Source organism: Paenibacillus zeisoli, from assembly GCF_003994465.1.
Taxonomy (GTDB): Bacteria; Bacillota; Bacilli; order Paenibacillales; family Paenibacillaceae; genus Fontibacillus; species Fontibacillus zeisoli.
Genome location: NZ_RZNX01000001.1, coordinates 807,399 through 1,038,084 on the forward strand (window position 1 = coordinate 807,399; position 230,686 = coordinate 1,038,084).

Genomic DNA, 230,686 nt, shown 5'->3' on the forward strand with positions numbered 1-230,686 from the left:
TCAGCCCCCTCCGCTCTACCTCCAAAATTCAGCAGATGCTCTACGTATTTGCCAAGTACATCACATTCCAGATTAACCGTATCCCCTGTTCTCTTATGAGAAAGAGCTGTCTCCGCCAAGGTGTGGGGGATAATGGAGATACTGAACTTCTCACCCGAAGATCTAACCACCGTTAAACTGATTCCATCCACCGTAATGGAACCTTGGGGAATGATGTATTTGAATAAAGAGCGATGGGATGGCGTGATATCATACACCACCGCATTTTGATCTCTTGTCACTCCGGTTATTGTCCCTGTTCCGTCAACATGCCCCTGGACGATATGTCCGCCGAATCTACCGCCAGCTGCCATGGCCCGCTCCAGATTCACTTTGGCGCCAACCTTCAAATCATTCAGATTCGTATGCCGATAGGTCTCGGGCATCACGTCAACTGCAAAAGAATTCCCTTGGTTAGATACAGCTGTAAGACACACGCCATTGACCGCAATGCTGTCGCCAAGCTTGAGATCCTCCATAATGACTGAAGCCTGGATATCCAGCACCATCGCTTCGCCCTTACGCTGAACCGACTTAAGAGTTCCGACTTCCTCAACAAGTCCTGTGAACATGTCTGCACCTCCTAAGACACCCGTATGAAATGTTCTGCACAGTCATTTCACACTTTGCCTACTTCGATTTCATAAGATCAACTGATTTAGCCTATTTTACTCTTTCCATACAGGTGTACCCTTAATCAGTACGTTGTCGTCGATAACTTCTACAGACATATTCTCAAGGGTGACCGCATCTTTCATTTCATCATATCCCTCAAAGACGAAATTCCCGGTTGATTCCAGTCCGCCGATCAATTTGGGAGCGAAGAACAAGGCCACTTCATCCACCAGCTGCTGCTGAATGAAGCTGCCGTTAATTCTCCCTCCTCCTTCAACCAGAATAGAAGAAATGCCCTCTTTGCCAAGGAGGCTTAAAGCCAGGCTTAGATCCACTTTGGGACCTTCACCACAGGAAAGGACCTGAATTCCCTTAGCCTCCAGTTCCTTGACCCTGCCCCTATCCGATCCGGCTGTCGTAAGAATGATGGTCTTCGCCTGGTTATCCCTAATGACTTTGGAATGATCGGGTATTCTCAGAGATGAATCAACAATGATCCGAACGGGTGACAAGCCTGGAACAGGGAGCCGGGTAGTTAGTTCCGGATCATCGGAGAGCACAGTCCCGATTCCAACCAGAATTCCTTGATGTTGATGTCGCATGACATGGACCATGGCCCGTGACTGCTCATTGCTAATCCACTTGCTGTCACCCGCCCTGGAAGCAATTTTGCCATCTAGTGTACTGGCACTCTTGATCGTAATATAAGGCATCCCAGTCGTAATAAATTTGATGAATTTCTTATTCAAATTAATCGCCCTGTCTCTTAGCACACCTACCTGAACGTCGATGCCCTGATCCTTAAGCATGGCAATTCCCCGCCCGGCTACCTTGGGATTGGGATCTTCGCATGCCACGACAACCCGGGCTACCTTCTCAGTAATCAGCCGTTCACTGCAAGGAGGAGTAAGGCCATAATGACTGCATGGCTCCAAGGTCACATACACGGTACTCCCTTCGGCAAGTTCACCCGCCATATTTAAGGCATGAACTTCAGCATGAGGGGTTCCCTGCTTAAGATGTATGCCGATTCCCACGATGGCTCCATTCTTCACAACAACAGCACCTACAACCGGATTTGTTCCCGTCTGACCAAGCGCCTTTTCAGCCATATCCAGCGCCATGGACATGTAATACTCATCATTCACGAATTCCACCTGAGACATCAACTCCATTCTTACATACATAAGGGGATCCGAGTGTCTAATCACCAGCCAAAAAGTATAAAAAACCCCATACGGATAAACTCCGATGGGGTTACGAGAGATTTATGTAGCGAAAATAAAGTCATACCCATTCATTCAAGCTGTCCAAAAAAAACTATTCATGTCGGAAGCTGATCGCAAGAAAGCGAACCACCATCGATAAATAGGATGCTCAAATAAACGTATACTCTTTAATCAGCATAACACGGAGAAGCCTGGTCATGCTGTTCGCGTCTTCCTTCTCCCATCCAGACTATACTGTCGGTCCCGGAATCACACCAGGTCAGCCAGCGAAGCAATTCTATGCTGCGCCGGGTCACGGACTGAGGTACAAGAGTGCACCATCACCGCCGGTAGGGAATTTCACCCTGCCCCGAAGGATTAACACTATTAAACTTGATTGTCATGTTAACATAAGCTCAGCCAAAAAAGCAACATTTTCATCTCCTGCCTTCAGATGCTTGGAACCCCTTAAGGGTACCGCCCGTCTAAACGGGGAAGTCTATAAGCGTTCACTTGAACCAACTTTACCAAGTTCACTATAAGGAGGCTTTATTCATGACAAGACCCAAACCCGATGACCGTTCAGACAATGTGGAGAATCTGCAGCAGCATATTCAGAACTCGATTGAGAACTTCCGTGAAGCTCAGGATTATTTGAGTGAGCATGCCGATGAAATTACTGCGGAAGAGAAGAGCGATATTGAGGCCAAGAATCACAGACGCCTAGAGAGCATCGCAGGCTTCAGACGGGAAGTTAAAGACGAAGCTAAACACTCTGGACGCTGATCTCTGTCCCTGACAGCACAACAAACAGGAGTCCATTCGGACTCCTGTTCTGCGTGTATCAGAAGCTTGATTTAAGCTTCGTACACTTCTACTTTTTCCATTTTGTCGCGGCCTTTGAACTCATCTACCAGCTCAAGACCTTGAACAACTTTACCAAATACAGTATGCACGCCATCCAAGTGAGGCTGTGGTGCATAAGTGATGTAGAACTGGCTTCCGCCTGTATTCTTACCGGCATGAGCCATAGCAAGTACACCACGCTCGTGCTTGTTCGGGTTGATCTCACAGTCGATGGTATAGCCAGGACCGCCTGTACCATTTCCGTTAGGGCAGCCACCTTGAGCTACAAAACCAGGGATGACACGGTGGAACGTAAGTCCGTTATAGAACCCGGAGTTAGCCAGCTTCTCAAAGTTAGCCACGGTGTTTGGAGCGTCATTCTCGAACAGATCGATCAAAATCTCTCCGCCATTTTCCATTTTGATTTTTGCTTGTTTTGCCATATGTAAAACATCTCCTTTCAGAATGGGGTACAACTCAACGTACACTAGTGTACTATGAAACCTGTCCCAGTGCAAAGTTAAAGGCGGAAGCGCTAAGCTCCCGCCTATTTGGCTTAATTAAATGAGGGCTGCTTCTGAATACGCTCAGGAATAACATCGTTCGCAACGATATCATTAAGCGATTCACGCTTCACCACGAGGTCACTGGATCCGTCTTTGACGAAGACAACAGCTGGTCTGCGAATCCGGTTATAATTACTTGCCATGGCGTAGTTATAAGCACCCGTGCAGGAGACAGCCAGAAGATCGCCGCTGTTCACTTTAGGAAGATCCAAGTCCCAGATCAGCATATCCCCGCTCTCGCAGCATTTACCAGCAACGGATACGGTCTCTTCCACTTGATCTTTGCCGCGATTCGCAAGCATAGCTTCATATTTCGATTCGTACAGCGCTGGGCGGGGATTATCGGTCATGCCCCCATCCACAGCCACATATTTGCGTACGCCGGGAATATCCTTGCTCGTTCCAACCGTGTACAGAGTTGTTCCTGCATCCCCAACAATACTGCGACCTGGTTCAACCCAGATCTCAGGAAGCTTGTCATAAGTCCCTGCAAAATGCTGCTTGACGCCATCAGTAATGGCTTTAACATACTCAGAAATCTTAAGCGGTGTGTCGCCTTCCATATAACGGATACCGAAGCCGCCGCCCAGGTTAACAACCTGGAAGATCACATTCAGCTGCTCTTTCACGGATTTGGCAAATGCAGCAACACGCTCAACCGCCATCTGGAAGCCTTCCACTTCAAAAATCTGGGAGCCGATGTGAGAATGAACACCCAACAGATTGAGGTTAGACTGTTCACTGGACAGCTTCACGGCTTCAAATGCCGAACCGTTCCCGATGTCGAATCCAAATTTGGAATCTGTCTGACCCGTGGAGATATATTCATGTGTATGAGCTTCCACGCCTGGAGTAACACGAAGCAGTACATTCACCTTAGCTCCGTTCTCCTTAGCGATTGCGTTAAGCAGATGGATCTCCGTGAAGTTATCTACAACGAAACAGCCAATCCCGGCAGTAATCGCCATTTGGATCTCGTCAGGTGTCTTGTTATTGCCATGGAAGTGAATTCGTCCAACCGGGAATCCAGCCTGAAGTGCTGTATAGAGTTCTCCTTCAGACACAACGTCCAGTGATAGGCCTTCCTCTTCCGCCAGGCGGCACATAGCCAAAGTGCAGAACGCTTTGCTGGCATAAGCTACCTGGAACGAAAGTCCGGATTGCTTAAAGGCTTCCACATATTCGCGGCTGCGCTGACGAACGAGAGCCTCGTCAACAATGTATAGGGGTGTGCCATATTTTTCTTTGAGTTCAACTGTATCACAGCCACCAATTTCGAGGTGACCTTTCGTATTAATTGTGCTTGTACCGTGTAGAAACATTCCGCAATCCTCCGATTAATTTGATTTTTCTCAGTATAACAAACAAGTAGAAACCGAATAATGGATTTTTGCGTATTTGATTTGTGTTTTTTATCTATCCGGCTTGCACTCAGCCTTTGTCAGGCACTCTTGTATTGTCCCTCGTTTTGTTGAAAGAAGGACGTTTCTTGGAATAACTTACAGGTACGCGGAACAAAAAGGCAAACATTGCTTTTGCATTAAAAGGTATAAACGGCCACAGATAAGACGAGTTGTAGGAGCGGCGTATAGTTAGCAGAACAATGAATAAGGTCACTCCGCCAACAAATCCTGGAATGCCAAACAAAGCAACTGCAATCAGCAGGATCAACCGTACCAGTCTGTTCGCAAGACCAAGCTCATAGCTCGGGGTAGCGAACATCCCGATGGCGGCAACAGCCATGTACAGAACTACTTCATTTACAAACAGTCCAGTCTTCACGGCAATATCACCGATAAGTATCGCAGCAATCAAGCCCATCGCAGAGGCCAGCGGGGTCGGGGTATGCACAGCGGCCATCCTCATCAAGTCCACGCCAAACTCAACCAGCAGGAACTGCACGATCAACGGCAGCTTTGCATTCGTCTGAGGACCGATGAAAGAGAGTGCGGCGGGTTTAATTTCCGGATGAACCACCACAAGCAGCCATAGAGGGAGCAGGAACAAAGACGCGAAGATCCCCGCAAAGCGTACCCATCTCAAGTAGGTTCCCATTGTTGCCGTCTGACGGTTCTCCTCAGCATGCTGACATAGATCAAAGAACGTGGTCGGAAGGATAATCGCGCTCGGAGAAGTATCTACAATCACGACAACCCGGCCTTCCATAATGTGCGCGGCCACCACATCGGGACGCTCGGAATATCGAACTAACGGATATGGATTCCAACCACTATTCACCGCAGCCTCCTCCAGCTGCTTATCAGCCAACGGCAGACCATCAATATCCACCGCTTTAATCTTCTCACGGATGGCATCAACCTGAGCTTTATCGACGATATCATCAATATAAGCTATGCTGATATCGGTCCTTGTTCTCCTACCTACCTGAATATATTCAAATTTCAATCCTGGATCCCTGAGTCTTCGTCTTACCAGCGCTACATTGGTGAGCAATGTCTCTGTGAATCCATCCCGCGCTCCGCGAACCACGCGTTCTAGTGAAGGTTCTTCCGGATTCCGCGCCGGATAAGACCTTGTATCCATGACAATCGCGGCTTCTTCCCCATCAATGAAGAGCGCGCTCATCCCCGTCATGACTTTATTAATAACCTCACTCATTTTCTTCGCCTTGGTGACTTGAATATGAGGGATATAGAATTCGAAGAAATCTTCCAGGGCATCGCTTGACAAGGATTCAGGAGTCAGATAGGTCAATCGTTTGATAATTTCCTGCATAATATTGTCTTTGGCAAATCCCGTAATAAAGAACAATCCTGTCTTCCGACCCCCATAGGTCATCTCGCGAAAATTCACATCAAAGCTTTCATCCAACCCAATCACTTTAACCAGTGTTTTTCGTGTGGTAGTTAGATCTTTGCTGATCCGATCCGACTTTTGCCAATAGACGACAGACTCCTCCACATTCCGGGACTGCTCAGCTTCAACTTTATTCGGACCTTTGGCATCCTTCGCTTCCGATTCTCCTTTCCCCGTCTCCTCTCCCGGATCAAATTCCGGAGGAGGATCCTGTATTTCCTCTTGCTGATGGTCCATCTCTTGTTCTGTCATCGCTTATTCCATCCTTCCTGCCGTTCTATCGATTATAGATAAACCATTCGAACAACGAGCCTGCCACCTTCCCAAATACCATGGCCAACAGCAGACCGAATAGATACCGTCGCATATGTAGTCTTTTCGCTAGAATCGGCAGAACATTCAGCACCTCTGTCAATGCTGCTGCCAGCATCCCGATGAAGATTCCGTTTAGAAGACCGATCCAACCATTAATAATTTCCGAGTGCAGATAAAGCTTGAAATTCCAAAAGTCGGCCACCGTTCCAACTACCGATCCACTTACCATAGCCCCTTCATACCAGTGGACTTTATCATACGAGCGGCTTAGCTGAGCCAGACGCGGAATGATATCGAGAACTACGAACAGGGCAATGACTCCGCCGCCGACTGCGATTCCTCCAGCCAAGCCCAGAAATATGGAGAGAACTAAGGACAGCGCTGGCGTCATCCCTTTTTCCTCCCGGCATCCTGATGTATTTTCTTATATTCTTCCGTTATGACATAGTGATTAAGGTTCTCCTGGTAAAGGAACATTTCAACTTCGAGAGGAGTAGGTTCCTCGTTCCATTTCTTTTTAAAAATATGGTTGAAGAAAATGATCATCCCCAAACCTATTCCCAAGGAGTAAGCCGCCTGAAAAACGTAGGGATGCTCGTCCCGTGTACCCGTCACCATTTCCACTATTCGTACCTGTACTTCCTGCATACTGACATCTGCATGGAAGTTCATGATGGTTAATGCTGAACCAAAGAAGAGAAGCAGCCATACCAAAATAAATAGCACGATTGAAGGCTTCTTCTCTTGGCCAACAATTTCAACAAGCGTATGCGGTTCACCAACGTGTTCTATGATGCAACCGGGCATGACGGTCTGAATTTTACCGATTATTTTCAGCATATCAATGACAATACGGTTTCCATCCTGCCTCTCTGGTCTTTCCAAGACCATCTTCTTCAATACTTCTTCAGAAGTACCGGGAGCCAAAATCTGTGCGATATCGCCCAGACGAATCACGCTGCCTTCATGGAGTCTGACATTTTTGCGAAGTCTCAGATAGATGGTGGGAGCGGGATCCTTGCTCATCCAGTTCACCCCTTAACTGCCGAATTGCGCATAGTATGCCTAGAACAAGGACTTTTTAATCTGAATGAAGTGAGTGGATACAACTGAATAATCATTGCTGGCATACAAAAAAGCCGCCCCAAACGCCGACGGGCGTTCAAGGCAGCTCTTATTATTGGGCGATTTGATCCCGGATATTCTGCAGAATCTTCTTCTCCAGCCTGGAGACTTGCACCTGGGAAATTCCCAGCCTGCTCGCAACCTCAGATTGAGTCTGATCCCGGTAATATCTCAAATAGACAATAAGCCTTTCCCTTTCACTTAATCCGTCAATAGCTTCGTGAAGGGCCAGCTTATCGAACCACCTGTCCTGGGACTCATCCGCAATTTGGTCCATGAGCGTGATAGGGTCTCCATCATTCTCAAATACCGTCTCGTGAATGGAGGTTGGAGGCTTGTTCGCTTCCTGGGCGAATACTACTTCCTCGGGCGTAACCTCCAAGGCTTCAGCCACCTCCTTAATGGTGGGAAGACGGTTTAAGACCTTGGCTAGCTCGTCCTTCTTCTTACGAACTTTATTTGCCATTTCTTTCAGTGACCGGCTGACTTTGAGGGTCCCGTCATCACGCAGGAAACGCTGAATTTCACCGATAATCATCGGAACGGCATAAGTGGAGAATTTGACGTCATAACTCAGATCAAATTTATCGACTGACTTCAACAGGCCGATACAGCCAATTTGAAACAAATCTTCGGGTTCATACCCCCGATTCATAAACCGCTGTACGACGGACCAGACAAGACGAATATTACAATTCACTAATGTGTCTCTGGCAACTGAATCGCCCGTTTGGCTCAGGGCGATCAAACGTTTCACTTCCGCGTCATCTAAGTAGGTCTGTGAGGTTTGCTTCGCATCGGCATTCATATACCCAACCCCTAATTGTATAAAGCTTTCTTAGATTCAATCCTCTTCTTCATGCGTATGGAGGTTCCTCCGCCGACTTCACTGACAAGTTCGAATTCATCCATGAAATTCTCCATGATCGTGAATCCCATACCGGAACGTTCTAGCTCAGGCTTAGAGGTATATAAAGGCTGTTTGGCTAATTCCATATCTTCAATTCCGCGGCCTTTATCCTCAATGACCAATGAGACAACATCCCCTTCCAGTTCCACTCGGATATAGACAATTCCGTTCGGATCACTGTCATAGCCGTGAATAATACAGTTCGTTACGGCTTCGGACACAACCGTCTTCAGGTCTGTGATCTCATCCATGGTTGGATCCAACTGTGAGACGAAGGCAGCCACAGTTACACGGGCAAAGGATTCATTCTCCGACTTGGCCGCGAATTGCAGACTCATAAAGTTCTCGCTCATAGGGCTACCTCCAGTTCAGAGAGAGCGGCGCCCTCATTATCAACAACAGGCATAATTTTGAACAAGCCTGACATCTCAAACAATCGGAACACAGAAGGCGTTACGTCGCAGATCACCATTCTTCCACCCTTTTGCTTGATCAGCTTATACCTTCCCAGGATGACCCCGAGGCCTGAACTGTCCATGAACTGCAGCCCCTTTAAGCTGAACACCAGATCTCTGCAGCGTCCGCGAGCAATCTCCTCATCAAGCTGCATTCTTACAGAATCAGCCGTATGGTGATCCAGTTCCCCGCTGAGTCTGACGATAAGGGTCTCGCGGTGCTTTTCCATTTCCATTTGAAGATTCACGTCTGTTCACTCTCCTCTCTGACAATGAACACTCATTTCTACAATTCGGAGAACGATTCCTGCACCCCGACAAAACTAGAAGAAAACTCCTATCAATCTACAAAAAACAGTTTGGAAGTTGTCCGCTTGAAGAGCGTCCACCAGCCAGCCTTCTTGATATCAGCCGAGGCTTTAAGCTCGAACTCTTTCAGAACCTTGTCCCCTTGATAGATGACCAGCTTGCCAAGGACCTGATCTTTAGCTATAGGAGCCGAGATCTGAGCTGGAATCTGCAATTTATGGGTAATCTTCTCTCCTGCTTCGCTCTTCCTCACAAGAACTCGGTAAGGCTGGGATGCGGCCAGCTGCAGCTCCTTGGTATCACCCTTCTGAATCTTAACAGTGCCCATGATATCGCCCTTCTTGAATAAAGGCTTAACCGTATACTGAGAGAAGGCATAGTCGAACATACTGCCCACTTCACTATTGCGTGTCTTCGTATTCGGTTCTCCCAGAACCACAGCAATAAGTCTCAGTCCATCCCGGCGCGCGGTTGCGGAGAGACAGAATTTGGCTTCGGAAGTGTAGCCTGTCTTCAAGCCGTCTGCTCCGCTGTAGAAGCGAACCAGCTTATTCGTATTTACGAGCCAGAATGGCTTCGCAGAGTCTTTCCTCAAGTAATCCTGGTAAGCTCCGGTATACTTGGTGATCTGTTCATACTTGAGCAGCTCTTTGCTCATGATCGCGATATCGTGAGCGGATGAGTAGTGGTTGTCAGTAGGCAGACCGTTGCAGTTCATGAAATGGGTATCGGTAAGTCCCAGCTCTTTGGCACGCTTATTCATCAGCTTGACGAATTCAACCTCAGTACCCGCGAGCTTCTCGGCCATAGCCACCGAAGCGTCATTGCCTGAAGCCATCGCAATCCCTTTGAGCATGTCATCCACCGTCATCTGTTCACCAGGCTCCAGGAAAATCTGGGACCCACCCATTGACGCTGCATATTCACTTGTTGGTACTTTGTCTGTAAGCTTTAACGTACCCTTACTGATGGCTTCCATGGTAAGAAGCATAGTCATAATTTTGGTGATGCTGGCAGGAGGTAATTTTTCGTGACTTTTCTTCTCAAAAAGGACGGTTCCTGTGTCTGCATCAATTAATATGGCAGAGCCAGCACTCGGTGCGAGATCGGATACGTCATTTGCAATACTAGTCTCCTTCGCGAGTCCAAAGGTTGGCAAGGCCGTAGTAGCCAGCATCAGCGCTGCTGTGCAGGTCAAGAGCCATTTTTTCATAAGAATATCCCCTCTCAGAACTTTAACTGATAGTCTAGTATCGTCTGAAAGTGTCCAGAATATTCCTGATCACCACAAAAAAACACAGACTCATGTCCGGAACGCCGGTTGGGTCTGTGTTCTTTTTGATCAACTTGATTATATGGATAGCTGCTTTATAGCTTAGGAATAATTGAGGTTACGAGGCCAAGGAATTTCTCCTTCACGCGTTCCGTGGTCTCCATCACCTCATCGTGAGAGAGGGGCTGATCCAGAATTCCTGATGCCATATTGCTAATGCAGGAAATGCCCAGAACCTCAAGCCCGGCATGACGTGCCACAATCACCTCAGAGACCGTTGACATGCCGACAGCATCTGCTCCAAGCGTACGCAGCATCCGGATTTCGGCCGGTGTCTCGTAGGCAGGACCGATCAGTCCCGCATATACACCCTCTTGAAGCGGAATATCATGCTCTTTGGCAATCTCCTTGGCTAGTGTGCGCAGACGTCGGCTGTAAGCCTCTGACATGTCCGGGAATCGGGGTCCCAACTCATTATCATTAGGTCCAGTTAGTGGACTTTGCCCAGTCATATTAAGATGATCCGAGATCAGCATCAAATCGCCGGGATGGAACGACGTATTCACCCCGCCGGCGGCATTGGTAACCAACAGCTTACCTGCTCCAAGTGCTTTCATAACTCGTACCGGGAATGCGGTTACCTCAGGTCCGTAGCCTTCATACATATGGAAACGGCCCTTCATCAGCACGACTTGTCGTCCGCCGACCGTACCCAGAACGAGCTCCCCGGCATGTCCTTCAACCGTAGATTTAGGGAAATGAGGGATGTCGGCGTAATCCAGTACGACCGCATTCTCAATATGGTCAGCAAGAATCCCTAAACCCGATCCCAGGATAAGCCCCACCTCAGGCTTACTCCCTGCTTTCTCCAATATATAACTTGCAGCTTCTTGAATAATTCCCTGGTTCAACGTAGTCATAAGTCTATCTCTCCATTTCACAAATCGTATTATCGTTCTTATTCCTGTGGATCATTCTGCTGAATTCTGGCCCTGGGATGATAGCTTTGATAGACAGACTTCAGGTTATCCTTAGACTTGCGGATATATACTTGCGTCGAGGACATATCTGCATGTCCAAGCATTTCCTGGACCGATCTAAGGTCAGCACCATGATCCAGCAGATGTGCAGCAAACGAATGTCTAATCGTATGGGGAGTAATATCTGCCTCGATCCCAGCCTCATTCCCATACTTCTTGATCGTCTTCCAGAATCCCTGCCTGGAGAATCGTCCACCCAGCCGATTCGGGAACAGCGCTTCCTCTTCCTTCTCGATCAGGATCGGCCTAGCTTCAGCCAGATACTTCGTTATCCAGGAAGCGGTCAATTCGCCAAAGGGAATAATTCTCTCCTTGCCCGTATCTCCCCCGCAGCGGACGAATCGGAGCGAAGTATCTATATCTTGTACATTTAGAAGAATCAGCTCACTTACTCGTATCCCCGTCCCATACAGGAGCTCCAGCATAGCCTTATCCCTGAGGCCCACAGGTGTTGCCGTATCTGGCATGTCCAGCAGCCGGCCTACTTCGGCCTCAGTCAGAATATGTGGTGCCTTCTTCTCATGTCTCGGCATTTCGATCTGAAGAAATGGATCATGGGCCAGAATACGTTCACGGGTCAAGTAACGAAAGAAAGACCTGATCGAAACAGATGCCCTTGTTATCGAGGCTGCCGCCCTTCCCGCTTCCTTCAAGCCTGAGAAGTAGAGCGATATATGCACCTTGGACACCTGGCCGGCCTCTTCAATTCCACGCTCCAGCATCGCTTCCGTGAATTGCTCCAGATCCTTCTGATAGGAGGACAATGTTGCAGACTTCAGGCCCTTATGATCCCGTAAATATTCAATGAAAGAAGCAATATGCGGCTTCACCCTTCTTCCTCCTAACTCCTACTCCCCATACCAATAAAAGGTCTTTAATCTCTCAAGAAGGGACCCGCCCTCTGTGGCGCTTCCGTCTCCGTGATGAAAAGCCTTCACGGCTGCACCCTGAGGTGTTCCATATTTATCAGCAGGAAATATCCATGTATCGAACCAACCTATCATTTTGTAGAAGAACAGTGATAAAGCCAGGAATACAATGGCAAGCTTAATGAACATCATCCATTTGCGGAGCGAAATGACCATGCCTCTCCCTCTTTCTATACCCGATTTCATCTTCACATAAAAGATGGTATAGAATATGTATACAGACATATCGTGATCATTATGATTGTCCCTAAGCTAACTCTCCTGACTGTGTACTATTGATATAAGCCAAAAAAAAGCCCCCGGCGGCCGATGCGGCCGAAGAGAGCTTAGGTAACACCAAGATTGTAATCAAATCTTATGATCGGCGTCCCCGTTCTTATCTTTGTCTTTGTCCTTGCAGCGGTAACAAATCCCCTGAAAATCAAGCCGATGATCAAGAACTGTAAAGTTGAATTCCTTCTCTAATCGCTCCTCCAAAGGGCCGAGCCAATCTTCTCTGATCTCATCCATTGCACCGCACTGAACACAGATCAAATGATGATGATGATGCTTGGTCGTATCCGTACGAAGGTCATAACGTGCAACACCATCACCGAAGTTAATCTTCTCCACAACATGAAGTTCACTCAGCAGTTCAAGTGTCCGATATACTGTCGCAAGACCTATCTCCGGAGCTTTATCTTTAACGAGCATGAACACATCTTCCGCGCTCAAATGATCGTCTTCATTCTCAAGCAAAACCCTTACCGTGGCTTCCCGTTGGGGCGTTAGCTTATAACCATGGGATTGCAGCTGCTGCTTAATTTTATCGATCCGTTCTTCCATGTTAACCTCCCCCTTGGAAAAAAGCCGAACCACTTCTGGAATAAATCACTTCTTTCATTATAGGGGTTCAAGATCAACAAAGTCAAACATTTTACTAGAGCGACGCGGCGGCTGAAGCCTGTTCAAGCACGGGTGCGACCCATCCCATCAATACCGGAGTAACCCAGGTTTCGAAGGAAGATATCCCAATAATTAACAGGGAAAGCCCAAGGACCAGCCCCGTATAATTCAGAAACGGCTTTGAAAGGGAACTGTGACCTTTTAGAAGAACACGGCTTCGAATTATGTTAAGTGAAAAGGTTACAGCTGCCACACTGCATACCAGCAGCACCGGGATTAGAACCAGGTTATGTGGTGCGACCGATACGAGAGCGAACAGCATCCCTTTCCAGGTGAATTGCCCGACCAGGCATCCTACGGAGAACCCAATCAACACACCCTTCAGGAAGTCTAGAATCAATATTCCAGGCAGCCCGATTACGGACAAGCCAAGTATCCAGATTAAGCCAAGCCATTTCAGATTAAGTATCGCAATGCTCCAGAATGAGGAAAGTCCTGAACTACCGGAGCTGTCCTGATTAAAAGTCGTGAAGAAATCACCCAAATACCGGGATAAATCCTGCTGCTGCTCCAGCGTAAGGGCGTTAACCATAAGCGCACCGAAAACTACCCCCATCAGAAACAGAACGGTTACAAAAACATAGAGCGGTGTCTGATCTTTGAGTGTGTGTCTGAAGGTTCTTAACATGTGGACGATCTCCCTCCTTGTCCATAGAAGTTCTCTCTCATTCTATGAGCAAGGATTTGAACCTATGCGGGATACTTATCCTTTGTAAACCTTTCCGTAAGTGCCGCCCCCTCCAGCAATGAGCTGCAAGGTCCCGCTGCGCGCTTCACCAATGGCAGTGGATAGCTCCGTTCCTGCCACCTTGGCCAATTCTTCAATGGGTACCCGGTGGAGAATATTCATTTCCGTTCCAAATGCTTCAAGGAGGTGGGCAAGCTTGGCCTTCCCTAGACCGGGAATGAATTCCAGAGGTACCTGGTAATGATAAGGCGGCCTGTGGGCAGGCACATATGGCGCTTCCCGATCAGCGATCGAATGGATCCGATCCAGGACGCCACGGGTCAGCTTGGTGCTTCCGCAGTAAGAACACCGCTGTACGGTAATATCCTGTTCATCGATGATACTCTGACATCCGCGGCAGTAGGACCGGTGATATTTGCCTAGCCTTGGATTAAGTCCATAGTTGGCGGTCACTCTTCGTCCATCCGCTCTGGCAAGTGCTTTCTCGAACTCGCGATAGTTCGGCTTCTCAAGTGCCATTTCATTATATTCACGACCTATCTTACCGAGCGAATGGGCATCGGAATTGGTCAGTATGGTGAAATCATCAAGCTCGCTAAGATATCCTGCCATCTCTGAATCTGCACTTAGACCCAGCTCGACAGCGCTGACTCCAGACAGATCAAGAACATCTGACATCCGAGGGGCAGCACTGCCATAAATACTTTTATGCGGAGTGAAGATATGGGCAGGAATTAGGATTCCCCCTCGGGCTGTAACTTCATCCTGAAGTGTAAGCGCCGGAGCATGGAGTCTCTGCGAGCTGAGGCTGACATTCTTCATTCTCTTGGACATCCAGCCCGTGAACTCCTCCATCATATATAAATGGGGGAAGAACACTAGCAGATGGGCCGGACCCATCCCAGGCTCACGGATTTCAATCTCGCTACCCAGCAGGATCGTCGTTCTGCCGTAAGAAATCCCTCCCTCTTCAAGCTCCTTCATATCCCCTTTATCCAGACTAGTCTTGATATCCGTCTGAACTCCAGGTGAATGACAATCAATAATTCCTATGAGATCAATCCCCTTGCGATCACTGGCTTCACTGGCGATTTGAGCAAAAGTCAGATTTCGGCTTCCGCTGATCTTTACCGGCTCCCCTCTCTCCGTTCTTCCGATATGGATATGCAGATCCGCGTAATATCGCTGAAGAGATGTCTCACTCATGACCGTATTTTCCCGTATGACTTGCCAGCTCCCAGATGTACACGGCCAGCATGGTCTTGGCATCTGATATCCATCCCTCGGCTATATACCGCTTCACTTCCTGGAGCGTGGCCTCGTGCACCTCCAGAAATTCGTCCTCGTCCGGTGCCGATTCGCCCTGCTTCAGGTCCTCTGCCAGATACAAATGAATAATCTCATCTGCAAAACCTGGCGAGGTATAGAAGGAGTGCAAGAGCGAGATCTTGCCTGCTGAGTAACCAGTCTCTTCCTGCAGCTCACGCTTTGCGGCCTCCAGCGGGTCTTCGCCCTTCTCCAGCTTGCCGGCTGGAATCTCTAGTTCGCACCGGCCCAGCGGTGTGCGGAACTGATCCACCAGCAGTAGACGCCCATCCCGGACTGCAAGTACAGCAATCGCGCCAGGATGCTTGATCACTTCCCGCTCGCCCTTGCTTCCGTCTGGCAGCTCAACGGTGTCAATTTGAAGTGAGATAATTTTGCCTGAGAAGATGGGTTTAGTAGAGATGATCTTCTCGTTCAATGCAGAATTCGGGGATTTATTCATGAAATTTGCCTCCTTTTGATTTTAAAGAACATAACTTGTCCCTTGTGAACATATGGTGTTATTATACCAAATCGTTTGCGAAAAGGAGCATGGGTCCATGAAAAGCTACTTTGCGGATACAAGCTTTCATATTTCAGGTAAAGCATGGCAGGTACGGGTACTTTTGTCGATGTGGAAGAAGAATATCGGCCCCGGCACCCCAGTGAAGGACCTTATCGCTATAAATGTACGAAAAAAGTAAATTATTTTACGAATTTGACAAAATCCGAATACATTTAATACCTATTTGTGTTATTAAGAAGAAAGGAGGGTTGCCCAGTGGAAAAAAAACGTCAATTCGAATCGGATAGATCCGAATCCAAATCGTTATCCCTTCTTTATCAGCAGAGCTTAAAACACAGAGACCGGGGGGACATATCCCAAGCATTGTCATGCCTGGAAGAAGGACTGTTAACTGCCTTTGGTCGAGACTACAGCAAAGCTTCCGAACGGGGAATCCTGGCAGAATCCTGGATTGAATATGGAAAGCTGCTTCGCCAGAACAATCAGCATGCGAAAGCTATTTATGCTTTTGAGCAGGCTATAGCTTTTGCAGGACATGAACTGGATGCCTTGACAGAATGGGGTGACCTCCTTCATGAACAGGGATACAGTGATGAGATCATTGCCGAAAGAATGAATCGAAAACTGGAGCATTCCCAGAACCGCAGCGAAATTCTGGTTGAAATCCTGTGCCGGTTAGGAGCTTTTCAAACCGCATTTACATACCTGAAGGCTGATCCAACACTCAACAATGAACGAATGCTGCAGCTTCATACCGAATGCTTGATTCGATCAGGCCTTTTAGACCAAGCCATTAACTATGCTTCAAATGCAATTGATGCGGGTCAGCTCAGACCTGCCTTTACCGATCCGCTGGCGATGGATACTCTTCTGTGCCGCTGGATTCTGGGTGAAGAAGATTATTCTGCTGCTCAGAACAGACAGCTCTTGTCCGAGTCACTCAAGCGTGCAGTTAATCTTGGCTTGCACGAGCTGGCCAACAACATAGCCGGCGAGGATATCTATCTTCAGAATGAACTTACTCTTCGTCTGTACTATGAGGGTTACACGGAATTGGCCAAAGCAAGATTACGCAGACACTCACCGGTCATCTCGCTGAATTACAGTGAGCCCCTTCACAAGGACCTTGCGTACATTCAAGCTGAGATTGAATACGATGAGGGGGCCTACGATACTGCTGCACAGATATTTGAGTCTTTGATCGACAAGGACCCTCTTACCGCCACCTACCGGTTTGCTGCAGCCTCGTGCTATCTTAAGAAATCGTATCAGGAAATGGAGGAACGCCTTAGCCTGAACTCGCGCGACCTCCTTGGCATCCAAAAGGCACAACATTATATGGAGACGATTATCCAGTCCTTGTATATTGTTGAACGCTCTCGCTGGCATACCGTCTGGACACCCGCCCAGCTTCGTAACAAATGCCTTCCCCCCTCGGTCAGACTGTCTTGATCTCATACTGCAGAAGGGTACATACAATAAGAGACAAGCCTAGTTCTAGATTGAACATGACTTGTCTCTTTTATTTCGGTTTCAGGAAGAAGCCTGGGTAGGGGCCGCTTTAACAATTTCAAGCACCAGCTCAGCCGCCTTAACGATATCATCTGCCTTGATTCGTTCAGAAGTCGTATGAATGTTCTCGTAACCCACAGCGAGATTCACGGTTGGAATACCGAGGCCGTTAAAAATATTCGCATCACTTCCACCACCGGAATGAAAGGTGCGTCCAGAAAGGCCTATTTGACCTGCTGCTTGCTTGGCTAGCTGTACCACAGCCGCTTCTTCCGTATGATTAAATGCAGGGTAAATGATATTACTGTTCATTTCCCCTCTTGCTCCATAATCGTGGCAAGCCGAATCCAGAGCTTGCTTCATCTCCGCGATTTGCTTCTCTACTTTCTCGTGGACAATACTGCGAGCTTCCGCGTACAGCTTCACGTAATCCGTTACTACGTTAGTTGCCCCGCCGCCTTCGAATTTACCGATATTTGCCGTAGTCTCGTGATCAATTCTGCCCAGCTTCATTCGGGCAATGGCCTTTCCAGCCACCTGGATCGCACTGATGCCATCTTCCGGATTGACACCGGCATGTGCGGATTTCCCGAAGATTTCCATCTCGATTCTGGCCTGTGTTGGAGCTGCAACACATATGGAGCCAACTTCGCCGTTAGAATCCAGGGCAAAACCGTAGGTGGCATTCAAATGCTTGGCATCCAGTGCACGAGCGCCCCTTAACCCAGATTCCTCTCCTGCTGTGATGACAAACTGAATATCTCCGTATGGAATCTGATTCTCCTGAAGCACCTGGATCAATTCTAACAAGGCCGCAACCCCTGCCTTATCATCAGAACCGAGAATGGTGGTCCCATCACTGCGAATCCAACCATCCTCATCAATTCTCGGCTTTATACCAATACCTGGCTTAACCGTGTCCATATGACAGGTGAATAGAATCGGCTCGGCATTCACCTTACCATTTCCTTTTAGGGTAGCGATCAGGTTCCCGGCACCGTGCCCCGTAACAGCTGCAGAATCATCCTCGAGAACCTCGAGTCCGAGTTCCTTGAACTTCTTCGTCAGCACATCTGCGATCCTTCTCTCCTGCATGGTCTCGCTATCAATCTGCACTAACTCAAGAAACAGGTTAATCACCCGGTCTTTCTTGACCATCGACTTTCTTCTCCTTCCGATTTACGCTAAAATGATGAGGTATGGACCAGCCATTACATCTACTTTAAAGGAGTCTTGGATATGCCAAAAAAATGGATGAAAATCTTCATATACCTCATGCTTTTTGCCATGATTGGATCCACCTTACTCATGGTGTTCGAACCTTTTTTTAATAATTAACCTATTCTGACCACATGGCATCGTATCCAAAAATCTCTGTGAAATAAGGAACGATGTCTTTGGCGGTCTGTTCAACTGTAAATTCCTTACCTGTAATATCCTCAAGTGAGGTCACTCCGTATTCTTGAATCCCGCAGGGAACAATCCCCTGAAAGCCGTCATTCTGAATACCGGATTTGATATTGAACGCAAAACCATGACTCGTCACAAAGCCTCTTTTGCCCCTGCATTTATTGAACTTGACCCCGATGGCACAGATTTTCACATTTCCTACCCATACCCCGGTGTATTCCGGTTTCCGGCTGCCTTCAATCCCGAAGCTTGCAAGATAATTGATAATAACCTGCTCCAACTTGCGTAAATAATCGTGCAGATCAAGGCCCTTTGATCCGTCCAGGATAAGAAGCGGATAACCCACCAGCTGTCCGGGACCATGGTATGTAATATCTCCGCCCCGGTCGATCTCGAAAATGGAAATTCCCTTTTCCTTCAACTGTTCCGGACTAAGCAGCAAATGTTCAGGATGACGCTGGGAACCAATCGTATAGGTCGGCGGATGCTGGAGAAGCAGCAGGGTCTCCTGCTGCTCCTCACGGTCGACACGCTTCACGATTTGTTTCTGGAGTTCCCACGCCTCTCCGTAATCAATAAACGGGATATAGCGCACTTCCAGCGTTCTGTTCATGATGAGTCGCCTCTTTTCTATTCATTGTACCAGCTTCGCTGATTAATAGACCTGAGTATCCAGTGAATAAGCCTCAATGTTATCCTTCACACGCTGCATGAAGCGCCCGCAGATGACCCCATCCAATATACGGTGGTCCAGTGATAGACAGAAGTTAGCCATGGAGCGAACTCCGATCATATCATTAATGACCACGGGTCTCTTCACAATGGATTCAAAGGTAAGAATTGCGGCTTGCGGGTAGTTGATAATAGGCTGGGACAGGATGGAACCAAATGAACCAGTATTATTAACGGTAAATGTTCCTCCCTGCATATCGTCGAGCTTAAGCTTGCCTTCACGTGTCTTGCGAGCTAACTCTTCAACCTCCCGCGCAAGTCCGGCAATATTCTTCTGATCCGCTTTCTTAATAACCGGAGTCAGCACAGAGTCATCTGTCCCTACAGCAAGAGAAATGTTAATATCACGCTTCACGATGATTTTATCAACAGCCCAGACCGAGTTCATTATCGGATAATCTTTAATTGCATTTACAACGGCTTTGATCATAAAAGCCAGGTAAGTCAGATTAACGCCTTCCTTGGTCTTGAAATCATTCTTAAGCTTGTTGCGCAGCTGCACCAGATTCGTCACGTCCACCTCGATCATCATCCAGCCATGCGGAATTTCCGACACGCTTTGACGCATCTTCGTAGCGATCGTATTGCGAATCGGAGTGATGTCGATGTAGTGCTCCGCTTGTCCGCCTTCCACTTCAATCGTAGGAAGCTTAGGTGTATCGCTTAGATGGATGCCCGAATGACGTACAGGCTCATTCACCTGAGGCTGCTGAACTACCGGAATAGCTGCCACATGGCTTGGCGCAGCCTGGGTTTGCGACTGCGTATGTACCACCGGCTCAGTCTGTACCTGCCGCTGTGAAGACGAGACTTGCTGCGCCGAAGCAGCAGGCTGTGAACCCGCCACGCCGCTTTCGATATAGGCGAGCACATCTTTGCGAGTAATCCTTCCGCCCATCCCAGTTCCTTGGATGGAGCTAAGGTTCAAGCCATGCTCAGCCGCCAGAGTCTGCACCGCAGGTGAATAGCGGCTTCGCTGGGAGACATCGGCCGTAGCAGCGCCCGAAGCTGAGCTGCCTGAAGCTTCAGGCTGAGCTGCTGGTTCAGCATGGGCCTGCTCCGCCCCTTCAACTCCGATCCGGCAGATTACAGCGCCTACCTCGATTGTCTCACCTTCCTGGGCCAGAATCTCACCCATAACTCCGTCAAGGGTAGATGGAAGCTCAGCGTTGACCTTATCTGTAATTACTTCACAGATCGGTTCGTACTGCTCAACCGGGTCCCCCGGCTTCTTCAACCATTTGCCAATGGTTGCTGACACCAGTGATTCTGCCAGCTGTGGCATAACGACATTCGTCCACGTTTTGTTCGATGACATATTCTCACTCCTATGATTAGAGAGCTTAAGGTAACCTAAGCTCTGCAGTCAGTCTCTTAATATAAGGCCAGCTCCAGCATTGCCTCTTTGACTTTATCCTTGCTCAGCATGAAGAATTTCTCCATCGGAGGGCTGATCGGCATCGCAGGCACATCCGGACCGCACAAGCGCTTGATCGGGGCATCAAGCTCGAACAGACACTCTTCGGAGATGATCGCCGATACTTCTGCGCCTACGCCGCCTGTCTTGTTATCTTCATGAATAATCAACACTTTACCCGTCTTGCGGGCAGCGTCGATAATAGCTTCCCTATCAAGCGGCTGCAAGGTGCGCAGATCCAGAATGTGGGCACTAATTCCCTGCTCTGTAGCGAGCTCCTCAGCAGCCTGCATCGCAAAATGCAGAGGAAGGCTGTAGCCAATCACTGTTATATCCGAGCCTTCACGAATGACATTCGCTTTCCCGATAGGCACAATATAATCGTCCAGCGGTACATCTTCCTTGATCAGCTTATAACATTTCTTGTTCTCGAAGAAGAGAACAGGATCTGGGTCTCTAACTGCAGCTTTGAGTAGTCCCTTCGCATCGTAGGCCGAGTAAGGGGCAATAATCTTAATCCCCGGCGTACCAAAAAAGATCGATTCGGGGCACTGGGAATGGTACAGCCCCCCAAAGATTCCCCCGCCGATCGGAGCGCGAACAACCAAAGGGCAGCTCCAGTCATTATTGGAGCGATACCGAATTTTGGCAGCTTCACTAATGATCTGATTCGTGGCAGGAAGCATGAAGTCGGAATATTGCATTTCCGCAATGGGCTTCATGCCGTACATCGCTGCACCAATTGCTACACCTGCAATAGCAGATTCCGCAAGCGGAGTATCGAGCACACGCTGTTCACCAAATTGCTCCTGAAGCCCTTTGGTCGTAGTAAATACCCCGCCCTTCAGCCCAACGTCCTCACCTAACACAAACACATTCTCATCCAGTTCCATCTCCTCTTTCATGGCGAGGCGAATGGCATCGATATATTCCATAACCGGCATTAGCGAACATCTCCTTCATTATCGGCATACACGTGAAGCAGCGTATCCTCCGGTAGTGGGAACGGAGCCTTGTCAGCCGAATCGATAGCTTCTTTGAGCTGCTGGGCAATTTCTGTGGATAGAGCAGCATCCTGCTCCTCACTCCAAATCCCGCAATCGATCAGATATTGCTTCATCTTCGGAAGTCCGTCCTTCTTCCAATTCTCATCGACTTCTTCTTTCGTACGATAGGCAAGATCGTTATCTGAAGTAGAGTGCGGAGAGAGACGGTACATCATAGCTTCAATCAGAGTCGGCCCTTCTCCGCGCACGGCACGTTCGCGTGCTTCCTTCACGACGCGATATACCTCAAGCGCATCGTTTCCATCGACCCGTACACCGGGAAAACCGTACCCCAGCGCCCGGTCACTGACTTTACCCGCCAGCTGCTTCTGAATCGGAACCGAAATCGCATATTGATTGTTCTCACACATAATAATGACAGGCAGCTTCTGAACGCCAGCAAAGTTACAGCCCTCATGGAAGTCTCCCTGGTTGCTGGATCCTTCCCCAAATGTGACAAAAGAAACGATATCTTTCTTTTGCATTTTGGCTGCCAGGGCAATCCCTACTGCGTGAGGCACCTGAGTGGTCACAGGACTTGATCCGGTCACGATACGAAGACGCTTGCTGCCGAAGTGTCCCGGCATTTGGCGGCCTCCGCTGTTAGGATCCTCGGCTTTGGCGAATACAGAGAGCATAAGCTCTCTGAGACTCATCCCAGCGGCGAGCACAAAGCCATAATCACGGTAATACGGAAGGAAATAATCACGTTCCCGGTCAAGGGCAAAAGCAGCACCCACTTGCGCAGCCTCCTGTCCGATTCCGGATACGTGGAAATTGATTTTGCCTGCCCGCTGAAGCAGCAAGCTGCGTTCATCGTATTTACGCGCAAGCAGCATATATCTGTACATATCGATCACTTCGGCATTAGATAGGCCGAGCTGCTCGTGTCTTGTTTCTGTCTTTACATGAGATTTAGCATTCACAGGGAGTTACCTCCTTCATATTGAGACGAGGGTAGCAGTCTCATCTTATAACCTGGTACTAAGACTAGGAATAACTCTATTATAAGCTGTTTTCTTGCAAAAAGAAAACATTTCACTTAAGACTAGATACCAATAGCTCGTCCGTCCACAGCCAGCGCGGCTTCGCCCAATATCTCAGCTAACGTTGGATGGGCGTGAACCACTTGACCAATCTCCCAAGGCGTGGCATCAAGCACCTGTGCAAGTGCTGCCTCCCCGATCAAGTCCGTAACATGCGCACCAATCATATGTACTCCGAGAATATCATTTGTCGCAGCATCGGCAATAATCTTAACGAATCCGTCCTTGTCCCCATAGACGAGGGCTTTACCAATAGCCTGGAAAGGAAATTTACCCGTCTTAATCGTATATCCTTTCGAGACGGCTTCTTTTTCCGTAAGTCCAACAGAAGCAACCTCAGGACGTGTGTATACACATCTCGGGATATGCAGCGTGTTATACCCATGCGTAGGTTCACCGGCTAAATGGTGGGCAGCTGCGATGCCTTCATGGCTCGCCGCATGTGCCAGTTGTAATCCTCCAATACAGTCACCGATCGCATAAATATGGGGCTCCGTGGTCTGCATATGTTCATTCACACGAATGAACCCATTCTTAAGGCCAACATCCGTATTCTCAAGACCGATATTCTCCACATTGGCCTGCCGTCCTATCGAGAGAAGCAGCTGATCTGCGTGAAGCTCTATGGTCTGCTCTCCTTGCTGGGCAGAGATCGTAACTCCATTCCCTTTTTGTACAGACTCAGGGATGATCTTGGTTCCCGTTATAACGTTAACGCCCCGCTTTACCAGAAGCTTCTGCAGTTCTTTGGCAATATCCGCATCCTCAGAAGGGAGCAGCTGATCTGCTGCTTCAATAACGGTAACCTTCACTCCGAAATCGTTAAGCAGCGAAGCCCATTCCACCCCGATAACTCCGCCCCCAACAATTATCATGGAGCCAGGAAGTTCCTCTAAAGTAAGTGCCTCATCACTGCTGAGAATATAGCGGTCGTCCGGTTCTAGGCCTGGCAGCATGCGTGGTCTTGAGCCCGTTGCTATGATCAGATGGCTGGGAACAATCGTCTCCATCTCCCCATCCGCAAGCTCAACAGCAACCGCCCCGCTCTTGGGAGAGAAGATCGAAGGTCCGATGACCCGGCCAGTTCCTTCAATCACTTTTATATTATTCTTGCGCATTAAATATTTAACTCCGCCGTGCAGCTGATCTACAATCGCCTGTTTGCGCTGCTGAACTTTGGGAAATACAAGCGTAACCCCGCTGGTCTCGATCCCATAGCTTTCACTGTCCTTCATCTGTGCATACAGTTCCGCACTGCGCAGCAGGCTTTTGCTTGGAATGCATCCACGGTGAAGACAGGTTCCTCCCAGCTTGTCCTGTTCAATAATTACAACTTCCTTGCCAAGCTGAGCCGCCCGGATCGCCGCTACATATCCACCGGTTCCGCCTCCCAGTATAGCTACATCGCACGTAATCGTCATATGAGACCTCCACTAACATAATCTTTGGTTCTTCAGTTCTTCGGTTAATATTGTACCTCGTTTTGGCCGGATATGGAATGAAACCTACAATTGAAGAGCTTTCAAATAGACAGGACAGGATGAACACGGTATGATAAAAGTAATTGAAGTTCGCTGTTCAATTCGCTATTTCATCTAATCTGAATGTACAGGAAGGTAACCAAGACATGAGTATGAGAACACTTACCGCCCGGTTCATCGCGGTCCTGATTCTAGTTATTCCAGGGATCATAGCCATGATCGGTTTTCTATTTATGAAAGACGCCTTATTCAAATATTTATACATGCATGGTGATGATTCGCTAACACATATTTCTTTTGACTGGCTGAGCTTTACAGAAGGACTTGTCATGTTCCTGGCCGGGATCTCCTTCCTGGGGGGCTGGATCTTCTTCCGTGACCGCAAACGAGGTTATATCGGTCCTCGCTTCCAGGAGACAAAGAACAAGAACCAGTCTACCGAGCATATCGTCTAGAGTCTTCAAAATTAACTGATCATACAGCAAAAGCCCCCGGTTATTGAACTCCGGAGGCTTTTTTCATATTTGTCTTATGCCTGATTGGTCAGTTTGAGATAATGGTCAGCACCTTTTTGAAAACAGTAATCTGTCTTCCTTTCTTCAGCCGCCCAGCCCTTGGACTCAGCCAACTCGATCAATTTATTCAGAGCTTCATACCTTCTGCTGCTAAGATCAACCAAGGGGAATATTCGGATCTCCTCCCGGGTGATTCTCATCAATTCAAGCAGAGATTCCTTATGAAATTGCTCGCTAAGGCGATCCGCATACATAAACAGAAAATGTGCCGACAAGGTTAGGTCAACCGATTGATCCCCAAAAGGAAGCTTCGGAAATTCAACATAACTATACTTCTCCGGGAACTGCCTTCTGTGATTGGAGCTGTGTGCCAAAGCTTCTTCTCTATACTTCTGATGGCCCTCTACGGTCCCATAATAATCCCAAATGTACTCTTCTCGTGCCTCTTCCAGACGCGCCTTCGCATGTTGAAGATCCTGAATTCCCTTTAATTCGAGTTCATCAGGCCCAAATTGATAGGCAATATCCGCAGCCATAATATCATATCCACGTGTGCTGCCTTCAGCAGTAAATGAACACGCTCCTGCAGGGCAGTCGAGAATTACGCGTCCCTCGAGCTCCGATTCCTGAAGATCAAACATGTTCAAGTACTCTGAATACGTTCGTCCTATAAACACGATACGGTCCAAGTCTAAATTCATCTTTTTGCTGTCTCTGCTCATCTCATCTCTACTCATCTCAGCTCACCTCATAAAAAAGATTTATTCATACAGTGCATCCCTTAGCTTGCTCGACATTTTGGATGGACTAGTTGAAGCTTTGAGTAATGCTGTGCGCAGCCGGGCATTCTCGGCTTTCAATTGATCAATCTGAGCTTGGAGCTCAGCTATTTCATCGCTAACTCTTCTATCAAGCTCCGACAGATAAAGGTCGGCGTTCTCCATATATTTGCCCTCCTGATTCAGAAGATTTCACACTATATTAAGTATTAGATTTCTTTACTAGTCTGTCAAGAAGATTTACAATTTCACCCATTCCATAGAAAAAAGCAGCCGTCATCACAGCGAGTACCCACCATTCCATGGCGATCGTGAGATCAAAGCCATCCGCAGAATTATCCCGGCCTGTAACCACACCGATCAGAATTCCTCCTGCCAAAAATAATACTCCGATGACTTTTAGTAGAATACCTACTAAGTTAGGCAGTCCCGACCTTCGACGGGGCGATTCCAGAACCACATTCATATGTCCGTCGGCCTCAAGCTGCTTAGCCTCCTGCTCTGCCGCAGCGAAGGTGGCATGCGTTCTCATTTGATCCGTGTTATCGTCTTTGTCCTTATACGTAATCTGGTAAGCCATTGTAATACTCCCTTCTTACTTTCAGCTAACATGAACTTTCTATGTGATCTCTTGGATGTGATGAATAATACTGATCTATATTATCAGATGTCGTTAGGTTAAACCACTTCAATATTGACGCTTTTCAAGCCGAAAAGTTACTGTCTGTAACCTATTCCTGGTAAAAGGCTGCAGACCTTTTTGAAATCAAGCTGCCATAATTCGCAGATAATTCGGTATGAATTTGCTCAGTCATATATTATAATATGTTTTACAAGCATTAACGAAATCGGTTTCGATTGCTTGTTTATAAGGATATTGCTAATTTATATGGTAAGTGGAAGGGAGAGCTTTGTATGGCAAAAATACCTTTTCCTCAGGACTTCATCTGGGGATCTGCAACCTCATCCTATCAAATTGAGGGGGCTACCCAAGTGGATGGACGTGGAGAATCCATCTGGGATGTCTTCTCACGAACACCTGGCAAAGTGCTTAACGGAGACACAGGTGAAGGGGCTTGCGACAGTTATCACCGCTACCAGGAAGATGTCGCCCTGCTTAAAGAACTGGGAGCCAAAGCTTATCGTTTCTCTGTGGCTTGGCCTCGTATTTTCCCTCAGGGAGATGGTGAAGTTAACCAAGCAGGACTGGACTATTATCACCGTTTGGTGGATGAATTGCTCGCTAATGGAATTGAGCCCATGTGTACTTTGTACCACTGGGATCTTCCCCAGGCTCTTCAGGAACGCGGAGGATGGGATTCCCGTGATACGATAGATGCATTCGTTCGCTATGCTGAGACCATGTTCAAGTCATTTGACGGCAAAATTAACAAATGGATTACATTTAATGAGCCTTGGTGCGTATCCTTCCTGTCCAACGAGCTTGGCGATCATGCTCCAGGCAACAAGGACTTCCAGCTTGCCCTGAATGTTGCCCATCATATTCTGGTTGCACACGGCAAGACAGTTAAAGCGTTCAGACATTTAGGAATCCAGGGAGAAATCGGCTTTGCTCCTAATACCGAATGGTTTGAGCCTTTTAGTCAGCAGGAGCAGGATGTTGAGGCCGCACAGCGCCGACTTGAGTACTTCAATAACTGGTTCTTCGATCCGGTATTCAAAGGGATCTACCCTGAAAGGGTTCTGAGCTGGTACAAATCCAAAGGCTTCGAGCCTCCAGTTCAGCCTGGGGATATGGACACTATTCACCAACCAATTGACTTCCTTGGAATTAATTACTACACAGGTGGGGTTGGAAAGAATAATCCAGACGCGGGAATGCTGGAATTCGAGCCGGTAGCCGGCGGCTTTGACACAACGGATTTTGATTGGAACATATATCCTCAAGGCTTCCTGAGTGTACTGGAGTGGGTGAACCAAGAGTATGGTTCCATCCCCATTTATATTACAGAGAATGGGGCCTATTACGAGTCAGAAGCCAGTGAAGACGGCAAACAGCACGATCCGAAGCGCATCGCCTATTTGCAAAAGCATCTCTTCCAGCTCTCAAGAGCCATTGAATCAGGAATTAATGTCAAGGGATATATGCTGTGGTCGCTTATGGATAACTTCGAATGGGCTTTCGGTTACAGCAAACCATTTGGTATCGTACACGTAAATTTCGAGACCTACAAACGGACGCCAAAAGACAGCTATTATTGGTATCAACAAGTGATCGCTTCACACGGTTTCGAGGTCTAAGCCTGATAATACTTAATGAAAAGTACGAAAAAAGAGCTTCTGTCATCAGAGGCTCCTTTTTTGCATGTTCAATTAACCTTTCTCTTCATGGGGTTCTCATCGACTGAGTCCAACCCATTAAGTCCTTGACTAAGCCTCAATCGGCTGGAGCTGAAGCCGGTAGCACTTCACCAGAATGTCTCCATTTTGCATTTCCTTATCTCTTGCACGTTCAAAGCCAAGATGCTCATATAATCTTATGGCTGATGCCATCAAATCAGACGTATGAAGATGAATGGTGTCTGCCCCCCACAGCTTGGCTCTCCGAACGGTTTCGCTAATCAATTGAGTTGCTATCCCTTTCCCTCTTGCTTTGGGGGAAGTTGCAAGCAGGCGAATAATGGGGGATTCAATTTGCAGATCAGCGCGGCCGTAAGCTTCTTCTGAGGATAAGAATACAAGCAGACTTCCTACAATTTCTCCATTTAGCTCGGCTACAATACGCGCGGCTGGTCCTTCTTTATATACAGATTCACGAATCGACTGGATATACGGTCTCCAGCGCTCTTCGGGCATACTATGCTCGTACTGACCGTAGGCTTCTACCATAAGTTTCTCGATCGATACCCGATCCTCCACCTCAGCATCTCGGATAACTAACTTATCCTGTTTGTTACTCATATTTTTCTCCTCCATTAGCCAGCTTAAAGATACCGATATCGTTGTTAACCAACTATACCTACTGATATAGATGGAATAGTCATATCCTAACTTTAACATGATTTACCTTGAACAGGTTATAAACTTTTATGAAATCATTATAGGAACTTTCTATAAAAAAAATCACTCCCGGTGACAGTCATGGTGCTGCTGTCTCCGGAAATGATTTTTAAAATGGACAGACGCTATAAGCATCCGCGTATTTCTTTGCTCAAGGATCCTAACCCTTTCAACTCACCTTATGCTCAATCCGAAGCTTGTCGGCTACCATGGCGATAAATTCCGAGTTCGTTGGCTTTGATTTGCTGATGTTGATCGTATAGCCGAACAGGTGACTGATGCTGTCGATGTTCCCACGGGTCCACGCTACCTCAATGGCATGGCGAATGGCTCTTTCCACCCGGGACGGAGTTGTCTTGAACTTCTCAGCAATAGCTGGATAGAGCGTCTTCGTAATGGCGCCCAGAATTTCAATGTTGTTGTACACCATGGTAATGGCTTCGCGCAAATATTGATATCCTTTAATATGCGCAGGTACGCCGATTTCATGTATGATCGATGTAATATTCGCATCGAGATTCTTACCTTTGGCCATAGGGACCACGTTGGATTTGAACAAGGAGGACGATGAAGATGAGATCTGGCCAGCTAGACTTTGGGATGGAACCCCGACTAATTGGCGGATCCGCTGAGCAAGAACTTCCATATCGAAAGGCTTAAGAATGTAGTAAGAAGCGCCAAGCTGAACCGCTCTTTGGGTAATGTTCTCTTGACCAAAAGCTGTAAGCATAATCACTTTAGGCTGTGGAGACAGGTTCATATCACGAAGGCGCTCAAGGACGCCAAGACCGTCAAGGTGAGGCATAATAATGTCAAGAATCAGAACATCCGGAATCTTAGAACCGTTCTCGATCATCTGAAGTGCTTCTTCTCCGTTGTAAGCGATTCCTGAAACGGTCATATCATCCTGTCCAGAAATATACTCAGCTAGTAAATTCGTAAATTCCCGATTATCGTCAGCCAACAATACCTCAATGTTTTGCAATTTCCATGTCCTCCTTAAAATATTCTGTATTTGTGTCGCTTATCTTTTTATGTCCTAATATATGGATTCGACACAAAGATCTGAATCCCTTCGTCGAAAATTATTTTTCTTTATTTTTTTTAATCCCTATATTATAATAATTTATTTATTACAATACATGACGTATTAATTTATTTTTCGACAAAAAAAATCTTAAGGCATCTAACTCGCCTTAAGATTTCTCGCTTGCCCTGACTTGATCATCACACCTGCATCCTGCAGCATCCATTCGATAAAGCAACCATAACCGGATTTGGGATCATTCACGAAGACATGAGTAACAGCACCTATCAACTTGCCGTTCTGAATAATCGGACTGCCACTCATTCCCTGTACAATCCCCCCAGTTTTATTGACCAATCTCGGATCTGTAATCCGTATGACCATTCCCTTGGTCTGTGGTGCATTTTGAGCAGAGACATGCACAATTTCAATGCTGTATCTTTCCACTTTCTGGCCGCTTACCACAGTCAGAATTTCAGCAGGACCTTCTTTGATATTCTCCGCAAAACCGACAGGAATAGGTTCACCATAGAGACTGTGCTCGGGATTCATCGACATTTTGCCAAATATCCCAAAATCGGTGTTCTGCTCAATATTTCCAAGCACACGGCCTTCTTTGATGAAATGTGCTCTTTTCTCCCCAGGTTCGCCGTTCTCACTCTTGGAAATGGAAGTTACACTGGATTCAACAATTTGACCGCTGCCCACAACTATCGGGGTCTGTGTATTCATGTCCGTAATAACATGACCTAAAGCTCCATAGACACCCTGTTCGGGGGCATAAAAAGTGAGTGTTCCCACGCCTGCAGCCGAATCACGAATATAGAGTCCAAGACGCCAAGTCTTATCTTGCTCATCAAAAACAGGTGACAACGTAGTTCTGTTAACACGATCACCGCGTTTGTAAGTTACTTCGAGCGGTTTGTTCTGCTTGCCTGCCTGTTCAACAATTGAAGCAACATCCTTAACGTCCTTCAATTCGATCCCATTCATATGGGTAATTCGGTCCCCGAGCTGAAGCCCAGCTTTTTCTCCTGGAGATTGTTTTGAGTTACCGGACGTGCTTACCAAATGATGCCCAACAACCAGTATTCCTGATGATTTCAGTTTCACGCCAATGGTCTGTCCGCCCGGGATAACCTTGAGATCGGGGATGACATTCACTTTTACCGTACGTAGAGGAATTTGACCGAATAATTTCATGCGTAGGTGTGCTTCTCCTGCGGATTGTGAGCTAAGCAGCAAAGGCTTGCCTTTACCGAAAGGAACATTTGCTTTAGATGACTGCGCACTTCCACCAAGCTGTACAACATCCGGTCGATCTACACTTACCTGTGCCAGAACCGGAAGGGCTGATTCAATGCGGGCAAGCTCGCCCTCAAATAATCTAAGTTCGTTCGGCATGAGGGGATTGCTGACCTCTCCTGCTGCTGCCGTACCTAAGAAACAAAAGAAAAAGGCAAATAAAAGGTCGAGCAGTCTCTTCCTGAGGTTCGGGTTCAATGGCTGTCACGCTCCCTTAGCTTCTATCGCTTGACGAAAAGGTGGTCGCCAATTGCGTACCTATAAGATACCCCCGAGCAGGCCATTTATTACTGTCAATCATTACTCCGGCAAGTAACCTAAGCCTTCTGGTCACTGGCCATTCCGAGCATTTCCTGCGCGTGGTGAAGAGTCTTCTCCGTAATCTCAACTCCGCCGAGCATACGGGCAAGCTCTTTCACACGACCTTCCTCCGTTAATTCCTCGACTTGGGTCATAGTGCGCCCATCTTGAACCGTCTTCTCAATAAGATATTGATTATCGGCCATACAAGCCACCTGCGGAAGATGGGTGATGGAGAATACCTGGCACGTCGCCGAAAGCTTGTACAGCTTCTCTGCAATGGACTGAGCAGCCCGGCCGCTGACTCCAGTGTCGACCTCGTCAAAAATAAGCACAGGCACTTCATCATGCCTTGCAAAGATGCTCTTCAGCGCAAGCATCATACGTGACAGCTCTCCGCCTGAAGCAATTTTACCGAGGGGTCTGAGGGGCTCACCCGGATTCGGTGAAATCAGGAACTCCGCTGTATCAAGCCCCTGCCGGCTTAAGCGAATGCGCTGACCTTTCCACTCCACTCCGGAAGGATCCTCAAGTCGGCCAAATTTGACTTTGAGTGAGGTTCGGCCCATTTGAAGATCCTTAAGTTCTGCCTCAATCTGAACAGCCAGATCGTCGGCACACCGCCGGCGCGCTTGGCTCAAAGCTTCGCCTTCTTCAAGCAGCTTCGTCAAAAGCTGCTCCCGTGTATCCCTCAACTTTTCGATAATTTCATCCTTATTCTCGAGCAAGTCGGTCTCCTGCTTGATCTGATCATAATAAGCAAGAATACGATCAATACTGTCGCCATATTTGCGCTTCAAGGTCGAAATGAAGTCCAGCCGCTCCTGTACCTCATCTAATCTTCCCGGATTAACTTCAATTGCATCTCGATAACTACGAAGAGCGAACGAGGCATCCTCCAGCTGATAATAAGCAGACTGCAGCTGTTCCAGAATCGGCGCAATTCCTTTCGTGTCATACCCTGCAATATCTTCAAATCGGGAAATTGCTTTCGCTACAGCCTCAAGTCCTTGTGAGCCGTATAGAAGCTCATATGCATCAGAAATGGAATCCATCATTTTCTCACTATGGGATAGCTTGACCTTTTCTTCCCCAAGTAATTCATCTTCGCCAATTTTTAGTTTGGCTGCTGCAATTTCATCAATCTGGTAACGATACATATCCAGCATCTGGAACGTCTGCTGGCTGGATTTCTGTAGCTCGTTCCATTCTTTCTCCACTTTCACAAAAGAGGAATAGGTTGCCTGATAACTTGCTTTGAGCGGAGCAAGAGTGTCCGATCCGAATGCATCCAGCAAATGAAGATGACGCTCCGGACGGAGCAGCGTCTGGTGTTCATGCTGTCCGTGAATGTTGATTAGTTGATCTCCAATTTCCCTAAGCATGCTCAAATTTACCATTTGGCCATTAATTCTGGAGATACTCTTTCCTGCAGCACTGATCTCCCTGCGAATAATCAGTTCTTCGGACGAATCTGCGTGAATACCCAGGCCTTCAAGGCTCTTCCATACCGGATGGGCGGACTGAAGATCAAAGGAAGCTTCAATCTCTGCCTTGTCGCATCCATACCGAATCAGATCAGCGGATCCTCGCCCGCCCGCAATAAAGCCAAGAGCATCAATAATTATGGATTTGCCTGCACCGGTCTCCCCGGTAAGAACATGAAAGCCTTGATGAAAGGTAACATCAACGGATTCAACTACGGCCAGATTTCTTATTGACAAGTGAACTAACACGAGCGCACCTCCGTCCGCCTTTTACGGAATAAAACTCATAATTTGATTAATAATGGACTTGCTATATTCTTCCGTGCGGCAAATAATCAGTATGGTATCATCTCCGCAAATCGTCCCAAGTATCTCCGGCCACTCCATATTATCTATAAGTACCGCTACGGAATTAGCCGTCCCTGGCAGACACTTCATAACAACCAGGTTCCCCGTATAGTCAATGTGAACAAAACTGTCGACTAGATAACGCTTCAGCTTTTGTATCGGATTAGCCCTTTGGTCGATGGGCAAGGAATATTTGTACCTTCCATCATCCATGGGAACTTTAATGAGCAGAAGTTCCTTGATATCCCGGGATACTGTAGCTTGGGTCACTTGATAACCGGCTTTGCGCAGGGCTTCTACCAGCTCATCCTGGGTTTCAATTTCCTGACCGGTAATAATTTCACGAATTTTGATATGTCTTTGACCCTTCATAAATTCCTCCGTAAATGCCTAAGTCGGCTTATTCATCATCAGAATCCAGTAAGATGACTTTAATTTCACTATGCTCGGCATCGATATATAATAAACCTGAACAATCTGGATATAACAAGAGAAAAGGTAAAAGCTCTTTGCGAATGCCGCTGCCAGTCCATTCAATAGGCTGTCTTGCACGAGCGGTTCGTACAAGGTAAAGTTCGTCATCCCGAGTGGCCACATAATCAATAAATAGCCGGCTGTTCAGCTTCGTATGATTGACCATGAAAGTAAGGGGAACTCGCAGCTTGCCGCTGATCACCTCGTAGCCATGCTCCCTTAACAAATCCACTTCAGGATGATCAGCAATATCTTCATTTAGCTCAAATTGAAGCCCTCGTCTTAATACTGCCGGCTTGCGCAGCCAAGACTGCACACTCCTATAGATCAGGAACAACAGAAAGGCTGCGATAATAACCATTAAAAATCCATCTGCTTGCATACTCATTCCATCACCTCAAAAGGTAATTCGACGAGATCAGGATTTGCTCCTTTATCTGTTACATAAATATACGGTATATCGCTAAATAAGAAACATTTGTTCTCATTATACAAGATTTCTTAAAAAAGTTTCAATCCCAAATAAAAAGCCGCTGTTAGCAGCGGCTTTATTGTTTCTGGGTGGTAAATGTACTGGAGGCTTCTTCAACTACTTTGTGTGCGAGTTCCAATATATTTACTTTAAGGTCTCCCTCTACCGGTTCTCCCTCGGGCTCAAGGCGAAGATGAACCAAGAACTCTATATTTCCCTCCCCGCCAGTAATGGGGGAGAACGTAAGGCCTCTAATCAGAAAGCCCTCCTCAGCCGCAAAAGTGAGCACCTGCTCGAGCACTTCCCGATGCACCTTGGCATCCCGAACCACTCCGGTTTTGGGCACCTTGTCTCTTCCAGCCTCGAACTGAGGCTTAATCAGAGCAGCAATATCTGCTGGCCGCTTAAGAAGTGCCTTAAGAGGAGGCAGTATTAATTTGAGGGAAATAAAGGATACATCGATGCTTGCAAAATCTGGAGCTGGACCATCCAGATCTTCAGGTGTCATATATCTGAAATTCATCCGTTCCTTGACATTGACGCGTTCATCATTACGAAGCGACCAATCCAGTTGGTTATAGCCTACATCAATTGCGTAGACATAGGCTGCCCCGTTCTGAAGTGCGCAGTCGGTAAATCCACCCGTAGATGCGCCGATATCAAGCATAACTCGTTCATTCATATCCAGTCCGAATTTATCTATTGCCTTAGCCAGCTTCAGTCCTCCACGGCTAACATAGGGGTGAATGGCCCCCTTCACAGTAAGCTGGGTCTCACGTGGGATCTTGGTTCCGGCCTTCTCAATCCGTTCCGTATCCCCATATACCAGACCGGCCATTATGGCCGCCTTTGCCTTCTCTCTGCTTTCAAAAAAACCTTGCTCCACAAGCAGGACATCAATCCGTTCTTTAGAACCCGCCATGTTCATCTCCTGTATTCTTGACTTAATCAAAGAAGCTGCCTAGGAAGGCAGCGTCTTTTTACCAAAAGCGAAATGATGATCATTCCGCAGCTTCTGAACTTGCTGGGTCAAGGCTTCGACTGTAAGACCAACCTCTTGACATTGCTCCTTGATGCTTCCGTGCTCAATGAACTTGTCCGGAACGCCCATCAACCGGATGTCCAGGCCAGAAATACCCTGCTGGGCATAGAATTCCAGGATCGCACTTCCTAGTCCACCCGCAATCGACGATTCTTCAATGACAATCATTTTACCATGAGTCTTTGCAAGCTCCAGCAGCATACTTTCGTCCAGCGGCTTAATAAATCTTGCATTAATAACTGCTGCTTGAATCCCTTCACGTTTCAGCTGATCCGCCGCTTCCTCCGCTACCTGGACCATCGTCCCGACCGCAAGAATGGCAACGCCATCCCCTTCCCGCACTTTCTCCCAAGTTCCAATTGGGATAGGAACCAACTCCGCATCCATAGGGACTCCGAGCACATTGGTTCTGGGATAACGATAGGCGATAGGTCCATCATTATATTCAAGAGCCGTCTTCATCATGTGCCGAAGCTCATTCTCATCCTTAGGCATCATCATGACGATATTCGGAATATGGCGCATAAAGGAAATATCATACACACCTTGATGCGTTTCCCCGTCTGCACCTACGAATCCTGCTCGATCAATGGCAAACATGACGTTAGCATTATGTCTGCAAATATCATGCACGATTTGGTCATAAGCTCTCTGCATGAAAGTGGAATATACCGCATATACGGGCTTCATCCCTTCCATAGCCAGAGCTGCACACATAGTTGCTGCATGCTGCTCGGCGATACCCACATCAATCATCCGTCCAGGGAACTTGTCTGCGAACTTCAGAAGACCTGATCCACCCGGCATAGCAGGAGTAACCGCAACAATACGTGGATCCTGCTCGGCAAGCTCAATCAAAGTCTGACCGAACACTTCCGTGTACATCGGATTTCCCACGGCCTTCAGCACTTGACCGGACTCAATCTTGTATGGTGAGATGCCATGCCATTTGTGTGAATCCGCTTCGGCCGGTGAATACCCCTTGCCTTTCGTAGTAAGTACATGAACAAGTACAGGGCCCGTAACGTTATCTGCTTGTTTAAAAGCTTCGATCAACTTAGGCAGATCATGTCCATCTACAGGACCCAGGTAGGTAAAACCAAGCTCTTCAAACAGCACACCATTCATAATCATGTACTTGAGGCTATCCTTTAGGTTAGCTGCTGTCTTGGCAAGCTTGTCACCAATGGCCGGAATCTTCTTAAGCAGAAGCTCCACTTCGTCTTTAGCACGCAGATAGGTGCGATCCGAGCGGATTTTACTCAAATAATTATGCATGGCGCCAACATTCGGAGCAATCGACATTTCGTTGTCGTTCAGAACAACCATAAGATTCTTCTTCTCATGGCCAATATGGTTCATAGCTTCAAATGCCATGCCGCCTGTGAGGGCCCCATCGCCGATAATTGCAACAACCTTGTTCGTCCCGCCCTTTAGGTCTCGCGCAAGCGCCATTCCCATTGCGGCCGATAGAGAGGTACTGCTGTGACCCGCTTCCCAGACGTCATGCTCACTCTCGTTACGCTTCACAAAACCGCTTAAACCTTTGTACTTGCGGAGCGTATCGAATTGATCCATCCGACCTGTCAAAATTTTGTGGACATAAGCCTGATGACCGACGTCAAAAATAAATTTGTCGTCAGGACTGTTGTAACAGTAGTGGAGTGCAAGCGTAAGCTCCACGACGCCCAAGTTAGGAGCAAGATGTCCGCCCGTTGCAGACAGCTTCTGGATCAAGAACTGGCGTATTTCCATGGCAATGCTGTCCAGCTCATCTACAGAATATTTTTTCAAATCATTGGGTTCATGAATTTGTGAAAGCAGCACATGATTTCCCCGCTTTCTTAATTTGGATTTGTCGTGGTGTAGTGCAGATTTCCCTCTGCTAATCGTGATCATTATACCACAAAAGTAAGCGCTGCAATAATTCTCGCATGCTAGCCTACTCCTTATGTCCCATATCTGATCTTTAATGATCGCGATTGAGCAGAAAATCGGCAATCTGGAGCAGTCGATCCGGGTTTGGAATCGTTCCGCCCCCAATGGCTTCCTTGGCAAGCTTGGTAAGCCGATCAACTTCAGCCCTCGACTCCTCGAGCCCAATAAAGTAAGGGTACGTCACTTTGTTCATCGCTACATCGCTTTGTGTCTTCTTACCCAACTTTTCCTCATTTCCAATCAGATCCAGAATATCATCCTGGATTTGGAAGGCAAGGCCAATGCTACGCCCGAAAGTCTCAAGTGCTCTAAGCTGCTCCAAAGAAGCGGAGGCTACTCGGCCTCCTGCCTTCAAGGAGAAGACGATAAGATCACCTGTCTTATGGGTATGGATATATTTCAGCTGATCAAGACTTGTTATTCCCTGCTCACCTTCCATATCCGCAGCCTGTCCGCCAACCATTCCTTTAGGCCCGGCGAACACAGACATTTCTTCCACGATGGCTAGTGTGTTCTCTGCAGGAACATGATATCTCCGGCTTGCCTGGGCAATGCTGTAGAAGGCATGAGTCAGAAGTCCATCGCCCGCAAGGATCGCCGAAGCCTCACCGAACACCTTATGATTCGTAGGCTTTCCCCTACGGAAATCATCGTTGTCCATAGCCGGAAGATCGTCGTGGATCAACGAATACGTATGTACCATTTCTACGGCGCAGGCGACGGGCAGTGCCGCTTCACGGCTTCCACCCAGCGACTCCGCCGCAGCAATGACGAGCAGTGGACGAATACGTTTGCCTCCTGCCATAAGAGAATACCGCATGGCCTCAAGAAGAGAGGAGGGGACGGCCCACTCCCCCGGAATAAACTCCTGAAGTCCATCTGTGACCAGCTTATTGATCTCTTCCATATAGGATTCAAAAGATGGCAGATTACTCACCGGATTCACCGCTTTCCACTGGAGCTGCAAAAGGCTTCTTCGTAATCTCCCCATCTGATTCAACAATCATCTCAATCTTCCGCTCCACCTCTGCCAGCTTCTGACCGCAGAGCTGGGAAAGCAGCATACCTCGCTGAAACAGATCGATTGCCGTCTCTAGCGGTACATCACCATGCTCAAGCTGGGAGACAATCTCATCCAATTGACTCATGGCTTCTTCAAAATTAATGTCCTTCTCCTGTTCCATGCCCGTCTCCTTCCCGCTGCATCCCCCATACCTGACAGTCCAGTTCACCATCGGTGACTTTGATCTTCAGCATATCTCCAGGTTGGACCTCATCCAGCGATTTAATTAATCGTGAACCTTGTTCATCATAGACCAAGCTATAACCCCTGCCCATCACCTTAAGGGGGCTCAGCGCATCAAGCTGGCGTACCCCGGCTGTCAGCTGGGCAGACCTGTCTTTAAGCACCGCCAGCATTCCCTGGCGGAGCTGCCTTGCGGCGTCCGCTTGACGCCGCTTCGCGTACTGCAGCTGCTCCTGCGGATGGAACCGCAGGAGCCTCGCATGCAGTCGGCCGCGCCGCTCGCTCGTTAAGAGCGCGCGCGAATGCATGCGGGTAGCGAGACGATGCTTCAGCATGTCGAGCCGCTCGGCGTGCTGGAGCAGGCTGCGCCGCGGATGCACCAGCACCGGCGAGCGCTGCAGGCGCGCGAGCCGCTCGCGGGCGCGAGCCAGTCGGTGCTTCAGCCCCTGCTGAAGCTCCCGCTCGCGCTGGCCGAGCAGCGCCCGCAGCTCGGCGGCATGCGGCACAGCCAGCTCGGCCGCTGCCGTAGGCGTGGCTGCGCGCAGATCTGCCACGAAATCGGCTATCGTAAAGTCAGTCTCATGGCCTACGGCCGAGATGACGGGAATCGCCGATTCGTAAATAGCGCGGGCGACACTCTCCTCGTTGAAAGCCCAGAGCTCCTCGAGTGAGCCCCCGCCCCGGCCGACAATAATCACGTCGGCCTCCCCCATCCTGTTCAGCGTCCGAAGCGCCTTCACAATCGATGGCGCTGCCTGCTTGCCCTGCACAAGTACCGGATGCAGAATAATCGGCACCTGTGGATAACGCCGCTGCAGGGTGATGATAATATCACGCACTGCCGCGCCCGTAGGGGACGTAATTACACCAATTGTCTTCGGATAGCGGGGTAGTGCTCTTTTGCGGGACTGCTCGAACAGCCCTTCGTCTTCCAGCTTCTTCTTCAGCTGCTCGTAAGCCAGGTACAGACTCCCGATGCCGTCGGGCTGCATATGGGTCGCATAGAATTGATACTGCCCGTCTCTCTCGTAGACGGAGACATTCCCTCTAGCAATTACTCTTGAGCCCTCTTTCGGAATAAAGGGCAGCCGCTGGTTATGGGAAGCGAACATAATGCTCTTAATCCGGCTGTCCGCATCCTTTAAGGTAAAGTACATATGTCCGCTCGAATGATGCGTGAAGTTGGAGATCTCTCCCCGGATCCATACTTCGGACAGCAGGGTATCCGACTCCAGCTTCATTCGGATATATCGATTCAATTCCTTAACTGAGAAGATTCTTTGGTTCACGGGGATACCCCCTTTAAGTTAGAAAAGATGGATTATTCCAGACCGCTAAGGCGCTTGGCTGCAATCATCGTATTATTCATCAGCATCGTAATAGTCATAGGGCCTACTCCGCCTGGTACAGGTGTAATCGGACCGGATACTTCTTTTACACTTTCGAAATCCACGTCACCGGCAAGCTTGCCGTTCTCCAGTCGGTTCACACCTACGTCGATGACTACCGCACCCGGTTTTACATAGGAAGCATCAATAAAATTCGCTTTACCGACGGCAACAACCAGAATATCCGCCTGAAGTGTAAGCTCCTTCATGTTGGCTGTCCGGGAATGACACATCGTCACGGTAGCATTCTCACGCTGCAGCAGAAGGGACACAGGTTTGCCTACAATGTTACTGCGTCCGACGACTACAGCATGCTTGCCGGCGATTTCAAGACCTGTGCGTTTAATGAGTTCAATTACACCTGCAGGTGTGCAAGGAAGCAGACTGTCATCCCCAATAACCAAATTACCCACATTGACCGGATGGAACCCATCCACATCTTTTTCCACGGCAATGGCGTTGATAACAGACTTCTCGTCAATATGCTTAGGCAGTGGAAGCTGCACGAGAATACCATGGATATTGTCCTGTTGATTCAGCTTATCTACCAGAGCCAATAGCTCTTCCTGACTTGTTGACTCTTCCAATTTGTGAACCTCAGAATAGTAACCAAGGTCATGACATGCCTTGTCTTTATTGCGTACATAGACTTGAGATGCAGGGTCTTCCCCAACGATCACTACCGCAAGACCTGGCTTAAATCCCTTATCTGCCAGTCTCTCCATCTCCTCACGAAGTCCTTGACGAATCTCCTCAGCTACCTGTTTACCGCTAATTATTGCTGCCGTCATATTCTCTCTCCCTCTCCTTAGATAATTCAGTTCTACTGCTTACTCTTCAGCTCGGCAATATCCTGGATCATTTTCCCCAGTACCCCATTCACGAACTTGCCGGATTCGATTGTTCCGAAATGTTTAGCCAGTTCAATAGCTTCATTCACAACAACTTTGGCAGGCGCGTCGTCACGGTAGATCATCTCATAAGCCGCAAGACGCAGAACTTGACGGTCCACCCTGGATAACCGGCTGATCTGCCAACCTTTCAGATAATCTCCGAGAAGTACATCAATTTCGCTTTTCTTCTCCCATACGCCATTGACAAGTTCAAGAACGAACTCAGGTGTCCCCATGTCGCTTAGTTCGACTTCACTTTCATTCTCTCCACCAGCTTCAGACAAAAGCATCGTTACGGCCTCAGTTGCTTCTACTTCATTCATTTCCATTTGGTACAAGCTTTGTACCGCAATTTCTCTAGCTAATCGTCTTTTCATTAATTTCCTCCTCGAGGTTCACCTCTGGACATCCTGCTTAAATTCTTGGATGTGATTATTATTAGTTCTTGATCTAGTTTGCATGACTATTGACAGAAAAAAACCCGTGAAATGCTCTCCGCAACAAAAAAATGAGCAGAATTATACGGAAATAATCTTGGCACTCCGTATAGCAGCAGTTTTTTTCGGAGAAAGCATATCACAGGAATCATTTAAAAGGACGCCAGCGCGCACCAAGCCAATCACGTATCTCCGCCCATGGGATGAACGAACCTTGGCCAAGATCTTTATACTTACCGATTGTATAACCGACATACAAGAGCAGCGCGCAGAAAAGCATGTTCCAAAACCCGAAAAACAGATAGATTGGACATAGTAACAGGGCGGTCGCTAGACCGAGCAAGCGTCCTCCGTGACTCTCCCATATTTGTTTCCAGAGCACCCTGAAATCCACCCCTATTCAACCCGGCTTTTGATCGTAGGAGACTGAACAAGATTAGCAATATACACGGAGACGTAAGATACCGGGATACCCGTAATCTCCTCAACGTGATCATGGACCTGCCTCTGCACTTCTTCGGTCAGCGTAGGAATGGAACTCTCCCCGTCCACGAGCGCGCGAATGATAATGCTTAGTCCCGACTCGGTAATCTTGATTCTAGTCTTCACATCCTTGATGCCTCTAACCCGCGATGCAGCTTTGAGGGACAGATTCTCAATCGTCTCTACTGAGATTTGGATATCCCCGAATTCCGTCCGCTGGTCAATAGAAGGCAATGAAGCTCTATCCCGCCGGATTGAAATATAGAAGAATCGGATGCTGAGCAGGAACAATACAGCTGCTACTGCAATTGATACATTCAGCAGAGTCTTCTCCTGACTGCTGTCAATACTGAAGGGAACTGCTTCTGTAAAGAGAAGAATCGCAATAACGGATAGAATACCAATGCTGAAACTATAGATAAACAGCAGAAGTCTGTCCAAGATTTTTGCCACTGAAACTGCACCCACCTTAAGATTATAGTAAACCCCTGACGCTGATCGTCAGGGGTTAGTCGCTGCATTCATTATTTCACCCTGTGGCTCAGTTCCGACTCCTCGATCTTCTCAGCCGTCTTGAAGATAACGTCATGAATATGTACGTTGACCTCGACAACGGTTAGCCCAGTCATGGTCTCAATAGAGCGTTTGACGTTACGCTGAATTTCGGTTGCCACTTCTGGAAGACGGTTCCCGTATTCCACGATCACAGAAACGTCGACTGCGGCTTCAAGTTGACCGACTTCGACCTTTACTCCCTTGGACAAATTCTTGCGTCCCAGGAGCTCTGCGATGCCTCCGGCAAAGCCGCCGCTCATGCCTGCAACACCTTTAACTTCAACGGCAGCAAGGCCAGCTATTACTTCAATGACTTCAGGTGCAATCTGGATTTCACCAATTTCGGTTTTCTCATATTCAGTAGGAAATGTACTCATCGTCGTCCTCATCCACCTCTCAATAAGTTTGCGGATGTCTCACTAGTAGGCAAGCGCACTTATTATAAATACTATATCATTTTGGGTTCATTATGACAAACCGAGTCCAAGTTATTAAATCTCATTTTCTTCCAGAAATTTAATATCAAAATCCCCACGTACGAAGGTTGGATGCTCCAGCAGCTTCTGATGGAATGGAATCGTCGTATGGATTCCTTCTACAGCAAACTCGGACAACGCCCGCTTCATTTTGGCAATAGCTTCCTCACGAGTAGGAGCCCATACAATTAATTTGGCGATCATGGAATCATAGAATGGCGTTATCACATACCCAGGATATGCACCGCTGTCTACGCGTACACCTGGTCCTCCCGGAGCCAGATAGAAACCAATCTTGCCTGCAGCAGGCATGAAATTACGCGCTGGATCCTCGGCATTAATACGGCATTCAATAGACCATCCGTTAATAACTACATCTTCCTGAGAGAAGGATAAAGGATTCCCTTCAGCAACAGAGATCATTTCCTTGATCAGGTCTATTCCTGTAACCATCTCGGTCACGGGATGCTCAACCTGAATTCGGGTGTTCATCTCCATAAAGTAGAATTGTCCATCAGGACTCAGCAGAAATTCAAGCGTTCCGGCACCTGAATAGTCAACGGCTTGTGCAGCCCTTACTGCTGCCTCTCCCATCTCCTTGCGCTTCTCAGGACTTAGTATAGGACATGGGGCTTCTTCCACCAGCTTCTGTCTGCGGCGCTGAACGGAACAATCCCGTTCTCCCAAATAGGCTACATTTCCATGTTTATCGGCAATGATCTGAATCTCTACGTGCTTCATGCCTGTAAGGTATTTCTCCAGGTATACTCCTGCATTACCAAAAGCCTTCTGGGCTTCCTGCTGAGCAGTAGTAATCTGCTGGATCAGAGAATCCTCATCTTCAGCAATCCGGATTCCTTTACCGCCGCCGCCGGCTGTTGCCTTGATAATAACAGGGTAGCCGATATCACGTGCCACCATAACAGCCTGATCCATATCCTCGATCAATCCGTCCGAACCTGGAATAACCGGTACATTCGCCTCGATCATCGTCTGCTTGGCGACAGCCTTATCCCCCATTCGGGTGATCGCATCCGGAGATGGGCCTATAAATGTAATATTGCAAGATCCACAAATCTCTGCGAAATCCGCATTCTCGGCCAGAAATCCATATCCCGGGTGGATCGCATCACACTCAGTGAGTGTAGCAACACTCATCAGATTCGTAAAATTCAAATAACTGTCTTTGGACAGGGTTGGGCCGATACAATAGGCTTCATCCGCCAATCGGACATGGAGGGAATCCTTGTCCGCTTCTGAATATACGGCTACGGACTGAATACCCAGTTCCCGGCAAGCCCGAATAATACGAACCGCGATTTCACCGCGGTTGGCAATTAGTATTTTATGAAATTTCAAGTCTGCATCCTCCTTGGCACCCTAAAGATAGCGTGATAAAACCGCCTTCTTACGTTCATTACTCCGGCTTCACCAGAAAGAGGGGCTGTCCATATTCCACAAGCTGGCCATTCTCGGCCAAGATTTCAACAATATCCCCTTTAACTTCAGCCTCAAGCTCATTCATCAGCTTCATCGCTTCGATAATGCAGACCGTGGTCTTGTCGCTGACCTTGTCGCCGAGATTGACATAAGGAGCCTTATCTGGCGAAGAGGAACGATAGAATGTACCTACCATAGGGGAGACGATCGTATGTAAATTCGCTTTGGCCTCCTGCAATTGCTGGGCAGATCCACCGGACACTGCAGCCGTGGCTTGCTCTGCTGGCGGCTGAATCTGAACTGCTGCCGGCGCCGCTGTTACATGAACGGGAGCTGCTGCAGATTGTACTTGTACAACTTCAGTCTTGCCCGGCTTGCGAATCGCAAGTCTAGTTCCCTCATTTTCAATTTCAAGTTCGTGAATCGAAGTCTGATCCACCAATTTAATAAGCTCTTTGATTTCGTTTAATTTGAACATTGTCAATTTCACTCCTTCAGCTTTGTAACGCACAAGCCTGGGCCTTCTTAGAACATAGCATTATGTATTATATCACAAGTCCAAGAAATAGAAAGAGCCCAAGATTCTTGGGCCGATTTCCTTACTAAGTGCTTCATATTTGCCTATAGTTCGCGTTATTTCAACCCTATTCACTCCAAATTACTGAGTTACGTATTGCACTTTAACTTTATCCTGGGTTACACCAAGCTCTTTGATCATCAAATCTACGATATTCACCGCTTGCTTCGCTTCGAGCTTGTCACTTAGCACAACTACAGTGTATTGATCGTCTTTCTCTGTCACGACCGCATTCGCATACTGCTGCTGCAGCTTCCCTTCAATATCTGAAATTTTGGATTCTTTATCCTCCAAGGCTGTCAATTCCTTTTGAGCCTTTGCACTTTCTTCTGCTGATTTCGTTTGGTCCGCGATTGTCTGTGTGAGCTTGTCATAAAGCTTATTATTCTCTACTTCTCTTTGGTACTGATAATTGGTAATTGCATCATTACCCGCTGTACCCTGTGCCTCAATCTTCTTCAGCACTTCGGCATCCTTCTGCTGATCATCCGTGGTGACTGCTGATTTATTATCCTTCGTTGTCTTGTCTGCTGCGCTTTTATCATCCCCAGCCGCGCTGTCTTTCTTGGCAGTATCCTTCTTGGTATTATCCGACGCACTTGGATCTGCAGCAGGTGTTTTGTCACTGCTGTCTGTCACATCCGCCACAATGACATCATCTTTTGCCTGAGTCAGAGCTGTGTCTTTGGCATCCGTCTTATCCTGAACAGATACCTGCTGACCCTCGGCTACTTTTGGAGCTTTTACCGCGGAGTCTTCTGTAAAAAGATAATAGGCAGAGAGGATGACCATTAAGCTGAGCATGGACACAAGCCAAATTGTTTGTCTGTTCGTTTTCATTAGAAATACCTCCTAATATGAATTCAAATTCCTTACTGAGTGCCCTTCCTTGGAACTACAGAAATTTGGTACGACGCAACATTCAGACCTTTCTCAACAGCGTCAACAATCAGCTGCTTGACCACTTTGTTCTCGGCCCCTCGCGCTACAACAAGGACCCCCCGGATCTTTGGCTTGATCTTCTTCGTAATCAGCGGCTTAGAATCGCCCGATACCTCATAGGTCACAATCTGTCCATCCCGGGTATACTGGGTTACATGTCTCTTCCCGCCTCCGGCGTCAGTCTCATCGGTCTGTTCCTGGGAATCCTTCATATTCCGCTGAACCACAACCTCTTCTGTTGAATCGATCGTAACCATGACATCCACCGTACCAACGCCAACGATTTTCTCCAGTATTTCTTTGGTTCTGTTCTCCAGGTTGCCCTCTATATTGTCAAAAGCACTCTCCCCATCTTCCTGCGGGGAGGCTGCGGAAGTGGTCTGAGTCTGATTCTGAGCTGGTGGTTCTCGTCCTGCTCCCCCGGTATCAATCTTCTTCACATTTACGAAAGAACTGAACAGCATAAAGGCAACACCAATGAGTCCCAATATGATCAGCAGCCTTAAAGCATTTATCTTTTTGCCGCCCTCCGGCCCTGCTCCAAGCCATTGTTCAAGCTTCTTCCACCATTTTGCCAACCTCTCCACCTCCTTAGTTCTCGGCTTGTTCCCCAGGCTCATGAATCTTGACCACGGTTCTGGAAATCCCCCAATTCTTTGTCAGTTGATTAACAATTTCCTGGTTTCTTGATGATGGCTTACCAACAAGCCCCTGTCCCTCGGTTCCTGTGGGTCCCTCTGTTCCAGACTTCGCTTCCTGAGTGGCATTTTCTTTAACGCTAACGTTCACTTTCTCAATCTGTTTGATCACTGGAACCGAAATTGCTGATTTTGGCTTCTCTTCATTAGGGCGGGATGCTTCGGATTCAGGCTGCTGATTCTCTGCAAGAAACACCTCAACCTGATTAATTACTGGCTTCTCGGCAGATTGCTGCTGCTCATCTTCCTGTTGGCTTGCTTGTCTATTTACGGCAAGTGTGACTTCCACCCGATCGACCTGGATTTCCGTCTGGCTCTCAATCTGCTGCTCCATCTCCTTTGCCACCTCCTGTCCCGCCCATTTGAGGGACTGCGCTTCTTGTTTCTTGCGGAGTGCCAACCCTTGCTGAACAATCTGATGAGTACTGCTGCCATCCACCTCAGGATCAAGCTCTTTGGCAGCTTGATTCAGAGCCGTCTGCAGCTTCTGCGCCGGGTCACCGCCGATCAGCTTGACCACTGGAGACATAAGCGTTAGCAGAATGAGCAGACTGACAACAAGCCTGACATATCGCTCGAACGAGCGGTTCGGCAGAAGCAGGTCAATAAAACCTGCCAATAGAACAACGAATATAATTTCCTTCAGCCAACTGCCAATCCAGGTCATGGAATCTCTCCTTTCCTAGTCCATTGTCATCGCATCATCACCGTGATATTGCCGGCTGTGAGCATGATGGTAATGGCCAGAAAGAACATCAAGCCAACGGCGGCCATGGCCGCAAATACATAGATCATGCTCTTGCCTATCGTCTCCAGACAGGTTACGACAGGTGTATCCCCAAGCGGCTGCATAACTGCGGCAGATAAGTTATAGATCAGCGCAAGGGTAAGGATTTTGATCGCAGGAAAAGCACATAGGAAGAGGATTATAATGACACCTACGAGGCCGACCGCATTCTTCACCAGCAGAGAGGCCGAGATGACGGTATCCGTCGCATCTGCAAATACTTTACCGACCACTGGGACGAAGTTTCCTGTTACGTACTTGGCAGCCCTGAGAGTAACCCCGTCGGCAACAGAACCTGTGATTCCTTTTACCGAGATGACTCCGAGAAAGACCGTAAGTAGAACGCCGAGCAAGCTCATGCTGATGGTCCGCAGCAGATTCGCCAGCTGTGTCAGCTTGTACTTGTCCGACAAAGAGCTGACAATGTGCAGCACTGCCGAGAAGAACAGCAGCGGAAACACCACTGTACGTACGAGTGTTCCAACTGTATGCACCATGAATACAACAAGCGGGTGTGTAACCGTTACGGTTACGATGTTCCCCATCGAAGCCAGCATGGTGAATAGCAGAGGGACCATGGCCATCATGAAATCGATCATGTCTTTGATGGCATCCGAAGCGTAGCCAATGGCCACGTTAAAACTGTTAATCGCCAAGATTAGAATGACCATATAACAGATCGAGTAGGCTACTTTGCTGACATTTCCCCGTTCAAATGCGGTCTGCAGCGTTTCAAGGATCAAGCTGAATACGGTTAGAATTACAATCGTGACCAAGATATGACCGTTGTACAGCACCTCATGCCACATGTATTTAAGCAGAGCGGACATTCCGGCCTTTAAGTTGAACTCTTGCCCTCCAGGCAGCAGCATATCCATGAAGGAAGGAACCTTATCGTCCGGAAAAAAACCCCCGTAGTCCTTCATCAGATGCTTCCAATAAGTCTCGACCTGATCCGTTGGCAGATCAGACGCCTGCTGCTTCATCCAGCCTTCGTCCTGTGACTGTGCGAACAGCTTCGCCGGCCAGAAGATCATAAAGCCGAGTATGAAGAGGATCAGCGTTCTCTTTTGCCAATTCAGGTCGTAGAGCTTCATTGCACCTTGTCCCCATTTCTGCTATACCGGCAGCAGCTTCATAATAGTCTCGATAATGATGCCGATGATCGGAATCGCGAGCACCATAATTAGCACTTTGCCGGCGAGTTCAATTTTTGAGGCGATACTTTCTTGCCCTGCATCACGTACAATTTGGGCACCGAATTCAGCGATATAAGCAATCCCGATAATTTTCAGGATAGTCTTAAGATAGATCATCTGGACGCCAGAGGCTTTGGCCAGTTCTTCAAGCACATCAATAATGGAACTGATTTTGCTAATTAGAAGTAGAAAAATAGTAATCCCGGTAAAAGCGGCAATCAGAAAAGCAAAGATCGGCTTCTGTTCTTTAATGACCAGGATCAGTACCGCTGCAAGCAGCCCGAGTCCGACGATCTGGATAATCTCCATGCCGGGCCTCCTACTGGAAAAGGAAAATCGTTTTAATTTCTTGGAATAGGCTGTCCAGCATCCGAATGACCATAAACAGAACGACTACAAATCCAATCAAGGTCACCCAATGCGCCATGTCCTCTTTGCCCATTTGCTTCAGCACCGTGTGAATCATCGCAATAATAATACCGATGCCCGCGATCTGGAAAATGGCATTAACTTCTAAATTCATGAGAAGGCACCTCGCTATCTATTTAGAGCGGATGGAGCAATGCCCTGGAGGATTCTAGTAGATCAGGATGACGATCAGAGCCGCTGTCAACAGCCCCAGGCTTCTGAACATTTTCTCGTACTTCGCCTGGTCCTCTCTAGCGGCCGATTCTTCAGCTTCCAGTTGGCGGACCGCAGTTTCGATATGCTTCAGCTGATCTCTCCGATCGCTTGTCCCGAGCGAAAAAGCTAGTTGGTACAGCACATCCCGCTCAGCAGGTTTCATCGCTGTATGTCCCCATTCCTCATGGATGGCTTTGTGCAGACTTTCCTGCGCGGTCATCCCTGCCTGTCCATCCATCCCTTCAGCCGCTTTCATCAGAATCGAACGAATGGGAGCATGATTCTGCTTGCCGATCCGCCTAAGCGCCTCTGGTAAAGGGGTGAATCCATAGGTGATCTCCGTCTCGAGCCTTTTTAGAGCCTGGATTAGCCGTCGAATTTGGTCTGGACGATTGGCAAATTGCCTGGCTTTCAGCCATCCCGCCATGGTGCCTGCAGCAATGACAAGCACGGCCCCAAGCATTTTAATCATGATGGTCACTACCTCTCCGGCGTAGTTCCTCTACCTGCATGGATCTCATCTTACTGTCCAGGAGCTTGAATGAGAGACCCTTGTCCGTTCTGGATAGAATTACATACATCTGGAAAAATGGAGGGTTGGCCAGCTTTGCAAAAGCAGGTCGGTGAAGCAGTTCACCTGCATCGGTTCCATGCGCGGTGGCGATGACTCTTACCCCTGCATGAAGGGCTTCGGCCAGTGCTTCCCCATCTTCCTCGCGGCCTACTTCATCCACGATGATCACTTCAGGTGACATGGACCTGATCATCATCATGATCCCCTCTGCTTTGGGACAGGCATCCATAATGTCGGTACGAGGCCCTACATCAAAGCTGGGTACTCCTCGCTGGCTTCCTGCGATCTCTGATCGCTCGTCGATAATCCCTACTTTCATCCCTGGCCATTTGGCTTCGGGATGTCCCCAGCTTCCCTTACTGATCTGTCTGGCCAAATCGCGAAGCAAGGTTGTCTTACCATGTTGGGGAGGTGACAGGATTAATGTATGCTTCACACTACGGTGGCTGAAATCCAGCAGCCGTGGCAGTACAGCGTCTGCGATTCCCTTTACTTCTCGGGCGATTCGCATATTGAACCCGCTGATGTCGCGAATATGCTCAACTTTCCCTCCACTCAGAACCGTTCTGCCTGCTAGCCCAATCCTGTGCCCGCCCGGGATCGTGATGAACCCCCTTCGGAGCTCTTCCTCCATCGTATACAGAGAGTGATTCGTAATCTGATCAAGCAATCGATGGGTATCTTCTCGCCCCGGCTTAAAGGCCTTTTCCGGATCTCGGCTCAGGTCTCCCTCCACGGTCACGAAATAATGCCGCCCACCTGCGTTTACTTCAAGCGCTCGGCCCTCTCTGATCCGAATTTCTTCCAGTTGATACAGAAGGTCAGAAGGGAGCCTGCGAAGCATGCCTGAGATGTGTTCCGGTAATACAGATAACCAAGTTGGGTTCATGCCTACCCCCATACGTTCAATGATTCAGAACTTTTAGTAACTTTACTTAAGACAAGTGTATGCCTGTACTTTTCCAGGTATGCCGGGAAATCTATCATTTTTTCAAAATACCAATTAAGAGACAAACTACTCCGCAGGCCACCCAGCCGATTTTCCCCCAGGAAAGCTTGTCAGCCATACCCATCAGTCCAAGTGAAGTGGTCACGATAAGTACCGTCGGCCCTACAAAAGCCAAGGCCGTGTTCACCGCGAGCGCTTTGTCGATACGCCCTAATTTAATCATCAGAATAGCTGCGATAATCTCCAGAGTTCCAGAAATGATCCGCAGTGTCGCCATACTGGCTACGAATTTATCAAGCATAGTTCCCTCCTTGCTCTTGTCCTCTATCTATCTTTATGCGCTTCATTGTTTTTTTAGAAAAAAAAAGAAGATTCACTGTTGGACAGTGAATCTTCTTGGAGGTAACTATACTGAAATGGATATTAAATTTATATCTTTAATAAGCAAGTGATTATCTGCGATCTTTCGGTCCACCGACAAATACCTGCTCTTCGGTATCCAGCTGGTAAGCGGTATGAAGCGCCTTAATAACCTCTCCTAGCTTATCTCCATCAATAACACAGGAGACTTTGATCTCGGATGTGCTTACCATCTTGATGTTAACTCCTTCTTTGGAGATGACATCGAACATCTGAGCCGCTACACCTGGATGACTAACCATACCAGCGCCGACGATTGAAATCTTCACCAGGTTATCTTCAGAGTTCACTTCGCTGAAAGGAAGATCACTGCGCAGGCCTTCAATTACGTTCAGCGCCTTTTCCCGGTCTGAAAGGGCCACCGTAAATGAGAAATCGGCTTTGCCGTCCAGCACACCGCTCTGTACAATAATATCAACGTCAATTTTAGCTTCTGCAAGTGAACCAAATACTTTGGCCAGCACCCCTGGTACGTGAGATACACCTAGAATACTGATACGCGCCACATTTTTATCATAAGCAATGCCACTGACTACAACACCTTGCTCCATGCTGACTTCCTCCTTCACTACTGTGCCTTCATTATGGGTAAAGCTTGAACGTACAACAAGACGAACTTTGTGATGCTTCGCGTACTCTACCGCGCGGGGATGCAGCACGGCTGCTCCCAGATTGGCGAGCTCCAGCATCTCGTCATAAGAAATCTCACTCAGCTTGCGCGCACATTTCACGATCCGCGGATCTGTAGAATAGATTCCATCAACGTCGGTATAGATCTCACATACATCGGCATTGATCGCCGCAGCGAGCGCAACCGCTGTGGTATCCGAACCTCCACGGCCAAACGTCGTAATCTCGCCATCTTCCGTCATTCCCTGGAAGCCGGCTACGACCACGATTGCTCCATCTTCAAGCGATTGCTTCACTTTCTCCGGACGAATGTCCGTAATGCGTGCTTTTCCGAATACCGGTTCAGTCCGGAAGCCCGCCTGCCAACCTGTATAGGAAACAGCCTTTCGTCCAATGGCATGAAGCGCGATGGACAGCATGGCAATCGATATTTGTTCACCATTGGTCATCAGCATATCCATTTCTCTAGCCGGCGGCTCTGCATTCAGTAGCTTGGCCTGGTCAATCAGGTCATCCGTAGTATCTCCCATAGCCGAAACGACGACAACGCACTGATGTCCTTCGTCTTGTTTCTCAGCGATACGCTTTGCTACGCGTTTCATTCGCTCTGTATCGCCTACAGAGCTCCCTCCGAATTTCATTACGTATAAAGCCAAGTTGGTTCACTCCTCATTGATCAAAATACTCCAAGTATGGCGTTTGGCATAATCAATCCATATCCAGTAACGCTTTAAACCAGTATAATACGAAAGTCAGTTAGGAAGTCAATCTTTTTGCGCACCTGCACAAAAATTCCCCCATCCGAAGGATGGAGGAATCATGTCAGCCACATAGAAGACTATGCGCGGGAAATGTATTTACCTTCACGAGTATCGATAAGCAGTACATCGCCTTCGTTAATGAAAAGAGGAACCTGAACACTAAGCCCTGTTTCAACTTTAGCGCTCTTCGTAGCGCCTTGTGCCGTGTTGCCTTTAACGCCTGGCTCTGTTTCAACCACTTTGAGCTCAACGCTTGTCGGCAGGTTAATTCCCAGGATCTCACCCTGGTAGCTCACGATCTTCACGTTCATGTTCTCTTTGAGGAAGTTAAGCTCCCATTCCAGCTGGTCCGCATCCAAAGCGAATTGATCGTAAGTCTCGTTATCCATAAATGTATGCTCTTGACCGCTTGCATACAGATACTGAACTTCACGGTTCTCGATCATAGCTCGTCCAATCGTCTCACCAGCACGGAAAGTCTTCTCAACGGTGTTCCCGTTACGAAGGTTCTTCAGCTTGGAGCGTACGAACGCTGCACCTTTACCCGGCTTAACGTGTTGGAACTCCAATACGGTAAAGATATCGCCATCTACTTCTACAGTAAGGCCTGTTTTAAAATCGTTGACTGAAATCACAGAAAATCCTCCTCAAGTTATACAAGTACTCCAATAATTATGCTTGATGCCATTCTAAATAACAATAAAGTCTTTCGTCGATTCCGTCAAACGCCGAATTCCGTTCTCCGTAATCACCACATCGTCTTCAATTCTCACGCCGCCGAATCCAGGCAGATAAATCCCCGGTTCAACCGTTACGACCATACCAGGCTGAAGAATCGTATCGCTAAGCTTGGACAGGCGAGGCGACTCATGAACCTCCATACCAAGACCATGACCCGTACTATGTCCAAACTGTTCTCCATACCCATACTTGGTAATGACATCCCGCGCAAGGGCATCAGCAGCTGCTCCCGTCATACCTGGACGCAAATGCTCGAGCGTATGAAGCTGAGCTTCCAGCACAATATCATAGATCTCGCGATGTCTTGCAGTAGGCGTGCCCATCACTACGGTGCGCGTAATATCGGAACAGTACCCGTCAAGCAGTGCGCCGAAATCCATCTTGACGAACTCGTTGTTCCCAATTACACGATCACTTGCTACGCCATGAGGCAGCGCTGACCGCTCTCCCGATGCAATAATAGTGTCAAAAGAAGATGAGGTCGCTCCATTCTTACGCATAAAGAACTCCATTTCGAGAGCCATCTCAAGCTCGGTCACACCTGGCTTAAGAATCTCCAGCATGTAATGGAATGTACGATCCGCCAGATCAGCGGCCTGCTTCATGATCGCAAGCTCTTCTACATCCTTGTAGACCCTTAATAATTCAACGATACCTGTTACTGGCACAAGCTGAACGGGAGCTAATTCCTGCTCGTATTTGCGATAAGCAGAATACACCACATCGTCCTGCTCAAAGCCCACCTCGCTAATTCGTTCAGCCGCAAGGAGTTCTTTAAGGGTCTCGGGTACAGATACTCCGTGCTCAACTACCTCAAAGCCCGCAGCCTGCTGTGGAGCTTGAGTCATATAACGAAAGTCTGTAATCAGGTATGCCTTCTGATGTGTGATCAGCACATATCCTGAGGAACCCGTAAAGCCAGACAAATAACGGCGGTTAACGGCACTGGTTATAAATACCGCCTCCAAATTTCTCTGACGCAGCGATTCCCTGAGTTTCATTACCCGTTTGTTAGCCATATTATTTGTCTCCTTAATTCCTGCCCTCAAGGTATCGATACATGGCAGTTAGTCCCAAATAGTAGCTTGCATCGCCAAAACCGGCGATCTGTCCAACGGCTACTGGGGCAACTACAGATTTGTGTCTAAACTCCTCACGAGCATGGATGTTCGACATATGTACTTCTACCACCGGAATTTTCACTGTAGTTAAGGCATCCCGAATCGCATAGCTATAATGGGTCAGTGCACCCGGGTTGATTACAATCCCGTCCACCTCGCCCATTGCCGCCTGAATGCGGTCAATAATATGCCCTTCGTGATTAGATTGGAAGAACGAAATTTGAATACCCATATCCTCAGCCTGCTTCCTTAAATTCTCCTCAATGGAAGCCAAGCTTAAGGAGCCGTATATTCCAGGTTCACGAACCCCGAGCAAATTCAAATTCGGGCCGTTAATAACCAGAATGCGGATCATCGTCCCCCACCCTCTCCTCGTAAAATAACCAAAGCTTATTTTACCATAGGATGGTTATTCTTGAGAAGCACTTTTGAGCTGTCTCATCAGCTTCTTAGGCTCCCTGTCCCGTTCATCCGTGTACTCAAATGCAGCTGTATATCCGATAAATAACCCCCATAGAAGGAACAGGCAGAACTCGCTGATATGGGTTGTGAAATGAAGTTGTCTGAAGGGCTTTACCATATGCAGCATGGGTCCGACAGCAAAGTAAATCACAGCCCACCAAATCACTCCATAGATCATCCCAAGCCAGGGCCCCCGTACCTTTCTTAAGATAAAGGTATACAGGAAAGCCGCAATGATGGAGAAAAATATAAAGAACAACCAACCCACATAATATCCGGGTTGTGTCTTAAGGAATGAAGTCTTGAAGAAAGGCTCCGCAAGGAAACCAGGAATAATCGAGGTGAATCTGAAAAAATAGAATACCCCATGAACGCCTCCCCATATTAATCCTGCAAAAAAACCAAGCTCTAGAGCAAACCGCCAAGGATTTGTAGGATTACCAGTATTCTCACTTCTTCTTTGCTGCTGCGCCATACCTGCGTCATTCCTTCCTGTAATATGCCTGATATTCGCTTTCATTCCATGTAGTATGCGCAATTAGACAAAGGCTAATCAGTTCGAATAACTAGAATTTAGTTCTGAAGTTAGATACAATAGACTTAACAATGACATACAGATTTGTGACCTTTGGACAAATCTAATACTAAGCTTAGGAAGGTGAATTTGTTGCCTGAACAATCAAGTCCGGCCATCTATGGCGGCCAAGCCGTTATCGAGGGCGTTATGTTCGGTGGTAAGCACGTGAATGTCACAGCTGTCCGCCGGAAGAATCAAGAGATCACTTTCCTCGAAGTCCCCAAGAGAGACAAGAAATGGGTAACTCAGCTTCGTAAAGTTCCACTTTTACGAGGCATTGTGAGTATTGTTGATGCCAGTGCCAAAGGATCGAAGCATCTGAATTATTCCGCTGAGGCTTTGGCTGATGATGAGCTAAGTCCGGAGGAACGAGCCCAGCAGAAGGCGAAGCAGGAATCCGGCTTCTCACTAACCATGATCCTTGGCGTTGCGATTATGGGTATCATTTCTTTTGTATTCGGTAAAGTTGTGCTTACTGTGGTGCCGGCAGTTATCGAGCAGTTCCTGTTCCAGCATGTTTTCAGCAGTACGTTTGTACATTCGCTGCTCGAAGGCGTAATCAAGATTGTTTTTCTACTCGCTTATTTATGGGGAATTTCCTTAACGCCAATGATTAAGCGGTTGTTCCAATATCATGGCGCCGAGCATAAAGTAATCAGTGCTTATGAGGCCGGTGAAGAACTGACGGTCAAGAATGTACAGAAATACAGCAGACTCCATTACCGCTGTGGTAGCAGCTTCATGGTGCTGACTGTAATCGTAGGTGTTGTCATTTATTCTTTCTTTCATTGGGATAACTTATGGGAACGTGTATATATTCGCCTGCTGCTGCTTCCTCTTGTCATTGGAGTATCATTCGAACTGCTGCGTATTACGAATTCCATGCGCGACATTCCTGTACTCCGCTATCTTGGCTATCCTGGACTGTGGCTGCAGCTGCTCACTACCAAAGAACCTAATGATGATCAGGTTGAAGTATCTATCGCCTCCTTTAACCGGATGCGCGAGCTTGATGCTGAACTGGAACGGAATGCTTCGGCTGAGCTTTCAACGCTCGGTACCCATCTGGACCCCGTGAAAGGATGATTAATCGATGAGAAAACAGGCTGTCATATTTTGGGTCCTTATCGGACTTGCAGCAATCGGAATTGCCAACAGCATGCTTACTGGCGGAATTCTGAATTGGCTGATCCCCGTCGTTCTGGTTGCCGCCGTGTTTCTTCTCTATAAATTCCCGCCGGCCAAGTACCGTTCGAAGTCACCGAAAGTGAAGCCATCAGCCAAAACTATGGCAAAAATAGCAAAAACGACGCCCCAGCGCCGTTCTGATGCCGCTCCCAAACGCAAGCATTATCCTTTTCAAGTTATCGAAGGTAATAAAGGCAAAAATGAGGATGGGCAGCAGCCTAAATATCACTAACAATCAATTAAGTTGAACATAAACTCTTAGATTAGAAAGCCTGCTGAAAATACTTGATGAATTCCTCTTCGTAATACTGGGTACTCCAGTCACCGAAGAACTTGCTTCCCGCCCGGAAGCCGGATTCATGAAGCAGCAGGCTTTCTTCATGTGTAATATGAAACTGGGTTACCCCTATGCCAAGAATAGGTACCTTGACCGTCCGATACCGATTCTCCTGTTCAATATACCGCTCATCATGAGCCGACAACATGGTATCGAATAACGCCTGAAGCATGCTGAAAGGCCCTCCGATCCGGTGCGGCTGGTTCGAGTTCTTCCCTACCATTTGAAAGCCTACCGTTGGAATAATTTCTCCATCCGCCTTAACCCCATCCTGATCGAACAGCCAAAGCGGCAGATTGCTGAGGAGACCCCCATCCACGATATGAATGAATTGATCCTTAAACGCCTTTCCCCGGGACAGCTTGGGCGGCAGCCGAAGCAGAACAGGATCGAAGAAATAGGGAATACTGCAGCTCATTCTTACGGCATGGGCGACGTCAAATTGGTTCGCGTCGATCCCCAGCTTTTGCAAATCATCAGGAAGAATCAGAATTTTACCGCTTGTGATATCGGAGGCTATGATCGTCAGCTTGCCTTTCTCCAGATCTTTAAATGTTCTGACCTTCTTGACGAGAAGCGCCTTTCTGAGCCAGTCCTCCAGAGCTTCTCCCGCATACAACCCTTTCTTCAACATAATGCGCGCTGCCGGACCGATAAGCGGAGTATTGAATATGGCTGATCTCTTTAGGAACTTGGCAAAGTTCGTCGCAAGAATAAGCTCCCTCATCTCTTCCGCATTGTAACCGGCTGCCATTAGTGCCGCAACAATAGACCCGGAAGAGGTTCCAGCCAATCTTACAAATTTGAAATCGTGCATTTCAGCCGCACGTACCGCGCCTACCAGAGAAATGCCTCTGACCCCTCCGCCTTGGAATACACCATTTATCCGCATACAGCCAAACAGCCCCCATCCTGCACAAGAGTGGCCACACCCCAAAGTAAAGGGGCGGTCTACTGCTTATGTATGTGGATGGGGGCTGCTTTTATGACATCAGCTCAGATCAATTTCCGTTAATTAGCAAGAAAATAAGATTTCAATAATGGCAGCAAGCCTAGCGGATTCTTGATCAAATCTTTGGCACTATAAAAGATACTTCCCTGTACTTCACTCGACTGCTTGTTGTAATTCAGTTGGTTAATGATCTCCTGGGCAGTCTGCCAGCCTACTTCTGGACTTCCGAGCTTATATGGAGCATGGCCAATATACAATTTGACGCCTGTTCCACGAACCTCCTGAGACCACCAATCCACCAATTTGTCATAACGGGCATTTGTGAACGACATACTCCAATAGATTTGGGGAGCCACATAATCGATACACCCATTCTGAATCCAGGTCCGAACATCGGCATACATGCTGTCATAAGCGGTTATTCCCGCCTTGGTATCTGAGCCTGTGATGTCAGTTGCCTTGTTACGCCACACGCCAAACGGGCTTATTCCAAAGCTCACGCCCGGTTTGACTCTATGGATGCTCTGGCCCAGATCTCTTACAAAGGTATTGATATTGCTGCGCCGCCAATCCCCTTTATTCTTGATCTGATCCGGATTATAAGTTACATAGGTACTATCATCATTGAATTTGTCGCTGATACTTTCTCCTGATGGATAGAAGTAGTCATCCATATGAACGCCGTCAACATTATAATTCTGTACAACTTCCATTACGGAATCGATAATCTGCTGGCGGGCTTCCGGAATACCGGGATTAATATACAGCTTCCCGCCCTGCTTCACAATCCAGTCTGGATGCTGCACCGCCGTGCTGCCGGCAGGCAGCTTACTGACATCAGTCAGAATGCTGGCCCGGAAAGGGTTAAACCAGGCGTGGAACTGCATCCCCCGCTTGTGCGTCTCTTCTACCAGATAAGCCAATGGATCATAACCAGGGTCCTTGCCTGGAGTCCCGGTTAAATATTGAGACCAAGGCACAAACTTTGAAGGGTAGATCGCATCCGCAGCAGGACGCACCTGTACGAATACAGCGTTGATCCCTGTATCCTGCAGCTTATCTAATAGCGAGCTATACTCAGCTTTCTGCTGATCTACATTGCCGTAAGATTTCGAGCTTGGCCAATCCAGGTTATATACCGTGGAGATCCATGCTCCGCGAACCTGGACCGAGTTACTACTTCCAGGAGTTGTTCCCGGGGTTGTCCCTGGGACAGTCGGAGTGCCTCCTGCGTTCTTGGTAACAAGGACGACCTGCTGCTTCGCCTGATTCCAATTCACCAGCAGACCTAAATGCTCACCAACAAACCGCAGCGGAACCATGGTGCGGCCGCTTACGACCTGCACAGAGGCGTCTAGAGATACCGCTGTGCCGTTCACTTTCGCTGTTTTCCTGCCTGCTTGTAGCACCAAGATTTCCGATCCTTGGGAAATGGTTGCCGTGCTGGTCCCCTTGTCCCAATTGACACTCGCACCAAACCCCTCGCTAATTACCCGAAGAGGGACCATAGTGAAATTGGATTTCAAATATGGGGGCACGTCGCTATGAAGAGGTTGTCCATCCAGCAGCATGGTGATCTGCGTAGCTTTGGCCTGGGCAGACGGAGACAAGGACGACAGACTCAGCACCAACATGAGCAACAGCATCAACAAACTTCGAAACTTCATATACTATTATTCCTCCCAAAATCATAAATTTGCAGGCGAAATAACGCCAATGCAAGAGTAAAGCTTGAGCGATCCCCCCCTGAAAAAGAATAGGCACCTGTCTATAAGGACAGATGCCTCATTCACGAATCGCTAATCACTTCACCATGCAAAGCGTGAAGCTGCTGTATTCTTTGTTTATCTTGACGTAAAAATTCGACTAATGTTTCAATCCGGGTAATAGAATCCCAGCTTAAATGATGTTCAATTCCCTCAACATCTCTGTAAATGTTCTCCTGCTGTACTCCGATCATTTCGAGAAATTCCTCCAGCAGTTCATGCCGGTCGACCAGACGCTTGCCCACTTTCTTGCCTTTGCTTGTAAGGACAAGTCCTCTGTACTTCTCATAGATCAAATAATCGTCCTTATCCAACTTCTGGATCATCTTCGTTACGGATGAAGGGTGAACCTCCAAGCCTTCGGCTATATCCGAGACGCGCGCATATCCTTTCTCGTCAATAAGCTTGTAAATGCGCTCCAAATAATCCTCCATGCTGGGCGTTGGCATGTCATTCCCTCTTTTCTATTTATCAACAATGGCCTGTGTGCCGAGAAACCTGCTCTTGTAATGATACATGTTCCAGAGAGGACTTGGCAAGTCCTGGCGGCGTAGGCATGTGTACTGCACTCATGTACTTATTATTGCCATGATTCTTCAAAGAGCGTTCCACACACAATAGTAAATATCATAACTGGTCTGGAGGTTAATACGATGGCTACCCTAACAACTGCTGAACCCCCTGCAAAGCCCAGAACTCATACCAAACCTTTTGTCCCTGACTTTGTTTATTTTGAACCAGGAGCCCTGGAATATCCCAAAGGCATTCAGATTATGGATTGGGTCAAATCCCAGAATATCCCTTTCAAAATGACGACTTCGCATAACCGCATAACCGGACTGCCCGGAGATACGGAACTGCAGCAGTACAAGAACGCCAAGCGTACCTTGGTTGTAGGCGTGCGCAAGACATTAACATTCGATCAATCCAAGCCGTCCGCTGAATATGCCATCCCGATCTCGACTGGCTGCATGGGCCACTGCCACTACTGCTATCTGCAGACCACCTTGGGGGCTAAGCCATATATCAGGGTCTATGTGAACACCGGGGACATCATATCCGCCGCCAAGAAATACATCGACGAACGCATTCCAGAAATTACACGATTTGAAGCAGCATGCACCTCCGATCCTGTAGGCCTAGAGCATATCACCGGCTCTTTAACGGAACTCATCAACTTCATGGCTGGAGAAGAGTACGGCCGTCTGAGGTTTGTAACGAAGTTTCACCATGTTGATCCACTCCTGGACCTCAAGCATGGCGGTCATACCCGCATAAGGTTCAGTATCAATTCCGATTACGTGATTCGTCAATTCGAGCCAGCCACGTCCAGCTTTGAAGAACGCATCGAAGCGGCAGGCAAAATAGCCAAGGCCGGCTACCCGCTAGGCTTCATCATTGCACCGATCATTTGGTATGACGGATGGGAACAGGGTTACGCCGACCTGCTTCAGCGGCTGGCACAGGCCATGCCGGACGAACCAGTAAAAGATTTGACTTTCGAGATGATCCAGCATCGTTTCACCAAGACGGCAAAAGCTACAATTGAGAAAAGATATCCAAAAACAAAGCTCGAAATGGATATGGAGAAGCGCAAGAAAAAATGGGGCCGCTACGGGCAATATAAATATGTATACCCTGATGAACAGCAAAACGCCCTGCGCGAATTCATCACAGAGCGAATTTTTGAGCATTTTCCTTATGCCAAGATTGATTACTTCACCTAGAATTTCAACCATTCCGGGGTGATGCTCTGCAGCCAAATGGTGATGTAGGTCATCCGGTTGGTGAAGAGCAGAAGCCCCATAAGCACCATCAAGCCGCCACCAATCTTCATCATTAGACTGGAGTACCTTAGTATCCACTTCGTTGAGCCGATGAAGAACGCCAGTACGAAGAAGGGTAATGCAAAACCTATCGAGTATGCTGTAATAAGACCCAGCCATGTGCCGGGAGCGCTTGCTGACAAGGCAATAATTGACATAAGAATCGGCCCAACACATGGGGACCATCCGGCTGAGAAGCCAATACCCAGAATGAAGGACCCTATGTATCCGGCAGGCTTCCATTTGAAATCCAGCTTGCGTTCTTTCATCAAGAATTGCGGCTGGAATAGCCCTAATAAGAATAAACCCATAATAATAATCAAGATAGCAGATAGCTGCCGAATCAAGTCTCTGTATTCATTAAAGATCTGCCCGAACATTCCTGCCCCAAATCCAAGTGTGTAGAATACCGCAGAGAACCCCAAAATAAAAGCGAGCGTATGGGTCATCGTCCTGAACCGGACGTTTGGCCTGTCCTGCTCATTACGCAGGGTCTGCACGGACATCCCGGTGATATAGGATAAATATGAAGGATATAGAGGCAGGCAGCAGGGCGAAATGAATGAGGCTATCCCGGCCGCAAAGGCCACCCAAATATTGAGATCCGTCATCAGTTCCTCCTATCAAGTCCAATTAAGCAGTAAACCCTCTTTTGGCAAGCAGAGTCAGAATTAGCATGGCTATAAGGAGCAGCACGATCGTAGCACCAGGAGCCAAATTCCAGATTCCCGCGACCATTAGCCCAACAACCACAGCAATTTCAGCAATGACGACCGAGAAGATTACCGAACTCTTGAAGCTTCTGGCAATAAACAGGCTGCACGCAGCCGGTATGGTGATCAGTGCTGATACCAGCAAAGCTCCAACAATTTTGATTGCCGTACTGATTACGAGTGCTGTCATCACAGTAATCAGCAGATTAAGCCATTTTACAGGCAGGCCGCTGACCGCAGCTGCATCTTCTTCAAAGGTAAGAAGGAAGAATTCCTTGAAGAACACCGAGATTCCGATCACGACAATGACTGTAACAGCTCCTACTACATACAGATCCGTTGTATCCAGTGTATAAATACTGCCGAATAAATAACTCACAACATCGGTATTATATCCCATTCCCAGGGTGAAGAACAGCGAAGCCAATGCCACCCCGCCAGACATAATGATGGCAATGGACAGCTCCGCATATCCGCGATAGGCCTTACGCAGCTTCTCGATGGCAAATGAAGCCACGATGGCGAAGACAAGTCCAACGGCAATAGGGTACACATTAATGAGAAAACCGAGTGCCACACCCGCAATAGTAACGTGTGCGAGAGTATCTCCAATCATCGACAGACGACGCAGTACGAGGAATATCCCAATAAGCGGCGCCGTAATCCCGATGAGCAGTCCTCCCGCGAGCGCTCTCTGGAAAAAATCTACCGTTAAAATTTCCAATGTTCATATCTCCTTCAAAAGCTAGTTAAGCGAATGCTGCAAATCCGGTATCTCACAGTCCGTATCATGAGAATGTCTAACATGGAACTTGATCCCGCCGCTTCGGTCACGCGGTTCCTTCCCAAGATATCCTTCGATCATCTCGATATCATGGGATACCATCAAGAAGGTCATATGATGATGCGCATGCATATGAAAGATGAGTTCGAAGAAATCAGCTTGGGTCTGTACATCAATCCCTACCGTGGGTTCATCAAGGATCAGGAGATCCGGATGATTAATTAAGGCTCTGGCCAGGAATACACGCTGCTGCTGCCCGCCTGAGAGCTGTCCAATTCTTTTATTCGCAATATCCGTTATTCGCATGACTTCCATGGCATCCGCACATTTCTGATGATCCGCTCGTCCCATTCGGCGGAAGATCTTCCGGTTGCTGTATAAGCCAGAAAGCACAACTTCCCGCACAGTGGCGGGAAACAGCGGATTAAATGCATTTTTCTGTGGAACATACCCAATTCTTTCCCAGTCCTTGAATTTCTGAATGGGTTCGCCAAAGAGCTTAATGCTGCCTTGTGAAGGATTCAGGAGTCCGACAATCATTTTGAGCAGCGTCGTCTTCCCCGTACCGTTAGACCCCAGCACGCCAACAAAGTCCCTTTCCTTGGCCGTAAAGCTTAGGTCTGTAATGACCTTCTGATCCCGGTAAGAGAATGATACCTGGTCAATTTCAATGATATTCTGATGACAATAAGGTGCGGGTGTGCTGCTGTCTGAAGTCATAACCGGCCGCCTTCCGTTTCCGTATAATATCTTTCTTTATTGTAAAGCTAGAATCAAATTTTGCAAATTTTTCTCCATTAAAGTAAAATAATTATCCTTATTCTGTTCTTCCTGCTTGGTGAGCCCTTCAACCGGGTTAAGCACCAAAGTCTGAACTCCTGTCTCCCCTGCCAGGGTGCGAGCCAGCTTATCGGATACGAGTTCTTCAAAGAATATATATTTGATATTGTCCTGTTTCACCACTTTGGACAGTTCAATAATATCCTGAGCCCTAGGTTCAGCATCCGGTGACAGCCCCATAATAGCATGCTGGGTTAATCCATAGTCCCGGCACAGATAGCCAAACGCCTGGTGAGAAACGACAATTTCTTTCTTGTTCGTCTTGGCTAGCACACTTGTAAACTTCGCATCCAGCTTATTCAGCTGTTCCGCAAGCTTATCATAGCGCGATTTATAACCGGCTTTGTGAGCCGGGTCAACCAGCACGTAGCTGTCCTTGATATTCTTCGCAATCTGCATCGCTGATTTGGGACTGACCCAGGTATGGGGATCCATCTCATGTGCTTCCGGTTCATTGGCATTTGAAGCACCTGCACTGTGATCATGACCATCCGCGCCTTCCCCTGCTTCAATCAGTGGGATGCCTTTGCTCACTTCAACGGTCTTAACCTTAGAGTCTTGACTGAGCCCTTTCAGGAAGCTGGGTACCCAGCCTTCCAGCCCTGCTCCATTGTAGAAGAACAGCTGAGCTTTGGAAGCTGTAATAATATCATTGCTTCGCGGAGTCCATTCATGCGGCTCCACCCCAGTAGGCAATAGATTAATCACGTTAGCGTCCTCTCCGCCAATAGCAGAAGCAAATTCATAAATCGGATAAAAGCTTGTAACTACGTTCACTTTACCCTCTACAAGCTGATTCGTTCCCCCACGGCCGCATCCAGCCAAAACAATAATAAATAATAGCCCAATTAAGGCCCGCCCCATATTAAATTTCATTCGGTTCGCCTTCCCTATTCGTAATAATTACTAACTAGATTATAGAGTCACTCTAAAATGAATGTCAACCCCGATTTCCATTGTGCCCAGCTAAATCAAAAAAAGACCTTCTTCAAAATTGAAGAAGGTCCTACTTCCACCAGCTTTTATTTCACAACAGCGCCATTAGGCATGTTATCCGGAACTGTAGCAAGCGTTAGCTGATCACCCTGCGATGCAGCCAATATCATTCCCTGTGACAGCTCACCGCGCAGCTTCACCGGCTTCAGGTTAGTCACCACAATTACCTTACGTCCAACCAAATCCTCAGGTTTATAGAATTTGGCGATACCGGACACGACCTGTCTTTGTTCAAAACCAAGATCAAGCTTAAGTTTAAGCAGCTTGTCGGCCTTGGCAATAGCTTCCGCTGAGATTACCTGACCAACACGAAGCTCTACCTTAGCGAACTCATCAATGCTGATCTCTTCCTTGAGTTCTGGTGCAGGGGCTGCTTCCAGAGCGTCCGCAGCACCACTTGCTGGGGCTTGCGCTTGTTCCGCTGCCGCAAAGGCCGCTGTGCTTCCGGCCATGGCTTGAACGATATAAGCTACTTCCTCCGCACTGTCCAGACGTGGGAAGATCGGTTCTCCTTGACCTAGCTTTGTACCAGCAGGAATTAATCCGTAGGATTTAGCACTATCCCAGGCGGTAAGCTCGCCTTGGGCAATTCCAAGCTGGGCCCAGATCTTCGCAGGTGCCTGGGTCAAGAATGGCTGCAGCAGAATCGAGGCAATGCGCAAAGATTCGACCAGATGCACCATAACCGAAGCCAGCTCGCCGCGCTTCGATTCATCTTTTGCCAAAGTCCATGGCTGAGTCTCATCAATATATTTGTTCGTCCGGCTGACGAACTGACCAATCGCGGTAAGGGCGATGGAGAACTCGAGCTTCTCCATAACTTCTTCTACCTTCTCTACCGCAGCCTTTGCAGCGTCAGTCAATTCCTGATCAAAAGCTGTCACATTCGGAACATAGGCTGGCAGCACGCCATCGAAATATTTGTTCACCATCGCTACAGTACGATTCAGCAGATTACCCAGATCGTTAGCGAGATCTGAGTTGATCCGCTCAACAAAGCTTTCCGGCGTGAACTGACCGTCTGAACCGAAAGGCACCTCACGTAGCAGGTAATATCTCGTTGCGTCTAGACCATAGCGGTCAATCAGAGTATTGGGGTCTACTACGTTCCCCTTCGACTTGGACATCTTGCCATCTTTCATCAGCAGCCATCCGTGACCGAACACTTTCTTTGGCAGTGGAATATCGAGAGCCATAAGCATAATTGGCCAGTAGATGGAATGGAACCGGACAATCTCTTTGCCTACCAGATGCACATCTGCGGGCCAGTAGCGATTATAGAGTTCGGGATTGTCGGTGCCGTAGCCCAGAGCAGTAATATAGTTAGAAAGCGCATCGATCCACACGTAGACGACGTGCTTGGGATCACCCTTGACTTTAACTCCCCATTCAAAGGTTGTGCGGGATACAGCCAGGTCCTCAAGACCCGGCTTGATGAAGTTGTTAATCATCTCATTTTTGCGGGACTCCGGCTGAATGAACTCAGGGTTCTCCTCGTAGTATTGAAGCAACCGGTCCGCATAGCTGCTCATTCTGAAGAAGTAACACTCTTCCTTAACCAGCTCTACCGGGTGTCCGCTATCCGGGCTTTTGGCGCCTTGAATGTTCCCTTTCTCATCACGAACCACATCGACCAGCTGGGTTTCGGTGTAGTATGTCTCATCCGGAATACTGTACCAGCCTTCGTACTCTCCTTTGTAGATATCCCCCTTCTGAAGCAGGCGGTCAAAAATATCCTGAACGATCTGCTTATGCTTCTCGTCTGTAGTACGAATGAAATCATCGTTGGAGATATCGAGCTTCTTCCACAGCTCCTTAATTCCTGCAACAATCCCATCAACAAATTGCTGGGGAGTCATCCCTTTCTCTTGTGCTTTCTGTTCGATCTTCTGACCGTGCTCATCCGTACCTGTAAGGAAGCGCACATCATATCCACGCAGCCGCTTATAACGGGACATAGCATCCCCAGCCACCGTAGTGTAGGCATGGCCAATATGCAGCTTGTCGCTTGGATAATAGATCGGGGTAGTCAGGTAAAAAGTTTTCTTGTCAGACATCAGTGAACCTCCTCCTGGAATTTAAAAAATCTTAGCCAAAAAAAAACAAAAAACTCCCGTCCCCTAATGGGACGAGAGAGATCTCACGTGTTACCACCCAATTTCCCCGGATCAAACCTTACCCCCGGGCTCATTAACCGTCTATATAGACGCTCCGTTAACGCTGGATCAGCGCTTCTCCCTCACTGCAGGCAACCCGCTAGCTCGAAAAAAGTTCCTCCCGGACCATCTTCCAAAGTCCCTCCAGACCGGTTCCCAGCTTCATCCGGCTCTCTGTACTGGCTGGCTGCTTCGTACTTATCCATTCTCAGGAAATTGATATATTAAAAATATATGAAATGTAGTAAGTGATGTCAAGTCAGGTCTTACCCTGGATGAGTATCTTCGTAGCGAGGAGGAACGGGGTCAAGTCCCCCGGGATGAAACGGATGGCATTTGGCAATCCGCCTTGCGGCAAGCCAAGAACCTTTCAAGGCACCGTGAACCTCTATCGCTTCAAGCGCATAAGCCGAACAGCTAGGATAGAAGCGGCAGGTCGGCGGCTTAAGCGGGGAAATAAACTTCCGGTAGACATGGATCGGTCCCTGAACAACTTTACGCATGATGGCCATTCAGATTATCCGTGCTGCTGGGCATCAGTAGATTCCTGCTTGGATGCCTGGCAGTCTTTACAATAACCGAACACTTCAAATTTATGCTTTACGACCTGGAATTGTTCCGGTGTATCTGCGAGAGACATCGGACAGAAATGGATTGGATAGGTCTTCTCACACTGCAGGCATATCATATGATGATGGTGCTGAGCCTCACTGCAGCCACCCCTAAATTTAAGCCCGTCTTCAAAGACGATTTGTTCGATCACGCCTAACTCTTCCATAACACGCAAATTGCGGTATACCGTGTCAAAACTTAGCCCGCTGTATTTCTTGCACATATAGTCATAGACATCCTTGGGTGTCAGATATCCTTCAGTTTCGGCAAATAACTTGGCCAGAGTCTTCCTCTGATCCGTGATCCGAAGCCCTTGGCTCGACATAACTCCAATAATCTGGTCTGTCGACAGCATACATTCTCCTCCTGCCCTGACAAATCTGTCTACCTCTCATAATGCCGCAAAAAGATACTTGAGTCAATCTGGACCCACTTGCATGCGAAAAGCCCTTTCTTCAACATTAATAGCTGAAGTCAGAGCTTAGGAATGAACTGACGAATATGAAATTGAAAATGAAATTAATATACCATCTCAATAATTATCTGGAACCTGACGCAGCTTATTGCTTGAGTAACGTCTTAGATGATCATCTTCTTCACTTATTAGGATGCGGGTGATTCCTGCAAGCGATATTCCGATGGAGTCATCCCGATATATTTCTGGAATACTTTCGTGAAATAACGCCTTTCTTGGTACCCAACACCCATGCCGATCTGGGCGATGCTCTTGTCGCTGCTGCGCAAGAGGCATTTCGCCATTTCCATCCGCTGTTTCGTCAAATATTCTACAAAAGTCTCCCCAAAATGATTTTTAAATAAGAGACAGAAATAACTACAGCTGATGCCAAGGTATTCTGCGATCTCCTCAATTCCGAAGTCTTGATCAAGCTTGTGCTGAATATAGTCCTGCGCTGACAGCATGAGCTGCTCAGAAGTCTTCTTGGAGGAAACAGAATCTAACGAACGTTCAATCAGAGAGACCAGCAGGGACAACAGTTCCTTAAGACTCAGAGCCAGCTGCATCTGCTGCCAGACGAGCTCCTCTTCATCACTTGGCAGCATATGCAGCTCCCTCATCTCACGAACCAAATGAATAAGAAGATAATGGAGCAGCTTCTCGGCTCTGCTTATCGAAGTTTCCTTCAGGTGGCCCACATAATTTTTGAGTTCCAGTATCACCTGCTGCAGTGCCTTGCCATCCCCATTTCTTAGTCCTGTTCCCATCTGCTCAATCCACTCCCACTGGGAGGAATGATCCCTAGAACGAGGTGCTTCTTCTAGATCAAAGGAACTCACAGCACTCACGAACCAATCTTGAGAAGAATTCAAGATTAACGCCTGCTGCATCCTTTTATACACTGCAGACAGTTCATTTAGAGCTACTGGCTCTTGATAGGTGCACAACCGTAGAAACATGGAATCCTTCTGATCAATTAGGGCTTGAAGGGACAGAAATCTTGAGTATAAGTGCTCCCTTGTAATAGGCTCTCCGCCCGCTGTAGCTGAGAAGATAACACACCACTCACCCTCACGAACCTGAATTACGGTCTGCTCCTTTAAGAGATTCCCTAACATTTCCTTGAGCTTCTCTTTGATATGAAGGTTCCAGGCCTTCCGTTCATGAATCGTCCAGGTCATCGACTTATAAGCATAATCATACAGGTCAACTAACAAGACTGCAAAATCCTTGCGTTCAACCAAATTCTCTTCATCCAGAATCATCTTGGTCTTATCCGCTTCCTGCCCAAGCAGAGTATGAAGCAGATAGTTCTCAGTTGCCCAGTGGATCACTTCATTCATCTGCTGTTCTTTGAGCAGCTTCTTTCGCTTAGCTCGAATGTCATCGCTGATAGTCCGTACAGTATTTTCTAATTCGGCATAGTCAATAGGCTTGCAAATGTAATCCCTTACATGATACTGGATGGCTGCACGCGCATATTCAAATTCCTGATACCCGGTAAGCAGAAGGACCTCACATTTGTGATCCTGGCTGCGCAGCTCTTTGATCAAGCTGATCCCATCCATAACCGGCATTCGGATATCACTCAAAATCAAATCAGGGTGTTGTTCATTCACCATTCGAAGAGCTTCTAATCCATTTTTGGCCAAGCCAACAATTTCAAAGTCCATTTCCGCCCAAGGAATAACTTTAGTTAGATTATTCAAGATAGGAGTTTCATCATCGACCAGCAAGACTTTAAAGTTCAAAATTTATCACCCCATTCATTTTTAGGAATCACACACTGAATGATGGTGCCATGCCCCGGTGCAGAGCATATAAACAAGCCATAACGAGTCCCATACTGGAACCTAATCCGGTCCATCACACTGCGTAAGCCCAGACCTCTTCTCTCTTGATTCATTACCAGATCGCCCTCAGGTTCGGCTTTAATTTCATGATCGTTTTCACTTTCACTAAAATATTTAAGATTGGATAGTTGCCGTGAACTCATCCCTATTCCATTATCTTCTATGCGAAGCAGAATTCGATTCTCGTGGGTCCAACCGGTAATCTTCAGATGACCTTTATATTCAATCCCTTCAAAACCATGCTGAATACAGTTCTCCACCAGAGGCTGGATCGTAAGCTTAAGAACAAGACAATTCATCAACTCTTCCGGTATCTCCAGACTGTAGTCGAACACTTCTTCAAAGCGGAATTTCTGAATTTCCAAATAATTAATGACATGTTCCAGTTCTTGTCTAAGCGGGATTTCTTCCTTACCTTGGAAGCTGATCCTAAGTATACTGGCCAGTCTGAGCACCATTCCACTCACTTTCTTACCTTGATTCTGAATTGCTAGAGCGTTGATGGACTCCAGAGTATTGAACAGGAAGTGAGGTTTGATCTGCGCTTGAAGCACTCTAAGCTCCGCGTTGGTCTTCTTCTCCTGCTCGTTCCTGACCTGGTCGAACAGCTGGGAGATTTTATCCATTTGGTTGTTAAAGCCCTTCTGGAGCAGTAGAAGCTCATCGTCCCCCTTCTCATCCACCCTTGCACCTAGATCACCGGCTTCCGCTTTACGCATGAACCTTACAATGACCCCAATTGTGCCTGTAATACGATTCATGAAGAAGACGTTGAACATCACAGCCGTAACCACAAAGATTGCCAATATCCCGACGAACCACTTCGCAAAGGTCATCACTTCACTCGACAGATAGCTCCATGAGGTTACAGACACAATGCTCCATGGATGCTCTTTCAGATGATATATCGATATTACGCTTTCCTGACCACCAAACTTACCTTTGAAACTCTGATATTTACCCCCATAGGAAAGAGTCTCATTGACATATTTATTGATCGAGGTTCCGTCAAAAGCATCTTTATTGTCATACAGAACCAGACCCTTATTGTTAACCAGAAAAAAACGAGTGTCTCGCTGATTACCGCCAACTTGCAGGTTTTTAAAAATATCATCGATCTCCCAGTTCTTGATTTGAACCGCAAGTATGCCCATTTTTTGAAGGTTGCTCAGCTTCTTAATCACCCTTATTTGCGTAAAACCCGGCTCTGAGCCTGTTAATTCAGGATATTCGTGAGGCGCAATCCATAGCGCACGCCCGTTTAACTTCATCACTTCTTTGTATACCGGATGGTTCTTTAATTGCAGATAGGTTAGGGGTGTGAAGCCTTCCTTGTCAAAGACGGGAAAAGGCTTGATGGATTCATAATTCTTATAACTATACAAGTTGTTGAGCGTATTTAAATTGTAGAGAAAGGCATAATCGATGGCCGGATGATTATACAGCAGCGTTCGAAAGCTCGTCTGGTTGGCATTCAGTTCAATCTGTCCTTCGTTCGTGAGGTTCTGAGTTTTGGGATCACTGGAAGAAAGGGCATTCTGGAATAATTCCCGGTCACTTCCGCTGCGGGTTACATTGTCAATTTCCTTAAACACACTATTGATGCTAAACCCAATAGACTTTAAGGCATACTCAGCCTGCTCACTATATTTACTCTCTATTGACCGAAAAGTAACCAGAAATGCGATGAACCCGAGCACAAAAATAGGGATTATTATAAGAAGAATAAATGCGGTAAGAAGTTTGATACGCAAATTCATAGGGATAACTCCTCACTCATCTAGCTTTTATCCCTTAACGCCACCCGCAGTTACTCCTTCGATAATCTTCTCCTGCAGGAATGCATAAATAACAATTACTGGAACAACGCTGTATACAATACCGGCAGACATTTGCGCATAATTCATTTGATACTGGTTACGGAACTGGACCATACCAACGGGCAGGGTGCGAAGAGTATCTTTGGAAAGGAAATAGTTAGCAAGCAGGAATTCATTCCAGTTGCTAAGGAAATTCACGATGAAGACTGTAACTATCGCGGGAACAGTTAAAGGTAGCACTATCTTAGCAAAGATACCTGATGCGCTCAATCCATCCATCACGGCTGCCTCTTCAATTTCACCAGGGAGAGAACGCATAAATTCAGCCAGTATGATCACGGTAAATGGAATGGCATTTCCGATATATGGAATGATCAGTGCTAAATGCGTATTCAGAATTCCAAGCTTGTTCACCAGAGTATAAATCGGGAGCATCATAGCATTATTCGGGATTAACATTCCAATTAGGACCGCGCCAAACAAGACGGACGCTATTCTTCCGAACCGCATTCGAGTCACGGCGAAGGAGAACATAGATGCCAGTAATATCGTTAACAATGCTGAAATCAGCGAGATATACAAGCTGTTAATGAAGTAGGTGCTGATTTTTGCATTTACCCATGCCTCATAGTAGTTATTGAAGACAAACTCTTTGGGCAGACCAAAAGGATGAAGCGCTATCGCATTATTATCTTTCTTAACTGAGGAGAATAGGACGAACAAGAACGGGAACAGAATAACCAGCAGGTAGCCTAACAAAAATAAATGAGGAATTCCCCTCTTCAGGTTACGTACCATCAATACTCAATCCTTTCATTACGCCGTGCAACCAGCAGTTGATAGATTAAGGTAACAATAAGCGTAAAGATAAAGATCAACACGGCAATTGAGTTACCATAACCGTATTTGAAGCTCGTAATCGCGTATCTGATCATATACGTAGCCATAACTTCGGTGGAGCCCGCTGGGCCGCCATTCGTCATGACAATAACGATATCCGCTGCTTTCATTGCACCTGCAATGGAGAGCATAACCACCACGGAGATGATCGGTGTGATAAGCGGCAGAACGATACGGGTTGCACGCTGATACGCTGTAGCCCCATCAATCGCAGCAGCTTCTTCGAGTTCCTTCGGGATCGAAAGGATCGCAGCCAGCACCATAATAATGTAGTATCCAGTCCACTGCCAGGCGTTCGTGATAAGGATAGACAGCATCGCATAGGTATTATCAGACAGCCAATAAATCTTGCCTATTCCAAAGAAACTCAATATTTTGTTAAGGAGGCCGATGTCGGGTTCATAGATGAATCCCCACAGAATACCAATAACTGCCGTAGACATAATGGAGGGGAGGAATATCGCTGTCTTGTACAGACCCTTCAGCTTCTTAACATGTGCTATGAGGAGGGAGAAGATTACAATAACAGGGACTTGAAGGAACACAGAGAACAAAATGAAATAAGCATTATTTTTCACGGCCACCCAGAAGCGATCTTGACCCAGTGCTTTGGTAAAGTTATCGATACCGATATACTTGATTTTGTCCAGTTTCGCAACACCATTCCAACTGGTGAAGCTGAAATAGAGAGAGGAGAAAATCGGATAAATGAAAAACATTAGGAACAGCATGACTGCGGGCAATACGAACAATATGAATACAGTAGGATTCTTCATTGCTTTGTTCATACCAAACCTCCGGTTTGTTAGACAACAGGTCTTCCTTCATCCATTGCCCATCTCGAGTGTAGAAAGAAATGCATCCTTACTTCGTAGTAAGGATACATTCCTTAAGTATGTCCATAAGGCTATTCTTTGTTAGCCAGGACCTCATCAGTTACTTTTTGAAGATCCCCAGCCATTTTCTCAGGTGTGGTTTGGCCCCCAATCAGCTTTTGAATTTGTACAGCACTGAACTCTGTATTGATATCCGGATCCACTTGGGAATCCCAAGCCGGGAAAGAACCCTGCGTGCTGTTTAGTACTTTAATGATGTCCTTCATCAACTCATCATTGACGGTAGAATTAAGTTTGTCTTCAGGAATGGTCATCGAAGGCAGCACGCCATCTTCAGTGAGTCCCCGCAGCTGCATATCTTCGTTGAATAACTCCTTGATGAACTTCTTAACCGCGTCCAATTTACGTGGGTCATCCGCTACGGCTGCCGAGAATCCATAACCGTTATTGGAGTCACGCATAAGAGCTGTTTGCTCTCCGGTGCCGCCGTCTACAGGAGGCATGTTGAAGAACCCTACTTTACCAATCATGGCTTCGCCTGATTGTCCTTTTTTGAATACCGAAGATTTCCATGTGCCATCAAACCAGAGCGGGGCTTCGCCGGAAGTGAATTGGCCCGTGATGTCTCCATACGCGAACCCGAGCTCACCTTTTTTGAAATAACCTTTTTTCTCCCACTCCACATGCTTCGCAAATGCCTTCACCATATTAGGATCAGTCCATTTGGCTTCACCAGCAGCGATTCTTTTGACAATATCCGGCCCTGCGTAACGAGCCCATAATTGGTTGGTTAACATTAGAGGAACCCAACCCTCCTTAGATGCTGCGGCAATAGGTGTTTTGCCATCGGCTTTGATTTTGACTAGGAGTTCTTCAAGCTCGGGGAAGGTGTTTGGCACTTTCAGACCCTTTTGAGCAAAGTAATCTTTGTTATAGAAGAAGCCTTCAGCGGAAGCCCCAATAGGCAGACCATACACTTTACCTTCATAAGTATAAGGATCAAGCACATTAGGAAATTTATCACTGAGGCCAAGCTCTGCAAGAATTGGGGTCAAATCCAGCATTCTGCCTTCCTTTGCATACAATTGAGCATCCGGACTTCCGAATACGTCGAAGATATCTGGCGGGTTCCCTGCCGCCATCTCCCCGCGCAGCTTCTCTTTCCGGTTAACTTCGGAATCAACAGCGTCCAGCTTGATGGTGAGGCCTGGAGTCTCATCCTGAACTTTCTTCACCACATCCTGTAGAATGGCCAGACGATTCTTCTTGTCGGCTCCGACCTGGGTGTGACGTAATGTCACCTCAAAGGGTGAATTATCTGCCTTCTCTTCTTGCTTGGCTGGCTCACCGGTTTTAGCAGGTTTCTCAGTATTAGAACCGCCACTACAAGCCGAAAGCATAGTGGTTGTCACCAGGAGAAGTGACAGCAACAATACCAGACTTTTTTTCATATATATTGACCCTCCCGTAGAATGGTTTGCCTTACACTTTTCATTATAGGAAACGCTTTCAGAATTGGTAAGGAGGACATATTTCTTATAGAGGGATAAAATCTTCTAATTGCCATGTACGAAGGACTGAATCATAACAAAAAACGTGAGGCTCAGTATCCGAGGATACTGATTCTCACGCTATTTATGATGCGGTGAACTCTATACCTGCAGGGCACTTTGACTACGTCCATCCTCTACTAACTGATAGGCTCGTTGAACCTCTTCATCCGTAGGAGAAGGTACATTCTCGAGAGGATACTTCCAGTTTAACGCTTCCCATTTGTAGATACCCATTTGGTGATAGGGTAGGATTTCAAATTTCTCGACACCCTTTAACTTCCCGATAAATTGCCCCAGACGCAGCAAGTCTTCCTCATCATCGTTGATGCCTGGAACAAGTACGTGTCTGATCCACATTGACTTGTTATGCTCTGACAACCATTCTGCCATATGAAGCATCCGCTCGTTAGGCTTACCTGTAAGTTCAATATGCTTCTCGTTGTCAATATGTTTCAGATCGAGAAGGACAAGATCCGTTACATCGAGTAAATCTTTAATTTTGTCGCCTTCATTATAACCGTTGGTATCTAAAGTAGTATGAAGCTCCCAGCGCTGCTTGACCTCGCGGAACAGCTCTGCAACAAAATGAGCCTGCAGCGTTGCCTCTCCTCCAGACACGGTTAATCCGCCGCCGGAAGAACGATAGTAGTTAATGTAAGGCTCAATCTCGGCAAGTACCTCTTCCATATGCATATCCTTGCCGCCCGTCAGATTCCAAGTATCCGGGTTATGGCAGTATTTGCATTTCAGCAGGCAGCCCTGCATAAAGAGGACGAACCGTATTCCCGGGCCATCAACGGTTCCGAAAGTTTCTAGTGAGTGAATATGACCTGTGAGCATGTTTGTCTCATCCCTTTCTGCAGGAGCTGCAGCTGATTATGGTCTTACAATTTGTATCAGATTACGTGACTAACTTTCTTACATTGATCCGTGGAAAGTACGGTTAATGACATCGAGCTGTTGTTCACGAGTCAGCTTAATGAAGTTAACTGCATATCCTGATACCCGAATCGTCAATTGTGGGTAGTTCTCTGGGTGGTCCATAGCATCTATGAGCTGTTCACGGTCAAATACGTTGACATTCAAGTGATGTGCATTGCTGCCGAAATAGCCATCCATCATGGATACGAGATTGGATTTGCGGATCTCTGGTTCCTTGCCCAGTGCTTTAGGCACAATGGAGAAGGTATTTGAGATACCGTCCAGGCTGTGTTCATATGGCAGCTTGGCTACGGAACTAAGAGAAGCAAGAGCCCCTTTCTTGTCACGTCCGTGCATTGGGTTAGCCCCTGGAGCAAACGGCTCACCGGCTTTACGTCCATCTGGCGTTGTACCTGTCTTCTTACCATACACAACATTTGATGTGATAGTAAGAACAGATTGTGTTGGCATTGCATTACGATAAGCTTTGTGTTTGCGGATCATGCTCATGAACTGTTCAACCAGTTCAACGGCAATTTGGTCAACGCGATCGTCATTGTTACCGTAGCAAGGGAACTCGCCTTCAATCTCAAAATCAACAGCAATTCCATTCTCGTTGCGAATAGGTTTAACTTTAGCATATTTGATAGCACTCAGAGAGTCAGCCGCAACGGAAAGTCCTGCGATACCGCAAGCCATAGTACGAAGGATATCACGGTCATGAAGCGCCATTTCAATCCGTTCATAACTATATTTATCATGCATATAGTGAATAACGTTCAGCGTATTCATATAAAGCTTAGCCAACCATTCCATCATCGGTTTGAAGCGTTTCATAACTTCTGCATAATCCAGTACTTCTCCGCTAATGGCAGGATACTCTGGTCCAACTTGTGCTCCGGACTTTTCATCCTTACCGCCGTTAATTGCATACAGCAACGCTTTGGCCAGATTCGCACGGGCACCGAAGAATTGCATTTGCTTACCGATCTCCATTGCGGACACGCAGCAGGCAATTCCATAATCGTCACCATAAATCGGACGCATCAAGTCGTCATTCTCATATTGAATGGAGCTGGTTTCGATGGATACTTTAGCACAATATTTCTTGAATCCTTCAGGCAGCTTCTCAGACCACAGCACAGTCAGGTTAGGTTCTGGAGCTGCTCCAAGATTATAGAGTGTATGAAGGAAGCGGAAGCTGTTCTTGGTTACTCTAGTCTGTCCATTAACGGCCATACCGCCGATAGATTCAGTTACCCAAGTAGGGTCACCACTGAACAGATCATTATAGTCAGGTGTACGCAGGAATTTCACGATACGAAGCTTCATGACGAAATGGTCAACCAATTCTTGGGCTTGCTCTTCAGTTAATGAACCTTCAGCCAGATCCCGTTCAATGTAGATATCAAGGAAAGAGGATACACGGCCGAGTGACATTGCAGCACCATTTTGTTCCTTAATTGCTGCCAGGTAACCGAAGTAGACCCATTGGAACGCTTCTTTTGCATTGTTAGCTGGCTTGGAGATGTCAAATCCGTGCATTTCAGCCAACACTTTGAGTTCACCAAGGGCACGAATTTGTTCAGACAGTTCTTCGCGAAGACGAATAACATCCTCATCGATCACATCAAGCTCAAGCTGTTTGAGTTCTTGCTTCTTCTGATTAACCAAGAAGTCTACGCCGTACAGTGCAACTCTGCGGTAGTCGCCGATAATACGGCCGCGGCCATAAGCATCAGGAAGACCGGTAATGATGCCCGCTTTACGAGCTGCTCTCATTTCAGAAGTATAGGCATCAAATACACCCTGGTTATGTGTTTTGCGAATGCCATTAAAAATATTGATTACTTCTTCAGGCATTTTGAAGCCGTAAGCCTCACAAGCATCAATCATCATTCTAATCCCGCCGAAAGGCTGAATAGAACGTTTGAACGGAGCATCCGTCTGTACACCGACGATTTGTTCTTTCTCTTTATCCAGATAACCTGGTTTATGGGAAACAATGGTTGATGGGGTGTTAACGTCAACATCAAGTACGCCGCCATTATCCCGTTCTTTCTTAGTCAATTCGGAGACAATGTCCCACAGTTCCTTGGTGTTCTGTGTGGCACCCTGCAAGAAATCTTCACGGCCGAGATATGGATTTATGTTATCATCAATGAAATTACGCACATTGACTTCTTTTTGCCATTTCCCTTTCTTGAAGCTTCTCCATCCGGATTGTACGGTTTGTACTTCTCTCTCGATAACCGACATGATATTTCCCTCCATCACATAAATTTTGATGCAAGCAGGAACATGTGAGATCACTTAGTTAATACATCTTAGCCATTTGTGATTGTTTTCACAACGTATACAACCAGGTGCTACTCGTGACATCATCTATGTCCCATACTCTGTATCTTTGGGACTCTTTATACTTTTATCATAGAGGTTTTCCCGTAAAAAGGATGTGACAAATATCACTCTTTCGGTGATATTTGTCACGTTGTTTTTAGCTTGCTATTCAGCTAGTCTTATCTTACTCAAATCTACCATAGAACGCGTCTCTATATACTTCTGCGAGTTCTTTCACGAGCGGCAGTTTAGGGTTAGCAGTTGTACATTGGTCTTCGAATGCGCGATCCGCCAGGTAGTCTACTCTGCTCTCGAAGTCTTTTGGATCAAAGCCAAGCTCTTGGAACGATTCTGGAATTCCCAACTTCTTATTCATGTCGCGGATTGCGTTGATAAGGCTCTTCACGCCTTCCTCAGTTGTACGAGCTGGCAGTCCTAGAATGCGGGCGATTTCTGCATAACGTTGGTCAGCAACAAAGTTCGTATATTTAGGGAAAGCGGCGAACTTCGTTGGTTTCTTCGCGTTATAGCGAATAACGTGCGGCATCAAGATTGCATTGGTACGACCATGCGCAGTGTGGTATTGACCTCCCCATTTGTGTGCCAAGCTGTGGTTAATTCCCAAGAAGGCATTGGCGAACGCCATACCGGCAAGAGTCGATGCGTTATGCATTTTCTCACGAGCCAATTTATCTCCAGTCAGAGCCGATTTCTCAAGCCATTCGAATACGAGCTGGATAGCTTTGATGGCAAGACCATCTGTATAGTCACTAGCCATAACAGATACATAAGCTTCAATCGCGTGGGTAAGTACGTCCATACCTGTATCGGCTACTGCTACTTTAGGCAGACTGTATACGAATTCTGGATCAATAATCGCAACATCTGGTGTCAACTCGTAGTCAGCCAACGGATACTTCGTATTACCGTTCTCTTTATCTGTAATAACAGCGAACGAAGTTACTTCAGATCCTGTACCCGAAGTTGTTGGAATCGCTACGAACTGAGCTTTTTGGCCAAGACGCGGATATTTGTAGATCCGTTTACGGATATCCATGAATTTTTGTTTCAGGTTGTTAAAGTCTGTGTCTGGATATTCGTAGAACAACCACATTCCTTTAGCAGCATCCATTGGTGATCCACCACCCAGTGCGATGATGCAGTCTGGTTGGAATTGATTCATCAGTTCAGTACCACGTTGTACAGTAGTAGTCGATGGATCTGGCTCAACTTGTGAGAATACTTCAATAGCTACAGGGGTTTCGCGCTGACGCAGGTAATGTTCTACTCTATCAACATAGCCAAGCTTCACCATCATTGGGTCTGTAACAATCAATACACGTGTAATATCCGGCATTTTGGCGAGGTACTGAGTAGCCCCTTTTTCAAAATAGACTTTGGAAGGTACTTTGAACCATTGCATATTCACGGTACGACGATTCACCCTTTTCACGTTAATTAGGTTCACTGCTGTTACGTTCGAAGAAGTTGAATTCCGTCCATACGAACCGCAGCCAAGTGTAAGCGATGGAAGGTTGGTATTGTAGATATCCCCGATACCACCTTGCGAAGATGGTTGATTCACCAAAATCCGGCAGGTTGGCATACGATCAGAGAACTTCTGAATAACTTCTTCATTGTTCGAGTGAATTACCGAAGAGTGACCCATACCGCCAAATGCAACAACTTCTGCTGCACGATCGATACCTTGCTGTGCACTATTTACTTTGTAACAAGCGAGTACCGGGCTAAGCTTCTCAGCGGAAAGTGGGAATTTGGTGCCTACCCCTTCAATTTCAGCAACCAGAATTTTGGTGCCTTCTGGAACTTGAATGCCGCACATTTCAGCGATCTTCACTGCAGGTTGACCTACGATTGTTGGATTTACCGCACACTTGTCAGCGATAATGGCACCAGCTGTCAATTTGGCGGCTTCTTCTTTGTTCACGAAGTAGCATCCATTAGCAATCATTTTTTTCTTAACTTGATCGAAGATTGGTTCTTCAATAATTACAGCTTGCTCAGAAGCACAGATCATACCGTTGTCAAATGTCTTGGACAAGATCAGATCGTTCACGGCTTGGTCAATATCTGCACTCTTCTCAATGAAGCAAGGTACGTTACCAGGACCTACACCAAGTGCCGGCTTACCACAGCTGTATGCTGCGCGAACCATTGCAGAACCACCAGTAGCCAGAATCAATGCAACATCAGGGTGATTCATCAGTGCGTTGGTCTTATCCATGGAAGGTGCTTCAATCCACTGAATGCAGTCTGCAGGAGCACCGTTCTCTACTGCTGCCTTGAGCAGGATCTGAGCTGTTTCTGTACAGCAGCCTTGTGCTGAAGGGTGGAACCCGAAGATGATAGGGTTACGAGTCTTGATAGCGATCAAAGCTTTGAAGATCGTTGTTGAAGTTGGGTTCGTTACAGGTGTAATCCCCATGATGATACCAACTGGTTCTGCAATCTTCTGGAAGTTGTCAAATGGATTGTCTTCAATAACACCTACAGTTTTGTTATTCTTGATACTATGGTAGATATATTCAGTTGCGAACATATTCTTAATAATCTTGTCTTCGTATACTCCGCGTCCTGTTTCTTCGATGGCCAGCTTAGCAAGGTACATGTGCTTATCCATACCCGCTAGAGCCATTGCTTGAACAATCTTATCGATTTGTTCCTGATCCATCTTCATGAATGCATCTGTTGCTTTCTTTGCTTTGTTGATTAGTGTCTGGATGTGTTCTTCAGCGGTTGGCTTTACGGGTTCATTTACTTCGGTTTTAACAGCCATTACTCTCATCCTCCTATTATTTAGGTAAGCGAGGTTTAAGAAATAAACAATCGTGAATATTTTCACAAGTGCGTTAATCTCAAAAGCCTTACGCTTGACTTCCTTCTCTCTACGCATTCATCTTAGCATGGTGAGAAATCGCATACTGTGATATTTGTCACTAAAATTAACCAAAGTGAAATAAATCACAATGTTCGTTTATTCGCCACTTTTAAGCCTTGTTCATGCCCCTCAACCGCATCATTTAGCTATATAATTGAGGCATAGAAATGGATCGGACCTTTAGTCCCCTCCATATAGAATATGAATAAATTGGACGACTAAGGAGTGACGATGATGAATGAGTATATGACTACAACGTTGACCCGAGGAAATACCGGCAGCTTCACCGAGCAGAATTTCAACCGTCTTCTAGTAATGATGAAGGACAAATTATATCCATCCGGATCTCATTTGTTCTGGGAGGGAGATGTGGCCGATAAGCTGTTCTTTATTAAGAGGGGACGCATCAAATTAACAAAGTCTACAGATGAAGGCAAAGAACTGATTCTATATATGTATCAAAGCGGCGACCTGGTTGGTCAAGCCGATCCCTTCTTTGGTTCCAAATACAGCTTTACAGCTGAAGTTATTGAAGACAGCGAAATTGGAATCATTGAACAGCGTGATCTTGAGATTATCATTTGTCAGCATGCTGATTTTGCCATTGACTTCATGAAATGGATGGGAATTCACCATCGTCTTACACAGACCAAGTTCCGTGATCTGATGATGTACGGCAAACCTGGTGCCCTCTGTTCTACGTTGATCCGTCTCAGCAACTCTTATGGTGAGAAGCAGGGCACTGCCATTCGTATCAACAAAAAGATTACCCATACCGATCTATCCAATATGATTGGGGCTACTAGAGAAAGCGTCAACCGAATGCTCAGTGATCTGCGCAGAAAGGATGCTATTGAATATGAGAACGGATTGATCATTATAAAGGATCTGGTCATGCTGCAGGATATTTGCCACTGCGAGTTGTGTCCACATCAAATTTGCCGTATTTGAATATGTTACTTGGTGAGCAGACAGAGCCTGAATCCGGCCCTGCCTGCTTTTTTTGTGTTACAAACCAGTTTAATTCTTAAATTAAACTTACATTACCTTCAATGGGACAGGATTTAGCCGCCATGAATAGAATTATTGACTTAAGAACAGAAGTCAGATTTTAGCATCCCCCCACTGGAGGTCATATCTTGAATCCCACCATACTAATTGTTGATGATCAACCTGATATAGTAGAGCTGCTTAAGCTCTTTCTTGAAAGGGATAATTACCTTGTTATAGAAGCCTATGATGGGCTACAGGCTTGGGAAATTATACAATCCGAACAAATCGACCTGGCTGTAATTGATATCATGATGCCTGGCCAAGATGGTTATCAGCTTGTGAAGCAGATTCGTTCAGTATATAAGATGCCGATTATTTTTCTCTCTGCCAAGAACCAGGATAATGATAAAATTCTAGGGCTTGGTCTTGGAGCAGATGATTTCATAGTAAAGCCTTTTAATCCCCTGGAAGTTGTAGCTCGTATTCAGGCCCAGGTTCGAAGAGCGTATGCCTTCAATGAAGCACTGCCTGTCTCTTCGGCTTCATCTGCTGATATTGCTATTGGCTCTCTAAATCTGCATCTAGAGTCTTGTGTGTTGAAGCTGGAAGGCAATGAAGTAGAGCTAACCTCGACGGAGTACAAGCTTCTTAGGACCTTTATGGAATCACCCGGGAGAGTATTTACGAAGAAGCAGCTCTTCGAGAAGGTCTGGAGCGACCCTTATTGGAAGGATGACAACACGGTGATGGTTCACATTTCAAGGCTTAGGGACAAAATTGAATCCGATCCCAGGCAGCCCGTCTATATCAAGACCATACGAGGGCTTGGTTATAAATTTGCCAAGAAGGAAGATTTCATTTGAAAACCAAGGGCCGCTTATTTCACTCGCTTATCAAGTCATACTTGTTCTTTGCTCTGACGCTGGGGTTTATTTATTTGTTGGTTCATTTATTCTCCGGAGGGTTCTCCGGCGGGTATTCGGACGATCCTGTAGACGCCTCGCGGATTGCCAAATCTGACTATACCTCCATTAATACCAAGCGGATTGAAGAATCTGGGGGATATGTTGAAATACTCGATAACCAGCGAAAAGTCATCTATGTAAAAGGACACAAACAGGACCGAAGAACCCAGTATTCTTCTGAAGAACTGTTATCCATGCTTTATTCCGGTCAGAAAGGGGCCTATCTGTACTCCATCGCTCCTTTCGAGTCCAAACAAGGAATAAGACTGTTATGTCTTGTAGCTATTCCAAAGGAACAAGGTCAATCAGAGCTTAAGCTCCTTGAGTCTCCCACGAGTATTAACATAACTTTGACAAGCGGATTTTACGGTATTCTTCTCCTGTCGGTATTAAGCGTATATTTTTATAGCAGGTGGACTGCCAAACGCCTTACCGTCCCCCTGGAACAGATCACAGCAGCTATCAAGCATATGCGAGAAGGTAATTACGATCAGCGCCTCGCATTTAGATCCAATGAGGAGCTAACCACCATCCAGGAGTGCTTTAATGATATGGCAGAGCATCTGCAAGAAACGGAACAGGCAAATGAATTATTAAAAGAGAGTAAACAGCGAATGCTTCTCGATATCTCCCATGACTTAAAAACGCCCATTACAACGATACAAGGATACGCCAGCGCGCTGCTGCTCGGCCTAGCTGATAACGAGGAGAAAAGATTTAAGTATTTGAACCTAATCTATACAAAGGCTAATTTAATGACAGCACTAATCGAGGATTTATTCGAATTATCCAAACTGGATACCGCTGACTATCCACTCGCAGGGGAATTCTTAGAGACCGATCTAGGCGAACTGGTGCGTGAGATTGCCGCGGAGAACTACGATCTTTTTGAGCAAAAGCATTTTAACCTGACACTATCCATCCCTCCTGATGAGGTTATGGTCCGTCTCCACCCTACTATGATGAGCAGAGCGATATCCAATCTGCTTACGAATGCTCTGAAGTATAATCCGGAAGGAACCTCGGTAGATATTGAGCTTTTCCAGATTCAGAATGATATTGTTCTCACAATTAGTGACAATGGTATTGGTATTCCCGAATCTATTCGAGATACCCTCTTTGATCCTTTTGTCCGGGGTAACGCTGCAAGAACAAGTGATGGAGGGACAGGACTTGGGCTGTCCATTGCTAAGAAAGCAGTAGAAATGCATGGTGGGGAACTGAGTCTGCTGAATACCGCCGGCAGAACCTCTTTTCAGATCAAACTGTTTAAACACAAAGCTGACTTGCTTATTAAAGCTTAAGCGCAGCTAATTCACACAAATAAAGGATCCTTTCTAAAAGAAAGGATCCTTTATTTATTTATATGGCTGCTGGCTCGAGTGCAACAGCACCTACAAAGACAATACCCGCCTTGACAATTACAGGAAAGGTTCTTACCTTACCCTCATCGGGGGCCTGTACGAGCCCAGTTCTAAGGTCAATCTTCCAGTCATACAGCGGATCATAGAGATATGCTCCAGAGATAATGCCTTCAGCCAGCGGCCCTCCCTTGGGATGAGGGTTCTTGTTCTCTACCGCATAGATCTCTCCGGTTGAACTCAGAAATATCGCCACTTCCAGTTCGCCTACGTGTGCAACCCGGCCAATTTGAGCGGGAAAATCATTCACGGTTCCCACAGGATAATAAGCAAGTCTTTCTTCCATATCTATTCTCTCCTTTCCTTATAAAAGGCTTATTTTTGTAATAAAGCTGGGTCCAGCTCATTATATAAAGCAGTTTGTGTTCTCTCATCATTTAATACTTTCTTCCAAGGGTCCTCTACCTGCTCAAGCGCAAATTCAATGCGTTCCATTAGAGCCTTGCGATTGGCTTCATCTTCTACGATTGCGGCCCGGATCGGTTCAAGTCCTACCCGTTCAACCCACTCCGATGTTCTCTCCAGGTATTTGCCTGTCTCCCGGTAATACTGCATAACCGCTCCACAGATCTCAATTAACTCCTGATCTGTCTTCACTTTGCACAGCGAATCTGCAAGACGCGCCTTAATACCACCGTTACCACCTATAAATATTTCCCAGCCTCCGTCGTTACCAACAATACCAATATCCTTCGTGCAAGATTCGGCACAGTTTCTAGGGCAGCCGTTGACCGCCATCTTGAACTTAGCCGGGAAATCCAATCTCTCGAACTTGCGTTCAAGGAGGGCTCCCATTCCCATCGAATCCTGCGTGCCAAAGCGGCAGAACTGCGAACCGACACAGGTCTTCACAGTACGAAGCGATTTGGCATAAGCATAGCCTGAAGGCATATCCAGTTCTTCCCATACCTTTGGAAGATCTTCTTTCTTCACTCCAATAAGGTCTAGACGCTGACCGCCAGTGACTTTAACGGCTTTAACATCATATTTAAGCGAAACGTCAGCAATTTTCTTAAGGTCTTCTGGGGTAGTAACCCCACCGTACATTCTAGGCACTACGGTATAGGTGCCATCCTTCTGGATGTTCGCATTCATCCGTTCGTTCACAAAACGTGATTCCTTCTCATCCACATGAGTATCTGGATAGATCATGCCTAGATAATAATTCAGAGCTGGACGGCACTTCGAGCAGCCTTCTGGCTGGCTCCAGTCGAGCACGTGCATAATTTCCTTCGTCGTCGACAGACCTTTGGTCTTGATCTCGGCTACAATTTCATCACGGCTTAAAGTTGTGCAAGCACATATACCCTGCTTGGCTGTTTCCTTGAATCCATCTCCAAGCACATACTGCAGAATCTGCTCAACAACAGGCTTACAACCGCCGCATGAACGAGTGGCTCCAGTACAAGCTTTGATCTCATCCACAGTAGTTAGACCCTGTTCTGTAATAACATCTACAATCGCCTTCTTCGTTACCCCGTTACATCCGCATACGATTTCGTCATCCGCCATAGTATCTACAGACGAAGATTTCTTCGCAGCTCCACCGCCGCAGCAGCCAGTCCCCATCAGCTGAGCATACAGTTCATCTGTCATTTCTGTTCTTTGCTTGATCAGTTTCTGCAAATTCGCGGATTCAGTGATATCTCCGAACAGTACGGCTCCAACCATGACATTATCTTTAAGCAAAATTTTCTTATAGGTCCGCTTCCATTCATCCTTCTGAGCAATGACAACATGCTCTGGTCCATCAATGAATTCTCCTGTTGAGAATACATCCACGCCTGAAATCTTCAGCTTTGTCGATACGACAGATCCTTCGTATCCTACTGTATGCACATTACAAATATGCTTCGCAAGGATCATGCCTTGTTCAAACAGCGGAGCTACAAGGCCGTAGCATACGCCTCTATGTTCATTACATTCCCCAACTGAATATACATTTGCCATCGAAGTCTGCATGTAATCATTGACAACAATCCCGCGGTTCGTATCAATTCCGCTAGCAGCTGCAACGGTAATGTTGGGCTTGATTCCGACTGCCATGACTACAAAATCAGCCTCAAGTACCGATCCGTCCTTGAATTTCAATCCCTGCACTCGCTCTTCGCCAAGCAGTTCCGTGGTTTGTACTCCCATTGCGAATTTAATCCCTTGACGTTCAAGTTCTGCTTTAAGCATTGCAGAAGCAGTACTATCCAGTTGACGCTCCATCAGATCATCCATCAGATGAACAACTGTCACATCCATTCCAAGATGGACAAGCCCTTTGGCAGCTTCAAGTCCCAGCAGGCCTCCCCCGATAACGGCTGCCTTCTTGTAGTTCTTAGCGGCTTCCAACATCTGATTGCAATCCTCGATATCACGGAAACCGATGACGCCTTCCTTATCACTGCCTGGAATTGGCAGAATGAATGGCTTGGAGCCAGTCGCTATAATAACGTAATCATAAGGAACCCGAAGACCATTCTCAGCAACAACTTCTCTTGTGGCTTCATTAATTTGTGTAACTGTTGTTCCGGTATGAAGGGTAATCCCATGATCAGCATACCAGTTCAAATCGTTAAGAATAATATCATCGATCGTCTTGCTGCCTTCCAGTACATAAGAGAGCATAATCCGGTTGTAGTTAGGGTGCGGCTCACTGCCAAACACCGTAATTTCAAAATTTGTGGTTAACTTCAGAATTTGCTCTACTGTACTGATGCCAGCCATCCCGTTACCTATAACAACAAGTTTTTTCTTATTCGTATTCATATTTAAATGCCTCCTCAAGCTTTTCAGGCATGATTAATTTTGATATCGCCCTTTGATAAATCAAGTATATCTACAACCGAATACTAAAGGTGTGATAAACCTCACACCAATAGTGATAAATTTCACATTCTACTGTAGTCTAAAGTTTGATTTTCTTTACTCAATATCGGGGAAACAAAATATTATTCTCCACATGGACATGCTGGAAGGTCATGGCTTCCAATTCTTCGAGTCTGGAATAAGTCATTCTGTAAGTCGTACATGCGTGAGCCGGAGGTGTAAAGTCCTGTGTTAGCTCTCGAATCTCTTTCAAAATATCTCCTGCCGTATCGTGTTCAGCCTCAAGTTCGGTAATAGAGGCGCGAAGCTTGGTCAGCGTCTCTGGTTCTTGTTCCGACTCCCAGTTGATCATTTTCGGAAAGACATTCGCTTCTTCCTTCTCTGTATGCTCAAGAAGATCTGTCTTTAAAATTCCAAACAACCGGTTAATTTCAGCCAAATGATCCCCTTCTTGTCCATGAACGCGGTACACTTTCTTCACGTTCTGCTCAATAAGCGGGAGCTCCTCACGTAAGTAGGCATGATGCTTATTGACAATATAAGCGATCAAGTCGCTAGAACTCCATGCCGCATGATTACTATCTTCTCCTGTAACCGGATGCTCGCTAAGCAGCTTATGAAGATCCTTCAACACCTCATCCGTGCTCAAGCCTTTCTCCGCTAAAGCTTGACTTAACGGACGATTCCCTCCGCAGCAGAAGTCAATACGATGGCTACGGAAATAATCACTTGATTTAGGAAAACGTACCACAATGTCTCTAACCATGTCTTGTTCTTTAAAAGTAAGATTAGCCACACCCATCTCCATCCACTCCTATTTGTATTTACTTGAATATGTAAATCCATCGTACCGTAATTCTTAGGAGTGCATGTGTGATTTGAGTAACATAGAATTTGTAAAAAAAGTCATGTTTCCTTTATACCTTAAACATAAAAAAGGCTTTCTGCAGAAAAGACTGCAAAAAGCCTTGGAAATCTAAGTTATATAATCATTTCAAAACATCATGGTCCACATAACGCTCGCCATTCAATTCGCTTAAGATTTCAACAGCAACTTTAGCCCCGTCACCAGCCGTAATAATAGTATGAACACTTACCCCTGCCGCTGTTCCGGCAGCCCATATTCTTGGCTTACTTGTACGGCCTGCTCCATCGGTTGCAATAACGGTCTTGATTCTAGGCTCTGTACCATCCTTAAGGTCAAGTCCAATATGCTTAGCGAGATCTGTAAGCGCTCCCGTAGCAAAAACTACGTGTGCCGCTTCATAACTTCTTCCTGATTCTGTCTTGATCGTAACCGATTTACCGCCATTGGTATCCAAAGCTGAAACTTTCTCCTCAATAAATTTAGCTCCAAATTTAGCGGCCTGCTCACGGCCAATCTTAAGAAGATCAGGACCTGAGATGTCTTTGACGCCGTAGTGGTTCTCAATCCAGGCCCGCTTGGTCATACTGGTGTTACTGTCAATTACCAAGGTCTCTTTGCCTGCTTTGGCCAGGAACAAGGCTGCACTGGCTCCAGCTGGTCCGGCTCCAATAATGATGATCTCTGCCACTAAAGCACCTACTTTCTATTGTAATCAAGCCAGCATATTAAATACTGGCTATTTATTCTACCCAGGCTTCTGCCCAGGATTGAATCTGCTCCATAACCGGCTGAAGTGCTCTTCCTTTGTCTGTTAATTCGTACTCAATCCGAACGGGAGTTTCCGGATACACATGTCGGACCAGGATCCCTTCACACTCCAGATCCTTCATACGTTCAGACAACATTTTGTCACTCATAGACGGGATAAGCCCAGAAATGTCCTTGAACCGTTTAGGACCGCTCATCAAGGTTTGAATGATCAGACCGTTCCATCTCTTCCCCAAGAAAGAGAAGGCAGATTCAAATCGCGGACACAAATTCCCTTGACCTTCCATATCAATCACCTCTTCGTCTTTCGGTCAGGGTATAACCGAAAAACTTACGTTTAGTTAGTATATATATTTTACAACATTTTGCTTATAAAGAAAACCAGGATAATACCTGATTATACAATATATACGTGAAAGGGTATACAAAATGAACGTTTAACAACAAATAAGCCAAGACTTTTTCCGGCACCTTCCGAAATTTAGTCTGGCTTATTTGTTTAAAACTTATTTAATCTTATGGTTAGTACTATAGAAATTCACGATACACTTCTATTACACCCACCACATGTCCGCACTTGAATCTTCGATGATGATTGATTGCAGATTACGTACGGCCTTGGTGAATCCTTCCTCAATCGACATCAAGCCGTCTTCATGCTCAATGCTGACTACATAATCATATCCTACCAGGCGCAGCGCACTTATAATATCCGCCCATGTCTTGATATCATGACCATAGCCCACTGTACGGAACTGCCAAGCTCGATCAAGCATGTTGCTATAGGACTGCATATCTGTAATGCCATATTTATTCACATTAATAGGATCAATTACGGTGTCCTTGGCATGGAAGTGATGAATGGCTCCTTCGCGGCCAAGAATGTGAATAGCTTGAACCGGATCAATTCCCTGCCACCACATATGGCTTGGATCCAGGTTCGCACCGATCGCCTCCCCGGCAGCTTCACGAAGGCGAAGCAGCGTAGCAGGAGTATGCACAGAGAAGCCCCCGTGCAGCTCAAGTCCGACTTTCACCTTATGGTCTGCCGCATATTTACCCATCTCACTCCAGTAAGGAATAACCTTATTCTCCCACTGCCATTTCAGAATTTCCTGATAGTCGTTCGGCCAAGGGGCAACCGGCCAGTTCGGATACTTCGCGTCTTCATGATCCCCTGGGCATCCGGAGAAAGTGTTCACCACTGGAACCTCAAGCAGCTCGGCAAGCTGAACGGTCTTCAGAAAGTCTTCGTGATCTGCCTTGGCAAGTGCTTTCTGGGGATGAAGCGGGTTCCCGTGACAGCTTAAAGCGCTGATGGTAATTCCTCTAGAATCCAAAGCTTTCTTGAATTGTTCTCTTGCGGTTTTGTTCTCTAGCAGTTCATCTGGGTTGCAGTGCTTGTTCCCCGGATTCCCGCCTGTTCCAATCTCAACTGCCTTTACTCCTTGGGATGCAGCAAAATCCAAAGCCTCTTCAAAAGAACGGTCTCCAAACAGAACTAGAAATACGCCTAATTTCATAACTTGTCACCCTCCTGATATTTAATCAAAATATACGGTTTTTCCTGTTTTTGCAGACTCATAAATAGCTTCCAATATTTCTGTGACCACTAGAGCTTGTTCAGGCTTTACAAGTGGTTCGCCATCTTCCAGAACAGCTTTCACCCAGGATTTAGCTTCCAGATATGCGTCCGTCTCTTCTTCACCTTCGTAGAAGGCTACACCGCCCGAACTTAGATCCACCTTGGTCTCCCAAAGACGGCTGTTCTTCTCTCCGTTCAGACGAAGGCCATTCTTCATGTCTGCTCCGCCTTCTGTACCGCTGAGGATGGTCTGTGCCTCACCAATCTCCAGTACATTTAGAGCCCAGCTGGATTCGAGGATAATAGTCGCACCATTCTTCATAGTGATGAATCCGAATGCTGAATCCTCCACTTTAAATTGCTCGGGATCCCATGAACCGAAAGCATTGGCTGCATTCTCACGGCTGCCAAGCTTATGGAACACCGAGCCCGTTACGCTTTTGGGTTCATAGTTGTTCATCAGCCAGAGGGTTAAATCCAGCGCATGGGTTCCAATATCAATAAGCGGTCCTCCGCCCTGCTTCTCTTCATCCAGAAATACTCCCCAGGTTGGTACAGCCCGGCGGCGGATGGCAAGCGCTTTACCCAGATAGATATCTCCAAGCTCACCATCTTCACAAAGCTTCTTGAGGTACTGACTATCGCTGCGGAAGCGGTTCTGGTAAGCAATTGACAGCTTCTTACCGGTACGCTTGGCAGCTTCCAGCATAGCTCTTGCCTGCTCAGAAGTCTTAGCCATTGGCTTCTCACACATCACGTGTCTGCCAGATTCCAGTGCTGCGATAGTTATTTCAGCATGAGAATCATTCGGGGTACATACATGAACGACCTCGGCTCCACTCTCTTCAAGCAATTTCTTATAATCTGTATAGACCTTACTGTTCTCATTTCCGTACTTCTCCTTGGCTTCTACAGCGCGAATTTCCTCAATATCGCAGAAGGCAACTAATTCTACCTCTTTCTGTTTAGACAAGCTTGGTAGATGCTTCCCTTTGGCTATGCCTCCACAGCCGATTACTGCTACTTTCAACATTTTAGTCACAATAAATCCTCCTTCATATTAATTTAGAAATATTACTTCACAGTCACTGGATCCCTTGGGCAGCCTGCATATAATAAGCGGCTAAATCGGCGGTACTTTCCAGCATGATGTGTTTGCCTTCACGCGACGAACGTTCAAAAGCATGCATGGCTTCCAAAACATGATAGGCTTGATGACCATTAGCTCGATGTGTTACTCCTTCATGGATGGCTTTCGCCATATCTTCAACGCCGCGGCCTCTCTCATTCTCACCAGATTCAAATAACGCAGGGACGATCTCCCATGGATCATTACCCGATCTTCTAAGCTTCACCTCGCCGTTAAAATAGTTCGGGTCCGGCAGATGAAGTGAACCTTCGGTTCCATAAATCTCAATCCACGGAAGCATGCTTCCTCCTGTAATATCAAAGCTCGTGATCATCGTCCCAATTGCTCCCTCTGCGAACTCAAGTGTTCCGCTGTAGTGGGTTGGGGTCTGGACAGAAATGGACTTGCCCGCATTCTCTCCGGTATGTACTGTCCGCTGCGCTACCTGGATACCTGCTGAGCCGCTTATTCTTCGGATCGGTCCAAGCAGATTTATCAGTGCTGTTAAGTAATAAGGCCCCATATCAAACATCGGTCCGCCTCCGGCCGCATAAAAGAAATCCGGGTTCGGATGCCATGATTCCGGACCTGAGCCCATCATGAAGGCTGAAGCCGCAACGGGACGGCCAATGAATCCACGGGCTATCGCATCACGTGCTGTTTCAATTCCTGCTCCCAGAAAGGTGTCTGGAGCACTGCCGACCCTAAGCCCCTTCTCCGCTGCAAGTGCAAGAATATCTTTAGCCTCGTCCAATGAAAGGCACAGGGGCTTCTCAACATAGACATGTTTTCCATGCTGAAGCGCCAGGAGATTCACCGATCCATGGGATGCGGGAATTGTCAGATTGATAATCAGATCAATTTCGGGTGCGTTCAACATTTCCTCTACGGTGTATACGTTTTCAATTCCAAACTGCTGAGCCCTTTCCTTCGCTTTCTCCTGGACCATATCTGCACATGCCGTGACCTGGACAAATGGACTCCGGCTCAAATAGGTGAGATAAGCCGGACTTATATTCCCACAGCCTATAATTCCAGCTTTTAGTTTGATCATGGTCTCATCCCCTTTAAGTGCTGTTGTTATACGAAAAGGACAATCTTTACAAGAGCATTCCTCACTTTGAACCAAACTATTTAACAAGTAATATGGTATTCCTAAATCAGCTGCAGTAAAATGAATAATATGATTGAAACCTGAACAATCTGGTCATTATTTTGTAAAGTGTTAGGGAGACGTGCGATGAACGTTAGCGATAACTTGCATATATTGGCAGCCGGTTATGCCCAGCACCGCAAGCCTTACTTTTCAAGTGATGTAGGAGGATTGGAGCATTACCTAATCCGCATTCAGACGGAAGGGCGCAGCCGAGCGCGCTGTGATGGAAGGCTCGTGAATGTCGAGGCAGGGGATCTATTGATCTTCCCCCCTGGGGAGCCCTACGAACTGCGGATTGAAGCTTTCGAGAATAAACAGGGGGACCATACGCTATTTAGCGGAGACTACTACATCCTTCTGCGCGGTAAATGGATGGACGAATGGTGGAAGCAGCGAAAACGTCCTAATAAGATCCGTGTGCCATTATCAGAGGGCTTCGTCGGGATATTCCGTCAAATTACACTGGAACAGCAAAGAATCTCTAATCCATCACCTGAAATTGCCGAGTATTATCTTCGCATTCTGTGTTTGGATATTGACAGACAACTGCAGGAGCTCCCTGTTCCTACACCGCGAACTTATCTGGCCTATCAGATCAAGCAGTATATTGAAGAGAATGCATCCGCCGCTTTCAAGCTGGAAGATGTGGCCGCCCATGTAGGAATCAGCGTGTCCAGGGCCGTGCATTTGTTCAAAGCCGCCTTTGGCACAAGTATCATGCAGCACACTCTTGAAGTCAGGCTCAATATGGCCCGTGAGCGGGTAATCTTCAGTCCATTATCCCTTGAACATATTGCAGAAAGCTCCGGTTTTCCAAGCTATAACTACTTTCATAAAGTTTTTCGATCGAGGTTCGGCATGTCCCCGAAACAGTTCCGCTTGGCCAACCGGGAGAATATCAACAGCTGAGTTGATCCGATCACAAACAACAAACAACACCGCCATCAAATGGCGGTGTTGTCTTATTTATGCGATGAGTTAATTACTAACCACGTTGCGGATCGCCCGTTGTCTTTCTTGTCTTCTTTTAACCCATGTTCCTAATCCCACAACGATCGCAATCATGATAAGTTCAAAGCCATATTTGACAGCCCCATTGATGAACCAGGCCGAGATCAGCGGCTCGTCCACCAGCATCTTGGCCGCTGTCCATGCAAGTACGGCAGCCCCCAGGGTAATAACAATCGGGAATCTTTCCGTCAGCTTCAGAATCACGGTACTTCCCCAGACCATAATAGGTACCGAAATAGCCAAGCCTATAATGACCATCAGATTATCCCCGTGAGCCGCTCCTGCTACAGCAAGCACGTTATCAAGCCCCATCATGGTATCGGCGATAATAATCGTTCGAATAGCTGCCCAGACTTTGTTGCCTGCCTTGATATCGTGCCCTTTGTCATCCACTATCAGCTTGTACGCAATCCAGAGCAGCGCAAGCCCCCCTGCAAGCCGAAGTCCCGGAATCGCGAGAAGCTGCACAACCAGTACGGTCATAATTACGCGTACAAGAATCGCACCCACCGTTCCCCATAGAATGACTTTCCGCTGATCCTTCTTGGGTACATTTCGTGCGGCGAGTCCAATGACGATCGCATTATCCCCGGCCAGAACCAGATCGATTAAGATAATCGATAACAAAATTGACCAGAAATCCAAGCTCATAAAATCCATACTCTTCTCCCCTTTACCCTTGTTATAATGGCCGGTCCACGCAAAAAAAGCGTCACGGCTTTACTTGGGCCGCGACGCTTTACGCATCAAAAGAGACCTTTACCCAAGTTCAAGCACCGGGCAAAGGTCTCGCTAACAACGAATTCGTTGTCAATAAAGCCGGGGATTTCATCCCGTAATGACGACTTTATTGTAAGTAGCTACTCCCCTTTGGGAACCATGCATATTTCTTAAGAGAATTATAGCATAGGTATTCTATGGGACGCCAGTGCCAAATCCAATTGATTTCTGGTAGGAGGTCGATTACCCGGTCACACTTTGGTATGATATTTGTATCTGTTTGTTATTCTTTCCCCAGAAAGGAGCCGCTATGCGTAGATGGCTGGCTGCTGCGGTGTATGTCTCGCTATTCCTTGCCGCACTTTTGTATCAGAAAGAACTGGCCGCTTGGTTCAACCATCGTCCACCCATACCCGCCATGCTTGGAATGACAACCTTGCTGGCCTTGTTCCCCGTTGTTCCTTACAAGCTGGTCGTTGGTGCGGCCGGTTACATGTACGGAGCATGGATGGGAGGTCTTATTTGCCTCATTGGCTCTACGGCCGCCGGAGTTCTCGTGTACGCTGCTGTGAATTATGCTTTTCGGGAGCAAGCCAGAACTTGGTTGTCCAAATTCAAAACACTTGACCGCTATACACGGTTTGTGGAGAAGCATCCTTTTGAATCCGTTGTTCTATGGAGGGTGATCCCCCTGCTTCCGCAGATGGCAGTTAACGTGTATGCGGGAGTATCCACAATTACACTTCGCGTGTTTGTTCTTGGTTCCTTGATCGGCAAGCTTCCTGGAATTTTCGTATACTCTTTTCTCGGGGGAACATTAACCAGTAACCCTCTGCTCTCGCTTCAAATTATGATCGTCTACCTGCTGTTTACCGGCGCTGTTCTATGGGGATATAAAAGAATGACAAGAGCGAAATAAGCGATGATATTAATCATCATGACAATATAAAAGGAGTGAATCGTAATATGAGTAATCCATCCGAGGTTAAACAACTAGCTACTTTCGCCGGGGGCTGCTTCTGGTGCATGGTGTCACCGTTCGAGGAGCTGCCAGGAATACTGAACGTGGTCTCCGGTTATACCGGGGGGCATGTGGAGAATCCGACTTATGAGCAGGTCTGCTCCGATACCACGGGTCATTATGAAGCCGTTCAGATCACATACAACCCCGAGATTTTCCCCTATCAAAAATTGCTGGACTTGTTCTGGCAGCAGATTGATCCAACCGATGCGGGTGGTCAATTCCATGACCGGGGCGATTCTTACCGGACAGCTATTTTCTACCACAATGAAGAGCAGCGTGAACTGGCTGAAGCCTCCAAGCAGAAGCTTGCTGAAAGCGGGCGTTTTGACAAGCCTATCGTGACTCCAATTCTACCCGCAGCCCCTTTCTATGCGGCTGAAGAGTATCACCAAGGTTACCATAAGAAGAACCCAGCTCACTACAAGCGCTACCGGAAAGGCTCCGGTCGTCAGGATTTCATCGAGATGCATTGGTCCGGCCAAGTTGATGAGGATGAGCTCAGACAGCGTCTAACTCCTATTCAGTACAAAGTCACCCGTCAGAACGGGACGGAGCCAGCCTTTGCCAATGAATTCTGGAATTATCACGGAGAAGGAATCTACGTGGATATCGTATCCGGAGAGCCCCTGTTCAGTTCAAAGGATAAATACGATTCGGGCTGCGGCTGGCCCAGCTTCACTCGCCCTCTGCGCGATTACAATGTGAAAGAGAAGACTGACCTCAGCCACTTCATGGTACGGACTGAGGTAAGAAGTGCAGAAGCGGATTCTCATCTTGGCCATGTATTTAATGACGGTCCGGGAGAGAATGGTCTTCGCTACTGCATCAATTCCGCGGCCCTGCGGTTTGTTCCGAAGGAAGAGCTGGAGGAACAGGGATATGGCGAGTATCGCCACTTGTTCAACTTCTAATAGTCGATGCTTCCGGTTTAAAGATTCTTCATCAGGGTAATTAGTATACTATACTGAACTAAGGAGTGATTCATATGCCTTGGAGCAAAAATGAGTATCCACCCTCTATGAAGAATCTGGACACTAGAATCAGAAATAAAGCTGTGGAGATCGCTAATGCCCTGCTGGAAGAAGGCTATGATGAAGGCCGGGCCATTGCCATCGGAACCTCCAAAGCCGAAGAATGGGACAAAAATCACCCTACACATAAAAGTTAATAGAAAGAGGACCCTTGATCTAACAGGTGTCCTCTTTGCTTTTTACAATCCATATGATTGGTAACTAGAACCTTGCTTCAGAAAATAAAAGAGCATCTATCAGCTTAACTGCCGATAAATGCTCCACGCTTATACACGAACGGTTTTCTCTTTCACTGTGTAAGGAACACGCAGCTTAGGCTCTGCGGTCTTCCCGTAATTCACGGTCCAAGTAATCACTTTGCCTGCAATCAATACGGCAACAACGGTATACATGGTCTCAAGTACTGGCATATATACCAGAGAAATTAATAGCACTATAGCATCCAGCACGATAAACACGGTACCGATCTTAATCCCTGTTAATTGACTCAGGACCAGAGATAGAATATCATCCCCGCCTGTCGCTCCGCCTGCACGAAGAACGACCCCTGCACCGATTCCGGTAAATACCCCAGAAAAGACAGCAGCCACCATCAAATTGTTGTGCAGATCCAAGGTAAACGGTGAGAACCGATCACACAGCTCATAGAATCCAGAGAATGCAATAGATGCAATCAAGGTATTCAGCAGGAATTTGCGTCCTTTCAGGAATAAAGCCAAGATAAATACCGGGATATCCAGTATTAATGCGGTCATAGCCGGCGGGAAATCGAACAAATACTTCCCAAGCAGGGACAGACCGACAAAACCGCCTTCTGACAGATGGTTCTGAAAATTAATATGATAATACGTAAACGCCAGTAAAAAAGTACCGATCAGCATCATGAACAACTGTTCCGAATCAACTAGACTTCTCTTCTTTTTCCTCATACCGAATCCCTCTTATCGTAGTTTGGTTAACCTTACGGCAACTCCCTACGAAGAAGGTCAGTGAGGACATTGTCCTTCGCATTGTCACACTCTTCTTTCGTGGGATATTAGCCGTACACCGACGTTCCACGAAAGAAGCTAAGTATAAGAGAGATCACAACGTTTCCAAATCGTCCTTTGGGGAATTGTCCTTCGGGGACACATGGTATCCTGATCCTTTCTTTTTCATTTTGCAAAAACGATTCTTGTGCTCCGAATTTACAGACCTGTCGTTTCTGCTTACTAATCTTATTATACCACAGCAATAATCATGTCTAAACAGCTTGTATGTAAAATCAATATTATTTCTGAAAACAATTGTGATAAATTTCATTGCTTTTTATTTTTTTTCACAAAGTATCAACTTTCCGTGTGACGAGAATCACATTGCGCTTCTTGCTTAGTTTCTATACTTAGCTAAGAATTCAAGTCCAATTACGGGAAGGAAGAAACAGTCCAATGTTAGATCAACAAACCATCGATATCATCAAGTCTACCGTTCCTGTTCTCGAGGTACACGGACAAGACATTACTAAGACCTTTTACCAAACGATGTTCAGAAATCACCCTGAACTACTTAATATCTTCAATCATGCCAATCAACGTCAAGGCAAACAATCTGCCGCATTAGCAAACGCTGTGTATGCAGCAGCAGCACACATTGACCGACTGGAAGAGATTCTTCCCGTTGTAGTTCAGATTGCACACAAACACCGGGCACTTGGCATTCTGCCTGAGCATTACCCCATTGTCGGCCAGAACCTACTTGCAGCAATCAAGACTGTCCTTGGAGATGCAGCTACAGATGAGATTATTGATGCGTGGGGCCGTGCCTACGGAGTCATTGCGGATGCCTTTATCGGGGTCGAGCAAAAGATGTACGAAGAAGCCGAGCATCAGCCAGGCGGCTGGGAGGGCTTCCGTCCATTTGTGGTCGAACGCAAGGTACGCGAAAGCGAACTGATTACTTCCTTTTACCTGAAACCGGCAGACAGCAAAGCCATCGCTTCCTTCGAGCCAGGACAGTACATTACTGTTCGGGTTAAGCCGGAAGGTCAGGAGTTCACCCACCTGCGCCACTACAGCCTGTCGGCAGCCCCTAATCCAGATTATTACCGAATAACCGTGAAGCGGGAGGACGCTGCCGCTGACAAACCTGCAGGTGCTGTATCCACTTACTTACACGAATCGGTAGCGGAAGGCAGTGTTCTTGATATCAGTGCACCTGCCGGTGTATTCGTCCTAGACCAGACCAAAGACACCCCGGTTGTTCTTCTAAGCGGCGGGGTCGGCCTCACGCCTATGGTAAGTATGCTGGAGACGCTTCTCAAAAACAGTCCGGAACGCGAGGTTGTATATATACATGCTGCACGCAGTGGAGTCTATCATGCGATGAGAGATCATGTAGCTGAATTAACCAGGCAGCATGCCAATCTTAAATCTTACCTAGTCTATGAATCACCCGAACAGGATGAAGTTTGCGACAAGACAGGTTATCTTGATCTAGCTTGGCTTCAGCAGGTAACAGATCCGAATTCGGATTTCTATTTCTGCGGCCCTGTTCCTTTTATGCGGGCTGTCAATGAGGCTTTAAAATCTTGGGGAATCCCTGCTGAGCGGACGCATTTTGAGTTCTTTGGTCCGGCAGATAATTTATAATCTAGCGGAAGTAAGGCTTTCGTTGATTGGATTCATCCTCTAGCCACCAAAAAAGAAGCTGATCTTATCCTTCTGCAGGTAAAATCAGCTTCTTTCTGTACCATGCTCGTATTTGTCAGTGACCTCTCAAAAGTCGATTAACCGTCTCCCGTCGCACCCCAATCAGCTGGCCAATCTCCTCCTGTGTCAAGAAATCGGTTAATGGCACCCCATGAGAATAGCTGTGCATCCACTGTGTTAGCAGCTCTAATCGTTCAGCCGGTGTTCCTACAGTCAGATGATCCAGCCGCTGCTGCATGAATCTGACCTTCTCCTGAAGCAGACTGGCAACCTCAAGCGGCTTCTTGGGATCTTCTTCGAGCTCGCGGTACCAATCGTCAGCCGGTATAGCTTCAACTTCACTTCGTATCAAGGCAATTGCAGTCCCGTGGGTCTCCTTAGGTGATATTAAAGAATGATGCGGAACCGTCTCTCCAGGATATAAAATGTTGAACAGCACCATGTTCCCATTCTCGTGAAGTCTGGTTACTTTGAAAAGGCCGCTCTTGATTTTGTACAAGTAAGCTCCATCGTCCCCCTGATGAAACAATATCTCGCCTTTGTGCAAAATCATGCATATCTCCCCTTATCGATTACATTCTAATAACTTCTGTCTATTAAACATACCAATATTTCGGATCGCCTGCTCTGCTTCCGGCAGCATATAGGCCAGAAAATGAAACACACTCCACATATTGTCCCAGATTTCAAGCGTTACGTCCACACCAGCTTGCTCAGCCTGCTCGCGCAGCCTTACCGCATCACTCAGCAGCACTTCCATACTACCAACTTGTATGAAGAGAGGGGGGAGTCCCGTAAGATTCATTCTAAGGGGCGACAAAATTTCAGGAGGCACACTCTGCCAGCTGCTGAGGTAGGCAGCAAGAATTCGCTCATTCCCTTCTAGACTGCCAGTAGGATCCAGCTCTTTGTTAGTCACATAGGAGTCTCCGTCCAAATGAACAAGATCTGCATGAGGAGATATCATGAAGGCCCCTACAGGAAGGGCTTCTCTCCGATCCCGCAGGGTAATTAAAGTCATAAGAGCCAGGGTTGCCCCTACAGAATCGCCGCCAAACATAATTTGACTGGCTGAATAACCTTGTTCAATAAGCCAGTAGTAGGCCGTTAAGGCATCTTCATTCGCAGCCGGGTAAGGATGCTCAGGGGCTAGGCGATACTCAAAGGTTAGTACTTGGACCCCGCTGAAATGCGAAATTCTTGCAGCCATATCCCGGTAAAAGCGGCATGTTCCGGCGACAAATCCGCCTCCGTGAAAATAAAGCACTACCGGCTTGCTTCCATCCCCACTAATTTCGATTTCGGCCGTACTTACCCATTCCCCATAAAGTCCATTCACGTTCACAGGCTTTGTTATTAGTCCCACTATAGTTGGTTGCTCACTTGGAGCCTCAGACATTTCCCGGCGTATCTGTTCCAAGGGGCGCTGCGGATCGCTCAATTGTTTTAAATATGCTCTAATACCAGCAAGCTGCTGTGGATTTGTTTGTTCCATGGATCTATTCCTCCTACAGGTTTGATATTCTTAATCTAAAACCTGTAGTCAAGTACAAGGTCAAGCCTGAATTCCTTCCTGAATCCCCAAGGTCTGAAGGACCTGCTGAATCTCCGGATGTTTATGTACGGATTGCAAATTGCTCCTCAAATTGCCTAACATATTCATGGTGTTCATTTGCTTTTCTATTTCTTTCTCTATGCTGCTCATTTTCCTGTCTATCAAAGCTAGGAAATCCTCAATACGAATGCTGTCTTTCCCGGCTTTAAGCGCTTTCCTGATTTCTTTAAGCGTGAAGCCGCATTCCTTGGCTTGCTTGATAAAAGTCAGGCGGGCGAGAACCTCTTCCGAATATATGCGATAGCCGGAATCACTCCTAGATGGCGTGTCAATGAGGCCATAATTCTCGTAATACCTAATTGTCTCCATATTCAGCTGGGCCATTCTTGCCACTTCCCCACGCAACAATCCGCTCATTACGTATACCCCTTCTCTTATTAACTTAAATATATTTTACCAAATGATGTATCCGGAAGCTAAGAATCCTTTCCTGTAGCTCTCCCTGGCTTCTTAATACCCAAAAAAGAGGCAGCCCTTAAGGCTGCCTTCTTTGTTAGTCATTCCTGAGTGCTGTCTTTGGCCCATCAAACCGGGTACGCCAGGCTTCATAGCTGTGAACAGCTACACCCGCGAAAGAGTCATGCTTGTCTCCCAAGTTGACCAGCTTGCTCAGTTCCTCATCAAGCTTCGTATCAGACTGGGCATAGAAGGATACTCCTTCACCCTCTTGGCTTTGTGCAACCTCGACACCAACCCATACTTTTTTGCCCTGTGCGTCGGCTTCAGAAAGCATATGTTCAGAAATATCATAGATTTGGTCCGCTTTATCCCGGTAAGCCATGATGGCTAAATAATCAAGCTTGCTGATCATCCATTCACTCATGGGCTGTTTGCCGCCTCCGTTAGGGTTATTCACCCCGTTCAGCCAGAAGGGAACAGCTGCCCCAACTGCAAGTCCGGCCTCCTTACCGCTCTGACTCCACGACCTCATATTGCCCATCCACTCCTGAAGCACAACCTTCTGACTGGATTTCCATTGTTTTAACAAATAAGGTTCCACATCGAATTGGACGCCCGCAAACTGCTCCTCCGGTTTGGAGCTTGCGTTGTAGTCCTTCACCCAGTTCAGGAATTCATCCGCTTCCCCTTTGTGATCATGGAGAGCCCAGCCGGGTCTGCCATTTAAGGCATGCACCTCAATATCTTCCTTCTTGGCTTTGGAGATGAAGCTGCGGTATTGATCCGCAGCTATCTTCTCTCCCACTTGCAGAAATATGATCTTAACGCCTTGTTCCTTGGAGAATTTCACAATATCATCAGCTTGATTGATGATCAAATCCGTATTCCAAAGCCAAGTGGATTTGGTCTCTGCTGCCGATGGCTGCCTGTTAAGATAAGGAATAAGCACGACCAAACCCATGATGATGACCAAGAGAGCGAAGATATAACCCTTTTTCTTCATCATAAATAACTTGATCGTCTGATCCCCCCTCCTGTTACTTGAGCAATATAACGTTGTTTAGACAATTAGAGCTGGTTCTTCCTGCTCAACAACCTGCTGTACAGAATGACCAATCTTGTATACATTCTCGTGAGGGAAATCCTTGAATGCATTTCTTGTATCCAGAATCGGTACACCCAAGTTTGCAATTTCATTATAATTCAGATCACTATGATTCGTGATAAGTACGATGCAGTCGTATTTCTTGAGCTGTTCCACGTCATACGCAATGCTGCTAACTGTGTTTCCGGTCTTGTCACGGAAAGTTGTAGCATGCGGATCGTAATAGCTCACATAAGCGCCGCTGTCTTTAAACAGTTCGTATACTTCAAGTCCTGGGGACTCACGAAGATCGGCAATGTCCGGCTTGTAGGCCATACCCAGGATAAGAATGTTCGATTTCTTAACCGATTTGGCGTATTCGTTCAGAATCTTCGAAGTTTTGTTCACAACATAGTAAGGCATGTTGTCATTCGTAGATTGAGCAAGCTCAATGAACTGACTGTAGAAACGGAAGCCTTTGGCTTTCCATGAAAGGTACATCGGGTCAAGCGGAATGCAGTGACCGCCGATGCCAGGGCCCGGATAGAACGGCATGAAGCCGAATGGTTTTGTTTTTGCCGCATCAATAACTTCCCAAATGTCGATACCCATACGGTCACACATCATTGCCATTTCGTTAATGAAGGCGATATTAACGCTGCGGAATGTGTTCTCGAGCAGCTTGGACATTTCAGCTACTTTTGGAGAAGAAACAGGGACTACGGTCTGGACGTATTTGCTGTAAAGCGCCTCACCAAGTTTAAGGCAGGCTTCTGTAGTTCCGCCAATAACTTTCGGCGTATTGAATGTATTAAAGCGTGTATTCGATGGATCCACACGTTCCGGAGAGAAGCACAGGAAGAAATCCACTCCAGCTGTATAACCCAGAGCTTCCAGCTCATGTTGAATGAGCTCTTCCGTAGTTCCCGGATAAGTAGTACTTTCTAGAGTGATCATGATGCCTTTTTTCATATACTTCTTGATTTCATCCACTACAGTCACAATATAGGAGGTATCTGGATCCTGATTCTCACTGAGCGGCGTCGGCACGCAAATGCTGATCGCGTCGATCTGGCGAATAGTGCTGTAATCTGCAGTCGGCTTGAATCGTCCGGAAGCAATCGCTTCTGCCAGCGTCTCATTGGAAATGTCGTGAATATAAGATTCTCCACGATATAATTTATCAATCTTGGAGATATCCAGATCAATACCGATGACATGGAATCCCTGCTTAACCATCTCTACGGCGAGTGGCAGACCTACATAACCAAGACCCACCACACCAAGTACGGCATTCTTCGATTCAATAGCACCCAATAAGTCATGGTATTCTTTATTCACAATCTCTCAGCCTCCAATTTATCTATTTGTTTTTTTAATAGGATCATAAGTTTAGAAGAACACTTAATTGAAGCAGCGGCGAATTCTTGCATCAAGTTCTACCGGGGAGAAAGGCTTCGTAATATAGTCTTCAACTCCGCTTTGGAAGCATTGACTAATCGTCTGCTCTACTTTTTGTTCAGTCAGAACTACAATTTTCGGCGACTTGTTCACATTCAGCTTTTGAATATGATGGATGTACGGCAGTCCGTCAATTCCATACAGATTCAGTTCTGTAAGTACAAGATCCGGCTTCATTTTCTCAATCAGATTAAGAGCCGTGAGTCCATCGTTGGCCTCATAAGTTTCATAGCCTTGCATTTTAAAGCGAATTTGCAGAAATTCACGAATCGTCGGGTCGTTGTCAACAATGAGGATGCTGCTGCGGGCAGTCTTTGCTTCTTCTCTTGTGAAAATATGAATATCTCCCGACAGACTGCGTCTTGCAGACTCAGCCATTTGCTTCATGACAGCTTCAGTCGCTTCTCCTTGTTCTGGGAAGCTGGCCAGCGTAATCCGTGGATCCAGATCCGCTTTGATATCCTGAAGGCGCTGCTTGAGCAGCAGACCTTCAAAATGCACTGCATCAAGAGTTCGTCCCGGCAGAATCACTGCCAAGGTGTTGTTCTCGTCATCAGTCCAAACCTCAAAGGAAAGATCAGGTTGAGCTTCCAGAATCCCACGGACTTGGGCATCTAAATTTGCAGGACCATTCTCGGTGTATAGGAAGATCACTCCGCATACGTCGTGTTTGGTTCCTTTCACCCATTCCTCGATGTGCTGGTATAAGTTCTCTTGAATACCCCTTTGGAGCGTGGCCGAATTGGGCATTTCAATTCCCACCTTTCATTTAGTTTGAATTTTAGTTGATCGTCTGTAAGCATCACTTCCTTCCCGGGTGGGAAGCATCAAAATTATTTAAGCTGCACTGCTTGGGGCTTCACTTTTTTCTTCTTTCCAGCTCTGCCTTGTCATAGCTCCCCATGAATTGTTGTTCTGCAGATACTGTATATGTCCCTGAATACGCCAGAGCGTACCCAGTTGGGAATAACCAAAGAATTTAAATGCGCCGTAGAACAGCATCTTGAGCAAGTCGGATATTTTAGTAAAGCGCTTGAACGCAAGTTCTTCCAGCAGCAGTGCACCGATACTGAACAAATATCCGCTCAGGAAGTTGATCAGACCGAACACGAGCAGAATTTTCCACTGTGTCATATCCAGAGCAACATAACCGGCTAGAGCCACTAAACCTGTAAGTTTGAAATAAGGGTTCAAGGCTTCAAAAATAATGTTGTAAGGCATGGTCAAAAGTCCCATAACCTTATATCTCGGATTGAAGGCCATGTCATAGTTCTCGATCATGTTCTTCAAATTACCACGTCCCCAGCGCTTACGCTGGTTAGAGAGAATATGGTAGGTATCCGGTGCTTGTGTCCAGCAGACGGCTTCCGGACAGAAGGCAATCCGGTATTTCAGCTTGTTCTCCAGCATGTAGCGGTGAAGCTTAATAATAATGTTCATATCTTCACCTGGATAACCACCGCGGTAACCCCCTACGGCGATTACGTAATCTTTGCGGAATAAGCCGAAGGCGCCTGATACGATAATAAGTCCATTAATTGAGCTCCAACCGATCCGGCCCCCAAGGAAGGCCTTCAAATATTCAATCGCTTGGAACATCGGCCACATTTTGTTCGGCAGGGAGAAGTCCTTAACCTGACCGTTCTCAATCAAGCAGCCATTTGCAATACGAACGTCTCCCCCGATAGCAACCGTCTCTTCGGGATTCTCCATATACTGCCGTGCCATCCGGATAAGAGCATCTTTCTCCAGAAGGGAATCGGCATCAATGGAAGAGATAAGCGGATAATGCGACAGATTAATACCGGCATTGAGTGAATCCGCCTTACCCCCGTTCGGTTTATCTATTACATACAGATGCGGATACTGAGGATTGTGGTAAACGCCTGTAATCGCCTGACAGTCAATGGCGTTTCTCATCTCCGGATTCGGAATTTTCTCAAGACCAAATTCCTTCACCAGGACCCCCAGTGTATCATCTTTGGAACCGTCGTTGATGACGATTACCTCGTAGTTCGGATAGTTCAATGTCAAAAGACATTTTACATTCTCGATTACGGTAACTTCTTCATTGTACGCCGGTACCAACAAGGATACGGCCGGCACCAGTTCCGATCCGGAGAGCGTATTAAATTTCGAATACGCCGATCTGCGGAATACCGTCATAATGTTCCGGAACGAGAAAGCCAGTACTGAGAAGTACAACACGTTAACCGTCATTACGTAATAAATTGCAAACAAACCATAGATGAGAAGTATATCCCTAAGCAGAGTAATCCCCCCCAACTGCTGCTACTTGACGTACCGGCTTCCTTTCGGCAACCCCGAAATACCGGTCGTAGAGCAGACGTTTTTTATTGAAGGATACCATTTGATCAACCGCATCATGATCTGTACCTTCATTCATTACCTTCTCAATGTGATATAGAGCTGTCTCTCGCTCTACACCTGAACCGCGAAGTGCGGTTTCACACAAAATTTCAAATCCGGTCTCACCCAGCTTAGCCAGGCTTTCGGCACTGTTATTCCGCACCCACCAGTTCTCATCTCTCATCGCATTTCTGAGAAGAGGAATGCTTCCTGCTGCATGAAGCGAGCCAAGTGATTTGGCGATAGCTGCGCGGATTTCCCAGTTGTTATCCGACATGAGCTGCTTGATGGTCTCATCCTTGAGAACCGGATTTGAGCTGAGGTACAGCTTGACGGCTTCGGCCCGGACATCCTTTTCTTCCGCTCCAACCAGACGGTCGAGAGCCGGAATGACTTCCGGTACTGCCTGTCCCCACATGGCAACCAAGGCAACTTTCACAAAATCCGTATTTCCGTCCTCAAGCAGCTTTAGAAGCAGCTTACTGGAATCAAGATCGGTCTCCAGCAGCACATCGGCCACTAGATTATGGATAGGCTTGCCATGTCTCAGCATGAGTTCGAGCATTTCCTTTAGCTGTTCCTCCTGCTTGGCACTCTTGGCAATCGCCCGTCCCAGAATGATGGTAAGCGGACTGTAGCTTTGCTTTCTCAGCATTTGAAGCAGGCGAGGAACCGCTTCTGCGGCCCTCATATTACCTAGTCGGTAAGCTGCTTCTACCCGGCGCCCGAAGAACAGGCTATCCAGCTGCTCAAGCTCATCTTTTACAAAGCCCGCCTTGTCGCACAATTCAACGACTCTGTTACGAATCTCGCCTTTGAATTGTTCGATCCATTCTGCAAACTTGTCTTGAATCACTCGTCTTTCCAGAGCCGTCAATTTACCCGGGGGTACTGGAAGATCGCTGTCTTCATGCAAATGGGATTGGATAAACCTGAAATAATCTTGATGCTTAAGCCGGTACTGTTCCGTTTTCTTAAGCGTCGCCAGATATTTGAGCTTCATATAGAATAGGATTGCAATTCCCAGTCCGATCAATCCGAGGCACGCATAGACGAAATAGATAGCCACGGTGACATGTTGAAACATAATGCAATGAGACCTCCTCTGTGAGTTCGTATTTACTGTACTACTTATTCATTTTTGAGTAGACGTCCTTCAGGTCGTTGTAACCTGATTTAAGGTGTTCTGTATACTCTACAGTTTCCCACGGATTCCACTTATAAATTGGCTGATTTTTAAGATCCAGCTTGCTCTCATTACCACCCGGCCAGGAGATCTGTTTGGTTGCGCGGTCTACAATCCACGGTACAAACGTAATTCCTGCTGTCTTCAAGGTCGAGAACGTGCGTCCCGTCTTAAGTGGAGAATAGTCAATGACCTGCTGAGAGCTTGGATCCGCAAATCCAAGAAGCATCCAAGGAATACGAAGCTCTACCTGCTTACCGCTGTACTGCCATGAAGTCAGGGAGTCAAACTGTGCACTCTTCCGGTCGGAAGTGCCCCGCTTCAAGGTACCTACTGTCTCATCCTGGAATGGATGGGCCGTACGGGTATCCGGCGGAGTCATGGTCAAGCTGACCGCCAGCTTCCAAGGCTGGAATGCTATTTTATCCGCAGCTTTCTGCTCTGGAAGCATCCAGTACCCATACTTTCCGTACAGTCGCTGGTGGAAGTCATAAGACGGAGCAACCTTCACCTGAGTCTCCTTATCTTTACCAATGACAATCAGATTCTCAAGTCCGTCGCTTAGCGTCTTGTTCGGCAGCTCATTCTTCGGCTGATCGCCACCTGGCTGTGTATCTGTGCCCAGATACATTAGTGACTTCTCAGGATCGAAATTGTTCTCAAGCTCAAGCCCGATATATACGTAGGCTTCATCATGAGTGACTTTCATTTTGCTAATACCTGGCGTGGTCTTGTCCCACTCTGTGACCTGGTCCTTCGGAAGTGAGTTCCAGTCATCCAGCTTGCCGTCAATGATGAGCTTGTCTGATTTGCCAGAGCCCATAGCAACGACGCCGAACTGCTTCTCATTCGTCAGAACATTAAGCCAGTAGGAACGACGGTCAGCGGGGATTTCAAAACGCATGGTATTCCATGTTTTCTTGAACCACTCATCCTGCCACATGAACAGGATCGCTCCTGAATATCCTTCATCATAAATATCCTGAGTTAGTGAGGCGTTAATCTCGCCCTGTTCCTTCTCATTGTGGCCCCCTTGATTGCGTCCTCCCGGACCTATGTGCGATACACCCACAGATGAAGGTACACCGTATTCAGTAACCATGATCGGAATATCCTTGTAATATGCTTTAAGCTTCCGTAAGTAAGCTTTGTAAGTATTGAATCCACCCTTCCCATCAGGGATGGTCTGCAGTGTCTTATCCAAATGGAACAGATCAGGATAATAAGGATACACATGGTATGCCGCAAAATAACCAGCTTTCCAATTCACTGGCTTGACGTGAGTCGCATCTACACTAACGAGATCCTCTTGGAATAGAGGTTCACCAGGATGCTTAAGTACATCCGTTGTTACCCAGTTGGTGAAGGTTACCGGATGCTCCCAGCCGTAGGTTTGCTCTTTGGCTGCTGCACGATCCAGCATACTGGCCAAGAAGCTTTCAAACGGACTAGCTTTATCCGTCGCGCTGAAGTATTTGCCCTGATAAGGAGCTTGTCCAGCATGAACCTTGTTCGTATTCTCCACCATTTCCGGATCCCACTCAGTTCCGATATGCCACGCCATCAAGTAAGCGCCTGCGTTGGTTGTATACTTGCCTCCAGCAAAGCCAGGATTAACAGGTATGTCCAAATCCCCGTATACGGCACTAACTACCTTGTCGATATCCTGCTCGAAAGCTTTGGGGATTCCTCCGCCGTAAGCATCCTTGGATTCAATTAGCTGCTCTTCCTGTGAGTAGACTCCCTGGATGAAATACAGAGGATTCTCTCCCTTATCGCGATTAAATTTCACTAATGACGTATAAAAGACGGGATTATGGATCGTATAGACCCGAATTACATTTGCACCCATATCATGGATTTGCTGGAACCATCTTAGATAGTCCTCTTCTGTTGCCGGGAACTCGCCCGGAAAATGACCCGGTACTGTTGCTCCTAGATTGACACCTTTAACAAAGATTTCTTTCCAGTTCCCTTTCCCGTCGTATCTCAGGAACTTGTCTCCCGAGGTCTGGAACTTCATTTCCGTTCCGTCCGAGGTAGCGTAACTTGTGTGGGACGGAGGAAGATACAAGAATACCAGGGAGGTTACCCCTCCAATTAAAATGATTCCAATCGTAATCCATAAAATTATTCGTTTGCGCGCTAATTTTGACATCGATATAAAATCCCTTCACCTCGCTATTTTTTTGTATGCAGGCGATTATCATAGTATGGGCACTTCACACCTCCACTTCCTATGTCACTCCTTAATGATTAACCAAGTGAACTCCTAATGTAACTAGGCGGATGGGAGCATTTTTTTTCGGGACTTTCATGAAAGTTGCACGACATTACAAAACATTTCTTACAAAAGACCAGCAAGCAGGCCAAACACAAAAACTCCCAAAATACTATGATTTTTCCTGTTGCGACATCCCTTGAGTTTCCTTATCATTGCTGGCGAGAGCCCTTCTTTACTCGGATTTCTCCTGTTCAACCCATAGTCTCAGGATCATTATATGTATTATCAAACACTAACGATATATCGAAGTTGTGGTTAAGATCCCACTCTTTTCCAAAGTGGTAACAAATTTGATACCAAAGTCTTATCGTGAATCGCTGACAAAACGCTCTATATCAACGTTTTTCATTTATTTCCATTTTCGAAAAAGGGTTATGAAGACCTATACCGGGTCTTTTGGTAATTTGCTAACTTCCGTTTTCAACTTACCCCGGGAAATAGTCCTGTTTCGACCTCCTTTTTTCCTAGGATCAGGTTCCCTCTTTTCCTTATTTCTGTAAAAAAAGTCAACAAGCCCGCTGAGCTCACCTCTAGGCCGCTTTCAGCATTTCTACCTCATTCGATACGATGCTTCCTCATTCGACATTACCGGTCCTGCCTCTGGAGTCGGTGAAATTTCTCATTTAACCCTAAATAGTGGGTCAAGAATGTCTTTACGACTAGTTTTTGAACCCTTTATTTCTTGTTTTTTGTGACAAAATCGATAATTTTCGAATTTTCTTTGTGGATTCCACAAGTTCCCTAAGCTGCTCAATAAATAAGAAATAGAGGTTATCCGCCCCGGGATAACCTCTTCAATCATGTTTAGATTTCTTTTTTGGCCAAATCTACTCTTTAACTGCCTTATACCCACCCACTGCAGCATACCAATTCAGAAAATCTTTTGCGACGGCTTCTCCAGCGGGCCCATTGGGATGAGGATCGTCTGGACTGCTCATATACTCGGGTTTAATCCGATGTTCCTGTGGTTCGGGCTGCGACAGCACACGAGCTATATCATATATATAGTCCACACCTGCGGGTGGATGATTCAGAATTTCTTTATTTGCAGTACGCCAGATCTGCTCACGCTCCTCCATAAAGTTAAAAGGCGGAACCGTGCTTAATAGAATAGTCACTCCGGGTCTGTTCTCCCTAAGGGCAGCAACAATGGTGCCAAGATCATGTAATAGCTCTTCAGCCGACCTCTTACCAACATCTATATCGTTAACTCCAAGCACAATGAGCACTTCATCCCCCTGCTTGGCCTTATGCAGCCACGGTCCGTCTGAAGCCGCATCGTATGCCCGCCCCCAGCCGGAGCCGAGATTCCAAACCCCATACTCTGGACCCAGACTATCGGCAATCCTTGCTGCCCAATACGCATAGGCGTCTTTCTCCGTCCGGACTCCTTGGGTTATAGAGTCGCCAAGTATGACAATCTTCCTTGCATTTTCTCTCTTGTATCCAATAAAGGAGGGCATGACCAGAAGCTGCTCGGATACTCGTTCAGGCGGGAATGAGACCTGATCTGCTAAATGCCCCTCGGCATCGTAGGCCGAAGCCAGCATTCCCTCCACATTATATGGAATCGACTTGCCCGGGCCTGGTGCGGAAAGAGTCCAGCTGAATACCAGATCATGGCCCTCGGCAATATCCACGGTGACTTCATCACTGTAAAAGCGTTCGCCTGGTTCTACCTCTCTGGAGTGGCTGCCCCCGAACGTCAGCGGGACAAGTGACCCGGCTACAACACTGCCGTCTCTCTCCCGCCCTCCGTCTCCCAGAAATGCGGACTCAATTCTCCACGATCCACCGGCTTCACTTCCAGCCGCATCCTGCCCCATGTCCCAAGTGGAGTCCACCGAGTTGCTGTGCCATATCCGAATTTGCAGCCGTCCCGTCTCCCTTGGACGCAGATAAGTTCGATAAGTATGCGTGAAGCCCATAGGCTCATTCATAATAAAGTTGGCTGCGCTCGATAGTGCTGTAACGGATACATAGTCCTTATTCCAAAGTTCTTCTTGCCGCTGATTCAGTCCTGACATCGTTCTCCTCCTTTTTGTATATTATTTGCATTATACGAAGGTCCCGAAATCATTACTAATATTATCAAACCTATATGTTACACAATTCTGATGTAAGACAGGGGTATCCCTACGGATGACCGTAAAGATACCCCTGTATCAAAGAGAGCCGTTACTTGTAATGGCCTCCAATTTTTCGTGATCTTTCAAGCGCCTGCCCTGAAGAAGTCAGAGATGCAGCCCTTACAATAGCAGCGCTGCCATACCTGTCTTTGATAGAATCGGTCGCCTTGTTCAGAGCCTGGGATTTGGCCAGATCATCGAACAGCGTCAGCTGATATTCTTCATCCGTAGCCAGCTGGCTGAGAGTTACTCCGATTTGACGCACGGGCATACGATCCCAATGCCGGTAGAACAAGGTTTTGGCTACACGAAATACGGTGTTCGTATCATTCGTTGGATCCGGGATTTTCATCTGGCGTGAAAAACCGGACGGGGCCTCGTAAGGGCTACACATACAGCCTACGGATACAACCTGGCCCATATATCCCTTGCGGCGGCAGTCTCGGCAGACCTCCTCGGTAATTTCCAAGAGTACCGTATTAATCTGCTCTTCATCCGTGTAATCCTGGGGGAGGGTCATCATATGACCGACAGACTTGGGCGGTGTGTTGAATGTAGCCGGCGTCACAGGAGAATCGTCCATGCCGTTAGCTGTCCTCCACATTACCTCAGCCTGGATATCGCTTTGCTTGCCGAACCGGGCCCGGAACTTCTCCTTGAGCCGAGGCAGCGGCGTTCTGGCGACATCACCAATCGTATACATCCCTAAGCTTAAAAAATGGTTCCGCATGCGGGATCCCACCCCGAACATTTTGTCCACCGGCTTCTCCCAGAGGGTTTCGGCTAACTCGGACTTGTTCAGAATATAGATGCCTTCGGCATTCTTCTTCGCCCAAATATCCGTTGCTGCTTTGGCCAGCATCTTATTGGAGCTGATCCCAAAGCGTACCTTGACACCGGTTTCGTCAAGCACCTTCTGCTGGATCGTTCGCGCAATCGTGTGCGGATCGCCAAAAATCTTCAGACTTCCCGTCACATCCAAGAACTGCTCATCAATCGAGAAGATCTCAACCAGGTCGGTATACTGCTCATAAATTTTTGTAATCTTAAGGGAAATGTCGATATACATCTGCATCCGGGGCTTAACCACAACTACTTCGGGACATTTACTCAGCGCCTCACCCAGCCGCTCCGCTGTAGTTATTCCATAAGTCTTGGCAATAGGGCAGGCAGCCAAAATGATTCCTGATCTCCGGGCAGGATCTCCTGCAACAACAAGAGGACGATCCTTGTAAGCAGGATGATCGGCTTTCTCCACACTGGCGTAAAAGGATTGACAGTCTCCCAGCATAATAACCCGTTCGGCTGCTTTCACTTGAACACCACCTCTTCCAGATAAAAGGTTACGCGTCTATTGATCTCCGCCCGGGCGAAGCTCCACAGCATAGAGAATTCATATTGGTAGCCCCGGCACAAATAACGGGCTTCGAGCCCGGCTTCGGTACGATGCTGCTCATATACCTTGATTCCATGCTGACGCATTTTCTGCCGGATCTGACTCAGCTCCCGGGTAATCCGGGACTGCAATCCACGAAGCACAGCCCCATAAAGCTCCGGCAGCTTAAAGGGGCTCGAACCTGATGAGACCAGTCTCAAATCCCTCTCCATTAAATCGAGCATCAGCGGCAGTAAAAGAAATTCCTTCACCCAGCCCGCCTCCTCCTCAGTCCGGTAAGGCACCTGCTTCATGAAATATTCCTTCTTCGCACTGAGGCTGGCTTCCCATGTGCCTGTTTAACCTTGTTAAGGATAATTACATTCCTGAACCAGAATACCCTCATCCTACTCACCCACCATCAGAACGTTTGTTCTTATTATATTCATAATACGAACAAATATTCGCTTTGACAACAGGTTATTCCTGGGGGATCGACCTTGAATAGGTTTTAATGGATGAGACTTATTGTTCTGTCAAAATAATCGGGCCGTCTGCGGTAATCGCAACCGTATGTTCATACTGGGCGGACAGCTTCCCGTCTGCGGTGCGGGCTGTCCAGCCATCCTGATCGATGCTGATGCGGTGCGTACCTTCATTAATCATCGGCTCAATTGTAAATACCATCCCTTCTTTCAAGCGGATTCCCTTCCCGGCTGCACCCACATGCTCGTAGTTAGGCTCTTCATGCAGGGAGCGACCAATACCATGGCCTAGTAAATCTCGCACAACCGAGAAACCGTTATTCTCCGCATGCTTCTGAATAGCGGACACCACATCCCCAAGCCGGTTACCCGGAACAGCCTGCTCGATACCCAGATACAGACATTCCCGTGTGACCCGCATCAGCTTCTGGGCAGGTTCGCTAACCTGACCCACTTCATAACACCAAGCCGAATCACCGAACCAGCCGTCACACTCCACCACGATATCAATCTTGGCGATATCCCCTTCCTTCAGCGGCGTTATGCCCGGGAAGCCATGAGCGACCACATCATTAACCGAAGCGCAAGTCTCCGCAGGGAACCCATTATATCCTTTGGTGAACTGCTTCCCACCCAGCTTAATAATATGTTTAGCCACAAAGTCATTGATTTCCAAGGTAGTAACCCCAGGTGCGATCAGCTTTGCGATTTCACGGTGGCAGTCGGCCACAATTTCACTGGCCCTTCTCATAGCCTCGATGTCTTGTTTTGATTTCAGAATAATCACAGTTATACGGCTCCTCTCATCTCTAAAAGCTGCCAAGCAGCAGTATTGCAATTTCTTGTTCATTCATATCAGCAGAGCGGCGGTACACCGATAGACCTGCACAGCCCACCAAACCGGCAATAATTAGAAAGGCCGATTCATCTGAACGCGGATCCTTGGTTATAGTTCCGAGCGCCTCGGCCAAAGGAGTAATCACACCCTGTCTGAACCTTTCCCTAAATACCGCCGCTTCCGGCTCAGGGAGTTCACGAAAATGCTCGCAAGCGAGCTTATAAAGAACAAAAAGGGAAGGATCCTTCCTCCACCTTCCCAGCAGAGCTATACCATAAGCTTTGACAGAACTGCCCTGACTTAGATAATTCAGCCCCATTTTCTCAGCCTCATCCAAGGCCATGTTAAGAAGATCAGATAATAAATCATACTTATTCTTATAATAGTGATATACCGTGCCATAACCGAGATCCGCAGCCGCAGCTATATCACGCATTTCCATATTTATCCCTTTAAGCACATACGTCTCGGCAGCTGCCCTCAAAATCTGTCCAATGCGGCGGGTACGGATAGCTTCATTTTGCTCTTTGGTGCGAGGAGTCAAGCAGTCATCCCCCTTTCTTTTTTGACCTACTTACATGTCAATATAAAATTACACCCAATTGGACAAAATAGCAATCAGCCATATCCCACGAGCCCGCTTAATCCTTATATAGAACCAAGTAAGCCCGGTCATTAATGCACCGGGCCGGGGAGAATTACTTATAATTATTTTGCTCCGTTTTATGAAACTTTTCATTGTCTGTTCTGAGCATTTCTTTCCGTCTGTCATTCTTCTGCTGCTGGAATTGCTGGGCCTGCTGACTCGTTACCGGCGTGGTTTCCAGCTCCTTTACCGTGTTGATCAGGTTTTTATCAGGATGAATAGAACTTGAGCTCATACTGAAGTCTCCTCTCTTTACTGCGATTAGTGAACGTAGTTCATGTGTTATTGTCCCAGATCACAGATCAGAGTATTCGTTGTTTAATGAAAGCTCCATCAGTCCATTATTTTAAGCCGTCATTCCTTTATTTCATAACAAAACAAGCCGACCCCGGCAGAACCGGGTATCAGCTTGAAGTGTTAAAGCACCTGCAAATTTACCTGAACATTCCCCACAGCTTAATCAGGTGAAATGTATTTTTCGGGTCAATTTTCTGAGTGATGACGAACTGAACCATTTGCTGCTCCTGAACCGAGGACAATCTCTCATTCAGGATCACCGCAGCAGATCTCACCAGCCTGTGTACTTTGGCCGGATCCTGCAAATCTCCCTTGGTAAGGTTCTCCGTTAGCTGCTTCACTCGATCCTTGACGGCCTTGTTCTTCATCTTGAGCTTAACCCGATCAACAAGCTGCGGACTGATTCCAAACTGCTGATAATTCAAAGCGGCTTCTCACCTCCCGTCCGTCACTGTTCTAATATATGACGGCAGGAGAGCATATAGTGCACCAAAATGCCTTTTCTCGAGAACCATTTCGCACTCACAGCCAATGAATAATTCTCAAGTTCAGGCTCACATAGTCACTAATCGATCAGCTCACCTTGCAAAACCTGCTCCCGCTGCAAATAATGCCGCAGCGGGCTGTACACGGGCGAAGTCCAGAACGCTTCTTCGCCCACCAGCGAGGCGGCATCCTCCCTCGCCTCCTCAAGCACTGCGAAATCGCTGACCATGTCCGCGATTCGGAACTCCGGCACGCCGCTCTGCTTCGTGCCGAAGAAATCGCCGGGACCGCGAAGCGCAAGGTCCCGCCGGGCCACTTCGAAGCCGTCGTCCGTGTCGGTCATGACCTTCATCCGCTCCTGACCTACCTCCGACTTCGGATCTGCGATGAGCACGCAGTAGGAGGCGTGCTCCCCCCGGCCAACCCGGCCGCGAAGCTGGTGAAGCTGGGACAAGCCGAACCGGTCGGCGTCCATAATAATCATCAGCGTCGCATTGGGAACGTCTACGCCGACCTCGACCACGGTCGTCGAGACGAGGAGCTGCACCTCGTTCGCATAGAACTCGCGCATTACTTCTTCCTTCTCGGCCGCCGTCATCCGGCCGTGCAGCAGACCTACCTTGAAGTCCGGGAAGGCCTGCGACATCGACACATAGAGGTCGATGGCATTCTGCACATCCAGCTTCTCGGACTCCTCAATCAGCGGGCAGATCAGGTAAGCCTGACGCCCCTGCTCGATCTCGCGCGAGATGAATCCAAGCACCCGATCCATCTTGTCATGTTTGACCCAGTAGGAAGAAATAGGCTTTCTTCCTTTGGGACGCTCGGACAGTGTCGACACATCCATATCGCCAAAAGCCGTGATGGCCAGCGTCCGGGGAATCGGCGTAGCCGTCATCGTGAGGACATCCGGGTTGAACCCTTTTCGCCGCAGAATGCTGCGCTGATTCACGCCGAATCGGTGCTGTTCATCTGTGACGACAAGACTTAAGCTGCGGAAGTACACTTCCTCCTGTATCAGGGCATGGGTGCCCACCACCACATCAACCAGACCCATTTGCAGAGCACCAAGCAGGTCCTTGCGCCGCCTTCCCGTTACACTTCCCGTAAGCAGGCCTACGGTAATCCCGTACGGCTCGAACAGCTTCGTGAGCGACCTCACATGCTGCTCTGCCAGAATTTCAGTCGGTACCATGAAGGCCCCCTGGTGGCCTGACTTGACGGCAGCATATAGCGCAACAGCCGCGATGACCGTCTTCCCGGAGCCAACATCCCCCTGCAGCAGACGATTCATACAGAAAGGGGAGCGCATATCCTTCAGAATCTCCAGCTCCACCTTCTTCTGAGCATCCGTCAGTTCAAACGGAAGACTCCGGACGAACTCCCTGACCGTGGCATTATCTGCCGTGTGCTGAACGCCATCCATCCGTTCATGATTCATGGCCCGGTATGCCTGAAGCTTCAGCTGGAAGAGGAACAACTCTTCATACACCATGCGCTTGCGCGCCTCCTGTCCTTCTTCACTGTCCTGCGGCTGATGAATGCGTAGAATCGCATGCTTTCGTGGCATTAGCTCATACTTACGGACAAGGTCTTCCGGCAGAATCTCCGGGATCATCTCTCCGAACTGGACCAGAGCTTGTCCTACCGTCTTACGCATCCAGGCTTGGGTGATATTGCCTCCCACGGAATAGACAGGCTGTAAGCTTCCGCTGCGGATTACTCCCTTATCCGGAAATTCCGAATCCGAGACGGTCATTTGCGCACGGCGTTGGTCCCATTTGCCTGTAAGTGTAATTTCCCGACCGGGAGTTAGCTGATCCTTCAGGAAATGCCGATTGAACCAAGTTGCCGTGAACATCCACTCATCAGCCATCACTTTACAGGTCAATCTGGATTTTTTGCCATACCGCTGAAGTACCGGAAGTCCCATAATCTTGGCTTGTACCGTTACCTTCTCCCCGTCCTTCACTTCACTTAACGAACGAAGCCGGTAATCCTCATAACGAAACGGATAATATTCAAGTAAATCTTGTACCGTAAAGACGCCAAAGGCGTGAAGCTCCCCCTCTTTGAGAGCACTCACGCCGCTGACCTGCTTCACGGATATCGTACTGATATCCATATTTAATCCCTCACTTTATGCCGGCCAGACGAATACCGCCACAATACCCGGACCCACATGGGTTCCTACCACTGCGCCAATATCCGTCCGCACCACTTCATGCAGCGTGAAATGCTGTGACATTTCGTGCACGATATCTTCGGCAGTCTCCGGATTAACCCCGTCACAGACTGCAATATTCAGATCCTTATGCTCGCCAAAATCCTTTCGGAACAGCTCGACGATACGTAATACTGCCTTCTTGCGTCCCCGAGCCTTATCTACCGGATAAATTACGCCTTCCTCATCCACGGAGAGAATCGGCTTCACATTTAGGACTGTACCTATGATAGCCGCACCCTTGCGAATACGTCCGCCTTTTTGTAAATATTCCAGTGTATCCACTAGGAAATACAACCGGCGGACCTGACGAAGCCGTTCCACCTCATCTATAATATCTTGAACTGAAGCTCCATTAGCCGCAAGCCTTGCAGCCGCAACCACCTGAAGTCCAAATCCATAAGAGGCGCAGCGAGAATCAATGATCGTAATATCCGCTGTCATGCCCTCTTCTTCCATCATGGATTTAGCCAAAAGTGCGGATTGATATGTGCCGCTCATCCCCGAAGAAATATGAATAGAAATAATAGATGCACCCGGGTGCTGATCCAGCAGATCTTGATAGACATTTACGTACTGGGCAGGAGACGTCTGGGAAGTTGTAGGGAGCTCGGGTGACTTTGTTAACCTGTCATAGAATTCGGCCGGCGTAATGTCAACCCCTTCTACAAAGGATTGTTCTTTAAAGTTCACCGTCATCGGGATGACATGGATGCCGTACTCTGAAACCGTCTTTTGCGGAATATCCGCCGTACTGTCGGTAACAATAATAATATGATTCATTTCAGAAATACCCTCCGTCCCGTCCTCTGAACGTTCTCCCAACAAACCAATCAGGATTCAACAGAGAATAAATAGTAATAGATCGGCTGACCGCCCTCGTGAACTTCTACCTCAGCATCAGGATAATTCTCCTTCAGCCAGTTCGACAGCAGCAGGGTATCATCCTTACTTGCCTCTTCACCAGTCAGGATGGTCAGAATTTCATCACCGCTTACGAGCATCTTTTGGAGCAGTGACTCACATGTCTGAAGAAGACCCTCTTCCGTAGACACAATCTTGGAATCTTCAATACCTATATAATGACCTGCTTTAATCTCCAAATCATCAAAATGAGTATCGCGCACCGCATAAGTAACCTGACCGGTCTTCACATGGCCCACTGCGGCAAGCATGCTGTCCGTGTTAATCTGGACACTCTCTTCTTCCTGGAATGCGAATGCTGCTGCAATCCCCTGAGGAATACTCTTGCTTGGAATAACTGTGACACTACGTTCCCCTTCAAGCAGATCACGTGCCTGCTGCGCGGCCAAAACGATATTAGAGTTATTAGGGAGCACAAATACGTGCTGGGCAGAGATCGAATTAATCGCATTGACGAAATCCTCGGTGCTTGGATTCATCGTCTGTCCTCCGGACAGCACAGCATCTACCCCAAGACTTGTGAAAATATCAGCGATTCCCTGGCCCGAGGCCACCGCGATAAATCCGTACGGAGCCATTTCGTCAGCCGGTTGTACAGCGGGTTCAGCCACCCAAGCCTTCTCAGCCGGAATCTCGGCGAAGACTTCCGGAGCTGGAGCGATATCCATACCTGCCGATAACAAATCACGATGCTGCTCTCTCATATTCAGAATATGAATTTGCGTGATCTCGCCATAACGCAGGGCCAAATTCAGAACTTCCCCAGGCGCTTTGGAGTGAACGTGCACCTTAATGACTTCATCGTCCGCAATCACGATGATGGAATCTCCGTTAACAGCCAGAGCTTGCCGGAACTGATTCTCATCAAACCTAGTCCCTTTCGCATCGCCCAATTGGCGATTTATGAAGAATTCCATGTCATACAGGAACTCGATATCCTCCGTCTCCAATCTGGACTGTGCAGATCCAGGCGCTTCGGGGACAGTCTTGAAGACCGGATGGCTTTCTGTACGAGCCTCAGAGCCGAATGCTTGTCCGCGGGCTTCCGTGAAAGGCGCTGCAGCATGGATATTATTAGAGAGATAATCAAAGAAACCTTGGTAAATGTATACCAGACCCTGTCCACCGGAATCCACGACGCCAACTTGTTTCAGTACAGGCAGCTGCTCAGGTGTATGGGCAAGAGCTTCTTTCGCCTTAGCTAGAACTTCTGTCATTAGCTCCACGATATCCGTCGTGCGGCGGGCATAATGAACGGCATGTTTAGCAGCTTCCTTGGCCACAGTAAGAATGGTCCCTTCCACCGGCTTAACGACCGCCTTATACGCCGTGTCTACGCCGCTTTGCAGAGCCGAGGCGAATTGAATCGTATTCAATTCTTCATAAGATGCCGAATAACGGCTGAAGCCCCGGAATAACTGGGACAGAATAACGCCGGAATTTCCGCGTGCTCCCATCAGTAATCCCTTGGACAACACGGCTGCCCTGCTTCCGACACCCCCACTGCCGCCGCTGCGGGTTAACTCCGCCACGCCTGCAGTCATTGTCAGATTCATATTTGTACCGGTATCCCCATCCGGAACCGGGAACACATTAAGGGAATTCACGTGTTCCGCATGCTGCTGAAGTTGAGCAGCACCGGCCAATACCATTGCTGAAAAATCTGTTCCATTTAGAGAACGCTTACTCAATGAGAAATCCCCTTCCTAGCTTGATACACGTACGCCCTGGACTACAATATTCACTTCATCGACTTGAAGTCCAACTATATCGTTCAATACGTATTTGACTCTTTGTTGGATGTTATGGGCCACCTCGGATATCTTGATCCCATAAATGACTATAATATATAGATTGATTACGATTCTATTGTTATCAGGTTTCACTTCTACTCCGCGGGTAAGATTCTCCCGTCCAAGCAGTTCTGCAATACCGTCTTTAAATTGCTTTCGGCTTGCCATCCCCACGAGTCCATAACATTCCATGGCGGCTGATCCGGCAATTACCGCTACCGCTTCATCCGAGATATCAATTTGTCCATATTCGGTATTCAGTTCAATAGCCACTTTCCTTCACTCCTCCCTTAAAAATATTATGGACTATTCAACATTGTACTATAAGAAGAAGGAGAAATAAATAAAAGAAGACCTGGGTCCTTCAAATAAAGTTAGCTAATCGGTTGACGAAGCTTTTTTTGCTGTGATATGATATTCGAGTATTGTTTTATGCAGGTGTATTGGAACAAGGAGGTGTAATTTCGTGTCACGTAAATGTTATGTAACAGGCAAAAAGCCTAGCACAGGTAACCATGTATCTCACGCTAACAACCGTAACCGCCGTACTTGGGGCGTTAACGTCCAAAAGGTCCGCATTCTGGTAAACGGTAAACCAAAACGCGTTTATGTCAGCACTCGCGCTTTGAAATCCGGTAAAGTTACCCGCGTGTAATCTTCAACCAGGCATATAGACAAAAAGCACCTTTTTCATAAGAGGTGCTTTTTTAATGTCTTTTTTAGTTCTTATGAAATGTATTCAGAACGGCCTTCACAAAACCTCCCAAAAATTTAGGCAACTTAAATGTGTAAAACTTCATTATTCACCCTCCCCATACTTCCCATGCTTACTTTATTCTATGACTCGAACCCACATCATGTGTGCTCCGTTCACAAAAAAAAAGGTTACATGAGAACCTTAGCTCATGTAACACAATTTTATGCGCCTTACGCCTGCCCTATTCCTTCAAACCAGGCTGGAGGTCGTCCCTATTTTCACTTACACACGTACACTGTTACGGATTTCGGCAATGGCTCCGGCACGGTCAGGACGGCCGAACACCGCACTTCCAGCGACCAGAACCTCAGCACCAGCCTCTACGACGAGCGGCGCAGTCTGGGCAGTAATTCCGCCATCTACCTCGATAAGCAGGTCTTTCAGCCCCTGCTGCTGCTTAATTTCGTTCAGCTCGCGGATTTTGCGAACCGTACCTGAAATGAAGGACTGCCCGCCAAAGCCAGGATTTACGGTCATAACGAGTACCAGATCAAGATCTTCAATCACTTCTGACAAGACAGATACCGGTGTTCCTGGGTTAATCGCTACGCCTGCCTTAACTCCCTGCTCTTTAATCAGATGGATCACCCGGTGCAGATGAACACAAGCTTCAGCGTGTACAGTAATCAGGTCAGCCCCAGCTTTTGCAAATGCAGGTATGTAAGCATCCGGATTCTCAATCATGAGGTGAACATCCATAAACAAATTGGTATGGGGCTTGATGGCCTCCACAACCAGCGGACCCAAGGTGATATTAGGGACAAAATGTCCATCCATGACATCCACATGGAGCCACTCGGCTCCCGCTTGTTCCACTTCAGCAATTTCTTGGCCCAATTTAGCGAAATCCGCAGATAAAATAGACGGTGCAATATAGATCACTTGATTAGTACCTCCGTTTCTTATCTTTCATTTCCTCATAAAACTGCACATAGTGCTCATATCGGCTGGCAGCAATCTTGCCCTCGTCCAATGCAGCCCTAACCTGGCAGCCAGGTTCATGAAGGTGACTGCATCCACGGAATTTGCATTCCGAGGCATAGGACGCGAATTCACGGAAACACTCAGATAGCTGCTCAACGCCTAATTCTAGAAAATCCAGCTGGCTGAATCCCGGAGTATCCGCGACATAACCTCCGTTCTCAAGTTCGATAAGCTCGACGTGACGCGTCGTATGCTTACCTCTTCCAAGACGCAGGCTGATTGCGCTTGTCTCTAGGCCTAGACCAGGCAGCATCGCATTCAGGAGCGAAGACTTGCCTACACCGGATTGTCCGGAGAAGACACTAATCTCTCCGGCAAGCCGCTTAAGGACCTCTTCCGTTCCTGTACCCGTATGTGAACTGGTGACAATGACTTCATATCCGATAGATCTGTATAACTCACTAACCTGCTTGGTCAATTCATCAGCTGTATTCGAATCATCCAATAGATCACGCTTGGTTAGACAAATCAGCGTCTCAAGACCCTCATTCTCAATGTGGACCAGGAACTTGTCCAGCAGTTGAAGATTCATGTCGGGTTCGCGAAGAGAGAACAGCAGGACAGCCAGACGGGCATTCGCAACGGGCGGACGAATCAGTTCCGACACACGTGGCAAAATCTCCGTAACTGTCCCTTCTCCATTCTCCGTAGGCTCAAAAATTACCCTGTCGCCTACAAGCGGAGTAATTCCTCTCTTCTTGAACACTCCCCGACCACGGCACTGAACCGGTTCACCCGGTCCACCGCCTGTCTCTTTCACATAATAATATCCGCTTAAAGCCTTAACAATTAAGCCCTCAGGCATGTATGCAGCCTCACTTCCATGTTATCTGCCTTTTTCCTGATCTTTTTTCTTCTCTTTCTCGGCTTTCTTTGCATCCTTTTGAGCTTCTTTAGCCTGCTTATCAGAGCCCGAAGCAAAACGCTCTGTCACACCGCTGTATTCACCGTTAATTGAAGCCGAATCTCCAGAGGTATTATCTCCAGTATTATTAGGATCTTGCTGTTGATCTGGCGGTACAGTATCCGCAGGCTGTCCTATTGGCGTACTAGGCACTGGCACGGTTCCCTGCTTAGCATCAATATAAGATACCGGAAGCGTATCGAGATATTTACCATCCTGATAGACTAGAATGGCCCCATCTTTGGTAGGTGCAAGTACGAGTTCAACTGGGATAGTCTGAGCCGTTTTGATGGTTTTTACACCAGCTTCCCTGTTCTCACCACGGGCATCCGTATACACAAGGCGGATTTTGCTGTTTTTGCCCTCTGTCTTCGGTGCAACCGGCACATTATAGGTATACTTGATCGCTTCAGGCGGGTAGCCGGAGCTTACGAATATCGTAATCTCTTCACCAGGAGATACCTGCTCCTTCGGGGCATATGGATGCTGATTAAATACGAGACCCTGCTCCACCTTGTAGCTGGATTCCTGAACAACCCCGTCTTTTGCCAGCTTCAGTCCATATTCTTTGAGCTTTGCTTCTGCCTGCTGCTGAGTAAGTCCCGTCAAATCAGGCATACTAACCTTTTCTTGTCCCTTGCTTACTGTGAGTTCAATCGCAGCGATAGCAGGATCGAAGTCTGAACCTGCGGCCAGGCTCTGGCCTGTAACTTTTCCAGGATCAGCTTCACTATAATCGTCCTTACGGGTAATCTGATCTGCCTTCATCTGGAATTCATCCATCAGTTTCTTGCTTGCATCCTCGTAGGACAGGCCGCTGAGATCCGGAACCTTCTTGAGCGGCTTATCCACGCTTACCGTCAAGGAAATGGCTGAACCTTGTTTGACTTCTGTACCTTCCGGCTTGCCCTGCTCATAGACGACACCCGCCGCAAAGCCTTCCCGGTATTTCCTTGTAATCGGCTCCTGAACCGTAAGACCGACATTGGCAAGTTCCGCCCTGGCCACATCCTCTTGAAGATTAATTAACTGAGGAACCTTTACGTCAGGCTTATTAAGACTCGCATTGACATACCAGGCAACTCCAAGCATGAATAAGATAACCAGCAGGGTGATCCCGATCCATAAGGTAGGTTTGACCCAACCCTTCTTCTTCGCAGCCGGGGGCTTGGAGGAAGCATTGTCTTCTTCTACTCGTGATGTTCTTCCAGCTGCAGGCCTCTGGACCGGAGGCTTAATAGCCGGGATGACCCGTGTCTTGTCCGCATCATCCAAATCATCAAATACGATCTTAGACTCCGTCCGCCTCTCAGGAAGAAGACACGTCTCCAGATCCCGAAGCATCTCCCTGGCCGACTGATACCGTTCGTTCGGATTCTTGCGCATTGACTTCAGAATGACGTTCTCCACACTTTGTGGAATAAGCGGATTAACAAGCCGAGGTTCTTCAAAATTCTCCTGCAGATGCTTCAAAGCTACACTAATCGGACTTTCACCCAGAAATGGAAGCTTCGATGTCAGCATCTCGTACAGCACAATGCCGAGTGAGTATAAGTCCGATTTCTCTCCGGTTACAACGCCCTTAGCATGCTCAGGAGAGAAATAATGCACGGAGCCTACCACCGAGCCTGTCTGGGTAATTGTCGCCGAAGACGCGGCACGGGCAATTCCGAAGTCCGTAACCTTTACCCGCCCATTACGGCCAATTAATATATTATGAGGCTTAATATCCCGATGAATAATTTGGTTATGATGGGCATGATCAAGGGCATCACAAATTTGTGATGCAATCCGAACGGCCTCATCCACTTGGAGCGGGGCACGTTCTTTTATAATCTCGTTCAAATTCTGGCCTTCAATATACTCCATAACAATATAATGAATATCATCTTCCTGTCCTACATCATAAATACTAACAACGTTGGGATGAGACAGGGATGCAGCGGACTGCGCCTCCCGCCGGAAGCGGCGGATGAATTCCTCATCGTGCACAAATTGTTGGCGCAGAACTTTAATGGCTACATTGCGTCCAAGGAGAATATCCTGTGCCTTGTACACGAGCGCCATTCCGCCCCCGCCAATTCGTTCAATGATTTGATATCGACCGCCCAATTCGTGTCCGATCATGTTGTCCACTCCTTTACACTTGACCCAGCCGTACCCGGTATTTCAAATAAAGCTACAGTAATATTATCTTCCCCGCCTGCATCCAAAGCAAGCTGGAGAAGGTGATCAGCCCGGTCCTTAAGTGATATATTAGACAGTCCTATAGTCTGGGCCATTTGTTGTCTGGATACATAGCTGCTAAGGCCGTCACTGCAAAGAAGGAGAATATCGCCTTCCCTAAGGACAACATGAATAAGATCTACATCCACTTGTGCATCAGTCCCGAGAGCCCGGGTAATCACATTTCTACGGGGATGGTTGTACGCTTCTTCCTCGCTGATCTGACGGCTTTTTACCAGCTCGTTGACTAAGGTGTGATCTTCTGTAAGCTGTGTGATATTCCCCTGCCGGAATAGATAAGCGCGGCTGTCTCCAATATGTCCGATAATACCTTCACGGCGATCCATAAGTATGGCCACAACGGTCGTACCCATATTGTGATATTCTACACTTTCTGAAGCTGTCCGGAATACCACTTCATTGGCATGCAGGATGGCCCTCCTGAGAGCTTCTCTTCGAAGCTCTATAGAAGTTGCTCGGGAGATCGTCTTAAGATCGGACACAATCGTCTCAACAGCTAGTCTGCTGGCTGTGTCACCGGCCTGGTGACCTCCCATTCCATCCGCTACTATACCCAAAGTGAATCCCTGCTCCAAATTAGCTACCCATGATGAGTCTTCGTTTACAGAACGAACATGTCCCACATCACTGACATACACCGTTTTTATCAAATCTTCTCACCTCGCACCAGACTCCATATGCTTCGCCCGCAATTGACCGCAGGCAGCTGCGATATCATGACCTTGTTCCCGGCGGATCGTAACATTGATTCCCTTGTCCGCCAATATGCGTTGGAATTGAAATATGTCATTTCTGGAAGTTCGAGTGTACTTGCGCTCCGGTACATAGTTAACCGGGATCAGATTAACGTGGCAGAGCATGCTCTTGAGGACACTGGCAAGCTCTTCCGCATGCTCAGGTCTATCGTTCACGCCGCCAATTAGCGCATATTCAAAAGTAATTCTGCGCCCCGTCTTGGCTTGGTAATATCTTAACGACTCCATCACATCATCAAATGGAAAGCGGCGGTTAACCGGCATGAGCTTCGACCGAAGCGCATCATTCGGAGCGTGTATGGAGATAGCCAGGTTGATCTGAGTATCTTCATCAGCAAATTTATATATATTAGGCACAATACCGCTGGTTGATACAGTAATATGCCGTTGACCGATATTCAAGCCCTTCTCATGAATCATGAGGCGCAAAAATTTCATGGTCGCTTCATAATTCTCGAACGGCTCGCCTGTTCCCATGATTACGATACTGCTTACACGTTCACCGCGTTCATCCAAAATCTGCTGGGCCCGTACAACTTGCGCCACAATCTCACCCGCCGTCAAGTCTCGCTTCAGTCCCCCAAGCGTTGAGGCACAGAAGGTACAGCCTACACGGCAGCCGACCTGTGTAGTTACACAGATACTGTTACCGTAGTTATGCTTCATAATTACCGTCTCAATAGCGTGGTCATCATGCAGACCGAACAGAAACTTCACCGTTCCATCCTTGGATTCGAACTTGGTTATTTCATTGAGGGTAATGAACTGAAAACTTTCCTTCAACTTCTCGCGCAGGCTCTTGGACAAGTTCGTCATCTCGTCAAAAGAATTAACCCGCTTTACATAAATCCAATCAAAAATTTGCCCTCCGCGAAAAGCGGGCTCACCTTGGGATACAGCCCATTCCTGCAGTTCTTCTAAAGTAAAATCATATATAAAAGGCTTCATGATCACACACCTGTTCTATTTAAGTTAGACTCTAATTGATATTCATTCTTCCCATTTTATCATAAACACAGTTCAGACTAAAGCGCAAAACCCGCTGGAAAGTTCCAGCGGGGAGATGCCTTCTGACATACTAACCTAGTTTGAGGAGGCGGGCAATATAAAATCCGTCAGAATGATAATCCTGAGGAAGGATTTGCATCCCTGGGCCTTCTCTATGCTTCAAGGCTTCAAGCTGCTTCAAGCTGTCCGGAAGATCCGGCGCTTCTGCAAACTCGGAATGGCTGCCCAGAAAAGCTTGGACAACACGTTCATTCTCTCTCTTTTCAACCGTACAGGTGCTGTAGACTAGGATTCCTCCTGGTTTCAACAGACCTGCCACCTCATCCAGAAGCTTCAGCTGAAGCTGCGAGATCTCGTCGATATCCTCAGGCTGCTTGGCCCACTTCAAATCCGGCTTTCGGCGGATGACGCCTAGCCCCGAACATGGAGCATCGAGAAGGATCCGGTCAAAAGATCCAGGCGGGTACTTGCTCGCCAGTTCCAGCGCATCCCCGGTTGTAGTGCGAACGGTGTTCAGCTCAAGTCTCGCCGCTTGATCCGCAATCAGCTTCGCCTTGTGGGGATGGACATCGTTGGCGATAATCTCTCCTGCTCCATCCAGCTTCTCTGCGATATGACAGGACTTGCCCCCTGGAGCAGCGCAGCAGTCCAGGATTCTCATTCCCGGCGCTGGGTCAACAGCCGCAGCGACCAACATGGAGCTTTCATCTTGAATGGACAGATACCCTTCTCGGTACCAGTCCGTGAGCGCCATATTGCCGCCGCTGCGCACAATAATGCCATCCTCCGATAAAGCAGACTCCTCAGCATCAAGACTCTGATCCTGCATTTCTTTTATAAGTGCAGCTCTGCTGATCTTCGCCCGGTTCACCCGGACACTGACCGAAGGCGGTTCATTGTTCGCACGGCAGATTGCCTCAGCTTCCTGTTCCCCATACTGCTTGATCCACCGGCCAACCATCCACTCCGGATGGGCATGCTCAAGAGAGATTCTTTTTAGCGGGGGAAGTCCTTCGGGCAGCCTCAATTCCTCCTTACGGCGCAGCACATTACGCAGAACGCCATTGACCATTCCCGATATGCCCTGATGGCCCTTCTTCTTGGCAATATTCACTGCTTCGTTAACGGCCGCGTGGGATGGAATCCGGTCTAAATAGTGCAATTGGTAGAAGCTAAGCCGGAGCAAATTGCGTACCCAAGGCTGAAGCTTCTTAAGCCCTTTGGCTACAAAGGGTTCCAGAAAATAATCAATCGTCGACAAACGAGAAATCGTACCGTATACGAGCTCAGTAGCGAGACCGGCATCCGGCCCGGATAGGCCGCTTCTCTGCAGTGCGCCGTTCAGCTGGAGATTGCTGTATGCGCCCTCCTCTTCTACCTGGGTCAGCACCTGGAGGGCCACTTCCCGAGCGGATGCGGGTTTGGCCGAGCTTTTATTCACATGGCCTTTAGATTTAGGACCTCCACTGCGAACTGGCTGTGACGAACCTTCTTTTCTGCCGTTTCCATTAGAACTGCTCAAGAGAAAACCTCGCCTTTCTTCAGAACCCCGCCGCGCAAAAATTCGGCCGCGTCCATCGCCTTTTTGCCTGCAGGCTGTACTTTAGTTAGAATAACCGCCCCATCTCCCGTCTTGACTTCGATGCCTTGAGCGGTAAAGCCCAGCACCGTCCCGGGAGTCTGATTGCCGCCTGTTGAAGCTCCATCCGTAGGCTTCGCAACTTCCCAGACCTTAAATACCTCGTCGTTCCAAAGCGTAAAGCCGCCTGCAAAAGGAACCAATCCCCTCACGCGATTATAAATCGCTCGTGAGGAATCCGACCACGGGATTCGCTCGTCCTCGCGGGTCAGATTTCTGGCGTAGGTGGACTCATCCTCATTTTGCGGAATCCGTTCAGCCCGGCCATCAATAACCAGCGGAAGCTGTTCCTTAAGAAGAGCTGCACCCGCCAGACTCAACTTCTGGAATAATGTACCCGAAGTATCCTCGTCTTGGATCGGTACAACCGACTTCGCGATCATATCTCCCGTATCCAGGCCTTCGGCCATATACATCAGGGTGATCCCCGTCTCCTTCTCCCCATTGATGATGGACCGCTGAATCGGCGCTCCGCCGCGATACTTTGGCAGCAATGAGCCATGTACATTCAAACAGCCATACTGCGGTAGATCAAGCACGGCCTTTGGCAGAATCTGTCCATAAGCTGCCGTTACGATTACATCCGGCTTATAGGCGGCAAGCGCTTCTACAGCTTCCGGACTCCGCATCCGCTGCGGCTGGAGCACCGGCAGTCCGTGACGTAGTGCGGCTTCCTTGACGGGCGTGGGTGTGAGGACCTTTTTCCGGCCCTGAGGACGATCCGGCTGTGTGACTATCGCCACAACGTTGTACCCTTCGGTTAATAGTGTCTCCAACGAAGGTACAGCAAAATCAGGAGTTCCCATAAAAACGATATTCATCGGTCTTGTTCACTCCTTCTCTTGGTTAGGTTTCTGTGCCTCTGTTTTCTGTACATGCTCCTGTGCTTGTGCTTGTTCATGTGCTTGTTCTTGTTCGAATCCCTCTTCTTCCTCAGGAGGAATCTCATAATAATTCTCAGCCAGCTCTGTATATAAAATACCATTCAGATGATCAATTTCATGTTGAAAAGCGCGGGCTAGCAGCTCGGTTCCAGTAATCGTAATCTCTTTACCTTTACGGTCAAACCCTGTGACTGTCACTTGGTTCGCACGGCGCACATCCCCGCGGTAACCTGGAATACTCAGGCAGCCTTCCGGACCAAATTGTTCTCCTTCTGAGGCCACGATCACTGGGTTAATCATCTCGATCAGCCCGTTGTCATCGCCAACATCAATAACAATAATCCGCTTCAGCACACCTACCTGCGGAGCAGCAAGGCCCACTCCCTCCGCTTCGTACATCGTATCGGCCATATCAGTCAGCAGCTTGCGGATAGCCGGTGTAATCTGCTTCACTTCTTCTGCTACCTGATGCAGCACCTCATTCGGTTCAAGTACAATCTCTCTAATCGCCATAACGCACCATCCTTTAATATCATTCCTATATAAAATAGCTCAAGCTTGATCGCGGCACACTGTAGGGTGCTTCGAAGACGGAACATTCTTTTGTCGTGGAGCACGCTCCGAGCACGGATTACTCTTCTGTCGTTGAGCGCTACGAGGACGGATCATTCTTCTGTCGTGAAGCCCGCTACGAGGACGGATCATTCTTCTGTCGTGAAGCCCGCTACGAGGACGGATCAATCTTCTGTCGTGAAGCTCGCTACGAGGACGGATCATTCTTCCGATCGCTGTTGTCTCTAAATTTCCTTTATCCTAGTATTCTATGGTAGAAATTTAGAGACAAAGGCGAACGCTAACGCTTCTACAGAACGATTCCGTCCTCTCCGCTGGGTCCGTCTGGACACCATTAAATCTTAACGGCGGAGCAATGGAGCTCAGGAGCACTATAATCCCTGCTCTGCACTGAACGCATTTCATTGAGATAAGCCACTTCAACGGCTTAACTTCTCTCTGGATCTCTAACCTCAACATCTCTTCCCTACTATGCATCATGCGCCCCTCTAGGGAAAGCCTCCCGCAGCGACACTCCACTAAATGGTAGTATTCGCAAGCAGGGAGCGTGCCCCAAGGGGGGCGAAAAGCGACTCCTAGCACTCACCAACTCCCCATCTCCCACAGCCGCTCCATAGCGACCTTTCCAGGTAACAAAATCTCGCCTAGCAGACAGCGGGTCCCGCAGGGACGGCAAGCGATCCAACCGCCAAAGTCACAAAACGCCGTCTCTTCCACTCCAACGTTAGTCCGCCAGGGTGTCCAGAGGGCAGAGCCCTTGGGGCCCTCCCTTGGAAGGGAGGGTTTGGGTGGGTTCGCAACAGTAAAGCGTGCCCCAAAGTGGCGACAAGCGACACCCCGCACCCAATTAACTCCCCAACTCCCACAGCCGCTCCATAGCGACTTTCCCAGGTAACAAAGTCCCGCCTAGCAGACAGCGGGTCCCGCAGGGATGGCAAGCGATCCAACCGCCAAAGTCACAAAGCGCCGTCTCTGCCACCCCCTACGTTCCTCCGCAGGGTNCAGGGACGGCAAGCGATCCAACCGCCAAAGTCACAAAACGCCGTCTCTTCCACTCCAACGTTAGTCCGCCAGGGTGTCCAGAGGGCAGAGCCCTTGGGGCCCTCCCTTGGAAGGGAGGGTTTGGGTGGGTTCGCAACAGTAAAGCGTGCCCCAAAGTGGCGACAAGCGACACCCCGCACCCAATTAACTCCCCAACTCCCACAGCCGCTCCATAGCGACTTTCCCAGGTAACAAAGTCCCGCCTAGCAGACAGCGGGTCCCGCAGGGATGGCAAGCGATCCAACCGCCAAAGTCACAAAGCGCCGTCTCTGCCACCCCCTACGTTCCTCCGCAGGGTGTCCAGAGGGCAAAGCCCTTGGGGCCCTCCCTTGGAAGGGAGGGTTTGGGTGGGTTCGAAAGCCTTACATTAGCATCTGTGGATCCACATCAATACTAATTTGCAGTGAAGCATCCTTCAAGTGCTCCAGCGTCAAGTTGCTGACATCCCGCACCAGCTGAACCGCATCCATCGCTCCCCGGTACTTCACCATACACTGGAACCGGTAGCGGTTCTTGATTCTCGGAATAGGCGAAGCGATCGGCCCTAGAATATCAAAGGCATCTGAGGTGAAGCGGTCAAGTCCGCCAAACCAGCCCTTTTGCTGGGCCTTCCCTCTAAGATCACTAACAAAGTTTTCAGCCATCCGCACAAGAATCTGCAGATTCTCATGGGTCATGGTAACCAGAATAAGCCTGCAGTAAGGCGGATATCCCAGAGTCCTACGGTGCTTCAGCTCATCCCGTACAAAAGATAAATAATCATGCCGGCTGGCATGGATAATGGAATAATGATCGGGGGTATAGGACTGGACGAACACCTCTCCTGGAAGGTGGTGCCTGCCTGCACGTCCCGCCACCTGAGTCAGCAGCTGGAATGTTTTCTCCGCCGCCCTGAAATCCGGAAAGTTCAGTGAGCTATCCGCAGCGATCACCCCAACCAGGGTGACGTCAGGAAAATCAAGCCCTTTGGCAACCATCTGGGTACCCAACAGGACATCCGCTTTTTTCTCCCGAAAAGCATTCAGCAATTTCTCATGCGACCCCTTCTCTACCGTCGTATCGACGTCCATCCGAATCACCCGGATTCCGGGGAAAAGCTTCGCAAGCTCACCCTCAACCCGCTGCGTACCGGTTCCGAAATAACGGATATGCTCACTGCCGCACTCCGGACATACGGAAGGGGCGGGCTCGGAATAGCCGCAATAATGACAGCGCAGGTTATTAGATTTCTGATGGTAAGTAAGGGAGATATCACATTCGGGACAACCTGCGACATAACCACAGGTCCGGCACATCACAAAGGTAGAGAAGCCCCGCCGGTTCAGGAACAATACGGTCTGTTCCCCGCGTTCCATCCTTGCCACAATACCCTGATGCAGATCACGGCTGAACATGGACCGGTTCCCATCCTTCAGTTCCTCACGCATATCTACAATCCTAACCACAGGCAATTCGCTTCCTGCTGGCCTCATCTTCATTTCAAGCAGAACTGGAGCAAAATCATCGCTAGCCTGCGACCTTGCCGCATGATAGCTTTCAAGTGAAGGAGTTGCAGAACCCAGGATCACAACAGCATCATGCTGTGCAGCCCGTCTGACAGACACATTCCGAGCATGATACTTCGGCGTCTCCTCCTGCTTATAAGAAGTTTCATGCTCCTCATCCATAACAATAAGACCTAAATTGGGAAAAGGCGCAAACACAGCAGAACGGGCACCAACTGCAACCTCCACTTTACCTTCACGGATTTTGCGCCATTCATCATAACGTTCTCCGCCGGACAAGCGGCTGTGCAGCACAGCTACCTTGTCACCAAATCTCCCTTTGAACCGCTCGACCATCTGCGGAGTAAGGGAGATTTCAGGTACAAGAACAATCGCCTGCCGGCCCTCGGAAATACATCGCTGAATCGCCTGCAGATACACCTCGGTCTTACCGCTGCCTGTCACGCCATGCAGGAGGAATACACCGTGCTCATGACTGTCCAGCCGCCCCGCTATATGGTCAAAAGCTACCTGCTGCTCTGGTGTTAACGTCAGCGGAGCCGTAGGCTTGAAGCGGCGATCCTTATAGGGATCACGGAACACTTCAACATCCTCGATCACGGCGAAGCCTTTCTCCGCCAGCTTCTTCACCGTCCCCGCCGTAACGCCGAGGGTTGTCAGAAGCTCCTGCATCCCGATCGGAATCTGTACCTCAAGCAGGAAAGCAAGCACTTCTCGCTGCCTGCGAGCCTGTGCGGTGAAAGAAGCTAGTGCTTCCTCTGCTTCTTCACCAGCTACCGCTGCAGAAACGGTTTTTACCGTTTTGATTCGGAGCTTATCCTTGATCGCCTGGCTCTCGGTGAGCACGCCGCGCTTCATCAATCCTTTAATCATCGCCCCGCGGCCGGGATATCTTGCATCCAGATGAGTGAAGGTTACTGGCCCTGCGGCCTTAACGTATTCAATAATTTCAGATTCTTCAGCAGGCTGCAGCAGCGACAATGAGAAAAGGCCTTCCGTCCCCGTTCCGTCCTCAACTGAACCCTCCGACTCCCCCTCTGGACGTTCATCCGGCTCAGCGTAGCTGATGTAGCGCTCAGCCTTCCCTTTGAGGGCCGAAGGAATCATCGCCTGAAGAGAAGAAATGGTGCTGCACGCATATTCCCGGCTCATCCACTCCGCAAGCTCTACAAGATCCGGCGGAAGCGGCGGAAGGTGATCAAGCAGCTCCTGGATCTTTTTCATTCTGGACCTGTCCAGGCTTGACTCGTGTTCCAGAGAGATCACGAACCCCTGCACAGTTCGCCGTCCAAAAGGAACAGCAACCCGGCTCCCTACCTCAATCCAGTCACGCATGCTTTCAGGTATCAAATAATCAAAAGGCCGGTCTGTCTCCCTGCTCGGAACATCTACGATAACCTTGGCAATGGTATACATTAATCTAACGCTCCGGCTAGCCGTTCCGCAGCCAGCTCCATGATACGCAGCGCCGCCATTTCTTTAGACATTAGCGGTAGTGCTTCTACTAGCCCGCTGCTGTCAAATATACTAACTACATTCGTATCTGTTCCAAAACCGGCTCCTTCTTGAGTCACATCATTAGCAACTAGCAGATCACAATTTTTGCGTCTCAGCTTATCCATGGCGTACTTATCCAAATCATTCGTCTCCGCCGCAAACCCAATCAGGAACTGAGTCGTCTTCATCCGTCCAAGGCTTTCCAGAATATCTACGGTCTTCACGAGCTCCAGCGACATTTGGTCCCCACTTTTCTTGATCTTGCGGTCAAACTGCTCTTTAGGCCGATAATCAGCCACTGCAGCAGCTTTCACGACGATGTCTGCCGTCTCCCACACTTCCTGAAGGGCATCATACATGTCTTGAGCTGACTCCACACGAGTATGGGGAATCCCTTGCGGCGGGGACGCTTGAGTGCTGCCCATAATCAAATGAACATCTGCTCCCAGGTCACGTGCCGCAGCAGCGATAGCGAAGCCCATTTTGCCAGAGGAATCATTTGTAATATATCGAACCGGATCAATGCGCTCTACCGTGGCCCCAGCCGTAACGATCACCCTACGGCCTTTCAAAGGCTTGGAAGACAATCTCATCTGTCTATCAAAAAAAGCCTCTACAATCCGAACCAGACTTTCCGGTTCCTCCATCCGCCCTTTGCCCACGTAGCCGCAGGCCAGCAGGCCTTCGCCCGGTTCAGCCATCATCACGCCACGGGCAGCAAGGTCCGCTAAATTACGGACCACGGTAGGATGCTGATACATATGAACATTCATGGCCGGAGCGAGCATAATCGGTGCCTCTGTAGCCAGCAGCGTGGTGGACAGCATATCATCCGCGATACCCACTGACATTTTGGCGATAATATTGGCCGTAGCCGGAGCCACCAGCACCAGATCAGCCCAGTCAGCAAGATCGATATGCGAGATAACGGCAGGATCCTTCTCATCAAAAGTATCCGTGTAGACTGGCCCGCGCGACAAGGCCTGCAGGGTAAGCTCCGTGATGAATTTTGTAGCCGATTCGGTCATGATCACTTTCACTTCCGCACCGCTCTGCACCAGCTTGCTGCATAGCGAAGCCGCTTTGAAGGCGGCTATTCCCCCGCTTACGCCAAGCAGAATCTTCTTGCCGGTTAACATCCTAATCCCTCGCTCTCCTTACATATAGAAAAAAATAACAACCTTGCGGTTGTTGGAAGCGGCCCGAAGGCCAGTCATTATTTGTCTAGTTTATCCAATTCCGCCAGGTTCTGACCGTCCCGCTTGATGCGAACGTAGTCACCATAGATTTCTTCCAGCGCAACACCAACTTGCTTGTGAGATTTGGCCTGTTTGAGATCGGTTCCTTCTCCCTCTCTGAGTTGTCTTGCTCTACGTGAAGCTGCGACTACTAACGAATATTTGCTGTCTACTTTCTCCAGCATTTTATCAATCGATGGATATAACATTACGGGACACCTCTTCTTTCGGGCTGGTTATGTATATACGCCCGGTCTATTGGTCTTACTTTCTCACTTTACAATGTTCGGCGATAATAATAGATTCTATTCTCTTGCATGCCAGATCAATCTGATCATTAACCACTGCGTAATCATAATACTCAAGCAGATTGATTTCGTCCAGAGCAACAGACATCCGGTGGTCAATGGTCGCCTGATTCTCCGTACCGCGTCCCTGAATCCGATCCTTCAGCTCTTCAAGAGAAGGGGGGAGCAGGAATACAAATACACCGTCCGGGAATTTCTCTTTCACTTTAAGTGCACCCTGAACTTCGATTTCAAGAATAATATCCTTGCCGCTGTTGATGGTCTCTTCCACAAAGTCACGCGGAGTGCCGTAGAAGTTATCGACATATTGGGCATGCTCCAGCAGCTGATCGTTCTCGATCATACTCAGGAACTGCTCCCGGCTTTTGAAAAAATAATTCACTCCGTGCTCTTCACCGATCCTCGGTTGACGCGTAGTTGCGGATACGGAATATACAAGTTCCGGTACCCGCTTGCGGAGTGCGCTGCATACTGTTCCTTTACCGACACCAGATGGGCCGGACAATACAATTAGTAACCCTTTTGACATTGTTCTCTCCATATCATTCGTCGTTGTCATCATCTTTCGTGGACAGACGGTGCGCAACCGTCTCCGGCTGAACAGCCGACAGGATAACGTGATCACTGTCAGTAATAATGACTGCACGCGTCCGGCGTCCGTAGGTAGCGTCGATCAGCATATGCCGATCTCTTGCTTCTTGAATAATCCGCTTGATCGGTGCAGATTCCGGACTAACAATAGAAATAATCCGATTAGCTGATACGATATTCCCAAAACCGATATTAATGAGTTTAATCGCCATCTTCAGGTTAATCCCCCTATTTACTTGACTCATTTAGGTCGAAATGAATCTTCGTCATTCCATATTCGCCGCTTGTTCGCGAATTTTCTCCAGCTCCGCTTTCATTTCGACAACACGGTTCACTAGAGCCAAATGATTGGCCTTGGACCCAATCGTATTTACTTCCCGGTTCATTTCCTGAATGAGAAAATCCAGTTTCCGTCCAATTGGTTCACGGGTATGAAGCAGCTCTCTGCACTGTTCAAAATGACTGCCCAATCGGGTCAGCTCTTCATCAACATTGGACCGATCTGCAAAAATCGCCACTTCCATGCTGAAACGCTGTTCATCCATGGTTCCGTCAAGAAGTTCGGAGACCCTCTGCTTTAACCGGTTACGGTAATCTCCTACCACCGTTGGCGCAAGCTGAGTAAGCTCGGCATGGAACTCCTCCAGCTTGGACAGGCGATCCTCCAAATCCTTCGTCAGGTGGAGGCCTTCCTTCTCCCGCATCTTGATCAGCCCTGATAAGGCCTGCTCCAGACCGGTCTTGAGAACCTTCTCCCAGTCTTCGTCTGGATGAAGGCTCGCTGGCAGAGCATCTTCACTAACAAGCACATCTGGCATGGTCAGAAGCTGATGAGCAGTTAGGGAACTGTCAACGCCAAGCTGCTCTCCAAGCTGACGGGCTGCATCCAGATAAGCTTTAGCTGCGGAAGTGTTCACTACAAAGGGTCTGGAAGACTCATCTTCCTTCTCCTTATTGATATAGACATCAATCCGTCCCCGCTTGATATGACGCTGTACAATACGTTTCAATTCATCCTCATAGCAAGTCCATTCCCGAGGCATGCGGAGCACAATCTCGGAATAACGATGATTGACTGATTTAATTTCAAATTGTATCACATAGCCGCCAAAATGCTGGGCGGACTGACCGAATCCGGTCATACTGAATGACATCGGCATCACATCCGTTACACTATTGTAATTGATAATTATGAGTGAAACAAGTGGGCCCCGCGCTCTTTCGACTTCTCTTTTACGTATTTTGTCAAGGTCGCTGTCATCTCATAAAACATGAAAGGGGTCATTAAATAAATTCCATTAAAGTGGTCCATGGCTGCATCGAGCAGTTCCTTGGCGATCTCAACGCCAACCCGCCGACCTTCTTCACCCTGGAGTCCTTCCATGCGGCTGCGCACAGAGTCGGACAGCTGAATTCCCGGCACTTCATTATGCAGGTATTCTGCATTCTTCCCACTGGCCAGCGGCATAATTCCGAGGAAGATCGGAACATCCAAATGTGCGGTTGCTTCTTTAATAGAAGCAATCAACTTCACATCATATACGGGCTGGGTCATAATATAGTCGGCTCCGGAAGCAATCTTCTTCTCCAGGCGCTGAACCGCCTTATCCAGATGCTTCACGTTAGGATTAAATGCTGCCCCTACAACAAAGTTTGCTTTTTGCTTAAGCGGCTTACCCGAGAAGGCAATACCATCATTGAGCTGTTTGATCATCCTAATAATCTCGAAGGAAGTCATGTCATACACAGAGCTTGCCCCAGGCAAATCGCCAAATCTAGCAGGATCTCCGGTGACCGCAAGCACGTGGTCGATCCCCAGCGCATCAAATCCCATTAAGTGGGACTGCGTCCCAATTAGATTACGATCCCGGCAGGCAATATGAATCAGTGGACGCAGACCTGTTTCGGTAAGAACCAGGTGACCCAAAGCCATATTACTCATACGTGTAACCGCCAGTGAATTGTCCGCCAGTGTAAGGGCATCAACTCCCACCTCTTTCAGAGCAGACGCTCCTTCCATGAACTTGGTAATATCCAGATCACGTGGTGGATCAAGCTCTACAATAATGGTATGACGTTCCTTGACAAGATCTACGATGGAGGGTCCTTCAGGCCGTCCGCCCGGCACTTCGCGTTCTTCGGCAGCATGTTCAGCCACAATCACTGGCACTGATTCATGGGAGAGCAGCGATGTCTCAGGTAAAGATACCGGTGTATAATTCTTCAAAGCTGCTGCCACTGCAGCAATATGATCCGGGGTTGTCCCGCAGCATCCCCCAATCAGACGCGCTCCAAGATCCGCGAAGGAAATGGCGCTCTGTCCGAAGTATTCGGGAGTTGCCCCGTAAATATATTCACCGTCCACGTAATCAGCAAGACCCGCATTCGGATAGACGGATAAAGGAAGATCAAGAGGTCCGTTCAACCTGCTCATTACACCCATGATCCCTTTAGGACCCGAGTGACAGTTGAAGCCGAGAACATCGGCTCCTTCTTGGCGTAGAATGGAGAAGGCATCTATAATAGAATAGCCATCCGTCGTTCTCCCGATATCATCCACTGCAAATTGGCAGATCACAGGGGTGTCACTGCTCTTCCGGACAATATCTTGTGCGATCCGCATTTCATCCAAATCAAAGAACGTCTCTAGAAGTATTCCATCTACCTGTTCCTCAAGGAGAGCCGATATTTGCTGTTCATAGTAACGTCTTAGCTCTTTATTAGATACATTTATACGTTTGCCGCCACGGATCGAGCCTACCGTTCCGATTACATATTTGTTCTCGCCGGCCGCCTGACGTGCAATACGAACGGCAGCACGGTTAATTTCCTCTACCTTACTCTCAAGCCCGAATTTAGATAGTTTATAGTAATTGGCTGAGAAAGTGTTCGTCTCGAGCACTTGTGCTCCTGCATCCGAGTATTGTCTATGAATATCCCCGATTACCTCAGGGCGGATCAAATTCAGCTCTTCAAAAGAGATCCCCACTGGAAATCCCAGCTGATACAAATAAGTTCCCATTGCCCCGTCACCGATCAGAACTTCTCTACTAAGCCTTGCCCGTAACTCCAATTCCGGTTTCATTTAAGCATCCTCCAACCTATTGCGGAACACGTTCCTCTTAATATTCACTATAATGTAACATAAATCAGGCAGGATGATAAGGTTAACCCACCGTAAGTCCGGAATACAAATAAAGGCAGCCTCTCTAAGAGAAAGGCTGCCTTATTGAACCCTAAGCACTCAGTGAGCCTTAGGCTTCTATAGTTCCCTGGTAGACCGCAGCCGCAGGCCCGGTCATATAGACATGGTTGTCTTCCTCATTCCACTCAATATAGAGATCTCCACCTTTGAGACCGATCCACGCCGCCCGATCGGTCAGCCCATTCAGCACAGAGGATACCAGAGTTGCACAAGCACCTGTACCACAGGCCAGCGTCGGGCCGGCACCTCGTTCCCACACCCGCATCTCGACACGATCACGGGAAGTAACTGTAGCGAACTCCACATTAATTTTCCGGGGGAAATACGGATGAACTTCCAGCTTCGGCCCCCAGGTCCCCAGATCGAAATTAGGGGCATCTTCAACATAAATGACACAGTGAGGGTTACCCATAGAAACGGCTGTGAAATTGAATTCACGTCCATCCGCTTCGATCGGACGGTCCAGTACCGGATTGCCTTCAAGCGTGGTTGGAACTGCAAGACCGTCCAGAATCGGCTCGCCCATGTCCACCCTAACGGTCTGAACCACACCATTCTCGACCTTCAGACTAACCGGCTGCACGCCAGCTCCCAGCGTCTCAATCGTAATACTCTCTTTATCCGTTAATTTATGATCATACACATATTTGGCCACACAGCGAATGGCGTTCCCGCACTGCTCGGCTTCAGAGCCGTCGGAGTTAATAATCCGCATCCGGAAGTCCGCTTTCTCGGATGGCAGAATGAATACCAGCCCATCCCCACCTACGCCGAAGAAGCGGTCGCACCATTTCACTGCGAGGTCACTCACATTATCCGGCAAAGCCTGGTGTCCATGGAAGACCAGAAAGTCATTGCCGAGTCCATGCATTTTTGTAAATTCCATAGCTATCCCTCTCTTTATCTCTCTTATGTAATAAGTCTATATTTTCGAGAGAGGAAAAGCTATTCATTTTATGCCCGAATATTTGTACTATTCACCGGCAGAGCGCGTTGCGGCCCGGATTTGCGCGGTTTCTTGGTTGACAGCACACTGCCGGCTCCCATCAGGAACGTTGGAATCCCTCCAGCTACAAAGGCGATGGCCCACTCGCGCGGTCCAAGTGCAACCGTCTTGAAGATCGGCTGAAGCGGTTCGATATAGAAGACCGCCAGCATGAGAAGCAGCGAGGACAGGACAGCAAGCACCAGATATTTGTTCTGGAAAAGGTTCCGGTGGAAGATCGACCGGGAGCTCCGGCAGTCAAAAACATGGATAAGCTGAGCCAGAACCAGGGTTGCAAAGGCCACAGACTGGGCGAGCATTAACTGCTCCGGACTGTCAGGTGCTACCTGAAGAGTCACCCAGAAAGCGCCAAGCGTACATAACCCGATCAGGATTCCGCGGCTGATAATCTTCCAGCCCAGTCTGCGGGCAAATATGTTCTCATTCGCCCCTCTCGGCTTATGCTCCATCAGGTCCTTCTCAGGCTGGTCAACGCCGAGGGCCATCGCCGGCAGGCCGTCAGTCACCAGATTCACCCAAAGAATCTGAATCGGCAGCAGCGGCAGCGGCAGACCAGCCAGCATCGCGAAGAACATCGTCAGGATCTCACCGACATTCGAAGCGAGCAAATAGCGGATGAACTTCCGAATATTCTCGTAAATATTCCGCCCTTCTTCAATGGCCGCCACAATCGTTGAGAAATTGTCGTCATTTAGAATCAGGGAGGACGCTTCCTTGGACACGTCCGTCCCCGTAATTCCCATGGCAATTCCGATATCTGCCGCCTTGATTGCCGGAGCGTCGTTGACCCCATCTCCGGTCATCGCCACCACGTGGCCTTTACGCTGCAGAGATTTCACAATCCGCAGCTTATGCTCTGGCGAGACTCGGGAATATACGTAGACGTTATCTACCTGCTTATCCAACTGCTCATCGCTCATAGCTGCAAGCTGCTGTCCAGTCAGCGAGAGGCCTCCGCGCACCAAGATCCCCAGCTCGTTAGCGATCGCCTCAGCTGTCAGCCCATGGTCACCGGTAATCATTACAGTCTTGATGCCCGCTCTGCGGCAGACAGAGATGGCTTCGCGCACCTCCTTGCGCGGTGGATCGATCATACCGGTCAACCCAACAAAGATCAGCTGGGATTCAACCTGGTCAACAGAGGAAGTATTGTCATGAGGTCTGAGGTCTCTGTAGGCCAGACCGAGCACGCGAAGCGCGGAGCGGGCCATGTTTTCGTTCGCAGCGGCCACTTTTTGCCGAAGAGTTCCGGTAAGCGGAACTACATTCCCCTCCCACAAAATATAAGAGCAGCGGTCCAGCAGCATGTCAGGCGCTCCCTTGACGTAGGAAAGCCTGCCCCCCTGATGGCTCACAATCACAGACATCCGTTTTCGGTCAGAGTCAAAAGGAAATTCATGTTCCCGGCTGTACATTCCGCTTAAGGACTGCGGAGAGAAGCCAGCCTTGGAAGCCAGGGTAAGCAGCGCCCCTTCTGTAGGATCCCCTTTTAACTGCCACTGCGGGCCGGAATCGTCCTTCCCTTTCTTTTTGCCGCGCTGTTCCTCGGAACCTGTTTCATAGATCTCGGCATTATTACATAAAGAGCTGATTTGAAGCAGTCTTCGTAAAGAAGGCTCCTTCTTGAAATCCGCAGGCTTGCCCTGATACAGTACATAGCCTGCTGGTTCATAGCCATCCCCGGTAACTTCGTAAGAGCGTCCTTCCAGCCAGACCTGCTTCACGGTCATTTTGTTCTGGGTTAAGGTTCCCGTCTTATCCGAACAGATCACTGAGGCACAACCCAGTGTCTCGACCGACGGCAGCTTGCGTACGATAGCCTTGCGTTTGATCATGCGCTGCACACCTAGTGCAAGGGCAATGGTGACAATTGCGGGTAGTCCTTCCGGGATAGCCGCTACCGCCAGACTCACACCCGCGAAGAACATGCTGCCGGCAGGCTGTCCATGAAGAATACCTGCAAGCACTACGAGAATCGTTAAGCCGAGAGAGAGAATAATCAATATTTTGCCTAGCTGCTCCAGACGCCGCTGCAGCGGGGTTTCCTGAGCCTCTGTGCTTTGGATCAAATCTGCGATTTTCCCCATCTCCGTATCCATGCCGGTACGGATCACAACTCCCATACCTGATCCGCGGGTAACCATGGTTCCCATGAATCCCAGATTCTTCTGATCCCCGAGTGGCACCTCAGCAGATGGAATGACAGAGGTTATTTTGCCAGAAGGGTGGGATTCCCCGGTAAGCGCGGACTCTTCCACATCACAGCTGTTCACTTTGAGCCAGCGCAGATCCGCAGGAATCCGGTCACCACTCTCCAGCAGCACGATGTCACCGGGCACTAGGTCCCTAGCAGGGATGTCTTCTACGGCACCATCGCGCTTTACTCTAGCATGAGGAGCAGACAGCTGTTTCAGAGCACGCAGCGATCTTTCTGCCCGAAATTCCTGAATGAAGCCGAGAACCCCATTGAGTACGATGATTGCCACAATTGTGACGGCATCCAAATATTCACCGAGTAGGCCCGATACCAGCGTCGCCCCCATCAGGACCAGCATCATAAAATCTTTAAACTGGTTCAGAAACAGGATCAGCGGCGAGATGCGCTTGGCTTCAGACAGCTCATTCGAGCCGCTCTGTTCGCGCCGCCGCTGCGCCTCTTCAGCAGTAAGGCCCTGATTCGGCTCCACAGCGAACCGTTCCAAGAGCTCATCGGCACTCCACTGGTGCCAGTTTTTTTGTTCCATGCTCGCAATTCCCTCCCGTATTTCCCGCATTTTTGGCAGTGTGAGAGCTTTTCCACCCTGTACTAGGGTAAATGTATTCAGACAAGTCCTAAATTATCACCCGGAAGGCCTTAAGTTTTTGCCCCAACTATGGCATCATAGTAAAGGAAGACGTAAAGATAGACAGGAGAATCTGCGAATATGGCACTTGATGGAATTGTAACCCGCGCAATTGTGCATGAGCTGCAGCTCTGCGTTGGCGGAAGAATTAATAAAATACACCAGCCTTCACCTAACGACATTATTTTTAATCTTAGAGCTCAGGGAGAGAACCGGCGCCTGATTCTTTCGGCGAATCCGACTTATCCGCGTGTTCACTTCACGGATCAGACCTTCCTCAATCCGCAGGAAGCACCCATGTTCTGTATGCTGCTTCGTAAGCATTGCGAAGGCAGTGTAATTGAATCCATTACCCAAAGCGGATTGGAGCGTACGATTCAGATCGATGTGCGTCAGCGCGATGAACTCGGGGACGTCTCGAGCAAACGAATCATTATTGAGCTCATGGGGCGCCACAGCAATATTATTATTGTGGATCCGGCAACCGGGACCCAGCTGGACGGGATTCACCATGTTACTCCCTCGATCAGCAGCTACCGGGTCGTTATGCCCGGCTTCAGCTATACAGAACCTCCGCAGCAGCACAAACTGAATCCATTAACTGTGGATAAAGAAGCCTTTGTAGCGGCGTACCATGCAGCTTCTGCGGACCTTGCCTTAGATCAGGTTCCAAGCTGGATCGTGAATACCTTTAGCGGGCTTAGTCCTCTGATAGCCCAGGAGATTCATTACCGTGCGGGGCTTGATCATAACTCTGGTGATCTCTCCGCCAAGATCGATGCACTTTGGGAGACTTTTGACAGCCTGATGACGCGGGTCCGCGAACATCGTTACGAACCTGTTACAGGCGTTAACGCCAAAGGAAAAAGCATCTTCTCCGCTATTCCACTTACGCTGATCCAAGGAGATACCAAGCATTACACCTCCATCAGCACCTGCCTTGAGGACTACTACGGGGACAAGGCGGAACGCGATACAGTTAAACAGAAGGTCAGTGATTTAATCCGCTTCCTTCAGAATGAGAGAACCAAGAACATCAAGAAACTGGGCAAGCTGGACGAAGATCTGGACGAAGCCAAAGATGCCGAGCGGTTCCGCATCTGGGGCGAGCTTCTGCTCCCCTCCCTTCACCTGATTAAGAAAGGTGACAAGGAAATCGAGCTGGTGAATTATTACGATGAAAATCAGGCCATGGAACGCATCCAGCTAGATCCGCTGTTAACTCCATCTGAGAATGCCCAGCGCTATTTCAAGAAATACAACAAATTCAAGAACAGCCTGGCCGTCATTGATGAGCAGCTGCGCATCACCCATGAGGAAATTGCTTACGTAGAAGGGTTGCTTCAACAGCTTGCGTTCGCATCCTTAAGCGATATTGATGAGATTAGGGACGAATTGATTCAGCAGGGGTACTTGCGGGACCGCAGCAAGAAGAACCGGAAGAAGAAAAAGAACGATCGCCCTACACTTCATGTGTATACTTCTTCGGAAGGAATTGAAATCTATGTGGGCAAGAACAACTTGCAGAATGAGTATGTGACCAACAAGCTGGCGAAAGCCAGTGATACCTGGCTCCATACCAAGGATATCCCGGGTTCTCACGTAGTTATCCGCAGTGCTTCCTTTGGAGAGTCCACCCTGGAGGAGGCGGCTCAGCTTGCTGCCTATTTCAGCCAGGCCAAAGAGTCCAGCAGCGTACCGGTTGACTGCACTTTGATCCGGCATGTCCGCAAGCCAAGCGGCGCCAAGCCGGGATTCGTTATTTACGATCATCAGAAGACCCTGTTCATCACACCTGACGAAGGACTTGTGAAAAGTCTGAAGAGTGCGGTGAAGAACGGATAGTATGAGGTTCAATCAGAATGGTTAGCTTACTCAATTAAAAAAGGTATCCGGCGCTTTAACAGATGAGCCGGATAACTTTTTTTGATTAAGTAAATCTGCTCGGCAGCGGCCTATTACAGGCCGGTTCTGCTCCGCAGCTGTTCAAGCACGTCAGCCTCTACCGTACGGCTGCCCAGATCCCCATGGAATACTTGTCCACGGCGGACACCGTGATAATCGGAGCCTCCCGTCATGACCAGATCGTATTCCAAGGCCATACCCCGATAACGCTCCTCTTCCTCGGGTCCATGATCGGAATGATAAACCTCAATTCCAGCTGGCTGACCTTCTTCTATAATTTGCCGGACAAGGTCATCATCTCCATACAGCCCCGGATGAGCTATAACAGAGGCGCCGCCTGCTTCCTTGATCCAGGCGATGGCTTCCACAGGACCCACTCTAGGGAGTGATACATAAGCAGCAGCACCTTCTGCCAAATACTTGTCGAAGGCTTCACGAAGATCAGCCACAACTCCCTTGCGAACCAGAACATCCGCTATGTGAGGTCTGCCGACACTATCATCAGGACCCAGCTCCCTGCCGAGTCCAGAGATCACTTCATCCATTGTTATCGAAATACCCAGTGTATTCAGCTTCTCAAGAATCCGTTCGTTCCGCGTCTCGCGTACTGTTCGGAGTTGCTCCAGCCGCGAACGAAGTGTCTCGTCTTCATACCGAAGGAAGTATCCCAGAACATGAATATCCTTGCCGGATGCCCGGGTGCTAATCTCTACCCCAGGAATCACATTCACTCCAATCTCTTTACCGGCCCCCATGGCTTCTTCAATACCGGATAACGTATCGTGATCGGTGATCGCAAGCCCTGCCAAACCTTTCTGCTTCGCCAGGCGAACATTCTCAGCAGGTGCGTTCATGCCGTCGGAGGCCTGGGTATGTGTGTGCAGATCGTATCGCCCGTCCTGTTGTATACTGCTCATATGACTCGTCTCCTCCTACCAAATTTGCTTCAAAGCGGCAGCTTCTGTGCCCGCAAGAAATCAAGAAAAGTGACTGCCGAAATAGGTAATAAAGTAGATTTCAGATGAATGGAATAAAAATTACGTCTAAATGCAGCATCCTTGATATCGATCACCTTCAGGAGACCCAGGGCCACCTCGTGCTTAACTGATGAAGGTGACAGCATGGTAATTCCAAACCCCGCTTCTACAGCCGACTTCACCGCCCCTGTACTACCAAGATCCATAACGGTCTTTACTAGGTCTAGGTCCACTTGCAGACGGGTCAATTCCTCTTCCATGACCTGCCGGGTTCCAGAACCTTTCTCACGCAGCACGAATGGATAATCCAGCACTTCCCGAAGATAAACCTCACCCTGCTGGGTTAACGGATGTTCAGCCGGTACAATCAGTTTGAGTTCATCCTGCATGACAGGTTCCATGACCATATCCGGGTGCTGTACAGCTGCTTCTACAAGTCCAAAGCTAAGCTGGTGATGCAGAATCTGCTCGAGAATCTCCGCTGTATTCATCACTTTGAGCACAATATTGATATGAGGATACTGCTGTCCGAACGGGCCCAGGAGACGGGGAAGTACATATTCCCCTATCGTCAGACTGGCTCCAAGCTGCAGCCGGCCTTCCAACATATGAGTGAAGCGGGCCATTGCACTTTCTGTCTCCCGCATAAGATCGATTCCACGTTCCGCATAAGGCATAAGAGCTCTACCTGCTTCTGATAGCTCTATTCGTTTTGTAGAGCGTACCAACAGCTTGGTTCCAAAATAATCCTCAAGGGACTGGATCTGCATCGTTACGGCAGGCTGCGTCATATGCAGAGCCTGAGCTGCAGCGGAGAAGCTCCCTTTTTCCGCTACTGTGTAAAATATGTGAAGCTGATGATAGTTAAGTGCCATTCGGTCCCCGTCCTTTCTTCGTCTATCTACAATAGCATGCCAAAGATCACAAAAAAAGACACCCAGGTATCTCACCCCTTGTGTCTTATGTCTCTTCAATATATCAGGCCTGCAGCTATTTGCGCTTGCGGCTGTTCTTCATTAAGGTCATACGACGGGAATGGCGCAGCCAGGAATAATAGGATTTCAGATCACGAAGCTCAATGGTTTCTGACATCTTACCCAGGAAGGTAACGACGATCATTTTATGTAGCGGATTGCCAGCCAGATCCACTTCACCAGGCAGCTCAGTAAATTCTGCGACGACTACAATATCATCATCAATTAAATATACATCCTCTTCCTTCCGGTAGTAAGGGACCATCCGGTTTTGCTTTAGACACTCCCATATCCATGCTGCAATTGAGTCAGATGAAGTCTGATTCTTGACGATGCGGTCGTTATATCTGATATTAGCGTGGTTGGTAATAATGACATCGGCCACCTTCTTGTCTCCCAACTGAACGAAAAAGGCCTCGTATGTGTTCCATCTCTCCATGATCTTATCTTTCACTACTACACCCCCTACCCTAAATAGGTCTTTGTATCTAAGTATATTTACCCATCATATTACATGAAAACCTATTAAATCACAAGTTACAACCTTTTATATCGAAATAAGCGAGCTAGATGAACCGCTTTCTTTATTTACGGATAATTTAGTTCCCATGTTTCCTTTTTTTACAATTCTATGAAATTCAACAGAGTTTATTCCTATTTTTCATTTTTTCATAGGGGAAGAAGTTCGTTAGCGGCTGAGTGGCATTTCTAGATTTCAAAGCAATATATGTGAATAGATGAGGGGATGGCGTTATAATCATGAAGTTCTTCATCTTCGTGGCAGACATGTTAGACAAAATATAGCATTTTCGACAATTTGAAGTCAAAAAACAATTTTTTCATCTTTTCGTTTGAATCCTTAGTAACAAAAAATGCAGAGAGCATGTCATAAGACACACTCTCTGCATATGCTAAGCAAACTGTAAGCCTGGATGCTTACAGGCCGTAATATTGCGTTTTGTCTGGTACATCCTTGGTGTATTCGGTCTTGATTTCATTGCGGTAAGATCGTTCAATCTTGCGAACATAAGACAGCTTGCGGACATTCTTCATAATATCCTCAGCCCGCTCTGCATTCACATACATCACTACATAGTGCATACGCTTCGACAAATAATGCACGCTTCCGTATTTATCCAGGTTCCTTGCCGCCTTCATATCGCTGACCCATATAATATAGCCTGTACGCTCCTGAAACATGGCGCCTCCTGCCCCGCTTTCTTCCGCAAAAATTTCAGCCAATTATCCGCAGCTGCATTTACCGCCGCTGCCGCATCCCCCGCCTTTGGGGTTCGGATCGTTACTTGGCACTTTGATACTGTCAGACACCGCATAAGCAAGGGTCTCGGACATCTGATGAAGGAGCTCATCAAGTTCCTTCTCAGCTTGCTTGAACCTGCTTACGGCTTCAATCTGTTCGAGCTCCCGCTCCACTTCAGCAACCTGTCCCATTGCCTCATGATAGTTTGGGTGGAAATGCCCAAAGCGCTGGGTCTCTTCAAACAATTCTTTCTTTGACTCCAGCTTCTTAACCATAAGCTGTACTTCTGTATCTTTCTCCACCTGCTGCTTCCAATGAAGGTATTCAGCTACACAGGCAGAGCTATTGATCATATCGCCTAATTCATAGGCGTAAGTAAGCATCTCGGCCATATCGACCGTCTTCTTCTCTGATACGCTCATGAAATTCATCCCAATTCTTAGAATGTTCTATCCGGAGATAGACAGGATAATCATAACATAAACCCTATGCGATAAGAAGACTTATCCTTTAAAATAAGGATCTTCGGGCAAAAGAAGCTGCAGGGTGTCCCAGTCCGAGTGTGAAAGATCCTGAGATTGGAGGGATGGCAGCATCAGCACCTGAACCTTCCACGGGTTCCCATTCAGAAGTCTTATAGGGAGACCTTCGGTGACCTTACCTCTTATCCCCAGTCTTATCTTGGTGCGCCACGCCAAAGCCTGCTGAATTAAAGCCTTTGCCGTTGAGGCATGATAGCTTCTCAATTCTTTGCACCAGGCCTGCGGAATTTCCTCCGAGCCCGGGAATAGATCGGCTAAACTCAAAGGCTCTTCATCCCGCTCATAGATATGTATAGCTGTACCGCTGAATATCCATCCTTGTGGTTCTCTAGGACCCGGATGGCCAGGATTGATCTCAACCGCTTCCTCGACAGATAAATCACCGGCAGCTTGCAGGGCTGGGTCGAACCTTGGATAGATGATGGCAGATTCCGAATGAACCGTCTTCCGGGGAGTCAAATCCAGGTGATTCAATACCTTATACATTTCCTTCAGATCCTGCTCATGCACAATGAAATCAAGAGGCCCGATTCGCTCAAGCTTGGATTGCCCCCCGTCATATCTATTAATCCTTTCAGCGGCCTCTTCATCTGAACATCGAAGAAGTACGCGCTCCTCAATGGATGTCCGGCCAAGCTCCCTCCCCCACTGTTCCAGTGCACTGCGAAGATTAGCCGGGATTCCCGAAGCTGACCCCTGCTCGAGAAATGCCGCAGCATCTGCCGGGGTGCGTCTGTGTTTAAGGGCATGGGCAGTGGATTCGCGGCTTATTTTATATACGGACATTGCATCATAGGTCAGGCCTTGTGCGAATAATTCCAGCTCCCATCTTAGCAAATAAGAAACACCCGATGGCACAAGTATTTCAAAGTCCGGCTGAACGTAAAACTTTCTTTCAACAGGAGCCAAGGGTTGCTCGAAATTTCGATCAGCTTTCCCGGCTGTGGTTATCTGTCCCTCGAGCTTTGGCTTTCCCCTCCAGCGAAATGCGGCTTGTCCTTTCTCCCCAAGTCCTAAATCTACAAATCCCAGGCCGCATAGCATTTCCAGCCATCCCAGCATGAAGGTGGTCTGCCCCTCTGCCAAAGGTCCTGTGAGCATATGATACCCCTTCATCCAGCAGATAATATCCTCAAGGAGGTACCAAGTTCCCTCCTGAATATGTTCCGTACTAATAGCATAGGCATAATGCTGTAGACTCGGGTCAGCAGGAATATACCGGGTCAGAAGCTGCTTATACACAGCAAGACGCATAACATCTGAGGGCAGCCTGAGCCATTCAGCCACAGCGGGTTCATTCACTGTCCAGCTGCCCCTCCTTTCTATCAAACCTAGGGCCAATAACAGATCCAGCACAACGGCTGTATTGGCCGGATAGACTTCTTTATGGGGATAATGAAGCGGGATATGTTTGAGGTCATCCGCTGCAAGCTGAATCAATCCGCCAAGTCTGCTTATCGTCTTCTGATGAATCGTGCCTTTGGCAGTGATCAGCAGGCCATTTTGTCCAATCCATACCAATACCCGAAACAAATCCATCTCTATTCCGGGCCTGCCCTCACGCTCCAAGGATACCCGATTCACAGCCTCCTCATGCGGATATACAGGACCCAGAATGCACGCCTGGAGCCTTGGGAACAAGGGGGCAGTAATGAAATACAAGCGTTCTCCCCAGGTCTTCTTCACTGCACACAGAATCCCTGACTTAACCAGAGAGAGCACCCCTATTCGCAGCTCGGCACCGCTGATTCCATCTCTTGCAAGCTTCTCTATCTGTTCCAGCTTGAAGGGTTGCCCGGCGTAGCTCTGAACAATTAGCCCAAGGGTCCGCATTCCCAATTCAGAAGCTCCAAGCTCCTCAGCCCATTTGAATGTGCCTGATTGCATTATCACTGCGCTGCCTCCTTCTCCCCGTCATCATCATCTTTGGTGAGTTGTACCGAATATTCGTAGCCCTGCTCAATTAGAAACAGCTGTCTGCGAAGGGCGAAGTCCTGTTCTCTGGTTCCGTCTGTGACCAAGGTATAGAAGTATGCCCGATTGTCCCCGGACTTAGGCCGAAGGAGCCTTCCCAGGCGCTGGGCTTCCTCCTGTCTGGAGCCAAAGCTCCCCGACACCTCTATTCCTACTGAAGCATCTGGAAGATCGACCGCAAAATTGGCCACCTTGGATACGATCAATAGGGAAAGACTGCCGCTGCGGAAGGCACGGAACAATTCAATCCGCTTCTGCTGGGGCATACTTCCAGTGATTAAAGGAGCCTGAAGTTGCTCGGATAGATGCTTAAGCTGGCCCAGATATTGACCTATAATCAGTACTTGTCTGCCTGCATGAATTTCAAGCAGCTCCTTAACTACCTTCAGCTTTCCGGAATTTTCGGCAGCTATTCTGAACTTCTGTCTTCCTTCGGCTAACGAATACTTCGTTCGAAGGGGTTCGCTCATGGGTACACGAATTTCACAGCATTTCACCTGAGCTATCCAGCCTTCCTGTTCCAGATCTCTCCACGGCATCTCGTAGAGTTTCGGACCAATGAGCGAGAATACATCCTTCTCACATCCATCTTCCCGGACGAGTGTCGCCGTTAGTCCAAGTCGGCGTGTAGCCTGAATTTCAGCAGTAACTCGAAAGACAGGGGCGGGCAGCAGATGAACCTCGTCGTAAATGATCAGCCCCCAATCCCGCTCATTGAACAGCTTCATATGCTTGAAGCCATCCTCCTTCTTACTCCGGTGGGTCAATATCTGGTAAGTGGAGACCGTCACGGGTCGAACTTCTTTTCGATCTCCCGAATACTCTCCAATCTCCAGATCACTAAGCGTTGATTTGTTCCTAAGCTCCTGAATCCACTGCCTGACCGAAGTTACATTTGAAGTTAGAATCAGGGTCTCACGCTGAAGCTTGTCCATGGCAGCAAGTCCGATAACTGTCTTCCCGGCCCCGCAAGGGAGGACCAGAACTCCGCTTCCCCCCTCAGTTCCGTTGCTGCTTCCTATGAAAGCACTCACACTTTCGCATTGATAGGGCCGTAGGGAGAATGGAATCCCGGCTGCAATCTGATCTCGCAGCTTGAAAGACAAGGCTTGGCCGCTGTGGTAGCCAACTTCGTCCTGTACCGGATAACCAAGCCGGGTCAAGTCCTGTTTGAGAACCCCCCGATTCCTAACCGGAATCGTCAGCATGGTCTCCGTCACCCTCTTAAGCTCCCATTTCTGTACGGATTCAAGATTCATGATTTCATCCAGGAATTCCGGGGCTGTACTTTCCAGAACGAGCTCGCCCGGTTGTTCCATTGACTTACGCAGCCTTAATCTCCCATAGCGTGACAACCAGAGCGTTATCTCCTTTAATACTTGTCCTGGAACCTCCAACCTGGACATATCCCGGATTCGTTCCAATATTTCAGCAGCCTCTAGTCCTTGGGCCGCAGCGTTCCACATAGATAGAGGAGTAAGGCGGTAGGTATGAAAAGAAGCCGGGCTCTTCACCAGCTCCGCGAACCTGGAGAGCTCTCGTCTTGCTGCTTCAAAGCCAGGGTGTTCCTTCTCAAGAAGAACCGTGAAATCCCGCTGAACCAAGCATGCACCTGTTCCGTCCATACATACTTCCTTTCTTCCGTGTCACGGACTCTTTATCTTATTGCAGACAAAAAAAGCCCGCAGCTTATGCGAGCTTCCTGCTTCATCTATTAGGTTATCCAGAAATCGCCAGTAATTATTCGTCAGGTCTCACCCAAGTAAGACTCAGCGAGGGTAATCAACAGTCCAGCTGCGTACAGCATGGACTCTTCATCCAGATCGAACTTGGGATGATGGTGCGGGTACGAAGCCCCTTTGGCCGGATTTCCCGCCCCTACTAGCACAAAACAGCCCGGGATTTGCTGTACATAATAGGCAAAATCTTCAGCAGGCATAATCTTCGGAGAGACTTCTGCCCGAAGTCCGAAGGCATTCCCTGCCTCGCGGAAAAAGCGGTTCACCTCCGCCTCATGATTCACGAGCGGGGGATATCCCATGACATAATCGATAATCGCCTCTGTCCCGTATGCCTTGGCTGTCCCTTCTGCCATCTCCTCAATTCTTCTGCGAATGAGATGTCTGGTCTCTTCCTTAAAGCACCTGACAGTGCCCGACAGAACACAGTGTTCTGCAATAACATTCTGCACGGTTCCTCCCTGGATAGAACCGATGGTCACGACTGCAGGGTCCAAGGGATCTACAGACCGGCTGACAATCGTCTGAAGCTGCATGACGAGAGCGGCCCCTGCCACTACACTGTCAACGGCTGCGTGCGGCATGCCTCCATGCCCGCCTTGTCCTTTCATATCCACAAAGAACTCATCCGTTGAAGCCATTAGCGGTCCTGGGGCACTGGCAGCAGTGCCTACAGGAATCGGGGTCCATAAATGAACACCGTATATCACATCCGCTCCATCAATAGCTCCATCTTGAATCATCGCGACTGCTCCACCCGGACATACTTCTTCTGCCGGTTGAAAGATCAATCGGATCTCTCCCTGAAGCGTGTCCAGCCGCCTTGCGAAATACTCTGCAACCGCCAGGAGCGCGGAGGTATGGCCATCGTGACCGCAGGCATGCATGACACCCGGTATCTCAGACGCATAATCGCATACCTTCTCATCTTGGATGGGCAGAGCATCCATATCTGCTCGCAGTGCTACCGTTTTGCCGGGAAGCTTCCCCTTAATTACAGCGACTATCCCGTACCCGCCAACACCCGTTCTTACTTCAATACCAAGCCCCGTCAAAATACTTGCGACATAGGCCGACGTCTTCTCTTCTTTATAGGAAACTTCCGGATTCCTGTGCAGGTGACGCCTTCTCTTCACCATTTCCGGAAATAAGGACCTTACCAGCTCTAAATCTTTCACCCCAGCCACATCCTTCTCTTTGTTCACACTTTCACGTGTCATAAACCTGCTGCAATCATTGTAACACACACTATTCATCTGCCGAAAAGTCTTTTGCGTAAGGCCTTGAGAGTGCTTGCACAACTCCCGGAAACATACTATCATGAATGAATATACAGTATGTTAAGGGAGGACAATGACCCAATGATTTTTGAAAACACTGGTTTGGATGGTATTAAAAGCGATCTCGCTTATTTGGATGAATCCGCCGAGAAAGTAGGCTTCGTACGGTGGCAATGGGAATATTACCGCGCTACATATGATTATAAAATAGAAGACAACAATAGCGAATACTTCCTACGTATCAATACTCGCGCCCTTGAAGGCAAGCTCGAGCGTCCCGATACCGTCCTCGCTATTGAAGCCGTATACATGGGACGTGCGACCTTCCCCCATGGGCTCGAATATGAATCTCCAATTCCGTCTCAAGTTCTGAGCCAAGCGAATCAGAAGCTGAACGAACTCAAGAAACTGCTCGAGGCTTGAGGCCTGGGCTATGAATGATAACAAAACCACCCAGACCAGAAAAGGGACTCCTGACTTTCAATTACTTATTCTTACCCTGCTTATGGTGGGATTCGGTCTAGTCATGGTATTCAGCTCCAGCTCCAGCATTACCATAGTCAATTCTAAGTTTAATTTTGACGCGATGTACTTCACCAAGAAACAAATGATATTCGGTGCACTGGGACTGCTGAGCATGTTTGTTACTATGAACATACCTTATGCAAAATATAAGAAACTGTTTGTGCCTGTGTTCATAGTTACCTTAATTATGCTATTACTAGTCCCTTATATAGGACAAAATGTTAACGGTGCTAGAAGCTGGTTCGGTTTCGGTTCTTTTGGCGTTCAGCCTTCCGAGCTTGCCAAGATCACCATCATTCTCTATTTGGCAGCCCTCATCTCCAAAAAAGGAGAGCGGTTCCGCGATCTGCGCACCGGTTATATTCCCGTGATGCTGATCGTTGGTTTCGTAGCCGGTCTTATCATGCTTCAGCCAGATTTCGGCTCCTGCGTTATTCTCGTCGCTACAGCAGGACTTGTCGTATTTGCTGGTGGCGCCAATTTGAAGCATATCCTTGGCTCCCTGGGGCTACTTGTGCTCGGGGCAAGCATTGTGCTTGGCGCCCAGTATTTGTTCGACAAGATCAGTGATCATGATAATCCAAAGGATTATAAGGCAGGCCGTATTCAAGCCTACCTGGATCCCTTGGAGGATCCTCAAGGGGTAAGCTATAACCTCGTCCAATCCTTGATTGCCATCGGGCATGGTGGGGCTACTGGGACCGGATTTGGTCAAAGTATCCAGAAGCTTCACTACCTCCCGAATCCTTATAATGACTTTATTTTCTCGGTCATCGGCGAAGAATTCGGATTCATTGGAACCCTGCTATTTTTATTGTTCTATATTTATTTCATATGGCGAGGGATTCTTGTCTCTGTTAGGTGTCCGGATACTTTCGGTACCTTGGTTGGCGTGGGTATTATGGGACTCATTGCGATTCAGGCCTTCATCAATATAGGTGGGGTAACCAATACGATACCGATTACGGGGGTCACTCTTCCGTTTATCAGCTATGGCGGTTCTTCCTTAATGGTGATGATGGCAAGCATGGGTATTGTACTGAGTATTTCCAGACAATCCAATCTGCCGGTCAGTCAAGAGCGCACCAAATCCGTCGTAGTCAAACAGGCCGTATCCGAAAGACCTGCCAGAAGAAGCTTTAGCCGATAATCAAAAAGACTGACCCAAAGCAGATTCCTGCTTGGGCCAGTCTTTTTGGTTCGTGATAACTATTTATGTAACTTAAGTCTGCAGGACGTATGGCAGCCTACATCTCATCATCTTTGAAGGCTACACCCTCGACCTTGATGTTAACTTCAACAACATGCAGGCCAGTCAAGCTCTCTACCGCAACACGGACATTCTGCTGAAGCATGCGGCACACCTCGTGAATCGGGGTCTCATATAGAACGATGATCCGCAGGTCAATAGCGGCTTCCAGTTGGCCTACCTCAACGGTGACGCCCTTCTGTACGTTCTTTCCGCTAAGTCGTTTCCCCCAGCCTTCAGAAAGTCCACCGCTCATGGCAGCGATGCCTGGAGTTTCCAATGCGGCCATGCCCGCAATTTTAGACACTACATCATCCGAGATTCGAATGGTCCCTAATTCAAGCTGCAACTGCTCGGTCATGGTCATTCCTCCTCCAAAAATCTAATTATTTCTAATTGTAATAGGTGCCGGGTTTGAATGCAACTATGGACCAATCTTCCATCTTCCGTTTATAATACGGATTGAACTCCTGCGCAGCACCATACATTTCTCGTTTATATTGGGTACAATAATGGTTATATTGATTTTGTACTCTTATAAGCAAATAACTTAAAGTCGAGGTGTCTTTTTTGAAAAAGTATTGGTTTCCAAGCTTGCTTATCCTTACTTTCCTGCTTAGCGCCATCGGTCATTATGCCGACTGGAACCCTACCCTGCAATTTGTGATTTCCGCCATCGCGGTGATCTTTGTTGCCGGATTTCTTGGAAAGGCCACAGAAAGTGTCTCCCACTATGCGGGACAGCGTCTTGGAGGATTTCTGAATGCGACCTTCGGGAATGCGGCCGAGCTGATTATCGGGATTCTCCTGGTCAGCAACGGACAATTTGAGATCGTGAAAGCCAGTATCACAGGCTCTATTATCGGGAACCTGCTGCTTGTGCTTGGACTTAGCCTTTTTGCCGGGGGGCTTAAATACAAGATTCAGAACTTCAATGTCTCCCTTGCCGGGCTTAACGGTTCCTTGATGATTCTCGGAATTATCGCTTTATTCGTACCGGCTATTTTCCTGAATACTCATGCGTTACAAAGTGAAGACAAGAATGTGGTCAGCCTTGTCGTAGCTGGGATTCTGATTGTAGCTTACCTCTTGTGGCTTGTGTTCTCCATGATTACACATAAAGACTATCTGGCCGATGTAACGGAAGACAGTGAGGAACAGCTTCCCCATGAGCACGCACCGATGTGGTCTAAAGGCAGATCCATTGTATACCTGATTGTCGCTACGGTCATGGTGGCTTTTGTCAGTGAGTGGCTGGTACATACTTTGGATACGTTTACTGAGAAATTTGGGCTGAGTGAAATCTTCGTCGGCGCCTTTGTTGTCGCTATCGTCGGTAACGCAGCTGAACACAGTGCAGCCATTATGCTGGCGATGAAGAACAAGATTGGGGCTTCAGTTGAGATTGCCATCGGCAGCAGCTTGCAAATCGCTCTCTTCGTAGCGCCCGTTCTGATCTTCGTCAGCCATATCCTTGGACGTCCTATGGATATTGTCTTTACAGTCATAGAGCTTGCAGCCATTGGGGTATCCGTCTTTATTGCCAAATCGATTACACAAGACGGATCTACGAACTGGTATGAAGGACTCTTACTTCTAGCTGTATACGGTATTCTCGGAGTATCCTTTTATCTGGTATAGAGATCAAAGCACACAAATAAAGCGTATGTCCGGTTGGGACCGGATCATACGCTTTATTTGTGTGCTTCTATGTATGCCTATCCTGGGACAGGCCTACTCTTTAGTATTCAAGGCTTCATAAAGAACGGCCAGATTGCGCTCCAGCTTGCTTAAGATTTGTTTGCCCACCAGAGAATTAACCAGTCCCGCACGGACGGCGAAATCAACCTCTTTCGAGAATCCGAACATCTGGGTATCAAGCACTTCCTCATATAGAGGGCAATAACGTGTTGCCAGATTCTCCATCTGCACTTCAATTAGCTTCTCTATTTTATCTGCGTCTTCCTGCAAAAGACTCAGCGCTTTCAAATTCAACTGTTCCTGCAAATCAGATGAAGTCATGCTATCTCCCCCCCTGTGTACAAAATCATCAGTCTGACCATATTATTATACTTACTTTACTTAATATTAGACGAAAATGAACACCAATACAAGAACCTCACAAAATAATAACCGCACAGGAAGAGACAGGGGTATACTGTGGACAAAAAAACACTCCTGCCATCAGGCAGGAGTGCTGCGGTTCCAAGTCTATTCTTCGACTACTTGAACCTTAAGACCATGCTTCGCAAAAGCTTCGGATACTGCAGCTTTAGCTTCTTCCGCGTCCGGTCCATGAACATGAAGCTCATAGCTTTCGGAGCTAACCAATGTGGTGAACAGACCTAGAATACTCTTAACATCAATATACTTGTTCTCCGCTTGAAGCACGATTGAAGAAGTAAATCTTCCTGCTGTTTGTGCAATTTCTACAACCGCTGCATTATTGTTCGCCATGGAATGTCCTCCGTTTTCTATTTATATTAATATATGTTCATGATACCTTGAATCCGCTTACCAATCAAGGATAAATCTCCTTACTTCAAGTTCTCCGGATTTAAAGGCGTAAGTTCTGGAATTACGAACAGTCCATCCTTTCGGATCAGCTGGTCATCAAAGTATATTTCTCCGCCTCCATAATCCGGACGCTGGATCTGCACAAGATCCCAGTGAATGGAAGACCGGTTCCCATTATCCGCTACCTCATAAGCCTGCCCAGGAGTAAAGTGGAAGCTTCCGGCAATTTTCTCATCAAAGAGCGTATCCTTCATCGGATGAAGGATATACGGGTTGAAGCCGATGGCGAATTCACCGATATAACGGGCGCCTTCATCCGCATCCAGAATCGCGTTAATCCGGGCCGTGTCATTGCTCGAAGCTTCAACAATTTTCCCATTCTCAAAACGGAACTTGATGTTCTCGAACGTCACCCCGTTATACAGACTTGCTGTATTAAAGCTGATTGTACCATTGACCGAGTCACGAACGGGCGCTGTGTAAACTTCGCCATCAGGAATATTATTCTGTCCGGAACATTTAATTGCCGCAATACCCTTGATGGAGAAATGGAGATCAGTCCCTTCCGCCACAATTCGCACTTTATCCGTGCGGTTCATGAGTTCCGCTAATGCGTCCTGGGCACGATCCATCTTGGCATAATCCAAATTACATACCGAGAAGTAGAAGTCCTCGAACGCTTCAGTGCTGGTATTGGCAAGCTGAGCCATACTCGCATTAGGATACCGCAAAACCACCCATTTGGTATGCTTAACACGCTGTTCGCTATGTACAGGATGAGAATATAACGAGTTGTATAATTTCATCTTTTCTTCTGGCACATCGGCCAGGTCATTAACATTCTCTCCGGCCCGAATCCCGATATAGCACTGCATCTGCTTCATCCGATTCAGATCAATTTCAGCCCAAGTCTGAATCTGCTCTTTGTTCCCATATTTAAGCATGGCCCGCTGAACGGTTTTATCCGTTAGCTGCACAAATGCATTCCCGCCTTTTTTGCCTACTTCTTCAACGAGGGCATTCAATAAGTCCCGTTCTGTGCCTATCATTTCAATAAGCACATTCTCGCCTGGCTGAACGTTAACGGAGTAGCCTACTAAGTTCTTGGCGAGCTGCCCAATTCTTGGATCACGCATTTCTTGTTCCTCCTCATAAGCTGCTTTAATTTAACAATGGTCGATTCTTGTCTATTGTAGCATTTTGGTGATATGAAGTCAGCTTAACCTAGGAAATTCACATCATTTAAAGCTGCAGTCCGTAACCAGTGTCTCAGGCTTATTTAAGTTGGAGTTTCCCGGAAAGCTAATTTTATTATTGGAGGTAAGACGGATCGGCAGACCCGTTCTTTTGTCTACAGTCAGATGGTACACCGTCCCCACCTCTGCCCGGTCCAGCTTTTCTGACATTTTGCGGTTTCTTTGACTCCACAAATTCTGGACTTCTCGATTTAAGGCCGTCCGAGCAGAGGGAGACAATTGCAGCAGCTGGCTATCCCGTGAATAGTTACTAAGTACAATGTTCATCTCATCATTCAGCTGTCTGCGGAGCAGCATCTTGGCTTCCTCCGGTGCAAGTTCAACCCGCAGCACCTTCGTTCCTCTGGCAGCTCCACTTTCAAGTCGGATGGTCTTAGACTTGGTATCATGAATCTCTTCAAGCTGTGCAAGAGGATTGATCCGGGTAAGCGGCTGGGATACGCTCATTCCCTGGTTCTCACTCAGAGCAACCCACCTTCTGCCTTTCAGGTGAAACGTGGCAAGGCTTCGCTGTGACTTAGCTTCTGCCGTTTTCAAGTTGGAATTCTCCGTCTTGGCGGGTGAATCCGCGGTTAACGTTAGAACCTGGTGATTTTGAAGCTCTCCCGAGAATGCCACGCTGCCCTCAGGCTGGAGCTGGTCCGCCTTTAACAGCACCGTTGTACCCTTGAAACTCAGCGTATCGCTTCCTGCCAACCCTGCCCAGGTCAAGTCGAACCAATCCTGTGCGGACCTCGGTCCAGAACATGAAGTACTAAGCAGCATCATAACCATGATCACTGAAGCTCTACGTATAACTGTTCTTTTGATCATACTCCCCACACCTTTCATCCCTGAACGAATAAAAGCTACTCCTAATTTCTCCTACAAAGAGTAACTTATACAGGGGACAATGCCAGCAATGCAAAAGAACACCCTGTAGGTGTCCTTGTGGAAATGCTATAGACTTATTAAATATTCCTGCCAATGCGGGTCTGGTTCCGGCCATTGTTCTTGGAGCGATATAGTGCCATATCTGCCCGGTAAAATAGCGACTCTACACTAATCTTGTCATCCTTACGATTCCAGTTGGATACTCCGCACGATACAGTAACCCGAGGTTTCGTCTCAGCGGCTACCCGTTCACGAATTCTCTCAGCCAATTGATAGCCTTCCTCCAGCTCCGTACCTGGCAAGTATACGGCCAATTCTTCCCCGCCCCACCGTGCGCTTATATCGATCTTGCGAACTGTGGATTGAATGATATTGCAGACCTGCTTCAGAATTTGATCACCGATCTGATGACCGTAAGTATCGTTAACCTGCTTGAATTTATCAATATCTACCACGATCAGTGAACCCTTGGTATCCCTGCGTTGGAACTCCAGCAGCTTATCGTCCAAATAATGGCGGGCGTACAATCCTGTCAGCATATCCCGATTAGCCATTCGCCGGACTTCTGCATGCAGAGATGCATTCGCAATAGCCAGTCCAATGTGTGTGGCCAGCACCTGAAGGAGCTTATAATTCTCATAGGAAAAATAATGTGAGCGGGTGTGCGTCAAAAGAATCGCACCGCTGACTTCCCCGCGGATCATTAATGGGACACCGATCAGAGAACTCGAACCAGTCTCCTCCATCAGCTTGGAATATACTCGTCCATAGTTATGATAATCCGAAAGGATAATAGGCTCTTTTGTAGCATAGACCAATCCGCAAAATCCGCAGTCTCTGGGGAAGATCTCCTTAGTCAGGGAAGCCACGTTTGTGGATACCATTTCAAAAAAATCTTTATCTTTATCAAGCTGGGAGATACAGCAATATTCAGCACCGAATATATGCAATAGCTCTTCCCTCGCAAATTTAAATACCTCTTTCAGCTGCAGGCTCTGACTTAACTGTTGGGTCAATTCATTGATCAACCGAAGCTCATGGATGAGCTGGTTAGACTGTTCGTATAATTTGGCATTCTCGAATGCGGTTCCAGCAGTATCAGCTAGCATTCCGACTAACTGGATATCCGCTTCTTCAAATTGTTCAGAAGGAATGATCAAATGAAATACCCCATAGACTCCCTGCTTACCGCTTAGTGGAACTGCAATTTCAAGATACCCTTGTCCATGCTCTGTCTGGAAACAGTTACGAAGCAGCCTTCCTTCCATAAAAGCCTGCACACAGAGCCGCCTTGTCTCTCCCTGCAGCTGAAGTGACTTTACCCTTGAATTAGAACTCTGATGATCCTGGGACATCAGGATTTCCAGACGAGCATTCGGGTATACCCTGACAATGCTGTCCAGCACTTCATTAAGCACAGCATCGACATCTATCTTGTCCTGAAGCCTCTGTACAATTTCGACCAGGAAGGATCTCCTCAGAGTTTCTCGTTTGGCCTGTTCTTGTATCGCGATGAAATCTTTGAAGAATGTATTCTCGAACCTGCGGTAGAAGCATGCGCCAAAATGATGCTCTGCAATGCCCATAATCTGTGCGGCAAATGTGATCTCTTCAGACGTGCCTTCAATGATACACCCGATCACCGAGAATACTTCAGCCTTGCTTTTTGTACGAATGGGAATCGCTGCTGCGACAACATTGTGTTCTGCCACAGCATCTTTACACAGACTTATCGTTGTTGTCTTACCGGTGTCAAGACAAGCTCGCATCGCTTGGTACATACCTTCATTCCACTTACTTAGGCTAGTCTCATCTTCGCTGTGTATGACTTCCGCTGACCAATCCGCAAGCAGCCATGAGAGCTGGCCGCCGCCTTGAAACGAGGACACCGCAGGAATCCAATCCTTAAATACAGACCGCAATAGAGGAGATAAGTAAGGAAAATCATGTTCCGTAATATCCAGCTGCTCCAGCCAGGCGATCTCATTGGAGTGAACGAACAGTTCTGAAGATGGGGAAGGTAGCTTGCTAATCACCGGGTCCTCTCGTGGATGTTCTGCCATAGGGGGCTCCTTCTGCACCGCACATCGTCGGCTTAATGGTAACCTTTACATATGCTCAACAACAACTTCTTCTAAGGGTATAATAGAAAATAAATATATAACTGTATTCTACTATTATCATCTGCTTTTTGCACCTAAAATTCATGGTTTTGACCCATGTTTTTGGTGCAAAAGCCCTATCGACAAAAATCATCTTTTTCAAACAAAAACTTCGCCTTGACTTTATATACTAACTTCATATAATATTTATTGTTGATGAAGACTGGATAGAGTCTTACCTTAGGGCGTAAAATTGTGTCACCCTCACGGCTTTTGTTGCTGACTGGACAGCGGCTGAACTTTTCGGTCAGTAGAGCGGATTATTCTTCTATCCCCCCGCTCGACAAACAAAACCGGCGCAAGTGTAGCCCCACCTAAAATTTAATTTATGAAGGAGTCTACTATACAATGGCACGTTACACTGGTCCTAAATTTAAACTCAGCCGTCGTCTCGGCATTTCCCTGAGCGGCACAGGCAAAGATTTGAAACGCCCTTTCCCTCCGGGTCAACATGGTGCAAACCAACGGAGAAAAGTAAGTAACTACGGAATGCAGCTTCTTGAAAAGCAAAAGCTTCGCCACATGTACGGCTTGGGCGAGAAGCAGTTTAAAACTCTCTTCTCCAGAGCACACAAAATGCAAGGTATCGCCGGTGAAAACTTCATGTTCTTGCTGGAGTCCCGTCTGGACAACCTTGTATACCGTCTTGGTTTCGCTAACTCCCGTGCTGGTGCCCGTCAATTGGTATCCCACGGACATATCACAGTTAACGGCAAGAAAGTGAACATTGCTTCTTACCTCGTGAACCTGGGTGATGTAATCAGCCTTCGCGAAAGAAGCCGCGGCCTTTCCTCCGTTAAAGAAGCTTTGGAGAACCGCAACCACCTTCCAGCTTACCTTGAATTCAACGATACTGCCCTTGAAGGTAAGTACATCCGTCTTCCAGAGCGTTCTGAGCTCTCCCAAGACATCGATGAGAAACAAATCGTCGAATTCTACAACCGTTAATATTCAACCACCAACCGGTCCTGGTCTGCAAAGACTTCGGCCGGTTTTTTTATGTCTAATTATACTTGTACATACAAAAAAGGAGCCGACCCGGCTCCTTACTCTGTGCTACTTTCTCGCAAGCTTGGCGAATTTCCGCTTCCCTACTTGAATCACGTCACCATCTTGAATTTCAAGCTCTGCATTGAAATCAGTCAGCTTATCTTCATTGAACTTGACGGATCCCTGCTGTATACTGCGTCTGGCCTCTCCATTAGAGACGGCGAAGCCCAGAAGCGTTAACAGCTTGATCAAACCAATCTTGCCATTCGAAAGCTCGCTATCTGCGATCTCAAAGGTCTGAATATCGTCTGGGAGCGCTCGCTGCTGGAACACGGTTACGAAATGCTCCTGCGCCGTCTCTGCATCCTCTAGGCTGTGATACATTCTTACGAGTGTAAAGGCAAGCTTCATCTTGGCATCACGTGGGTGCAGCGTGCCTTCCTTCATCCCTTCTTCAAGCACGGAGAGCTCCTCATTCGTAAGATCCGTTACAAGCTGGAAATATTTCAGCATCAATTCATCAGGTACGGACATTGCCTTGCCGTAAATTTCGTTAGGCTGTTCATCGATGCCGATGTAATTCCCCAGACTTTTACTCATCTTCTGAACTCCATCAAGCCCCTCAATAATCGGAGTCATGATCGCCACCTGAGGCTCTACGCCGTACTCCTTCTGAAGCGTACGTCCCATAAGCAGGTTGAACTTCTGATCTGTTCCGCCAAGCTCGATATCTGACTTCAAAGCAACGGAGTCCATTCCCTGCATCAAAGGATAGAAAAATTCGTGGACACTGATAGGCTGCCCGCTTTGGTAACGCTTAGTAAAGTCATCACGTTCAAGCATACGCGCAACCGTCAGCTTCGCAGCAAGCTTTACCACATCCGCAAAAGTCATTGGGGCGAGCCACTCTGAATTGAAATGGATTTTTGTTTTTTCCTTATCCAAAATTTTGAAAGCCTGTTTAAAGTAGGTTTCCGAGTTGCGCTTCACATCTTCCTCGCTCAGCTGCTTTCTTGTCTCGGATTTGCCAGTCGGATCACCAATCTGGCCTGTAAAGTCACCAATGATCAGCTGAACCTGATGACCCAGCTGCTGGAATTGACGCAGCTTCTGCATAACGACAGTATGTCCGATGTGCAGATCCGGAGCCGAAGGATCGAGTCCTAACTTGACCTTTAACGGCTCACCTGTAACCACAGACTTCATAATCTTGTTCTTCAGTTCTTCCTCGGGAACGATCTCTACCACGCCCCGCGAAATAACTTGCAGCTGACGCTCAACCTCAGCCTGCTGCTCAAGAGATAATTCTTCCCATTTCATAACGTCCTGCCTCCTGTAACTTTGATATATCTGAACACAAAAAAGCCCCCTCTTATCCCAAAGGGACGAGAAGGAGCTGCTCGCGTTACCACCCTAATTAAAGCCGTATCCACTTAAAATAGACACTATGGCTTTCACTTCATTCCTATAACGGTTACCCGGTACCGGACTACTGACACATTCATTCGCATGTGTGTTCCCCCGGACGGCTCCAGATTGTAATTCAAAGGAGGTTCACTCACGGTTCGCAGCATCCACCGATTCTCTGAGGAGAGATTTCCACCTTCTACTAGATCTTTCTAAGCCTTTATCCATATGCTTTTGTATATTACTGTATATCTTATAACATATATACTTTTGGGAAGTCAAACCCAAGATTCCCTTCCAGAACAGCCATTCATAGGGCAAGGATCGCGAAAATGGATTCAAACGGGTACATTTGTGCTATAATGTTGCTGTTAAAAGGAGGATACTCTATGGTAGAAGTGCACGAAAAGGATCCTGTAGAACAAAAGCCCGTACGTCAGAGACATTGGGGCAGGACGACCCTGAAATTGTTCCTGTGGCTGGTTTTTGTTGCTTTTACAGGGATTCTGTTTGTTGGAGGAGCCTTATTTGGCTTCGTTTCATCCAACGTCAAAGATGACCCTGTCCGTTCAGGGGCGATGATTGAACAGAAAATAAGCACTAATAATATTACTGCTTTCGCTTACTTCCGCGACGGCACCGCGATCGGCCAGCTTCGTTCTGAAGAGGATCGTCGGCCGGTAACCTTCGAGGAAATTCCCCAGATTGTGATTGATGCCGTGATTTCCATCGAAGATAACAATTTCTGGCATCATAGTGGTGTCGACGTGAAGGGAACTCTCCGAGCAGTCAAAGAAAGACTTCTGCGGGAAAGCAGCCAGACTGGAGGCAGCACGTTAACCCAGCAGCTGGCCCGGCGGGTGTTCCTCAATCTGGATCGTACGGACAACCGGAAAGTAAAGGAAATGCTTCTGGCGCTTCGCCTTGAGCGGTTCTTAGACAAGAAAGAAATTTTAACCGCTTACTTGAACAAGGTACCTTTCGGCAACGGGTCAAATGGATACAATGTATTTGGAATCCAGGCAGCCTCGAGAGGAATCTTTGGAATCGCCGACCTTAAGAAGCTCAACATTGCTGAAGCCGCCTATTTGGCTGGTCTACCTCAGCTCCCCTCTTCTTACTCTGCTTTTAATGGGAAAGGGGAATTTAATAAGTCCAACTTCAACCGGGCTGTCAAACGTCAGCATTTAGTGCTGCAGCGCATGCTCGAGGAGAAGACCATTACCAAGAGCCAATATGACGAGGCTATGGCCTTTGATATCAAAAAGACTCTTGCCCCGCAGACCGAGAAGGCCTATGCAACATACCCATATCTTATGCTGGAAACCGAACGTCAAGGCGCCGAGGTGCTTGCTTTACTGAAAGATCCGTCCTTGGACAAGAACAAGATTCCAAGCCAAACACTGGAGGAAGCAAGACAGCAGCTTTTGACTGGCGGTTACCGTATCTATACAACTATTGATAAAAAAGTTTATAGTGCGATGCATAAAGTGTCAGAAAACAGCAGCAACTTCTCTCCGAATAGTAAAACAAAAGGCCTTGAGCAGGTTGCCGGTATGATGATCGACCACAGAACAGGCGGTATCCTAGGCATGATTGAAGGCCGTGACTTCTACACCGAGCAGATGAACTATGCTACCCAAATGGTCAGACAGCCCGGCTCTACAATGAAGCCGATCGCAGCTTACCTGCCTGCCCTGGAAAAAGGTCTCGTTCAACCCGCTACCATCATTGATGATTCTCCAGTTATATTCCGCGACGGGCAGAAAGGCTATCATATTCCAGTCAACTCAAGCGGGGGTTATAAAGGGCTCGTTACTGCAAGAACGGCTCTCAACGAATCCAGGAATATCCCTGCGCTCAAGCTGTTCAACTACACCGTTGGAATTAACGACGCTTGGGCTTTCGCCAAGAAGCTGGGCATTACTACAATTCAGAAACAGGATTATCAGGCGCAAACCGGAGTTCTAGGCGGTCTGAGATATGGTGTAACCGTTGAGGAATTGACGAACGCATACGGTGCCATTGCGAATCAAGGGGTATTTAATGATGCCTATATGATCGAGAAGATCACCGATTCAACCGGTAATGTGGTATACCAGCATAAGGCAGAGCCTACACAGGCATTCTCCAAGCAGACCGCATACCTGATGACGGATATGCTGCGTACAGTCATCTCTGCATCGGGCTCAACCGGTCATTCCATTGCTCGTGATTTCAAGAAATACGGCGAGATTCCAGTTGTCGGCAAGACAGGAACCACGCAGGACTATGGTGACGTCTGGTTCATGGGATACTCCCCGGATGTTACGCTTGGAGTATGGGTTGGATATAAGGAACAGAAGAATACACTGGTGACCAAAGAAGCCAAATCCAGAGCCAAATCCATCTGGGCGCTTGTCATGAATGAGGTCAGCGATAGCAAGCCTGAATTATTCAAGACAACGAAATTCACGAAACCAGATGGCATTGTCACCCGGACCGTATCCGGATTCAGCGGTCTGCTGCCGACCTCTCTTACGCAGCAGGCTGGTAAGATGGTCACCGATATTTTCAATGTGAAGTATGTGCCAAAGAAATCTGATGATGTTCTGGTAAGAGCCAAATATATTACTTACGATGGTGTAAATTATATCCCTCATGACGAGACACCTTCGGACATGGTGCTGCAGAAAGTAGTTATGCGGCGTGACAAGCCAATTAAAGAATTAATTGACGAGCTGCAGAATGCCTTCTCCAGAATGAGGGGCGGTCACAGAGACCTCAGCTACTATCTGCCTAAGGATGCATCCGAGGATGCTCCGACCAAAGTAGACCCTCGAGTCGACGATGGCAAGGCTCCCGCAGCTCCCTCCAATGTTAGGGCTATTGCTGGGAGCGGCCATAACACGATCACTTTCAACAAGAACAGTGAGAAGGATGTTGTCGGGTACAGGCTGTACAGATCTGTAGATGGCAGCGCGTTTCGTTACAGCAGTGCTGTTCTTGCCGGTTCAGGCACTAGCTTTACTGATGGAAAATCATCGGGACATAACTACTCTTACTACGTCACAGCAGTTGATGTTGGCGGGCATGAGTCGTCACCTAGTGCTGTAGCCACCTCGGAGGGGGCAGGAACACCACTTCCGAAACCGGGCAAAACGCCGTCAGAATCGGATTCAAACACAGGAGCTGACAGCGGAAGCAGCACTCCAGATGAGACCAGCACTACGGACGGGACCACCACTTCAGGCGGGTCCGGCACTACAGGCGGAACCGGCACGGTCACTTCTGCCCCTTCCGCTCCTCAGCGGATGCACGCTAAAGCAACCAGCGGCGGTGTTCAGGTTAGCTGGAATGCTAATCCTAAGGCGGAGAGTGTGAGTGGATACAATGTATATTACGCGGATACAGAGAGCGGGGTGTACTCCCTTGTCGGAACCGTTCAGTCTAACCAATATGAATATACAGGCTCCCCTATCAACGGCTACATTCGGGTGACGGCCATCAATGCTGCTGGGGAATCAACACCAACCTCTCCTCTTCATATTCAGAAATAAGAACCAATGGACGACCAGTCTTCAAACCTATACAAACAACGGAATCCGCTACGGATTCCGTTGTTTTTTGCGATTCATGTTTATGACAAAAAAACGACCGAACCGAAGTCCAGTCGCCTTAGAATAGTATTGGAGTATTAGTCCTCAATTGTAGATAAATCCCCTACGGGCAGCTGAAGCTCCCATGCCTTAAGTACACGGCGCATAATTTTGCCTGAACGAGTCTTCGGTAATTTATCCTTGAACTCAATTTCACGCGGTGCCGCATGGGCTGATAAGCCAACTTTTACAAACTTGGAGATATCCGCTTTCAGCTCCTCTGAAGGTTCAAAGCCCTCTCGTAGAGAAATAAATGCCTTAATGATCTCACCCCGCGTAGGGTCCGGCTTCCCGATAACCCCCGCCTCAGCCACTGCTGGATGCTCTACAAGCTTGCTCTCCACCTCGAAAGGTCCGATCCGTTCACCAGAAGAATTGATAACATCATCAATCCGTCCCTGGAACCAGAAGTAACCATCTTCATCCATATAGGCAGAATCGCCGGAAATATACCAGCCTTGAATACGGAAATACTCTTCGTATTTGGCGGGATTGTTCCAGATCTTACGCATCATGGACGGCCATGGCGTCTTGATCGCGAGATTTCCCATTCGGTAAGGCGGAAGAACGTTACCCATGTCATCTATGATTGCCGCTTCAATACCTGGAAGTGGACGACCCATGGAGCCCGGCTTCATAGGAAGTGAAGGATAGTTGCATATCAATTGTCCCCCGGTTTCAGTCATCCACCACGTATCATGGATTCTCTTCCCATACACCTTAAGTCCCCAGCGGACGACCTCGGGATTCAGCGGCTCTCCCACGGAGAGCACATGTCGAAGGCTGGACAGATTATATTTGGAAATAACATCCTCGCCTGCCCCCATCAGCATGCGGAAGGCCGTAGGCGCACTATACCACACCGTGACTCCATACTTCTGTATGGTCTCATACCAATCGGCCGGACTGAAACGGCCACCGCGAATAACATTCGTGGCTCCATTCAGCCAAGGAGCGAATATACCATAGGATGTACCAGTTACCCATCCCGGGTCAGCCGTACACCAATAGACGTCTCCTTCCTGGAGGTCCAGCACAACCTTCCCCGTATAGTAATGCTGAATCATTGCATTGTGTACATGGTAGACTCCCTTCGGCTTGCCTGTTGAGCCTGAAGTGTAATGAATAATCAATCCATCTTCTCGATCAACCCATTCAATTTCTGCTTCTGAAGACGCTCCAGCCATGGCGGATTTGAAGTCGATAATCCCTTCGCCTGGTTCTACTTCGTCACCAACCACGATAATATGTTGTAATTCTGGTAGTTCATTACGTTTAATTCTTGAGAGCAAGGAAGGTGTCGTAACGATCGCTACCGCCCCACTGTCCTCCAGCCGATCCTTCACGGCAGTCTCCATGAATGCCTCGAACAAAGGCCCCACAACGGCACCAACCTTGATGGTGCCCAGAATACTAACATAAAGCTCTGGCGTTCTCGGCATGAACACAAATACGCGATCACCCTTTTGAATCCCTGTATCCCTAAGAACATTAGCGAATTTGTTGGATAAATGCTGAAGCTCTTCGAAAGTAAATGCCTCATCCCGTGTCGCATCGCTGTATAATAACGCTGTTCTCCCGCCCCGGCCAGCATCCACATGACGGTCTATGGCTTCATAGGCCAGATTCAGCTTACCGGTCTCGTACCAGGAGAATTCCTTCTCGACATCCTTCCAATTAAAGCCTTCATACGTTGTTTCATAGTCCCCCAAATTTGACGAGGTGGCCACTGCTGAAATAACTTCCCCTTGCAGTTGGTTCATCTTTTCATCCTCCTTAATCCTCTCTCGAAACCGGAAAATTGTAAGTTGGAATTCACGAAAACAGAAACAGGTTCAGTCTTAGACAGCGCTTACACGAATGCTGTCGATAAATGTCTCATGTGGCTTTTAACACGCACGAAGTAAAGTTTGGAAATGTGAAGAATTTATGTCAAAAGGTATTATATCATAGGCAAAAGAAAGCGGCTACACTTTTCAATTTACCATTTTTCTGCTATAAGTGAGAGGAAAGAGGAAAGGAGAGCGACGATGGAACATCCTAAAATGTACCACGCCCATATCCTGTCTCATCCATCAACGGAAATTACGGTGGAAGGACCTGTATCCCCTGATATACTCCAACGGCTCCGTATGCATCCGGAACTCGACGCCTTCCGCAAACCGGAAGAGCAGCATGCTGCCTTGGTTGAAATTGCTGGCCTTCCTGAAGGACGTATGATTATAGCGCGCGAGGGAGACCTCATTGTCGGATATGTTACTTTCCATTACCCAGACGAAATGGAACGCTGGTCTCAGGGTGAGATGCCCGATCTTATAGAACTCGGTGCGATTGAAGTAGCTAATGAATACCGTTCACTCGGCCTTGGAAGCGCCATGATCCGAACGGCTTTTGAAGATACCCAGATGGAGAATTATATCGTATTTACGACCGAATATTACTGGCATTGGGATTTGAAGACGAGCGGGCTAGATGTATGGGCCTATCGCAAAATGATGGAACGGTTGATGCAGACTGTAGATATGGTATGGTACGCAACCGACGATCCCGAGATTTGCTCTCATCCTGCTAACTGCCTGATGGTGCGTATTGGCAAGAATGTGCCACTCGAATCCAAAGAACGATTTGATCAGATCAGATTTCAACAGCGGTTCATGTATTAATTTGGAGAAGATAGGGGGATTGCTCAGCCATGTCTGGAACAGCAAGGTTTGTCCATCATGACAAAGATTTAAGTTATCATTTCCATGACAGCCACCCTTTCCATCCCATTCGACTACAGCTCACTATTGACCTATTGTCATTCGCAGGCGCTCTGCCCGAGGAAGCCAAGCTCTCCTCCCGACAAGCTGACGAAGAGGATCTTCTTCGCGTACATAGTCTCGAATATATCAAGGCCGTTCAGGCGCTTAGTGTAAAAGACCCTGCTGCGGAATGGTTGTCTCGAGCTGAACAGTACGGGCTGCTTGATGAGGATACGCCGTACTTTGCGGGAATGCATGAAGCTTCATCCTATATAGCCGGAGGGACCCTAACGGCTGTAGAAGCCGTCATGTCGGGCTCAGTCACACATGCTCTGCATCTGGGAGGTGGACTTCACCACGCCCTATTAGCGAAAGCTGCCGGATTCTGTGTGTATAATGACGCCGCAGTAGCCATCTCTTATGCTAGGGAGAAATATCAAGCCAGGATTCTATACATCGATACTGATGTTCACCATGGAGATGGGGTGCAGTGGAGCTTCTACTCAGACCCTGAGGTCTGCACCTATTCCATTCACGAGACAGGAAAATACCTCTTTCCGGGAACTGGGTTCGTGAACGAACGCGGGGAGCATCTGGGTTATGGTTATGCAGTGAACATACCGCTCGAGCCCTATACCGAGGATGACTCCTGGATGGAATGTTTTGCAGAGTCTATCCGCCGCGTTGCTGCTTATTTCAAGCCTGATCTGATTATCAGTCAGCATGGGTGCGACGCGCACGCCATGGACCCCCTATCTCATATGCACTGCAGCATGAATATTTATAAGCTGATGCCTGAACTGATCCACGAATTGGCTCATACTTACTGTGGGGGCAAATGGGTTGCCGTTGGTGGAGGCGGATATGACATCTGGAAGGTGGTCCCGCGGGCCTGGAGTCTGCTTTGGCTTGAGATGAGCGATCATCCACTGAAAAAGAAGCTGAAGACCCAACCGCTGAGTACTCTTCCAGACGAATGGATTAAAAGATGGCAGCCACAGGCCCCCGTCACGCTTCCGTCTGAGTGGCTGGATAACCTGAGCCGCTGGGAAGCCATTCCCAGAAGAGATGAGATTATAGCAAAAAACCGCGAGACCCTCGCGGTTGCACTTCAAGATATTCCTTAAGGATTACTACACGGCTCAGAATTAATTCCAATGTTCTAATATATCCCTCAAGATTTCATAAGAGCGGCGGGACGCCTCCACCGTGAACTCAGCAAAGTTGACGTTCGCGGTTCCGTCCGCCTTATCGGACATTGACCTCAAGACTACATAAGGAACGTTATTTAAGTGGCTCACCTGGGCCACGGCTGCCCCTTCCATCTCCACGCATGCTCCGCCTAAAGTATCATTCAGTGATTTCACCACCGCGTGATCGGCAACAAACTGATCTCCAGAGAGAACTCTTCCCACGATAAACTTATGATCCTTACATATTCTGCCGCATGCGGCTTCAGCGAGCTTTACAAGAGTGCGGTCCGCCGGGAAGTCTGATACCTCTTGAAATGGGATAACACCTTTAGGAAAACCTAAGGCTGTGACATCCATATCATGCTGCTGACAGGAGGAGGAAATTACAATGTCCCCGATGTTCAGCTCAGGATCCGCTGCTCCAGCTACCCCGGTGAACAGGATCGCACTTACCTCAAAACGATCAATCAGGACTTGAGTAGTGACAGCCGCATTGACTTTACCTACACCCGATTTACAGACAACGACCTCTTTCCCGTACAAAATGCCTTTAGTAAAAGTAATTCCACTGTGAAGAAGAGTCTCCTTACTTTCCATATCAGCAAGCAGCAGGGCTATTTCCTCATCCATAGCTCCAAGCAATCCTAATGTTGTCATATAATAAAGCTCCTTTCCCAAAAAGAAGCTCCCTGCACAGGAGCTTCTTCTTCGATAACCTTTTTCATATATTGTATATATCTCTTTATTAATTCTTGTCCTCTAAATGGTTCACGGATAAACGCAAAATCGTCTCGTGAGGCAGAATCACACGGGGATTCTCCACATTCTCTTTCTTCATAAGCTTGGTCAGTAAGCGCATCGCTACGGCTCCAAGGTCATACATCGGTTGAGCAACGGTGGTGAGCTGAGGACGTACCATCGATGCCATACGAATGTTGTCTACACTGATTACAGAGAAATCGTCCGGTACTTTAAGTCCTTCGTCCTGAATGCTATGTATTGCCCCGATCGCCATCTCATCAGTAGCCGAGAATACAGCGGTTGGACGTTTCTTAAGACCAAGGAAATACTTCATGGCTTCTACACCGGACTCGTAACGATAATTCCCTATTCTCACAAGATCTTCCTGGTATGGGATTCCTGCAGATTCAAGCGCTTTCTTGTAACCCTGGAATCTCGCATAACCGTTGGCCGGATCCTGTAGTGTTCCACTAATCATGGCGATTTCCCGGTGCCCATGACGGATTAAGGTATTCACGGCATCAAAGGCAGCAGCCTCGTGATCAATATCTACAGAAGGAATAACTCCATTCTCGTCGCTAGTAGCACACAAGACAATGGGAACTGAGGACGTTTGGAAAGCTTGTACATGTTCCTCCGTCACTGTGCCGCCCATGAACAGAAGGCCATCCACCTGCTTCTCAAGCAGCGTGTTAATAACACGGATCTCCTTCTCTTTCTTCTTATCTGCATTACATAAAATAATGTTATAGTGATACATGTTCGCTATGTCTTCGATACCCCGCGCAATTTCTGCAAATATCGAGTTTGAAATATCAGGAATTACGACACCAACCGTCGTAGTCTTCTTGCTGGCTAGGCCTCTTGCCACAGCATTTGGACGATATCCGAGTCGTTCTATCGCTTCGTATACTTTCTTCCGGGTCTGAGGCTTCACATTCGGATTGTTGTTAACAACCCGGGACACCGTGGCCATCGAGACGCCAGCTTCACGTGCCACATCATAAATGGTAACCGTCACATTCTTCTCTCCATTGCCAATAAATTTTTCATTCTGATTCTGTAGATGTCGATGTATCCGAACGAACTAAAAATCAGCAGCGGTATTCACAAAGTAATGTAAAATAGTTAATTTGGGCTGTTGACTTTAGTTACTCTATAATATGAATTAAATTTATGATACGATAAAACGCTATTTTGTGCAATCGATAACGCGATTTCTACACTTATGCTTCCTAAAAAGCAACTGAGGCAATACTGGAATGGGAGATATGCCAGGACGGCCTTCCCCTGAGGATAACACTCATTTCATCAGTTATTCTGGGCAAGGCCATCACCATATATTCAGCTTCTCACACGCTTTGAATTCCATTTCCGTTTCCTCTTGCTCTATGTATTTTAGCAAAAAACGCGAAAAAAATCCAATAATCGTGAAAATTCTGCTGAAAAGGGGTGAAAAAAATCATTTTATTCTGGAAACTTGTCGAGCAGTGTGAAACAGTGTAAGTTGAGATAGCCGCTGAGTGATGTCTTGCATCCACATGCTGTCTTCTTGTTCTTTGGCATATCCATAGATATCGAGGAGAAGATTGATTCTATCTTCTTTTTTTTGTTCCAATATGTGTTCGATTGAAGCGGATATAGGGGCTGCATATATCGCATCGTACAGAAGATTCGCCACCTCATTCATCTCATTGAAATGAATCACCCGGCTTCCTTCGATCTGCTTCCACTCCCCAAGCAGGGATAGAACATGCGGCTTCACTTCAGGAAGAACTTCATAAGTCGAACAGGATTCACATTGTAATATGGGTACATTTTCAATTTCAATTCGCCCTTCAAAAATGACTTTTCTGAAATCCAGGCTCATCGCTTGTCCGCAATCACATGACTTGCGCACATCATCACCTCATCTGCATTCTGTTTCAATATTTTGTGCCTTAATCTAACTAACGTAAGTGATGTGTAAAAAGTTTTGGTTTTTGATACAATTAAATAACTGAAAAAGCATTTCGTCAATGCTCAAATTCGACTGGAGGCGTTAGATATGAGACTAACTGGAAAAAGAGTCATCGCTTTAGTGGATGAAGAATTTGAGGATTTAGAACTCTGGTACCCGGTATATCGCGTTCGCGAGGAAGGGGCTGAGGTTCACCTCGTCGGTGCCGAGAAAGGCAAAAAATACATTGGCAAGTATGGCGTTCCCGCGGAAGCTGAAATTGCTTACGAAGAGGTGGAAAGCCAGAATTATGATGGTATTCTAGTTCCTGGCGGCTGGGCGCCGGACAAGCTTCGCCGGTATCCAAAGGTGCTGCAGCTCGTCCGCGAAATGAACGAAGCCAAGAAGCCCATCGGGCAAATTTGCCATGCAGGCTGGGTACTGATTTCCGCCAAGATTCTGAATGGAGTTACAGTTACCTCAACACCAGGAATTCGCGACGATATGGAGAATGCCGGAGCTATCTGGAAGGATGAACCGGTAGTTACGGATGGCCATATCATCTCCGCCCGCCGCCCTCCCGATCTTCCGCCATATGGAGCTGCTTTCTGCGATGCACTGGCAGCAGCCAAATAGAGTACAAAACCGCTGACGAGTTAATCGCAGCGGTTTTGTTATTTAAACATGTAGAATGCTCAGATGATGCACTTAATTAAGCGGACACCTTTGCTCTTCTTCTGATCTCAACACTTCACTCATGGAATTCTGTTCCAGAAGAGCTTCAATTTCTGCACTGGTCCGAAGCTTGTAGCATTGCTCCCCTACGGCTTTTCCCTCGGTCGCCTTACTCCCGAGAATTTTATGCTTTACCCGCAGCAAGGATTGGGGGGACATACTTAAATCATGAATCCCCAAGTACAGCCATAACGGAACGGACCGTTCATCCCCTGCCATTTCTCCGCAAACACTGACCGTAATCCCGGCCGCATGGGCCGCTCTGACAGTAGTGCGAAGCATACGTAAAATAGCTGGGTGATAGGGATGGTACATCTCTGCAATTTGCTCATTCATCCGGTCCACAGCGAGAACATACTGAACCAGATCATTCGTTCCGATACTGAAGAAGTCAACTTCTTCAGCAAGCAAATCAGCAATAGCTGCAGCAGCTGGAACTTCAATCATAATTCCCACAGGAATCTCAGCGTCATAAGTGATTCCCTTGAGATCCAGTTCGTGCATCGCTTCCCGGAGGATCTGTTTGGCTTCAATAACTTCCTCTACCGATGAAATCATGGGAAATAAAATTTTCATCCGGCCATAGGCACTGGCTCTCAGAATAGCGGTAAGCTGGGTTTTGAACAATTCCGGGCAATCCAGGCTAATTCGAATTCCTCGATATCCAAGCACAGGATTCTCCTCCTCGGGGATGGAGAAATACTCGAGCTCCTTATCTCCCCCTATGTCCAGGGTTCTGATCACAACAGCATGATTCCCTGACTTCTCTGCAACCTGACGATAAACATCAAACTGTTCATCCTCTGTCGGGAACGTACTGCGGTTCATATACAGAAATTCGGTCCGGAACAAACCTACTCCTTCCGCGCCATGCTTCAACGCGATCTCACAGTCCTTGATCGAGCTGATGTTGCCTGCTAATCTCAGCTGAACACCGTCGATCGTGACCGCGGCCACCGAAGCCAGCTGCTGCAGCTGCTCCTTGCGTTTGCGGAGCCGTTCTGCAAGCTGGGAGTACTTGTTCACCAGCCTTTCATCCGGATCCAGGAACAGGCAGCCTTCATCACCGTCTACAATCAGCAGATCCCCGGTTTGAATTGGGACAGTCAACTTATTCTCCAAGCCAGAGACAAGAGGAATACCAAGCGCCCTGGCCATGATTGCCGAATGGGAGGTCTTTCCCCCAAGCATCGTGACCATTCCAAGCACATTGCTGGGATTTAGGTGTACAAGCTGTGAGGGGGATAACTCTTTGGCTACAAGGATGTAAGGCTGTGTATCCGCAGGTAGGGTAATGTCGGGCGTCCCTAGCAGGTGCTTGAGAAGCCGATTGCCTACATCTTTTATGTCAAGAGCACGCTCTTTCATATATTCATCGTCCAGCAAATCAAACATCGTGACGAAATGATCGATGGCTTCCTTTACGGCAACTTCGGCAGCCTTGTATTGTCGTTCAATGATCCCCTGGATCTCACTCATAAAGACGGGATCTTCTAAAATGGCGATATGGGCATCAAAAATACCCGATTCCTCTGAACCCACCATTTCCTTGATCTCGTTCTTGATAATTTCAATCTCATTCTTGGAGGTCCTGATTCCTTCATACAAACGATCAAATTCCTTGGTGAGATCGATGTTCTCCATTCTCCGATCTGGCACGTCCCATTCCCAAGAAGGCAGAACGAACGCTCTTCCGATGGCAACTCCAGTCGAAGCACCGATACCTTGTATCATATGAGCCCCCTTCAATTCCTACTTCTCATAGGATATCCTCTCTCTATATAGATATGGTATACACCCACCCAAACATTTGTCAAAGGAAAAAGCTCAAATAACAAAGGCACTCAAGCTGAGTGCCCTGTCAGATATAAATCATATTTCCGCAGATTATCGGCTGCGGACAGGTGAAGTTACCGCATCCTCTACTTTAATGCACCGGTCCATAATAACTTTAAGCCCGTTCCCGGATGCAATTTGGTTGGCTTCTTCACTGAATACCCCGAGCTGCAGCCATAACACTTTGGCACCAATTGCTACAGCTTCCTGCGCCACTTCCGGGGTGTACTCACTCCGGCGGAATACATTCACGATGTCCACAGGCTCAGGGATATCCTTGAGCCTAGCATAGGTCTTATCTCCCAGAATGTCTTCAGTTATCATGGGATTAACAGGAATAATCCGGTATCCTCTAAGCTGAAGCGCATGGGCAATCATGTAGGAAGTCCGGTCCGTTTTGTCCGACAACCCAACAATAGCGATATTTCCAGCCGATTCCAGAATAGCTTTTATTTCTTGACGGCTCGGATTCTCAAATGCCATACCAAACCCCTCCCATCTCAATATGCAAACTTTTAAATAAATATTAGGACTTCAGCCATTCTACAGAAGCACCAAGTGCAGAGATGTGATCAAAGAACTGTGGATAAGACTTGGCCACATGATGCGCATCCTTAATGGTCACCGGCTTCTGAGACCGTAAACCAACAATTGTGAGTGCCATGATCACCCTGTGATCGTAATGGGCATTAATCTCTACACCGCCCTCAACGCCTTCAGGACGACCATGAACAATAATTTCAGCTTGTCGTTCCTCGACATGAGCCCCGGCCTTCCGCAGTTCGGTCAAATAATCCGTAATACGGTCGCATTCTTTATAACGAAGATTCTCCACATTATAGAATCTTGAGGTTCCTTCAGCAAATACAGCCGCGGCGACCATGGCCAGGACCGCATCCGTAGCCGCGTCCCCGTCGAATTCGACAGCCTTCAGCTTACCGGTTCCCTGGATATGAACAATACCATTCTGATGTGTTAAAGGGACGTTCATCATCTTAAGCACATCGACTACCGCCCGTTCACCCTGCTTGCTGTGCTCCACCAGACCTTTCACGGTAACATCAGACTCTGTCACTGCTGCGGCTGCCAGAATGGCTGCGGATCCCGGATAATCGCCTTGTACCTGATAAGTCTTAGCTTGGTAGGATTGGCGTCCTGGCACTTTAAAGTGAACATAATCCTCGGAAGCTTCAATCCGGATACCCGCCTGCTCCAACACTTCCAGCGTCTGTCCAACAACTACTTTGGATTTCAAATCCCCAAGCACTTCTATCTCACTGTCTTCCGCAAGCAAAGGGGTAAGGAAGAGCAGGGCGCTGAGATATTGGGAGCTAACCTCTCCCGATACCTTGATCTTACCGCCCTTAGGTGATCCTCCCTGAATACGGATTGGAAGGCGTCCTTCATTATGCTCCACATTCACACCCATTTGGGTAAGGGAATCAATGAGGTCATCATGAGGGCGTTTGCCGAGTGAATCCGGATAAGTATTAACGAAGGTAACATCAGGACATAGTGCAGTTACAGCCATAAGGAAACGAAGCACCGCTCCGGCGTTGCCTACATTAAGCTCTTTGACATCCTTCGGCTTGGAACCGAAGCCCTTGATCACAATCTTCTCGTCGTCTTCCTCAATGACAGCCCCCAAATCGGCGATACACCGCCGCATGGCATCACTGTCTTCACTATGTGCCGGGTAATAAATCGTACTGGTGCCTTCTGCAAGCGCAGCTACCAGCAAATACCGGGTCGTATAATTTTTTGAAGAAAGTGCTTGAATTTCCCCTTTTAGCTGAGGCGTGGGTCTAACAATAATATCCATATGTACTCTCCTTTTGTATATTTATGCTGCCTTCTGACATAAAAAGTCTCACCATCAATTCACAGGACGAAGCTTAAACGCGGTAATGCATTAAAATCTCTGAAGCCACGTCAGCTGCTGATTTGCCCGTTGTATCCACTGTACAATGTGCAAAATCGTATGCGCCTTTGCGCTCATCCAGCAGTCGCATTACCCGTTCACGTACTCCACCGGCTAATAAAGGCCGATTCGGGTCGTCACCTACCCGGCTGATGATGCTCTCTGCGTCGGCTTTCAAAGATACGACCCAGCCATTTGCAGCCATTTCCTTGCAGTTCTCGGCTTTCAGCACACATCCACCGCCTGTAGCCACAATAACACGATCCCGCTGAAGAACCTCACGCAGGACAGCGTTCTCCATTTCCCGGAAAAAGGCTTCTCCCTTGTTAGCAAAAATATCAGGGATCGTACTGCCAGCCTTGCGCTGAATCTCAAGATCCAGATCCACGAGTTCATGTCCGGTCTCCGCCGCCAGGAGTGTACCGACGGTTGATTTACCTGTACCCATCATTCCAATTAAAACAATGTTGTCTTTCGGCCCTTTCAACGTGTCACCTACTTTATGTCTTCCTACTCCAAATACTCTCAAAAAAATAACTTTGTCATATCATAACACATTATTCATGAAGCAAAAAGACACCCCGTCAGGCAATAAGCCAAACCGGGGTGCCCCTCAGATATTAAGGTTAGATTAGAACCACTGATGGTGGAATACGCCTTCTTTGTCCACACGCTTGAAGGTGTGAGCTCCGAAGTAATCGCGCTGTGCCTGAAGCAGGTTCGCTGGCAGTCTCTCGGTCCGGTAGCTGTCATAATAGGACAGTGCGGAAGAGAAGCCTGGTACCGGAACCCCGTTAGCAACTGCTGTAGAGATAACTTGGCGCCATGCACCCTGATAAGATTCAACAATTTGCTTAAAGTAAGAATCAAGCAGCAGGTTCTTCAGTGCAGGATCACGGTCATAAGCATCCTTGATGTTCTGCAGGAACTGGGAACGGATAATACAGCCGCCGCGGAAGATCATCGCAATATTGCCATATTTCAAATCCCAGCCGTATTCGTCAGAAGCGGCACGCATTTGAGCAAAGCCCTGTGCGTAAGAGACAATCTTACTTGCGAACAATGCCTTACGTACGTTCTCGATGAATTCCTGCTTGTCCCCTTCAAAGGACTTAGCTGGTCCGCTAAGGATTTTGCTTGCTGCTACACGCTCTTCTTTCATTGCAGACAAGAAACGGGAGAATACGGATTCGGTGATCATGGACAGCGGCACACCAAGATCCAGGGCGCTTTGGCTTGTCCATTTCCCTGTACCCTTTTGACCAGCTGCATCAAGAATCACGTCTACCATTGGCTTGCCGGTCTCTTCATCATACTGGGAGAAGATATCCGCTGTGATCTCGATCAGATAGCTGTCGAGTTCACCTTTGTTCCATTCTGTGAAAATTTCATGAAGTTCCTTAGCATCAAGGTTCAGCGTATCCTTAAGCAAGTGATAAGCTTCACCAATCAGCTGCATGTCACCATACTCGATACCGTTGTGAACCATTTTCACATAATGTCCGGCACCGTCTGGTCCGATGTATGTACAGCAAGGGTCACCGTCAACTTTGGCAGAAATCGCCGTAAGGATCGGCTTAACCAGTTCATAAGCACTTTCTTGTCCACCTGGCATAATCGCAGGTCCGTTCAGAGCGCCTTCTTCGCCGCCTGATACCCCTGTTCCGATGAACCGGAAGCCTTTAGCTTCAAGGTCTTTACTGCGACGCTGGGTATCCGGGAAGTATGCGTTACCTCCATCAATAATGATGTCTCCTTGATCCAGGTGTGGGACCAATTGCTCAATCGTTGCATCTGTAGCTGCACCAGCTTGTACCATAATTAGAATTTTGCGTGGAGTTTCCAAAGATTCCACGAATTCTTCAATCGAGAAAGTGCCGAATAGATTCTTGCCTTTGGCTTCATTCTCGAGCAACTCGTGTGTCTTCTGAGGGGAACGGTTAAATACAGATACAGTAAAGCCTCTGCTCTCAATATTCAGTGCCAAATTCTTACCCATCACCGCAAGACCGATGACGCCTATCTGTTGTTTTGACATCAGGTTCTCCATCCTTTGCAGACTATATTTTATGACAATAATATCATTTTAATGCTTTTGAGGAAAGAAGTGAACCCCCGAGTGCTTTAACGTGTCAAAGCAGCATACGCACAAAGCACCCCAAATCAATATGTTTTGAGGTGCTTCGGTCACTTCATATTTATTTCACAGCTGATCACCATTCAAGCTCCATCAGATTACGGCGAAGCTTCTTCAGCTTTTCTTTACTGGTATCGGCCGCCTTCTCATCGCCGGACTTCAGTGCTTCAAATAACCTCTCAAGCTCTGCATCTACCTCGCCTTGAAGGCACTCAATCTCATGCTCAGCAGAAAGTGAGTTATACATATACGTCATCTTTTCAAAGCTTGGATCCACGCCTTTCTGGTAAAGAACCCGCTGCTGCACTCCGGATACCTCAACCAGGCGGATGACTTCGCCAAACAAGATATTCTCGATCAGAATCTGCCGATCCTTAAAGCGCTTAACCACCGCATGCCCCCGCAAATCGCCGATTAATTTCTCCAGCCACTCTGCAAGCTTCGCATCCTTAATGATATAATCCCCTACCAGTTTGTAGCTTTGGTGTACCCTCTGGAAGCGGAGCTTGGTCAGCTTACGGCCTGTTCGGACGGAGACAATAAAGATGGAGTCACTCTCACTCCAATACAGCGAGTATCCATCCTGAATTAAATCCCGGATCAGCTGCTGAATATGAACCCGTTCAAATCGTAATTCGAGATTGCAATATTCTACTTCGTAACTTTTGTTCATGGGACTCCCTCCTTCAAGTTTTGCTGAGCAAAACTGTTCCGAAAGCATAGACTCTGCAGGGCATGAAACGCTTGAAAATACAATCGTCCTGGTTACAGTTTACATTATCTTATACTTTATCTTATGTAACGGTAACTTGGATTATTTGATTATTTTTACCCGCAAAGTTTAGGTCGTGACGCAAATTTTGTAGGATTTTGATATAATCAAGCTGCTGCACATTTGTTGGTCTGTAGTGTGAGCACAAATCAATACATAATCAGGGGGCACTGCTCATGACTTTTACCGGCTTTACCAAACAAGATTTCGACGTCTTCACTGTTCCGGGACTGGAACCACGTATGGAGACTTTAATTAAAGTTCTACGGCCAAAATTAGATGAACTTGGCGGACTGATTAGCCCTTACCTATCCGCGCTTTGCGGAGAAGAAATCTTCCCGCATGTAGCCAAGCATGCACGGAGAACCATAAATCCACCGCATGACAGCTGGGTGGCTTGGGGAAGCAGCAAACGCGGCTATAAAGCCCTTCCGCATTTCCAGGTAGGGATGTTCGCCTCCCATCTGTTCATTATTTTTGCCGTTATATACGAAAGCCCCAATAAACTCATTCTCGCCAAATATCTGGAAAAACACGCGTCCAGCTTGAAAAAAAATGTTCCGGATGAATTTTATTGGTCGATGGACCATATGGATCCGGGCGGTAAGCTTCATAAGGAACTGGCAGCCAGCGACTTCAAAGCCATGGCGGGTAAGCTGAGCTCAGTCAAGAAATCCGAAATATTATGCGGTCTACGGATTGAACAGGACGACCCTATTCTCCGCGATGGGGACAAGCTCATTGCGAAGATCGAAGATACATTCGAGAAGCTCCTTCCTCTTTATAAAGCCTCTTTCTAGATAATGTCTAATACAAACAGGGGTGTCCCAAAATGGTCTATGGACCTGGGACACCCCTGTTTATGCTGCATGGATTAGGACTGCTTCGTATCCAGCTGACTATACGTATGCTGGCGTGACAAGGCAAGATGAAGAATGAACATGATTCCCATAACGATCGCACTCGCCATAAAGGGAGAGCCGGGACCGAACAAATCCCATAGTTTCCCCGACACCATGGGGCCAAACACCATTCCTGATCCTTGAATCGTAAGGAACAATCCCCAGATCGCCCCCTTCTCTCCGGAAGGAAGCATATGAGAGATCATGGTATCCCAAGTAGGCAGGATAAATGCATAGCTTATCCCAATCATGGCGACAAGCACCCACAGCATGGGGATCGATCGGTTAATAGCGAACAACGCGATCGATACAGCGGCAAGCAGGAACCCGATATGCAAGAACCATTTCGTACCATGACGGTCAGCGAGCTTACCGATCGGAATAAGACCGATGACCGTAATCCCGCCCCCCACCACCATAAGTGCACTATAGCTCGCCGGGGTTAAGTGCAGCACGGTTCGAACATAGAGCGTTATGACCGGCGTCAGAAGCCCGATCGCAAAGGATTGAAGAAATAAAGCGGGATACAGCATCCAGCTTACATTGAGATTCTTCTTGATCTCGGCAATCGTTCTTCGAAGATTACCTCCCAACTGCCTAACTCCTCCTGTCATAAGCTTGCTCTCCCCCTCAGGATGGAGCACATGAGGATCCACTAGTTTGGTTGTATTCTTACCCGGCAGCAGGAGAGATACAGCCAGTACAAGCGCCATACAGCCCAGCAGAATCCAGAATACCTTCTGGTAAGAGCCGTCTCCCACAAAAAAATTAATGACAATCGGGCCGGCACCGGCCCCGCCCAGACTGGACATCTGAATAATCCCCATTGCCGTAGCAAAGTTATTGTTCTCCCCGCTCACTGCTGATACCCCCATCATAATACAGGGCCAGAGCGGTGCGGTTCCCATCCCAAGCAGAGCACAAGCCAGAACTATAAGACCCGTATTTGAAGTCACGGCGATGATGCCAACGGCAATAAAGGTCAATGTAAGTCCAATAGCCATCGTCATCCTGAACCCAATCCGTTCTATCAGCCAGCCTGAAGGGCTCCTGAACAAGTTATCCCCAATGTACTGCATAGAAATAGATAAACCAATTGCAAAGGTGGTCAGATGGAGTACATCGCCCATATATACGGGGAGAATGGTAACAAGTAGGGCGCCTTTAACAAATTCAACCAAGAACATGATAATCCATAAATAAATGAAAACCGGGGTAATTAGCCTTTTGGAGACACCTTTTGCTTTTGTAAGTTCCATACTTACCTCCTTGTCCTACCTTCCCAAACATCCGCTCTCTATCTATTTTGTCCCATTTAGATCCAAATTTACACCGACCACTCTATAATCGAAGCTTGCATTCCCGTCTCTATTTGCTATACTCAAGCTTGTTTATATATTACACAAGAAAGGCAGTGACGGCTCAACATGGATCATAACCGTACGCCGCTTTTTACGGCTCTGAAGAAACATGCGGCTAGCAATCCCGTTCAATTCCATATCCCCGGTCATAAAAAAGGGGCTGGAGTGGATTCTGAATTCCGTGAATTTATTGGCGATAATGCGTTCTCTATAGATCTTATCAACATTGCGCCACTCGACGATCTTCATCAACCTACAGGGGTTATCGAAGAAGCCCAGAAGTTAGCGGCCGATGCCTTTGGCGCAGACTATACTTATTTCTCTGTACAAGGGACAAGCGGTGCCATTATGACGATGATCATGTCCATTTGTTCCCCAGGCGACAAGATCATTGTTCCGCGTAATATTCACAAATCCATCATGTCCGCGATTATTTTCGCCGGAGCGAAGCCGGTCTTCGTCTCCCCTGCTCTAGACGAGAATTTGGGAATCAGTCATGGCATCACTACCTCTTCCGTCCGTAGAGCCCTCAAGCGTCATCCGGATGCGAAAGCCGTTCTTGTCATCAATCCCACTTATTTCGGAGTAAGTGCACATCTCGAGGAGATCGTAGAGCTGGCCCATAGCTTCCATGTGCCTGTGCTGGTCGATGAGGCTCATGGGGTTCATATTCATTTCCATGACGAGCTTCCCATCTCCGCCATGGCGGCCGGTGCCGATATGGCTGCAACCAGCGTACACAAGCTGGGAGGGTCCATGACCCAGAGCTCCGTTCTGAATCTGAACGTGAAGAACGGCTATGTGAATCCTCAGCGGGTTCAGACGATCATCAGTATGCTGACGACAACTTCGACTTCTTACATCCTTCTCGCGTCTCTGGACACCGCACGGCGGAACATGATGCTGAACGGCAGACAGATGATTGAAGAGACCCTGAAGCTGGCTGATTACGCTAGAACGGAAGTCAACAAGATTGAAGGACTCTACTGCTTCGGCAAAGAAATTCTTGGCGGTGAAGCAACCTACGCTCATGATCCTACCAAGATTACGATTCATGTTAGACACCTCGGAATTACTGGATACGAGACGGAAAATTGGCTTCGGGAACATTACAACATCGAAGTTGAGCTTAGTGATATGTACAACATTCTGTGTTTCATAACTCCTGGCGATACGCAGGATACCGTAGATACTCTTCTTGTAGCACTTCGTAAGCTGGCTGCTGAGTACTCGGTGAACACCGCCAATGAGCTGGTTGTAAAAACACCAGAGATCCCTCAGCTCTCCCTGATTCCGCGTGACGCCTTCTATGCGGATACAGAAGTTATTCCTTTCAAGGAATCCGCAGGGCGGATCATCGCGGAATTTATCTATGTCTACCCGCCGGGTATCCCCATCCTGCTTCCAGGAGAGGTGATCTCGCAGGAGAACATTGATTACATTGTCGAACACGTCGATGTTGGACTACCAGTTAAGGGTCCTGAGGATCGCAATATCCATCAAGTTAAAGTTATTGTTGAGGCAGATCCCATATTTTAGGTACATTAAGAGGATAACGTGCAGGCCAGACGATTTCAAGTTTGGCCTTTTTTTGTATTTTATTAGTAAAAAATCATCTGGCCAGAATCAAAAAAGCCCCCATTAGGGGGCTCAATGCTTACAGTACAATTTAAGATTCTTCCTGTGCAGAAACTATTTCGTTGTAAGCTTCTTCAACAAGACGCCATTCTTCTTCATCTTCGATATTGTAGAGCACCATCTTATCGTCTTCTTCTTCTAGACGGAGAATAATGCCATCAGCTTCCGGATTGTTACGTTCAAGCAGAAGAGCATAGACCTTCTCACTAACATCGAAAGTTTCAACCAGAACCATTTCCACATCCTGGCCGTTCTCGTCTGTCAACGTGAGCACGAACTCCTCGTGTTCATGATCATGGTCGTGATCGTGTCCGCAGCCGCAAGCCTCATCATGCTCATGTTTGTGATCGCTCATTGAAATACCTCACTTCGGGTTAATTTGTTAATTACTGTCGCATACCCTCGTATCGTAACATTTCCAATCATTTAGGTCAATTTGGGATATGCTTCTTAATTCCTAGTTGCCAATTGCATTTATGACCTTCTCACTAACCAGATCATAGTCCCTGCTCTTGCTAGGTTTTAGATAAAAATTAATCGTATATTTACCAGCACTCTTGAAATCATAAGTATAATCATTGGTCCTGAACCAGAAATTATCCTTTTGTTCTTTACCAAGATCCTGGGACTGAATTGATTTCTCGGAACCATCAGGTCCCTTAATAGTAACTTTAACTGAGCTTACATCGCCTTTGAGGCTATCTACCTGGCAAAAAACATTAAATTTAAGCTTACCCACACTAACCTTCCCAAAGGGTGTGTCTCCTTTGAAGAGAAAGAGGTCTACGTTAGGCTGAGTAAAAGTTACTCTCTTGGTCGCATCATCATACTCAACTAAACCGTTCAATTCACGTACAGGTACATAGGCTCTTCCGTCTGCCATATACCCTCCATCATCTATTTCCTGACCGTTAATGATTAATCGAATCTTCTGCACCGCCGCATCGGCATATATCAACGAACTACTCAAGAGGGAAAATGCCACGACAAGCGCAGCTACTCTCTTCCACTTCATCCTTAATACCCTCCTTTATATCCTGGTGTTATAAGTTTATACTTAGAAATTTCATTCTAGTTGCGGTGCTGCGTTACTGTATTTTGTCTAAGCAGGCCAAGCCATGTTAAAGTATGGAGGAGATAAGAACAAAGGAGTGAGTTCATGGGTCTTCGAATACAAATGCTTGGCACGGGAGGAGCCTTTGCCAAGAGATATTTCAACAATAACGCACTGCTGTATACTGAACACCAGACTCTGCTTATTGATTGCGGAGTAACGGCACCTACTTCCTTATATCAGCTTGGTAAGACTTGGGCGGATATCGATGCTGTACTGATTACCCATATTCATGCGGATCATGTTGGGGGCTTGGAGGAGTTCGCCTTCCAAATGAAATACATATATCAGCAAAGGCCTGTTCTCTACATTTCAGAGCAGCTCGTTCAGCCGCTGTGGGAGCATACGCTAAAGGGAGGACTTGGCCAGGATGGAATCGAACGCCTGGAGGATGCTTTCGAAGTCAGACTGCTGCGGGAAGGCCAAGTGACACGCATTGACGATTCCCTTCAAGTCGAGATTATCCAGACTCCTCATATTGAAGGTAAGAAGAGTTACTCACTTTACCTGAACGGTGAAATATTCTACAGTGCCGATATGAAGTTCCAACCGGCTTTGTTACAGGAGTTGGTAAGAGAACGAGGCTGCCGCAGAATATATCATGAAGTACAACTGACCGGTGAAGGCTTTGTACATACCACACTCGATGAACTTCTGTCTCTGCCACCCGCAATCCGCTCTCAAATCAGTCTCATGCACTATGGGGATGAAATGGAACAGTTCCAGGGCAAGACAGCGGAAATGGAGTTCCTCCGCCAGCATGAAATTTATGACCTGTGACCTGGTACGAAGTTCGTTCGTTAACGGTTATTTGAAGGCTTTGCCAGCGAATTGTCCATAATTTCGAACTTAAAAAGAGGCTATCCGGGATAGGATAGCCTCTTCGTTATGCATATCGTGTTATTCAAATGTAGGCAGTGCATCCAGATTGTTGGTCGGATCCCCATCCGCATCGCCCCGCAGATAGGTCTCCTCATCTCTGCCTTTAAAGGCGTTAACGCCAGCAATAGAACCGGCTTGTACTTCTTTCAGCGCTTCCTCGTAAGAGAGGACACGTCCAGACGAAGTTTTAAATGCGGACAGGTCCCCATCTCCATTCTTCTGAACGGCTACGAACACTTCTCGGTTTGTTTCAGGCATAAGTGGTTAGCCCCTTCCATAGTTATTTGAACCTAGTAGAAGGTAGCTTTACCCAAAGCTCTCTGGAATATTACAATTTCTTCTCCATTCGTACGTGTAGAATCCCCGCATCGTAAAAAGGCTCTTCTGAGACAACCTTGTACCCAAGCTTGGTATAGAAACCTTCAGCCTGGCACTGGCCGTCGAGAACGGCCTTCTCAAAGCCAAGATCTCTCGCCATTTGCTCAAGGGCGAGCATCAGAACCCGTCCAATGCCATGAGATCGAAACTCCTTACGGACCGCAACCCGCTGAATTTTGGCAGCATTGTCTTTGTAATAAGTAATTCGGCCCGTGGCCGCATATCGTCCATGTAGCTCAATCAGAACATGATGAGAGTCGGGGCCAATGACATCGAACTCATCTATTTCAAGATCCACTGGAACCTGCTGTTCCTGTACAAATACTTCCTTCCGGATATCCAAACCCTGATTCAACTGCTCTTCGGTATGTACCGGTATAATGATGGCAGCCAAGACGTCACCTCTTCTAGTATGAAATTCTCAAGCTGCATCATTATAACAAAAAATCAGGGAACAACAAAAAAATCTACCGCCAGGTCTCCAACTGCTCCCCACCCGGTGAATAGACATCCTCAGTAACGGAAGGATTATAGACATCCTCGGTTACAGGCACTTCAGGCACCGGAAATGAAAACAGCTGCTGGTCATTTGGAATTCCTGTCGTCTCCTGCATGCCGCAGCCGTTCAGGAATGTTAGTGAGCAGATCATCACGATGGTAATAAGGACCATCCTTGAGCCATGCCGAATATTCTCCATTGTTGTCTACCTCCTGGCGATATAATAATTCCTATTCCTTCCCCTGAAGATGGGAAATTATACGCCTGTGGATTGACAATTGCTGTCTAACCTGCTATGATTTTATTTATCTAATCCATTTTTTTGATCTGCTAGCTCAGCTGGGAGAGCACCATCTTGACAGGGTGGGGGTCAGTGGTTCGAGCCCACTGCAGATCATACTTAAAGAACCCTTACAGCGTAAGGGTTCTTTGTTTGATTTATTTAAGTACGTAGTGACCAGTACCTATATACTTATTAGATTTAACACTCCAGCTAAACGTCCCTCTAGCAAGATCCCAACCACCTCCTGGTTTGAAATTTTTCCATAGTTGATGAATCCTACCCTTCGCGTCTATTTGAACATCTACATCGCCCATTACATCCAAGACCTTGGTTAGTGTTCCGTTTTTGAGCCTATAGACAAATGCTTGAGTATTGGATGGTAAGTATGTACCGATTACAGCAATATGTTTCTCATTTTTTGTAACCGCAAAGATTTTTAACTGGAGTTCATCAAAATAGTCGCTGTTGAGTCCAGTATCAATTAACACAATACTTCCTTTTGAATTGATTAAGTAGAAGTTCCCAGTTTCTGTAAGTAAAAAGGACTCTTTTTTCTTATCAAAGTTGATGTCATCTGTCTTCAAGAGTGTTACGACTTCATTTGGATACTTAGATTTAAGTATATCTTTTGGCGTTTTTTCCTTGGCAATGGATACGGATGAAAAAGTGAACAATAGAGAGACAATGGTAGCTAGTAAAAATAATCTTTTTTTCATTAAGCACCTCCGACGTAATTAGGATAATTCTACCATAGTAACTAAGTTTGCAAGATATCAAATTTATTAATTCCTAGATTAATTCAAAATAATTCCATATTTTAAACATATCATAAGAATCTATCTAATATGATTTATTAGTAACAAGAATAGGGTAATATGGAAGTGAAGACATAAATATTTAGGTCCATTGTCGCTTAGCTCTCCCAAAGTTGTTCTCCTTATGAGGAATGGAATAAACTGGGGAGTAAATGAAGCTCGAATCACAGCATAATGGATCTAAACAGGTCTTGCTTACTGATTAACTAAGCCTAAAGACTCATATTTAGGTTTGCTATCAGTAATATAGTCTCTTCGTCCGAAGTAATAGATATAAGCAATTATTCTATGTTAAGATGGGGGCTAAATTATGAAAACAAGTGCGGAAATTGATCTTCTTCAACTAAAAATGGCGGTTACTCTGCAGCATGAGGTTGTAGTCAAATTGTTCACTGGAGATATGATGACAGGTATCCCGAAATGGAACAAAAATCCTAAGGGCGTACAAATTAGAACGGTTGAGGGTGCTGTGTGGGTTCTTCTAGAGGAAATTGAACATGTCACAAGAATTATCCCTTTTAAATCATAAATGCTACATAAGTTAGCTCAAATATCATACGAATAATCCCACTGAACATGTCAGGTGGGATTATTCTATTTTATAAGGACCTTTAACTGTTACCGCTCATATTAAAAAAGGGGTTCCCTAGGGAGCCCCTTTGCGCTTTGTATCCGTATGCTTCTTTACTTCTCTTTCGGTTGTTCCTTAAACGACCTTAGTGCTCGGCGATAGGCATCGTCCGCCATCTTGTTACTATGTTCAGGAACAGGAGAAGCTGCCTGGGCTGGCTGTTCCTTCAGCCTTCTTAAAGCCTCACGGAATTCCTGATCTGCCGTGTGGTTCGCCTGCGGTTCCGTCACATGTACCCTGTTCGCTTCAGCCTCTGGTACCGCTGACTCAACAGCCGAACCTGCTTCGTTCACCTGTATAGGAGCAGCGGTTCCCTCAGTGAACTGAGCGGCAGCTAACTCCGACTCCGCAGCAGCGGGCTGCTCCAACTGTTCGGCTTCATTTACAGCCTTGGCCCGCTCCCTGCTGGAGGCTGACCCGCTTCGAACGTTAATGGAGACCAGGACAGCAATGATCAATAAGGCAATCACTGCACAGGTTATGATGATTGTCATGACTTTCCCTCCTCACATTACTTTACAAAACGGGCAGTCAATCCGGCTACACGCTCACCGAGAGCCATCCCAAGCTGTCTTCCCTGCTCACTGATGACTTCAGTGCTGTCGATAGGGCACGCTACGCCTACTCCATAATATGAACCATATGTTGCATTCTCCGGAATATTACCCGGAAGACCCGCAATGATCATACCCTGGTGCAGCATGGGGGTGATTAAGTTCAGCAACGTAGCTTCCAATCCACCATGCTCGGTAGCCGTGGTGCAGAATACCGCTCCAATTTTATTAATTAACTTGCCTTCTGCCCACAAATACCCCAACTTGTCGATCCACTGCTTCAGTCCCGAGCTAATTGTCCCGAAATGACCCGGGGAGCCCCAAATAATAGCATCCATATCAGCTAGAGCATAGACATCCGCTTCCTGTACGGAACGCAAATATACGTTAGCCCCAATTACCCGGGCTGCACCATCCGCAATGGCCTGAGCGAGTGCCTTTGTACGTCCACCCTCGGAATCATACACGATATAAATGTTCATTTTTTATACTCCCCTTTCCGTTACAAGAGTCTCTTTCGGAGCTGGCAGCATCAACGTCTCCGTATGTTCCTTCTTAGCCAGGCGGTCTTTATCTTTCCTTACATCACGGAGGAAGAAGCTGAGAACCAGTCCTGCTACAGATATCAAAGTCGCCCAGAAGAAGGCATCGTTAATCCCCTGAACGGTGGCCTCCATCTTGACATGGCCTGCAAGCATCGTAACCGCTTGAGTCTTGGCCTGAGCAAGTGGGATATGCAGCTCGGTAGAAATCTTGTTCACGAGTTCACCGAAGGACTGCATAAAGGTTGGATTCGTTGTATCCATGCGGTCCGCGTAAGCCGCTCCATGAAAAGTCGTACGAGTAGTGAAGATCGTTGTAATTACACTTGTACCGATAGATCCACTCACCTGGCGAAGCGTATTAGACATAGCCGTGCCATGCTTGTTCAGATCTCTTGGCAGCTGGTTCATCCCTGCTGTCATGATCGGCATCATCAGGAAGGACATCCCGAAATAACGAATCATGTAGATGATCAAAATATAGCTGTAAGACGTGTCGAGGGTCAGCTTCGTTAACTGATACGTCGTTACAGTCGTAATCACCATACCAATAATGGCCAGCGGCCGCGGGCCTACCTTATCGAACAGGATACCTGAAATTGGGGACATGATTAGCATAACGAGCGCTCCTGGAAGCATAAGCAACCCTGAATCAAGCGGTGTTATTCCGCGTAGATTCTGGAGATAGATCGGAATGAGAAGCATCCCCGCGTACATACTAGCCGTAACGAAGATGTTAATAACATTTGATAACGAGAAAATACCGAAACGGAATACACCCATATTGAGCAGAGGGTTCCGGGTGCGCATTTCCCAAATCACGAAGAAAGCCACAAGGATTGTACCGATAATGATGCACGCCATGACCTCGGTGTCGCCCCATCCCTTGGTCCCTGCTTCGCTAAGCCCATACAGCAGCAGTCCTACACCTGCGAGCGAGGATAACGTACCCATATAGTCAAGCTTAATCAGCTTCGGCTGCTCGATATTACGCATCTTGAAGAAAGCAATAATGATAACAATAACTCCGAATGGAATCATTCCCGAGAAAAGAATGTGCCAATCATAATTTTGCACTACCCAACCGGATAGTGTAGGACCGATGGCGGGAGCAAACATCATCGCAAGCCCAAAGATCCCCATCCCTTTCCCGCGCATTTCCGGAGGAAAGATGAACAGGATAACGCTCATGACAAGCGGTGAAAGCACCCCGCCCCCTACTGCCTGAATTAACCGGCCAATCAGAAGTACCGAGAAACTCCCTGCAACACCACAGATTAGTGCTCCAAGGGTGAAACAGAACATGGCGGCCAGGAACAGCACACGTACACCGAACCTTTCAATCAGAAAGGCGGATAACGGGATCAGTACCCCATTAACGAGCATATAACCTGTAAGCAGCCATTGGGCTGTATTCGTTGTAATGCCATATTCATTCGTGATATGTGGAAGTGCCACATTGAGCAAAGTTTGGTTCAGAATTGCCAGAAACAGACCGACCATAAGGACAATCAGCAGCGGGAGATGCTGTCTGAATCCGCTGCCGGCTGGTTTGTCTATTTGTTGATTGGTACTCATCGTCAATCTCCTTTCTGCAGATCAATGACCTCTGCGAATGGTTCCCTATTTCTTAGTAATGACGATCTCCGCGTTCATCCCAGGCAGTACATTTTTGGAATAGTTACTGATCGACACTTTAATTTGAACTTTTTGAGTTACTTTAGTGTAGCTTCCGCTTGTATTGCTGGTTGGCATCAGCGAGAACACCGAGTTGGTTGCATAACCGATTTGTTCCACGCTGCCCTGGATTGTTGTACCCGGATCACCGTCTACAACCACATCCACTTTAGAGCCAACATCAATGTCCTTAATCTGGTCTTCATCTACATTAGCGACTACGTATAGGTTCTTCATATCCACTATTTGGCCAAGCGGTGTTCCTGCCTGCACCAACTCACCATTCTTGGCTTGGTTCTTGATCAATGTGCCGGCCATAGGTGCGGTAACATTTACATTAGTGGTTCCATTACCAACTTGTCCGAGGGTTGCCTTCTCACTCAGTACAGCGCCCTCTTTCTGGTTCCAGCCTGAGATTACACCCGCAGCCGGGGCAGATACCGGTACGATGTCTGCAGCCACCCTTGCATCCTCGGTTTTGATGTAAGTGACACTCTGGTAGTAGTAATAAGCCCCACCCATGATCAATGCCGCAAGAACAACGATACCAATAATATTTGTTAAAATAAGACGACCTTTCATAATTCTCTCGAACTCCCTCCAGAAATTGTGTATAATTACTTTACAATAAAGTAATTTGGAAATAAAGATAATTTATCATAAAATATTTGAATATACAATCCTTATTTTCAAAAAATATTGAAACATTACACAAGTTGTTACGTAATGAATGTAGACAGATAAACAGGGGGATTTTAGAACTATGGACATTGAGGAGAACGCGATATCTGAAGTTGAAATCATGGAACATTTCATGGAGACGATCTTTCGATATAGAAACAAGCTCTACGACCAGCAGTATAAGAAGAGGGACGATAAATTAAACCATACCAAAGCCCGGATGCTAATGATTATTTACCGCGAAGAGCGGTCTATGGTAGTGAATATATCCAGGCAGCTTAATCTGTCCTCTGGTGCAACCACTATTATGTTGAATCAGCTGGAATCCGAAGGGTACGTCATTCGGGTTAGAAGCCTCGACGATCGACGAATTGTCTGGCTGTCTTTAAGTGAAGAAGGTAAATGTCTGGCTGAGAAGATCATCAATTTCCGCAACAAGTATGCTGCTGACTTGCTTGGTGTACTTAGTAACGATGAGCGAGCTGATTTTATAGCGATCTTGAAGAAAATTGAACATCGCATCGAAGAAAGAATGACGGAAGAATCATAATTTATCCTCAAATTCGTACCAAGTCCCTGACATAAGATCGGGGACTTTTTGTTGTTACTTCCGGCCCGGTCCTACCCAGCAGCACCCTTTGCTCTCCAGCACTGCGATTCAACTGACTTCCTGACGGGTTATCCTTACATATACCGGGAAATTCGGTGACATTCTATAAAGGATAAGAACAAAGGAGATGACACTTGGGCTATGAGTACATCTGATGAGAATAGAAAACCTGGATTTGAAGAAGTTCCTGATGTGGATCCGAATCGTCCGGCTTCCACAGATAAGCTGGAGGATGTGGTCGGCGCTATTATGGATAACATTGATGGTGACGAGCCGGGCAAGAATTCCGGTAAGAGTTCCGGCAATAACTCTCGTACTGGCTCCCAACAGAGCAATGCAGATGATGACACACAGCTGGTGTAATTAGACCATAGCAGCACGAAGAAGAGCCCTGGAACCAGGGCTCTTCTTCGTGCTGCTATGGTATTATAACTCCTTACGACGGTACAGAGGCTTATTCTCAAGCGCACGCAGAGGCGGCGTCCAGCCTCCGGGATCGGCCATGGTGTCCAAAGCATCCTCAGCGGCCTGCATTTTGGCATCCAGCTGATCTATCAGGTGTAGGGCCAGCGCTTCCGGCAGCTGCGGCTGAACCGGGCTTCCCCATTCTCCGAGGTTATGATGGGATAGAATCAAGTGCTGCAGCATCACGATTTTCTCAGAAGTGAGATCCATTCCTCTGCGGAGGGCAGCTTCCGTAATCCAGTTCACAGCAAGCGAGATGTGCCCAATCAGCTTACCGGTAAAGCTGTATTCAGAGACGATACCAAGCTCGGCGGTTAACTCCTCGGTCTTTGCAATATCATGAAGAATGATTCCTGCGATAAGCAGATCCCGATTCAGGAAAGGCCGCTGCACGACAATGAATTCGGCAAGCTCCAGCATACGTACGACGTGATAGGCGAGGCCTGCATAGAAATTGTGATGCATTCCCTTTGCGGCAGGGTAATGATGAAGCTTATCTCCTACCTTCTGGATGCATTCATTAACAATCCAGCGAAGATCCTCGTCCTGAATGCTCGCCGCCGCCGTGGTAATGGCGTACACCAGATCATTCGGGGCAACTGGCGCCGATCTAATGTAGTCGGTTATATGATGACCGTCGTCCGGAGAAGCAGGCCGGATCTGGGAAATCTTGAACTGCAGCTTATCCCGGTAGCTGTGAACCAATCCCTTTACCTTCACCAGCATGGGAGCAAAGAAAGTTTCTTTGTCCGTGTGGGTAGCATCCCAGAACTTGGCCGAAATTTCCCCTGAGGGATCGGCAAGAATCAGATCAAGATAATCTTTGGGAGCCGCACCATTGGTCTGTTTGATCCCGACAGACTTCAGCAAGTAAAATCCTATTATTTCTTCCCCTTCAACAAAAGCCTTAACTTGTTTCATCTGACAACTCCTATAAATATTAAATAGTAGACTTATATAAATCTACCATTTCTAATCAATTCCTACCACATGGTGCTGTGTGAAAATATTAGCTACAAGATCTGCCTGCTCCGGCTCGCACTCCACCATAACCAGGATATGTCCTTGGAGCAAGTGTTCCTCATACTGCCGTGCATCCTCCCGAGGAATTCCTACGCCAACCAGGGCAACGATAAAGTCGTCCGTACCCTTCCCGACCTTGGTTCCAGCCATTTTTCTGGCTGCTGAGCCGGTTGCAATAAGCTCTACAGCCTCTTCCTCAATCTGGGCTGTCACATTTTTTAGCATCCCAAACACACTTTTTCCCCCGTTGCCCGCTTTAGGATCTCCAAGATCCGTATTCTCGGCAATCTTATTCATTTGTGTGATCTTTCGCGATAACACAGATACCTTATCTTCATCAAAGTCCGCTTTCTTAAGTTCTTCAACAACAATGGACGTATCCTGTGTTGTCTGGAATACACCAATAATTAGCTTTGCCATGGTTGATACCTCCCCGGTTACTTAATGACTATTACCCACCGGGGATTTAACACCAAACAGGGATTCGCTAGATGAAGATAGGTTAGGGAGCTCACTTATAGGAGAACTGCTTTGAGGAAAATGGAACCTTAACCCAGGCAGCTGTATATACTGAACCATGACAAACGCCTACTTAAGGAGGTCACTAACAATGGCATACGGATTACAGCAGGACAATCAAGTGGTATACCAGGCTAACCCGAATATGGTCCAGCACCTTAAAGGTGTCAAGGATCAAATTCGGCATATTTGTTCCATTCATTTGAATCGTCCTGTGAAAGTAGTTACGATTGACGGTCAAACTTTTGAAGGAATTATAGTTAGCGCTGACGACCGGTTCTTGTATCTGAGTGTTGCAGGCCAGGAAGATCAACGTTTCCTTGGAGCCCCAGGCAGCTTCTATTATTATAACAACGTTATCCTGCCTCTGGTTCTTTTCGAACTGCTTGTCATCACTCTCATGCTGTAGTTGTTCCATGACAACAAGCCCCGCCGGGTGAGCTAGATCATTCGGCGGGGCTTGTTGGTGATATAGGTTCTACTCAACTGCCAATTGTCTCCACTTGTTACCCAGCTCCCGCGGCTGATACTGCATCATCTGATGAAGCAGATCTTCCGGATTATCTGAGACTGTAATCAGGCTCAAGTGTGACTCATTAGAGAAACCCTCCTGTACGCTATGTCTAATCAGCTCGATAAGCGGGTCATAATAACCGTTAATATTGAGCAGGCCAATCGGTTTGGCATGAATCCCGATCTGTGCCCAGCACAATACCTCGAATAGTTCTTCAAATGTACCTAGACCACCAGGAAGAGCGATGAAGCCATCTGCGATTTCCCCCATTTTGGCTTTGCGTTCATGCATGCTCTCAACCTCTATCAGCTCCGTCAATTCCCGGTGAACAATCTCGCCACGAAATAACCCTTTAGGCATAACTCCGATGACATGACCGCCGCGCTGCAGCACCTCATTCGCGACTTCACCCATCAGTCCCAATTTGGAGCCTCCATATACTAGACGGATACCCTGATCTGAGAGGGCACTTCCCAGCTGAATTGCCTGGGCCCGGTATTCAGGCTTCACACCTGGATTGGAACCTGCAAATACACATACGGTATTCATCTTACGTAATCACTCCCTATTCCTGTAACTCATTCATGAAGATAACTTACATAATCATTGTACTATACAGTGTTTTAATTGTATTAAAAGCAGGCGAAATTATACATCATCTGTCTTTTATATAACAAAAAAGCACCCGTAACGGGTGCTTACTTCATATTAAGGGAGACAGAATAGATTAGCGATCCATGTGGTAAGGCACAGTGGCTACCACTACATCTTTTCGATTAATCAAATAAGCTCGAATCATTAGGCTCGACTGATTATGGAGCAGGTTCTGCCACCAATGCTTGGTGATGAACTGAGGAATAAGGATCGTAATATGGTCACTTTCAGCCTTTTTCCATTCCACGGTATCAATAAACTTACGAAGAGGACCAAGAATACTCCGGTAACGGGATTTCAAAATAATCAGCCGCACTCCGGGATTCCACTCATTCCACCTCTGTTCAATTTTGCGGACCGACTCATCGTCAAACCCTACATATACAGCAACCACATTGTCTGAAAGTGTCTTGGCATAACTGACGGTATTCAGCACAACCCGGGTAACTCCTGCTACAGGAATAATGACTGTATTCCCTTTCGCGATCGGCTTCTCATTGAAGAGATCTATCCGCAGCTGGTCGGCCGTATTGGAATAATGCTGCTGAATTCTCATGAACATATAGACAACTAGTGGCAAAAAGATGAAGATCACCCAGATCTGACTGAACTTGGTGAATATAAATATAAGCGTAATTGAAAGTGTGGTGAGCATGCCCACCGTATTAATGAAGAGCTTCAGCATCCAGCCTGCCGGCTTCAGCTTGATCCAGCGGATCATCATCCCCAGCTGCGACAGAGTAAATGGAATGAATACCCCTACCGCATACAGAGGAATCAAGTTCTCCGTATTTCCTTGGAAGACCATGACCAGTACGGCCGACAGTATACTTAGGAAAATAATCCCGTTGGAGAAACCGAGCCGATCTCCCCGTACCATAAAGGCATGAGGCATAAATTTATCTTTGGCCAGCATAAATGCAAGCAGCGGAAAAGCAGAATACGCTGTATTCGCCGCCAGAATCAGGATCACCGCGGTGACACCCTGTATGATATAGTACAGTGTACCTCGGCCAAAAGTAGACTCGGCAATCTGGGAGACCACAGTCTCCTCAGCGGCAGGCTTAATGCCGTACCAATAAGCCAGCAGGCTGATCCCGATGAACATCCCGGCAAGAAGAATACCCATCATCATAAGCGTTGCCGCTGCATTCTTATCCGATGGCTGGCGGAAGTTAGGGATGGCATTGGACATGGCCTCCACCCCGGTCAGAGCGGAACATCCGGAGCTAAAAGCTTTGAGTAACAGGAACAAGCTCACATTGGAGATCGTCTTGCCAAATTCAGGAGCCGCCGCATGGGCCCCGCCGGTGAAATAATTGATCACACCACAGATAATCAGGACATAAATAGCCACTACGAAGAGGTAGATCGGAACCGCCAATATGGAGGCCGACTCCGTCACTCCCCTCAAATTCATAATAGTAAGAATTAGAATCATGAACACGGCGATCAGAACCCGGTGGTCATGCAGTACCGGAAAAGCCGAAGTAATCGCATCGGTACCTGCCGAAGCACTTACCGCTACAGTCAATATATAGTCAACTAGGAGAGAACCGCCCGCCAGAAGACTCGGAGATAATCCCAGATTGTCTTTCGCTACAATGTAAGCACCGCCGCCGCTAGGATATGCGAATATGGTCTGTCGGTAAGATACAATGAGGATCGTAAGCAAGCCCAGCACGGCGATAGAAATCGGGATCGAATACCAGAGAGCTGCGAATCCAGCTGCCATCAATACAATCAGAATTTGCTCAGTACCATAGGCGACCGAGGATAAGGCATCTGAAGATAGGATGGCCAAGGCCTTCAGCTTGCTGAGCTTTTCGCCTTCAATCTCTGTAGATTTCATAGGTCTGCCGATCAGCAGGCGTTTTAATTTTCCAGGCATATTCAACTTCCTTTACGTGGTTTCAATAGGTATCCGCAAAGACACAACCCGTATTGTATATCGTTCCACAAAATTAATCCAGTATATAGATTACGTTTTGTGATATTTTTTACCCAAGTGTTCTGCCTGGTTGCTAGAAGCAACTTAAGACCCCTTTTCACAAGGAAAGGGGATCTGTCAAATACGCTTATAAACCCGCGGTAGAACTTCGTTCTACTAGCTCGGGGTGTATACTCCACCGTACCGCTTCCCGTGAAGATTTCTGCTGTGAGATCAGCATTTCAACCGCGGCATTGCACATACCGATCTTGTTCACCCGCATGGTGGTTAACGGGGGAGCCGAGGCAGCTGACATATTTAAATCGTCAAACCCCATGATGGAGACGTCCGCCGGAACCTTCAGCCCGCGCTCCTGAAGAGCCTCGCTAAGAAGCAGGGCGATCCGGTCATTCCCGCAAAAGAAGGCCGTCGGCATATCGTCCATACGACCTAGGAATTCGGATATTTCCCGTCCTGTAGATTCGAAACCACTCGAGTAAGTCAGACACCATTTCTCTTCGATCTGAACTCCTTCCTGCTGTATAGCTCGCCAGAAACCATACCACCGCTCTTCGTGGCTTGTCGTCAGATTCGTGGGTCCAATGAACCCGATCTGCTTATGCCCTCTTCCTATTAAATAGTCGGCTGCTTGATAAGCCCCTTCCATATTAGCCGAGGTCACTGCTGGGCAGGGCAGATCCCGATAATAGGAATCCAGCATCACAAGCGGGGTGTCCAGCTTCCAGATCATTTCGGCGTAGGCTTTCTCCATAATCCCGAAAAGAATGATACCCGCATAATGGATATCTTCAAATTGTCCCGGAAGAATTAAATTCTGCTCCATCCCAAGATCAACTCTTACAATAATAGCGTTATATCCGCTCTTCCGGATGGAGGACTCAAGCCCCCAGATCATATCGTGATAAAAATGAAAATGGTCGTTGTCGTCATAACTTGTAATTCGATCAGGGACGACAACGAGCACATTCGGGTGCTCCACCTGCTTTTTCCCATAGGGACCATATCCCATTTCTTTGGCCGTCTGAATAATCCGGCCCCTCATCTCATCACTGACTCCCTTTTTATCCATTAAAGCGAGTGAGACGGCATTCTTTGATATTTGAAGCCTGTCGGCGATATCTTGCATAGACACTTTTTTGACGCGGGCCATAACTTGCAATCCCCCTTAAATGTGGTACACTAACTTTAATATTACTTTACACTAATCAAATTAGTCAAGTATTGTCAAGTTGAATATCAATCAGGAGGTACTCAATGTGAAGTATGCAATCGGGATTGATATCGGGGGGACCAAGACAGCGATCGGCATCATCTCCGCTGATGGTGATGTGATTCAGAAATCCTCCATCCCCACGGATCCAACTGTAACCCCATATGTTATGGTGGACCGGATCGCAGAGACAGTTCTGACTCTTGTCCATAACAGCGGAATCGCGGGCCAAGATATCGATGGTGTCGGCATAGGGGCGCCAGGACCTCTGGATACACGTAACGGGCAAATTACCTGCCCTCCCAATCTGCCAGGCTGGCGAGATTTCCCGCTGATTCATGAATTGAAGCGTCATCTTCCCTACTCGATCAAGTTGGAGAACGACGCAACTGCAGCAACGCTGGCCGAGAAGTGGCTCGGTGCCGCCAAAGACGAGCAGCATTTCGTATTTATCACGATCAGCACGGGAATTGGTGCCGGGATCTATATGCACGGCAAGCTAATTACGGGTGCAAGCGGGAACGCGGGCGATGTGGGTCACTTCGTTATTGATCCTGCTGCCGGTGTGTGTGTATGTGGACAGCGTGGATGCTGGGAATATGTAGCCTCCGGCACCGCCATTGCAAGGCAGGCGAGCGAGCTGCTTGGACACAGTGTTACGTCGAAGGAGGCGTTCGAGCTGGCGGCCAGCGGTCATCCCGCAACGAAGGAATTGATCGATAATGTCTACCGATATATTGGTATAGGATGTGTCACACTGATCAATACTCTTGATCCGGAGAAAATAGTGATAGGCGGCGGTGTCTCTCAAGTCGGCGAACCGCTATTTGAGGCCGTGCAGGACTACGTTGGAAAGTATGCCCTTAATCCTTCCGGCCGTAAGACTCCGATTGTCCCTGCCGCCCTGCAGCAAGACGCGGGACTAATTGGTGCGGCTGCACTTGTCCATATGTCATACTAATCCAAAACCATTTCAATCACGTGAAAGGAGATTGTACTATTATGAGTCAACCAATTTTTCTAGAACCCGTATTTAAAGAGCGTATCTGGGGAGGCACCAAGCTGAAGGACCTGTTCGGTTACGAAATTCCTTCAAATGAAACCGGGGAATGCTGGGCAATCTCGGCACACCCTAACGGACAGAGCGTAGTAAAGAATGGCCCCTTTCAAGGAATGGCACTCGGAGACTTATGGACCGGCCACCAGGAGTTGTTCCATTCAGATTCCAAAGTATTTCCGCTGCTTACCAAAATCCTTGATGCCTCAGATGACCTGTCCGTACAGGTTCATCCAGACGATACCTATGCCGGCGAACATGAGAATGGTGAGCTCGGAAAGACAGAGTGCTGGTATATTGTAGATGCTGAGCCGGGTGCCGAGATCATCTATGGACATGGTGCACAGAGCAAGGAAGAGCTGGCGAGCTGGATCCATGAGGGGAAATGGGATCAGCTTCTGTCCAAGGTTACGGTGAAAGCCGGTGACTTCTTCTACGTGCCTAGCGGAACACTGCATGCCTTGGGCAAAGGCATCGTTGTTCTGGAGACACAGCAAAGCTCTGATACCACCTACCGTGTATATGATTACGACCGTAGAGATGCGGCAGGGAATACCCGTGAGCTTCACTTGGAAAAAGCTATTGAGGTAACAACAGTTCCCCAAGCGTACCAAGAAGGGACCTACAATACCGAGGCAAAAGATCATGCTGAAATAACAACCTTTGTAGCCAATGATTTCTTCACGGTTCAAAAGTGGTCTGTCACTGGAAAAACTGATTTCGAAGCCAGTCCCAAGTACACCCTTGTCAGCATCATTGCCGGTGAAGGCGAACTCCAAAGCGGCGGCGAAGTTTACCCGCTTCGCAAAGGAGATCACTTTATCCTCCCAGTGGGCTTCGGCCCCTATGGAATAACAGGAAATCTGGAAGCCATTGCTTCTTGGGAATAGACTAACTGTAGATACTCATTAAATCGTGTATAGACACACAGAAGCCTGCATCCTTTCAAGCTCCAGCTTGATCGGTGCAGGCTTCTGTACGGTCTACCTGATATTCAAATTATGCAGATTACCACTAAGATTGTTAATGAAGATAACGTTCACGAATAAGATTCAAATGATGCGCCGCATGTCCTGCAAGGACATAAATAACTGCGCGAGCAGTAATCTCAGCTCCGTTCGCCGTTCCGGTGCGCTTCCATGCTTCATCGTCAAGCTGTTTGGCTAATAGCAAAGTGGCTGTGCGAATGGCGGAGAATTCTGCCAGTAGGTCGCTTACTGATAGACGCTCTGACCCAGCGTAAGCAACATAGTCGGATTCGTTAAATCCAGCCAGAGGTGTCTTGTCACCCCTAGCAATACGAAGCAGCCGATAGCTCATAATACGCTCTGTATCATTGATATGGCCTAACACTTCCTTAATACTCCACTTGCCCTCTGCATAGCGATAGTTGGCTTTCTCTTCTGTTAGGGACTGGAGAAGTTCACTAAATTCATTGATTTGAGAATTCAGGAAAGCCAGAATGTCCCCTTCAGGCAGAGCTAGAATGTAGCTTTCGTAAAAAGACGAATATTCGCCTATCGATGGCCGCTGTATTGACATGATTCAATCCTCCGTATCCTTTAATCTTCCCATACATCTTTCATCAGTGACTTAATTTCTTTGATTCGAGTCTCCGTCTCCTTCCGGTTCGCGACCCATTTCTTGCCGTCCCAATCGACAACATCACAGGTCTTTACAGCGGAATCCACCTGGCTCATAGGAACATTCGTCGAACGTCCGTCTACTTCGATAATGCAGTAACCCTCTTCAAATCCCTCGACAATTCCTTTCATAACCAGCTCACCTTTCTGCTCTGATCTGAAAATGCTGCCCATCCGTCAAGAATTCTACCGTTCCCTGGGTATCGTTCCGGTATACTTTCACACCCTGCTTCTGAAGACGCTTTAGTACCGTCTGCGTCGGATGCCCATACTTATTGCCTTTGCCAGACTGGATAACAGCATATTGCGGACTCACCTTCTTGAGGAAAGCTGTGCTCGTAGAGGACTTGGAGCCATGGTGACCCACCAAAAGCACATCTGAATGCAGATTCGCACCTGAAGCCAACATGTCTTTTTCGCTCTCCGCTTCAGCATCTCCCGTTAATAGGAAAGAATGCTTGCCATAAACCACTTTAATTACTGCACTATTATTATTGGTATCCTCATAATGAGATCGTGGTGCTATCATGTTCACCTGCACGCTGCTGTCCAGGTTCAATGTAAGGCCCGCCTTCGCCGTAGTAACCTTCAGCCCCTTGCGCTGAATCGAACGAAGCACAGATTCAAAAGTCTTCGTATTCGAACTTACTTTAGGCATATAGATTCTGCCGATACTGAGCTTGTCAATCACCTTATCCAGCCCGCCAATGTGATCCGCGTCGGGATGTGTCCCGATGACAATATCCAGCCTTGCGATTCCATACCTCTTCAGCGTGTCCAGCATAACCTGTTCCTTATCGTTATTCCCGGCATCAATAAGCATGGTCTTTCCCGAAGGAGTAATAATTAACTGGGAAGCCCCCTGTCCTACATCAATAAAAATCACACGCAGCTTGCCCTTACCGTCTATCGGAGTGCTTGAAGAAGGATCCTTGGTACTTCCAGGGAAAGAGCAGCCTGCAAGCAAAGACAAGCAGAGAATCAAGGCCGCATATCCTAAGATACGCTGTTTCATAAATGGAAGAAGTCTTATCATAGATGTTATCCTTTACTTTAAGAACATTTGTTCCAATTATATTCCATTTGCCTTAGTTATTCAATCCAATGCTGTCTTAATCAGCCTGTTTAAATTAGCATGGTTATCATTATGCCCGGCGTCTTCTAGCCTTGAATTGCTTGAACTGAAAATATATCGTGCAGCCTATGCAGTACCCGCATAGAGCAGCAAAAGCCGCTGCAAACAGGAACCAGGCGAACATGTATCCCATCCCTGGCAGCTGGATTAGAAATCCAATCAAAGATAGAGTTAGAAAAATAACAGCAAGTGTATTATTGAACCGTGTTAATTCGGCAGCCTGGGTATGGTTTGGATGTACCTTAAGAAATGGCTTGGCCAGAATGACAAATAAATTATAACCAGTCAACAGACCGATCGCCTGTACCAGCCAAAGAGCTAGCAGCAAATAGGGCTGAGCGAAGACAGTGGCGAGGATAACAAACAGAACAATTCCCGTCTGATTCGCTTTTACATAAGAAACAGGGATTTCTTTCATTAGATGTACCGCCTTCCTAATTCATAATATAAATATAACCTTTTATTCCGATGAAAACAATAGGGATTACACAAAAAAAGACCCATTCAGCCTCGAATGGATCTTACAACAAACATATACTTCTCTTTGGAATACTTCTCCCCAGTAATAAGAGTAACCTCATGTTCATTATGATGATGGATAGCGGTCCGGTAATGCAATAGCTGATTGTCCTTCCACACGGCAACCGGGGACTTAAAGTAGACAGCGTTGTCGAATTGCACCCGATTCTTCATGATATACCCAACCGAATGCGGAGCTGCCTTCTCTGTCCGGGTCTTCATTACTTTTCTGGCAAATCTCTTGCCTCTGCTGCCAGGCTGTATCTTAATAATATCTTCCAGCGGCACCGCGATCGACCGGGGACCTAGAAGAAGCTTGTTCGCGGTCTTGTCCCAGCCTTCTATCGTCCCGGTATATATGTCATCCTGGTCCTGACAGTACACGATCACTTCCTGTCCGATCCAATCCTCATAACGCATGGCCAGTTCTCCTTCTCCAGTAACTTTGTGACTAGGATGGCAGCCAAGCTGCCTTGTTTGAAAAAATTTATAGGGTATTAATTCATTTCCATATTCAAAGACAAATTCCTGCTAGTTCAGCTCCCACTTTATCTCAGGCTTACCCTGTTTCTTGAGAAATTCATTGGTTCTGGAGAACGGTCTGCTTCCAAAAAAACCCCGTCTTGCCGCAAGTGGACTGGGATGTGCCGACATGATAACTTCATGCCGCGATCGATCCACAATAGCTCCCTTCTTCTGCGCAGGTGCGCCCCAAAGTATGAATACCAACGGATCTGTTCGCTTATTAAGCGCCTCAACAATAGCTGAAGTGAACAGTTCCCAGCCCCTTCCATGATGTGAACCCGCTTGACCCTCCCGCACAGTAAGTACATTGTTCAGCAAGAGCACTCCCTGCTCAGCCCACGGGGTAAGCGTTCCGATATGAGGCACAGGGACTCCAAGGTCACTAGCCATTTCTTTATATATATTTCTAAGAGAAGGTGGAATTTTGATACCAGGAAGTACGGAGAAGCTTAGTCCGTGTGCTTGACCCGCTCCATGATACGGATCTTGTCCCAGAATTACCACCTTTGTCTCCGAATAAGGAGTCAGCCTCAAGGCTTGGAATAAGAACTCCCTTGGCGGATACACCGTATGCTCCTTATATTCCTCATCGAGCCATCCCATCAAATCCTTGAAATAAGGCTTGCTCATCTCTTCCTTTAAAATATCATCCCAATCGTTACCAAACATCATCGTCTCCTCCTTACTGCTCTCTACTTGCAACTTACCCATATCCATAATTCCGACACTTTCTTAAATAATAGAAGGCCATCTCTATAGGAACAGAGACGGCCTTATCTGCCAAGCTTATGTATTTCGGATAGGTGCTCTTTAGCCATACATCATCCTCGAGCATAAACCCTTGCTACATAAGGTTCCCATTCTGTGGGTTAGATTACTTAGTATCTTCCCGCTTTCAACTACAAGTTCATCCGAACGCATGCCATTAGCTCCATTAACAACATACCCGCCGCCATGAATCCCGTCAATGCTTTAACGCGCTTCTATGATATCCACATTTCAAATTTATTTCATTGCCATTCATTAGTTGTGTCACAAAGAGAAAGCATTGAATTCCATGTTGCTGGAATTACAATGCTTTTTCATGGCTAAGCCTCCGCGATTATCTGCCGATACGCGCGAATGGAACAGTCAAGAGATCAATGTCGCTCCACTCTTTAGGAGAGTTGGATTCTGAAACTCCAGGTGTATCGGAAGTCGCTGGATCATTAGGAAGGGTATCCATCGGCGAGAACTCGCCTTGGTGCAGCATTACACCGATACCTTCATTCTCAATATCCGGATTGCCGAGTGCGCTGAGCGGGATTTTTGCTTCATAGAACGTGTCACGGTTTGGATCGTGGCCAAGTGTCATGAAGTTTACAAGCTTGCTTGGATTATTAACATCATCAGCATCTTTCACGCCCCATAGCGTCGAATACCCTTTGCCTTTAGCAAATTTAACGGTAATGCCGGCTGCTGCGCCTGTCTTATAGTTCACTCCAGCATCGTCAACCGGGAATAGACCGTTAACGGCTCTGGAAATGTAACCGGAGTGGAACATGTTCGAAGCGATGTTGAATTGATAATCAGGAAGATCCAGGCCGCCCCAGAGCGGCTTATTTCCATTCTTCTTCCACATATCATTTGTTGCGCCAGCACCACGAATCGTATCAAAAGCTATTGTTTGCGGCATATCCATAGAACGAATCGGTGTACCGCCTGCAGAACCAGCATTGGCAGGGTCAACGATGTCTGTAACATCTACATACTGCCAAGCCAGATACAGGTACTCGTTGTCCCATGCAGCCCACAAATGGCTAAGATCCATTGGCGTTTCATGCATAGACCAGTTGCTTCCAAGTGAACGCGGATCATCTCCGGCCATATCGATGGCAATCAGCATGTCATCTGTCCATTCACCATTGTTAGTCCCATCAATTGTGATTGGAGTGGACACGCGTTTACCAAATGAAGGGTTAGTGGAATAGGGCTTGTTCCCCCCAGGAATAACGACAATATCTTTCAATGTCACCACGGTAAGCTCAGCGCTTGCTGCGGAGAAGTTATTTGCAGCATCGAAAGCCTTTACAGTGTAGGTATACGATGTTTCGGCAGTCAGACCTGTATCCTTAAAAGTTGTTGTTGTTGAAGTTCCTACCTTTACTGCACCACGATAGATGTCGTAACCTCCCACAGCAACATTATCTGTTGAAGCCGCCCAAGACAGGCTTACCGCCGTGGATGTCTTACCGGTTGATATAAGGCTTGCTGGAACGCTTGGTGCTTGAGTATCAGTTCCTCCTGAAGTTCCAACCGTTACTTCATTGCTAGCAGCCGAAAGATTGCCTGCAGCGTCGTAAGCTTTAACTGTGTACTTATACGAAGTCGCCTCTGTTAATCCTGTATCGGTAAAGCTTGGAGTTGTTGAAGTACCCACTTTAGTTCCATTACGATAAATCTCATAACCGCTTACGTCAACATTGTCTGTCGATGCTGTCCAGGACAGGCTTACCGAAGTAGCGGTACTGCCAGTGGAAGCAAGACTCGCAGGTGTGCTTGGCGCTTGTGTATCACCTGGATCTCCTGAACTGAACTTCATGTCATCTACTACAAAACTTCCCGCACCATCTGCTTCAGTTCCACGAAGTATAGCATAGACTCTCGCGCTTGTAGCAGCTGCCGGCACCTTACCACTGAGCTGAAGAGGGACAAAGCTGTCAGTTACTTTACTGTAGTCTACCTTCGCATAAGCGATATAAGTGTTGCTCGCATTGTAGAAATCGATGTATAGCTGAACCTTTGCATTGGCTAAGCTGTAGACTTTAAATTGGCCGCTTGCCGTGTATGAAGCACCACCTACAACTGGAATCAATTGAGACACCATAACCGCATTATTGTTAGCCATGTTGGACCCAGTCAGCTTCTGGGCTTTGCTGCCGGATGCAACTGGTGCCGCAACCACTTGAAACAAAGAAGTCACACCTGATGTCGCTGATTTGGCCCAGCTGTTCGCCACACCGTTAGTACCGGTATAAGTTTCAAAGCTTGGGTTAACAAGCCGGTTGCTGCTGTCTACAGCAAGTGTCTTCACACGGAAAACCGCGCTTTCATCAGATACATTATTTGCAGCATCACGAGCCTTCACGGTAAAGCTGTAATCCGTATTGGGCGACAGGCCTGTAACGTTAAAGCTTGTGGTTGTTCCTGCAACACTTCCAGCCACAACACTGCCGCTGTATATGTCGTAGCCCGTTACCCCAACGTTATCCGTTGACGCGGTCCACTCAAGAGCAATACTGGTTGTAGTTGCTGTACCCTTTACATTTGTTGGCACCGTAGGTGCGATGGTATCACCCGCGCTCGGTACTTCAATAGTTACTTCATTGCTGTTAGCAGAGAAATTATTTGCAGCATCCCGAGCGCGGACTTGGTACTTGTAAGTCGTACCTTCCTTTACGGTACTGTCGATAAAAGTTGTTGCATTCACCGTAAATGTCTCTGTGCTTGTACCACTCTTACGAGTAATTTGGTAATCTGTTACGCCAACATTGTCAGTAGAGGCACCCCAAGTCAACGTGATTGTCTTAGGAGATCCACTGCTGAGATTGCCAGCAAGATTAGCTGGAACCGAAGGAGCAACCGTATCTACTCCTTGCGGTTTCTCCCCAAGCTTCACTTGTCCTGGAGCATTATTGATGCCAGGAATGTAAATATTGTCGCCCGTGTTGAAGAAGTAGTTCTTCTGACCGTTACTGTCCCAAACATTGCTTCCGTTGTTGAAGCAAGCTTCCAGACGGCTTGCGGTTCCAATATCAACAGTAATTTTTTTGTAGCCCGGGTTCAGCGAATCATTCTCCATCTTCACACCAGGAAGGGACGTCCAGGTGCCACCCTCGGCGCGATAGTGAATGTTAACATTCGTCCAGCCCTCTTTGTAGTAGACGGTAACCTTGTTGCCTGGCTTTGGATCTTCCGGCTTACCGGCAGTCACTTTACCTGCGTCATAGGTATTGTCGCCTTTGTTGAAGAAATAGTTCTTCTGATTGTTGCTGTCCCATTGGCCGCTGCCATTATTAAATGCTACCTCCGCGCGTGTTGCCGATGAGGTACCCAGGTCAATCGTGTACACAGCATATCCTGGAACTTCAGAGTCTGCCATTTTCACGCCTGGAACGGCTGTCCATGTTCCGCCTTCTGCGCGATAGTGGATGTATGGAGTTGCGTATCCTTTTTTGTAGTAAACTGTGACGGTGTTATCCGTACCTTGTTCCGGCGGATTGGTCTTGACACTAAGTTCGTTACTTGGATCGGATATTCCGCCCGATTGGCTTCTGGCAACAACTTTATAGGTATATGTTGTCTCTGCAGTCAAACCTGTATCCTTATAAGTTACTGCTGATGGCGAACCAACCTTAATATTGTTGCGGTATACATCGTATCCGGCAATTCCGGAGCTGTCAGTTGACGCATTCCAAGTCAATGTTACGGTCTTGTCTGTCTTCGCAGATGCAGCCAGGTTTGATGGAGCCGTCGGTTTAGTTATGATACGTGGATCTGTATCGGACCATGTGCTTCCGTCATACCAGCCTGTTGCTGTTCTTGTGAAGCCAGCCTGGTTCTGGGCAGGCAATTGTTTGCCTGTGCTGTCTTTAAAGATCATTGTAGCTTGTTCAGCCTTGTCGAAAGTGTACACATACCAGTCTCCGCCAGCGCTTGTCATTGCTGGTGCTGTGGCCCAAGTTGGGTCATTGTCCTTAGGCGCTGTACCGTAGAAGTAGATCGAAGGTGTTCCCCATCCGGCTGGTTTCTTGAAGTAAATTTCCAGCTTGGCATTAGGATCGCCCTTCGTAAAATCGTACGATGCCGTACCTTCGCCATTCTCATTCACAGCGTACATCTTCAGTGTCTTCGTGTCATTAATGGCCATGCCTGCGCCTATTGTGATTGTTGTTCCATTAGTAAATGCAGTTCCGTTAATCGGATCACTGCCATCCAGCGTGTACTTGCCGCTGTCCGCATTTTTGATCGAAAGCGTTACAGTAGTCGTTTCCGATTTGAATTTACCGCCTGCTGGTGAGGCAGTCAGAACCGGGAACTTTTTGTTCACGCCAACATTTTCAATCAGAATAACCCCATTGGCTCCAGCGGTAAATTTAGCTTTGCCTCCACTTACAACTACTTCATTCTTCGTGTAAGCATCGCGTACAGTTGTACCATCCGGGAATACGCCGGATACACTCACATCTACAGTTCCGGAAGCTCCTGTAGCCACAACTACTTTATCCAGAATATCATCCTTCTCATAGATGCGTGAGAACGTATACGGGCTATCCGCAAGCTTCTTATGCGTTCCTGCACCTACTGCAATATGATTGTTTCTGAATTGTCCAAGCTTCTGCCAATGTGACAGAACACTTTGGTTAATGCCGCTCCAGTTCATATCTGAGCGTGCGCCTTGGTCAGGGTCTGAGCCGGTAGGTCCGAACGGTCTTGCCGTCTCATCTCCATAGAAGGTTTGCACCGCGCCAGGAAGCAGCAGCAAAGCTGTACCTGCATCAATCAAGCCAGCACGGTTGTACAGATTTCTATCGTGGGACGAGATGTAGCTAAGCATATTATAGTTGGGTAGATCGTTATTAAACTCACTTGCATAACGAGAGAAGAGTCCTTCCAAATCGCTCTTATTTGCATTTTGGAACGAGAAGTTGATTAAGGAATCAAATCCATTATCGAAATAAGTGCCGTCTCTGCCGAGACCTTTATCGTACACTTCACCTGTCATCCAAAAGTTATCTGTCCAATTTGCACCCGGTTTCGTAGGGTTGTTCTGTCTCCACTTCGCCAGCGCACTGCTTGCGCTTGTCTTGAGTTCTTTCCATCTGTCTGCCTGAACGTGCTTCGCAGTATCAACACGGAAGCCATCAACTCCGAATTCCTCGACCCATGAAGACAGCCATTTGATCATATAATCCTTAGGGGCGACGTTAAGGTCTTGGCGGTATTGCTTGGCAGCTGGAACGATCCAGTTGTCGTAACCGCTTGTTTCTTTGTTGAACTTCGTCTTCAGTATCGGTGGAAGACCGGTAGGAGTAGTAGACTCCGTCTTGATATCAGGCAGGAACCCTACGCACTGCGTCTGATCACTGCCGCCGCATTGATCGTAACCCGCAATATTGTTGGCGCGAATCCAGCTACTTCCCCACCAGGAAGCCCAAGCACTGGAATTATTCGTGTTCATAATGGTGTTGTGCGTGTGCCAGTTCTGGCCTTGGTTTTTATCTGGAGTCCAGTTGCCAGCGAGTCCGCCGCGATCACCGTATCCGTATTCTGCCATGTCCACAAGTGTCGGATAAGCGACATGGTTCATAATCACATCTAGGACAACGCGGATTCCCTTGCTATGTGCGAGATCAACGAACTCGCGCATTTCATCAATCGTACCTATGCTCTTGTCCATTTCAGTGAAATCAAGACCATAGTAGCCATGGTAGCCATAGTGAGCAAAGTCACCATCTTTACCGCCTACCCAGCCGTGCATTTGTTCCCAGGGAGCTGTGATCCAAATTGCATTTGTACCCAGATCTGTGAAGTAGCCTTCCTCCAGTTTCTTGGTCAAACCTTTAATATCTCCGCCATGGAATGTTCCCACATTCGAGCCCCAGGCATCAGCCTTAGGTCTGCCATAAGCGCCGTCATTGCTGGTATTTCCGTTGTTGAAACGGTCTGTCATGACAAAATAAACGTTCGCATTATCCCAACTGAATGGGCTTGCTTCTTGCTGCTGTCCACCGTTGCCGATTTTCACTACAGCAGGAGCACTGTATACTGACTTCTGCCCGATCGTATCTATTGCTCTGACTGTGTAGGAATAAGTTTTGTCATTCGCTATTGTGTTGTCTGAATATGCCGTACCCGTTGTTTCCCCCTTCAGCGTACCGTCACGGTAAATTTCATATTTCACAACACCCTTGTCATCCGTAGAAGAACTCCATGTCAGGTTGACAGTAGTAGTGCCTACAGCTGTTCCCTTTACATTCGTTGGTGCAGTTGGAGGCTGGTCTTGCGTTCCCCCGTCACCGACGGTAACTTTAGTCGCAGTGCTGAATGCTGATTTCTGTCCGATTGTATCTATAGCTTTAATCGTATAAGAGTAGGAGTTGCCCGCAAGAACTGTTGAATCCGTGTAAGCAGGGCTTGTAGATTCACCGATGAGAGCGCTGTCACGATAGATTTCGTATTTGACTACTCCCTTATCGTCACTAGATGCTGCCCATTTCAAAGCAACGGATGTAGTGCTTGTTGCTGTTCCTTCAACATTTGTTGGTATTGTAGGAGGTTGATCTGTTGGAGTTGCCACATCGGGTACCCATACCGATACAGAACCATCTTTAACCTTGAACGTACCATTACCGTTGGAGCCGATAGTTACTTTATCAGAGAAGTTGCCTGTGATATCTTTCCATTGTTCACCGGCGTGGCTTGTTCCGACATACATCGTTTTTGATCCGCCGGTACGGTCTGTCATCACGGTTGCCAAGCCGGAGTTCGGTTTGGCAGCCAAGCCTTCACGGGTCCAGCCGATCAAGTCATCGTTATCCAGATAGTCGTTTTGTTTGCCGTATGCATAATCCTTGCGTGCTTTCAGCAGCGGATCAAGTTTGCTTTTCAGAGATTGGATTTTACCAGTTCCGGGACCAGCAGTGCTGCTGCTTCTTGTTCCATAATAGTCACCATAGAATACCGAAGGATAACCTTCCTGGCGTGTCAGCGTGAACGCATAAGCAAGTGGTTTGAACCAATCAAGAACCGGTGCGCCATGCGCATCTGCTAAACGGTCAGGCTGCGTATCATGATTCTCAACGAAAGTAACGGACTTAACTGGATTGGTTCCTGTCAATGTTCCGCTGGCCAGGTTGCGCATGCTAAAGCCTCCGTTGGAGCTGGAAGCTGCCGCAAAATTGTTGCGGAGCGGGAAATCAAATAAGGACATGCTTTGATTCACTTTGCCCAAATAAGAATTCAACTCATCTGTACCCGCGATATATTCGCCGACAGAGAACAGCTCCTTGCCTGTTTTGGCACGGGCATTTTCTACGAAATCCTTCATGAAGCTAAATTTGATATGTTTAACAGCATCAAGTCTGTAACCATCCAGCCCCATTTCGTTAACGTACCATACGCCCCATTTTTTAATTTCATCTGCAACTGCCGGATTATCATAGTCAAGATCGGTACCCATCAGGTAGTCATAGTTACCGTTCTCAGTGCTAACTTCCCAATCCCATGACTTTCCAGGGTAGCGGTAAATTTTACCGTAGTCATCTGAACCGTCAAAGTCTGTCCAATCCCATTTGAAAGAGGAATAGGCATTGTTACGGCCATCAAAATTGTATTTGGTGTAAACGTTTGTATTAAACTCGCCAATCGTCTGGTTCCGGTTGTTGCCCTGTACTTGCGTCACTTTAATATTCTCGCTTTGATCGCCACCCATCATATGGTTGACTACGATATCGCCGTAAACCTGAACATTATTGTTATGAAGCGAGTCGATCGCCGACTTCAATTCAGCTTTCGTACCATATTTGGTACGTACTGTTCCTTTCTGGTTGAATTCACCCAGATCATAGAAATCATAGACGCCATAACCGACATCATCAATTCCCGCGTGGCCCTTATAAGCAGGCGGTATCCAGATCGCCGTGATACCCACATCGCTCAGATTAGCGGCTTCAGCAGCAAGATGGTTCCAATGTCCACCATCCTTCGGGGTATTCCATTCAAAAAACTGCATTATCGTGCCATTAACCGGCACACTGCTTGTTGCTGCTGGCGCTGCTGCCTGCGTCACTGCGGACGTTGCTGTTGGAGCTGCTGTGACCGATGCTGCCGGGGCCTCTGTGGCCGCTACTGTCCGGGTGACTGTCGGCGATGCTGCCCTGGTTGCTGTTGCGGCTGCTGCTTGCCCCGCCGGCAAGACTGCAACGCTCCATAGCGTTGAGCATAGCAGCATCATACATAGTAAAACTTTGAAACTCCTTTTTCCCATTAACTTAATTCTCCTCCTCTAACCTTTGGTATGAAACGAGTAACGTGATCCTGACCAGAAAGCGATAAGCTTTAAAGATTGGATTTACGCGGTATGCAATCGTTTTCACCCAAAGTTAATTTTACCAACTTATGTTAAAATCCAGTTAAAGTAATGGAATAAGTTTTCAAAAAAAGTCATAGATTAGTAGATAATCAATGTGTTAATATTATGCATCCATGGATTCTATCAAGAGTGAAACCGATCCATTAAATTTATAGCCGGCACCTCTAACAGTAAGAATATATAGCGGTTCACTCGGAATTTTCTCAATTTTTTGCCGCAAATTATAAATATGAACCATAACGGTTCGTACGTCCCCGTGCTTAATGTCTTTCCAAATGAGATCATATAGAGTTTCGATGTGGAATACGCGATTGGGGTTCTTTGCCAGAACAATGAGGAGTTGAAATTCTTTAGAAGATAAAGAGACTTCCTTGCCATAGGCTATTACTGAGTGGGTAGTAGGGTCGATCTGCAGGCCTGGGTAGACTATCAAATGTCGTTGATTAACAGGAAAGGCCCGCTTATACCTACGGAGGTGTGCTCGAATTCGGGCGAGCCATACTTCAAAGCTGGAGGGTTTGGCAATAAACTCATCTGCTCCCCGGTTCAAGGCTTCAATCCTGAGATCATCCTCAGTATGTTGGCTTGTACAAAGGACTGGTTTATCGCAGAAATTGCGAAGTTCCGCGCATAAGTTCAAGCCGTCTGCTCCTGGCATAGACAGGTCAAGAATAATTAAGTCAGGATCTTGAGAATGAATGAAGCTGACTAATGCTTGTCCGCATTGAGCATATCCAATAGCATCATAGCCACATTCTAGTAAAGATTGAATCAACAACTTGCGAGTTTCAGTATCATCATCAACGATTACGATTTTTTCCCGCATTCATTTTCTCCTTCCATAATATTTGAAAACGCTTTCCACTGATGTTAAGAGACTGCCCACCGCATTTACACAGTGGTGGTCTGTTGGCTTATCTTTGGTAAACCATTGCATTAAATCAATTCCCAACCTTCTGTAGATATTAACATTAGAAGGTGAACTTTAGAGCGTGAAAAAAGTACTGTTTTTTACACAAAAAATATAATCAAGCAGGGCGTATACTCAGCAACAACGATGAGTAGGTTTTGGTTTTCTAATTAAAAAGATTGCACAGCCCTCATATCTTCATGAGAACCATACAATCTTCCCTCGTTCTAACCTCTCACCTACCGTAGGATTTTAAGTCCTGTGCTCATCAACCTTACTGAATCTTTCCGCCTTCAACTACAAGTTGATCCGAGTAGCCTTCCCCATAAACATCCTTGAGGGTATCTTTGTAGGCTTGATGGATGAATTTTTCTTTGCCCAGAGTCTCCATCTCTTTGTTAATCCAGTTCAGCAGTTCAGTATTCCCCTTGGCTACCGCGGGGGCAATGGTATCTTGACCGCCAAAGGCCGGGATACTGACCGTAAAGCCGGGGTTGGATTTGGCCCATGCAATCAATTCCGTATTATCGTTAGCAATAGCAGCACCTCTGCCATCTTTTAACGCCGCAAAAATTTCTGTATACTGATCGAATTTGAGCAGCTCAATGTCAGGATAATTCTTCGTGAAATAGGTCTCGGCAGTTGTACCTTTGGCTACGATTAACTTCTGGCCTTTCGCTTTCAACTGATCGATCGAAGTAATCGGGGCACTGTCCGGCGAGACAATACCAAAAGATAATTTCATATAAGGACTCGCGAAATCTACCTTCTGCTTTCTTTCATCCGTTACTGTGAAATTCGCCATAATAATATCAACCTTATTCGATTCCAGATAGGCCACACGGCTCGCGGCATCAACCAGAACGAATTCAGCTTTGGATTCGTCACCGAGCAGGTCTTTGGCGAATCTCTTGGCAATATAAACATCGAAGCCTTGATTCTTACCTTGAGAATCGACATAGCCGAACGGCGGCTTGTCCGCGAAAACGCCAATTCTAATCTTATCATTCTTCTTCAACTGTTCAATAGAAGCAAATTTCGCTGAACCGTTAGTCGTTCCTTCGCTGTTACCTGAATTTCCGCATGCAGTCAGCCCTAATAACAATATACCCGCTAGTAATAACCCCGTTAGTGCTTTGATGTGTTTCTTCATCCTACTCACCCTCGTTTCTTATAATTTGTTGTATTCAAATATATTTAGAAATTGCTGTGCACGCTCAGTCGCTGGTTCGGTGAAAAATTGTTCCGGATCCGCGATTTCACAAATCTTGCCCTGATCCATAAAGACTATCCGGTCGCCCACCGACCTTGCAAATCCCATCTCATGCGTGACGATAAGCATCGTCATCCCCTGATTCGCAAGTCCAAGAATTACATCCAGCACCTCGCGCACCATTTCTGGATCAAGTGAAGCCGTTACTTCGTCAAACAGAATAATATCAGGATTCATGCAAAGTGCTCTGACAATTGCAATCCGCTGCTTCTGTCCTCCCGATAGCTGACGCGGATAGTCATTCTTTCGGGCGAGCAGACCCACCCGGTCCAAAAGCGTCTCCGCCTGCTGGAGTGCCTCCTTACTATCTCTTTTCTGAGCCTTCAGCGGCCCTAGCAGTATGTTCTCGATCACCGTCATATGCGGGAAAAGCTCATAGTTCTGAAATACCATCCCGATATGCTGTCTTATTTCACGCCAATTCACGTGTTCCCCGGTTAAATTCTGTCCCAGGTAATGGATCGTTCCACCCTGAACTGGCTCCAAACCGTTCAAGCACCGAAGTAGAGTGCTTTTTCCGCAGCCCGATGGTCCAAGAATTACGGTAACCTCGCCCCGCTTCACCTGGAGGCTTATTCCATTCAGAACATGCCTGTCTCCAAAGAATTTCTGCAAGTTCTCCACTTCCAGCAAAATTTCTGTGTTCTCACTCATCTTGACATGTCCTTTCCTATGTTAGCTCTGCCATCTGCGCTCATATTTCCTGGACAACACCGATAACGGGTAACATACAAGAAAATAAAGTATAAAGATTAGGCCGTAGACCCAAAATGAGGCGTTCGGCGCTTTAATGACCCCAAGCTCTATAATCTGCTGTCCAACTTTCACTACATCTATGACACCAATCAAAACGACTAGCGAAGTTGTCTTCACCATTCGCGTCGCCAGGTTAATAGCCCCCGGCAGCATTCTGCGAACAGCCTGCGGTATCAACACATATCTGTACAGCTGGCCTTTACTCAGTCCCAGGGCTTTGCCGGATTCCGCCTGATGCTTCGGCATCGATTCGAGTGCGCCCCGTACAATATCCCCAATTTCCGCGGCACCCCACAGACTGAATACCAGAATGGCCGTAGTCTCCCCACTGATATCGATATGCAGCAGTGGCGAGAAGCTAAAATGAACCACATACAACCAGACCAAAATCGGAATAATCCGGAATGCCTCAAGGTACAGTCTCAGAAGCAGACGTAATGATCTGGTAGGAACCGTTCTGAGCAGTCCCATAACGACACCTAGAATCGTCCCGATCATAATAGAAATAAAGGCTATTTCTATAGTTACAAGCAGTCCGCCCAGCAGACGTTCAAAATTCGATCCTTCAAACAGCACTTCAACCCCCGAATTCGGCATGTCTAACTCTCCTTTCGAGCCAAGTTAGCACCAGGGACAGGGGCAGCACCAAGACCAAGTAAGCCAGCACCAACAGAATCAGAGATTCCGCTGTCTTATAACTCATTCCGATCAGGTCTTTGGCTACATTCATCAGATCCATCAGAGCGATTGCGCCTACAATGGAGGTTTCTTTCAGCAAAAAGATGGCATTCGCGCCAAGCGAAGGAATGCTGATTGCAAATGCCTGAGGAAGTATGACATATCTAACGAGCTGGACTTTGCTAAGTCCAATGCTTAACCCCGATTCAAGCTGCGAGCTGCTTACGGCTTCAATTCCGCTTCTGAAAGCTTCTGTCATATAGCTCCCGCCCAGAAATACCAGACCTATAGCAGCACAATCAAACTCACTCAAGTGCAGTCCTATTTTGGGCAGCCCGTAGTATAGGAAAAACAGTTGAACGAGCAAGGGCGTATTTCTAGACAGTTCAACATAGCCCACAATGAAACCACTTAGATACTTGATCCTGTAAAACAACACAAGACTGAACAGCAACCCGATGATCATCGATACGATAATAGCTATAAGCGCTAATTCCACAGTCAGCCACATGGCATCCAGGTACAAAGGAAGGCTGTCAGCAATGAACGTCCAATCTAAACTCATATTTCCACCCTTCTGTATACAAATTGATCTACTATGTACTTGAGAAAGTCTATCTCAATCTTAATGATGGTCATATGATTTATATCATATTATTCCCACCTGCTAAGTTGTATTTAAGATTATATTTTAAAATTCCCAATCTGTCCATATGCTGGATAATAACCAAAAAAAAAAAGATCACACAGCACTCAAAAATTTTGAGAGCCATGTGATCTTAATTCGTTACTTAAATTAGAATGCCGAGGACCGGGATCGAACCGGTACGGTAGTCACCTACCGCAGGATTTTAAGTCCTGTGCGTCTGCCAATTCCGCCACCCCGGCGTAATTACGCCGTTTCATGCCGATAAGTCATTATACAATATTTAGCGACGAAATAGATCATAACATGCTGCTTGCTAATATGTCAACAACTAGCTGTAAAGGTTTGCTTTTATAGAAATGTATGAACTACCTCTTTCCTCACATAATAAATGAATATTGCACAACCATTAAAGGAGGCAACCATGAATAAATGGCGGACAATAGCCCTGTCCCTGATCCTAAGTACTGCCGCTATCTCAGTTACGGGAACTTTAGCGGAGGCTCAAGGAGCTCCGATGGGACGGGATTATTATGAACCCCGGGGCGAAATCGTATGGGAGGTTCCTACCGAGGACAAGGTGGTTGCTCTTACTTTTGACGATGGGCCAGACCCCAAGCAGACTCCTGTCATTCTAGATCTTCTCGAGCAATATCAGGCAAAGGCCACCTTCTTCGTGATTGGTAACCGGGCTGTCCAGAATCCCGATCTTCTTAAAGAGATGAATCGAAAAGGGCATGAAATCGGGAATCACACCTATTCTCATATGTATTTCAATGCTAGAAATTCAGCACAATTATTCGATAAAGAAGTCACGCGAGCCGAAGAGTCGATATATAATGCTACAGGGAAGCATTCCGTCTTGTTCCGCCCGCCAGGCGGATTTTACAATAAAAACATCGTCACTTCCAGCCATAATAAAGGCTACCAAGTCATTCTTTGGTCTTGGCATCAGGATACACGAGACTGGGCAAAGCCCGGCGTCAACCGAATTGTGAACAAGGTACTTGGCAATCTTCGTAGCGGGGATATCATACTTATGCACGACCATGTGGAAGGCAGCTCCCAAACCACTCTCGCACTAAAGACTATTCTGCCGGAGATCCAAAAACGCGGTTTTCGCTGCGTTACCGTCAGTGAGCTTATGAAGCATCAGAAGCGGGCCCAACCTGTTAAGGATTTACATGACAAGGGCAGGAAGACAGGCTTGTAAATAAGGCGCGGGCCATGAAGGCCCGCTTGTTCTCTGTCTCGTAAACAGTCTCAGATCCACAAACCGCGAGTAATAATGACCAGAAGAATGAACAGTACAAGAATATATCCCGAGGAAGCCCAGATTCCTGGGGAAGGCGCTGGAGTGTGACACGCAGACTGAACATATACGGGCGGACAATGATGATAAGGAGCTCCGTGCATGTGCATAGGCTCATTGTCGTATCCATGCATAGGAGATGTGTAAGCCGGACTTTGCATAGGTGCACCGTATCCCATACCCATTTTGTGGTTCTCTGACATTCCCAAAGCACTATTGTTCATCATTAAATAACTCCTCCTTGATAGTTGACTTACCCTACCTTATGCCCGCTGGTGCCCGGGTGGCTGGGTGTACGCCCCTGTGGAGGAAATTAATTGCGGATGAGAGGGACGAGCCCCTGAGGTTAATCCTTTGTATTACCTGGTCGATTCTTGCCGAGTTCAAACAATCCCGTTGCACTGAGGCCAGCTAGTCCTCCTGCCCATAGGCGCAGGGTCAGATTAAGGTCTGTAAAAGGGAACGATATCCCGCCAACAATGAGGCCGATCCCTAGACCAAGCACCGGAAGCAGATTCTTTTTCACATTAACTGTCCTCTTCATCAACTGAACTCCTGCCAACACAAAAACGGTCAACACCGAAGCAAAGGCCAGAACTACGATTAGATTTGCATTCTCCATTTAATGTTTATCCTCCCCTCTTGCATTGAGTAACCCACCGCGGTATAGAACAGTTAGTACCCGATAAAAGTCCTCACTGCCGCCCTTAGGTGTGTCAATTAACCCGGCTTCATATGCCGATTTCACAGCCATCTCAGCCCATTTAGGTATCTCGCTGCTGTGCAGTTTTTCCAGCTTCGTGATGCGGTCGGACTGGGCATTTACTGTGTCCTTAAGTTCATCAAGTTCATTCATTTCTGCTGCGGTCATTCCGTCATCATCTCCCTTTAGATTTTTAACTATGGGCACGCATTCAAGCTTCTTGTCGGTTCCATAACCTTTGTACGGATACTCCAAATGCGGCTTGTCCCAGCTGCCTTTCCAGTCGCCTCCCCACTTGAATCCAAGTCGTTTGGCTTCGCTAACAGCCCTCTGGATGTCTGCCCGGTAGTAGGCGTTGTAGTCAGCACCACCAGCTTCAGATACAGGTACAAAGTCCAGAGCTTGGCCTACCAAATGCCAACTCTTCAGGGTATGACTCGATCCGTTCTTTACATATTCAGCCTGCTTCTCCTTCGTCCGGATCGTCTCGGTAATAAGGATATCTATGTTGTTATCCAAGCAAAATTGGTACCATTTATAAGCTGCCATGCGGGTATTTGGGGACAAGTTATCCAAATTGGTCCGGTTCCGTCTGTCATATCGCATTGTTGCACCTACTTTCCAAGAAACATATTTGCCACCATTACTCCCACGGTAATTCCAATTACGTACTTAAGTAGATCGAGCCACATTTTGCGTTCGGCGCTGCTATCTTTGCCTGCCTGTTGGAGCAGGGTGAATATCTTGCTTTCCAATGAATCGAACTTGGCCATAATCGCGCTGAATTGAATTTCCATTTTTATCGTGGACTCTTTAATCTGGTTGATACTCTCATCATGCCTGTGATCGTTCTCTTCCAGGAGCTTGATTTTGGTTGTCGTGCTGATGCTCTCGGCTGCTAGTCGGGTAAATTCATTGGACAGTGCTGCAAGCCCCTTCTCGACCCCTTCGAGCCTTTGGATAACTACATCCTTAGTCCCTCCCTCTTTATCTACTTTCCCGTCGGTCATAAATTAGCCTCCTCTCTCTATGTGAAAATGGTTGTTTAAAGAAAAGAGCCCCCGGATCGGGGGCATAAAAATACGCCTTGGGGCGTTGTCTCTGTCAAATGCTTCTTACGGTCATATTCTGCTTACCTTCGGCAGATAGGATTACGTCAATTTCAGCTTTATATTCAGGGTACAATACACAATGATAGCTTATTGCATTTTTCAGCATAATACTCATTGCTAAAATGCAACGCCATGATTACTCAGCCCTTTCTGGAGTAACAGGAAGTCAACAACTTCTTGCGTTGTTTCCAATTAGGCTCTTAGCACCCCTACTTCACTAGGTGGAATGTCTTCCAATATAACTTGATGCGGATCGAATGAAACATCTATCCCGATACCATCGATCATCTTAATTCTTTTCGCTTCTGGGATTTCTATCTCAAGAAAAGGTATCCCACTCGGTACGTGATAGTCCCCGGTAATCATAGAAACCACATAGCCTTTGGCATCATGTACAAGTAATGTTTTCATCTTCATTCCTCCTTTTATTCAAAAGCAATCCAATTATATTGTATATTTCCTGCCCATACAGGTAGTTGAAACGTCGTAGCGGTAACGGATAGATTACCAGTCTCTATAAAGTCACTCAGATAACCCGATGTTTGTGTTGAACTATATGCGGCAGTTACAATACACCACCCAGTACCTGCCCCCATATAATAATCACCCAAATAACTTTGATATACCGTCATGTAGGTACTGTTTGATGCAAATAGCATAATCGCTTTAGGTTTAAAGGTAAGTCCAGCTACACTCACATAAGGCAATGCGACTGGCGCGCCACCGCCTACCATATTAAATGATATACCGGGTTGAATGGATGTAGTTATTCCAGATACAAACTGTCTTCCTGTTCCTACATAAGTACCCAACACCCCAAAAATATCTACCCCACTCTTAATATTCGCTGCTATTAGATCAGCATCACCCTTCACCGTAATCTGATCATAATTATCCGCAGGCATTATCTGGTCTGATACTCCGGGAACAATAATTTTAGGAGGCTGCGCCACGCCTGTCCCGTCTATCCGATTTATGTCCAGTCCGTAACTATCTAACATCGGCATCTTAGCTCACCTCACGGCCACTAATATAGTAGGTAAGAGCTGAAGCTGTGCCGGCCAGTCCAGTGATCGTCTCCCCTGCATTCAGAATCTGGTCCAGGAACGGAATAGTGATTGTATCATTGGCCTTGATCTTATGCTGGTAGATCACCTCTGTCCCTGCCAGCAAAAGTGTAACTGTGGCATCTGTGGCCGTCTTATTGCAAATAGTCAGTGCCTTGAGAAATGTCGTGGTAGAAGCCGGTACTGTGTATACTGTAGTGCTCGCAGTCCCGAATATGCCTTTTCCTAATCTTTTACTTACATCTGGCATTTATAGAGCCCCCCATCTATTTACTTGGTCTGTGTAATTCTTAGCGTTCGTCTCGGCTGCACCAGCTGCCATTACCCCTGCGCTCCCCCGATCATATGCATCCTTCACCGCCTTCTCCGTAGCCGCCAATGATTCACTAGTTCCGCTTGTGGAGCTGGAAAGCTGGACCTTCCCCTTGGATGTAAGGGTAGCATCTGGAATGTCAATTTTGATATTCCCTAGATCTGTCTGTACTTTTCCAATCGCACCATCAATCTTGTCCCAGTTCTGATTAAGCATCGTATCGATGTTGAACGTATCATTTCCGTCTGTTGCTGGATTCTTTTTCAATAAGTTTAAATTGGGTGTGCTGCTAGCCACGGAATACACCTCCTGCAAATTTAGATAATGGAATGTTCTCCAGCTCATTAATCTTGATAACTTCGTGAAGATCGCGGATTAGCATGTAACTGAACTCATACTCCACCGCCATATGTGCTGGCTTGATCTCCTCGATTACAGCCTTGAGATCGTCCAGATTTGGCGGGATGCCAATCGTATCTATAAACTGGATGGTAAAAGAATACTTCGCAGGCTGGAACGTTACGTTCACTTGCCCACCGTCATACGACTCGGCTACACTTTTCACTAGATGACCTGTGAAACTTCCGGCTCCTCTTAATCTTGACTCAACTAGCGCACGGCGCTGATCAATAGGCTTATCCGGCTCTGTCCGAATGCCGAGCTCAGACTCCCATCTACCCAGTCCCCATGTGGCGGTTCTGACGAAGAATTGATTGAGCGTCTCATCCATAGCCGCGAAGAGGGAGTCTAACTCGGCCCCTTTTGCATCCATATCCGCCTTAATGACTCTTGAGGTCGCATAGTAATCAGGCAAATAGGACAGCATTTCCTCCCCCCGCCTGCTTCTCATCACCAGCTCATTCACCCACATTCACCGTCCCTAGCACCGCAACCTTTCCCTGAGGGATCTCTAGATTGGTATTACTCACTCCATTAATGGTCAGGTCTGCATAGTCAATAATGGATGAGAGATCCAGCAAGACTGCTGCAATTCTTGTGTAGCGGACAAGCGGATCGGTAAAGGCGACCGTCTTCAGGTAATCCCGAATTCCTTTTTCAATCATCGTCTTCACATTCGCAAGTATAGAACCGCCAGCCAGCGTCAGCTTGACACTGATATTTAGGGGCACTTCTTCCGCAGCCATGACAGTAACCACGGCTCCCGCCGGTGCTGCTCCTTGACCTTGCCCATCCTGAGTCGGATCAATATAATGCTGAACGGCTTGGACCACCTCTGAACCAGCTGCCCTTTTCTCTGAATCTAGCAGGTAAATGCCCACGGTTCCCGGACCTTTCCAGAGGGACTGAACCTGCACCCCACCTACTCCCGGCTGTTCAAAAGCCCACTGGCGATACTGTGCCTTATTCCCGCTGGTCCCTGGGCTGCGAACCTTCTCGAGAAAACGCGCAAGCAAAGACTCATCCGATTCGATATCTGCACCGCCTCTTGTCTCGATTTCATTCGTAACAGCGCTGATCCCGCTAACCGACGAGGTCATCACGGTAATCGTTCCTCCTGGTACATTCCCGTTCTTGCCTGCGACTACCGCCCTTACTGGGACTGAACCAAGGCCATCCTCGCCCAGTACAACATCTCTATTAGTGGCAAAATCAATCGAGTTCTCCCCCGATATTTCATCCGCAGGTGTAGCCACTATCGTTCCAGATGGAATCAAGCTTCCAGGTGTTCCAGTAAAAATAACCGTACCTGCAGCCGGCGCAGCTTCCCGCCTCACTACCCCATGCTCCGCGCAGCGAAGATCCAGATAATCGCCATAAGCGGTCGCTGCGAACCCGCGATTCAGCATCTGCTGTGCCCATAATGCAGCCTCGGACAGCATGAATGCGGCCGGAGCAGCCGCATCCCACATGAAAGAACCTTCCGAAATATCAATATCGGAAGGCACTCTGGCCAGCATGCGCTGCAAAATATTTTCTTCAGTCTGATCCTCCAAATATAAAGGCAATTCGCCCATCATATCACCACGTTTCCCTGTAAAGTTACTTGTTCGTCCCTGATACTAGACACCCTGCAGCTGAAAGAGCAGTTATCCCCCAGCCAATTGAATTCGAATCCATCCACTCGTTCGGTACGGCTGTCCGTGAGCAAAGCCTCCTGAACCATTCTCTGAATCTCACTCTCATAGACAGCTCTCTGAACGCCGGAACCGATCAGACCTTCCAATTCATGGCCATAGTCACGAGAGTAGATTATATACTTGTATCGTGCGGTTAGAATCGTCTTCATACACCACTGAATCCAGGCTTCCTTCTCGTCCGCTTGCACGATTTTGCCTGTAGGGGTAATCATAAATTCTCCCGCATTGAAATCAAATTTCCAGCTCCGTCCAAACCGAGTCGTAGTTCCTGCCTCGGCTTCCTGCATAATCTCAGACTCTGTGAAATCTGCATTTACAGGAAATAGATTAGGCATTCCCACTCACCACCTTGCACATAACAATTACATCCTGGCCTCCATTTAGGCGAAGGGCAAGCACCCGATCTCCGGGCCGGAGACCTTGTCGCACATTCAATAACGTCTTCTCAATCTCTGCCTCGTGAAAAAGAAACCTTCCCTCTCCACCAACCATTCCGCCACTTCCATCCCGCAGACCTTCCACAGTACCTGCAAGTGTGAATTCCGGAAGAACTAAGTTCCCCGGAAGCTCCGCCACCAAAAAATCCTGAATTTCATGCTTGAAGTCATCCAGTTTTAGACCTGATGGTGTTAGGGTGGCCAAGACCGGCCCCACTCCGCTCAATGCCTGCTTGGTATGGGATATCATAGCGGTGTTAACAAGAGAGGCCAGCGTTCCATAAGTATCTTCACTCAAGATAAAACCTCCTTCTAACATCATCCATTGCAGCAAGCTCCAGAGTCATCGTGCCTCCATTCTTCAGTTCCCGGCTGACAGAAGTCACAATTAGGCGCTCCCCGCTGACCATAACTGCGTCCCCTGCCCTGATCGTGTTCACATCAAGAGAAGTCACGGTCAGTGAATGCTGGATACCTGCCAGCTTGCTTTTAGCCAAGATTTTGGCGGCAGCTTCCGTCTTAACAGCGTCGTCCTGGACAATTTTCAGCAGCGTGCCAAGTTTATCAGTCTGACCTTTCACCCTAGCCAGCACTTTAGATGGAACTTCCTCGCTGCCGCTTTCCGAAGAACCGATGACCTTCACCTCGGTCACAGCTCCCTCCAAGGATCTGGATTGCCCCACTTCTGTATTGAAATCAAGCTTATAGACCACAGCGTTACTGCCTAATTTGTGCAAAATAAGACCGCTCGGCGTCATTCTCGGATGGAACAGCCCACCCCCAAGCTTTGCCGTCTCTCTAAGATCACTGGTCATCATCGAATAGATGGACTGGGCCCGGTACATGGCACGTCCTAGCTTTGTCTTCGTATTCGGCATGTCTTTATGCAGTGGAATATTCCAGTGCTGCGCATATTTCTTCATTCGTTCGTCGGCAGACTGCCCTTTGGGGAACAGGTATTCATCCTCTGAACGATCCAGATAAATCGTCTTATCGTATACCGTTAGCGTAAGCCGCTTGGGGCTTCCCGAGCTTTCACACTCCCAGATCACTCCGGGCTGAAGAAGGTACACCAGGCCTTTACCTCCATAGGGCACACCACTAACACGAATATCCTGCCCCGGTTCAATCGCAGGCAGGCTTGAATGGACTATAAGACTAATTGTTGCCTGGTAGGCAATCTGATCTAGTGAATCCCTGAGTGAAATACTTTCCACCAGCGGGGTAAGGTCATACTTATTCTGCAAAATAACTTTGTAATTGGCCTCACTACCTACGCTAGTCATGGCATCACCAGCTTCTGGCCAACCCTGATCTTGTTCGGATCATTCCCAATCAGCAGCTTGTTAAGCTTATAAATCTCCTTCCAACGTGCGCTGCTGCCGAGCTGAAGCTTGGCTATTTTCGAAAGGGAATCCCCCGGCTTGACGATATAGATCTTAGGAGATTTCTTCAGATCAGGCCGACTGGATTTGGCTCCAGATCCCGCAACCGCTCCACCTAACTTTCCAACCTTCAACTCTCTCCAGGTCCGCATAGTCAGATCAAAATAAACATCTCCCGTTTCACCACCCCGAAAGGTCGAATTGTGGGAGGCTATAATAACCAAGGTATTCACCTGTGTTCCTGTGATAATCAGCCGCAGCGGTGTCTTGCTGTGCAGAAAGGTCGTCAGCTTGTTCATTGCTTTCTGCGGGTCGGGAACGGGCTTATAGTTGCAGTAACTCTCGTTATAAACTTTTGGAAAAAAAGAAGAGAAGGTGATCTCCTTCACCCTCTCCCCTTGCGGAAAATCAAAATCACCCAGCGACAACAGGGATACCGTATCGTATCCCCGCTCGCGCGTGATCTGCACTTCTTCAGGATTCACGGGGAAAACAAAATTCTCCCCATTTCCATCCCTCAGACTAAATTCCATACCGGAAACCATGGTTCACCTCCTGCTTCTAATTGGCTAAAAATTTGGGTTTGCTGTTCTGCATGGCCCCTCTTAGCTGTGCCGCCACCCTCTGCCCAACTTGAGCTGCTATCGCATCATAGTCAATCTGCCCGTTCGTGGACTGTACCTGTACAGCACCCACAGGCATGTTGACGTTGATTTGGTTATTTGTCTCAAACTTTAAGTTCTTGATTTCATTCAGCAGGCCATTTAACTGCGGCTCCGAGATCTGCACGGTTTGCATTTGGCCGTTCTTTTGTCCCACCGTGACAGAGCTCTTCGACTGCGCTTTTGCTGCCACTGACCCACTAGCCGATCCCGCTGCGGCTGCGGCAGCTAGTGATGACCCTGTTACTGCAACGGAAGGAGGCTTTGGTGGTGGCATCTTTGGAAGCGGAGCCTTGACTGCTGGCTTAGGCGCCTCCTTTTTCTTCCCCCAAAAGAAGTTTCCGATGGCACTTCCGATATCACTCCCCGCGATACTCCCGATCAATCCACCAGCTGCAGCCCCAATGGCGGTGCCTACGCCCGGAAGGATCATGGTGCCGATCGCTCCGCCAGCTGCAGCCCCTGCCCAACCGCCTGCGGCTGAGCCTACCGCTCGGTTACGCTCCTCGCCAGGCTTGGCTTTGGCGATGTCGATGACATCCATGGCTGTGCTGATTGGGCCGAGAGCTTTCTTACCAATATTCACTGCACCTTTAAAGAGGTTTTTCCCGGTATCCAGGAGCCCGCCGAAAAATCCCTTGGCAGGCGAAGCTGCTTTTACAACTTCAGCCACCTTATTAACTGGAGGCGTCACAGCGGGTTTGGGGACTGCTACAGGTTGTGCTGGAGCAATCGGTTTTGCTGGGATTGAAGCAGCAGGGGAAATATTGACCGCTGCTGGATTTGGCAGGATAGAGGCCCCCGCTTGTATGCCATTTAATGCAGAGGACTTGCCACCTGCCAAGGATTCCTTGATTGTGTTCGCTGGAGTATCTGTAAGGGACTTGGGTACAGCAGGAGGCTTGCTGGTTCTGGTTTGCCTGGTCCTCCCGCCTTCACGGGGACTTTTATTGCTGACATCCCGGCCTTTTTTTTCTGAAAAACTTTCTGAAGCATCGTTACCAGATTTGCCAAATTTCTTCTTTACATAATCCTTAGTTTTCCTAACCCCGCCAACAAAGCCCTTTGCTCCCTTGCTAATGTTTTTCACTGCATCAAAAATGTCATTCAAGTTTCCAGCATATTCTCCCAAGGTCTGAAACCAGTTTTTATCTTCCTCTTCCTTCCCCTTACAGCTACACTCCACGGCCAGCTTTCCCCCAGGAAAAATCTCGCCAAGCGCTGCCTTGAACGAAGCCGTCAATTCATCCGTACCAACTGTTGTTACGTACACAGAAGTACTCGATGTTGCAGACGCAGCAGCGGAGCTCGTCGGCATACCCTTCAGCCATTTTCCAAGTGCAGAGGCCAAATCTCCAAAAACAACCTCTACCTTCTCCTTAA

Annotated in this window: 230 protein-coding genes, 2 tRNA genes, 1 riboswitch and 2 other annotated features (2 of these 235 only partly in view); of the genes, 38 read left to right on the forward strand and 194 right to left on the reverse strand. The window is 47.6% G+C overall.

Features of this window, described 5'->3' with window-relative positions:
* On the reverse strand, positions 1–611 hold the 5' portion of the coding sequence (ribE, locus tag EJP77_RS03815) for a riboflavin synthase (RefSeq protein WP_127197821.1). The gene continues 61 nt to the left of window position 1, outside the view; 611 of the gene's 672 nt are visible here — the first part of the coding sequence; it begins with the start codon at positions 609–611; its stop codon lies beyond the left edge, outside the window.
* A 96-nt stretch (positions 612–707) separates the two neighbouring features.
* The gene (ribD, locus tag EJP77_RS03820; RefSeq protein WP_127197822.1) at positions 708–1,811 is read right to left on the reverse strand and encodes a bifunctional diaminohydroxyphosphoribosylaminopyrimidine deaminase/5-amino-6-(5-phosphoribosylamino)uracil reductase RibD; all 1,104 of its coding nucleotides are present in this window, start codon (positions 1,809–1,811) and stop codon (positions 708–710) included.
* A 280-nt stretch (positions 1,812–2,091) separates the two neighbouring features.
* A riboswitch (FMN riboswitch) is annotated at positions 2,092–2,244 on the reverse strand.
* 173 nt (positions 2,245–2,417) lie between these two features.
* On the opposite strand from ribD, the gene tlp reads away from it, so the two are divergent.
* Positions 2,418–2,648 (forward strand): small acid-soluble spore protein Tlp, encoded by a 231-nt coding sequence (tlp, locus tag EJP77_RS03825; RefSeq protein WP_127197823.1) that lies wholly within the window; start codon positions 2,418–2,420, stop codon positions 2,646–2,648.
* Positions 2,649–2,719: 71 nt separating this feature from the next.
* Here tlp and EJP77_RS03830 read toward each other — a convergent pair whose 3' ends face one another.
* The 16 genes from EJP77_RS03830 to EJP77_RS03905 all read right to left on the reverse strand — a co-directional run bounded on the left by EJP77_RS03830 (position 2,720) and on the right by EJP77_RS03905 (position 15,848).
* A complete protein-coding gene (locus EJP77_RS03830; RefSeq protein ID WP_127197824.1) occupies positions 2,720–3,151 on the reverse strand; it encodes a peptidylprolyl isomerase in 432 nt (143 codons plus the stop codon).
* A gap of 113 nt (positions 3,152–3,264) precedes the next feature.
* A complete protein-coding gene (gene lysA / locus EJP77_RS03835) occupies positions 3,265–4,596 on the reverse strand; it encodes a diaminopimelate decarboxylase (RefSeq protein WP_127197825.1) in 1,332 nt (443 codons plus the stop codon).
* A gap of 109 nt (positions 4,597–4,705) precedes the next feature.
* A complete protein-coding gene (locus tag EJP77_RS03840) occupies positions 4,706–6,328 on the reverse strand; it encodes a spore germination protein (protein ID WP_246021712.1) in 1,623 nt (540 codons plus the stop codon).
* A gap of 40 nt (positions 6,329–6,368) precedes the next feature.
* Positions 6,369–6,797: a stage V sporulation protein AB gene (locus EJP77_RS03845; protein ID WP_127197827.1), complete on the reverse strand. Its 429-nt coding sequence runs from the start codon at positions 6,795–6,797 to the stop codon at positions 6,369–6,371.
* Positions 6,794–7,432 carry a stage V sporulation protein AA gene (locus EJP77_RS03850; RefSeq protein WP_127197828.1) on the reverse strand — a complete coding sequence of 213 codons (639 nt, stop codon included), beginning with the start codon at positions 7,430–7,432 and terminating at the stop codon, positions 6,794–6,796. The genes EJP77_RS03845 and EJP77_RS03850 overlap by 4 nt, the downstream gene beginning before the upstream one ends.
* A 151-nt stretch (positions 7,433–7,583) precedes the next feature.
* Entirely contained in the window at positions 7,584–8,339 is a 756-nt protein-coding gene (gene sigF / locus EJP77_RS03855) for an RNA polymerase sporulation sigma factor SigF (RefSeq protein ID WP_127197829.1), read from the reverse strand.
* Positions 8,340–8,350: 11 nt separating this feature from the next.
* Positions 8,351–8,794 carry an anti-sigma F factor gene (gene spoIIAB, locus EJP77_RS03860; RefSeq protein WP_127197830.1) on the reverse strand — a complete coding sequence of 148 codons (444 nt, stop codon included), beginning with the start codon at positions 8,792–8,794 and terminating at the stop codon, positions 8,351–8,353.
* Entirely contained in the window at positions 8,791–9,144 is a 354-nt protein-coding gene (gene spoIIAA, locus EJP77_RS03865) for an anti-sigma F factor antagonist (RefSeq protein ID WP_127197831.1), read from the reverse strand. The genes spoIIAB and spoIIAA overlap by 4 nt, the downstream gene beginning before the upstream one ends.
* A gap of 92 nt (positions 9,145–9,236) precedes the next feature.
* Entirely contained in the window at positions 9,237–10,418 is a 1,182-nt protein-coding gene (locus tag EJP77_RS03870; protein WP_127197832.1) for a D-alanyl-D-alanine carboxypeptidase family protein, read from the reverse strand.
* A 155-nt stretch (positions 10,419–10,573) separates the two neighbouring features.
* A complete protein-coding gene (locus tag EJP77_RS03875; RefSeq protein ID WP_127197833.1) occupies positions 10,574–11,398 on the reverse strand; it encodes a purine-nucleoside phosphorylase in 825 nt (274 codons plus the stop codon).
* A gap of 38 nt (positions 11,399–11,436) precedes the next feature.
* Positions 11,437–12,348, reverse strand: a complete 912-nt coding sequence (gene xerD / locus EJP77_RS03880) for a site-specific tyrosine recombinase XerD (protein WP_127197834.1) — start codon at positions 12,346–12,348, stop codon at positions 11,437–11,439.
* Between the two features lie 18 nt (positions 12,349–12,366).
* Positions 12,367–12,603, reverse strand: coding sequence for a DUF4227 family protein (locus tag EJP77_RS03885; RefSeq protein WP_127197835.1), 237 nt, complete (start codon positions 12,601–12,603; stop codon positions 12,367–12,369).
* A gap of 192 nt (positions 12,604–12,795) precedes the next feature.
* Positions 12,796–13,272: a ferric iron uptake transcriptional regulator gene (gene fur / locus EJP77_RS03890; RefSeq protein WP_127197836.1), complete on the reverse strand. Its 477-nt coding sequence runs from the start codon at positions 13,270–13,272 to the stop codon at positions 12,796–12,798.
* 94 nt (positions 13,273–13,366) lie between these two features.
* Positions 13,367–14,020 carry a stage II sporulation protein M gene (gene spoIIM, locus EJP77_RS03895; RefSeq protein WP_127197837.1) on the reverse strand — a complete coding sequence of 218 codons (654 nt, stop codon included), beginning with the start codon at positions 14,018–14,020 and terminating at the stop codon, positions 13,367–13,369.
* Positions 14,021–14,095: 75 nt separating this feature from the next.
* The gene (locus EJP77_RS03900) at positions 14,096–15,286 is read right to left on the reverse strand and encodes an endonuclease Q family protein (RefSeq protein ID WP_127197838.1); all 1,191 of its coding nucleotides are present in this window, start codon (positions 15,284–15,286) and stop codon (positions 14,096–14,098) included.
* Positions 15,279–15,848 carry an NUDIX hydrolase gene (locus tag EJP77_RS03905; protein WP_127197839.1) on the reverse strand — a complete coding sequence of 190 codons (570 nt, stop codon included), beginning with the start codon at positions 15,846–15,848 and terminating at the stop codon, positions 15,279–15,281. The genes EJP77_RS03900 and EJP77_RS03905 overlap by 8 nt, the downstream gene beginning before the upstream one ends.
* Before the next feature lie 97 nt (positions 15,849–15,945).
* Between EJP77_RS03905 and mciZ the strand changes: the two genes are divergently transcribed.
* Positions 15,946–16,089 (forward strand): Z-ring formation inhibitor MciZ, encoded by a 144-nt coding sequence (mciZ, locus tag EJP77_RS03910; RefSeq protein WP_127197840.1) that lies wholly within the window; start codon positions 15,946–15,948, stop codon positions 16,087–16,089.
* A gap of 77 nt (positions 16,090–16,166) precedes the next feature.
* Positions 16,167–17,363, forward strand: a complete 1,197-nt coding sequence (locus tag EJP77_RS03915) for a tetratricopeptide repeat protein (RefSeq protein ID WP_185897140.1) — start codon at positions 16,167–16,169, stop codon at positions 17,361–17,363.
* A gap of 81 nt (positions 17,364–17,444) precedes the next feature.
* Here the strand turns inward: EJP77_RS03915 and EJP77_RS03920 are convergent, their stop codons facing one another.
* Positions 17,445–18,581 carry a M20/M25/M40 family metallo-hydrolase gene (locus EJP77_RS03920; protein ID WP_127197842.1) on the reverse strand — a complete coding sequence of 379 codons (1,137 nt, stop codon included), beginning with the start codon at positions 18,579–18,581 and terminating at the stop codon, positions 17,445–17,447.
* An 81-nt stretch (positions 18,582–18,662) separates the two neighbouring features.
* On the opposite strand from EJP77_RS03920, the gene prli42 reads away from it, so the two are divergent.
* Positions 18,663–18,761, forward strand: coding sequence for a stressosome-associated protein Prli42 (gene prli42 / locus EJP77_RS03925; protein WP_127197843.1), 99 nt, complete (start codon positions 18,663–18,665; stop codon positions 18,759–18,761).
* Position 18,762: 1 nt separating this feature from the next.
* Here prli42 and lipB read toward each other — a convergent pair whose 3' ends face one another.
* The 5 genes from lipB to lpdA form a co-directional block, all read right to left on the reverse strand.
* Positions 18,763–19,446 carry a lipoyl(octanoyl) transferase LipB gene (gene lipB, locus EJP77_RS03930; protein WP_127197844.1) on the reverse strand — a complete coding sequence of 228 codons (684 nt, stop codon included), beginning with the start codon at positions 19,444–19,446 and terminating at the stop codon, positions 18,763–18,765.
* 42 nt (positions 19,447–19,488) lie between these two features.
* Positions 19,489–20,883, reverse strand: a complete 1,395-nt coding sequence (locus tag EJP77_RS03935) for a dihydrolipoamide acetyltransferase family protein (protein WP_127197845.1) — start codon at positions 20,881–20,883, stop codon at positions 19,489–19,491.
* Positions 20,884–20,939: 56 nt separating this feature from the next.
* Positions 20,940–21,926: an alpha-ketoacid dehydrogenase subunit beta gene (locus EJP77_RS03940; protein ID WP_127197846.1), complete on the reverse strand. Its 987-nt coding sequence runs from the start codon at positions 21,924–21,926 to the stop codon at positions 20,940–20,942.
* Positions 21,926–22,954 carry a thiamine pyrophosphate-dependent dehydrogenase E1 component subunit alpha gene (locus EJP77_RS03945; RefSeq protein ID WP_281278454.1) on the reverse strand — a complete coding sequence of 343 codons (1,029 nt, stop codon included), beginning with the start codon at positions 22,952–22,954 and terminating at the stop codon, positions 21,926–21,928. Before EJP77_RS03945 ends, EJP77_RS03940 begins: the two co-directional genes overlap by 1 nt.
* Before the next feature lie 122 nt (positions 22,955–23,076).
* Complete coding sequence (gene lpdA / locus EJP77_RS03950; RefSeq protein WP_127197847.1) at positions 23,077–24,495, reverse strand: dihydrolipoyl dehydrogenase; 1,419 nt, start codon at positions 24,493–24,495, stop codon at positions 23,077–23,079.
* A 212-nt stretch (positions 24,496–24,707) separates the two neighbouring features.
* On the opposite strand from lpdA, the gene EJP77_RS03955 reads away from it, so the two are divergent.
* Entirely contained in the window at positions 24,708–25,010 is a 303-nt protein-coding gene (locus EJP77_RS03955; protein WP_127198306.1) for a DUF2627 domain-containing protein, read from the forward strand.
* Positions 25,011–25,084: 74 nt separating this feature from the next.
* Here the strand turns inward: EJP77_RS03955 and EJP77_RS03960 are convergent, their stop codons facing one another.
* The 3 genes from EJP77_RS03960 to EJP77_RS03970 are packed head-to-tail and all read right to left on the reverse strand — an operon-like array spanning position 25,085 to position 26,429.
* Positions 25,085–25,807, reverse strand: a complete 723-nt coding sequence (locus EJP77_RS03960) for an SAM-dependent methyltransferase (protein ID WP_246021670.1) — start codon at positions 25,805–25,807, stop codon at positions 25,085–25,087.
* Between the two features lie 24 nt (positions 25,808–25,831).
* A complete protein-coding gene (locus tag EJP77_RS03965; RefSeq protein ID WP_127197848.1) occupies positions 25,832–26,014 on the reverse strand; it encodes a hypothetical protein in 183 nt (60 codons plus the stop codon).
* Positions 26,015–26,051: 37 nt separating this feature from the next.
* On the reverse strand, positions 26,052–26,429 hold the full coding sequence (locus EJP77_RS03970; RefSeq protein WP_127197849.1) for a hypothetical protein: 378 nt from the start codon (positions 26,427–26,429) through the stop codon (positions 26,052–26,054).
* Between the two features lie 335 nt (positions 26,430–26,764).
* Here EJP77_RS03970 and EJP77_RS03975 point away from each other — a divergent pair, with 335 nt between their 5' ends.
* Positions 26,765–28,111 (forward strand): GH1 family beta-glucosidase, encoded by a 1,347-nt coding sequence (locus EJP77_RS03975; RefSeq protein WP_127197850.1) that lies wholly within the window; start codon positions 26,765–26,767, stop codon positions 28,109–28,111.
* Positions 28,112–28,240: 129 nt separating this feature from the next.
* Here EJP77_RS03975 and EJP77_RS03980 read toward each other — a convergent pair whose 3' ends face one another.
* From EJP77_RS03980 to EJP77_RS04135, 32 genes are all read right to left on the reverse strand, one after another.
* Positions 28,241–28,771 carry a GNAT family N-acetyltransferase gene (locus EJP77_RS03980; RefSeq protein WP_127197851.1) on the reverse strand — a complete coding sequence of 177 codons (531 nt, stop codon included), beginning with the start codon at positions 28,769–28,771 and terminating at the stop codon, positions 28,241–28,243.
* A gap of 268 nt (positions 28,772–29,039) precedes the next feature.
* Positions 29,040–29,855, reverse strand: coding sequence for a sporulation transcription factor Spo0A (spo0A, locus tag EJP77_RS03985; protein ID WP_127197852.1), 816 nt, complete (start codon positions 29,853–29,855; stop codon positions 29,040–29,042).
* Between the two features lie 201 nt (positions 29,856–30,056).
* On the reverse strand, positions 30,057–31,400 hold the full coding sequence (gene spoIVB / locus EJP77_RS03990) for a SpoIVB peptidase (RefSeq protein ID WP_127197853.1): 1,344 nt from the start codon (positions 31,398–31,400) through the stop codon (positions 30,057–30,059).
* A 119-nt stretch (positions 31,401–31,519) separates the two neighbouring features.
* Complete coding sequence (gene recN / locus EJP77_RS03995; RefSeq protein WP_127197854.1) at positions 31,520–33,238, reverse strand: DNA repair protein RecN; 1,719 nt, start codon at positions 33,236–33,238, stop codon at positions 31,520–31,522.
* Between the two features lie 21 nt (positions 33,239–33,259).
* Positions 33,260–33,709 carry a transcriptional regulator AhrC/ArgR gene (ahrC, locus tag EJP77_RS04000; RefSeq protein ID WP_127197855.1) on the reverse strand — a complete coding sequence of 150 codons (450 nt, stop codon included), beginning with the start codon at positions 33,707–33,709 and terminating at the stop codon, positions 33,260–33,262.
* 28 nt (positions 33,710–33,737) lie between these two features.
* Positions 33,738–34,199, reverse strand: a complete 462-nt coding sequence (locus tag EJP77_RS04005; RefSeq protein WP_127197856.1) for a hypothetical protein — start codon at positions 34,197–34,199, stop codon at positions 33,738–33,740.
* Positions 34,200–34,359: 160 nt separating this feature from the next.
* Positions 34,360–35,205 (reverse strand): TlyA family RNA methyltransferase, encoded by an 846-nt coding sequence (locus tag EJP77_RS04010; protein ID WP_127197857.1) that lies wholly within the window; start codon positions 35,203–35,205, stop codon positions 34,360–34,362.
* Positions 35,206–35,244: 39 nt separating this feature from the next.
* Entirely contained in the window at positions 35,245–37,152 is a 1,908-nt protein-coding gene (gene dxs, locus EJP77_RS04015) for a 1-deoxy-D-xylulose-5-phosphate synthase (RefSeq protein WP_127197858.1), read from the reverse strand.
* A gap of 142 nt (positions 37,153–37,294) precedes the next feature.
* Positions 37,295–38,170, reverse strand: a complete 876-nt coding sequence (locus tag EJP77_RS04020; RefSeq protein ID WP_127198308.1) for a polyprenyl synthetase family protein — start codon at positions 38,168–38,170, stop codon at positions 37,295–37,297.
* Between the two features lie 22 nt (positions 38,171–38,192).
* Complete coding sequence (xseB, locus tag EJP77_RS04025; protein WP_127197859.1) at positions 38,193–38,447, reverse strand: exodeoxyribonuclease VII small subunit; 255 nt, start codon at positions 38,445–38,447, stop codon at positions 38,193–38,195.
* Positions 38,425–39,750, reverse strand: coding sequence for an exodeoxyribonuclease VII large subunit (gene xseA, locus EJP77_RS04030; protein ID WP_425464225.1), 1,326 nt, complete (start codon positions 39,748–39,750; stop codon positions 38,425–38,427). The genes xseB and xseA overlap by 23 nt, the downstream gene beginning before the upstream one ends.
* An 80-nt stretch (positions 39,751–39,830) precedes the next feature.
* Entirely contained in the window at positions 39,831–40,688 is an 858-nt protein-coding gene (folD, locus tag EJP77_RS04035) for a bifunctional methylenetetrahydrofolate dehydrogenase/methenyltetrahydrofolate cyclohydrolase FolD (protein WP_127197861.1), read from the reverse strand.
* Positions 40,689–40,720: 32 nt separating this feature from the next.
* On the reverse strand, positions 40,721–41,167 hold the full coding sequence (nusB, locus tag EJP77_RS04040; RefSeq protein WP_127197862.1) for a transcription antitermination factor NusB: 447 nt from the start codon (positions 41,165–41,167) through the stop codon (positions 40,721–40,723).
* A gap of 208 nt (positions 41,168–41,375) precedes the next feature.
* A complete protein-coding gene (locus EJP77_RS04045; RefSeq protein WP_342772977.1) occupies positions 41,376–41,621 on the reverse strand; it encodes a DUF2273 domain-containing protein in 246 nt (81 codons plus the stop codon).
* A gap of 2 nt (positions 41,622–41,623) precedes the next feature.
* On the reverse strand, positions 41,624–42,163 hold the full coding sequence (gene amaP, locus EJP77_RS04050; protein ID WP_127197864.1) for an alkaline shock response membrane anchor protein AmaP: 540 nt from the start codon (positions 42,161–42,163) through the stop codon (positions 41,624–41,626).
* A gap of 71 nt (positions 42,164–42,234) precedes the next feature.
* Positions 42,235–42,642, reverse strand: a complete 408-nt coding sequence (locus tag EJP77_RS04055; protein WP_127197865.1) for an Asp23/Gls24 family envelope stress response protein — start codon at positions 42,640–42,642, stop codon at positions 42,235–42,237.
* Between the two features lie 114 nt (positions 42,643–42,756).
* A complete protein-coding gene (accC, locus tag EJP77_RS04060) occupies positions 42,757–44,100 on the reverse strand; it encodes an acetyl-CoA carboxylase biotin carboxylase subunit (RefSeq protein WP_127197866.1) in 1,344 nt (447 codons plus the stop codon).
* Positions 44,101–44,158: 58 nt separating this feature from the next.
* Positions 44,159–44,659, reverse strand: coding sequence for an acetyl-CoA carboxylase biotin carboxyl carrier protein (gene accB, locus EJP77_RS04065; protein ID WP_127197867.1), 501 nt, complete (start codon positions 44,657–44,659; stop codon positions 44,159–44,161).
* Between the two features lie 180 nt (positions 44,660–44,839).
* Entirely contained in the window at positions 44,840–45,598 is a 759-nt protein-coding gene (locus EJP77_RS04070) for a SpoIIIAH-like family protein (RefSeq protein ID WP_127197868.1), read from the reverse strand.
* Between the two features lie 32 nt (positions 45,599–45,630).
* Complete coding sequence (spoIIIAG, locus tag EJP77_RS04075; RefSeq protein ID WP_185897144.1) at positions 45,631–46,278, reverse strand: stage III sporulation protein AG; 648 nt, start codon at positions 46,276–46,278, stop codon at positions 45,631–45,633.
* A 13-nt stretch (positions 46,279–46,291) separates the two neighbouring features.
* Positions 46,292–47,065: a stage III sporulation protein AF gene (spoIIIAF, locus tag EJP77_RS04080; RefSeq protein WP_127197870.1), complete on the reverse strand. Its 774-nt coding sequence runs from the start codon at positions 47,063–47,065 to the stop codon at positions 46,292–46,294.
* Between the two features lie 26 nt (positions 47,066–47,091).
* A complete protein-coding gene (gene spoIIIAE, locus EJP77_RS04085) occupies positions 47,092–48,282 on the reverse strand; it encodes a stage III sporulation protein AE (RefSeq protein WP_127197871.1) in 1,191 nt (396 codons plus the stop codon).
* A gap of 21 nt (positions 48,283–48,303) precedes the next feature.
* Positions 48,304–48,693: a stage III sporulation protein AD gene (spoIIIAD, locus tag EJP77_RS04090; RefSeq protein ID WP_127197872.1), complete on the reverse strand. Its 390-nt coding sequence runs from the start codon at positions 48,691–48,693 to the stop codon at positions 48,304–48,306.
* Between the two features lie 10 nt (positions 48,694–48,703).
* A complete protein-coding gene (spoIIIAC, locus tag EJP77_RS04095) occupies positions 48,704–48,907 on the reverse strand; it encodes a stage III sporulation protein AC (protein ID WP_127197873.1) in 204 nt (67 codons plus the stop codon).
* A 54-nt stretch (positions 48,908–48,961) separates the two neighbouring features.
* Complete coding sequence (gene spoIIIAB, locus EJP77_RS04100; RefSeq protein WP_127197874.1) at positions 48,962–49,480, reverse strand: stage III sporulation protein SpoIIIAB; 519 nt, start codon at positions 49,478–49,480, stop codon at positions 48,962–48,964.
* Positions 49,473–50,471 (reverse strand): stage III sporulation protein AA, encoded by a 999-nt coding sequence (gene spoIIIAA, locus EJP77_RS04105; protein ID WP_127197875.1) that lies wholly within the window; start codon positions 50,469–50,471, stop codon positions 49,473–49,475. The genes spoIIIAB and spoIIIAA overlap by 8 nt, the downstream gene beginning before the upstream one ends.
* 94 nt (positions 50,472–50,565) lie before the next feature.
* Positions 50,566–50,832: a YqhV family protein gene (locus EJP77_RS04110; protein WP_127197876.1), complete on the reverse strand. Its 267-nt coding sequence runs from the start codon at positions 50,830–50,832 to the stop codon at positions 50,566–50,568.
* A 151-nt stretch (positions 50,833–50,983) separates the two neighbouring features.
* Positions 50,984–52,237, reverse strand: a complete 1,254-nt coding sequence (locus EJP77_RS04115) for an aspartate kinase (protein WP_127197877.1) — start codon at positions 52,235–52,237, stop codon at positions 50,984–50,986.
* 182 nt (positions 52,238–52,419) lie between these two features.
* Positions 52,420–52,977 (reverse strand): elongation factor P, encoded by a 558-nt coding sequence (gene efp / locus EJP77_RS04120; protein ID WP_127197878.1) that lies wholly within the window; start codon positions 52,975–52,977, stop codon positions 52,420–52,422.
* Positions 52,978–53,031: 54 nt separating this feature from the next.
* Positions 53,032–54,102 (reverse strand): M24 family metallopeptidase, encoded by a 1,071-nt coding sequence (locus EJP77_RS04125; protein WP_127197879.1) that lies wholly within the window; start codon positions 54,100–54,102, stop codon positions 53,032–53,034.
* Positions 54,103–54,115: 13 nt separating this feature from the next.
* Positions 54,116–54,559 (reverse strand): type II 3-dehydroquinate dehydratase, encoded by a 444-nt coding sequence (gene aroQ / locus EJP77_RS04130; protein ID WP_127197880.1) that lies wholly within the window; start codon positions 54,557–54,559, stop codon positions 54,116–54,118.
* 54 nt (positions 54,560–54,613) lie between these two features.
* Complete coding sequence (locus tag EJP77_RS04135) at positions 54,614–55,141, reverse strand: YqhR family membrane protein (RefSeq protein ID WP_127197881.1); 528 nt, start codon at positions 55,139–55,141, stop codon at positions 54,614–54,616.
* Between the two features lie 192 nt (positions 55,142–55,333).
* Between EJP77_RS04135 and EJP77_RS04140 the strand changes: the two genes are divergently transcribed.
* Together EJP77_RS04140 and EJP77_RS04145 are read left to right on the forward strand one after the other, a co-directional pair.
* On the forward strand, positions 55,334–56,329 hold the full coding sequence (locus tag EJP77_RS04140) for a DUF1385 domain-containing protein (RefSeq protein ID WP_127197882.1): 996 nt from the start codon (positions 55,334–55,336) through the stop codon (positions 56,327–56,329).
* Between the two features lie 7 nt (positions 56,330–56,336).
* Complete coding sequence (locus EJP77_RS04145) at positions 56,337–56,663, forward strand: hypothetical protein (protein WP_127197883.1); 327 nt, start codon at positions 56,337–56,339, stop codon at positions 56,661–56,663.
* A 31-nt stretch (positions 56,664–56,694) separates the two neighbouring features.
* Here the strand turns inward: EJP77_RS04145 and EJP77_RS04150 are convergent, their stop codons facing one another.
* The 3 genes from EJP77_RS04150 to mntR form a co-directional block, all read right to left on the reverse strand.
* On the reverse strand, positions 56,695–57,660 hold the full coding sequence (locus EJP77_RS04150; protein WP_127197884.1) for a patatin-like phospholipase family protein: 966 nt from the start codon (positions 57,658–57,660) through the stop codon (positions 56,695–56,697).
* A gap of 119 nt (positions 57,661–57,779) precedes the next feature.
* Positions 57,780–59,387, reverse strand: a complete 1,608-nt coding sequence (locus EJP77_RS04155) for a family 10 glycosylhydrolase (protein ID WP_127197885.1) — start codon at positions 59,385–59,387, stop codon at positions 57,780–57,782.
* Between the two features lie 122 nt (positions 59,388–59,509).
* The gene (mntR, locus tag EJP77_RS04160; RefSeq protein ID WP_127197886.1) at positions 59,510–59,935 is read right to left on the reverse strand and encodes a transcriptional regulator MntR; all 426 of its coding nucleotides are present in this window, start codon (positions 59,933–59,935) and stop codon (positions 59,510–59,512) included.
* A gap of 204 nt (positions 59,936–60,139) precedes the next feature.
* Between mntR and splB the strand changes: the two genes are divergently transcribed.
* The gene (gene splB / locus EJP77_RS04165) at positions 60,140–61,213 is read left to right on the forward strand and encodes a spore photoproduct lyase (RefSeq protein WP_127197887.1); all 1,074 of its coding nucleotides are present in this window, start codon (positions 60,140–60,142) and stop codon (positions 61,211–61,213) included.
* On the opposite strand, the gene EJP77_RS04170 is transcribed toward splB, so the two are convergent.
* From EJP77_RS04170 to adhE, 15 genes are all read right to left on the reverse strand, one after another.
* Entirely contained in the window at positions 61,210–61,923 is a 714-nt protein-coding gene (locus EJP77_RS04170) for a cytochrome c biogenesis CcdA family protein (protein ID WP_127197888.1), read from the reverse strand. The two genes, splB and EJP77_RS04170, sit on opposite strands and share 4 nt — an antisense overlap.
* A gap of 22 nt (positions 61,924–61,945) precedes the next feature.
* Complete coding sequence (locus EJP77_RS04175; RefSeq protein WP_127197889.1) at positions 61,946–62,749, reverse strand: metal ABC transporter permease; 804 nt, start codon at positions 62,747–62,749, stop codon at positions 61,946–61,948.
* Positions 62,750–62,770: 21 nt separating this feature from the next.
* The gene (locus EJP77_RS04180) at positions 62,771–63,529 is read right to left on the reverse strand and encodes a metal ABC transporter ATP-binding protein (RefSeq protein ID WP_127197890.1); all 759 of its coding nucleotides are present in this window, start codon (positions 63,527–63,529) and stop codon (positions 62,771–62,773) included.
* Between the two features lie 36 nt (positions 63,530–63,565).
* Entirely contained in the window at positions 63,566–64,525 is a 960-nt protein-coding gene (locus EJP77_RS04185) for a metal ABC transporter substrate-binding protein (RefSeq protein WP_127197891.1), read from the reverse strand.
* A 146-nt stretch (positions 64,526–64,671) separates the two neighbouring features.
* A complete protein-coding gene (gene metG, locus EJP77_RS04190; protein ID WP_127197892.1) occupies positions 64,672–66,702 on the reverse strand; it encodes a methionine--tRNA ligase in 2,031 nt (676 codons plus the stop codon).
* Positions 66,703–66,766: 64 nt separating this feature from the next.
* Positions 66,767–67,020: a binding site (T-box leader), on the reverse strand.
* Between the two features lie 47 nt (positions 67,021–67,067).
* Positions 67,068–67,313 (reverse strand): membrane protein insertion efficiency factor YidD, encoded by a 246-nt coding sequence (gene yidD, locus EJP77_RS04195; protein ID WP_127197893.1) that lies wholly within the window; start codon positions 67,311–67,313, stop codon positions 67,068–67,070.
* A gap of 5 nt (positions 67,314–67,318) precedes the next feature.
* Complete coding sequence (locus tag EJP77_RS04200) at positions 67,319–67,768, reverse strand: Fur family transcriptional regulator (protein WP_127197894.1); 450 nt, start codon at positions 67,766–67,768, stop codon at positions 67,319–67,321.
* A 248-nt stretch (positions 67,769–68,016) separates the two neighbouring features.
* Positions 68,017–69,621: a response regulator gene (locus tag EJP77_RS04205; protein WP_127197895.1), complete on the reverse strand. Its 1,605-nt coding sequence runs from the start codon at positions 69,619–69,621 to the stop codon at positions 68,017–68,019.
* On the reverse strand, positions 69,618–71,483 hold the full coding sequence (locus EJP77_RS04210) for a cache domain-containing sensor histidine kinase (RefSeq protein ID WP_127197896.1): 1,866 nt from the start codon (positions 71,481–71,483) through the stop codon (positions 69,618–69,620). Before EJP77_RS04210 ends, EJP77_RS04205 begins: the two co-directional genes overlap by 4 nt.
* A 27-nt stretch (positions 71,484–71,510) precedes the next feature.
* Positions 71,511–72,341, reverse strand: coding sequence for a carbohydrate ABC transporter permease (locus EJP77_RS04215; RefSeq protein WP_127197897.1), 831 nt, complete (start codon positions 72,339–72,341; stop codon positions 71,511–71,513).
* Positions 72,341–73,231, reverse strand: coding sequence for a carbohydrate ABC transporter permease (locus EJP77_RS04220; RefSeq protein ID WP_127197898.1), 891 nt, complete (start codon positions 73,229–73,231; stop codon positions 72,341–72,343). The genes EJP77_RS04215 and EJP77_RS04220 overlap by 1 nt, the downstream gene beginning before the upstream one ends.
* A 119-nt stretch (positions 73,232–73,350) precedes the next feature.
* Positions 73,351–74,730, reverse strand: a complete 1,380-nt coding sequence (locus EJP77_RS04225; RefSeq protein ID WP_127197899.1) for an ABC transporter substrate-binding protein — start codon at positions 74,728–74,730, stop codon at positions 73,351–73,353.
* Between the two features lie 201 nt (positions 74,731–74,931).
* Positions 74,932–75,672: a pyruvate formate-lyase-activating protein gene (pflA, locus tag EJP77_RS04230; RefSeq protein WP_127197900.1), complete on the reverse strand. Its 741-nt coding sequence runs from the start codon at positions 75,670–75,672 to the stop codon at positions 74,932–74,934.
* Positions 75,673–75,750: 78 nt separating this feature from the next.
* The gene (gene pflB, locus EJP77_RS04235) at positions 75,751–78,012 is read right to left on the reverse strand and encodes a formate C-acetyltransferase (protein WP_127197901.1); all 2,262 of its coding nucleotides are present in this window, start codon (positions 78,010–78,012) and stop codon (positions 75,751–75,753) included.
* A gap of 265 nt (positions 78,013–78,277) precedes the next feature.
* The gene (gene adhE / locus EJP77_RS04240) at positions 78,278–80,890 is read right to left on the reverse strand and encodes a bifunctional acetaldehyde-CoA/alcohol dehydrogenase (protein WP_127197902.1); all 2,613 of its coding nucleotides are present in this window, start codon (positions 80,888–80,890) and stop codon (positions 78,278–78,280) included.
* 336 nt (positions 80,891–81,226) lie between these two features.
* On the opposite strand from adhE, the gene EJP77_RS04245 reads away from it, so the two are divergent.
* The 3 genes from EJP77_RS04245 (at position 81,227) to EJP77_RS04255 (ending at position 84,254) form a co-directional block, all read left to right on the forward strand.
* Positions 81,227–81,943, forward strand: coding sequence for a Crp/Fnr family transcriptional regulator (locus EJP77_RS04245; RefSeq protein ID WP_127198309.1), 717 nt, complete (start codon positions 81,227–81,229; stop codon positions 81,941–81,943).
* A 188-nt stretch (positions 81,944–82,131) separates the two neighbouring features.
* Positions 82,132–82,848, forward strand: coding sequence for a response regulator transcription factor (locus EJP77_RS04250; RefSeq protein ID WP_127197903.1), 717 nt, complete (start codon positions 82,132–82,134; stop codon positions 82,846–82,848).
* Complete coding sequence (locus tag EJP77_RS04255; protein ID WP_127197904.1) at positions 82,845–84,254, forward strand: sensor histidine kinase; 1,410 nt, start codon at positions 82,845–82,847, stop codon at positions 84,252–84,254. Before EJP77_RS04250 ends, EJP77_RS04255 begins: the two co-directional genes overlap by 4 nt.
* Before the next feature lie 58 nt (positions 84,255–84,312).
* On the opposite strand, the gene EJP77_RS04260 is transcribed toward EJP77_RS04255, so the two are convergent.
* The 8 genes from EJP77_RS04260 to EJP77_RS04295 all read right to left on the reverse strand — a co-directional run bounded on the left by EJP77_RS04260 (position 84,313) and on the right by EJP77_RS04295 (position 92,592).
* Complete coding sequence (locus EJP77_RS04260; RefSeq protein ID WP_127197905.1) at positions 84,313–84,657, reverse strand: nitrite reductase (NAD(P)H) small subunit; 345 nt, start codon at positions 84,655–84,657, stop codon at positions 84,313–84,315.
* Positions 84,658–84,686: 29 nt separating this feature from the next.
* The gene (nirB, locus tag EJP77_RS04265) at positions 84,687–87,128 is read right to left on the reverse strand and encodes a nitrite reductase large subunit NirB (RefSeq protein WP_127197906.1); all 2,442 of its coding nucleotides are present in this window, start codon (positions 87,126–87,128) and stop codon (positions 84,687–84,689) included.
* Positions 87,129–87,288: 160 nt separating this feature from the next.
* On the reverse strand, positions 87,289–87,990 hold the full coding sequence (gene ric / locus EJP77_RS04270; protein WP_127197907.1) for an iron-sulfur cluster repair di-iron protein: 702 nt from the start codon (positions 87,988–87,990) through the stop codon (positions 87,289–87,291).
* Positions 87,991–88,177: 187 nt separating this feature from the next.
* Complete coding sequence (locus EJP77_RS04275; protein WP_127197908.1) at positions 88,178–88,744, reverse strand: FAD-dependent oxidoreductase; 567 nt, start codon at positions 88,742–88,744, stop codon at positions 88,178–88,180.
* Positions 88,745–88,796: 52 nt separating this feature from the next.
* Complete coding sequence (locus EJP77_RS04280; RefSeq protein ID WP_127197909.1) at positions 88,797–89,111, reverse strand: winged helix-turn-helix transcriptional regulator; 315 nt, start codon at positions 89,109–89,111, stop codon at positions 88,797–88,799.
* Between the two features lie 267 nt (positions 89,112–89,378).
* On the reverse strand, positions 89,379–90,347 hold the full coding sequence (locus EJP77_RS04285) for a sugar phosphate isomerase/epimerase family protein (protein WP_127197910.1): 969 nt from the start codon (positions 90,345–90,347) through the stop codon (positions 89,379–89,381).
* 21 nt (positions 90,348–90,368) lie between these two features.
* Positions 90,369–91,451, reverse strand: coding sequence for a Gfo/Idh/MocA family protein (locus EJP77_RS04290; protein WP_127197911.1), 1,083 nt, complete (start codon positions 91,449–91,451; stop codon positions 90,369–90,371).
* A gap of 43 nt (positions 91,452–91,494) precedes the next feature.
* Positions 91,495–92,592, reverse strand: a complete 1,098-nt coding sequence (locus tag EJP77_RS04295; protein ID WP_127197912.1) for a Gfo/Idh/MocA family protein — start codon at positions 92,590–92,592, stop codon at positions 91,495–91,497.
* A gap of 186 nt (positions 92,593–92,778) precedes the next feature.
* Between EJP77_RS04295 and EJP77_RS04300 the strand changes: the two genes are divergently transcribed.
* The gene (locus EJP77_RS04300) at positions 92,779–93,603 is read left to right on the forward strand and encodes an AraC family transcriptional regulator (RefSeq protein WP_127197913.1); all 825 of its coding nucleotides are present in this window, start codon (positions 92,779–92,781) and stop codon (positions 93,601–93,603) included.
* A gap of 69 nt (positions 93,604–93,672) precedes the next feature.
* On the opposite strand, the gene EJP77_RS04305 is transcribed toward EJP77_RS04300, so the two are convergent.
* A complete protein-coding gene (locus EJP77_RS04305) occupies positions 93,673–94,365 on the reverse strand; it encodes a TerC family protein (protein ID WP_127197914.1) in 693 nt (230 codons plus the stop codon).
* Positions 94,366–94,735: 370 nt separating this feature from the next.
* Here EJP77_RS04305 and EJP77_RS04310 point away from each other — a divergent pair, with 370 nt between their 5' ends.
* The 3 genes from EJP77_RS04310 to EJP77_RS04320 all read left to right on the forward strand — a co-directional run bounded on the left by EJP77_RS04310 (position 94,736) and on the right by EJP77_RS04320 (position 96,617).
* On the forward strand, positions 94,736–95,344 hold the full coding sequence (locus EJP77_RS04310) for a TVP38/TMEM64 family protein (RefSeq protein ID WP_127197915.1): 609 nt from the start codon (positions 94,736–94,738) through the stop codon (positions 95,342–95,344).
* 47 nt (positions 95,345–95,391) lie between these two features.
* On the forward strand, positions 95,392–96,360 hold the full coding sequence (msrA, locus tag EJP77_RS04315) for a peptide-methionine (S)-S-oxide reductase MsrA (RefSeq protein ID WP_127197916.1): 969 nt from the start codon (positions 95,392–95,394) through the stop codon (positions 96,358–96,360).
* A gap of 74 nt (positions 96,361–96,434) precedes the next feature.
* The gene (locus EJP77_RS04320; protein ID WP_127197917.1) at positions 96,435–96,617 is read left to right on the forward strand and encodes a DUF2188 domain-containing protein; all 183 of its coding nucleotides are present in this window, start codon (positions 96,435–96,437) and stop codon (positions 96,615–96,617) included.
* 129 nt (positions 96,618–96,746) lie between these two features.
* Here the strand turns inward: EJP77_RS04320 and EJP77_RS04325 are convergent, their stop codons facing one another.
* The gene (locus EJP77_RS04325; RefSeq protein ID WP_127197918.1) at positions 96,747–97,409 is read right to left on the reverse strand and encodes a YitT family protein; all 663 of its coding nucleotides are present in this window, start codon (positions 97,407–97,409) and stop codon (positions 96,747–96,749) included.
* Between the two features lie 498 nt (positions 97,410–97,907).
* Between EJP77_RS04325 and hmpA the strand changes: the two genes are divergently transcribed.
* Positions 97,908–99,107, forward strand: coding sequence for an NO-inducible flavohemoprotein (gene hmpA, locus EJP77_RS04330; protein WP_127197919.1), 1,200 nt, complete (start codon positions 97,908–97,910; stop codon positions 99,105–99,107).
* A 115-nt stretch (positions 99,108–99,222) separates the two neighbouring features.
* Here hmpA and EJP77_RS04335 read toward each other — a convergent pair whose 3' ends face one another.
* The 20 genes from EJP77_RS04335 to EJP77_RS04430 form a co-directional block, all read right to left on the reverse strand.
* Entirely contained in the window at positions 99,223–99,720 is a 498-nt protein-coding gene (locus EJP77_RS04335; protein WP_127197920.1) for a Crp/Fnr family transcriptional regulator, read from the reverse strand.
* A gap of 12 nt (positions 99,721–99,732) precedes the next feature.
* Complete coding sequence (locus EJP77_RS04340; protein ID WP_127197921.1) at positions 99,733–100,662, reverse strand: alpha/beta hydrolase; 930 nt, start codon at positions 100,660–100,662, stop codon at positions 99,733–99,735.
* A 60-nt stretch (positions 100,663–100,722) separates the two neighbouring features.
* Positions 100,723–101,139, reverse strand: a complete 417-nt coding sequence (locus tag EJP77_RS04345; RefSeq protein WP_127197922.1) for a MerR family transcriptional regulator — start codon at positions 101,137–101,139, stop codon at positions 100,723–100,725.
* Positions 101,140–101,275: 136 nt separating this feature from the next.
* Positions 101,276–102,187 (reverse strand): hypothetical protein, encoded by a 912-nt coding sequence (locus tag EJP77_RS04350; protein WP_127197923.1) that lies wholly within the window; start codon positions 102,185–102,187, stop codon positions 101,276–101,278.
* A gap of 54 nt (positions 102,188–102,241) precedes the next feature.
* Positions 102,242–103,606 carry a nucleotide sugar dehydrogenase gene (locus tag EJP77_RS04355; RefSeq protein ID WP_127197924.1) on the reverse strand — a complete coding sequence of 455 codons (1,365 nt, stop codon included), beginning with the start codon at positions 103,604–103,606 and terminating at the stop codon, positions 102,242–102,244.
* A gap of 63 nt (positions 103,607–103,669) precedes the next feature.
* Entirely contained in the window at positions 103,670–104,476 is an 807-nt protein-coding gene (locus EJP77_RS04360) for a response regulator (protein WP_127197925.1), read from the reverse strand.
* A gap of 87 nt (positions 104,477–104,563) precedes the next feature.
* Complete coding sequence (locus EJP77_RS04365; protein ID WP_185897184.1) at positions 104,564–105,946, reverse strand: glycosyltransferase family 2 protein; 1,383 nt, start codon at positions 105,944–105,946, stop codon at positions 104,564–104,566.
* A gap of 43 nt (positions 105,947–105,989) precedes the next feature.
* Complete coding sequence (locus EJP77_RS04370) at positions 105,990–107,183, reverse strand: HEAT repeat domain-containing protein (RefSeq protein ID WP_127197926.1); 1,194 nt, start codon at positions 107,181–107,183, stop codon at positions 105,990–105,992.
* 40 nt (positions 107,184–107,223) lie between these two features.
* Positions 107,224–109,440: a hypothetical protein gene (locus EJP77_RS04375; RefSeq protein WP_127197927.1), complete on the reverse strand. Its 2,217-nt coding sequence runs from the start codon at positions 109,438–109,440 to the stop codon at positions 107,224–107,226.
* A 953-nt stretch (positions 109,441–110,393) separates the two neighbouring features.
* Positions 110,394–111,593: an SGNH/GDSL hydrolase family protein gene (locus EJP77_RS04380; protein WP_127197928.1), complete on the reverse strand. Its 1,200-nt coding sequence runs from the start codon at positions 111,591–111,593 to the stop codon at positions 110,394–110,396.
* Positions 111,594–111,744: 151 nt separating this feature from the next.
* Entirely contained in the window at positions 111,745–112,986 is a 1,242-nt protein-coding gene (locus tag EJP77_RS04385) for a DNA polymerase IV (RefSeq protein WP_127198311.1), read from the reverse strand.
* 20 nt (positions 112,987–113,006) lie between these two features.
* Entirely contained in the window at positions 113,007–113,384 is a 378-nt protein-coding gene (locus tag EJP77_RS04390) for a YhjD family protein (protein WP_127197929.1), read from the reverse strand.
* 211 nt (positions 113,385–113,595) lie between these two features.
* Positions 113,596–114,342 carry a type I methionyl aminopeptidase gene (map, locus tag EJP77_RS04395; protein WP_127197930.1) on the reverse strand — a complete coding sequence of 249 codons (747 nt, stop codon included), beginning with the start codon at positions 114,340–114,342 and terminating at the stop codon, positions 113,596–113,598.
* 22 nt (positions 114,343–114,364) lie between these two features.
* Positions 114,365–114,937, reverse strand: a complete 573-nt coding sequence (locus tag EJP77_RS04400) for a TetR/AcrR family transcriptional regulator (protein ID WP_127197931.1) — start codon at positions 114,935–114,937, stop codon at positions 114,365–114,367.
* Positions 114,938–115,091: 154 nt separating this feature from the next.
* A complete protein-coding gene (locus EJP77_RS04405; RefSeq protein ID WP_127197932.1) occupies positions 115,092–115,274 on the reverse strand; it encodes a hypothetical protein in 183 nt (60 codons plus the stop codon).
* 199 nt (positions 115,275–115,473) lie between these two features.
* On the reverse strand, positions 115,474–115,761 hold the full coding sequence (locus EJP77_RS04410; protein WP_127197933.1) for a stage VI sporulation protein F: 288 nt from the start codon (positions 115,759–115,761) through the stop codon (positions 115,474–115,476).
* Between the two features lie 140 nt (positions 115,762–115,901).
* Positions 115,902–117,947 (reverse strand): ATP-dependent DNA helicase RecG, encoded by a 2,046-nt coding sequence (recG, locus tag EJP77_RS04415; protein WP_127197934.1) that lies wholly within the window; start codon positions 117,945–117,947, stop codon positions 115,902–115,904.
* 15 nt (positions 117,948–117,962) lie between these two features.
* Complete coding sequence (locus tag EJP77_RS04420) at positions 117,963–118,829, reverse strand: DegV family protein (RefSeq protein WP_127197935.1); 867 nt, start codon at positions 118,827–118,829, stop codon at positions 117,963–117,965.
* A 50-nt stretch (positions 118,830–118,879) separates the two neighbouring features.
* The gene (locus tag EJP77_RS04425; RefSeq protein WP_127197936.1) at positions 118,880–120,661 is read right to left on the reverse strand and encodes a DAK2 domain-containing protein; all 1,782 of its coding nucleotides are present in this window, start codon (positions 120,659–120,661) and stop codon (positions 118,880–118,882) included.
* Positions 120,662–120,676: 15 nt separating this feature from the next.
* Complete coding sequence (locus EJP77_RS04430; protein ID WP_127197937.1) at positions 120,677–121,036, reverse strand: Asp23/Gls24 family envelope stress response protein; 360 nt, start codon at positions 121,034–121,036, stop codon at positions 120,677–120,679.
* A 193-nt stretch (positions 121,037–121,229) separates the two neighbouring features.
* Between EJP77_RS04430 and rpmB the strand changes: the two genes are divergently transcribed.
* Positions 121,230–121,418 (forward strand): 50S ribosomal protein L28, encoded by a 189-nt coding sequence (rpmB, locus tag EJP77_RS04435; RefSeq protein ID WP_082926854.1) that lies wholly within the window; start codon positions 121,230–121,232, stop codon positions 121,416–121,418.
* 64 nt (positions 121,419–121,482) lie between these two features.
* Here rpmB and spoVM read toward each other — a convergent pair whose 3' ends face one another.
* The 18 genes from spoVM to EJP77_RS04525 form a co-directional block, all read right to left on the reverse strand.
* On the reverse strand, positions 121,483–121,563 hold the full coding sequence (gene spoVM, locus EJP77_RS04440) for a stage V sporulation protein SpoVM (RefSeq protein WP_036621610.1): 81 nt from the start codon (positions 121,561–121,563) through the stop codon (positions 121,483–121,485).
* 179 nt (positions 121,564–121,742) lie between these two features.
* On the reverse strand, positions 121,743–122,402 hold the full coding sequence (gene rpe / locus EJP77_RS04445; protein WP_127197938.1) for a ribulose-phosphate 3-epimerase: 660 nt from the start codon (positions 122,400–122,402) through the stop codon (positions 121,743–121,745).
* 4 nt (positions 122,403–122,406) lie between these two features.
* Entirely contained in the window at positions 122,407–123,309 is a 903-nt protein-coding gene (gene rsgA, locus EJP77_RS04450; RefSeq protein ID WP_127197939.1) for a ribosome small subunit-dependent GTPase A, read from the reverse strand.
* Between the two features lie 21 nt (positions 123,310–123,330).
* Positions 123,331–125,535 (reverse strand): Stk1 family PASTA domain-containing Ser/Thr kinase, encoded by a 2,205-nt coding sequence (pknB, locus tag EJP77_RS04455; RefSeq protein ID WP_127197940.1) that lies wholly within the window; start codon positions 125,533–125,535, stop codon positions 123,331–123,333.
* Positions 125,532–126,305: a Stp1/IreP family PP2C-type Ser/Thr phosphatase gene (locus tag EJP77_RS04460; protein ID WP_127197941.1), complete on the reverse strand. Its 774-nt coding sequence runs from the start codon at positions 126,303–126,305 to the stop codon at positions 125,532–125,534. The genes pknB and EJP77_RS04460 overlap by 4 nt, the downstream gene beginning before the upstream one ends.
* A 6-nt stretch (positions 126,306–126,311) precedes the next feature.
* A complete protein-coding gene (gene rlmN / locus EJP77_RS04465; RefSeq protein ID WP_127197942.1) occupies positions 126,312–127,358 on the reverse strand; it encodes a dual-specificity RNA methyltransferase RlmN in 1,047 nt (348 codons plus the stop codon).
* Between the two features lie 130 nt (positions 127,359–127,488).
* Positions 127,489–128,940 (reverse strand): 16S rRNA (cytosine(967)-C(5))-methyltransferase RsmB, encoded by a 1,452-nt coding sequence (gene rsmB / locus EJP77_RS04470; protein ID WP_425464222.1) that lies wholly within the window; start codon positions 128,938–128,940, stop codon positions 127,489–127,491.
* Positions 128,937–129,878, reverse strand: a complete 942-nt coding sequence (fmt, locus tag EJP77_RS04475; protein ID WP_127197943.1) for a methionyl-tRNA formyltransferase — start codon at positions 129,876–129,878, stop codon at positions 128,937–128,939. Before fmt ends, rsmB begins: the two co-directional genes overlap by 4 nt.
* Positions 129,879–129,887: 9 nt before the next feature.
* Positions 129,888–130,454 (reverse strand): peptide deformylase, encoded by a 567-nt coding sequence (def, locus tag EJP77_RS04480; protein WP_127197944.1) that lies wholly within the window; start codon positions 130,452–130,454, stop codon positions 129,888–129,890.
* Between the two features lie 1,463 nt (positions 130,455–131,917).
* On the reverse strand, positions 131,918–134,476 hold the full coding sequence (gene priA, locus EJP77_RS04485; RefSeq protein WP_127197945.1) for a primosomal protein N': 2,559 nt from the start codon (positions 134,474–134,476) through the stop codon (positions 131,918–131,920).
* Positions 134,476–135,696 carry a bifunctional phosphopantothenoylcysteine decarboxylase/phosphopantothenate--cysteine ligase CoaBC gene (gene coaBC / locus EJP77_RS04490; protein WP_127197946.1) on the reverse strand — a complete coding sequence of 407 codons (1,221 nt, stop codon included), beginning with the start codon at positions 135,694–135,696 and terminating at the stop codon, positions 134,476–134,478. The genes priA and coaBC overlap by 1 nt, the downstream gene beginning before the upstream one ends.
* 77 nt (positions 135,697–135,773) lie before the next feature.
* Entirely contained in the window at positions 135,774–136,004 is a 231-nt protein-coding gene (rpoZ, locus tag EJP77_RS04495) for a DNA-directed RNA polymerase subunit omega (RefSeq protein ID WP_127197947.1), read from the reverse strand.
* 55 nt (positions 136,005–136,059) lie between these two features.
* Positions 136,060–136,632, reverse strand: a complete 573-nt coding sequence (gene gmk / locus EJP77_RS04500) for a guanylate kinase (RefSeq protein WP_127197948.1) — start codon at positions 136,630–136,632, stop codon at positions 136,060–136,062.
* 13 nt (positions 136,633–136,645) lie between these two features.
* Positions 136,646–136,906, reverse strand: coding sequence for an extracellular matrix/biofilm regulator RemA (gene remA / locus EJP77_RS04505; RefSeq protein ID WP_005548256.1), 261 nt, complete (start codon positions 136,904–136,906; stop codon positions 136,646–136,648).
* A gap of 54 nt (positions 136,907–136,960) precedes the next feature.
* Positions 136,961–137,848 carry a YicC/YloC family endoribonuclease gene (locus EJP77_RS04510; RefSeq protein ID WP_127197949.1) on the reverse strand — a complete coding sequence of 296 codons (888 nt, stop codon included), beginning with the start codon at positions 137,846–137,848 and terminating at the stop codon, positions 136,961–136,963.
* 35 nt (positions 137,849–137,883) lie between these two features.
* Positions 137,884–139,779 (reverse strand): bifunctional homocysteine S-methyltransferase/methylenetetrahydrofolate reductase, encoded by a 1,896-nt coding sequence (locus EJP77_RS04515; protein WP_127197950.1) that lies wholly within the window; start codon positions 139,777–139,779, stop codon positions 137,884–137,886.
* A 169-nt stretch (positions 139,780–139,948) separates the two neighbouring features.
* Complete coding sequence (gene dapF, locus EJP77_RS04520) at positions 139,949–140,785, reverse strand: diaminopimelate epimerase (protein WP_127197951.1); 837 nt, start codon at positions 140,783–140,785, stop codon at positions 139,949–139,951.
* A 68-nt stretch (positions 140,786–140,853) separates the two neighbouring features.
* Positions 140,854–143,649 carry a calcium-translocating P-type ATPase, SERCA-type gene (locus EJP77_RS04525; RefSeq protein WP_127197952.1) on the reverse strand — a complete coding sequence of 932 codons (2,796 nt, stop codon included), beginning with the start codon at positions 143,647–143,649 and terminating at the stop codon, positions 140,854–140,856.
* A gap of 180 nt (positions 143,650–143,829) precedes the next feature.
* Between EJP77_RS04525 and EJP77_RS04530 the strand changes: the two genes are divergently transcribed.
* Entirely contained in the window at positions 143,830–145,593 is a 1,764-nt protein-coding gene (locus tag EJP77_RS04530) for an Rqc2 family fibronectin-binding protein (protein WP_127197953.1), read from the forward strand.
* A 113-nt stretch (positions 145,594–145,706) separates the two neighbouring features.
* Here the strand turns inward: EJP77_RS04530 and EJP77_RS04535 are convergent, their stop codons facing one another.
* The 8 genes from EJP77_RS04535 to EJP77_RS04570 all read right to left on the reverse strand — a co-directional run bounded on the left by EJP77_RS04535 (position 145,707) and on the right by EJP77_RS04570 (position 154,340).
* Positions 145,707–146,570 (reverse strand): PHP domain-containing protein, encoded by an 864-nt coding sequence (locus EJP77_RS04535; RefSeq protein WP_127197954.1) that lies wholly within the window; start codon positions 146,568–146,570, stop codon positions 145,707–145,709.
* 29 nt (positions 146,571–146,599) lie between these two features.
* Complete coding sequence (locus tag EJP77_RS04540) at positions 146,600–147,505, reverse strand: selenium metabolism-associated LysR family transcriptional regulator (RefSeq protein ID WP_127197955.1); 906 nt, start codon at positions 147,503–147,505, stop codon at positions 146,600–146,602.
* A 115-nt stretch (positions 147,506–147,620) separates the two neighbouring features.
* The gene (locus tag EJP77_RS04545) at positions 147,621–148,058 is read right to left on the reverse strand and encodes a hypothetical protein (protein WP_127197956.1); all 438 of its coding nucleotides are present in this window, start codon (positions 148,056–148,058) and stop codon (positions 147,621–147,623) included.
* 482 nt (positions 148,059–148,540) lie between these two features.
* Positions 148,541–148,804, reverse strand: coding sequence for a YlbG family protein (locus tag EJP77_RS04550; protein ID WP_127197957.1), 264 nt, complete (start codon positions 148,802–148,804; stop codon positions 148,541–148,543).
* A gap of 42 nt (positions 148,805–148,846) precedes the next feature.
* Positions 148,847–149,287 carry a YlbF/YmcA family competence regulator gene (locus EJP77_RS04555; protein WP_127197958.1) on the reverse strand — a complete coding sequence of 147 codons (441 nt, stop codon included), beginning with the start codon at positions 149,285–149,287 and terminating at the stop codon, positions 148,847–148,849.
* Positions 149,288–149,368: 81 nt separating this feature from the next.
* On the reverse strand, positions 149,369–151,294 hold the full coding sequence (locus EJP77_RS04560) for a helicase-associated domain-containing protein (protein WP_246021720.1): 1,926 nt from the start codon (positions 151,292–151,294) through the stop codon (positions 149,369–149,371).
* Positions 151,295–151,296: 2 nt separating this feature from the next.
* On the reverse strand, positions 151,297–153,006 hold the full coding sequence (locus EJP77_RS04565; RefSeq protein WP_127197960.1) for a DNA repair helicase XPB: 1,710 nt from the start codon (positions 153,004–153,006) through the stop codon (positions 151,297–151,299).
* Positions 153,007–153,128: 122 nt separating this feature from the next.
* Complete coding sequence (locus EJP77_RS04570; RefSeq protein ID WP_127197961.1) at positions 153,129–154,340, reverse strand: M20 metallopeptidase family protein; 1,212 nt, start codon at positions 154,338–154,340, stop codon at positions 153,129–153,131.
* A gap of 141 nt (positions 154,341–154,481) precedes the next feature.
* On the opposite strand from EJP77_RS04570, the gene EJP77_RS04575 reads away from it, so the two are divergent.
* Both EJP77_RS04575 and ftsW read left to right on the forward strand, forming a co-directional pair.
* The gene (locus EJP77_RS04575) at positions 154,482–154,823 is read left to right on the forward strand and encodes a YugN family protein (RefSeq protein WP_127197962.1); all 342 of its coding nucleotides are present in this window, start codon (positions 154,482–154,484) and stop codon (positions 154,821–154,823) included.
* Between the two features lie 10 nt (positions 154,824–154,833).
* Positions 154,834–156,075: a putative lipid II flippase FtsW gene (gene ftsW / locus EJP77_RS04580; RefSeq protein WP_127197963.1), complete on the forward strand. Its 1,242-nt coding sequence runs from the start codon at positions 154,834–154,836 to the stop codon at positions 156,073–156,075.
* A 97-nt stretch (positions 156,076–156,172) separates the two neighbouring features.
* Here ftsW and EJP77_RS04585 read toward each other — a convergent pair whose 3' ends face one another.
* Positions 156,173–156,535 (reverse strand): Asp23/Gls24 family envelope stress response protein, encoded by a 363-nt coding sequence (locus EJP77_RS04585; protein WP_127197964.1) that lies wholly within the window; start codon positions 156,533–156,535, stop codon positions 156,173–156,175.
* A gap of 209 nt (positions 156,536–156,744) precedes the next feature.
* On the opposite strand from EJP77_RS04585, the gene cax reads away from it, so the two are divergent.
* Positions 156,745–157,815, forward strand: a complete 1,071-nt coding sequence (cax, locus tag EJP77_RS04590) for a calcium/proton exchanger (protein WP_127197965.1) — start codon at positions 156,745–156,747, stop codon at positions 157,813–157,815.
* A gap of 93 nt (positions 157,816–157,908) precedes the next feature.
* Here the strand turns inward: cax and EJP77_RS04595 are convergent, their stop codons facing one another.
* The 5 genes from EJP77_RS04595 to EJP77_RS04615 form a co-directional block, all read right to left on the reverse strand.
* A complete protein-coding gene (locus tag EJP77_RS04595) occupies positions 157,909–158,196 on the reverse strand; it encodes an Fpa/YlaN family protein (protein WP_127197966.1) in 288 nt (95 codons plus the stop codon).
* Between the two features lie 189 nt (positions 158,197–158,385).
* Positions 158,386–158,631 (reverse strand): HPr family phosphocarrier protein, encoded by a 246-nt coding sequence (locus tag EJP77_RS04600; RefSeq protein WP_127197967.1) that lies wholly within the window; start codon positions 158,629–158,631, stop codon positions 158,386–158,388.
* Positions 158,632–158,711: 80 nt separating this feature from the next.
* Complete coding sequence (locus EJP77_RS04605) at positions 158,712–159,827, reverse strand: aminopeptidase (RefSeq protein ID WP_127197968.1); 1,116 nt, start codon at positions 159,825–159,827, stop codon at positions 158,712–158,714.
* Between the two features lie 102 nt (positions 159,828–159,929).
* On the reverse strand, positions 159,930–160,760 hold the full coding sequence (locus EJP77_RS04610) for a hypothetical protein (RefSeq protein WP_127197969.1): 831 nt from the start codon (positions 160,758–160,760) through the stop codon (positions 159,930–159,932).
* Between the two features lie 137 nt (positions 160,761–160,897).
* The gene (locus tag EJP77_RS04615; protein WP_127197970.1) at positions 160,898–162,883 is read right to left on the reverse strand and encodes a sensor domain-containing diguanylate cyclase; all 1,986 of its coding nucleotides are present in this window, start codon (positions 162,881–162,883) and stop codon (positions 160,898–160,900) included.
* 447 nt (positions 162,884–163,330) lie between these two features.
* Here EJP77_RS04615 and rpsD point away from each other — a divergent pair, with 447 nt between their 5' ends.
* Entirely contained in the window at positions 163,331–163,930 is a 600-nt protein-coding gene (rpsD, locus tag EJP77_RS04620) for a 30S ribosomal protein S4 (RefSeq protein WP_127197971.1), read from the forward strand.
* Positions 163,931–164,038: 108 nt separating this feature from the next.
* On the opposite strand, the gene tyrS is transcribed toward rpsD, so the two are convergent.
* Complete coding sequence (gene tyrS, locus EJP77_RS04625; protein WP_127197972.1) at positions 164,039–165,292, reverse strand: tyrosine--tRNA ligase; 1,254 nt, start codon at positions 165,290–165,292, stop codon at positions 164,039–164,041.
* Positions 165,293–165,350: 58 nt separating this feature from the next.
* Positions 165,351–165,603: a binding site (T-box leader), on the reverse strand.
* Positions 165,604–165,768: 165 nt separating this feature from the next.
* On the opposite strand from tyrS, the gene EJP77_RS04630 reads away from it, so the two are divergent.
* On the forward strand, positions 165,769–168,918 hold the full coding sequence (locus EJP77_RS04630) for a transglycosylase domain-containing protein (RefSeq protein WP_127197973.1): 3,150 nt from the start codon (positions 165,769–165,771) through the stop codon (positions 168,916–168,918).
* Positions 168,919–169,055: 137 nt separating this feature from the next.
* On the opposite strand, the gene acsA is transcribed toward EJP77_RS04630, so the two are convergent.
* The gene (gene acsA / locus EJP77_RS04635) at positions 169,056–170,780 is read right to left on the reverse strand and encodes an acetate--CoA ligase (RefSeq protein WP_127197974.1); all 1,725 of its coding nucleotides are present in this window, start codon (positions 170,778–170,780) and stop codon (positions 169,056–169,058) included.
* Between the two features lie 267 nt (positions 170,781–171,047).
* Here acsA and EJP77_RS04640 point away from each other — a divergent pair, with 267 nt between their 5' ends.
* Both EJP77_RS04640 and EJP77_RS04645 read left to right on the forward strand, forming a co-directional pair.
* Positions 171,048–171,680 (forward strand): GNAT family N-acetyltransferase, encoded by a 633-nt coding sequence (locus EJP77_RS04640; protein ID WP_127197975.1) that lies wholly within the window; start codon positions 171,048–171,050, stop codon positions 171,678–171,680.
* Between the two features lie 29 nt (positions 171,681–171,709).
* Positions 171,710–172,888, forward strand: coding sequence for an acetoin utilization protein AcuC (locus EJP77_RS04645; protein WP_127197976.1), 1,179 nt, complete (start codon positions 171,710–171,712; stop codon positions 172,886–172,888).
* Positions 172,889–172,909: 21 nt separating this feature from the next.
* Here EJP77_RS04645 and EJP77_RS04650 read toward each other — a convergent pair whose 3' ends face one another.
* The 3 genes from EJP77_RS04650 to EJP77_RS04660 form a co-directional block, all read right to left on the reverse strand.
* Positions 172,910–173,611: a 5'-methylthioadenosine/adenosylhomocysteine nucleosidase gene (locus tag EJP77_RS04650; RefSeq protein ID WP_127197977.1), complete on the reverse strand. Its 702-nt coding sequence runs from the start codon at positions 173,609–173,611 to the stop codon at positions 172,910–172,912.
* A gap of 88 nt (positions 173,612–173,699) precedes the next feature.
* Positions 173,700–174,716, reverse strand: a complete 1,017-nt coding sequence (gene ccpA / locus EJP77_RS04655) for a catabolite control protein A (RefSeq protein ID WP_127197978.1) — start codon at positions 174,714–174,716, stop codon at positions 173,700–173,702.
* A 441-nt stretch (positions 174,717–175,157) separates the two neighbouring features.
* On the reverse strand, positions 175,158–175,595 hold the full coding sequence (locus tag EJP77_RS04660) for a hypothetical protein (protein ID WP_127197979.1): 438 nt from the start codon (positions 175,593–175,595) through the stop codon (positions 175,158–175,160).
* A 147-nt stretch (positions 175,596–175,742) separates the two neighbouring features.
* On the opposite strand from EJP77_RS04660, the gene EJP77_RS04665 reads away from it, so the two are divergent.
* Complete coding sequence (locus EJP77_RS04665) at positions 175,743–176,270, forward strand: type 1 glutamine amidotransferase domain-containing protein (RefSeq protein ID WP_127197980.1); 528 nt, start codon at positions 175,743–175,745, stop codon at positions 176,268–176,270.
* Positions 176,271–176,342: 72 nt separating this feature from the next.
* Here the strand turns inward: EJP77_RS04665 and ptsP are convergent, their stop codons facing one another.
* The 6 genes from ptsP to EJP77_RS04695 form a co-directional block, all read right to left on the reverse strand.
* Positions 176,343–178,103 carry a phosphoenolpyruvate--protein phosphotransferase gene (gene ptsP / locus EJP77_RS04670; protein ID WP_127197981.1) on the reverse strand — a complete coding sequence of 587 codons (1,761 nt, stop codon included), beginning with the start codon at positions 178,101–178,103 and terminating at the stop codon, positions 176,343–176,345.
* A 153-nt stretch (positions 178,104–178,256) separates the two neighbouring features.
* A complete protein-coding gene (locus EJP77_RS04675; protein WP_127197982.1) occupies positions 178,257–178,688 on the reverse strand; it encodes a CoA-binding protein in 432 nt (143 codons plus the stop codon).
* A 43-nt stretch (positions 178,689–178,731) separates the two neighbouring features.
* A complete protein-coding gene (gene aroA / locus EJP77_RS04680; protein ID WP_127197983.1) occupies positions 178,732–180,027 on the reverse strand; it encodes a 3-phosphoshikimate 1-carboxyvinyltransferase in 1,296 nt (431 codons plus the stop codon).
* Between the two features lie 73 nt (positions 180,028–180,100).
* Entirely contained in the window at positions 180,101–180,613 is a 513-nt protein-coding gene (locus EJP77_RS04685; protein ID WP_281278456.1) for a shikimate kinase, read from the reverse strand.
* Between the two features lie 144 nt (positions 180,614–180,757).
* Entirely contained in the window at positions 180,758–182,164 is a 1,407-nt protein-coding gene (gene gndA, locus EJP77_RS04690) for an NADP-dependent phosphogluconate dehydrogenase (RefSeq protein WP_127197984.1), read from the reverse strand.
* Positions 182,165–182,339: 175 nt separating this feature from the next.
* Entirely contained in the window at positions 182,340–182,936 is a 597-nt protein-coding gene (locus tag EJP77_RS04695) for a hypothetical protein (protein WP_127197985.1), read from the reverse strand.
* 275 nt (positions 182,937–183,211) lie between these two features.
* On the opposite strand from EJP77_RS04695, the gene EJP77_RS04700 reads away from it, so the two are divergent.
* Complete coding sequence (locus EJP77_RS04700) at positions 183,212–183,835, forward strand: DUF1054 domain-containing protein (RefSeq protein WP_127197986.1); 624 nt, start codon at positions 183,212–183,214, stop codon at positions 183,833–183,835.
* 74 nt (positions 183,836–183,909) lie between these two features.
* Here the strand turns inward: EJP77_RS04700 and EJP77_RS04705 are convergent, their stop codons facing one another.
* On the reverse strand, positions 183,910–185,196 hold the full coding sequence (locus tag EJP77_RS04705; protein WP_127197987.1) for an MFS transporter: 1,287 nt from the start codon (positions 185,194–185,196) through the stop codon (positions 183,910–183,912).
* A gap of 168 nt (positions 185,197–185,364) precedes the next feature.
* On the opposite strand from EJP77_RS04705, the gene EJP77_RS04710 reads away from it, so the two are divergent.
* Positions 185,365–186,837, forward strand: coding sequence for an aminotransferase class I/II-fold pyridoxal phosphate-dependent enzyme (locus tag EJP77_RS04710; protein ID WP_127197988.1), 1,473 nt, complete (start codon positions 185,365–185,367; stop codon positions 186,835–186,837).
* Positions 186,838–186,967: 130 nt separating this feature from the next.
* On the opposite strand, the gene EJP77_RS04715 is transcribed toward EJP77_RS04710, so the two are convergent.
* Both EJP77_RS04715 and EJP77_RS04720 read right to left on the reverse strand, forming a co-directional pair.
* Positions 186,968–187,291, reverse strand: a complete 324-nt coding sequence (locus EJP77_RS04715; RefSeq protein ID WP_127197989.1) for a DUF1292 domain-containing protein — start codon at positions 187,289–187,291, stop codon at positions 186,968–186,970.
* 102 nt (positions 187,292–187,393) lie between these two features.
* The gene (locus EJP77_RS04720) at positions 187,394–187,951 is read right to left on the reverse strand and encodes a stalk domain-containing protein (protein WP_127197990.1); all 558 of its coding nucleotides are present in this window, start codon (positions 187,949–187,951) and stop codon (positions 187,394–187,396) included.
* A 144-nt stretch (positions 187,952–188,095) separates the two neighbouring features.
* Between EJP77_RS04720 and EJP77_RS04725 the strand changes: the two genes are divergently transcribed.
* Entirely contained in the window at positions 188,096–188,830 is a 735-nt protein-coding gene (locus EJP77_RS04725) for an MBL fold metallo-hydrolase (protein WP_127197991.1), read from the forward strand.
* Positions 188,831–188,950: 120 nt separating this feature from the next.
* Here EJP77_RS04725 and EJP77_RS04730 read toward each other — a convergent pair whose 3' ends face one another.
* The 3 genes from EJP77_RS04730 to EJP77_RS04740 form a co-directional block, all read right to left on the reverse strand.
* Positions 188,951–189,190 carry a DUF3892 domain-containing protein gene (locus EJP77_RS04730; protein WP_127197992.1) on the reverse strand — a complete coding sequence of 80 codons (240 nt, stop codon included), beginning with the start codon at positions 189,188–189,190 and terminating at the stop codon, positions 188,951–188,953.
* A 70-nt stretch (positions 189,191–189,260) separates the two neighbouring features.
* Positions 189,261–189,704 (reverse strand): GNAT family N-acetyltransferase, encoded by a 444-nt coding sequence (locus EJP77_RS04735; protein ID WP_127197993.1) that lies wholly within the window; start codon positions 189,702–189,704, stop codon positions 189,261–189,263.
* 73 nt (positions 189,705–189,777) lie between these two features.
* Entirely contained in the window at positions 189,778–190,008 is a 231-nt protein-coding gene (locus EJP77_RS04740; RefSeq protein ID WP_127197994.1) for a hypothetical protein, read from the reverse strand.
* Between the two features lie 125 nt (positions 190,009–190,133).
* On the opposite strand from EJP77_RS04740, the gene EJP77_RS04745 reads away from it, so the two are divergent.
* A tRNA-Val gene (locus tag EJP77_RS04745) sits at positions 190,134–190,206 on the forward strand.
* A gap of 41 nt (positions 190,207–190,247) precedes the next feature.
* Here the strand turns inward: EJP77_RS04745 and EJP77_RS04750 are convergent.
* Complete coding sequence (locus tag EJP77_RS04750) at positions 190,248–190,808, reverse strand: hypothetical protein (protein ID WP_127197995.1); 561 nt, start codon at positions 190,806–190,808, stop codon at positions 190,248–190,250.
* A gap of 409 nt (positions 190,809–191,217) precedes the next feature.
* On the opposite strand from EJP77_RS04750, the gene EJP77_RS04755 reads away from it, so the two are divergent.
* A complete protein-coding gene (locus EJP77_RS04755) occupies positions 191,218–191,436 on the forward strand; it encodes a hypothetical protein (protein WP_127197996.1) in 219 nt (72 codons plus the stop codon).
* 155 nt (positions 191,437–191,591) lie between these two features.
* Here EJP77_RS04755 and EJP77_RS04760 read toward each other — a convergent pair whose 3' ends face one another.
* From EJP77_RS04760 to EJP77_RS04775, 4 genes are read right to left on the reverse strand one after another with little or no spacing between them, the layout of a single operon-like run.
* Positions 191,592–192,032: a hypothetical protein gene (locus EJP77_RS04760; protein WP_127197997.1), complete on the reverse strand. Its 441-nt coding sequence runs from the start codon at positions 192,030–192,032 to the stop codon at positions 191,592–191,594.
* Positions 192,033–192,049: 17 nt separating this feature from the next.
* Entirely contained in the window at positions 192,050–192,574 is a 525-nt protein-coding gene (locus EJP77_RS04765; RefSeq protein WP_127197998.1) for an NAD(P)H-dependent oxidoreductase, read from the reverse strand.
* Positions 192,575–192,577: 3 nt separating this feature from the next.
* Complete coding sequence (locus tag EJP77_RS04770) at positions 192,578–194,212, reverse strand: DHA2 family efflux MFS transporter permease subunit (RefSeq protein WP_127197999.1); 1,635 nt, start codon at positions 194,210–194,212, stop codon at positions 192,578–192,580.
* A gap of 45 nt (positions 194,213–194,257) precedes the next feature.
* Positions 194,258–194,896, reverse strand: a complete 639-nt coding sequence (locus EJP77_RS04775) for an HlyD family secretion protein (protein WP_127198000.1) — start codon at positions 194,894–194,896, stop codon at positions 194,258–194,260.
* 178 nt (positions 194,897–195,074) lie between these two features.
* On the opposite strand from EJP77_RS04775, the gene EJP77_RS04780 reads away from it, so the two are divergent.
* Together EJP77_RS04780 and EJP77_RS04785 are read left to right on the forward strand one after the other, a co-directional pair.
* Positions 195,075–195,542 (forward strand): MarR family winged helix-turn-helix transcriptional regulator, encoded by a 468-nt coding sequence (locus EJP77_RS04780; RefSeq protein ID WP_127198001.1) that lies wholly within the window; start codon positions 195,075–195,077, stop codon positions 195,540–195,542.
* Between the two features lie 201 nt (positions 195,543–195,743).
* Positions 195,744–195,965, forward strand: coding sequence for a hypothetical protein (locus EJP77_RS04785; RefSeq protein ID WP_127198002.1), 222 nt, complete (start codon positions 195,744–195,746; stop codon positions 195,963–195,965).
* A gap of 63 nt (positions 195,966–196,028) precedes the next feature.
* On the opposite strand, the gene EJP77_RS04790 is transcribed toward EJP77_RS04785, so the two are convergent.
* Positions 196,029–196,988 (reverse strand): 3'-5' exoribonuclease YhaM family protein, encoded by a 960-nt coding sequence (locus tag EJP77_RS04790; RefSeq protein WP_127198003.1) that lies wholly within the window; start codon positions 196,986–196,988, stop codon positions 196,029–196,031.
* A gap of 51 nt (positions 196,989–197,039) precedes the next feature.
* Positions 197,040–197,510, reverse strand: coding sequence for a general stress protein (locus tag EJP77_RS04795; protein ID WP_127198004.1), 471 nt, complete (start codon positions 197,508–197,510; stop codon positions 197,040–197,042).
* Between the two features lie 190 nt (positions 197,511–197,700).
* On the opposite strand from EJP77_RS04795, the gene EJP77_RS04800 reads away from it, so the two are divergent.
* The gene (locus tag EJP77_RS04800; protein WP_185897146.1) at positions 197,701–198,018 is read left to right on the forward strand and encodes a hypothetical protein; all 318 of its coding nucleotides are present in this window, start codon (positions 197,701–197,703) and stop codon (positions 198,016–198,018) included.
* A gap of 69 nt (positions 198,019–198,087) precedes the next feature.
* Here EJP77_RS04800 and EJP77_RS04805 read toward each other — a convergent pair whose 3' ends face one another.
* The 3 genes from EJP77_RS04805 to EJP77_RS04815 form a co-directional block, all read right to left on the reverse strand.
* Positions 198,088–198,672, reverse strand: coding sequence for an LOG family protein (locus EJP77_RS04805; RefSeq protein ID WP_127198006.1), 585 nt, complete (start codon positions 198,670–198,672; stop codon positions 198,088–198,090).
* Positions 198,673–198,850: 178 nt separating this feature from the next.
* Positions 198,851–200,668 carry an APC family permease gene (locus EJP77_RS04810; RefSeq protein ID WP_127198007.1) on the reverse strand — a complete coding sequence of 606 codons (1,818 nt, stop codon included), beginning with the start codon at positions 200,666–200,668 and terminating at the stop codon, positions 198,851–198,853.
* 187 nt (positions 200,669–200,855) lie between these two features.
* Positions 200,856–201,878, reverse strand: a complete 1,023-nt coding sequence (locus EJP77_RS04815) for a LacI family DNA-binding transcriptional regulator (RefSeq protein WP_127198008.1) — start codon at positions 201,876–201,878, stop codon at positions 200,856–200,858.
* A 106-nt stretch (positions 201,879–201,984) separates the two neighbouring features.
* On the opposite strand from EJP77_RS04815, the gene EJP77_RS04820 reads away from it, so the two are divergent.
* Positions 201,985–202,899, forward strand: a complete 915-nt coding sequence (locus EJP77_RS04820) for an ROK family protein (RefSeq protein WP_127198009.1) — start codon at positions 201,985–201,987, stop codon at positions 202,897–202,899.
* Positions 202,900–202,940: 41 nt separating this feature from the next.
* The gene (gene manA / locus EJP77_RS04825) at positions 202,941–203,885 is read left to right on the forward strand and encodes a mannose-6-phosphate isomerase, class I (protein ID WP_185897148.1); all 945 of its coding nucleotides are present in this window, start codon (positions 202,941–202,943) and stop codon (positions 203,883–203,885) included.
* Positions 203,886–204,018: 133 nt separating this feature from the next.
* Here the strand turns inward: manA and EJP77_RS04830 are convergent, their stop codons facing one another.
* The 13 genes from EJP77_RS04830 to EJP77_RS04890 form a co-directional block, all read right to left on the reverse strand.
* Complete coding sequence (locus EJP77_RS04830; protein ID WP_127198010.1) at positions 204,019–204,537, reverse strand: DinB family protein; 519 nt, start codon at positions 204,535–204,537, stop codon at positions 204,019–204,021.
* Positions 204,538–204,557: 20 nt separating this feature from the next.
* The gene (locus EJP77_RS04835) at positions 204,558–204,770 is read right to left on the reverse strand and encodes a DUF3006 domain-containing protein (RefSeq protein WP_127198011.1); all 213 of its coding nucleotides are present in this window, start codon (positions 204,768–204,770) and stop codon (positions 204,558–204,560) included.
* A 7-nt stretch (positions 204,771–204,777) separates the two neighbouring features.
* Positions 204,778–205,674 carry a ComEC/Rec2 family competence protein gene (locus EJP77_RS04840; RefSeq protein ID WP_221885993.1) on the reverse strand — a complete coding sequence of 299 codons (897 nt, stop codon included), beginning with the start codon at positions 205,672–205,674 and terminating at the stop codon, positions 204,778–204,780.
* A 109-nt stretch (positions 205,675–205,783) separates the two neighbouring features.
* Complete coding sequence (locus EJP77_RS04845) at positions 205,784–206,191, reverse strand: DUF4395 domain-containing protein (protein WP_127198012.1); 408 nt, start codon at positions 206,189–206,191, stop codon at positions 205,784–205,786.
* A gap of 86 nt (positions 206,192–206,277) precedes the next feature.
* Positions 206,278–206,712 (reverse strand): hypothetical protein, encoded by a 435-nt coding sequence (locus tag EJP77_RS04850; RefSeq protein WP_127198013.1) that lies wholly within the window; start codon positions 206,710–206,712, stop codon positions 206,278–206,280.
* Positions 206,713–206,823: 111 nt separating this feature from the next.
* The gene (locus tag EJP77_RS04855; protein WP_127198316.1) at positions 206,824–207,486 is read right to left on the reverse strand and encodes a uracil-DNA glycosylase; all 663 of its coding nucleotides are present in this window, start codon (positions 207,484–207,486) and stop codon (positions 206,824–206,826) included.
* A 433-nt stretch (positions 207,487–207,919) separates the two neighbouring features.
* Positions 207,920–215,845 (reverse strand): alpha-amylase, encoded by a 7,926-nt coding sequence (locus EJP77_RS04860; protein ID WP_127198014.1) that lies wholly within the window; start codon positions 215,843–215,845, stop codon positions 207,920–207,922.
* Positions 215,846–216,053: 208 nt separating this feature from the next.
* The gene (locus tag EJP77_RS04865) at positions 216,054–216,776 is read right to left on the reverse strand and encodes a response regulator transcription factor (RefSeq protein ID WP_127198015.1); all 723 of its coding nucleotides are present in this window, start codon (positions 216,774–216,776) and stop codon (positions 216,054–216,056) included.
* 358 nt (positions 216,777–217,134) lie between these two features.
* On the reverse strand, positions 217,135–218,013 hold the full coding sequence (locus EJP77_RS04870) for a cysteine ABC transporter substrate-binding protein (RefSeq protein ID WP_127198016.1): 879 nt from the start codon (positions 218,011–218,013) through the stop codon (positions 217,135–217,137).
* An 18-nt stretch (positions 218,014–218,031) separates the two neighbouring features.
* The gene (locus EJP77_RS04875; protein WP_127198017.1) at positions 218,032–218,787 is read right to left on the reverse strand and encodes an amino acid ABC transporter ATP-binding protein; all 756 of its coding nucleotides are present in this window, start codon (positions 218,785–218,787) and stop codon (positions 218,032–218,034) included.
* Positions 218,788–218,808: 21 nt separating this feature from the next.
* Positions 218,809–219,486, reverse strand: coding sequence for an amino acid ABC transporter permease (locus tag EJP77_RS04880; RefSeq protein WP_127198018.1), 678 nt, complete (start codon positions 219,484–219,486; stop codon positions 218,809–218,811).
* Complete coding sequence (locus EJP77_RS04885; protein ID WP_127198019.1) at positions 219,467–220,132, reverse strand: amino acid ABC transporter permease; 666 nt, start codon at positions 220,130–220,132, stop codon at positions 219,467–219,469. Before EJP77_RS04885 ends, EJP77_RS04880 begins: the two co-directional genes overlap by 20 nt.
* 237 nt (positions 220,133–220,369) lie before the next feature.
* Positions 220,370–220,455: transfer RNA gene (locus tag EJP77_RS04890), tRNA-Leu, on the reverse strand.
* A 182-nt stretch (positions 220,456–220,637) separates the two neighbouring features.
* Here EJP77_RS04890 and EJP77_RS04895 point away from each other — a divergent pair.
* The gene (locus EJP77_RS04895; RefSeq protein WP_127198020.1) at positions 220,638–221,426 is read left to right on the forward strand and encodes a polysaccharide deacetylase family protein; all 789 of its coding nucleotides are present in this window, start codon (positions 220,638–220,640) and stop codon (positions 221,424–221,426) included.
* Positions 221,427–221,476: 50 nt separating this feature from the next.
* Here the strand turns inward: EJP77_RS04895 and EJP77_RS04900 are convergent, their stop codons facing one another.
* The 15 genes from EJP77_RS04900 to EJP77_RS04970 form a co-directional block, all read right to left on the reverse strand.
* Entirely contained in the window at positions 221,477–221,551 is a 75-nt protein-coding gene (locus EJP77_RS04900; protein WP_127198317.1) for a sporulation protein YjcZ, read from the reverse strand.
* Between the two features lie 320 nt (positions 221,552–221,871).
* A complete protein-coding gene (locus tag EJP77_RS04905; RefSeq protein WP_127198021.1) occupies positions 221,872–222,147 on the reverse strand; it encodes a holin in 276 nt (91 codons plus the stop codon).
* Positions 222,148–222,834: a M15 family metallopeptidase gene (locus EJP77_RS20840; RefSeq protein ID WP_246021673.1), complete on the reverse strand. Its 687-nt coding sequence runs from the start codon at positions 222,832–222,834 to the stop codon at positions 222,148–222,150.
* Positions 222,835–222,842: 8 nt separating this feature from the next.
* Positions 222,843–223,238: a hypothetical protein gene (locus EJP77_RS04915; RefSeq protein WP_127198022.1), complete on the reverse strand. Its 396-nt coding sequence runs from the start codon at positions 223,236–223,238 to the stop codon at positions 222,843–222,845.
* Between the two features lie 294 nt (positions 223,239–223,532).
* A complete protein-coding gene (locus EJP77_RS04920) occupies positions 223,533–223,751 on the reverse strand; it encodes a hypothetical protein (protein ID WP_127198023.1) in 219 nt (72 codons plus the stop codon).
* A gap of 14 nt (positions 223,752–223,765) precedes the next feature.
* Entirely contained in the window at positions 223,766–224,347 is a 582-nt protein-coding gene (locus tag EJP77_RS04925; protein WP_127198024.1) for a hypothetical protein, read from the reverse strand.
* A 1-nt stretch (position 224,348) separates the two neighbouring features.
* A complete protein-coding gene (locus tag EJP77_RS04930; protein ID WP_127198025.1) occupies positions 224,349–224,657 on the reverse strand; it encodes a hypothetical protein in 309 nt (102 codons plus the stop codon).
* Positions 224,658–225,017: a tail fiber protein gene (locus EJP77_RS04935; RefSeq protein ID WP_221885994.1), complete on the reverse strand. Its 360-nt coding sequence runs from the start codon at positions 225,015–225,017 to the stop codon at positions 224,658–224,660. It lies immediately after the preceding gene.
* Positions 225,010–225,570, reverse strand: coding sequence for a YmfQ family protein (locus tag EJP77_RS04940; protein WP_127198027.1), 561 nt, complete (start codon positions 225,568–225,570; stop codon positions 225,010–225,012). The genes EJP77_RS04935 and EJP77_RS04940 overlap by 8 nt, the downstream gene beginning before the upstream one ends.
* A gap of 7 nt (positions 225,571–225,577) precedes the next feature.
* On the reverse strand, positions 225,578–226,696 hold the full coding sequence (locus EJP77_RS04945; protein ID WP_127198318.1) for a baseplate J/gp47 family protein: 1,119 nt from the start codon (positions 226,694–226,696) through the stop codon (positions 225,578–225,580).
* A complete protein-coding gene (locus EJP77_RS04950) occupies positions 226,696–227,154 on the reverse strand; it encodes a DUF2634 domain-containing protein (protein WP_127198028.1) in 459 nt (152 codons plus the stop codon). Before EJP77_RS04950 ends, EJP77_RS04945 begins: the two co-directional genes overlap by 1 nt.
* Positions 227,147–227,554 (reverse strand): hypothetical protein, encoded by a 408-nt coding sequence (locus EJP77_RS04955; RefSeq protein WP_127198029.1) that lies wholly within the window; start codon positions 227,552–227,554, stop codon positions 227,147–227,149. Before EJP77_RS04955 ends, EJP77_RS04950 begins: the two co-directional genes overlap by 8 nt.
* Complete coding sequence (locus tag EJP77_RS04960) at positions 227,547–228,542, reverse strand: XkdQ/YqbQ family protein (RefSeq protein ID WP_127198030.1); 996 nt, start codon at positions 228,540–228,542, stop codon at positions 227,547–227,549. The genes EJP77_RS04955 and EJP77_RS04960 overlap by 8 nt, the downstream gene beginning before the upstream one ends.
* On the reverse strand, positions 228,539–229,174 hold the full coding sequence (locus EJP77_RS04965) for a LysM peptidoglycan-binding domain-containing protein (RefSeq protein WP_127198319.1): 636 nt from the start codon (positions 229,172–229,174) through the stop codon (positions 228,539–228,541). Before EJP77_RS04965 ends, EJP77_RS04960 begins: the two co-directional genes overlap by 4 nt.
* Before the next feature lie 28 nt (positions 229,175–229,202).
* Positions 229,203–230,686 carry the 3' portion of a hypothetical protein gene (locus EJP77_RS04970; RefSeq protein ID WP_127198031.1) on the reverse strand. The gene runs 256 nt beyond the window's last position, so the window shows 1,484 of its 1,740 coding nt (coding positions 257–1,740); its start codon lies off the right edge, out of view; its stop codon occupies positions 229,203–229,205.

What these genes read in the sequence shown, in the direction of transcription:
- tlp (WP_127197823.1), top strand. Translation starts at nt 2,418, where the DNA reads ATGACAAGACCCAAACCCGATGACCGTTCAGACAATGTGGAGAATCTG.
- EJP77_RS03830 (WP_127197824.1), bottom strand. Translation starts at nt 3,151, where the DNA reads ATGGCAAAACAAGCAAAAATCAAAATGGAAAATGGCGGAGAGATTTTG.
- lysA (WP_127197825.1), bottom strand. Translation starts at nt 4,596, where the DNA reads ATGTTTCTACACGGTACAAGCACAATTAATACGAAAGGTCACCTCGAA.
- EJP77_RS03840 (WP_246021712.1), bottom strand. Translation starts at nt 6,328, where the DNA reads ATGGACCATCAGCAAGAGGAAATACAGGATCCTCCTCCGGAATTTGAT.
- EJP77_RS03845 (WP_127197827.1), bottom strand. Translation starts at nt 6,797, where the DNA reads ATGACGCCAGCGCTGTCCTTAGTTCTCTCCATATTTCTGGGCTTGGCT.
- EJP77_RS03850 (WP_127197828.1), bottom strand. Translation starts at nt 7,432, where the DNA reads ATGAGCAAGGATCCCGCTCCCACCATCTATCTGAGACTTCGCAAAAAT.
- sigF (WP_127197829.1), bottom strand. Translation starts at nt 8,339, where the DNA reads ATGAATGCCGATGCGAAGCAAACCTCACAGACCTACTTAGATGACGCG.
- spoIIAB (WP_127197830.1), bottom strand. Translation starts at nt 8,794, where the DNA reads ATGAGCGAGAACTTTATGAGTCTGCAATTCGCGGCCAAGTCGGAGAAT.
- EJP77_RS03870 (WP_127197832.1), bottom strand. Translation starts at nt 10,418, where the DNA reads ATGAAAAAATGGCTCTTGACCTGCACAGCAGCGCTGATGCTGGCTACT.
- EJP77_RS03875 (WP_127197833.1), bottom strand. Translation starts at nt 11,398, where the DNA reads ATGACTACGTTGAACCAGGGAATTATTCAAGAAGCTGCAAGTTATATA.
- EJP77_RS03885 (WP_127197835.1), bottom strand. Translation starts at nt 12,603, where the DNA reads ATGGTCATTTCGCTCCGCAAATGGATGATGTTCATTAAGCTTGCCATT.
- fur (WP_127197836.1), bottom strand. Translation starts at nt 13,272, where the DNA reads ATGGAAGAACGGATCGATAAAATTAAGCAGCAGCTGCAATCCCATGGT.
- spoIIM (WP_127197837.1), bottom strand. Translation starts at nt 14,020, where the DNA reads ATGTTAAGAACCTTCAGACACACACTCAAAGATCAGACACCGCTCTAT.
- EJP77_RS03900 (WP_127197838.1), bottom strand. Translation starts at nt 15,286, where the DNA reads ATGAGTGAGACATCTCTTCAGCGATATTACGCGGATCTGCATATCCAT.
- EJP77_RS03905 (WP_127197839.1), bottom strand. Translation starts at nt 15,848, where the DNA reads ATGAATAAATCCCCGAATTCTGCATTGAACGAGAAGATCATCTCTACT.
- mciZ (WP_127197840.1), top strand. Translation starts at nt 15,946, where the DNA reads ATGAAAAGCTACTTTGCGGATACAAGCTTTCATATTTCAGGTAAAGCA.
- EJP77_RS03920 (WP_127197842.1), bottom strand. Translation starts at nt 18,581, where the DNA reads ATGGTCAAGAAAGACCGGGTGATTAACCTGTTTCTTGAGTTAGTGCAG.
- prli42 (WP_127197843.1), top strand. Translation starts at nt 18,663, where the DNA reads ATGCCAAAAAAATGGATGAAAATCTTCATATACCTCATGCTTTTTGCC.
- lipB (WP_127197844.1), bottom strand. Translation starts at nt 19,446, where the DNA reads ATGAACAGAACGCTGGAAGTGCGCTATATCCCGTTTATTGATTACGGA.
- EJP77_RS03935 (WP_127197845.1), bottom strand. Translation starts at nt 20,883, where the DNA reads ATGTCATCGAACAAAACGTGGACGAATGTCGTTATGCCACAGCTGGCA.
- EJP77_RS03940 (WP_127197846.1), bottom strand. Translation starts at nt 21,926, where the DNA reads ATGCCGGTTATGGAATATATCGATGCCATTCGCCTCGCCATGAAAGAG.
- lpdA (WP_127197847.1), bottom strand. Translation starts at nt 24,495, where the DNA reads ATGACGATTACGTGCGATGTAGCTATACTGGGAGGCGGAACCGGTGGA.
- EJP77_RS03955 (WP_127198306.1), top strand. Translation starts at nt 24,708, where the DNA reads ATGAGAACACTTACCGCCCGGTTCATCGCGGTCCTGATTCTAGTTATT.
- EJP77_RS03960 (WP_246021670.1), bottom strand. Translation starts at nt 25,807, where the DNA reads ATGAGTAGAGATGAGATGAGCAGAGACAGCAAAAAGATGAATTTAGAC.
- EJP77_RS03965 (WP_127197848.1), bottom strand. Translation starts at nt 26,014, where the DNA reads ATGGAGAACGCCGACCTTTATCTGTCGGAGCTTGATAGAAGAGTTAGC.
- EJP77_RS03970 (WP_127197849.1), bottom strand. Translation starts at nt 26,429, where the DNA reads ATGGCTTACCAGATTACGTATAAGGACAAAGACGATAACACGGATCAA.
- EJP77_RS03975 (WP_127197850.1), top strand. Translation starts at nt 26,765, where the DNA reads ATGGCAAAAATACCTTTTCCTCAGGACTTCATCTGGGGATCTGCAACC.
- EJP77_RS03980 (WP_127197851.1), bottom strand. Translation starts at nt 28,771, where the DNA reads ATGAGTAACAAACAGGATAAGTTAGTTATCCGAGATGCTGAGGTGGAG.
- ahrC (WP_127197855.1), bottom strand. Translation starts at nt 33,709, where the DNA reads ATGAAGGGTCAAAGACATATCAAAATTCGTGAAATTATTACCGGTCAG.
- EJP77_RS04005 (WP_127197856.1), bottom strand. Translation starts at nt 34,199, where the DNA reads ATGAGTATGCAAGCAGATGGATTTTTAATGGTTATTATCGCAGCCTTT.
- EJP77_RS04010 (WP_127197857.1), bottom strand. Translation starts at nt 35,205, where the DNA reads ATGGCGGGTTCTAAAGAACGGATTGATGTCCTGCTTGTGGAGCAAGGT.
- EJP77_RS04020 (WP_127198308.1), bottom strand. Translation starts at nt 38,170, where the DNA reads ATGGAAGAGATCAATAAGCTGGTCACAGATGGACTTCAGGAGTTTATT.
- xseB (WP_127197859.1), bottom strand. Translation starts at nt 38,447, where the DNA reads ATGGAACAGGAGAAGGACATTAATTTTGAAGAAGCCATGAGTCAATTG.
- xseA (WP_425464225.1), bottom strand. Translation starts at nt 39,750, where the DNA reads ATGAAGCTGGAGTCGGATACCCTGCTGTCCGAAGTATGGATCCGGGGA.
- folD (WP_127197861.1), bottom strand. Translation starts at nt 40,688, where the DNA reads ATGACGGCAGCAATAATTAGCGGTAAACAGGTAGCTGAGGAGATTCGT.
- nusB (WP_127197862.1), bottom strand. Translation starts at nt 41,167, where the DNA reads ATGAAAAGACGATTAGCTAGAGAAATTGCGGTACAAAGCTTGTACCAA.
- EJP77_RS04055 (WP_127197865.1), bottom strand. Translation starts at nt 42,642, where the DNA reads ATGAGTACATTTCCTACTGAATATGAGAAAACCGAAATTGGTGAAATC.
- accB (WP_127197867.1), bottom strand. Translation starts at nt 44,659, where the DNA reads ATGTTCAAATTAAACGAAATCAAAGAGCTTATTAAATTGGTGGATCAG.
- EJP77_RS04070 (WP_127197868.1), bottom strand. Translation starts at nt 45,598, where the DNA reads ATGAAAACGAACAGACAAACAATTTGGCTTGTGTCCATGCTCAGCTTA.
- spoIIIAF (WP_127197870.1), bottom strand. Translation starts at nt 47,065, where the DNA reads ATGACCTGGATTGGCAGTTGGCTGAAGGAAATTATATTCGTTGTTCTA.
- spoIIIAE (WP_127197871.1), bottom strand. Translation starts at nt 48,282, where the DNA reads ATGAAGCTCTACGACCTGAATTGGCAAAAGAGAACGCTGATCCTCTTC.
- spoIIIAD (WP_127197872.1), bottom strand. Translation starts at nt 48,693, where the DNA reads ATGGAGATTATCCAGATCGTCGGACTCGGGCTGCTTGCAGCGGTACTG.
- spoIIIAC (WP_127197873.1), bottom strand. Translation starts at nt 48,907, where the DNA reads ATGAATTTAGAAGTTAATGCCATTTTCCAGATCGCGGGCATCGGTATT.
- spoIIIAB (WP_127197874.1), bottom strand. Translation starts at nt 49,480, where the DNA reads ATGATTAAAATGCTTGGGGCCGTGCTTGTCATTGCTGCAGGCACCATG.
- spoIIIAA (WP_127197875.1), bottom strand. Translation starts at nt 50,471, where the DNA reads ATGAACCCAACTTGGTTATCTGTATTACCGGAACACATCTCAGGCATG.
- EJP77_RS04110 (WP_127197876.1), bottom strand. Translation starts at nt 50,832, where the DNA reads ATGCTTGATAAATTCGTAGCCAGTATGGCGACACTGCGGATCATTTCT.
- EJP77_RS04125 (WP_127197879.1), bottom strand. Translation starts at nt 54,102, where the DNA reads ATGGCTAACAAACGGGTAATGAAACTCAGGGAATCGCTGCGTCAGAGA.
- aroQ (WP_127197880.1), bottom strand. Translation starts at nt 54,559, where the DNA reads ATGATCCGCATTCTGGTTATTAACGGCCCGAATTTGAATTTGCTCGGG.
- EJP77_RS04135 (WP_127197881.1), bottom strand. Translation starts at nt 55,141, where the DNA reads ATGGCGCAGCAGCAAAGAAGAAGTGAGAATACTGGTAATCCTACAAAT.
- EJP77_RS04145 (WP_127197883.1), top strand. Translation starts at nt 56,337, where the DNA reads ATGAGAAAACAGGCTGTCATATTTTGGGTCCTTATCGGACTTGCAGCA.
- EJP77_RS04150 (WP_127197884.1), bottom strand. Translation starts at nt 57,660, where the DNA reads ATGCGGATAAATGGTGTATTCCAAGGCGGAGGGGTCAGAGGCATTTCT.
- EJP77_RS04155 (WP_127197885.1), bottom strand. Translation starts at nt 59,387, where the DNA reads ATGAAGTTTCGAAGTTTGTTGATGCTGTTGCTCATGTTGGTGCTGAGT.
- mntR (WP_127197886.1), bottom strand. Translation starts at nt 59,935, where the DNA reads ATGCCAACGCCCAGCATGGAGGATTATTTGGAGCGCATTTACAAGCTT.
- splB (WP_127197887.1), top strand. Translation starts at nt 60,140, where the DNA reads ATGGCTACCCTAACAACTGCTGAACCCCCTGCAAAGCCCAGAACTCAT.
- EJP77_RS04170 (WP_127197888.1), bottom strand. Translation starts at nt 61,923, where the DNA reads ATGACGGATCTCAATATTTGGGTGGCCTTTGCGGCCGGGATAGCCTCA.
- EJP77_RS04180 (WP_127197890.1), bottom strand. Translation starts at nt 63,529, where the DNA reads ATGACTTCAGACAGCAGCACACCCGCACCTTATTGTCATCAGAATATC.
- EJP77_RS04185 (WP_127197891.1), bottom strand. Translation starts at nt 64,525, where the DNA reads ATGAAATTTAATATGGGGCGGGCCTTAATTGGGCTATTATTTATTATT.
- metG (WP_127197892.1), bottom strand. Translation starts at nt 66,702, where the DNA reads ATGTCTGACAAGAAAACTTTTTACCTGACTACCCCGATCTATTATCCA.
- yidD (WP_127197893.1), bottom strand. Translation starts at nt 67,313, where the DNA reads ATGGCCATCATGCGTAAAGTTGTTCAGGGACCGATCCATGTCTACCGG.
- EJP77_RS04200 (WP_127197894.1), bottom strand. Translation starts at nt 67,768, where the DNA reads ATGCTGTCGACAGACCAGATTATTGGAGTTATGTCGAGCCAAGGGCTT.
- EJP77_RS04210 (WP_127197896.1), bottom strand. Translation starts at nt 71,483, where the DNA reads ATGAATTTGCGTATCAAACTTCTTACCGCATTTATTCTTCTTATAATA.
- EJP77_RS04215 (WP_127197897.1), bottom strand. Translation starts at nt 72,341, where the DNA reads ATGGTACGTAACCTGAAGAGGGGAATTCCTCATTTATTTTTGTTAGGC.
- EJP77_RS04220 (WP_127197898.1), bottom strand. Translation starts at nt 73,231, where the DNA reads ATGAACAAAGCAATGAAGAATCCTACTGTATTCATATTGTTCGTATTG.
- EJP77_RS04225 (WP_127197899.1), bottom strand. Translation starts at nt 74,730, where the DNA reads ATGAAAAAAAGTCTGGTATTGTTGCTGTCACTTCTCCTGGTGACAACC.
- pflA (WP_127197900.1), bottom strand. Translation starts at nt 75,672, where the DNA reads ATGCTCACAGGTCATATTCACTCACTAGAAACTTTCGGAACCGTTGAT.
- pflB (WP_127197901.1), bottom strand. Translation starts at nt 78,012, where the DNA reads ATGTCGGTTATCGAGAGAGAAGTACAAACCGTACAATCCGGATGGAGA.
- adhE (WP_127197902.1), bottom strand. Translation starts at nt 80,890, where the DNA reads ATGGCTGTTAAAACCGAAGTAAATGAACCCGTAAAGCCAACCGCTGAA.
- EJP77_RS04245 (WP_127198309.1), top strand. Translation starts at nt 81,227, where the DNA reads ATGAATGAGTATATGACTACAACGTTGACCCGAGGAAATACCGGCAGC.
- EJP77_RS04260 (WP_127197905.1), bottom strand. Translation starts at nt 84,657, where the DNA reads ATGGAAGAAAGACTTGCTTATTATCCTGTGGGAACCGTGAATGATTTT.
- nirB (WP_127197906.1), bottom strand. Translation starts at nt 87,128, where the DNA reads ATGAATACGAATAAGAAAAAACTTGTTGTTATAGGTAACGGGATGGCT.
- ric (WP_127197907.1), bottom strand. Translation starts at nt 87,990, where the DNA reads ATGGGTGTGGCTAATCTTACTTTTAAAGAACAAGACATGGTTAGAGAC.
- EJP77_RS04280 (WP_127197909.1), bottom strand. Translation starts at nt 89,111, where the DNA reads ATGGAAGGTCAAGGGAATTTGTGTCCGCGATTTGAATCTGCCTTCTCT.
- EJP77_RS04285 (WP_127197910.1), bottom strand. Translation starts at nt 90,347, where the DNA reads ATGAAATTAGGCGTATTTCTAGTTCTGTTTGGAGACCGTTCTTTTGAA.
- EJP77_RS04295 (WP_127197912.1), bottom strand. Translation starts at nt 92,592, where the DNA reads ATGATCAAACTAAAAGCTGGAATTATAGGCTGTGGGAATATAAGTCCG.
- EJP77_RS04300 (WP_127197913.1), top strand. Translation starts at nt 92,779, where the DNA reads ATGAACGTTAGCGATAACTTGCATATATTGGCAGCCGGTTATGCCCAG.
- EJP77_RS04305 (WP_127197914.1), bottom strand. Translation starts at nt 94,365, where the DNA reads ATGGATTTTATGAGCTTGGATTTCTGGTCAATTTTGTTATCGATTATC.
- EJP77_RS04310 (WP_127197915.1), top strand. Translation starts at nt 94,736, where the DNA reads ATGCGTAGATGGCTGGCTGCTGCGGTGTATGTCTCGCTATTCCTTGCC.
- msrA (WP_127197916.1), top strand. Translation starts at nt 95,392, where the DNA reads ATGAGTAATCCATCCGAGGTTAAACAACTAGCTACTTTCGCCGGGGGC.
- EJP77_RS04320 (WP_127197917.1), top strand. Translation starts at nt 96,435, where the DNA reads ATGCCTTGGAGCAAAAATGAGTATCCACCCTCTATGAAGAATCTGGAC.
- EJP77_RS04325 (WP_127197918.1), bottom strand. Translation starts at nt 97,409, where the DNA reads ATGAGGAAAAAGAAGAGAAGTCTAGTTGATTCGGAACAGTTGTTCATG.
- hmpA (WP_127197919.1), top strand. Translation starts at nt 97,908, where the DNA reads ATGTTAGATCAACAAACCATCGATATCATCAAGTCTACCGTTCCTGTT.
- EJP77_RS04335 (WP_127197920.1), bottom strand. Translation starts at nt 99,720, where the DNA reads ATGATTTTGCACAAAGGCGAGATATTGTTTCATCAGGGGGACGATGGA.
- EJP77_RS04340 (WP_127197921.1), bottom strand. Translation starts at nt 100,662, where the DNA reads ATGGAACAAACAAATCCACAGCAGCTTGCTGGTATTAGAGCATATTTA.
- EJP77_RS04345 (WP_127197922.1), bottom strand. Translation starts at nt 101,139, where the DNA reads ATGAGCGGATTGTTGCGTGGGGAAGTGGCAAGAATGGCCCAGCTGAAT.
- EJP77_RS04350 (WP_127197923.1), bottom strand. Translation starts at nt 102,187, where the DNA reads ATGATGAAGAAAAAGGGTTATATCTTCGCTCTCTTGGTCATCATCATG.
- EJP77_RS04360 (WP_127197925.1), bottom strand. Translation starts at nt 104,476, where the DNA reads ATGCCCAATTCGGCCACGCTCCAAAGGGGTATTCAAGAGAACTTATAC.
- EJP77_RS04365 (WP_185897184.1), bottom strand. Translation starts at nt 105,946, where the DNA reads ATGACGGTTAACGTGTTGTACTTCTCAGTACTGGCTTTCTCGTTCCGG.
- EJP77_RS04370 (WP_127197926.1), bottom strand. Translation starts at nt 107,183, where the DNA reads ATGTTTCAACATGTCACCGTGGCTATCTATTTCGTCTATGCGTGCCTC.
- EJP77_RS04375 (WP_127197927.1), bottom strand. Translation starts at nt 109,440, where the DNA reads ATGTCAAAATTAGCGCGCAAACGAATAATTTTATGGATTACGATTGGA.
- EJP77_RS04380 (WP_127197928.1), bottom strand. Translation starts at nt 111,593, where the DNA reads ATGTCAGGACTGAATCAGCGGCAAGAAGAACTTTGGAATAAGGACTAT.
- EJP77_RS04385 (WP_127198311.1), bottom strand. Translation starts at nt 112,986, where the DNA reads ATGCTGGGAGACTGTCAATCCTTTTACGCCAGTGTGGAGAAAGCCGAT.
- EJP77_RS04390 (WP_127197929.1), bottom strand. Translation starts at nt 113,384, where the DNA reads ATGAAGCAGGTGCCTTACCGGACTGAGGAGGAGGCGGGCTGGGTGAAG.
- EJP77_RS04405 (WP_127197932.1), bottom strand. Translation starts at nt 115,274, where the DNA reads ATGAGCTCAAGTTCTATTCATCCTGATAAAAACCTGATCAACACGGTA.
- recG (WP_127197934.1), bottom strand. Translation starts at nt 117,947, where the DNA reads ATGGATATCAGTACGATATCCGTGAAGCAGGTCAGCGGCGTGAGTGCT.
- EJP77_RS04420 (WP_127197935.1), bottom strand. Translation starts at nt 118,829, where the DNA reads ATGAATCATATTATTATTGTTACCGACAGTACGGCGGATATTCCGCAA.
- spoVM (WP_036621610.1), bottom strand. Translation starts at nt 121,563, where the DNA reads ATGAAGTTTTACACATTTAAGTTGCCTAAATTTTTGGGAGGTTTTGTG.
- rsgA (WP_127197939.1), bottom strand. Translation starts at nt 123,309, where the DNA reads ATGCCTGAGGGCTTAATTGTTAAGGCTTTAAGCGGATATTATTATGTG.
- pknB (WP_127197940.1), bottom strand. Translation starts at nt 125,535, where the DNA reads ATGATCGGACACGAATTGGGCGGTCGATATCAAATCATTGAACGAATT.
- rlmN (WP_127197942.1), bottom strand. Translation starts at nt 127,358, where the DNA reads ATGAAGCCTTTTATATATGATTTTACTTTAGAAGAACTGCAGGAATGG.
- fmt (WP_127197943.1), bottom strand. Translation starts at nt 129,878, where the DNA reads ATGAATATCGTTTTTATGGGAACTCCTGATTTTGCTGTACCTTCGTTG.
- def (WP_127197944.1), bottom strand. Translation starts at nt 130,454, where the DNA reads ATGGCGATTAGAGAGATTGTACTTGAACCGAATGAGGTGCTGCATCAG.
- priA (WP_127197945.1), bottom strand. Translation starts at nt 134,476, where the DNA reads ATGTATACCATTGCCAAGGTTATCGTAGATGTTCCGAGCAGGGAGACA.
- coaBC (WP_127197946.1), bottom strand. Translation starts at nt 135,696, where the DNA reads ATGTTAACCGGCAAGAAGATTCTGCTTGGCGTAAGCGGGGGAATAGCC.
- rpoZ (WP_127197947.1), bottom strand. Translation starts at nt 136,004, where the DNA reads ATGTTATATCCATCGATTGATAAAATGCTGGAGAAAGTAGACAGCAAA.
- gmk (WP_127197948.1), bottom strand. Translation starts at nt 136,632, where the DNA reads ATGTCAAAAGGGTTACTAATTGTATTGTCCGGCCCATCTGGTGTCGGT.
- remA (WP_005548256.1), bottom strand. Translation starts at nt 136,906, where the DNA reads ATGGCGATTAAACTCATTAATATCGGTTTTGGGAATATCGTATCAGCT.
- EJP77_RS04510 (WP_127197949.1), bottom strand. Translation starts at nt 137,848, where the DNA reads ATGTCATTCAGTATGACCGGATTCGGTCAGTCCGCCCAGCATTTTGGC.
- EJP77_RS04515 (WP_127197950.1), bottom strand. Translation starts at nt 139,779, where the DNA reads ATGAAACCGGAATTGGAGTTACGGGCAAGGCTTAGTAGAGAAGTTCTG.
- dapF (WP_127197951.1), bottom strand. Translation starts at nt 140,785, where the DNA reads ATGGAATTTACAAAAATGCATGGACTCGGCAATGACTTTCTGGTCTTC.
- EJP77_RS04525 (WP_127197952.1), bottom strand. Translation starts at nt 143,649, where the DNA reads ATGGAACAAAAAAACTGGCACCAGTGGAGTGCCGATGAGCTCTTGGAA.
- EJP77_RS04530 (WP_127197953.1), top strand. Translation starts at nt 143,830, where the DNA reads ATGGCACTTGATGGAATTGTAACCCGCGCAATTGTGCATGAGCTGCAG.
- EJP77_RS04535 (WP_127197954.1), bottom strand. Translation starts at nt 146,570, where the DNA reads ATGAGCAGTATACAACAGGACGGGCGATACGATCTGCACACACATACC.
- EJP77_RS04540 (WP_127197955.1), bottom strand. Translation starts at nt 147,505, where the DNA reads ATGGCACTTAACTATCATCAGCTTCACATATTTTACACAGTAGCGGAA.
- EJP77_RS04550 (WP_127197957.1), bottom strand. Translation starts at nt 148,804, where the DNA reads ATGTTTCAGGAGCGTACAGGCTATATTATATGGGTCAGCGATATGAAG.
- EJP77_RS04555 (WP_127197958.1), bottom strand. Translation starts at nt 149,287, where the DNA reads ATGAGCGTATCAGAGAAGAAGACGGTCGATATGGCCGAGATGCTTACT.
- EJP77_RS04560 (WP_246021720.1), bottom strand. Translation starts at nt 151,294, where the DNA reads ATGCAATCAGGCACATTCAAATGGGCTGAGGAGCTTGGAGCTTCTGAA.
- EJP77_RS04565 (WP_127197960.1), bottom strand. Translation starts at nt 153,006, where the DNA reads ATGGACGGAACAGGTGCATGCTTGGTTCAGCGGGATTTCACGGTTCTT.
- EJP77_RS04570 (WP_127197961.1), bottom strand. Translation starts at nt 154,340, where the DNA reads ATGACACGTGAAAGTGTGAACAAAGAGAAGGATGTGGCTGGGGTGAAA.
- EJP77_RS04575 (WP_127197962.1), top strand. Translation starts at nt 154,482, where the DNA reads ATGATTTTTGAAAACACTGGTTTGGATGGTATTAAAAGCGATCTCGCT.
- ftsW (WP_127197963.1), top strand. Translation starts at nt 154,834, where the DNA reads ATGAATGATAACAAAACCACCCAGACCAGAAAAGGGACTCCTGACTTT.
- EJP77_RS04585 (WP_127197964.1), bottom strand. Translation starts at nt 156,535, where the DNA reads ATGACCGAGCAGTTGCAGCTTGAATTAGGGACCATTCGAATCTCGGAT.
- EJP77_RS04595 (WP_127197966.1), bottom strand. Translation starts at nt 158,196, where the DNA reads ATGACTTCATCTGATTTGCAGGAACAGTTGAATTTGAAAGCGCTGAGT.
- EJP77_RS04600 (WP_127197967.1), bottom strand. Translation starts at nt 158,631, where the DNA reads ATGGCGAACAATAATGCAGCGGTTGTAGAAATTGCACAAACAGCAGGA.
- EJP77_RS04605 (WP_127197968.1), bottom strand. Translation starts at nt 159,827, where the DNA reads ATGCGTGATCCAAGAATTGGGCAGCTCGCCAAGAACTTAGTAGGCTAC.
- EJP77_RS04610 (WP_127197969.1), bottom strand. Translation starts at nt 160,760, where the DNA reads ATGATCAAAAGAACAGTTATACGTAGAGCTTCAGTGATCATGGTTATG.
- EJP77_RS04615 (WP_127197970.1), bottom strand. Translation starts at nt 162,883, where the DNA reads ATGGCAGAACATCCACGAGAGGACCCGGTGATTAGCAAGCTACCTTCC.
- rpsD (WP_127197971.1), top strand. Translation starts at nt 163,331, where the DNA reads ATGGCACGTTACACTGGTCCTAAATTTAAACTCAGCCGTCGTCTCGGC.
- tyrS (WP_127197972.1), bottom strand. Translation starts at nt 165,292, where the DNA reads ATGAAATGGGAAGAATTATCTCTTGAGCAGCAGGCTGAGGTTGAGCGT.
- EJP77_RS04630 (WP_127197973.1), top strand. Translation starts at nt 165,769, where the DNA reads ATGGTAGAAGTGCACGAAAAGGATCCTGTAGAACAAAAGCCCGTACGT.
- acsA (WP_127197974.1), bottom strand. Translation starts at nt 170,780, where the DNA reads ATGAACCAACTGCAAGGGGAAGTTATTTCAGCAGTGGCCACCTCGTCA.
- EJP77_RS04640 (WP_127197975.1), top strand. Translation starts at nt 171,048, where the DNA reads ATGGAACATCCTAAAATGTACCACGCCCATATCCTGTCTCATCCATCA.
- EJP77_RS04645 (WP_127197976.1), top strand. Translation starts at nt 171,710, where the DNA reads ATGTCTGGAACAGCAAGGTTTGTCCATCATGACAAAGATTTAAGTTAT.
- EJP77_RS04650 (WP_127197977.1), bottom strand. Translation starts at nt 173,611, where the DNA reads ATGACAACATTAGGATTGCTTGGAGCTATGGATGAGGAAATAGCCCTG.
- EJP77_RS04665 (WP_127197980.1), top strand. Translation starts at nt 175,743, where the DNA reads ATGAGACTAACTGGAAAAAGAGTCATCGCTTTAGTGGATGAAGAATTT.
- ptsP (WP_127197981.1), bottom strand. Translation starts at nt 178,103, where the DNA reads ATGATACAAGGTATCGGTGCTTCGACTGGAGTTGCCATCGGAAGAGCG.
- EJP77_RS04675 (WP_127197982.1), bottom strand. Translation starts at nt 178,688, where the DNA reads ATGGCATTTGAGAATCCGAGCCGTCAAGAAATAAAAGCTATTCTGGAA.
- aroA (WP_127197983.1), bottom strand. Translation starts at nt 180,027, where the DNA reads ATGGATATTATTGTTAGACCCACGCCTCAGCTAAAAGGGGAAATTCAA.
- gndA (WP_127197984.1), bottom strand. Translation starts at nt 182,164, where the DNA reads ATGTCAAAACAACAGATAGGCGTCATCGGTCTTGCGGTGATGGGTAAG.
- EJP77_RS04695 (WP_127197985.1), bottom strand. Translation starts at nt 182,936, where the DNA reads ATGAACAAAAGTTACGAAGTAGAATATTGCAATCTCGAATTACGATTT.
- EJP77_RS04700 (WP_127197986.1), top strand. Translation starts at nt 183,212, where the DNA reads ATGACTTTTACCGGCTTTACCAAACAAGATTTCGACGTCTTCACTGTT.
- EJP77_RS04705 (WP_127197987.1), bottom strand. Translation starts at nt 185,196, where the DNA reads ATGGAACTTACAAAAGCAAAAGGTGTCTCCAAAAGGCTAATTACCCCG.
- EJP77_RS04710 (WP_127197988.1), top strand. Translation starts at nt 185,365, where the DNA reads ATGGATCATAACCGTACGCCGCTTTTTACGGCTCTGAAGAAACATGCG.
- EJP77_RS04715 (WP_127197989.1), bottom strand. Translation starts at nt 187,291, where the DNA reads ATGAGCGATCACAAACATGAGCATGATGAGGCTTGCGGCTGCGGACAC.
- EJP77_RS04720 (WP_127197990.1), bottom strand. Translation starts at nt 187,951, where the DNA reads ATGAAGTGGAAGAGAGTAGCTGCGCTTGTCGTGGCATTTTCCCTCTTG.
- EJP77_RS04725 (WP_127197991.1), top strand. Translation starts at nt 188,096, where the DNA reads ATGGGTCTTCGAATACAAATGCTTGGCACGGGAGGAGCCTTTGCCAAG.
- EJP77_RS04730 (WP_127197992.1), bottom strand. Translation starts at nt 189,190, where the DNA reads ATGCCTGAAACAAACCGAGAAGTGTTCGTAGCCGTTCAGAAGAATGGA.
- EJP77_RS04740 (WP_127197994.1), bottom strand. Translation starts at nt 190,008, where the DNA reads ATGGAGAATATTCGGCATGGCTCAAGGATGGTCCTTATTACCATCGTG.
- EJP77_RS04750 (WP_127197995.1), bottom strand. Translation starts at nt 190,808, where the DNA reads ATGAAAAAAAGATTATTTTTACTAGCTACCATTGTCTCTCTATTGTTC.
- EJP77_RS04755 (WP_127197996.1), top strand. Translation starts at nt 191,218, where the DNA reads ATGAAAACAAGTGCGGAAATTGATCTTCTTCAACTAAAAATGGCGGTT.
- EJP77_RS04760 (WP_127197997.1), bottom strand. Translation starts at nt 192,032, where the DNA reads ATGACAATCATCATAACCTGTGCAGTGATTGCCTTATTGATCATTGCT.
- EJP77_RS04765 (WP_127197998.1), bottom strand. Translation starts at nt 192,574, where the DNA reads ATGAACATTTATATCGTGTATGATTCCGAGGGTGGACGTACAAAGGCA.
- EJP77_RS04770 (WP_127197999.1), bottom strand. Translation starts at nt 194,212, where the DNA reads ATGAGTACCAATCAACAAATAGACAAACCAGCCGGCAGCGGATTCAGA.
- EJP77_RS04780 (WP_127198001.1), top strand. Translation starts at nt 195,075, where the DNA reads ATGGACATTGAGGAGAACGCGATATCTGAAGTTGAAATCATGGAACAT.
- EJP77_RS04785 (WP_127198002.1), top strand. Translation starts at nt 195,744, where the DNA reads ATGAGTACATCTGATGAGAATAGAAAACCTGGATTTGAAGAAGTTCCT.
- EJP77_RS04790 (WP_127198003.1), bottom strand. Translation starts at nt 196,988, where the DNA reads ATGAAACAAGTTAAGGCTTTTGTTGAAGGGGAAGAAATAATAGGATTT.
- EJP77_RS04795 (WP_127198004.1), bottom strand. Translation starts at nt 197,510, where the DNA reads ATGGCAAAGCTAATTATTGGTGTATTCCAGACAACACAGGATACGTCC.
- EJP77_RS04800 (WP_185897146.1), top strand. Translation starts at nt 197,701, where the DNA reads ATGGCATACGGATTACAGCAGGACAATCAAGTGGTATACCAGGCTAAC.
- EJP77_RS04805 (WP_127198006.1), bottom strand. Translation starts at nt 198,672, where the DNA reads ATGAATACCGTATGTGTATTTGCAGGTTCCAATCCAGGTGTGAAGCCT.
- EJP77_RS04810 (WP_127198007.1), bottom strand. Translation starts at nt 200,668, where the DNA reads ATGCCTGGAAAATTAAAACGCCTGCTGATCGGCAGACCTATGAAATCT.
- EJP77_RS04815 (WP_127198008.1), bottom strand. Translation starts at nt 201,878, where the DNA reads ATGGCCCGCGTCAAAAAAGTGTCTATGCAAGATATCGCCGACAGGCTT.
- manA (WP_185897148.1), top strand. Translation starts at nt 202,941, where the DNA reads ATGAGTCAACCAATTTTTCTAGAACCCGTATTTAAAGAGCGTATCTGG.
- EJP77_RS04830 (WP_127198010.1), bottom strand. Translation starts at nt 204,537, where the DNA reads ATGTCAATACAGCGGCCATCGATAGGCGAATATTCGTCTTTTTACGAA.
- EJP77_RS04835 (WP_127198011.1), bottom strand. Translation starts at nt 204,770, where the DNA reads ATGAAAGGAATTGTCGAGGGATTTGAAGAGGGTTACTGCATTATCGAA.
- EJP77_RS04840 (WP_221885993.1), bottom strand. Translation starts at nt 205,674, where the DNA reads ATGATAAGACTTCTTCCATTTATGAAACAGCGTATCTTAGGATATGCG.
- EJP77_RS04845 (WP_127198012.1), bottom strand. Translation starts at nt 206,191, where the DNA reads ATGAAAGAAATCCCTGTTTCTTATGTAAAAGCGAATCAGACGGGAATT.
- EJP77_RS04850 (WP_127198013.1), bottom strand. Translation starts at nt 206,712, where the DNA reads ATGCGTTATGAGGATTGGATCGGACAGGAAGTGATCGTGTACTGTCAG.
- EJP77_RS04855 (WP_127198316.1), bottom strand. Translation starts at nt 207,486, where the DNA reads ATGTTTGGTAACGATTGGGATGATATTTTAAAGGAAGAGATGAGCAAG.
- EJP77_RS04860 (WP_127198014.1), bottom strand. Translation starts at nt 215,845, where the DNA reads ATGGGAAAAAGGAGTTTCAAAGTTTTACTATGTATGATGCTGCTATGC.
- EJP77_RS04865 (WP_127198015.1), bottom strand. Translation starts at nt 216,776, where the DNA reads ATGCGGGAAAAAATCGTAATCGTTGATGATGATACTGAAACTCGCAAG.
- EJP77_RS04870 (WP_127198016.1), bottom strand. Translation starts at nt 218,013, where the DNA reads ATGAAGAAACACATCAAAGCACTAACGGGGTTATTACTAGCGGGTATA.
- EJP77_RS04875 (WP_127198017.1), bottom strand. Translation starts at nt 218,787, where the DNA reads ATGAGTGAGAACACAGAAATTTTGCTGGAAGTGGAGAACTTGCAGAAA.
- EJP77_RS04880 (WP_127198018.1), bottom strand. Translation starts at nt 219,486, where the DNA reads ATGCCGAATTCGGGGGTTGAAGTGCTGTTTGAAGGATCGAATTTTGAA.
- EJP77_RS04885 (WP_127198019.1), bottom strand. Translation starts at nt 220,132, where the DNA reads ATGAGTTTAGATTGGACGTTCATTGCTGACAGCCTTCCTTTGTACCTG.
- EJP77_RS04895 (WP_127198020.1), top strand. Translation starts at nt 220,638, where the DNA reads ATGAATAAATGGCGGACAATAGCCCTGTCCCTGATCCTAAGTACTGCC.
- EJP77_RS04905 (WP_127198021.1), bottom strand. Translation starts at nt 222,147, where the DNA reads ATGGAGAATGCAAATCTAATCGTAGTTCTGGCCTTTGCTTCGGTGTTG.
- EJP77_RS20840 (WP_246021673.1), bottom strand. Translation starts at nt 222,834, where the DNA reads ATGCGATATGACAGACGGAACCGGACCAATTTGGATAACTTGTCCCCA.
- EJP77_RS04915 (WP_127198022.1), bottom strand. Translation starts at nt 223,238, where the DNA reads ATGACCGACGGGAAAGTAGATAAAGAGGGAGGGACTAAGGATGTAGTT.
- EJP77_RS04920 (WP_127198023.1), bottom strand. Translation starts at nt 223,751, where the DNA reads ATGAAAACATTACTTGTACATGATGCCAAAGGCTATGTGGTTTCTATG.
- EJP77_RS04925 (WP_127198024.1), bottom strand. Translation starts at nt 224,347, where the DNA reads ATGCCGATGTTAGATAGTTACGGACTGGACATAAATCGGATAGACGGG.
- EJP77_RS04930 (WP_127198025.1), bottom strand. Translation starts at nt 224,657, where the DNA reads ATGCCAGATGTAAGTAAAAGATTAGGAAAAGGCATATTCGGGACTGCG.
- EJP77_RS04940 (WP_127198027.1), bottom strand. Translation starts at nt 225,570, where the DNA reads ATGAGAAGCAGGCGGGGGGAGGAAATGCTGTCCTATTTGCCTGATTAC.
- EJP77_RS04945 (WP_127198318.1), bottom strand. Translation starts at nt 226,696, where the DNA reads ATGGGCGAATTGCCTTTATATTTGGAGGATCAGACTGAAGAAAATATT.
- EJP77_RS04950 (WP_127198028.1), bottom strand. Translation starts at nt 227,154, where the DNA reads ATGCCTAATCTATTTCCTGTAAATGCAGATTTCACAGAGTCTGAGATT.
- EJP77_RS04960 (WP_127198030.1), bottom strand. Translation starts at nt 228,542, where the DNA reads ATGACTAGCGTAGGTAGTGAGGCCAATTACAAAGTTATTTTGCAGAAT.
- EJP77_RS04965 (WP_127198319.1), bottom strand. Translation starts at nt 229,174, where the DNA reads ATGGAATTTAGTCTGAGGGATGGAAATGGGGAGAATTTTGTTTTCCCC.